194 protein-coding genes, 1 tRNA gene and 7 pseudogenes (2 of these 202 only partly in view) are annotated in these 229,359 nt (G+C 69.5%); 99 read left to right on the top strand and 103 right to left on the bottom strand.

What is annotated here, in order from left to right; translation table 11 throughout:
* On the top strand, window positions 1-190 hold the final stretch of the coding sequence (locus tag ACZ5CR_RS05015; protein ID WP_468853633.1) for a GntR family transcriptional regulator. The gene continues 473 nt to the left of window position 1, outside the view; the window shows 190 of its 663 coding nt (coding positions 474-663); its start codon lies off the left edge, out of view; the stop codon is at window positions 188-190.
* Between the two features lie 79 nt (window positions 191-269).
* Here the strand turns inward: ACZ5CR_RS05015 and ACZ5CR_RS05010 are convergent, their stop codons facing one another.
* The 3 genes from ACZ5CR_RS05010 to rraA all read right to left on the bottom strand — a co-directional run bounded on the left by ACZ5CR_RS05010 (window position 270) and on the right by rraA (window position 2,487).
* The gene (locus ACZ5CR_RS05010; protein ID WP_468853632.1) at window positions 270-884 is read right to left on the bottom strand and encodes a TetR/AcrR family transcriptional regulator; all 615 of its coding nucleotides are present in this window, start codon (window positions 882-884) and stop codon (window positions 270-272) included.
* The gene (locus tag ACZ5CR_RS05005; RefSeq protein WP_468853631.1) at window positions 884-1,732 is read right to left on the bottom strand and encodes an oxidoreductase; all 849 of its coding nucleotides are present in this window, start codon (window positions 1,730-1,732) and stop codon (window positions 884-886) included. The genes ACZ5CR_RS05010 and ACZ5CR_RS05005 overlap by 1 nt, the downstream gene beginning before the upstream one ends.
* A gap of 272 nt (window positions 1,733-2,004) precedes the next feature.
* Complete coding sequence (rraA, locus tag ACZ5CR_RS05000) at window positions 2,005-2,487, bottom strand: ribonuclease E activity regulator RraA (protein WP_468853628.1); 483 nt, start codon at window positions 2,485-2,487, stop codon at window positions 2,005-2,007.
* A gap of 195 nt (window positions 2,488-2,682) precedes the next feature.
* On the opposite strand from rraA, the gene ACZ5CR_RS04995 reads away from it, so the two are divergent.
* The 8 genes from ACZ5CR_RS04995 (at window position 2,683) to ACZ5CR_RS04960 (ending at window position 14,309) form a co-directional block, all read left to right on the top strand.
* Complete coding sequence (locus ACZ5CR_RS04995; RefSeq protein WP_468853626.1) at window positions 2,683-3,561, top strand: GntR family transcriptional regulator; 879 nt, start codon at window positions 2,683-2,685, stop codon at window positions 3,559-3,561.
* Between the two features lie 295 nt (window positions 3,562-3,856).
* A complete protein-coding gene (gene acnA / locus ACZ5CR_RS04990) occupies window positions 3,857-6,547 on the top strand; it encodes an aconitate hydratase AcnA (RefSeq protein WP_468853625.1) in 2,691 nt (896 codons plus the stop codon).
* Between the two features lie 131 nt (window positions 6,548-6,678).
* Window positions 6,679-7,851 carry an ABC transporter substrate-binding protein gene (locus tag ACZ5CR_RS04985; protein ID WP_468853623.1) on the top strand — a complete coding sequence of 391 codons (1,173 nt, stop codon included), beginning with the start codon at window positions 6,679-6,681 and terminating at the stop codon, window positions 7,849-7,851.
* 68 nt (window positions 7,852-7,919) lie between these two features.
* Complete coding sequence (locus ACZ5CR_RS04980) at window positions 7,920-9,713, top strand: ABC transporter permease (RefSeq protein WP_468853621.1); 1,794 nt, start codon at window positions 7,920-7,922, stop codon at window positions 9,711-9,713.
* Window positions 9,706-10,821 carry an ABC transporter ATP-binding protein gene (locus ACZ5CR_RS04975; RefSeq protein ID WP_468853619.1) on the top strand — a complete coding sequence of 372 codons (1,116 nt, stop codon included), beginning with the start codon at window positions 9,706-9,708 and terminating at the stop codon, window positions 10,819-10,821. The genes ACZ5CR_RS04980 and ACZ5CR_RS04975 overlap by 8 nt, the downstream gene beginning before the upstream one ends.
* 450 nt (window positions 10,822-11,271) lie before the next feature.
* Window positions 11,272-12,918, top strand: coding sequence for a hypothetical protein (locus ACZ5CR_RS04970; protein WP_468853618.1), 1,647 nt, complete (start codon window positions 11,272-11,274; stop codon window positions 12,916-12,918).
* Window positions 12,915-13,367, top strand: a complete 453-nt coding sequence (locus ACZ5CR_RS04965; RefSeq protein ID WP_468853616.1) for a hypothetical protein — start codon at window positions 12,915-12,917, stop codon at window positions 13,365-13,367. The genes ACZ5CR_RS04970 and ACZ5CR_RS04965 overlap by 4 nt, the downstream gene beginning before the upstream one ends.
* A 33-nt stretch (window positions 13,368-13,400) precedes the next feature.
* Window positions 13,401-14,309, top strand: coding sequence for a serine/arginine repetitive matrix protein 2 (locus ACZ5CR_RS04960; protein WP_468853614.1), 909 nt, complete (start codon window positions 13,401-13,403; stop codon window positions 14,307-14,309).
* An 85-nt stretch (window positions 14,310-14,394) separates the two neighbouring features.
* On the opposite strand, the gene ACZ5CR_RS04955 is transcribed toward ACZ5CR_RS04960, so the two are convergent.
* Genes ACZ5CR_RS04955 through ACZ5CR_RS04945 form a run of 3 tightly spaced genes read right to left on the bottom strand, consistent with a single transcriptional unit; the run spans window position 14,395 to window position 17,798 of the window.
* Window positions 14,395-15,129, bottom strand: a complete 735-nt coding sequence (locus ACZ5CR_RS04955; protein WP_468853611.1) for an AroM family protein — start codon at window positions 15,127-15,129, stop codon at window positions 14,395-14,397.
* 2 nt (window positions 15,130-15,131) lie between these two features.
* Window positions 15,132-16,799 (bottom strand): OPT/YSL family transporter, encoded by a 1,668-nt coding sequence (locus tag ACZ5CR_RS04950; RefSeq protein WP_468853610.1) that lies wholly within the window; start codon window positions 16,797-16,799, stop codon window positions 15,132-15,134.
* A gap of 39 nt (window positions 16,800-16,838) precedes the next feature.
* A complete protein-coding gene (locus ACZ5CR_RS04945; RefSeq protein WP_468853607.1) occupies window positions 16,839-17,798 on the bottom strand; it encodes a DUF1177 domain-containing protein in 960 nt (319 codons plus the stop codon).
* Between the two features lie 142 nt (window positions 17,799-17,940).
* Here ACZ5CR_RS04945 and ACZ5CR_RS04940 point away from each other — a divergent pair, with 142 nt between their 5' ends.
* From ACZ5CR_RS04940 to ACZ5CR_RS04930, 3 genes are all read left to right on the top strand, one after another.
* Complete coding sequence (locus ACZ5CR_RS04940; RefSeq protein ID WP_468853606.1) at window positions 17,941-18,732, top strand: IclR family transcriptional regulator; 792 nt, start codon at window positions 17,941-17,943, stop codon at window positions 18,730-18,732.
* Between the two features lie 92 nt (window positions 18,733-18,824).
* Window positions 18,825-19,556, top strand: a complete 732-nt coding sequence (pepE, locus tag ACZ5CR_RS04935; RefSeq protein ID WP_468853604.1) for a dipeptidase PepE — start codon at window positions 18,825-18,827, stop codon at window positions 19,554-19,556.
* Between the two features lie 524 nt (window positions 19,557-20,080).
* On the top strand, window positions 20,081-20,218 hold the full coding sequence (locus ACZ5CR_RS04930) for a hypothetical protein (protein WP_468853602.1): 138 nt from the start codon (window positions 20,081-20,083) through the stop codon (window positions 20,216-20,218).
* Window positions 20,219-20,319: 101 nt separating this feature from the next.
* Here ACZ5CR_RS04930 and ACZ5CR_RS04925 read toward each other — a convergent pair whose 3' ends face one another.
* The gene (locus tag ACZ5CR_RS04925) at window positions 20,320-20,967 is read right to left on the bottom strand and encodes a TetR/AcrR family transcriptional regulator (protein WP_468853600.1); all 648 of its coding nucleotides are present in this window, start codon (window positions 20,965-20,967) and stop codon (window positions 20,320-20,322) included.
* Between the two features lie 149 nt (window positions 20,968-21,116).
* Here ACZ5CR_RS04925 and ACZ5CR_RS04920 point away from each other — a divergent pair, with 149 nt between their 5' ends.
* From ACZ5CR_RS04920 to ACZ5CR_RS04900, 5 genes are all read left to right on the top strand, one after another.
* Window positions 21,117-21,875: an SDR family NAD(P)-dependent oxidoreductase gene (locus ACZ5CR_RS04920; RefSeq protein ID WP_468853598.1), complete on the top strand. Its 759-nt coding sequence runs from the start codon at window positions 21,117-21,119 to the stop codon at window positions 21,873-21,875.
* Window positions 21,876-21,957: 82 nt separating this feature from the next.
* Window positions 21,958-23,334, top strand: coding sequence for an integrase (locus tag ACZ5CR_RS04915; protein WP_468853595.1), 1,377 nt, complete (start codon window positions 21,958-21,960; stop codon window positions 23,332-23,334).
* Between the two features lie 42 nt (window positions 23,335-23,376).
* Entirely contained in the window at window positions 23,377-23,679 is a 303-nt protein-coding gene (locus ACZ5CR_RS04910) for a hypothetical protein (protein ID WP_468853593.1), read from the top strand.
* Window positions 23,680-24,106: 427 nt separating this feature from the next.
* Window positions 24,107-24,451, top strand: a complete 345-nt coding sequence (locus ACZ5CR_RS04905; protein ID WP_468853591.1) for a hypothetical protein — start codon at window positions 24,107-24,109, stop codon at window positions 24,449-24,451.
* Window positions 24,452-24,942: 491 nt separating this feature from the next.
* A complete protein-coding gene (locus ACZ5CR_RS04900) occupies window positions 24,943-25,917 on the top strand; it encodes a hypothetical protein (RefSeq protein WP_468853588.1) in 975 nt (324 codons plus the stop codon).
* A gap of 629 nt (window positions 25,918-26,546) precedes the next feature.
* Here the strand turns inward: ACZ5CR_RS04900 and ACZ5CR_RS04895 are convergent.
* The 9 genes from ACZ5CR_RS04895 to ACZ5CR_RS04855 all read right to left on the bottom strand — a co-directional run bounded on the left by ACZ5CR_RS04895 (window position 26,547) and on the right by ACZ5CR_RS04855 (window position 33,531).
* On the bottom strand, window positions 26,547-26,738 hold the full coding sequence (locus ACZ5CR_RS04895) for a hypothetical protein (protein WP_468853586.1): 192 nt from the start codon (window positions 26,736-26,738) through the stop codon (window positions 26,547-26,549).
* Between the two features lie 173 nt (window positions 26,739-26,911).
* Window positions 26,912-27,157: a hypothetical protein gene (locus tag ACZ5CR_RS04890; protein WP_468853584.1), complete on the bottom strand. Its 246-nt coding sequence runs from the start codon at window positions 27,155-27,157 to the stop codon at window positions 26,912-26,914.
* Between the two features lie 307 nt (window positions 27,158-27,464).
* On the bottom strand, window positions 27,465-27,626 hold the full coding sequence (locus ACZ5CR_RS04885; protein WP_468853582.1) for a hypothetical protein: 162 nt from the start codon (window positions 27,624-27,626) through the stop codon (window positions 27,465-27,467).
* Between the two features lie 397 nt (window positions 27,627-28,023).
* Entirely contained in the window at window positions 28,024-28,815 is a 792-nt protein-coding gene (locus ACZ5CR_RS04880; protein ID WP_468853581.1) for an SDR family NAD(P)-dependent oxidoreductase, read from the bottom strand.
* Window positions 28,816-28,981: 166 nt separating this feature from the next.
* Window positions 28,982-29,794, bottom strand: coding sequence for a sugar phosphate isomerase/epimerase family protein (locus tag ACZ5CR_RS04875; RefSeq protein ID WP_468853579.1), 813 nt, complete (start codon window positions 29,792-29,794; stop codon window positions 28,982-28,984).
* A 61-nt stretch (window positions 29,795-29,855) separates the two neighbouring features.
* Window positions 29,856-31,277 carry an MFS transporter gene (locus tag ACZ5CR_RS04870; protein WP_468853578.1) on the bottom strand — a complete coding sequence of 474 codons (1,422 nt, stop codon included), beginning with the start codon at window positions 31,275-31,277 and terminating at the stop codon, window positions 29,856-29,858.
* 87 nt (window positions 31,278-31,364) lie between these two features.
* Window positions 31,365-32,162: an IclR family transcriptional regulator gene (locus tag ACZ5CR_RS04865; protein ID WP_468853577.1), complete on the bottom strand. Its 798-nt coding sequence runs from the start codon at window positions 32,160-32,162 to the stop codon at window positions 31,365-31,367.
* Window positions 32,163-32,299: 137 nt separating this feature from the next.
* The gene (locus ACZ5CR_RS04860) at window positions 32,300-32,887 is read right to left on the bottom strand and encodes a P-loop nucleotide/nucleoside kinase family protein (protein ID WP_468853576.1); all 588 of its coding nucleotides are present in this window, start codon (window positions 32,885-32,887) and stop codon (window positions 32,300-32,302) included.
* Window positions 32,884-33,531, bottom strand: coding sequence for a bifunctional 4-hydroxy-2-oxoglutarate aldolase/2-dehydro-3-deoxy-phosphogluconate aldolase (locus ACZ5CR_RS04855; RefSeq protein ID WP_468853574.1), 648 nt, complete (start codon window positions 33,529-33,531; stop codon window positions 32,884-32,886). Before ACZ5CR_RS04855 ends, ACZ5CR_RS04860 begins: the two co-directional genes overlap by 4 nt.
* Before the next feature lie 169 nt (window positions 33,532-33,700).
* On the opposite strand from ACZ5CR_RS04855, the gene ACZ5CR_RS04850 reads away from it, so the two are divergent.
* From ACZ5CR_RS04850 to ACZ5CR_RS04825, 6 genes are read left to right on the top strand one after another with little or no spacing between them, the layout of a single operon-like run.
* Window positions 33,701-34,690, top strand: a complete 990-nt coding sequence (locus ACZ5CR_RS04850) for a Gfo/Idh/MocA family protein (RefSeq protein ID WP_468853572.1) — start codon at window positions 33,701-33,703, stop codon at window positions 34,688-34,690.
* Window positions 34,683-35,678, top strand: a complete 996-nt coding sequence (locus ACZ5CR_RS04845; protein ID WP_468853570.1) for a LacI family DNA-binding transcriptional regulator — start codon at window positions 34,683-34,685, stop codon at window positions 35,676-35,678. The genes ACZ5CR_RS04850 and ACZ5CR_RS04845 overlap by 8 nt, the downstream gene beginning before the upstream one ends.
* Entirely contained in the window at window positions 35,675-36,238 is a 564-nt protein-coding gene (locus ACZ5CR_RS04840) for a VOC family protein (protein ID WP_468853568.1), read from the top strand. Before ACZ5CR_RS04845 ends, ACZ5CR_RS04840 begins: the two co-directional genes overlap by 4 nt.
* On the top strand, window positions 36,235-37,155 hold the full coding sequence (locus ACZ5CR_RS04835; protein ID WP_468853566.1) for a sugar phosphate isomerase/epimerase family protein: 921 nt from the start codon (window positions 36,235-36,237) through the stop codon (window positions 37,153-37,155). Before ACZ5CR_RS04840 ends, ACZ5CR_RS04835 begins: the two co-directional genes overlap by 4 nt.
* A complete protein-coding gene (locus tag ACZ5CR_RS04830) occupies window positions 37,152-38,132 on the top strand; it encodes a Gfo/Idh/MocA family protein (protein ID WP_468853564.1) in 981 nt (326 codons plus the stop codon). Before ACZ5CR_RS04835 ends, ACZ5CR_RS04830 begins: the two co-directional genes overlap by 4 nt.
* A complete protein-coding gene (locus ACZ5CR_RS04825; protein WP_468853562.1) occupies window positions 38,108-38,875 on the top strand; it encodes an SDR family NAD(P)-dependent oxidoreductase in 768 nt (255 codons plus the stop codon). Before ACZ5CR_RS04830 ends, ACZ5CR_RS04825 begins: the two co-directional genes overlap by 25 nt.
* Before the next feature lie 23 nt (window positions 38,876-38,898).
* Here the strand turns inward: ACZ5CR_RS04825 and ACZ5CR_RS04820 are convergent.
* The 4 genes and pseudogenes from ACZ5CR_RS04820 to ACZ5CR_RS04805 form a co-directional block, all read right to left on the bottom strand.
* A pseudogene (locus ACZ5CR_RS04820) lies at window positions 38,899-39,003 on the bottom strand (IS5/IS1182 family transposase); the annotation flags it as partial.
* A 348-nt stretch (window positions 39,004-39,351) separates the two neighbouring features.
* Window positions 39,352-39,982 (bottom strand): annotated as a pseudogene (locus ACZ5CR_RS04815) (integrase); the annotation flags it as partial.
* A 1,575-nt stretch (window positions 39,983-41,557) separates the two neighbouring features.
* Window positions 41,558-42,124 carry a hypothetical protein gene (locus tag ACZ5CR_RS04810; protein ID WP_468853561.1) on the bottom strand — a complete coding sequence of 189 codons (567 nt, stop codon included), beginning with the start codon at window positions 42,122-42,124 and terminating at the stop codon, window positions 41,558-41,560.
* Window positions 42,125-42,133: 9 nt separating this feature from the next.
* Window positions 42,134-44,200, bottom strand: a complete 2,067-nt coding sequence (locus ACZ5CR_RS04805) for a trypsin-like serine peptidase (protein ID WP_468853559.1) — start codon at window positions 44,198-44,200, stop codon at window positions 42,134-42,136.
* A gap of 292 nt (window positions 44,201-44,492) precedes the next feature.
* Here ACZ5CR_RS04805 and ACZ5CR_RS04800 point away from each other — a divergent pair, with 292 nt between their 5' ends.
* Entirely contained in the window at window positions 44,493-44,702 is a 210-nt protein-coding gene (locus tag ACZ5CR_RS04800) for a hypothetical protein (RefSeq protein WP_468853557.1), read from the top strand.
* Window positions 44,703-44,821: 119 nt separating this feature from the next.
* Here the strand turns inward: ACZ5CR_RS04800 and ACZ5CR_RS04795 are convergent, their stop codons facing one another.
* A complete protein-coding gene (locus ACZ5CR_RS04795; RefSeq protein WP_468853556.1) occupies window positions 44,822-46,084 on the bottom strand; it encodes an McrC family protein in 1,263 nt (420 codons plus the stop codon).
* Window positions 46,085-46,146: 62 nt separating this feature from the next.
* Window positions 46,147-48,678, bottom strand: a complete 2,532-nt coding sequence (locus tag ACZ5CR_RS04790; protein WP_468853553.1) for an McrB family protein — start codon at window positions 48,676-48,678, stop codon at window positions 46,147-46,149.
* A gap of 352 nt (window positions 48,679-49,030) precedes the next feature.
* Between ACZ5CR_RS04790 and ACZ5CR_RS04785 the strand changes: the two genes are divergently transcribed.
* Together ACZ5CR_RS04785 and ACZ5CR_RS04780 are read left to right on the top strand one after the other, a co-directional pair.
* Window positions 49,031-49,900: an IS5 family transposase gene (locus ACZ5CR_RS04785; protein ID WP_468853551.1), complete on the top strand. Its 870-nt coding sequence runs from the start codon at window positions 49,031-49,033 to the stop codon at window positions 49,898-49,900.
* A 236-nt stretch (window positions 49,901-50,136) separates the two neighbouring features.
* Entirely contained in the window at window positions 50,137-50,454 is a 318-nt protein-coding gene (locus ACZ5CR_RS04780) for a hypothetical protein (protein ID WP_468853549.1), read from the top strand.
* Window positions 50,455-50,462: 8 nt separating this feature from the next.
* Here ACZ5CR_RS04780 and ACZ5CR_RS04775 read toward each other — a convergent pair whose 3' ends face one another.
* Together ACZ5CR_RS04775 and ACZ5CR_RS04770 are read right to left on the bottom strand one after the other, a co-directional pair.
* Complete coding sequence (locus ACZ5CR_RS04775; RefSeq protein ID WP_468853547.1) at window positions 50,463-51,278, bottom strand: hypothetical protein; 816 nt, start codon at window positions 51,276-51,278, stop codon at window positions 50,463-50,465.
* A gap of 1 nt (window position 51,279) precedes the next feature.
* The gene (locus ACZ5CR_RS04770) at window positions 51,280-55,656 is read right to left on the bottom strand and encodes an AAA domain-containing protein (RefSeq protein ID WP_468853545.1); all 4,377 of its coding nucleotides are present in this window, start codon (window positions 55,654-55,656) and stop codon (window positions 51,280-51,282) included.
* 567 nt (window positions 55,657-56,223) lie between these two features.
* Here ACZ5CR_RS04770 and ACZ5CR_RS04765 point away from each other — a divergent pair.
* Together ACZ5CR_RS04765 and ACZ5CR_RS04760 are read left to right on the top strand one after the other, a co-directional pair.
* Complete coding sequence (locus tag ACZ5CR_RS04765; RefSeq protein WP_468853543.1) at window positions 56,224-57,012, top strand: hypothetical protein; 789 nt, start codon at window positions 56,224-56,226, stop codon at window positions 57,010-57,012.
* Window positions 57,013-57,665: 653 nt separating this feature from the next.
* On the top strand, window positions 57,666-58,730 hold the full coding sequence (locus tag ACZ5CR_RS04760; RefSeq protein ID WP_468853541.1) for an integrase core domain-containing protein: 1,065 nt from the start codon (window positions 57,666-57,668) through the stop codon (window positions 58,728-58,730).
* Here the strand turns inward: ACZ5CR_RS04760 and ACZ5CR_RS04755 are convergent.
* Window positions 58,689-59,069 carry a hypothetical protein gene (locus ACZ5CR_RS04755; RefSeq protein ID WP_468853539.1) on the bottom strand — a complete coding sequence of 127 codons (381 nt, stop codon included), beginning with the start codon at window positions 59,067-59,069 and terminating at the stop codon, window positions 58,689-58,691. The genes ACZ5CR_RS04760 and ACZ5CR_RS04755 overlap by 42 nt on opposite strands.
* A gap of 16 nt (window positions 59,070-59,085) precedes the next feature.
* A complete protein-coding gene (locus ACZ5CR_RS04750) occupies window positions 59,086-60,126 on the bottom strand; it encodes a methyltransferase (protein WP_468853538.1) in 1,041 nt (346 codons plus the stop codon).
* A gap of 396 nt (window positions 60,127-60,522) precedes the next feature.
* Here ACZ5CR_RS04750 and ACZ5CR_RS04745 point away from each other — a divergent pair, with 396 nt between their 5' ends.
* The 4 genes from ACZ5CR_RS04745 to ACZ5CR_RS04730 all read left to right on the top strand — a co-directional run bounded on the left by ACZ5CR_RS04745 (window position 60,523) and on the right by ACZ5CR_RS04730 (window position 64,476).
* A complete protein-coding gene (locus tag ACZ5CR_RS04745; protein ID WP_468853536.1) occupies window positions 60,523-61,791 on the top strand; it encodes a beta-ketoacyl-[acyl-carrier-protein] synthase family protein in 1,269 nt (422 codons plus the stop codon).
* A complete protein-coding gene (locus ACZ5CR_RS04740) occupies window positions 61,788-63,011 on the top strand; it encodes a ketosynthase chain-length factor (RefSeq protein WP_468853535.1) in 1,224 nt (407 codons plus the stop codon). Before ACZ5CR_RS04745 ends, ACZ5CR_RS04740 begins: the two co-directional genes overlap by 4 nt.
* Window positions 63,008-63,745, top strand: coding sequence for a phosphopantetheine-binding protein (locus tag ACZ5CR_RS04735; protein WP_468853533.1), 738 nt, complete (start codon window positions 63,008-63,010; stop codon window positions 63,743-63,745). Before ACZ5CR_RS04740 ends, ACZ5CR_RS04735 begins: the two co-directional genes overlap by 4 nt.
* A 287-nt stretch (window positions 63,746-64,032) precedes the next feature.
* Window positions 64,033-64,476: a MerR family transcriptional regulator gene (locus ACZ5CR_RS04730; protein WP_468853531.1), complete on the top strand. Its 444-nt coding sequence runs from the start codon at window positions 64,033-64,035 to the stop codon at window positions 64,474-64,476.
* 39 nt (window positions 64,477-64,515) lie between these two features.
* On the opposite strand, the gene ACZ5CR_RS04725 is transcribed toward ACZ5CR_RS04730, so the two are convergent.
* Window positions 64,516-65,109, bottom strand: coding sequence for a cupin domain-containing protein (locus tag ACZ5CR_RS04725; RefSeq protein WP_468853530.1), 594 nt, complete (start codon window positions 65,107-65,109; stop codon window positions 64,516-64,518).
* Between the two features lie 645 nt (window positions 65,110-65,754).
* On the opposite strand from ACZ5CR_RS04725, the gene ACZ5CR_RS04720 reads away from it, so the two are divergent.
* The 8 genes from ACZ5CR_RS04720 (at window position 65,755) to ACZ5CR_RS04685 (ending at window position 77,144) form a co-directional block, all read left to right on the top strand.
* Window positions 65,755-67,209: an MFS transporter gene (locus tag ACZ5CR_RS04720; protein ID WP_468853528.1), complete on the top strand. Its 1,455-nt coding sequence runs from the start codon at window positions 65,755-65,757 to the stop codon at window positions 67,207-67,209.
* Window positions 67,210-67,608: 399 nt separating this feature from the next.
* Window positions 67,609-68,679 carry a methyltransferase gene (locus ACZ5CR_RS04715; protein WP_468853526.1) on the top strand — a complete coding sequence of 357 codons (1,071 nt, stop codon included), beginning with the start codon at window positions 67,609-67,611 and terminating at the stop codon, window positions 68,677-68,679.
* Window positions 68,680-68,899: 220 nt separating this feature from the next.
* Entirely contained in the window at window positions 68,900-69,232 is a 333-nt protein-coding gene (locus ACZ5CR_RS04710; RefSeq protein ID WP_468853524.1) for a hypothetical protein, read from the top strand.
* A complete protein-coding gene (locus ACZ5CR_RS04705; protein WP_468853521.1) occupies window positions 69,175-69,441 on the top strand; it encodes a hypothetical protein in 267 nt (88 codons plus the stop codon). The genes ACZ5CR_RS04710 and ACZ5CR_RS04705 overlap by 58 nt, the downstream gene beginning before the upstream one ends.
* 4 nt (window positions 69,442-69,445) lie before the next feature.
* Window positions 69,446-70,273, top strand: a complete 828-nt coding sequence (locus tag ACZ5CR_RS04700; RefSeq protein WP_468853519.1) for an integrase core domain-containing protein — start codon at window positions 69,446-69,448, stop codon at window positions 70,271-70,273.
* A gap of 364 nt (window positions 70,274-70,637) precedes the next feature.
* Window positions 70,638-71,006, top strand: a complete 369-nt coding sequence (locus tag ACZ5CR_RS04695) for a CU044_2847 family protein (RefSeq protein ID WP_468853517.1) — start codon at window positions 70,638-70,640, stop codon at window positions 71,004-71,006.
* On the top strand, window positions 71,003-75,742 hold the full coding sequence (locus ACZ5CR_RS04690) for an AAA family ATPase (protein WP_468853515.1): 4,740 nt from the start codon (window positions 71,003-71,005) through the stop codon (window positions 75,740-75,742). The genes ACZ5CR_RS04695 and ACZ5CR_RS04690 overlap by 4 nt, the downstream gene beginning before the upstream one ends.
* Window positions 75,743-76,049: 307 nt before the next feature.
* Window positions 76,050-77,144, top strand: a complete 1,095-nt coding sequence (locus tag ACZ5CR_RS04685) for an integrase core domain-containing protein (protein ID WP_468853898.1) — start codon at window positions 76,050-76,052, stop codon at window positions 77,142-77,144.
* Between the two features lie 125 nt (window positions 77,145-77,269).
* Here the strand turns inward: ACZ5CR_RS04685 and ACZ5CR_RS04680 are convergent, their stop codons facing one another.
* Window positions 77,270-79,360 (bottom strand): NACHT domain-containing protein, encoded by a 2,091-nt coding sequence (locus ACZ5CR_RS04680; RefSeq protein WP_468853513.1) that lies wholly within the window; start codon window positions 79,358-79,360, stop codon window positions 77,270-77,272.
* Between the two features lie 331 nt (window positions 79,361-79,691).
* Here ACZ5CR_RS04680 and ACZ5CR_RS04675 point away from each other — a divergent pair, with 331 nt between their 5' ends.
* Window positions 79,692-80,078 (top strand): hypothetical protein, encoded by a 387-nt coding sequence (locus ACZ5CR_RS04675; RefSeq protein WP_468853511.1) that lies wholly within the window; start codon window positions 79,692-79,694, stop codon window positions 80,076-80,078.
* 117 nt (window positions 80,079-80,195) lie between these two features.
* Here ACZ5CR_RS04675 and ACZ5CR_RS04670 read toward each other — a convergent pair whose 3' ends face one another.
* Both ACZ5CR_RS04670 and ACZ5CR_RS04665 read right to left on the bottom strand, forming a co-directional pair.
* Window positions 80,196-81,488, bottom strand: coding sequence for a tyrosine-type recombinase/integrase (locus ACZ5CR_RS04670; RefSeq protein ID WP_468853509.1), 1,293 nt, complete (start codon window positions 81,486-81,488; stop codon window positions 80,196-80,198).
* Between the two features lie 162 nt (window positions 81,489-81,650).
* On the bottom strand, window positions 81,651-81,977 hold the full coding sequence (locus tag ACZ5CR_RS04665) for a helix-turn-helix domain-containing protein (RefSeq protein ID WP_468853508.1): 327 nt from the start codon (window positions 81,975-81,977) through the stop codon (window positions 81,651-81,653).
* A gap of 560 nt (window positions 81,978-82,537) precedes the next feature.
* Here ACZ5CR_RS04665 and ACZ5CR_RS04660 point away from each other — a divergent pair.
* Window positions 82,538-83,634, top strand: a pseudogene (locus tag ACZ5CR_RS04660) (integrase core domain-containing protein).
* 504 nt (window positions 83,635-84,138) lie between these two features.
* On the opposite strand, the gene ACZ5CR_RS04655 reads toward ACZ5CR_RS04660, so the two are convergent.
* A tRNA-Pro gene (locus ACZ5CR_RS04655) sits at window positions 84,139-84,212 on the bottom strand.
* A gap of 108 nt (window positions 84,213-84,320) precedes the next feature.
* On the opposite strand from ACZ5CR_RS04655, the gene ACZ5CR_RS04650 reads away from it, so the two are divergent.
* The 3 genes and pseudogenes from ACZ5CR_RS04650 (at window position 84,321) to ACZ5CR_RS04640 (ending at window position 88,057) form a co-directional block, all read left to right on the top strand.
* The gene (locus ACZ5CR_RS04650; RefSeq protein WP_468853505.1) at window positions 84,321-84,884 is read left to right on the top strand and encodes a DUF309 domain-containing protein; all 564 of its coding nucleotides are present in this window, start codon (window positions 84,321-84,323) and stop codon (window positions 84,882-84,884) included.
* A gap of 109 nt (window positions 84,885-84,993) precedes the next feature.
* A pseudogene (gene cobF / locus ACZ5CR_RS04645) lies at window positions 84,994-85,851 on the top strand (precorrin-6A synthase (deacetylating)).
* A gap of 103 nt (window positions 85,852-85,954) precedes the next feature.
* Window positions 85,955-88,057, top strand: coding sequence for an MDR family MFS transporter (locus ACZ5CR_RS04640; protein WP_468853504.1), 2,103 nt, complete (start codon window positions 85,955-85,957; stop codon window positions 88,055-88,057).
* A gap of 25 nt (window positions 88,058-88,082) precedes the next feature.
* Here ACZ5CR_RS04640 and ACZ5CR_RS04635 read toward each other — a convergent pair whose 3' ends face one another.
* The 6 genes from ACZ5CR_RS04635 to ACZ5CR_RS04610 all read right to left on the bottom strand — a co-directional run bounded on the left by ACZ5CR_RS04635 (window position 88,083) and on the right by ACZ5CR_RS04610 (window position 96,234).
* Window positions 88,083-88,862: a sulfite exporter TauE/SafE family protein gene (locus tag ACZ5CR_RS04635; protein WP_468853502.1), complete on the bottom strand. Its 780-nt coding sequence runs from the start codon at window positions 88,860-88,862 to the stop codon at window positions 88,083-88,085.
* A gap of 80 nt (window positions 88,863-88,942) precedes the next feature.
* A complete protein-coding gene (locus tag ACZ5CR_RS04630) occupies window positions 88,943-90,460 on the bottom strand; it encodes a long-chain-fatty-acid--CoA ligase (protein ID WP_468853500.1) in 1,518 nt (505 codons plus the stop codon).
* Between the two features lie 113 nt (window positions 90,461-90,573).
* Complete coding sequence (locus tag ACZ5CR_RS04625) at window positions 90,574-91,761, bottom strand: thiolase family protein (RefSeq protein ID WP_468853498.1); 1,188 nt, start codon at window positions 91,759-91,761, stop codon at window positions 90,574-90,576.
* A gap of 323 nt (window positions 91,762-92,084) precedes the next feature.
* Entirely contained in the window at window positions 92,085-93,323 is a 1,239-nt protein-coding gene (locus ACZ5CR_RS04620; protein ID WP_468853496.1) for an FAD-dependent oxidoreductase, read from the bottom strand.
* The gene (locus ACZ5CR_RS04615; protein ID WP_468853495.1) at window positions 93,320-94,765 is read right to left on the bottom strand and encodes an FAD-dependent oxidoreductase; all 1,446 of its coding nucleotides are present in this window, start codon (window positions 94,763-94,765) and stop codon (window positions 93,320-93,322) included. Before ACZ5CR_RS04615 ends, ACZ5CR_RS04620 begins: the two co-directional genes overlap by 4 nt.
* Window positions 94,762-96,234, bottom strand: coding sequence for an FGGY family carbohydrate kinase (locus tag ACZ5CR_RS04610; protein ID WP_468853493.1), 1,473 nt, complete (start codon window positions 96,232-96,234; stop codon window positions 94,762-94,764). The genes ACZ5CR_RS04615 and ACZ5CR_RS04610 overlap by 4 nt, the downstream gene beginning before the upstream one ends.
* Window positions 96,235-96,475: 241 nt before the next feature.
* Between ACZ5CR_RS04610 and ACZ5CR_RS04605 the strand changes: the two genes are divergently transcribed.
* Together ACZ5CR_RS04605 and ACZ5CR_RS04600 are read left to right on the top strand one after the other, a co-directional pair.
* Entirely contained in the window at window positions 96,476-97,468 is a 993-nt protein-coding gene (locus ACZ5CR_RS04605; RefSeq protein WP_468853491.1) for a hypothetical protein, read from the top strand.
* 83 nt (window positions 97,469-97,551) lie between these two features.
* Window positions 97,552-99,081 carry an amino acid permease gene (locus ACZ5CR_RS04600; protein ID WP_468853489.1) on the top strand — a complete coding sequence of 510 codons (1,530 nt, stop codon included), beginning with the start codon at window positions 97,552-97,554 and terminating at the stop codon, window positions 99,079-99,081.
* A gap of 50 nt (window positions 99,082-99,131) precedes the next feature.
* Here ACZ5CR_RS04600 and ACZ5CR_RS04595 read toward each other — a convergent pair whose 3' ends face one another.
* The 3 genes from ACZ5CR_RS04595 to ACZ5CR_RS04585 all read right to left on the bottom strand — a co-directional run bounded on the left by ACZ5CR_RS04595 (window position 99,132) and on the right by ACZ5CR_RS04585 (window position 100,799).
* Window positions 99,132-99,686 carry a GNAT family N-acetyltransferase gene (locus ACZ5CR_RS04595; RefSeq protein ID WP_468853488.1) on the bottom strand — a complete coding sequence of 185 codons (555 nt, stop codon included), beginning with the start codon at window positions 99,684-99,686 and terminating at the stop codon, window positions 99,132-99,134.
* A 43-nt stretch (window positions 99,687-99,729) separates the two neighbouring features.
* Window positions 99,730-100,527: an SDR family oxidoreductase gene (locus ACZ5CR_RS04590; RefSeq protein WP_468853486.1), complete on the bottom strand. Its 798-nt coding sequence runs from the start codon at window positions 100,525-100,527 to the stop codon at window positions 99,730-99,732.
* 86 nt (window positions 100,528-100,613) lie between these two features.
* Window positions 100,614-100,799 (bottom strand): hypothetical protein, encoded by a 186-nt coding sequence (locus ACZ5CR_RS04585; RefSeq protein WP_468853484.1) that lies wholly within the window; start codon window positions 100,797-100,799, stop codon window positions 100,614-100,616.
* A 36-nt stretch (window positions 100,800-100,835) separates the two neighbouring features.
* Here ACZ5CR_RS04585 and ACZ5CR_RS04580 point away from each other — a divergent pair, with 36 nt between their 5' ends.
* On the top strand, window positions 100,836-100,991 hold the full coding sequence (locus ACZ5CR_RS04580; RefSeq protein WP_468853482.1) for a hypothetical protein: 156 nt from the start codon (window positions 100,836-100,838) through the stop codon (window positions 100,989-100,991).
* Here the strand turns inward: ACZ5CR_RS04580 and ACZ5CR_RS04575 are convergent.
* Complete coding sequence (locus ACZ5CR_RS04575) at window positions 100,988-102,355, bottom strand: radical SAM protein (RefSeq protein WP_468853480.1); 1,368 nt, start codon at window positions 102,353-102,355, stop codon at window positions 100,988-100,990. The two genes, ACZ5CR_RS04580 and ACZ5CR_RS04575, sit on opposite strands and share 4 nt — an antisense overlap.
* 155 nt (window positions 102,356-102,510) lie before the next feature.
* Here ACZ5CR_RS04575 and ACZ5CR_RS04570 point away from each other — a divergent pair, with 155 nt between their 5' ends.
* Window positions 102,511-103,917, top strand: a complete 1,407-nt coding sequence (locus tag ACZ5CR_RS04570) for a CAP domain-containing protein (RefSeq protein ID WP_468853478.1) — start codon at window positions 102,511-102,513, stop codon at window positions 103,915-103,917.
* Window positions 103,918-103,939: 22 nt separating this feature from the next.
* On the opposite strand, the gene ACZ5CR_RS04565 is transcribed toward ACZ5CR_RS04570, so the two are convergent.
* Genes ACZ5CR_RS04565 through ACZ5CR_RS04540 form a run of 6 tightly spaced genes read right to left on the bottom strand, consistent with a single transcriptional unit; the run spans window position 103,940 to window position 110,232 of the window.
* Window positions 103,940-104,950, bottom strand: coding sequence for a Gfo/Idh/MocA family protein (locus tag ACZ5CR_RS04565; RefSeq protein WP_468853476.1), 1,011 nt, complete (start codon window positions 104,948-104,950; stop codon window positions 103,940-103,942).
* Window positions 104,947-105,999 (bottom strand): Gfo/Idh/MocA family protein, encoded by a 1,053-nt coding sequence (locus ACZ5CR_RS04560; protein WP_468853474.1) that lies wholly within the window; start codon window positions 105,997-105,999, stop codon window positions 104,947-104,949. Before ACZ5CR_RS04560 ends, ACZ5CR_RS04565 begins: the two co-directional genes overlap by 4 nt.
* Window positions 106,000-106,034: 35 nt before the next feature.
* Window positions 106,035-106,901: a carbohydrate ABC transporter permease gene (locus ACZ5CR_RS04555; protein ID WP_468853472.1), complete on the bottom strand. Its 867-nt coding sequence runs from the start codon at window positions 106,899-106,901 to the stop codon at window positions 106,035-106,037.
* The gene (locus tag ACZ5CR_RS04550) at window positions 106,894-107,868 is read right to left on the bottom strand and encodes a carbohydrate ABC transporter permease (RefSeq protein ID WP_468853470.1); all 975 of its coding nucleotides are present in this window, start codon (window positions 107,866-107,868) and stop codon (window positions 106,894-106,896) included. Before ACZ5CR_RS04550 ends, ACZ5CR_RS04555 begins: the two co-directional genes overlap by 8 nt.
* Window positions 107,865-109,121 carry an ABC transporter substrate-binding protein gene (locus tag ACZ5CR_RS04545; protein ID WP_468853469.1) on the bottom strand — a complete coding sequence of 419 codons (1,257 nt, stop codon included), beginning with the start codon at window positions 109,119-109,121 and terminating at the stop codon, window positions 107,865-107,867. The genes ACZ5CR_RS04550 and ACZ5CR_RS04545 overlap by 4 nt, the downstream gene beginning before the upstream one ends.
* A 22-nt stretch (window positions 109,122-109,143) precedes the next feature.
* Complete coding sequence (locus ACZ5CR_RS04540; RefSeq protein ID WP_468853467.1) at window positions 109,144-110,232, bottom strand: ROK family protein; 1,089 nt, start codon at window positions 110,230-110,232, stop codon at window positions 109,144-109,146.
* Window positions 110,233-110,789: 557 nt separating this feature from the next.
* Here ACZ5CR_RS04540 and ACZ5CR_RS04535 point away from each other — a divergent pair.
* The 13 genes from ACZ5CR_RS04535 (at window position 110,790) to ACZ5CR_RS04475 (ending at window position 124,149) form a co-directional block, all read left to right on the top strand.
* Complete coding sequence (locus tag ACZ5CR_RS04535) at window positions 110,790-111,821, top strand: 2,5-dihydroxypyridine 5,6-dioxygenase NicX family protein (protein ID WP_468853466.1); 1,032 nt, start codon at window positions 110,790-110,792, stop codon at window positions 111,819-111,821.
* A gap of 49 nt (window positions 111,822-111,870) precedes the next feature.
* Window positions 111,871-113,142, top strand: a complete 1,272-nt coding sequence (locus tag ACZ5CR_RS04530) for an FAD-dependent monooxygenase (RefSeq protein ID WP_468853464.1) — start codon at window positions 111,871-111,873, stop codon at window positions 113,140-113,142.
* Between the two features lie 86 nt (window positions 113,143-113,228).
* Window positions 113,229-114,626 (top strand): MFS transporter, encoded by a 1,398-nt coding sequence (locus ACZ5CR_RS04525; protein WP_468853463.1) that lies wholly within the window; start codon window positions 113,229-113,231, stop codon window positions 114,624-114,626.
* A gap of 89 nt (window positions 114,627-114,715) precedes the next feature.
* Window positions 114,716-115,564 carry an FAD binding domain-containing protein gene (locus ACZ5CR_RS04520; RefSeq protein WP_468853462.1) on the top strand — a complete coding sequence of 283 codons (849 nt, stop codon included), beginning with the start codon at window positions 114,716-114,718 and terminating at the stop codon, window positions 115,562-115,564.
* A complete protein-coding gene (locus ACZ5CR_RS04515; protein WP_468853461.1) occupies window positions 115,561-117,921 on the top strand; it encodes a xanthine dehydrogenase family protein molybdopterin-binding subunit in 2,361 nt (786 codons plus the stop codon). Before ACZ5CR_RS04520 ends, ACZ5CR_RS04515 begins: the two co-directional genes overlap by 4 nt.
* A complete protein-coding gene (locus tag ACZ5CR_RS04510) occupies window positions 117,918-118,442 on the top strand; it encodes a (2Fe-2S)-binding protein (protein WP_468853460.1) in 525 nt (174 codons plus the stop codon). Before ACZ5CR_RS04515 ends, ACZ5CR_RS04510 begins: the two co-directional genes overlap by 4 nt.
* Window positions 118,442-119,143: an SRPBCC family protein gene (locus ACZ5CR_RS04505; protein ID WP_468853459.1), complete on the top strand. Its 702-nt coding sequence runs from the start codon at window positions 118,442-118,444 to the stop codon at window positions 119,141-119,143. Before ACZ5CR_RS04510 ends, ACZ5CR_RS04505 begins: the two co-directional genes overlap by 1 nt.
* Window positions 119,137-119,799 carry an isochorismatase family protein gene (locus tag ACZ5CR_RS04500; RefSeq protein ID WP_468853896.1) on the top strand — a complete coding sequence of 221 codons (663 nt, stop codon included), beginning with the start codon at window positions 119,137-119,139 and terminating at the stop codon, window positions 119,797-119,799. Before ACZ5CR_RS04505 ends, ACZ5CR_RS04500 begins: the two co-directional genes overlap by 7 nt.
* A complete protein-coding gene (locus ACZ5CR_RS04495) occupies window positions 119,796-120,644 on the top strand; it encodes an alpha/beta fold hydrolase (RefSeq protein WP_468853457.1) in 849 nt (282 codons plus the stop codon). The genes ACZ5CR_RS04500 and ACZ5CR_RS04495 overlap by 4 nt, the downstream gene beginning before the upstream one ends.
* Window positions 120,645-120,683: 39 nt before the next feature.
* Window positions 120,684-121,175 (top strand): MarR family winged helix-turn-helix transcriptional regulator, encoded by a 492-nt coding sequence (locus ACZ5CR_RS04490; RefSeq protein WP_468853456.1) that lies wholly within the window; start codon window positions 120,684-120,686, stop codon window positions 121,173-121,175.
* An 80-nt stretch (window positions 121,176-121,255) separates the two neighbouring features.
* Entirely contained in the window at window positions 121,256-121,993 is a 738-nt protein-coding gene (locus ACZ5CR_RS04485; protein WP_468853894.1) for a maleate cis-trans isomerase family protein, read from the top strand.
* A gap of 89 nt (window positions 121,994-122,082) precedes the next feature.
* On the top strand, window positions 122,083-122,895 hold the full coding sequence (locus ACZ5CR_RS04480; protein ID WP_468853455.1) for an SAM-dependent methyltransferase: 813 nt from the start codon (window positions 122,083-122,085) through the stop codon (window positions 122,893-122,895).
* Between the two features lie 162 nt (window positions 122,896-123,057).
* Window positions 123,058-124,149, top strand: a complete 1,092-nt coding sequence (locus ACZ5CR_RS04475; protein ID WP_468853892.1) for a mechanosensitive ion channel family protein — start codon at window positions 123,058-123,060, stop codon at window positions 124,147-124,149.
* Window positions 124,150-124,187: 38 nt separating this feature from the next.
* On the opposite strand, the gene ACZ5CR_RS04470 is transcribed toward ACZ5CR_RS04475, so the two are convergent.
* Genes ACZ5CR_RS04470 through ACZ5CR_RS04445 form a run of 6 tightly spaced genes read right to left on the bottom strand, consistent with a single transcriptional unit; the run spans window position 124,188 to window position 130,251 of the window.
* Entirely contained in the window at window positions 124,188-125,063 is an 876-nt protein-coding gene (locus ACZ5CR_RS04470; RefSeq protein ID WP_468853454.1) for a phosphogluconate dehydrogenase C-terminal domain-containing protein, read from the bottom strand.
* Window positions 125,063-125,875: a sugar phosphate isomerase/epimerase family protein gene (locus tag ACZ5CR_RS04465; RefSeq protein WP_468853452.1), complete on the bottom strand. Its 813-nt coding sequence runs from the start codon at window positions 125,873-125,875 to the stop codon at window positions 125,063-125,065. Before ACZ5CR_RS04465 ends, ACZ5CR_RS04470 begins: the two co-directional genes overlap by 1 nt.
* Entirely contained in the window at window positions 125,875-126,645 is a 771-nt protein-coding gene (locus ACZ5CR_RS04460; protein ID WP_468853450.1) for a triose-phosphate isomerase family protein, read from the bottom strand. Before ACZ5CR_RS04460 ends, ACZ5CR_RS04465 begins: the two co-directional genes overlap by 1 nt.
* Entirely contained in the window at window positions 126,645-127,106 is a 462-nt protein-coding gene (locus ACZ5CR_RS04455) for a ribose-5-phosphate isomerase (protein ID WP_468853447.1), read from the bottom strand. The genes ACZ5CR_RS04460 and ACZ5CR_RS04455 overlap by 1 nt, the downstream gene beginning before the upstream one ends.
* Before the next feature lie 11 nt (window positions 127,107-127,117).
* Window positions 127,118-128,863 (bottom strand): dihydroxyacetone kinase family protein, encoded by a 1,746-nt coding sequence (locus ACZ5CR_RS04450; RefSeq protein WP_468853446.1) that lies wholly within the window; start codon window positions 128,861-128,863, stop codon window positions 127,118-127,120.
* On the bottom strand, window positions 128,860-130,251 hold the full coding sequence (locus ACZ5CR_RS04445) for an MFS transporter (RefSeq protein WP_468853444.1): 1,392 nt from the start codon (window positions 130,249-130,251) through the stop codon (window positions 128,860-128,862). Before ACZ5CR_RS04445 ends, ACZ5CR_RS04450 begins: the two co-directional genes overlap by 4 nt.
* A gap of 270 nt (window positions 130,252-130,521) precedes the next feature.
* Between ACZ5CR_RS04445 and ACZ5CR_RS04440 the strand changes: the two genes are divergently transcribed.
* Complete coding sequence (locus ACZ5CR_RS04440) at window positions 130,522-131,283, top strand: FadR/GntR family transcriptional regulator (protein WP_468853442.1); 762 nt, start codon at window positions 130,522-130,524, stop codon at window positions 131,281-131,283.
* A 149-nt stretch (window positions 131,284-131,432) separates the two neighbouring features.
* Entirely contained in the window at window positions 131,433-133,229 is a 1,797-nt protein-coding gene (locus tag ACZ5CR_RS04435) for an acyl-CoA dehydrogenase (RefSeq protein WP_468853440.1), read from the top strand.
* On the opposite strand, the gene ACZ5CR_RS04430 is transcribed toward ACZ5CR_RS04435, so the two are convergent.
* From ACZ5CR_RS04430 to ACZ5CR_RS04415, 4 genes and pseudogenes are all read right to left on the bottom strand, one after another.
* A complete protein-coding gene (locus ACZ5CR_RS04430; RefSeq protein WP_468853438.1) occupies window positions 133,171-133,830 on the bottom strand; it encodes a DUF6629 family protein in 660 nt (219 codons plus the stop codon). The two genes, ACZ5CR_RS04435 and ACZ5CR_RS04430, sit on opposite strands and share 59 nt — an antisense overlap.
* A 56-nt stretch (window positions 133,831-133,886) precedes the next feature.
* Window positions 133,887-135,290, bottom strand: a complete 1,404-nt coding sequence (locus ACZ5CR_RS04425) for an FAD-binding oxidoreductase (RefSeq protein ID WP_468853436.1) — start codon at window positions 135,288-135,290, stop codon at window positions 133,887-133,889.
* A gap of 111 nt (window positions 135,291-135,401) precedes the next feature.
* Window positions 135,402-138,005: an ATP-binding protein gene (locus tag ACZ5CR_RS04420; RefSeq protein ID WP_468853435.1), complete on the bottom strand. Its 2,604-nt coding sequence runs from the start codon at window positions 138,003-138,005 to the stop codon at window positions 135,402-135,404.
* Between the two features lie 83 nt (window positions 138,006-138,088).
* Window positions 138,089-138,556: pseudogene (locus ACZ5CR_RS04415) on the bottom strand (pyridoxal-phosphate dependent enzyme); the annotation flags it as partial.
* Window positions 138,557-138,642: 86 nt separating this feature from the next.
* Between ACZ5CR_RS04415 and ACZ5CR_RS04410 the strand changes: the two are divergent.
* The gene (locus tag ACZ5CR_RS04410) at window positions 138,643-139,767 is read left to right on the top strand and encodes an NADH:flavin oxidoreductase (RefSeq protein WP_468853433.1); all 1,125 of its coding nucleotides are present in this window, start codon (window positions 138,643-138,645) and stop codon (window positions 139,765-139,767) included.
* Window positions 139,768-139,845: 78 nt separating this feature from the next.
* Window positions 139,846-140,475 carry a CGNR zinc finger domain-containing protein gene (locus ACZ5CR_RS04405; protein WP_468853432.1) on the top strand — a complete coding sequence of 210 codons (630 nt, stop codon included), beginning with the start codon at window positions 139,846-139,848 and terminating at the stop codon, window positions 140,473-140,475.
* 14 nt (window positions 140,476-140,489) lie between these two features.
* Here ACZ5CR_RS04405 and ACZ5CR_RS04400 read toward each other — a convergent pair whose 3' ends face one another.
* The 9 genes from ACZ5CR_RS04400 to ACZ5CR_RS04360 all read right to left on the bottom strand — a co-directional run bounded on the left by ACZ5CR_RS04400 (window position 140,490) and on the right by ACZ5CR_RS04360 (window position 152,799).
* On the bottom strand, window positions 140,490-141,524 hold the full coding sequence (locus tag ACZ5CR_RS04400; protein ID WP_468853890.1) for a LacI family DNA-binding transcriptional regulator: 1,035 nt from the start codon (window positions 141,522-141,524) through the stop codon (window positions 140,490-140,492).
* A 2-nt stretch (window positions 141,525-141,526) separates the two neighbouring features.
* Window positions 141,527-142,468 (bottom strand): ROK family protein, encoded by a 942-nt coding sequence (locus tag ACZ5CR_RS04395; protein WP_468853430.1) that lies wholly within the window; start codon window positions 142,466-142,468, stop codon window positions 141,527-141,529.
* Complete coding sequence (locus ACZ5CR_RS04390; protein WP_468853429.1) at window positions 142,465-144,192, bottom strand: class I mannose-6-phosphate isomerase; 1,728 nt, start codon at window positions 144,190-144,192, stop codon at window positions 142,465-142,467. The genes ACZ5CR_RS04395 and ACZ5CR_RS04390 overlap by 4 nt, the downstream gene beginning before the upstream one ends.
* 35 nt (window positions 144,193-144,227) lie before the next feature.
* Window positions 144,228-147,404 carry a glycoside hydrolase family 38 N-terminal domain-containing protein gene (locus ACZ5CR_RS04385; RefSeq protein WP_468853428.1) on the bottom strand — a complete coding sequence of 1,059 codons (3,177 nt, stop codon included), beginning with the start codon at window positions 147,402-147,404 and terminating at the stop codon, window positions 144,228-144,230.
* Between the two features lie 55 nt (window positions 147,405-147,459).
* Window positions 147,460-148,272, bottom strand: a complete 813-nt coding sequence (locus ACZ5CR_RS04380; protein WP_468853426.1) for a carbohydrate ABC transporter permease — start codon at window positions 148,270-148,272, stop codon at window positions 147,460-147,462.
* 10 nt (window positions 148,273-148,282) lie between these two features.
* Complete coding sequence (locus ACZ5CR_RS04375; protein WP_468853424.1) at window positions 148,283-149,293, bottom strand: carbohydrate ABC transporter permease; 1,011 nt, start codon at window positions 149,291-149,293, stop codon at window positions 148,283-148,285.
* On the bottom strand, window positions 149,290-150,459 hold the full coding sequence (locus ACZ5CR_RS04370) for an ABC transporter substrate-binding protein (RefSeq protein ID WP_468853423.1): 1,170 nt from the start codon (window positions 150,457-150,459) through the stop codon (window positions 149,290-149,292). Before ACZ5CR_RS04370 ends, ACZ5CR_RS04375 begins: the two co-directional genes overlap by 4 nt.
* A 391-nt stretch (window positions 150,460-150,850) precedes the next feature.
* Complete coding sequence (locus tag ACZ5CR_RS04365; protein WP_468853422.1) at window positions 150,851-152,113, bottom strand: MFS transporter; 1,263 nt, start codon at window positions 152,111-152,113, stop codon at window positions 150,851-150,853.
* Window positions 152,110-152,799, bottom strand: a complete 690-nt coding sequence (locus tag ACZ5CR_RS04360; RefSeq protein WP_468853420.1) for a winged helix-turn-helix domain-containing protein — start codon at window positions 152,797-152,799, stop codon at window positions 152,110-152,112. Before ACZ5CR_RS04360 ends, ACZ5CR_RS04365 begins: the two co-directional genes overlap by 4 nt.
* 118 nt (window positions 152,800-152,917) lie before the next feature.
* On the opposite strand from ACZ5CR_RS04360, the gene ACZ5CR_RS04355 reads away from it, so the two are divergent.
* Window positions 152,918-153,835: a PPK2 family polyphosphate kinase gene (locus ACZ5CR_RS04355; RefSeq protein ID WP_468853418.1), complete on the top strand. Its 918-nt coding sequence runs from the start codon at window positions 152,918-152,920 to the stop codon at window positions 153,833-153,835.
* 116 nt (window positions 153,836-153,951) lie between these two features.
* The gene (locus ACZ5CR_RS04350) at window positions 153,952-155,607 is read left to right on the top strand and encodes a GMC oxidoreductase (protein ID WP_468853416.1); all 1,656 of its coding nucleotides are present in this window, start codon (window positions 153,952-153,954) and stop codon (window positions 155,605-155,607) included.
* 54 nt (window positions 155,608-155,661) lie between these two features.
* Here ACZ5CR_RS04350 and ACZ5CR_RS04345 read toward each other — a convergent pair whose 3' ends face one another.
* The 4 genes from ACZ5CR_RS04345 to ACZ5CR_RS04330 form a co-directional block, all read right to left on the bottom strand.
* Entirely contained in the window at window positions 155,662-156,141 is a 480-nt protein-coding gene (locus ACZ5CR_RS04345; RefSeq protein WP_367049432.1) for a carboxymuconolactone decarboxylase family protein, read from the bottom strand.
* 14 nt (window positions 156,142-156,155) lie between these two features.
* Window positions 156,156-157,235, bottom strand: a complete 1,080-nt coding sequence (locus ACZ5CR_RS04340; RefSeq protein ID WP_468853415.1) for an NAD(P)H-dependent amine dehydrogenase family protein — start codon at window positions 157,233-157,235, stop codon at window positions 156,156-156,158.
* A gap of 89 nt (window positions 157,236-157,324) precedes the next feature.
* Window positions 157,325-157,840, bottom strand: a complete 516-nt coding sequence (locus tag ACZ5CR_RS04335; protein WP_389900250.1) for a lytic polysaccharide monooxygenase auxiliary activity family 9 protein — start codon at window positions 157,838-157,840, stop codon at window positions 157,325-157,327.
* 207 nt (window positions 157,841-158,047) lie between these two features.
* A complete protein-coding gene (locus tag ACZ5CR_RS04330; RefSeq protein WP_468853412.1) occupies window positions 158,048-158,590 on the bottom strand; it encodes a nitrobindin family protein in 543 nt (180 codons plus the stop codon).
* Between the two features lie 220 nt (window positions 158,591-158,810).
* Between ACZ5CR_RS04330 and ACZ5CR_RS04325 the strand changes: the two genes are divergently transcribed.
* From ACZ5CR_RS04325 to ACZ5CR_RS04290, 8 genes are all read left to right on the top strand, one after another.
* Window positions 158,811-159,836, top strand: a complete 1,026-nt coding sequence (locus ACZ5CR_RS04325) for a FecCD family ABC transporter permease (protein WP_468853410.1) — start codon at window positions 158,811-158,813, stop codon at window positions 159,834-159,836.
* Window positions 159,837-159,838: 2 nt separating this feature from the next.
* Window positions 159,839-160,966: a FecCD family ABC transporter permease gene (locus ACZ5CR_RS04320; RefSeq protein ID WP_468853408.1), complete on the top strand. Its 1,128-nt coding sequence runs from the start codon at window positions 159,839-159,841 to the stop codon at window positions 160,964-160,966.
* A gap of 3 nt (window positions 160,967-160,969) precedes the next feature.
* Window positions 160,970-161,890 carry an ABC transporter ATP-binding protein gene (locus ACZ5CR_RS04315; protein WP_468853407.1) on the top strand — a complete coding sequence of 307 codons (921 nt, stop codon included), beginning with the start codon at window positions 160,970-160,972 and terminating at the stop codon, window positions 161,888-161,890.
* A gap of 61 nt (window positions 161,891-161,951) precedes the next feature.
* Window positions 161,952-163,646 (top strand): ABC transporter ATP-binding protein, encoded by a 1,695-nt coding sequence (locus ACZ5CR_RS04310; protein ID WP_468853405.1) that lies wholly within the window; start codon window positions 161,952-161,954, stop codon window positions 163,644-163,646.
* Window positions 163,643-165,514: an ABC transporter ATP-binding protein gene (locus ACZ5CR_RS04305; protein ID WP_468853403.1), complete on the top strand. Its 1,872-nt coding sequence runs from the start codon at window positions 163,643-163,645 to the stop codon at window positions 165,512-165,514. Before ACZ5CR_RS04310 ends, ACZ5CR_RS04305 begins: the two co-directional genes overlap by 4 nt.
* On the top strand, window positions 165,514-166,611 hold the full coding sequence (locus ACZ5CR_RS04300) for an iron-siderophore ABC transporter substrate-binding protein (protein ID WP_468853401.1): 1,098 nt from the start codon (window positions 165,514-165,516) through the stop codon (window positions 166,609-166,611). The genes ACZ5CR_RS04305 and ACZ5CR_RS04300 overlap by 1 nt, the downstream gene beginning before the upstream one ends.
* Before the next feature lie 15 nt (window positions 166,612-166,626).
* Window positions 166,627-167,163 (top strand): NUDIX hydrolase family protein, encoded by a 537-nt coding sequence (locus tag ACZ5CR_RS04295; RefSeq protein WP_453538313.1) that lies wholly within the window; start codon window positions 166,627-166,629, stop codon window positions 167,161-167,163.
* A 118-nt stretch (window positions 167,164-167,281) separates the two neighbouring features.
* Entirely contained in the window at window positions 167,282-168,346 is a 1,065-nt protein-coding gene (locus ACZ5CR_RS04290) for a YncE family protein (protein ID WP_468853399.1), read from the top strand.
* Between the two features lie 7 nt (window positions 168,347-168,353).
* Here the strand turns inward: ACZ5CR_RS04290 and ACZ5CR_RS04285 are convergent, their stop codons facing one another.
* The 3 genes from ACZ5CR_RS04285 to ACZ5CR_RS04275 all read right to left on the bottom strand — a co-directional run bounded on the left by ACZ5CR_RS04285 (window position 168,354) and on the right by ACZ5CR_RS04275 (window position 171,274).
* Window positions 168,354-169,658, bottom strand: a complete 1,305-nt coding sequence (locus ACZ5CR_RS04285; protein ID WP_468853398.1) for a YhgE/Pip domain-containing protein — start codon at window positions 169,656-169,658, stop codon at window positions 168,354-168,356.
* 116 nt (window positions 169,659-169,774) lie between these two features.
* Window positions 169,775-170,461, bottom strand: coding sequence for an esterase/lipase family protein (locus ACZ5CR_RS04280; RefSeq protein WP_468853888.1), 687 nt, complete (start codon window positions 170,459-170,461; stop codon window positions 169,775-169,777).
* Between the two features lie 96 nt (window positions 170,462-170,557).
* Window positions 170,558-171,274: a FadR/GntR family transcriptional regulator gene (locus ACZ5CR_RS04275; RefSeq protein ID WP_468853396.1), complete on the bottom strand. Its 717-nt coding sequence runs from the start codon at window positions 171,272-171,274 to the stop codon at window positions 170,558-170,560.
* A 223-nt stretch (window positions 171,275-171,497) separates the two neighbouring features.
* Between ACZ5CR_RS04275 and ACZ5CR_RS04270 the strand changes: the two genes are divergently transcribed.
* From ACZ5CR_RS04270 to ACZ5CR_RS04255, 4 genes are all read left to right on the top strand, one after another.
* Window positions 171,498-172,751, top strand: coding sequence for an SLC13 family permease (locus ACZ5CR_RS04270; RefSeq protein WP_468853395.1), 1,254 nt, complete (start codon window positions 171,498-171,500; stop codon window positions 172,749-172,751).
* A gap of 56 nt (window positions 172,752-172,807) precedes the next feature.
* Entirely contained in the window at window positions 172,808-174,259 is a 1,452-nt protein-coding gene (locus ACZ5CR_RS04265) for an acyl-CoA synthetase (RefSeq protein ID WP_468853394.1), read from the top strand.
* Window positions 174,252-175,646 carry a carboxyl transferase domain-containing protein gene (locus tag ACZ5CR_RS04260; RefSeq protein WP_468853393.1) on the top strand — a complete coding sequence of 465 codons (1,395 nt, stop codon included), beginning with the start codon at window positions 174,252-174,254 and terminating at the stop codon, window positions 175,644-175,646. The genes ACZ5CR_RS04265 and ACZ5CR_RS04260 overlap by 8 nt, the downstream gene beginning before the upstream one ends.
* A 131-nt stretch (window positions 175,647-175,777) precedes the next feature.
* Window positions 175,778-176,827 (top strand): NAD-dependent epimerase/dehydratase family protein, encoded by a 1,050-nt coding sequence (locus ACZ5CR_RS04255; protein ID WP_468853391.1) that lies wholly within the window; start codon window positions 175,778-175,780, stop codon window positions 176,825-176,827.
* Between the two features lie 69 nt (window positions 176,828-176,896).
* Here ACZ5CR_RS04255 and ACZ5CR_RS04250 read toward each other — a convergent pair whose 3' ends face one another.
* Both ACZ5CR_RS04250 and ACZ5CR_RS04245 read right to left on the bottom strand, forming a co-directional pair.
* Window positions 176,897-178,009, bottom strand: coding sequence for a sensor histidine kinase (locus ACZ5CR_RS04250; RefSeq protein WP_468853390.1), 1,113 nt, complete (start codon window positions 178,007-178,009; stop codon window positions 176,897-176,899).
* A gap of 5 nt (window positions 178,010-178,014) precedes the next feature.
* A complete protein-coding gene (locus ACZ5CR_RS04245) occupies window positions 178,015-178,815 on the bottom strand; it encodes a response regulator (RefSeq protein WP_468853388.1) in 801 nt (266 codons plus the stop codon).
* A 124-nt stretch (window positions 178,816-178,939) separates the two neighbouring features.
* Between ACZ5CR_RS04245 and ACZ5CR_RS04240 the strand changes: the two are divergent.
* From ACZ5CR_RS04240 to ACZ5CR_RS04230, 3 genes and pseudogenes are all read left to right on the top strand, one after another.
* A pseudogene (locus tag ACZ5CR_RS04240) lies at window positions 178,940-179,678 on the top strand (glycosyltransferase family 2 protein); the annotation flags it as partial.
* A 364-nt stretch (window positions 179,679-180,042) separates the two neighbouring features.
* Complete coding sequence (locus ACZ5CR_RS04235; RefSeq protein WP_468853386.1) at window positions 180,043-180,717, top strand: TIGR04282 family arsenosugar biosynthesis glycosyltransferase; 675 nt, start codon at window positions 180,043-180,045, stop codon at window positions 180,715-180,717.
* Window positions 180,714-181,397, top strand: coding sequence for a class I SAM-dependent methyltransferase (locus ACZ5CR_RS04230; RefSeq protein ID WP_468853385.1), 684 nt, complete (start codon window positions 180,714-180,716; stop codon window positions 181,395-181,397). Before ACZ5CR_RS04235 ends, ACZ5CR_RS04230 begins: the two co-directional genes overlap by 4 nt.
* Here the strand turns inward: ACZ5CR_RS04230 and ACZ5CR_RS04225 are convergent.
* Complete coding sequence (locus ACZ5CR_RS04225) at window positions 181,349-181,828, bottom strand: hypothetical protein (RefSeq protein WP_468853384.1); 480 nt, start codon at window positions 181,826-181,828, stop codon at window positions 181,349-181,351. The two genes, ACZ5CR_RS04230 and ACZ5CR_RS04225, sit on opposite strands and share 49 nt — an antisense overlap.
* Entirely contained in the window at window positions 181,828-183,117 is a 1,290-nt protein-coding gene (locus tag ACZ5CR_RS04220) for a molybdopterin-dependent oxidoreductase (protein ID WP_468853383.1), read from the bottom strand. The genes ACZ5CR_RS04225 and ACZ5CR_RS04220 overlap by 1 nt, the downstream gene beginning before the upstream one ends.
* 113 nt (window positions 183,118-183,230) lie before the next feature.
* On the opposite strand from ACZ5CR_RS04220, the gene ACZ5CR_RS04215 reads away from it, so the two are divergent.
* On the top strand, window positions 183,231-184,607 hold the full coding sequence (locus ACZ5CR_RS04215; RefSeq protein ID WP_468853382.1) for a hypothetical protein: 1,377 nt from the start codon (window positions 183,231-183,233) through the stop codon (window positions 184,605-184,607).
* A gap of 120 nt (window positions 184,608-184,727) precedes the next feature.
* On the opposite strand, the gene ACZ5CR_RS04210 is transcribed toward ACZ5CR_RS04215, so the two are convergent.
* Entirely contained in the window at window positions 184,728-185,981 is a 1,254-nt protein-coding gene (locus ACZ5CR_RS04210; protein WP_468853380.1) for a glycosyltransferase family 4 protein, read from the bottom strand.
* Between the two features lie 160 nt (window positions 185,982-186,141).
* Between ACZ5CR_RS04210 and ACZ5CR_RS04205 the strand changes: the two genes are divergently transcribed.
* Window positions 186,142-186,837, top strand: coding sequence for a response regulator transcription factor (locus tag ACZ5CR_RS04205; RefSeq protein WP_468853379.1), 696 nt, complete (start codon window positions 186,142-186,144; stop codon window positions 186,835-186,837).
* Window position 186,838: 1 nt separating this feature from the next.
* On the top strand, window positions 186,839-188,266 hold the full coding sequence (locus tag ACZ5CR_RS04200; RefSeq protein ID WP_468853378.1) for a sensor histidine kinase: 1,428 nt from the start codon (window positions 186,839-186,841) through the stop codon (window positions 188,264-188,266).
* Here the strand turns inward: ACZ5CR_RS04200 and ACZ5CR_RS04195 are convergent, their stop codons facing one another.
* The 5 genes from ACZ5CR_RS04195 to ACZ5CR_RS04175 all read right to left on the bottom strand — a co-directional run bounded on the left by ACZ5CR_RS04195 (window position 188,267) and on the right by ACZ5CR_RS04175 (window position 192,461).
* Window positions 188,267-189,322, bottom strand: a complete 1,056-nt coding sequence (locus tag ACZ5CR_RS04195; RefSeq protein ID WP_468853376.1) for a bile acid:sodium symporter family protein — start codon at window positions 189,320-189,322, stop codon at window positions 188,267-188,269.
* A gap of 218 nt (window positions 189,323-189,540) precedes the next feature.
* Window positions 189,541-190,902, bottom strand: coding sequence for an ATP-binding protein (locus ACZ5CR_RS04190; RefSeq protein ID WP_468853374.1), 1,362 nt, complete (start codon window positions 190,900-190,902; stop codon window positions 189,541-189,543).
* On the bottom strand, window positions 190,899-191,561 hold the full coding sequence (locus ACZ5CR_RS04185) for a response regulator transcription factor (protein ID WP_468853373.1): 663 nt from the start codon (window positions 191,559-191,561) through the stop codon (window positions 190,899-190,901). Before ACZ5CR_RS04185 ends, ACZ5CR_RS04190 begins: the two co-directional genes overlap by 4 nt.
* Window positions 191,536-192,246 (bottom strand): phosphatase PAP2 family protein, encoded by a 711-nt coding sequence (locus ACZ5CR_RS04180; protein WP_468853372.1) that lies wholly within the window; start codon window positions 192,244-192,246, stop codon window positions 191,536-191,538. The genes ACZ5CR_RS04185 and ACZ5CR_RS04180 overlap by 26 nt, the downstream gene beginning before the upstream one ends.
* The gene (locus tag ACZ5CR_RS04175; RefSeq protein WP_468853371.1) at window positions 192,243-192,461 is read right to left on the bottom strand and encodes a hypothetical protein; all 219 of its coding nucleotides are present in this window, start codon (window positions 192,459-192,461) and stop codon (window positions 192,243-192,245) included. The genes ACZ5CR_RS04180 and ACZ5CR_RS04175 overlap by 4 nt, the downstream gene beginning before the upstream one ends.
* 99 nt (window positions 192,462-192,560) lie before the next feature.
* On the opposite strand from ACZ5CR_RS04175, the gene ACZ5CR_RS04170 reads away from it, so the two are divergent.
* Entirely contained in the window at window positions 192,561-192,926 is a 366-nt protein-coding gene (locus ACZ5CR_RS04170) for a BlaI/MecI/CopY family transcriptional regulator (protein WP_468853370.1), read from the top strand.
* 24 nt (window positions 192,927-192,950) lie between these two features.
* Window positions 192,951-193,886 carry a M56 family metallopeptidase gene (locus ACZ5CR_RS04165; RefSeq protein ID WP_468853369.1) on the top strand — a complete coding sequence of 312 codons (936 nt, stop codon included), beginning with the start codon at window positions 192,951-192,953 and terminating at the stop codon, window positions 193,884-193,886.
* A 124-nt stretch (window positions 193,887-194,010) separates the two neighbouring features.
* Here ACZ5CR_RS04165 and ACZ5CR_RS04160 read toward each other — a convergent pair whose 3' ends face one another.
* A complete protein-coding gene (locus tag ACZ5CR_RS04160; protein ID WP_468853367.1) occupies window positions 194,011-195,129 on the bottom strand; it encodes an FAD-dependent oxidoreductase in 1,119 nt (372 codons plus the stop codon).
* Window positions 195,130-195,315: 186 nt separating this feature from the next.
* Here ACZ5CR_RS04160 and ACZ5CR_RS04155 point away from each other — a divergent pair, with 186 nt between their 5' ends.
* The gene (locus ACZ5CR_RS04155) at window positions 195,316-196,032 is read left to right on the top strand and encodes a TetR/AcrR family transcriptional regulator (RefSeq protein WP_468853365.1); all 717 of its coding nucleotides are present in this window, start codon (window positions 195,316-195,318) and stop codon (window positions 196,030-196,032) included.
* Here ACZ5CR_RS04155 and ACZ5CR_RS04150 read toward each other — a convergent pair.
* From ACZ5CR_RS04150 to ACZ5CR_RS04120, 7 genes are all read right to left on the bottom strand, one after another.
* Entirely contained in the window at window positions 196,026-197,024 is a 999-nt protein-coding gene (locus ACZ5CR_RS04150) for a nuclear transport factor 2 family protein (protein WP_468853364.1), read from the bottom strand. The genes ACZ5CR_RS04155 and ACZ5CR_RS04150 overlap by 7 nt on opposite strands.
* A gap of 156 nt (window positions 197,025-197,180) precedes the next feature.
* The gene (locus tag ACZ5CR_RS04145) at window positions 197,181-198,527 is read right to left on the bottom strand and encodes an MFS transporter (RefSeq protein WP_468853363.1); all 1,347 of its coding nucleotides are present in this window, start codon (window positions 198,525-198,527) and stop codon (window positions 197,181-197,183) included.
* A gap of 208 nt (window positions 198,528-198,735) precedes the next feature.
* Entirely contained in the window at window positions 198,736-199,521 is a 786-nt protein-coding gene (locus tag ACZ5CR_RS04140) for an HpcH/HpaI aldolase family protein (protein WP_468853361.1), read from the bottom strand.
* Window positions 199,518-200,291: an SDR family NAD(P)-dependent oxidoreductase gene (locus tag ACZ5CR_RS04135; protein ID WP_468853360.1), complete on the bottom strand. Its 774-nt coding sequence runs from the start codon at window positions 200,289-200,291 to the stop codon at window positions 199,518-199,520. Before ACZ5CR_RS04135 ends, ACZ5CR_RS04140 begins: the two co-directional genes overlap by 4 nt.
* On the bottom strand, window positions 200,288-201,598 hold the full coding sequence (gene hisD, locus ACZ5CR_RS04130; protein ID WP_468853358.1) for a histidinol dehydrogenase: 1,311 nt from the start codon (window positions 201,596-201,598) through the stop codon (window positions 200,288-200,290). The genes ACZ5CR_RS04135 and hisD (ACZ5CR_RS04130) overlap by 4 nt, the downstream gene beginning before the upstream one ends.
* Window positions 201,599-201,668: 70 nt before the next feature.
* A complete protein-coding gene (locus tag ACZ5CR_RS04125) occupies window positions 201,669-202,388 on the bottom strand; it encodes an alpha/beta fold hydrolase (RefSeq protein ID WP_468853357.1) in 720 nt (239 codons plus the stop codon).
* Window positions 202,389-202,429: 41 nt separating this feature from the next.
* On the bottom strand, window positions 202,430-203,569 hold the full coding sequence (locus ACZ5CR_RS04120; protein WP_468853354.1) for a cupin domain-containing protein: 1,140 nt from the start codon (window positions 203,567-203,569) through the stop codon (window positions 202,430-202,432).
* Window positions 203,570-203,712: 143 nt separating this feature from the next.
* On the opposite strand from ACZ5CR_RS04120, the gene ACZ5CR_RS04115 reads away from it, so the two are divergent.
* Window positions 203,713-204,711 (top strand): LacI family DNA-binding transcriptional regulator, encoded by a 999-nt coding sequence (locus ACZ5CR_RS04115; RefSeq protein ID WP_468853352.1) that lies wholly within the window; start codon window positions 203,713-203,715, stop codon window positions 204,709-204,711.
* A gap of 39 nt (window positions 204,712-204,750) precedes the next feature.
* On the opposite strand, the gene ACZ5CR_RS04110 is transcribed toward ACZ5CR_RS04115, so the two are convergent.
* The gene (locus ACZ5CR_RS04110; protein ID WP_468853350.1) at window positions 204,751-206,187 is read right to left on the bottom strand and encodes an amino acid permease; all 1,437 of its coding nucleotides are present in this window, start codon (window positions 206,185-206,187) and stop codon (window positions 204,751-204,753) included.
* A gap of 215 nt (window positions 206,188-206,402) precedes the next feature.
* Window positions 206,403-207,764: a histidinol dehydrogenase gene (gene hisD, locus ACZ5CR_RS04105; RefSeq protein WP_468853348.1), complete on the bottom strand. Its 1,362-nt coding sequence runs from the start codon at window positions 207,762-207,764 to the stop codon at window positions 206,403-206,405.
* Between the two features lie 92 nt (window positions 207,765-207,856).
* On the opposite strand from hisD (ACZ5CR_RS04105), the pseudogene ACZ5CR_RS04100 reads away from it, so the two are divergent.
* Window positions 207,857-208,296 (top strand): annotated as a pseudogene (locus ACZ5CR_RS04100) (FAD-dependent oxidoreductase); the annotation flags it as partial.
* 97 nt (window positions 208,297-208,393) lie between these two features.
* Here ACZ5CR_RS04100 and ACZ5CR_RS04095 read toward each other — a convergent pair.
* A complete protein-coding gene (locus tag ACZ5CR_RS04095) occupies window positions 208,394-209,305 on the bottom strand; it encodes a LysR family transcriptional regulator (protein ID WP_468853346.1) in 912 nt (303 codons plus the stop codon).
* 277 nt (window positions 209,306-209,582) lie between these two features.
* Here ACZ5CR_RS04095 and ACZ5CR_RS04090 point away from each other — a divergent pair, with 277 nt between their 5' ends.
* Both ACZ5CR_RS04090 and ACZ5CR_RS04085 read left to right on the top strand, forming a co-directional pair.
* Window positions 209,583-210,665, top strand: coding sequence for a hypothetical protein (locus ACZ5CR_RS04090; RefSeq protein WP_468853343.1), 1,083 nt, complete (start codon window positions 209,583-209,585; stop codon window positions 210,663-210,665).
* Window positions 210,665-211,822: a hypothetical protein gene (locus ACZ5CR_RS04085; RefSeq protein WP_468853342.1), complete on the top strand. Its 1,158-nt coding sequence runs from the start codon at window positions 210,665-210,667 to the stop codon at window positions 211,820-211,822. The genes ACZ5CR_RS04090 and ACZ5CR_RS04085 overlap by 1 nt, the downstream gene beginning before the upstream one ends.
* Here the strand turns inward: ACZ5CR_RS04085 and ACZ5CR_RS04080 are convergent.
* Window positions 211,806-213,041: an MFS transporter gene (locus tag ACZ5CR_RS04080; protein ID WP_468853886.1), complete on the bottom strand. Its 1,236-nt coding sequence runs from the start codon at window positions 213,039-213,041 to the stop codon at window positions 211,806-211,808. The genes ACZ5CR_RS04085 and ACZ5CR_RS04080 overlap by 17 nt on opposite strands.
* 145 nt (window positions 213,042-213,186) lie before the next feature.
* Between ACZ5CR_RS04080 and ACZ5CR_RS04075 the strand changes: the two genes are divergently transcribed.
* On the top strand, window positions 213,187-213,639 hold the full coding sequence (locus ACZ5CR_RS04075; RefSeq protein WP_468853341.1) for a winged helix-turn-helix transcriptional regulator: 453 nt from the start codon (window positions 213,187-213,189) through the stop codon (window positions 213,637-213,639).
* 309 nt (window positions 213,640-213,948) lie between these two features.
* On the opposite strand, the gene ACZ5CR_RS04070 is transcribed toward ACZ5CR_RS04075, so the two are convergent.
* Both ACZ5CR_RS04070 and ACZ5CR_RS04065 read right to left on the bottom strand, forming a co-directional pair.
* Window positions 213,949-215,616 (bottom strand): thiamine pyrophosphate-binding protein, encoded by a 1,668-nt coding sequence (locus ACZ5CR_RS04070; protein WP_468853339.1) that lies wholly within the window; start codon window positions 215,614-215,616, stop codon window positions 213,949-213,951.
* The gene (locus ACZ5CR_RS04065) at window positions 215,613-216,371 is read right to left on the bottom strand and encodes a cyclase family protein (protein ID WP_468853883.1); all 759 of its coding nucleotides are present in this window, start codon (window positions 216,369-216,371) and stop codon (window positions 215,613-215,615) included. The genes ACZ5CR_RS04070 and ACZ5CR_RS04065 overlap by 4 nt, the downstream gene beginning before the upstream one ends.
* A gap of 275 nt (window positions 216,372-216,646) precedes the next feature.
* Between ACZ5CR_RS04065 and ACZ5CR_RS04060 the strand changes: the two genes are divergently transcribed.
* Window positions 216,647-217,177 (top strand): carboxymuconolactone decarboxylase family protein, encoded by a 531-nt coding sequence (locus tag ACZ5CR_RS04060; protein WP_468853338.1) that lies wholly within the window; start codon window positions 216,647-216,649, stop codon window positions 217,175-217,177.
* A gap of 38 nt (window positions 217,178-217,215) precedes the next feature.
* Here ACZ5CR_RS04060 and proP read toward each other — a convergent pair whose 3' ends face one another.
* The 3 genes from proP to ACZ5CR_RS04045 all read right to left on the bottom strand — a co-directional run bounded on the left by proP (window position 217,216) and on the right by ACZ5CR_RS04045 (window position 220,614).
* Window positions 217,216-218,760 (bottom strand): glycine betaine/L-proline transporter ProP, encoded by a 1,545-nt coding sequence (gene proP / locus ACZ5CR_RS04055; protein WP_468853336.1) that lies wholly within the window; start codon window positions 218,758-218,760, stop codon window positions 217,216-217,218.
* Window positions 218,761-218,982: 222 nt separating this feature from the next.
* On the bottom strand, window positions 218,983-219,936 hold the full coding sequence (locus ACZ5CR_RS04050) for a LysR family transcriptional regulator (RefSeq protein ID WP_468853334.1): 954 nt from the start codon (window positions 219,934-219,936) through the stop codon (window positions 218,983-218,985).
* Between the two features lie 72 nt (window positions 219,937-220,008).
* A complete protein-coding gene (locus ACZ5CR_RS04045; RefSeq protein ID WP_468853333.1) occupies window positions 220,009-220,614 on the bottom strand; it encodes an MFS transporter in 606 nt (201 codons plus the stop codon).
* Between the two features lie 299 nt (window positions 220,615-220,913).
* Here ACZ5CR_RS04045 and ACZ5CR_RS04040 point away from each other — a divergent pair, with 299 nt between their 5' ends.
* The 4 genes from ACZ5CR_RS04040 (at window position 220,914) to ACZ5CR_RS04025 (ending at window position 225,993) form a co-directional block, all read left to right on the top strand.
* Window positions 220,914-222,518, top strand: a complete 1,605-nt coding sequence (locus ACZ5CR_RS04040; protein WP_468853332.1) for a sulfite oxidase — start codon at window positions 220,914-220,916, stop codon at window positions 222,516-222,518.
* Window positions 222,519-222,599: 81 nt separating this feature from the next.
* A complete protein-coding gene (locus ACZ5CR_RS04035; RefSeq protein WP_468853881.1) occupies window positions 222,600-223,259 on the top strand; it encodes a fasciclin domain-containing protein in 660 nt (219 codons plus the stop codon).
* 333 nt (window positions 223,260-223,592) lie between these two features.
* Entirely contained in the window at window positions 223,593-224,924 is a 1,332-nt protein-coding gene (locus ACZ5CR_RS04030) for a phosphatase PAP2 family protein (RefSeq protein ID WP_468853879.1), read from the top strand.
* A 136-nt stretch (window positions 224,925-225,060) separates the two neighbouring features.
* Window positions 225,061-225,993, top strand: a complete 933-nt coding sequence (locus ACZ5CR_RS04025; RefSeq protein ID WP_468853331.1) for a hypothetical protein — start codon at window positions 225,061-225,063, stop codon at window positions 225,991-225,993.
* An 83-nt stretch (window positions 225,994-226,076) separates the two neighbouring features.
* Here the strand turns inward: ACZ5CR_RS04025 and ACZ5CR_RS04020 are convergent, their stop codons facing one another.
* The 3 genes in view from ACZ5CR_RS04020 to ACZ5CR_RS04010 are tightly spaced (at most 33 nt apart) and all read right to left on the bottom strand, a layout consistent with a single transcriptional unit that may run on beyond the window.
* Window positions 226,077-227,726 carry a flavin-containing monooxygenase gene (locus tag ACZ5CR_RS04020; protein WP_468853330.1) on the bottom strand — a complete coding sequence of 550 codons (1,650 nt, stop codon included), beginning with the start codon at window positions 227,724-227,726 and terminating at the stop codon, window positions 226,077-226,079.
* A gap of 33 nt (window positions 227,727-227,759) precedes the next feature.
* Window positions 227,760-229,034 (bottom strand): MFS transporter, encoded by a 1,275-nt coding sequence (locus ACZ5CR_RS04015; RefSeq protein WP_468853329.1) that lies wholly within the window; start codon window positions 229,032-229,034, stop codon window positions 227,760-227,762.
* Window positions 229,031-229,359: the 3' portion of a glycine-rich domain-containing protein gene (locus ACZ5CR_RS04010; RefSeq protein WP_468853328.1), read on the bottom strand. The gene runs 220 nt beyond the window's last position; the window shows 329 of its 549 coding nt (coding positions 221-549); the start codon falls outside the window, past its right edge; it ends in the stop codon at window positions 229,031-229,033. Before ACZ5CR_RS04010 ends, ACZ5CR_RS04015 begins: the two co-directional genes overlap by 4 nt.

Raw genomic sequence — 229,359 nt, 5'->3', positions numbered from 1 at the left:
ACGGTGCCAGGTCCACCTGTTCCTGTTGACCCGGATCAATCGGAGCACCGCCGGCTACCTCGACTGCATCCCACGCGAGCACCACGAACTCGTCGCCGCACTGCGTGCCCGCGACACCGGCACCGCTCTCGACCGCTTCGCCGCGCACCGCCGCCACGCCGTTGACGTGGTCGCTGGAACCACGGCCTGAGTGTCGCCGAACGATCGCATGACGACTGGCGCCGCGGGCGTCCGATCAACCGCGCCTCACCGCGTCCATGGCAGACACCTCAGGTGATCAGACCGGCACTGGTCAGCCAGATGTGTTCGCATGTCGCCGACGCCTCTTGGAGCTTCTCGCGGGATTCCTGTGAAGCGTGGTAGAAGGTCCGCTCGATCATCCAGCACAGGGCGCGTGCCATCGCCGAGGCCTGGTCCGATGCGGCGCCGGCCTGGATGCCAGCGCGTTCCAGGACAGCGGTGATGGCCGCGATGAACAGGTCAGCGGTGTGCTTCCACAGCTCACCGATCTCCGGCACGGTCAACGACAGGTCGATCGCCGTGCGCATGACCAGGCCGTGCTCATTCCACAGCTCGACCGTGCGCTGCATGGCCGCCGCGATGGCCTGACGCGGCTCGTCCGTCTGCGCGGTGGCCCGTGACCGCTCCCACAGATGCTCGACGGTCCGGGCCACGAGTGCCGTGACCACTTCCTGCTTGGAGCCGAAGTAGAAGTACAGGGCACCACGTGTGATACCGGCGCCCAGGGCTATGTCGCCGATGGTCATGGCGTCGTAGCCCTTGTGCTCCAGCAAGGCTTCGCAGGTGTCGAGGATGGCCCGCTCCCGGACATCCCCCTTGCGCTCGGTGGCGCGACGGCCGCGCGCGGAATGGTGGGCGGACATCAGAGCTGAGCGCCCTCGACGAAGTCGGTCGTACGGGAGAGCGCCTCCCACGCGCGGATGTCCTCGTCCACGGCCGTGCGTGCGGCGGTGACCAGCCGCAGCGCGTCCGAGCCCAGAACGAGGTGGGCCGGCGGCTGCTCGACCGTCGTGATGTGTACGACCGCTTCCCCCGCCTTGGCCGGATTGCCCAGCTGGTTCCCGCTGGCCTTCTGACGCGCTTCGCGGATGGGGGTGAACAACTCGTCGTAGTCGTCGACGGTCTGCGCGGCACGCGTCATGGACCGTCCGGCCCAGTCGGTGCGGAAGGAGCCGGGCTCGATCGCCGTCACATGGATTCCGAACTGCGCGACTTCCTTGCCCAGCGCCTCCAGGATGCCCTCCAGGGCGAACTTGCTGCCGCAGTAGGCGGACATGCCGGGCACGGCCATCAGCCCGCCCATGGAGGTGACAGCCATCAGGTGTCCGCGGCGGCGTCGGCGCATGTGGGGCAGCGCCGCCTGAAGGGTGGCCACTGCCCCGAACACGTTGACCTCGAACTGCCGCCGCACCTCGGCCAGCGGGGATTCCTCGAAGGTCCCCTCCAGGCCGTAGCCCGCGTTGGCGACAACCACGTCCAGAGGGCCGACGCTTCGCTCGACCTCCGCGACCACATCGGAGACGGCATCATCGTCCGTCACGTCGAGGAGACGGCCGTGAGCATGCCCGGGCCTGAGCTTTTCGAAGGCCCGCAGATCCTTCTCAGAACGGACGGTGCCGACGACGGTGTGCCCGGCAGCCAGGGCGGCCTGGGCGAAAGCGCGCCCCAGGCCCGTGCTGACGCCGCTGATGAGCCAGTTCCGCTTCTCCATTGTTCCTCCAGAGAGGTCTCACGAGGAGCCCGGCGCCCCCTTCAGAAAAAGTCTACACCGTGTCGATTTTTATCGTCATGACGTCGATTCATCGTCATGACGTCGATTCTGCGCAGGCGCGCAAGGTGCGCAGACGCGCAGGGTGCGGCGAGGCTGTGCCTGCATCGCCTCCAGGCCGGTCAGCAAGTGGTGCCGACCATCCCGCTCGGATCCCACCTCACGGCATGGCGCGCACCAGCAAGCACGATCAGGCGATGAGACACCGTCCGCCCTCAGGGACGCGGCAGAAGGACCACCCCGTCGCCGTCGGCGTGCAGGATGTCGCCGGGAGTGAACGTCACTCCGCCGAACGTCACCGGCACGTCCACCGCTCCGGCCCCCGCCTTCGCGCTTCGGCGCGGATTGGTGCCGAGGGCCCGGACTCCGAGTTCGGCGACGGCCAGGGCGGCGGTGTCGCGGACGGCCCCGTGCACCACGACACCCGCCCAGCCGTTGGACAGGGCGCGGGCGGCCATGCGGTCGCCGAACAAGGTGGTGTGCAGAGAGGCTCCGCCGTCGACGACCACGACACAGCCCTGGCCGGGGGTGTGCAGGAGTTCATGCAACAGGGCGTTGTCATCGCGGCACGCGATGGTCCGCACGCGACCGGCGAAGGAGAGCGCGGCTCCGTACGAGGTGAACTGCACCTCGCACACGCGAAGTCGATCGCCGTACTGGTCGGCGAGGTCGGCGGTGGGGACAGGCGTGGTCTGCATCAGTACCTCTCACTGGTGTCACTTTGGCGCGGCCCGGTCGCGGTACTGCGCCCTGCCGACACATCGAGAGTTTGTACTAGATCTACTCTCGATACAATCCTTCTCTCGTTGACTCACTGCCGCAGGATCCCGTGCCCGTACCGCGCCTCTTAAGATGAGGCGTCCCACGTCCCCGCCCGAAGAGCGCAGAGGTTGATGTCGCGGCCGAATCTGACAACCCCCATCGCCACTCGCCTCGTGGACCTGCTGCGCCGCAGCAACCTCGATGAGGGCGCCCACGTCACCGAACAGTGGACGGCGGACGAACTGGATGTCTCCCGCACCCCCGCCCGCAAGGCCATGCTCTTCCTCACGGAGGTCGGGATCCTGCGGCGCGAGCCCAATCGGGGTTTCTTTCTCGCCCGCAGCGCGGCCACGCTGACGCAGACCGACCTCGGCGAGAACGCGGACATCGAGCAGGACGCGTACTTCCGGATCGCCGACGACTACGTGGGCGGCCGGTTCACCGGTCCGTTCACCGCCGCCGACGTCGGCCGCACCTACGGACTCGCCCCCCGTCAGGCCGACCGGGTCCTTTCCCGGATGGAATCCGAGGACCTGGTGCGGCGCAGGCCCGGCGGTCGCGGCTGGGAGTTCCAACAGGTGCTCTCGACAGTCGAGGCACACGACCAGAGCTATCGCTTCCGCATGATCATCGAGCCGAACGCCCTGCTCGAGCCGGGCTTCACCGTCGATCCCGAAGTGGCGGCCCTGCACCGCAAGCAGCAGGAAGCACTCCTGCGCGGCGACATCCTGCTGCTCCCCCGGGCCGAGTTGTTCCACGTCAACGCCTCGTTCCACGAGATGCTCGTGGGCTTCTCGGGCAACCAGTTCCTGCTCGACGCCGCGCGCCGCCAGCACCGGCTTCGCCGCCTGATCGAGTACAGGCACCAGGTCGACCGCTCCCGCCTCGCAGGCCAGGCCAGGGAGCATCTGCAGATGCTGGACATGGTCGAAAGCGGCCAGATCGAGGAAGCGGCCGAGTTCCTGCGCCGCCACCTGGACAAGGTAAGGATCATCAAGACCGGTCGCTGACGGACCGGCCCCGGCGGACCCGCCCGCCGATCCGTACGCCCTCCAGAACCGTTCGCGGACGAGGGTAATACGCCACACCCCCGGCTCCGGCCCGGGAGCCAGGTCCCGCACCCGGCTCCCGGGCCGGAGCTCGTTCACACCCCGGATCCCCTTTCGGAAGTTCTCCCGCCTCAACGGTTGTATCAATACGCACCTTGAGACAATATTGGCGCTCGGCGACCCCGGGATCTGCCCGGGCCGGGCGCCCGGCGTCCGCAGGGTCTCGCCCCCGCACCCCGGATCGACAGCAGGGATCATGAGCACAGACCACACCTCCGTCCTCACCGTCGACGGCCACCCGTACCGCTACCAGCCACTGAGCCGACTGCTGCCGGGCGAGCTCCTTGCCCAACTTCCTTACGCGGTAAGGGTTCTCGTGGAGAACGTGGCCCGCCGTGCCCCCGCCGCCCTCGACGGCGTGCTGGCACGCGCGCTGAGCGGGAGCGGGGAGTGCGAGGTGCCGGTGCACCCGAACCGGGTGATGCTGCACGACACCACCTGCCTGCCGGCGCTGGCAGACTTCGCCGGGCTGCGCGACAGCGTCGCCGAGCTCGGCGGGAACCCCGAGTCCCTGCAGCCCTCCGTCCCGGTGGACCTCACCGTCGACCACTCGGTGATCGTCGAGGAGTACGGGCGCCCCGACGCCGTCGAGCGCAACCTGCTCATCGACTTCCGCCGCAACAGCGAGCGCTACGAGTTCGTGAAGTGGGCCGAGCGCAATCTGCGGGGCTTTCGGGTCGTACCGCCCGGCACCGGCATCATCCATCAGGTCAACATGGAGACGCTCGCCCGCGTCGTATGGCGGGAAGACCCGCAGGAGGACCCTCAGGAAGACCCGCAGGAAGACCCGCCGGGCGCCTCACATGACGGTGAACTGCCGTGGCTGCACCCGGACGTGCTTGTCGCCACCGACAGCCACACCCCCATGATCAACGCGCTGGGGGTCGTCGGCTGGGGCGTGGGGGGCCTGGAGGGGCAGGCCGCCATGCTCGGCGAGCCGGTCACCATTCCGTATCCGCGGGTGGTGGGTGTGCGCCTGACCGGACGGCTGCGCCCCGGGGTCGGTGCCACCGACCTCGCCCTGACCCTGACCGAACTGCTGCGTGCCAAGGGCGTGGTGGACCAGTTCGTGGAGTTCTGCGGACCTGGGCTCGACGCTCTCGGCTGGGCCGAGCGGGCTGCGGTCTCCAACATGGCGCCGGAGTACGGAGCCACCTGTGTCTACTTCCCCTACGACGACGAGACCGCCGCATATCTGAGGCTGACCGGGCGCGGCGAGGAGCACATACGGCTCGTCGACACCTACCTCACCGCCCAGGGGCTGCGTCGCACCGCCGACAGCCCCGAGCCGCACTATGACGATGTCATCGACCTCGACCTGGCCACGGTGGAGCCGAGCCTGGCCGGTCCCGACCTGCCGCACCAGCGACTGCCCCTGTCCCGTGTCCCGGGCTCCTTCCGGACCACCCCGCGCCCAGCTCCCGTACCACCAGAGGTGTTCGGCGAGCCGCTGCCCGATGGCCCTGTCGCCATCGCGGCGATCACCAGCTGCACCAACACCGCCAACCCGGCGCTGATCGTGCAGGCGGCTCTGCTCGCCGAACGAGCCCTGGCGGCCGGGCTCGGCACGAAGCCCTGGGTGAAGACGTCCCTCTCCCCCGGCTCGCGGGTCGTCGAGGACTATCTGCGTGAAGGCGGACTTCTCTCGGCTCTGGAGCAAACAGGCTTCCACATCGTCGGCTTCGGATGCATGACCTGTATCGGCAACTCCGGCCCGCTGCAAGGGGAGATGGAGCGCCTCGCCCAGGACGGCGCCGTCGAGCCGGTGGCCGTGCTGTCCGGCAACCGCAACTTCGCGGGCCGCGTCAACCCGCGCGTCAGCCAGTCCTACCTCGCCTCGCCGCCATGGGTCGTCGCGTACGCACTGGCCGGGTCGATCCTGCACGACTTCGAGCGCGATCCGCTGGGCACCGACGCCGACGGCGCCCCCGTCTTCCTCAAGGACCTGTGGCCCACGGACGAGGAAGTCGCCGCTCGCGTCGCCGCCTCCGTGCGCCCCGAGATGTTCCGCGCGAACGCCGCGCGCATACGCGAGGGCACCCCGGCCTGGCGGGACATCAAGGCCCCCGGCGGCACCCGATTCGGCTGGCGCCCGGACTCGACGTACATCCGCCGCCCCCCACACCTCACAAACCTGCCCGCCACGGCACCGGACCGGCTGAGCGTCGACCGGGCCAAGGTGCTTCTCCTGCTCGGTGACGACGTCACCACCGACCACATCTCCCCGGCCGGTGCCATCCCCTCCAACAGTGCGGCCGGGCAGTGGCTCACCGAGCGCGGCGTCGCCCGGCGCGACCTCAACCAGTACTCCACGCGCCGCAGCAACCACGAGGTCATGCTGCGCGGCGCCTTCACCAACGGCGCCGTCACCAACCGCCTGCTCGATGGCACCCATGCCGACCTCCGGGGCGGCCATGCCCATACCGTCGACCGCGCCACCGTCCTTCCCGTGCACGAAGCCGCGCCCACCTACCGCGCGGCGGGCTACGACCTGGTGGTCGTCGCGGGCCGCAACTACGGTGCGGGATCCAGCCGCGACTGGGCCGCCAAGGCACAGGCGCTGCTCGGGGTGCGGGCGGTGATCGCCGAATCGTACGAGCGCATCCACCGCAGCAACCTGATCGGGATGGGTGTGCTGCCGCTGGAGTTCACCGGGGGCGAGGACGCGTCGACGTACGACCTGACCGGCGAGGAAGACCTCAGCTTCACCGGCCTCGACGATCTGCGTGCCGGCGTGAATCACCTAGGCCTGCACATCAGCAGGCCCGACGGCTCGCGTACGACGGCCACCCTGCAACTGCGCCTCAACTCCCGCCAGGAACTCACCTATCTCCGCCACGGCGGACTCCTGCCCTATGTGGTGCGCCATGCGCTCGCGGCGCCATGAAAGGGCGCCGCGAACCCGCGGCCCGCCCTGCGTACCCGTGCCCACAGCGACCATCCCCTCGCTCCCCGGCCCCGCCGGGTCTCTCGCAGCTGCTGACAGCGCCGTCGCGCCCCACACGAGAAGAGCCCCCTATGTCTCCCAACCGATCCGGGCCCGCCGCCATGCCGGGCCCCGAACCCCGGCCGACCCGCCGCCACGTGCTGCGCGGTGCCGCCGCCGCAGGGCTTTTCGCCACCGGCGCCGGCGCCCTCTCCGGCTGCACCGGTGACGAGGCTCATGCCGCCGCACCGTCGGCGCCCGCCCACTACCCGCCCTCCTACGACAAGTTGGTCGAAGCCTCACGGCACGAGAAGAAGCTGCTCATCTACTCGAACACCTCACAGACCAACTGGCAGCCGGTCTTCGACGCATTCATGGGCCGCTATCCGTGGATCTCGGACATCCGCGCCACCAACCTCGGCGGCTCGGCGGTCTACGAGCGCTACTACAGCGAGGCCGCGAGCGGCGGGTCCCCCGTCGACCTGCTGGTCAACAACGGCGGCCCCCTGTGGGGCGACTACGCCACCCGGGACATCGCCGCCGACTACCGCTCGCCGGAGAAGGGCCACCTGCCCGCCTGGGGTGAGATGCTTCCGGGCGTCTGGATCATGTCGACCGACCCGGTCGCCGTCCTCTACAACCGCAAGACCATCGATGCGTCCCAATACCCCACGGGACTCAAGTCGCTGGCCGGGATCGTCGAAGCGAACCCCTCCCGCTTCCGCGGCAAGATCGGCGTGTACGACCCGTCGAACGCCTACGGCTACGCCAGCAACCAGGGCTACACCAGCACGGTCGCCGGTGGCTGGGACACCTTCCGGCGACTGCTGCCCTTCACCCGCTCCGACCACTCCTCCGGCGCGCTCGTGGAGAAGGTCGTCTCCGGCGAGTACGACTTCTCGATCAACCTCAGTGGTGGCGTCGTCATCCCGGCGGCCGAGGGCAGCGGAGGGCTCCTTGGCTGGAGCTACTGCGAGGAGGGCACCATCGTCATGCCGCGCGGCGCGTCCATCGTCAAGACGGCGCCCCACCCGAACGCCGCGCGCCTCTTCCTCGACTTCGTGCTGTCGGCGCAGGGCCAGAAGGCCGTCGCCGAGGGCGGTCTCGTGCCCTACCGGTCAGGGGTACGGCAGGACGCCATGGACAGCCTGCAGGACATGCAGTGCAAACTCGGCGCCGACCGCGTCCACGTCTACCGCTATGTGCGGGTGCCGCAGAAGACGCAGGAGGCCTACCTCGCGCGCTGGGAGAAGGCGACGGCCTGACCGTCCGCGCGCACCCATCCCCCGCCCTCCCCTTCCTTTGCCCCTTGGCCTGTTCGTACGGAGTCGCCATGGCCATCCAGACACCCCAGGCGCCGAGCCCGGCCCGCGACGGCGCCCCGCGCGCCGGCGAGCTGGGTACGCCGCGGTACCGGCGCCTGTTCGGCGCCGGACGAGAAGTCACCATCCACTGGCTGACGTTCCTCGTCACCGCTGCGCTCGTGCTCGCGCCGGTCGTCCCGATCCTCTACCAGTCGATACGCAACCAGCCGCTGTACGCGGCGGGCGGCGCCTTCACCCTCACCAACTACGCACACCTGTTCACCGAGGCGGGCTTCGGCTCGATCATCCTCGACACCCTGTTCTTCGCCGTCCTCACGACGGTGTTCGCGCTCGCCATCGCCGTCCCGATGGCGATCCTGCTCGAACGCACCCGCTTCCCCGCCGCCCGGGTGTTCGGCCAGGTGCTGCGCTGGCCGATCTACATCTCCCCGCTCGTCCTCGGCTTCGGCTGGATCGTCGTCTACGGCCCCGCCGGCTTTCTGACCACCACCCTGCGCGAGTGGCTCGGCTGGGTACCGTGGAACCTCTACACACTGCCCGGCATGGCGTTCGTCGAGGCCGTCGCCCAGGTCCCGATCGCCTACCTGTTCTGCGCCAACGCCCTCGCCGCGTCCGACACTTCACTGGAGAACGCGGCCCGTACGGTCGGCGCAGGCCCGGTGCGCATCCTGCGCTCGGTGGTCGTACCGATGCTGCGCCCGCCGGTCCTGTACGCAGGCCTGTTGATCTTCGGCACGGCGGTGGAAACCCTCTCCATCCCGCTGATCCTCGGCCAGCCTGCCGAGATCACCCTGTTCTCCAGCTTCCTGTACGAGCAGGGCATCGACTCGGTGAACCCGGACTACGGCCTCCTCGGCGCGGCCTCCACGTTCATGCTGCTGACCACGATCGGCCTGGTCGTGATGCAGGTACGGCTGCTGAAGCACGCCCAGCGCTTCGTCTCCGTACGCGGCAAGGCCAACCGCTCCCACCTCCTCGACATCGGCCGGTGGAAGTGGCTCGGCTTCACCTTCGTCGGGATCTACGTCGTCTTCGGCGCGCTGCTGCCCATGATCGCCTTGGTCATGCGGGCGTTCACCTCGCTGCTCACCCCGCTGGCGAACCCGTTCGGGCTGCTCACCCTGGACAACTTCCGGATGATCTTCGACTACGCGCCCTACACCGAGTCGATCACCAACAGCATCACCATCGCGTTCATCGGCGCGGTCGCCGTGACGCTGTTCGGCACCGTCGTCGTCCTGGTGGCACGCCGCTCCGACTTCCGCTTCGCCCGTCTCCTCGAGACGACCGCGCAGTCACCGCACGCGGTTCCGGGTCTGATCATCGGCATCGGCTTCTTCTGGGCGTTCGCCTGGATGCCGGGCGGCGACGCGGTCCGCGGCACGCTCTTCGCCCTGATCATCGCCTTCGGTGTACGGGCCCTGCCCTCCGCGTACGGGGCGATCTCACCGGCGACGATGCAGCTGGGCGCCGAACTGGACAACGCGGCGCGGGTCGCGGGCGCCGACTGGTGGCGCACGGTGTCCCGCATCCTGATCCGCCTCCTGGTCCCCGCGATGCTCGCCTCGTTCCTCCTCATCTGGACCCAGATGATCCGCGAGTACGCACCCGCCATGTTCCTCGCCGGAGCCGAGTCCCAGGTCATCGGCACCACCGCCATCGACCTGTGGACCCAGGGCGAGACCGGCTCCGTCGCCGCACTCGCCACCCTGCAGATCGCCGTCACCGCCCTCGTCGCCGGCCTGGCCGGCCTCCTGCTGCGCGGCAAAAACTCCGCCGAAAGGGAGAAGACCCATGCCTGAGCTGGCCGTCGAGAACATCACCAAGTCCTTCCACGGCACCAAGGTCCTGGAAGGGATCGACTTCACCGTCGCGGACGGCGAGTTCTTCACACTGCTTGGCCCCTCGGGCTGCGGCAAGTCCACGACCCTGTCCTGCGTCGCGGGCCTGGAGAACCCCGACTCCGGCACGATCCGTGTCGGCGACGAGGTCTTCTTCGACGGGCACGGGCGCACCACCGTCCCGCCCGAGGGCCGCAACCTGGGTCTGGTCTTCCAGTCGTACGCGCTGTGGCCGCACATGACCATCGCCGACAACCTCGCCCTGCCGCTCAAACTGCGCAAGGTCACCAAGGACGAGCAGCGCCGCCTGATCGAGGACGCGCTCTCCAAGGTCGACATGCTGCATCTGCGCGACCGCTACCCGCACCAGCTCTCCGGCGGCCAGCAACAGCGCGTCGCGCTCGCCCGCGGCATCGTCTACTCACCCGGCGTCCTGCTCCTCGACGAGCCACTGTCCAACCTCGACGCGAGGATGCGCGACCAGGCCCGGCTGTGGCTCAAGGACCTCCAGCGAGAAGTCGGCGTCACCACCGTCTACGTCACCCACGACCAGATCGAGGCGATGTCCCTGTCGGACCGCATCGCCGTGTTCATGCACGGCCGCCTCCAGCAGGTCGGCACCCCCACCGAGATCTACGAGACCCCCGCCACTCCGGAGGTGGCCGGCTTCATCGGCCGCTGCAACCTCCTGGACGGCCGCATCGACGAGACACCCGCCGAGGGCAGAACCGTCCGGGTCGAACTCGGCGCGACCGGCCAGCATTTGAAGGTGGTAAGGGCAGAAGGGGCCAGGGCGGACCTGGGCGCGACGGTCGGTCAGCGCGCGACGGTCGGTCTGCGCTCCGAACGCATCACGCTCACCGAGCGCGCGGACGCGGCCACTGACGGCGTCAACATCCTCCGGGCGCACATCAAGCAGTGCTCCTACACCGGCGCCCGCTTCGAGTACCAGCTGGCCATCGGCGACCTCGACATCGTGGCCGAGAGCCCGGTCCGCCACACCGGCCAGGAGATCAACCTGCTGATCCGCCCCGAGGACTGCCTCCTCTACCCGAAGGCGGCAGCCTGACCCGAAGCTGTTCCGCCCCGCGGCGACCCCCGGGGCGGAACGTGGCATGCCCGTCACTCTGGGAGTGCAGGCACCCCTGGCACCTGTACTGGACTACGGCATCAGGGGCACGATGGGATCACGTCGAAGGTGTTCCAGGGCCCATCGACGCACGCTTGGGAATCGTGACGTTCCGTCCGATCTATCGATTCGGCTGTCTCTCCTGCTCGGCTGACTGCCTGCCAGGGTCCACTCCGGTGGGCCCGATCGGTTGAAGCGGTGCGGCCAGCGTGGCCTCGGGTCGTTGCCATGGAGGGTGGACGCCGTCCCCCGAACAAGCACCGGGTTAGCCATTGGTATTTGCCGCGGCGGCGCTCCTTCTCCTATGTCACCGTATTCTGTCCAGTAACCGCATACCCACCAACTCCCCTTGTCAGCAGGGGAGTTTGATCATCGGGGGGGTGCATGGGCATGCCGGCGCAGGGACATTCCCACGACTACTCACGCAGCGAGGCGACGCGCCTGCTCTGTGCCGGGGCCTACGTCCACGGCTTGTTCCGCCGCAGGGTGATCGAGGAACTCATCGAGCACGAGGAGCGGTCCGTCGCTCCCTCCCTCGGGATCGATGTAGTCCCTGTCCTGGCTCACGCGCTGCGCGCCCGCCGTCTGGAGGCACAGGCCGCGGTGCAGGTCCTGTTGATATGGGTGCTGTTCATCGTGGTCGAGCTGATAGCGGACGTCCCGACGCTGCTGGTTCCGTGGTTCGTGGTGTACGCGGTGATCGTTCTGCTGGTGTGGAGCGCCCGGCTGGTCCTCGGCGCGCGCAGCCTGTCCGTCTACACCTTGGATCGCGCGACCCTGCGCCGCGCCAGCAGCGGCCGGCTCACCGTGCTGGCGCCGATCGGACCGCGCCTGTTCGTCCTCGCCTACTGGAGTGCGGCGCTCGTCCTGGCCCTCTACGATCCCGCGGTGCTGCTCGCCCTGCTCTTCCCGCTGCTCCTTGTCCTGCCGGTGTGGCTGCACCGCTCGCGGGTCGAGGACATCATGCGGCACGAGTTGTCGTCCGACGCCTTTTCGAGGGTGCCCCGCGCGCTGCCGCAAAGCACGCTGCGGCTACGGCGGATCACCGCCGCCATCGACCGTGAGCAGTACGCCCCGCTCACCTTCTACGACCCCTACCGCCCGTTCGTCGGCGCCGGACGCCCCTACGAGCCATGGTCCTTCGCCCTCGAACTGCGCCGCCGCGTCGCTCCGGACGGCAGCCGACCCGCGGCCGACCGCCTGCTGGCTCGTACCGTCGTCGATCTGATCGTGCCCCGCCTCGAGCGGCTGTGCGCCTCCGCCGCCGCGACCGGCCGCGACCGTCTGCGCGATCTGGAGATCGACGAGTTCGTCTATCTGCCGGTCGGTCCGGCCCGCGGTCGGGTCTCCTACGACCCCCTCTCCGTCCAGCGGCATCTGGCCGAGGCTGTCGACGAAGGCGGCGAGGCCCGGCGGCACTTCCTGCGGATCCGGATCGGTGCCTGGGACGAGCAGGTGGTCGTCTCCATTCTGGTCCGGGTGCATACCCAGGGCGAGATGCTGGTCCTCGAGGTCATCCCGCACATCCTGATGCCGCTGAGTGACATGTTCAGGATCGTGGACGTCGTCGCCGCCCGCGACCACCCGGACGTAGGACGCGAAGCGGTCCGCGCCCTGTTCGCCGCGCCCTCCGCGTCCGTGGCGGCCGGGGCCTCCGCCATCCGCACGCTCATCGCGCTCTTCCGCGTCTGGCTGGCCGACCCCCGTCGCGCGATTCCCGACGGCCCGGAGACGTCGATCCGCGAACAGGGCAGTACCGAGCAGGTCTCTCTGATGCAGGAGATGGACATCAGCCGCTACGTGAAGACCGTCCAGGACCGGATCATCAGTGGCGTACGGGAAGCGTTGCGCAGCCAGGGCTACGAGACGGGCGAGTTCGAGCAGCAGATCGTCAACGTCAGCAGTGGCGGCGTCTTCGTCGGAGCCATGAGCGGCGGGGCCGTGGCCACCGGCGACCGTGCCAGCGCCCATCACTCCTCGCGGCCGGGCCCGGCCCACGGCAACACACCCCAGGGGACACCAGGAGGTTCCGCATGACCGGCACCGCACCACCCCACGGCCCTGACCCGGACGGCACCGATGAACCACCACGCCGCGTCGTGGGCCCCTCCTCGGGCAACATCACCATCACCACGATGCACGGCGGCGCAGTCGCCTCCGGTCCAGGCGCCCAGGCGGTGCACACCACACACGATGGTGTGCCGCTGGGCCGGGACACCGCGGCCCTGCTGACGGCCGTCCGCACCCTGCGCGACCAGCTGCCGCTGCTCGCCCCCAGCGCTCCGGGCCCGGACAGCGTGGACCCGACCCTCGACCTGGACGGCCAACTCGCCCAGGTCGAGGAGGAGATAGCCACCACCGGGCGGCCGGATCAAGGCCGCCTTGAACGGCTGCGCGCCCACCTGGAGACAGGCACGAGCGTGGCCGGTGGCCTGGCTTCGGCGGTGGCTGTGGTCCAGGCGATAGCCCAGCTGCTGAGCGGCTGAACAACACGCGGAACGAGCACATCGGGGTGCGCCATGAGCCACTGGGACGCTGAGAACCAGCGCTGGGTTCCGGAAGGACCACAGCACGGGCAGCCGGAGTACGAGCCGCCACCACAAGGGCCGTCGCCGAACGGGCCGCAGCCCACACCACCGTGGGACGCGACCGCACCGGGCCCCGACCATCCGCGCACAACCGAGCCCGACGGCTTGGTCACCAACCCCCAACGCCGCTTGATCCTCAGCCTGATCGCCGTCCTCGTGTGCGCGGTCCTGGGCGTCGGCACCTGGTTCCTCGTGGACCGGTCGAGCGATGACGACCCCGGCGCGCTGTCGGGCCCGGCCACGCCAACGGCAGCCAACAGTCCGACCGACGGGACAACCAACGAGGCGACCGACGAACCCACGATCGAACCCACCGACCAACCAACTGACGAACCCACCGACCAACCCACCGCCACCGAGGGCCCATCCGTCTCCGACGACGACCCTCCCGCCCCCGGCTACACCCGGGTCGACGACGAGGCCGGATTCACCGTCGACGTCCTCAACGGCTGGCAGCGCACCATCAGCGGCGCCAGCGTCAAGTACTTCTCACCCGACAGGACGTACTTCCTCCAGGTCTTCCAGCTCAACGGCCCAGAACCAACCCCGTACGCCTCCGCCGCCGAGGCCGAGCGGCTCGCCTCGGAACACCGCGGCTTCGACCTCGTCAGCCTTGAGCGCCAGGGGCCGGACACCGGCTCCGACGCCTACCTCGAATACACCTACACCAGTGACACGGCGGACCATCAGCGCATCATGGACCACCGCGCCACAGCGGACGACGGCGCCATGTACGCCGTACTCGTCTCAGCACCCGACGACGCACCGGCCACGCAGTCCGAGATACTGCAGAACGCCGTGAACTCCTTCTGCCCCACGGCCTACTGCCCATCCTCGTGAGCAACCCTCATGCCCAGTCCCGCTGAGTGTTGGGGCAGGTGCTCACCGTCGGGGCAGGCGGGATGACCCGCCTGCCCCGCTGACGTCAACCGCGCGCCCGCGCCGCCGACTGCGCGACCTCCGCCGCCAGCCGCACGGCCAGGGAGCGGGCCAGCAGTACCGGCACGCGCGCGGCGTCCGCGGCCGCGCGGCGCATCTCCTCGGTGTAGCCGATGCAGTCGAGGACCACCCACCGCGCCCCGCCCGCGGCCAGCTCCCGTGCCGCCGCGGCGCAGTGCTCCGGCGCGCCCGCACCGTACGGGTCTGCCGGGGCTGCGGTGACCTGGCCGGGCAGGAGCCGGGCCCAGCGCGCCGCGACGTCATCGCGCTGGGCGGGCAGCGGGCAGACGACACCGACCGGGTCCGCGCCGACCAGGGCACGTACGCCGTGCTGGACGAGCGGCTCGGCGTACAGCAGCGGCCCCCCGGCCGGAACCGGCGGGAAGTGGCCGGTGCACAGCAGCAGCGTGGCGTCGGCGCCATCGGCCTCGCAGCGGGCGACGGCGTCGGCCATCCGGGGGGCGAGCGCGTCGTGGCCAAGGACGGCGGAACCGCCGTCGCGCAGCCGGGAGATCAGCGGCGCCTCGCCGGGGACGGGGCCGACGGCGGCGCGTACCGCGTCGGCGTCGGGGCCGTCGAACCGGTCGTGGTCGAGGGCGCCGTGCTCGGCCAGCCGGAGCCCGGCCGTGAGCGGGAGGATGTCGGGGGTCAGGTCGGTGCGTGGGGCCTGGCCGATGGTGACCAGGCCCAGCACACCCCGGGCGTCCGATGCGGTGGACACGGTCACACCGCCTTGTAGATCTGGCCGACATCGTGGACGGAACTGCCCGCGATCAGACCGGCGCCGACCAGGGCCAGGTCGTTGTCGGCGGTCTCGGCCGCGGCATCCGCGTCCTCCTTCGTAGCGGCCTGGGAGCGGCGCCAGAGCGTGTAGCCGAAGCGGACAGCGAGCGCGGCAAGGACCAGCCAGCCCGCCTGCGGGGTGGCCACCAGCAGACCGGTGGCAAGCAGCACACCCATCTGCCGCTTGGAGCCGCCAAGGAGTTGGATCAGCACACCGGGGACCGCCCACAGCAGCATCATCGTGATGGCGTGCGTGTCGGTGAGCCCGGCCTTGATGGTGTCGACGTACACCTGAGCGACCGGCGGGACCCGGCCGTCGGAGAAGAACGGCTTCCACGCGATGGCGACGACGACGATCGCCACGGCGAAGCCCACCAGCTGCGAGAGGTACTGCTGGCGGCGGCCCGCCATCTCGTACGGCTTCCACGGCACGGCGTCCTTGCGCAGCAGCCAGCCCGCCTTGAAGTCGAAGCCGACGTCGGCGAAGGCCGGTCCGGTGCACGCGCAGTACCCGACGAGCAGGGCGAGCGGGATCATCGGGATGCTCAGCACCAGGCCGAGTATCAGGAAGATCAGCGTCACGGCGAAAGCGGGGAACCACCCGGAGTGCATCGCCGCGAGCCCCACGATCAGCTGGTGCACCAGCGCGGCCACCCCGGCAAGCAGCACCCAGCCGACGAGGCCGAACCCGCCCATGTCCGCCGCGACTCCGCCGCCGACGGCGACGACGATCGCGCCGACGACGAACAGCGCCATCCCCTCGATCAGCCCGCGGCGCAGCCGGCGGGCGTCGACGGTGCGGAAGTCCGCGTCGAACCGCCCGTCCTGCCGCTCGACCGCGGCCTGCTTCTTCGCCGTGCGGTCCCGCATCATCAGTGCGGCCTGCACCAGTGCCACCAGACCCGCGCCGATCATCACGCCGTGCGGGACGTAGTTGGCGCCGAGGTCGTAGTGGAAGGCGGTCGGCACGTACTGGGCGGCGAGCAGGCCGACGCCGAACATCAGCAGCGCCCAGATGTTGCCGAGGAAGGCCACTCCCGCGGCCGACGTGGGCAGCTTGAACATCGCCCCTACGAAGCCGACGACCGCGCCGACGCCGAGCACCGCGGCCTTCTTCCCGCCCTCGTCACCTGCCTTGATCGTCTCGGCGGCGGCGATCCCGGCAGGCCAGGCGGACGTGGCCGGGAAGAGCCGCGAGTCGTAGACCCGGAACAGTACCCAGCTGTCCACGGCCAGACCGATCACCGCACCGAGCAGCATCGTCCACACCAGATCGGGGCGGCCGATGAGGAACGGCACCGCGATGGGGGTGATCAGCGAGTTGGCGGCGGCGAACGTCGAGCCGGATACGGCCGACTGCACGAGGTTCTGCCGGTGCTGGTCACGCATCCTGCGCAGGCCGGCGATGGAGATCCGGCCGATCAGCATCGCGAGCAGCGCACCGATCACTGAGGTGTTGGGGGCGATGCCCAGGGTCGTGATCAGCACCAGGCCGATGACGGAACCGAGGACGGCGAGGACGGCGCTGACGACCAGGGTCACCGGTTCGAAGGCGCGTGGGTGCGTGGGCGGCGCACCCGTGGGGGGCGCGCTCTGCGAAGTGGTCACGGGGACTCCAGCGGGGCGAAGGGGAGGGGTGGACCGTGGTCAGGCGGCGGACGCCTGCAGGCGGGTCATCGGCCCGTAGAGCTCGATCAGCCGCTCGAACTCCTCCTGGTCGTGGAAGCGTGCGACGCCGCGTCCGAAGTCCTTCGCCGCCTCCAGCGAGAACCGGGCGGCCACGGCGATGTCCGTCTCGTGGCTGGCGCCCGTCGCGCAGCCCGCCACCGCGGTCTCGGTGACCAGCGCGAGGCCGACCACCGGCGCGTCCGTCGCCACGCACGGCTGCATGATCGAGTTGATGTGGTGCACGCCGTTGCCGTACGGGGTGATGTCCTGCGTGGTGATCGGCAGGACGTGTGCGAGCTCGCCGGTAACGGTCTCAAGGAGGCCCAGCAGGTCGTCGCTCGGGCGCAGGATCCAGCCCTGCTTGACGGTCGGGGAGAGCGCGACGCCTCGGTGGTTGAGGAGCCGGTTGCCCTTGGTGGTGTCGATGGAGACCACCGCGTCCATCTTCGGGGAGATCTCCGCGCGGTTGCAGTCGAGGACCGAGATCGGCGAGTCCATGAACGGCACCGGGTCGTGCGGCCTGGTCGGCGCGTCGGGGCAGATGTGCGTGGAGAGGATGACGTCGCCCTCCAGGCGGTCGCCGCGCCCGTACATGTCGAGCAGCTTCGCCGCGGCGGCCAGCGCGGCGACCGCGCCGTCCGCGTCGGACACCAGGCCGATGCGCTCCGGGCGGGCGCCTACGCCGCCCAGCCGGCCGAGGATGCCGAGCGTGGGCGCCTCTCCGCCGGCGGCCTTGCCGCGGGTGCCGGGGACGGTGACCTTCACGAAGTCGGTGCCGCCCCGCTCTCCCTCGATCCGGGTGACGGTGATCTCCGGCTTGGGGCCTTCGGCCGGCGATCCGGCCGCGTCCAGGACGGACCGCAGATGGCCGGCGAGCAGCTCGCCGCTCGCCTGCGGGCGGTCGAGGAGGTCGAGGACGTCGAGTACGTGCTTGAGCACAGCGGCTCCCTTGGTGCGTGACGTGATCTTGCCGCCAGGGCCACTGTGACCTGGCTTTTAGCAGACTGCGACGTCAATCCCGAATGAGACAACCTTTTCTCTATTTCAGAGAACCATGTCCGCCATCCGGTACGCTGCCGCCATGACCGCACCCCCTTTGCAGACCGCCGACCGTGTCCTCAGCGTGCTCCTGGCCTTCTCGCAGGAGCGCGAGGAGTGGGGGGTGACGGATCTGGCGGCCGAGTTCGGCTGGGACAAATCGGTCGCACAGCGGCTGCTCGCCGCGCTGGCGCACCGAGGTTTCCTGGTCTCCGACCCGGTCACCCGCCGCTACCGTCTCGGCCCCGCGGTCTGGCACATGTCGACCGCCTGGGAACGGCACGGCGGCATGTCCGCCCTGGTACGGCCCGCTGTGCGCGCGCTGGCGATGAAGACGGGCGCGACGGCACTCTTCGCCGTCCCGGACGGGGTACACCTGCGCTGCGTGGAGTCGGCCGACGGCGGCAGCGGGCCGCTGCGCGCGTACCGGCTGACCGGTGAGCTGTACCCGGCGCATGCCGGCGCCACCTCCCGGGCGTACTTCGGCATGCTCACCCCCGGCACCCGGGCCCGGCTGCTGTACGGGAGGCCGATGCCGCGCTTCTCCTCGCTGACCGTGACGGACCCGGAGGAGCTGGAGGAGCTGATGGTCCGCGCGGGCCAGGACGGACACTCCCATTCGAAGGGGGAGTACGATCCGGCCACCTCGGGTCTCGCGGTGCCGCTGCTCGTCCGGTCGCAGCCCGTCGGCACGCTCTCGCTGGTCGGACCGCACGACCTGGTCACCGGGCCGGACGAACACCTCCTCGGCCCGCTACAGGCTGCCGCGGCCCAGCTGGGCGAGCTGCTCTCCCCGCGCCGATCCCGCCCGCAGGCAGCCCACCGGACCCCCTGACCCCACCCCAGGCCGCGTCACTCCCCCTCCCGTCACTCCCCCTCCCGTCGCTTCCCCTCCTGTCGCTTCCCCTCCCGGAAAGGCATCTCCACATGAAGCTGCTCCTGCTGTCCAACTCCGCAGCCCCCGGCCACGGTTACCTCGAACACGCGACAGAGGTGATCGCAGACCATCTGACGGGGGTGCGCGAACTCGTCTTCGTGCCGTACGCGCTGTCCGATCACGACTCCTACACCGACAAGGTGGCCCAAGCGCTGAAGCCGCTTGGCATCTCCGTGCGTGGAGCGCACAGGGACGGCGATCCGGTCGGGACCGTGACCGACGCGCAGGCCGTCTTCGTCGGCGGCGGCAACAGCTTCCGGCTGCTCGCGGCGCTGCACGCGCTCGGCCTGATCGCTGCGGTGCGGGCACGCACCGCAGCGGGGATGCCGTACATGGGCTCCTCGGCGGGCACCAACATGGCCTGCCCGACGCTGCGCACCACCAACGACATGCCCATCGTGCAGCCGCCGGACTTCACCTCCTTCGGGCTGATCCCCTTCCAGATCAACCCGCACTACCTCGACCCCGACCCTGCGAGCAGCCACATGGGCGAGACGCGTGAAGAGCGTCTTGGGCAGTTCCTCGAGGAGAACGACGTGCCGGTGCTGGGGCTGCGCGAGGGCACCTGGCTGCGGCGCCGGGGAGACAGCCTCGACCTCGGCGGCACCGCCGCCGGCGCCCGCCTGTTCCGGCGGGACGAGAGCCCACAGGAGTACGCCCCTGGCGCGGACCTCAGCGCCCTGCTGACCCTGCCCGCCCGATTCGACACTGCGCCTGCGTAAAACATCGTCCATGCAGCTCACGAGCGTGTTCGACGTGCGGCAGGATGAGCACTTGTGCTGCTCGTCTCTGCGGGTGCCGAATACCCCATCCATAGTCCGTGATCCGCGTGTTCTTGTGAGTGGACGACGGTTGCTGGAGGGGCGTGTCAGGTTGCTGGATCGCGCTGCTGGGACTGACCGGTGCGGAGCATCTCGGCACGGCGCGTGCACTGTTGCTCTCCCATCGGGCCCGGTAGCAGCATCGCCGAAGCGGTGATCCTTCCCGGGTGGCGCAGTGACAGATGGGTGCCGGTGACGGCCGAGTCGAAGCCGCCTGAGACGTGGGCGCTGGCGGGCGCTGTCCGGGTCGTAGAGGTGTCGGTCGAGCACCGCGTCGAGCAGGCGGCCGTACGCGGTCAGTACGTCGGCGTCGCCAGCGAGAGCGCGAGCCTTGGAGCGCAGCGCCGGGGCGGGCTGCTCGAAGCGCGGCACGTACTGGCAAGTGCGGCTATTGAGACTTGCGGAATACCCAAGGGACTGAGGGTATGCCGACAGGGGCCCGCAACCGCTGGCAGCGCCTGGCCCCCATGCCCGTGCCGCGCCACCGCACCGCCGCGGCGACGGTCGGGAACACCGTCTACATTCCCGGCTGCGGCACAGCCGCCGGGCCCCCGTCGCCGTGAATGACGCCTACGGGCCGCCCCGGCACTGGCCGGCAGCCTCCCGCAGCGTTTCGGGGCTCCGGGGGCGGGCGCCGTCCGCACCCGCAGCGGCGCCGGAGCCCTCAGGAGTGCTGCGGGTTGTTGGCGCTGCGGCCGTAGCGGGCGAGCATCGTCGTGACCGCCTCGTCGACGGCGTGGCCAACGTCGGCAGGTGCGGGACTCCAGTCGGAGAGCAGCATCCGCGGCCACAGGACGTAGTTGGCGATCATGCCGAGGAACTGGTTGGTGGCGCTCTCCGCGTCAGGTACCACCGCAGTGCCCGCGGCGTGCTGAGCCTCCAGGTAGTGCTGGACAGAGATGAAGTAGGGCAGCTTGCCCAGCTCGAACTGAGCCCGTCCCAGTTCCGGGAAGCGCGGTAGTTCGGCGATGACGATGCGGAAGAGGGCCGCCATCGCGGGCCGGCCGACCAGGTCGGCGTACTGACGGCCGATCGCACTCAGGCCGGCGCCCAGGTCACCGGGCTGCGTCGCGGGCGCCGCCGGGTCCGGCCCGCCCTTCCAGTACTCGGTGACGATGGCCTCGAAGAGCGCCGCCTTGGTGGGGAACTGCTTGAACAGCGTGGACTTCGAGACGACCGCTTCCTGCGCGATCTTCGCCAGCGAGGTCCCGTCATAGCCCCGCTCCAGGAACAGCTTCGTGGCCGCTGCGGTGATCGCCTCGCGCTTGCGCTGAGCGAGTCGTTGATGGTGCGCGGAGAGTCCTGCGGTCATGGGCCCAGTATGACCCATCACGAGGCGAGTCACTTGACTCGCCACTGTGCGGATGTTTACGTGGACAGGGATGCGAGTCGATCGACTCGCATCCGGTCGGCGGGAGCTCTCCCGGCCGGCGTCGTTCCGTTCCCGATGGAGAAGCACTCATGAAGTCAGGCAAAATCGCATTGGTGACCGGAGGCAATCGCGGGCTGGGCCGGGCCACGGCCCAAGCGCTGGCCCGGCACGGGCTGCGCGTCATCGTCACCTACCGCGGCGACGCGCAGGAGGCCGAGGGGACGGTCAAGAACGTTCAGGAAACCGGCGCCACGGCTGCCGCACTGCGGCTGGACATCAGCGACGTGGCCTCCTTTCCCGCCTTCGTCTCCCACCTGGCCGTGCAACTGGAGCACTGGGAGGCGACCCGGCTGGACGTCCTGGTCAACAATGCCGGGATCGGGCTGTTCGGACCGCTGGAAGCGGTCACGGTCGACGACTACGACGCGATGATGGACACCAACGTGCGCGGCACGTTCTTCCTCATCCAGGCGCTTGCACCCGTGCTGGCCGACGGGGGGCGGATCATCAACGTCTCCTCCTCCCTCAGCCGCCACACCAGTGCCGGCACCTCGGTGTACTCGGCCTCCAAGGCGGCGGTCGAGGTCCTCAGCCGGACATTGGCCGTAGAGCTGGGGGCGCGCAAGATCCGCGTCAACGCCATAGCGCCTGGGCCGACCGCCACCGACTTCAACGGCGGCGCCATGCGTGACGACCCCCAGATGCGCGAGGGCCTGAGCGCGCAGACCGCGCTCGGCCGCGTCGGCGAACCGCAGGAAATCGGCGACGCCATCGCCGCGCTCGCCTCCGAGGACCTGCGATGGGTCACCGCCCAGCGCCTCGAAGTGTCCGGCGGCGCCCTGCTGTAGGGACCTGTGGGGTTCCCATACTCGGAACATCCGATGACCTGCACCTTCCGACCGACGGAGCCATCCGGCAAGATCACGTTTCATGGCGCTGCGGCTGCTCTACCTGATCTTCGTCCGGCTGCTCGACGGCCTGGCCCCGCTCGGCCGCTCCGGCCGAGCCAAGGAGATCGAGATCCTCGCACTCCGCCACGAGGTCGCCGTGCTACGCCGCCCTATGCCCAAGCCCCGCATGTCGTGGGCCGACCGCGCCCTGCTGTCCGCACTATCCCGCCGACTTCCTCCACGACTGCGCCGACATCGTCCTGTCACCCCCGCGACCCTGCTCGCCTGGCACCGCCGCCTGGTGAAACGCACCTGGCGCCATGCGACCCGCAAACCCGGCCGACCACCGATCGGCGGTCGGCGGTCGGCGCTGATCCTGTGCCTGGCCAGGGACAACCCCTCCTGGGGCTACACCAGAATTCAGGGCGAGCTACGCCGTCTCGGTCATCGCGTCGGTGGCTCCACGATCCGCCGACTGCTGCGTGCCGCCGGACTCCCGCCCGCGCCCCGGCGTGCCGATGAGCAGACTTGGCGCCAACTCCTGCACAACCAGCCCGAAGGGCTGCTGGCCTGCGACTTCTTCCACTTCGACACCGTCACCCTCCGACGTGTCTATGTCTTCTTCGTCATGGAGGCCCACACCCGCACCGTGCATGTACTCGGCGTCACCGCGAACCCCACCGATGCCTGGGTCACCCAGCAGGCCAGGAACCTCCTGCTGATCCTCGGCGAGGACGCCGGCCGGTTCAGACACCTCATCCGTGATCGCGATACGAACTTCACCGCCGCCTTCGACGCCGTGTTCAGCGCGAACGACACCCAGATCGTGAAGACCGCACCCCAGGCCCCGCGGATGAACGCGTATACGGAAAGGTTCGTGGCGTCATCGACGGCGTCATCGACCTCGACGATCTGGTCGAGAAGTCCTACCAGTCCAAGACTGTCTGCCCGAAAGACACCGATTTCTATGAACGCAACGTCGATGCGGGCGCGCTGGCCGGAGTCACCTCCCAGGTGGCCGGCAGCCAGCCCACCTCGTGGTTCAAGGTCGTACAGGACAAGTACGGAAGCGTCCGCACGATGTACCCGATCGAAAAGCCGGCCGTCTAGTGGGAAGCAGGTACAGCGGATGGAAATCCATGTGCGGAACCGGTCGCACGAGCGAGTCTCCGAGAAACGGGGGGACGACATCGAGGAAAGCTTCCTCTCGGCATGCCACGCGGCTCCGGACGGAAGCGTCATGAGCGGCGTCCTCTCCGTCGGCGACACCATGTTCAACGAGTTGCAGCTGCCGCAGCTGGCAGTCGAGTTGGACGGTCTCCCCGAGGAGCGGAAGACGGATACGACCCGGCAGGTGGCCGACATGGCGCGGCGCGCGGCAGCCTTGCGCGGCTACTTGTTCATCTCCGGGGACTGACCGGACCGACCCCGAACGACACTCTGGAGGAAGACGTACCGCATGCCCCTCGTCATCTACGTGGAAGACCAAGTACACGACCGCATGGCCAAGACCCACGAGGACCACAAGGAGACGTTCCTGGCCCTGTGCGAGTCGGCGCCCAAGGACAGCATCCTGCGCGCCGTGAACCGCCACGGCGACACCATGTTCAACGAGCTTCAACTCAAGAGGTTCGCAGCAGAGTTGAACGCACTCCCGGAGCGGGAGAAGAACAGCACGGTGCGGAAGCTCATCGCGGCGGCCGAGTTCGCGATCGCCTCCTTCGGCTACCTGTATTTCGTCGGGGAGCCCGCACGTGCCTGAGAGCCTGAAGGTGTGAGCCACTGAGAGGTGGGCGTCCCGCTTCGCGCGGGGCGCCCACTGCCGCGCTGGTTCTTCGTCAAGTTGCGGTGCCAGCACAGCACGGTGTCGGGCCGGATCAGTAGGCGCAATCAGCTCAGGACCTTGCGGGGCAATGGCACCAGCAGAGCAGCTAGAAACACCCGGCCTTCCGGAGCGAGTCCACTGCACACCCCACCGCAGCCTGCGCCTGCGCCTGCCGAAAATGTCATCCATGCAGATCAGGAGCGTCATCGACGGTGCGGCAGGATGATTTCGTGTTGCTTCGTCTCGCCTACCTGACCTTCACCAGCGTCCGGCTGCGGTGACGCGCTATACACCTCCATTGCGCGTAGCGTTGACCATGTATCGACAGCGGAGACTGCCTCGCCTCACCTAGGAGGTCGGGCTCATGACTGATACACCCTCCCCACAATGGGGACAACGTCCTGAGGACGGCGCCCCGCAACCCGCTCCAGATGTCGTCAAGGGCAAGAAGCACCGCAGGGTCTTCCTGTGGATCTTCCTCGCGGTGCAGGCGCTGTTCCTGATCTGGATCATCACAGGCGTAAACAGCGCCAGCGACGACCCTTCCTGCGAAGGCCTTGCGGGCGACGCACTCAAGCTCTGTCAGGACGCAGGGGATGTCGGCACCGCGATCGGCGTCGGCCTGATCATCGGCCTCTGGGCGGCCGTGGACATCATCCTCGGCGTCACCTACGGCATCTACCGGCTCAGCCGTAGGACACGACCGTAATAACGCTCCCCCGAAAACGCAGGTTGGAGCGGGAGTGGAGCATTCGCCCCTGCGCCGCCATCAGAACGCTCAACGGGCCCAGCCGGGGGTGCTCCTCCACGCTCGGCAAGCAGAGCGTCAGGGGCAGCAGGACTTGCCCGCCTGCCGCCCGCCGCCGAGCGACCGGGCGAGTTGCACTTTGGCCGGCGCTTGCGCAGCGGGGTGGCGTTCTCGGCGAGGGCATGGAGCCGTCGGAGTATAGGTGCGCGACCCCTGATGATTCTTTTGCATCGCAGGTTGCTTAGGCTTGTGACCTGAGACTTGAAGGTTACAGAGACATTCGACCTGTCATTTAGCGAAGATCGGAGGTGAATTTGTGGCTTCCGCCACAGCATGATCCTTCTGGGTGTGATGGAGTTGATCTTGACCGCAAGGCCCGGCTAGCACCCTTCACCCCTACAGGACTGGGTTGCGAGCAATGCCCGAAAAACACGTTCAAAGGAGTACGGCGCGTGCAGACCAGCACTCACCGTCGCCCATTCAGCAAGCTCTCCCTCGCTGCTGTATCCGCCACCGCCGGGGCAGCACTCTTCGCCTCCGCGATTCCGGCCAACGCCGACACCGCCACCTCGCCTTCAGATGGCGCCGCCCAGGCTGGCGCTGTCGTGGAATCTGTCACGGGGACAGGCGACATCGCTGCGTCAACGGCGGCTCCGGGCACGCCGGCCAAGGCTGTTACCGCTACGGACGGAGCCGCCCTCACGGTCACTGCGCCGGAGAAGGCGAACGGTGCCCTCCACGCCGCCGACGACAACGGTTCTTCGTTCGGCCTCACTCTGCCGGGCGCCAAGGACGTCGCCGGAGTCAAGGTTGGCGCGGGAACAGTGATCTACCCCGACGCCGCTGCCGCCACTGACATCGCCGTGCAGCCGACCAAGGACGGTGGAGCCCGCACCCTGGTCACGCTCAAAGACGACAAGGCCCCCCAGACCCAACGTTTTCGGCTCAACCTCCCGCAGGACGCGAGCATCGCCGAAGACGGACAGGGTGGCTTCGAGATCAGTCGCGAGGCCAGCGAAGGCATTCACGTCCCGGTCACCACTATCGGCGCGCCGTGGGCCAAGGACGCGAACGGCAAGAGCGTGCGCACCAGTTACAAACTGGACGGTAACGACCTCGTCCAGACCGTTGAGATCGGAGACGAGACCGCGTTTCCGGTAGTCGCTGACCCCAAGATGACGTGGGGCATCGTGACGGGCACTGCGTACTTCAACAAGAAGGAAACCAAGGCGATCGCCAACAACGGCGCTCTGTCCGGCGTGGTCTCAGGATTCCTCCCGCCGGGTCTGAACATCTACTGGGGTGCGCACGCCGCGGTCATCACCACCACGGCGCTCAAGGCGAAGAACGCCAAGAAGTGCATCAAGGTCAAGTTCGCGGCTGGGATATTTATCCCTGGCCAGTACTCCGGCGGATACTGCAAGTAGTAACACCAGCTACACGAGGAGAATGGCTTTGAGCAGCACGTGGCTCATCTACAGCGGAGCCCTGATGGTGCTCCTGTCTATCGGGGTTCTGATCTTCGTAGGCAGACCTATGACACCTGTCTGGCGTGACACCACGTCGATAGCCTGCGGCGTCGTCATCTTTGCCGTTGTGTGTGTACTGGCTCTACTGCTCCGCGCACCCGCTCAAATTGCGGTGTCTGGCGCCTGCTTCTGGATGGCCGCGGCCATCACCAGCGTGCACGCCGTACGCGGCCGTATCAGCTCGCAAAGCTGACCACGACGGCCCGCACCCTCGGCATGAAGTTGCCAGAGATGCGGGCCGTTCTGCGTTGCGCCGCGCATACAACGGTTCAGTGAGTCTCGGGCAACTGTCGAACGCTGACGGGCCCGGCAGACGGCCTCGGGAACAGGCAACCGCCCGCAGCCAGTACAAGTACACGATCGCCGACTCACACCAGCCCCGATGACCTCCGGACTCCGTGCTGCCGAAAATGTCGTCCATGCAGCTCAGAAGGCTGGTCGATGGTGCTGCAGGATGAGTACTTGTACTTGTGTTGCTTCGTCTCGCCTACCTGACCGTCACCAACATGTTCGCCGCGCTGGGGCTACTACCAATGAGCGACCGTGACAAGGACGGTGGATGTCTTGGGGCACACGCGCGGCGACTTGGAGCTGCCGGGGAAACCGATCAGGGTGACGTTCCTCTGGTTCAGAGTGCCGGAGGCGGGGAGCGTGGTCAGCTCATTGCCCATCCCCGTCGCGTTCTCCAGGAACTTCCCCTTGGAGTTCGGTCTGGTCACCGAGCAGCACGAAGGCGGCCCCTCCGGCCCCCGCGCTGGGGGTGGAGGAGCCGCCTTCGTCCGTCACGTCGGCGGAACGTCCAGTGCGGATGCGCCGTCCGGTTCTCCGGCGTGCGCGCAGCCAAGGAGACCGGGGCCTCGATGGAGAGGGCCGGAGGTGACCTGTCTCGGACTCAGGGCCGGTAGAAGACCAGCATGGTGCCCGGGTTCTGGGGGTCGCGTTCGCAGTGGACGATCGTGACGTGGTGGCCCGCTCCCATGTCCACCCCCCGCTGGGTCTCCTGCGTGAAGCAGTCCGTCGCGGCGTCGCCCGGCGTGAACATCGAGGGGAGCTCGGCGGCCTGCGCGGCTCCGATGCCGAGGCCGGAGAAGGCCAGGATGCTGGCGGCGGCGACTGTTGCGCGCTGGAACTTGCGCATGTGTTCTCTCCTTACGTGCGTACGTGCAGTGGTACGTGCGCGCCTCTTCGGCGCACGAGCCCGCTACCCGCGGAGCGCGGCTGGATCGGGCCGGCTGCCCTGCGGTCGGCCGGAGTCGTGTCCGACCGTGGCAAAGCGCCGCGTTGCGCTCCGCGTTTCTCTCGGGCACTGAGTAGTCGATCACACGAACGGGTGGGTCCCCAAGTGCTCGCGGTCCCTGTTACAGGGCTACGACAGACCAGCCGGAGTCGGCTCCCCGCGTGTCGGCCCGAGCCCGAAGCAGAACCCGCTCGGCTGCTCCGGGAGTTCAGAGGTCGATCTCCGCCCACACCGTCCGGCCCGAAGGCGGCCGATCCAGTACGCCGCAGCGCGCCACGAAGTACGCGACGAGAACGGGCCCGTGGCCTATCCCGGAGCCTTCGGCGGCCAGCGGCACCGGAGCCGACAGGCTGGCTCGCCGTTCGCCCACAGGCCCGCGACTCCGATCTGCGGCGAGTCCGGCAACAGCAGCTCCGGCCCCGTCGCCATCGAGAGCCGGAAGCTACGGCCTCCCTGTCGCTCTGGCTTCGATAGCGAGCTACCAGGAGGCCCTTTCTTCATGCATGCACAGCGGCGAACTCACCCGATCCAGCTCCCTGTTCGATCAAGAACGACCGCACGATCGGAAAGACAACAGCTTGTTAGACCACTTCCTGACTCCCTCAAGCGTTGCTCAGAAGATCTCTCAGTGATCGAGTGCGACCACCAAGTACCTGTAGGTTCCTCTCGACCAGCCTCACCAGGCAAAAGAAATGTGACCAAAGTAGTGCACGCCGAGCGCGGTCTCTGCCGGGTTGCTTGCCGTCAGGCCGATTGAAGCGTTCGCGTCAGGACTTGGAGCTGGGCCGCCCCGGAATGTGACTGAGAATGGACTTGGAGAAACCCCCATCGACGCAGACATCTTGGCCAGTGACATATCCTGCCAGCGGGCCGACAAGAAACTCGATCACGTTCGCGATATCCATCGGGTCGCCAATTTTCGACAACGGGATGATCTCTTCCCTTGCCTTCTTGACTTCGGGATCAAGGTACATTTTTTCAGTCATCTGCGTGCGAGTCATGCCCGGGGATACCACGTTCACGCGGATTCCGTCAGGCGCCCATTCCAGTGCGAGTGTCTGAGCCATCATCGTGAGCGCAGCCTTGGTCGGGCTGTAAGCACCCGATCCGGCATGTGGGAGCTGGCCGGACATTGAAGAGGTGAAACAGGCGGACCCACGGCTACCCTTCAGGTGCGGGTAACTTGCTTTGGCAAGCAGCCACGCCCCGCGCAGGTTGACGGAGAACATGTCGTCCCAGTCCTCGAGGGAGAGATCCTTGAGTGCACCAGGGCTGGCGATTCCGGCATTTGCCACCAGCGCATCCAAGCCGCCGAACTCGTCGACCACAGCGGTCACCAGCCGACCAGGCACGTCGGGATCGCCCAGGTCTCCTGTCAATGCAATGGCTTTGCCGCCCATCGACTGGATCGATCGGACGACCTCGTCTTGTCGCTCGTTCGCAGTAAGGCCGGATACTGCGATCATCGGCTTTTCGCCACGGGCAAGCGCTGCCTCTGCGATCCTCAGGCTTGCAGCCGCGCCGATGCCGCTGCTTCCGCCACTGACCAGAACCCTCATTGCACACTCTCCTTGTATTCTCAGCGGCCATACTCAGCAGGCCACTCAAGTCGTGACAGCTTCATCTGATGCGTTTCGAAACGCTTCGACTCGCACCGATTCTCGGGAATTGTCACCGTAGTATTTGAATCCCCCCGGAGCCACACTGGACCCCAGGGAGCTGAAATCACTCTCCGGGATTCCAACCCTCTTCACTGAGGTCACGCATCGCCTTCGCGAATTCCTCCAGGGGGTTTTCTTCGCGGATGATTTCGAGCACGACGTTGTCCACCCCAATCGTTTCTTGGACTGCTTTACCCAGTCCGTTCCAATCGATCACCCCAGTGCCGATGGGGTCGTGGCCCCACGTTTCCGTACCCGTGTCGGAGATGTGCATGAGTGCGATCGACCCGTGGTGTGAACGCAGACTCGAAATGGGGTCGTCACCGATGTAAGCGGCGTTCGCGACGTCGTGCACGATTTTGAGTGCATCATCGTTGACGGTGTCGACGATCTCTGCCAGCTCCCCGATCGTGGGAGCAAAGCAGTAGGGGGTGTTCTCGAAGAGGAGTCGTTTTCCCGCCCGCTTGGCCAGCGGGATCAGCTCTTCCAGACTTTCGTACATCCACCCGTAGACGTTCTCGAGTGAGGGGGAGATCATCGGGCGCCGCGTGCCGGGTGAGATGACAACTTCCGGGACATTCCAAGCCACCGCAAGATCGATCACCGATGCGATGTGCTCGATGCTCTTCCGGCGCATGCTGGCAGCAGGACTGGCCAGATTGATGTCGTATCCGCCGGCATTCAGGGATCGGATCTTGGCGCCGTTCTCGTTGAGCGTCGTCAGGATTTCCGAACGCTCGGAGCTGGAGATCTCTTCCGGCCAGCAATGGGGAGAGCTGATGGGAACCTCGAAGGTGTTGTACCCATTCTGGACCAGCTCAGATATCGCATCGATCGCCGTTGTCGACCAAAGATACGAAAAAGTATTGATGATCATATGGATTTCCGTTCGATCTTTGAGGTGCAGTGCCCCCATCGCACACTCGGAGCAGGGGCGGCTACGGCTGGGGCTCCTTGTGCTGTTCAGGGGCTGCACTGGCAGGAGTGGACGAGTTCTCGCTCCCGGTGACGGTGATGGTGTCGGTCGCGGAAACGATCTCCCGCGGAGCTCGGCTGCCGGTCTCCGGGAGCGTGAAGTAGACGATGAGGCACAGGGCGACGACGACGATCATGTAGATCGCCACGTACATGGGCCGTCCGGCGCCGACGAACGCGGACGCGATGAGGGGGGCGGTGCCGCCGAAGAGGGCGATGACGATCTGATGGGCGAATCCGATTCCGGAGACGCGGACCGAGGCGGGGAACAGCTCGGCCTGGATGGTGGGGTAGACGCCTTGCCAAATTCCGAGGACAACCCATCCAGAGGCGGCGACGATGACGTAGACACCGAAGCCGGGCGCCTGCAGGAGGAGTAGCAGCGGATAGAACAGGACGATCATTCCGATGGCGCCGATGATGGGGAAGATCTTCCGGCGACCGAGACGGTCGGAGAGGTAGCCGCTGGCAGGAACGACGGCAACCAGCAGGGCCAGGCCGATCGCGCTGCCGGCAAGGGTGGACGACAGGTCTCGGCCCGAGGTGAGGTTGGCGTAGGTGGGCAGGAACGTCGCCCAGGTGTAGTAGGCCACGGCGGGAGCGGACAGGGCAGCCGTCTGCAGGATCGCTTTGGGGTGCTCGCGGAGCAGCTGGAGGAGCTTCGCGGGTGCGGACTTCTGCTCGACGAGCGTGCTGGCTTCGAACTCCGGAGACTCGTCCGAGCGGGCGCGGAGGATGAGTCCAACGACGCCGATCACACCACCGAAGATGAAAGGGATCCGCCATCCGTAGGACGCCAGGGTGTCGGCGGCGAAAACAGAGGTGACGGTGGCTGCGGCGCCCGTTGCGGCGAGGGTTGCAAGCCCGCTGGCCATGTTGGTGAAGGAGCCGAAAAGTCCGCGCCGGTTGGCTGGAGCGTGTTCCACCATGTACGCGATGGCGCTCTGCCCCTCGGTGCCGGCGGAGATGCCCTGGAGGATGCGGGCGACGACGAACAGGATCGGCGCGAAGTAGCCGATGGTCGCGTACGGGGGTGTGAACCCGATGATCAACGCGCCGAGAGCCATCCCCGAGACCGCGAGAGACAGGACGCGGCGGCGCCCGTACCGGTCGGCAAGCGGGGAGAGGATGATGCCGCTCAGAGGCCGCACGAGGAACCCGATGGCGTAAGTGAGGAACGCGGCGACGAGAGACGCGAACTGGGAGCCCGAGGGGAAGATCTGCGCGGAGAAAACAGAGGCGAGAAGACCATATATGTACCAGTCGTACCACTCGACAAAGTGCCCGACGGTCCCGGCGAGCAGGTTACGGGCCTGTCCCTTACGCGGGACAGACTCTGTGCTGTCGGGGGTGGATGTACTGGGCGCGCGACGTGAGACCGTCATTGAATTCTCCTTTGAATTTGGGCGCGCGTGGGCACCCCAACGCCCGGGCCGAGGGTCGCTGAACCTGTTGCGGGGGTGTCTGCCTGTCTAGGCGGAGAGCTCCTCGTCGGCGAGGAGATAGGTGTAGCTCGGCCAGCTCCGTGTGATGTCGGCCGCGGCCGCGAGCAGGCGCGGCGACAGCTCGGCCATACGCGCTCGGGTCATCCGCACGGAGGGGCCCGCGATGCTGATCGTTCCGGTGGCCTCCCGGCCCGGTCCGGCTCCGTGGATGGCGGCCGCCACGGCACTGATACCGAGGTCCATCTCCTCAATCGTCGTGGCGTACCCACGGAGACGAACCTCGTCGAGCTCGACCTGGAGAGCGGACCGGTCGAGGGTGGACCTGGGAGTGACGTCGAGACGGCTCTCGTGTGCCAGCACGGTCGCGACTCGGTCCGGAGAAAGAGTGGCGAGCCACGCCTTCCCGGATGCAGTGGCGTGGGGGACCGCGTCCTGGCCCATGACAGGGTCGATGCGGAGGGACGAGTTCGCACCCTGCGCTTTGGCGATCCACTTCAAGGAATCGTTGGTGGCCACCGCCAGGCGAACGAGCTCTTCACACTCCGCCGCGAGCGAGTCCAGGCTTCGCTGAGCCCACGTTCCCACTCCTGACGAGGACAGCTGGCGGAGCCCCAGGGCGCCGAGGCTGTGAGTGGCGAAGTAGCTGGAGGTGCGGGGATCCTGATTCACATAGCCCGCATCGACCAGGGCGGCGAGGAGACGATGAACGACCGCCTTGTTGATACGCAGGCGCTCGGCGATGTCCGTGACGCGGCGGCCTTCGGGATACGGCGCCAGCAGTTCGAGCACCCGCATCGCATTCACGACGCCATCGGCCAGTGCCATGTTCTCGTCTCCTCGCCATCGTGGATCGACGTCCGCGCTTCTTGTAACGCTGTTACGAACGCTGTTACAAAACGTCACACGCGTCCATCCTCGCTGTCAAGACCCAGCGGTCACCCTGGTCGTCAGACCCCGAGCGGTCAGATCTGCTGCACCAGCTCACGCAGACACGTGAACGCGGACTCGTCATCGTTCACGACGACGTCGTGCTCGCCGGTGTTCCAGCGGCACTCGAGCGCACCGAAGCGCTCCCAGTAGACGTCCCATCCGGCGAGCTTGACCCGGTCACGCTCGCTGCCGCGCTCGATCAACCGTTGCCGCACAACCTCGGGCGAGGTGCGCACGTGGATCACCCGGATGCGAGCGGCCGGCCAGCCTGCGCTCTCGGTCGAGCGACGCAGGAAGTCGGGGTCTGCGAGGTACGCCACGAACGGTGCGTCGAGGACGACGGAGTGGCCGAGTTCCAGATTCCGACCGGCGGTCGCGAAGAGCGTCTCGTACTCGGCCGGCATGACCTTCCGCAGGTACAGCTCGTTCGATTCCCGATCGGAGGGATCCTGGCCGAACGCCTCGAGAGCCACTCGCACGAGAGGTCCGGCGAGTGTGTCCTTGTCGAGATACGCCGCGCCCGTGAGGGAGCTGAGGTGTCTCGACAGGGTCGACTTGCCCGATCCTGCCCCACCGAGCGTGATGTAGGCAACGGGCAGGGCTTGGACGTCGGACGTCATCGCTTCACTCGCGCGATCGCGGCCACGAACTCCTTCGCCGCCGCGGTGACCTTGCCCATGTCGCCGTCGGGGCGACCGGCCTTGGTGATGGCGCTGCCCACTCCGACCGCCGCGACGCCCGCGGCGAACCAGTCGCCGACATTTTCGGTGGTGACGCCGCCCGCCGGAAGGATCGGGATGTGCGCGAGCGGCGCCAGGACCGCCTTGGCGTACGGGATGCCGCCGGCTTCGGTGGGGAAGAGCTTGACGATGTCCGCGCCGGCCTCGGCCGTGTCGAGGATCTCGGTCGGCGTGTAGGCGCCACTGATGGTGGCGACCTGGTAGCGGTTGGCGACGCGGATCATCTCGGGGTTGAGGTTCGGGCTGACGAGGAACTGCGCACCGGCCTGAATGCTCGACCAGGCGGCCTGCCCGTCGAGGACGGTACCCGCGCCGAAGACCACATCTTCACCGGCGAAGCGCTCGGTCAGGCGCTCGATCACGGTGAGGGCGCCGGGGATCGACAGGGTGATCTCGAGGGCGCGGATGCCGCCGGCGACGGCTGCCGAGGCGACCTCGAACGCCTCCTCGGCGCTGTCGAGGCGGACGATGAGGACGTTGCCGGAATCGCGGATCGTCTCTATGACGTGGAGTTTCTGGAACATGGCCCTGATGGTTACACCACTTTCACGCGCTTCGCGAGCCCCGTCCAGGATGCGTTGACGAATCGCGGCGAGGTGTTGCACCCTGGGCTGCAATCGATCTCAGCAATCGTTCTCATTCACGAGGGCGAGACGCGTCGGGATCCTCATCGAGACGAAGGAGTCCACGGCGGTGGATCATTCCTCTTCGGCCCCTCGGCCCTCGGCCGTGGTGCTGGGTGCGTCCCATTGGCACGCGCCGCTGTACCGTGCCGGGCTCGCTCGACACTTCCGCGTGACGGCGGTGCAGGACCCCGACCCCGCGGTCGCCCGGGCATTCGCCGAGCCCTTGGGCGCACCCGTCGCGGCGAGCGTCGACGAGGCTCTGGACCAGGACGGCATCGAGGTGGCGTTCGTGTTCTCCCCGCACCACGAGATGCTCGCGGTCGGCCGAAAGCTCATCGACCGCGGCATCCCGTTCGTGATCGAGAAACCCGCCGGTGCGAGCCTCGACGACCTTCGGACGATCGAGGAGGAGGCGCACCTGGCCGCCGTGCCGGCGACCGTGGCGCTCATCCAGCGCGGCGCCCCGATCGACACTTGGCTGCGACAGGCCGGCGACATCGTCTACGAACGGATGGCGTTCGTCGCCGGTCCGCCCTCGCGGTACCGGCGCAACGGCAACCCGTGGATGCTCGAACCCGCTCTCTCGGGCGGCGGCAGCCTGATGAACCTCGGCCCGCACTTCGTCGACCTGGCGATCCGTCACCTCGGACACCCCGTCGACGTCGTCCAGAAGCTCTCCACCACGCTGCACGGCGAGGCGGCCGACGACCACTCCACGATGGTCCTGACCACCGCGACGGGCCGCGAGGCAATCGTCGAGGTCGGCTACGCGTTCCCCGACTCGCCGCTGAAGCGGTACTGCAGCTTCACCGCGGCCGGGACCAACGGGTTCGCCACCGTCGACACCAACGGCGACGCGACGTTCACCGACCAATCCGGCGTCACCAAGAGCGCCGTCCTCGAGGTCGACAGCGACCCGCTGTACGACGTCTTCGTCACCGGCGTCGCCGACACGCTCACGACCGGATTCGCGGGCCTGCCGACGCTCGCCGAGCTTCTGACCAGCATGGAGCTCATCTGGTCGCCGCAGGCAGAGGGGACGGCGCGTCGTGACTGAGGTGAGCATCGACGACGTCGCCAAAGCAGCCGGCGTGCACCGCTCGACCGTGTCGCGCGCGTTCTCGAAACCGGATGCCGTGCGCGCGGCGACCCGGGAACACGTGCTGCGTGTCGCAGCCGAGCTCGGGTACTCGATGAACCCCCTCGCGCAGGCTCTCCGCCGCGGCTCGAGCAACCTCGTCCCGCTGATCGTTCCGGACATGACCAACCCGTTCTTCGCCGAGCTGGCGCGCACGACCGCCGCCGCCGCCGAAGCACGCGGCTACCAGCTGATGCTCTGCATCACCAACGGCGACACCGGGCAGACCGCCAACTATGTGAGCGCGATGCACTCCATGTACTCCCCCTTCGGCATCGTCGCCCCCTCGACCCGGGTCAACCTCGAGGCGCTCCGCCGGTACGCGTTTCAGAACCGGGTCGTCGTCATCGACCGGGTCGAAGACGATCCCGCCGTGCCCACTGTCACTGTCGACAGCGCCCGGGGCATCGACCTCGCCTTCGACCACCTCCTTGGTCTCGGCCACTCGAACATCGCCTACGCCCCGGGGATCGTCGGCACGTACACCGCCCAGGATCGCTGGGACGCCTACCACCAGGCCGCCGAGCGTCACGCCATCCCGCCCGTCGTCCTGGAGGCGGCGCCCGGCGTCGAACCGGGGTCGGGGCTCGTGGACCAATGGATGCGGGAACCGATCCGCCCGACCGCGGTGATCGCCTCCAACGACCTCATCGCCTTCGCCATGATCTCCGAGCTCGGCTCGCGCGGACTGTCCGTGCCCGCCGACCTGTCGGTGATCGGCTTCGACGGCCTCGACCTCGGCGCCCAGTTCAACCCCCGGTTGACCAGCGTCCGACAACCAATCACCGACCTCGGACGGATCGCCATCGAACTCGGCGAGGGCCTCATCGCCGGCGGCCCGCCCGACCACGTCGTGCTCGAGCCATCGCTTCTCATCCGCTCCTCCACCCAGGAACACCGCTCATGAATCCGAACCCCGGTCGCCTTCCCGGTCTGCAATATGTGGACCACGTGGCCTTCACCGTTCCCGACCTCGACGACGCCACCCGCCTGTTCACCGTCCTCCTCGGCGCCGAGGAGCTCTATCGCTCCACCCGCGGACCCGATGCCGCGGTCATGCCGGAGCACTTCGGCGTGCCCGCGGACGCACACCTGGAGCTGCGCATGCTCCGACTGCCGCCGAACCTGAACGTCGAGCTGTTCCAGTGGTGGAGCGAGGATCGCTCACCCGTATTCCCGCGCGCCAGCGACGCGGGCGGGCACCACCTCTGCTTCGTCGTCGACGACGTGGACGACGTCGTCGACGCGATCGCGGACCTCCGGGGTGTCGAGATCCTCGGTGCGCGCAAGGAGGTCGCCGGCGACAGCCCCGCCGTCGCCGGGAACCGGTGGGTGTACGCCCGCACTTCTTGGGGGCTCATCCTCGAGTTCGTCGACCGCTCGCGGGTCGCCGATCCGCCACGTCTCGTCGGCCCCCACGACTGGCACACCCACTCGACCTCGAAGACTTCGGAGACACCCTCGTGAAGATCGCCGGACACACCCTCGGCACCCCCGACCACACCGTCCCCGAAGCGCTCAAACTCTTCGCCCGAGCCGGCCTGGATGCCGCCGAGGTGATCTACCAGGACGACTACACGAGCGGTCTGCCCATCGGCGATGCCATGGCAGCGGCGGAAGCGGCACGCGTCGCCGACGGCGAAGGCATCCCCGTCATCGGGCTCACCCCGTACACGACCGCCATCAACGCGACCGACGAGCGCATACGCTCAGCAGCCGTCGACGAAATGCGATCGGCCATCGACATCGCCCACACGATCGGCGCGAACCGCATCCGCGTCTATTCCGGCGCGTGGAAGCCGGGCCAGCAGGACCACGCCGCGCACTGGACGCAGCTCGTCCGCTCGTTCCAGGAGCTCTCCGGCCCAGCGGCGGACGCAGGCGTCGTGCTCTGCGCCGAGAACCACTTCGGCACCATGACGCAGACCGCGCGCGACACCGCCAAGCTCATCCGCGCGGTCGACTCGCCCGCCGTCCGCGTCCTCTACGACCAGGCGAACCTCACCTTCACCCACGACGAGGACGTCGACGACGCCTTCGCCGTCCAGGGCGATCTCATCGGCCACGTGCACGTCAAAGACCTTGTCTTCAAGGACCCGAACGCCCCGTTCGTCGCATCCGAGACGGCGCGCGTGCACGCCGAGGAGCGCGCCGTCATCTCGCGCGTCGTCGGCGACGGCACCCTCGCCTGGTCGCCCATCCTCCGACGCCTGCGCGAGATCGGCTACGACGACGTGCTCTCGCTCGAATACGAGTACCGGTGGCATCCGCAGGATCTCGAAGCCCCCGAGATCGGATTCCGTCGTGGTGCCGAGCACCTCCGTACGCTGCTCCGGCAGCTCGACCTCGAGGCGACCGGCCAGAACGCCGAGGTCCGCTCGTGACTGCGCTCCGCGTCGGCGTGGTGGGCGCCGGCAACATCGCCAGCATCGCGCAGCTGCCCACCCTCGTACAGCGCGACGACGTCGAGCTGCGCGCCCTGGTGTCGCGGCGCGAGGACCCGAGCCCGCTGCAACGTCGGTGGGGGTTCGCGAACGTGTACCGCACGGTCGACGCGATGCTCGACGCCGAAGAGCTCGACGCCGTCTTCGTGCTCACTCCCCGCTCCGAGCACGTCGCGGCCGTCGAGAGTGCCCTCCGTGCCGGCATCGACGTGTTCTGCGAGAAGCCGCTTGCCACCTCGACCTCCGACGCGGTCCGCCTCGCGGAGCTCGCCGACGAGCACGGCCGCATCCTGATGGTCGGCCTGAACCGGCGGTTCGCGCCCGTGTACGTCGCTGCGCGGGAAGCGTTCGGCGCGGCCGGAGCGTCGTTCTGCGTCGCGCAGAAGAACCGCGCCGGCTCCGAGTACCGGGCCACGTTCGAGAACGCGATCCACATGGTGGACCTTCTCCGCTGGTTCTGCGGCGGAGACGTGGTCGAGGTCACCAGCGCGGCCGCCGGAACCGACCCCTGGGAGGAGGACGGCACAGCCGCCATCATTCGGTTCTCGACCGGGAACACGGGCCTGCTGGTCGCGGCCCGAACCGCCGGCGCGTGGGGTGAGAAGCTCGACGCGTACGGCCAGCTGCGCTCGGCGGAGGTCATCGCCCCCGACACCGTCGCGGTGACGGCGGACGGCGCCCGCACCGTCCGGTCGATGAGCCCGGAGGCATTCGGCTGGGCGACCGCGACCGAGACCTTCGGCTTCGCCGACGCGGTCCGCCACTTCCTCGACCGCGTTCAGGACCGGCAGCAGCCGCTGACATCCGGATGGGAAGCGGTCAAGACCCAGCAGCTACTCGACAAGATCCTCGCGGCGGCAGGCTTGCCCACCGAGGAACAGGAGGGACGCACGTGGTCCAGCAAAGCAGTTCAGTAGCACCTCTGCCCCAGGTCGCCCTGGTCACCGGCTCCAGCGGCGGCATAGGCGCGGCCGCCGTCGACGCGCTGAAGGCGCGCGGGGACATCGTCGTCGGGGCCGACCTCGCACCGCTCGACGGGCAGGACATCGCCAGCTTCTCCGAACTCGACGTCACCGACGAGCAGCAGACCGCCGAAGTGCTGCGCCGGGTCGTCGCCGAGCACGGCCGCATCGACGTCCTCGTCCACGCCGCGGGGGTGCTGGGCGGCACACCCGATCCGCTGGTGACCACGACCGAGGAGTTCGAGCGCACCATGCGCATCAACGCCACGGGCACGTTCACCATCACGCGCGAGGTCGCGAACCTCATGCGGGGCAGCGGCACGAAGGGCACCATTCTGCTGCTGTCGTCGGTCGCGGCCAAGGAAGCACGGATCGACTACCTGCCGTACAACGCCAGCAAGATCGCCGTGCTGCACATCATGTGGTCGATGGCGAAGATCCTCGGCCCGGACGGGATCTCGGTCAACACCGTCAACCCCGGACCGGTGAACACACCGATGTGGACACAGCTCGCCGACCAGTCCGGCTCCGCCCAGGCAGCACGCGACGCTCGCGCCGCGCAGCTCCCCATGCAACGCTTCGCCGAACCGGCCGAGGTCGCCAACGCGATCGGCTTCCTCACGGACCGGGCCAATCGGTACATCACCGGCGTCTCCCTCGACGTCGCCGGTGGAGCGCATCTCGGTATGGGATCCTGAGGTTGTCCCGTACGTGGCGTGAGCTATCCGGTGAGAGCCGGGTTGTGTAGCCGGGCGATACCGAGCATGGCCTGGTGAACTCCCTCGCCCTTGAGCCGGCAGTCCCGCAGGATCTTCCAGTCTTCAACACCCCGACCGGCAGCCCTGCCCGCCACCGGCTCACCGGCTCACCGGCTCACCGGCTCACCGGCTCACCGGCTCACCGAGAGGACTCTGCGCCTGCCGGAAATGTCATCCATGCAGATCAGGAGCGTCAGCGACGGTGCGGCAGGATGATTTCGTGTTGCTGCGTCTTGTCTACTTGACCGTCACCAACCTGTTCTCCGCGCTGCGGTTGCTGCCGCTGAGCGACCACGACAAGGACGCGGAGATACTCGCCCTACGCCACCAGCCCACCGCCCTGGAGCGACAACTCGGCACGGACCGCATCAAGTTCACTCCCGCAGACCGGGCGTTCCTCGCCGCTCTGCTGATCCCCGCTCTGCTGCCGGCGTCCTGTAGGTCCATGACGAGGTTGCGGGCGAGCTGGGCGGTCCAGTCAGCCGTGGGCCCAGTGGTGGCGCCGAGGATCCGGATACGCCGGTTGGCGTGCTCGATCACGGCGAAGACGTACAGCCGCGTGCCAGCCAGGGTGCGGGTCTCCAGGAAGTCGCAGGCCAGCAGGGCATCGGCCTGGGAACGCAGGAAACCGGCCCAGGTGGTGCGGTCGCATCAGAACCGCCGCTTCCACGGTATGGGGGATCTTGAGGGAGCACGGCATCGGCCCCGCACCGCAGCGGGCCGCAACACCAGGGCCCGGATCGAGCGCAGGGTCCGCGGCCGACCGGGGCGCTTGGGTGCACACCTCGCGGCATGCCGACAGGTGAGCAGATCACGGTGCCAGCGCAGAATCGTGTCCGGGCGCACCAACAACTGGAGTTGACGCAGCTTCGCCATCGGCAGGTGGCGCAGGAGCGCAGCCAGCAGCGTGCGGTCGCCCGGAGTGAACACCGGCTTGCTTACCTGACGGTTCAGGACAGTGAGCTGGTGCCGCAGTGCCAGGATTTCCACGTCCTTGTCGCGGTCGCTCATCGACAGCAGGCGTATGAAGGCGAAAGCGTTCCTCATCGCAAGGTAAGCCAGTCTCACCACAGAACAATCACGCCGCCCACGGGCCACGACCCGGCAATCGGACCAGCTCCGAACCGAGCCATTCCGGCGCACAGACTCGACAGGCCATCAGGCCGCTGACCTGGCCGGACGGATAATCGGCACCCATCGTGTCAACGGCCACGGTATGGGCGTTGCGGGCGCAGACAAATGGGACCCGGCCCATCAGAAACCGCCTGGCCAAACCCTCCAGACTCTGCGACTGCGAACAGTGCCGTTGGCTTTACCCAACCCAGTCGAGGTCTCGCTCAACCCACAACCAAGATCCGGACCATATGCGGGCCAGAGACCGCCAGATCCACATCAGCCGTCACATTCGCACTGGTCAGCGCCATGCAAGCCGTGTACCACCAGCAGACGAAGAAGCTATTGGCAGGCTCCTGCCCTGCCGGTGGCCGCCGAGCGGGCCACCTCTGGGGAATTTGGGGAGTACGAGCAGCTCTGGGGAGCGCGTGGGGAGAATCAGCTACCCAACCGGGACGAGCCTGAAAGAACGCGAAAGAAGTGTTCCCCGCACCTGCGAGGAACCTACACGGAGGGCCGGTGCGTGGCTGGTCCACGCTGCTCGACCTGTTCGCCCCATACAGCTTCAACCTCTGGATGCCGTGTGCACCAAGACATGGAGTCCACCCGGACAAGGGGTCAGCAAAAGCCGTCAAGGGGTCGCGTGGGAGCACGGCCCCTTAACCGAAATTCGGACAAGGGGGCGAAGGGTGAGACCCCTTGACACCCACGCCACGTCACACAGCGAAGATTTTCCGTGGGAGCGACCGTTTCGGGTGACCCGCCGTCGATCTCCGGTTGACGTTGCTCCCAGATATCCGCCCCCTCGGAGCGCAGGGAGCGGCCCCCCGCTCCCAGAATTGCTCCCAAACACGAAGTAGGGGCCATCCGAAGATGGCCCCTACCTGCGACGTTTCCGTCGGGACGACAGGATTTGAACCTGCGACCCCTTGACCCCCAGTCACGTGCACGCATCTGGTTCGAAGTTGTGAAGCCCCATTGGTACACCTACGACGCTATACGCGGAAGTACGGCGCCACGGGGCTCTCACCTGGTGGACATAACCCCGGCCCCACATGCTCCACGACAGAGCCCGCCTGCTGCCCGAGGGGCGGGAGACGCGGGGGGACCCAGCCGCGGTTGAAGCCGGGGCCTTCGCCGCCCTGCGGTTGCTGCCGATCACCGAACGCGAGACGGACGCCAAGATCCTGGCCATCCGCCGCCAACCCGCCCCCTACAAAGGCAACTCGACGCCAAACGTCCCCGCCTGCACAACGGGACCACGCGTTCCTCGCCGCGCTGCTCGTTCCGCTCCCCCACGCGACCCTGCGCCGGCACCGCGACCTGTTGAAGCACCGCCGCACCAGACACAGAGGTCGGCGCTCTCGAAGGCGGGCCTGCCGTGTCGACAGTGTGCACCAGATCGGTCGAACTCGATGGTGATGGTCTCTCGCGTGTGCGGGACGGCGACCGCGTGAGCCCGTGGGCCCCTCGGCCGGCCCGCTCACGGGAGACGGTGCGAAAAGGGGGTCAGTCCTCACACCCGTCGACATCGTCGTCACATCCGTCCACATCTCCGGGGGCGACCGTGGTCAGGCGCCATGCGATGAGTCCCGTTCCGGCCCGCTCGGCTTCGACCTGTGCCGTGAACGGCTTGCCCGCCGGGAGGTTGAAGTGGTCCGCCTCGCGGTCACCGCATCCCACCCCGTAGGCCTGCTCGTCCGAACCTCGGGCCAAGGTCAGAGTGAGCTCCTCCGCCCCGTCCGTGTCACAGGTGATCTCGAATCGGTACGGTTTGTCGCCACTCGCACGGAAGGACTTCTTCAGGCCCGACGCCAGGTAGGCGGTGCCGGAATCGACGAGCTCCGCCTCCGTACCGTCGTCAGCAGCGGCCTTGAGTGCCTGCTCGGCACGCCGCAACGCGTCGTCCGGCTCCCATGGCCTCCCAGCGCCTCCGGAAGACGCCGACGGCTTCGACGGCTGCGTCGAGGCGGCGGCACTCTCCTTCGAGCCGCTCCCGCCCTGCTCATCCGCGCAGCCAGACATCAGAACGGCCAGGACCGCGGCGGACAGAGGGAGAGTATGACGTATGCGCATGAAATCACCCTATCCACGAGGAACAAGCTGGTACTCGCGGCCCAGCGCGTCAGCCTGGGTGTTGCCGTACACGGACACCTCGCCGTCGGACCAGCGCACGAAGACGTCGTCCTCCCAGAGGTTGCCGCCGAACTCGCCCGGAGCGATCACCCGGGCGTGCTTCCACGTGCCGTTCGGGCCCTTCAGTTGGTTCTCCTTGCCGAGGCCGTGCGCGCCGACGTCTTCGTAGATGGTGAGTTCACCGTCCGACCAGCGCACGAAGAGGTCGAAGTCGGAGTTGGTGGACCCGTCGAAGTCTCCGCCGGCGATGACCGAGGCATGCTGTTTCCACAGGGCGTTGGGGGCCAGGAGCTGCCGCTCGGCATGGAAGCCGCCGCCGTCGACGTTGGTGTATTTGGTGACTTCCCCGTCGACCCAGCGGACGACCAGGTCGTCGGCCCACTTGTTGCCGCCGTACTTGCCTGTCGCGATGCCCTTCGCGTACTTCCACGTCGAGCCGGCCTTGGCGACAGTGATCTCGTTTGCCGGGTGTTCGGAGGTGGAGGTGGGCAGCTGAGTGTGCTCGTCGATGTCCTTGTAGATCGTGACCTCGCCGTCGATCCACTTGACCATCAGGTCGTACGCGTTGGAGCCGGTGTAGTCGCCGGCTGTGATCACCTCGGCGTAGTCGGCCCACATCTTGTTCGGCTTGGCGAGGCGCGTCTCACATGGCTGGCCCTGGGCGCAGCCGGTGTAGAAACCCTGCGACTGGTCGCCGGGGTAGAGCGTCATTTCCCCGTCGGACCATTTCACGACCAGGTCGCCGTCCTGCGTCTTCTGCGAGGAGGTGTGGAACTGGCCGGTGGCCGCGGCCGTGGCGTGGCGCCAGAGTCCCGCGTCGCCCATACCCTGGATCTGGGAGGGCTTGTCCGGCGTGTAGTCGTTCACGGCCTGGTTGTAGAGACGTACGACATCGGCGTCGAACTGTGAAGAGTAAGAGACGTTGTCGAACTTGCCGCCGGTCTTGTAGCCGCCGATGACCCCGATGACATCTCCGCGCTTGCCGTCGAAGTTGCGGAGGAACGGCCCCCCGGAGACGCCAGGGGCGAACCCATCACAGGCGATCTCCAAAAAGCGTCCCGCGTAGGCCTTGGTGGACGTCTTGGGGCACACGCGCGGCGACTTGGAGCTGCCGGGGAAACCGATCAGGGTGACGTTCCTCTGGTTCAGGTTGCCGGAGGCGGGGAGCGTGGTCAGCTCATTGCCCGTCCCCGTCGCGTTCTCCAGGAACTGTCCCTTGGAGTTCGGTCCGGTCCGCAGGAAGGCGAAGTCGAGGTCGTCGGCCTTCTGCGATCCCAGGGACAGGTAGCGGCCATCGATCCAGACCTTCCCCTTCTTGATCGGGAAGACGCCGTAGGGGGCGATGCCACGGCCCTTGTGCTGCGGATCGGCCTTCCAACCCGGCGCGAACGCGAGGTTGCGGAACCGGTCGTTGTCGTTGAGGCAGTGCGCGGCTGTGATCACCAGCGACTTGTTGGGCGAAGCCACGGAGGAGGCGGAGCAGAACTGATCGCGCTTGCCCGGATCCGACTGCGGGTCGTCATCCTGATTGATGAGGAAGACACCGGCGGTGGCCACACCCTTGTTGTTGACACTGGAGGGGGCGCGGAGCATGTCACCCGCCGTCTTCGGTGCCCCGTCGACAACTCCCTTGTTGGGGTTGGCGGGTACGGCCTCGGCGATCCGATTCGGAGTCCAGTAGGCCTCGGCCGCCCTGGCTTCGGCGAGCTCCTCCGGCGTGGCCTTGAGCGCCGCGTCCTCCTCGGCCTCCTTCTCCTCCTGATCGGGGCGCTTGGGGGAGGCGTCCGGCGTGCCCGTGGGTTCGGGGGCCTTGGTCGGGCCCTGCGTGGCGGAGGATCGTGGAGCAGGACTGGCCTCGGGAGTGGCGGTGGCGCCCGGTGAGATCGACGGCGTCGGGGTGGGGCTCGCCGGGTTCACGGGCTCCGCTGACGCGAGGCCAGGTGAGGCGAGCAGCAGGGCACTTGCCGCGACTCCGAGCGCGGCGGTGCGCACGACGGTACGTATTCGTTGATTCACGTGGATCTTTCATCTGGAGCGCAAAAAGGGCATACAGTGGCGACGCACCGCATGACGCCCCAGACCTTATGTCATTGGTACATACCAATGCACATCTCAAGTGGTTCCGCCTGCGACGGTCGTGGCCCCCTGGACCGGCAACAGCACGACCGGCTCTCGTCCTGCGCGGAGAGTGGCAGTTGTGGATGGCACTGGCGAGACGCGGGCGCCCCAGAGTGTGGACGCCCGAAACTCGGCTGCCTTGCCGGCCTGGCATTGGAGTTGAGGCCAGGCCAGGGCGAGATCCTGAGGCATGGCTCTGCGACTGCTGTACCTGACCTTCCTGAACGCCCAGGGGTGGGTCGCGCTGCTGGCACGATCGGAGTCTGTCGAGAACGCGGGGATACTCGAACTGCGGCACCAACTCGTCGTGTTCCGCCGACAGATCCACCGCCCGCAGCCCTCGTGGGCAGACCGGGCAGCGATAACGGCACTGACCCGGCCGCTGCCCAAGGCCCTGTGAGGGCACCTGTCTGGGTGCGGATCGAGCCGTTACTCCCGGACCGGACGCCAAACGGGGTGGCCGGTGGAGAGATCACCGGAGGGAGTACCCCCGGCACGCACGTTCCCTCGTAGTGCGTTCTACCGCGGCGCCCCTACGGTCATTGAACCCATAGATTCCGACAGAGCGTCAAGAATTCGCTTCGTCACGCTTGTGTACCGGGAGGGGTCCAGTGCCGCCGGAGCGTCCAAGGGGATAGCCGTGATCCGGGCGGCCGTTCGTCCTACGCCCACACGGACAATCACGGTACGCGTGGCTGTGTCTCCCGGCCCCGGGTAGACCATGAGGCACCGTCCGGCGCCGTCGGTGGCCGGGCTTGCCGAGAGTGCCTGGGCGTAGAGGAATGCCTGGTAGAGGTCGGGTGTGGCGAGCTTTCGGTCGGCGTACAGCTTGTACTTGACGTCCAGCGGGCAGCTGCGGGCGGCGGGCCCGTGCCCTGACGTCAGGAGGATGTCGGGGATGACCTCGGAGTGGGTAGTGCCGGAGGCTTCATGGACAAGGACGTCGCGGTGGCGGGACTGGCTGTGCGCAGTGATGCCGAAGGGCGCCACGGCACGTGTGACGAACCGGGTGACAAAGTCCTCGAAGAGGGTGTTCATGTCGAGGAGGAAGACGCGGGCGTCCGCCGGGCCGTCGGCGAAGAGGCTGCGTACGCCTCCTTGGTCGAGGAGGAGCAGGGCCCAGCGGTGAGCCGGGCGGTAGTGGGTGTTGTGGCGGCCGTAATGCAGGGTCTCGGTGAGGGTGCGGTGGTCGAGGCGATCTGGGGTGCACATCGCATGGAAGTCGGTGGCCAAGCGCCGGCAGTCGGCTCGCAACGCCGGGTCGGAGGCGGTGCGGGCTGCCAGTGTCAGTGCTTTGGCGCACAGTTGGTTGTCGGGGATGTCGGTGGAGTGCTCGTCGTAGCGGCATTCGAGACGGTCGACGCGGCCGTGGAGGCGTAGAAGCTGACGGTCGGGCAGCAGCCGTCCGCGCAGCACGGGGAGGGGTTCGCTGCGGGTTCGGTAGTCGTGGCGCAGGCCTCCGCGCAAGAGGTGCGCGCAGGCTCGGGCGAGCAGTGCGCACAGCAGGTCGCGCAGGTGCCTGCCTGCCGTGTCCATGGTGCGCGCTGAGGGGAGTTGGTGCGAGGCCGACGTGACGTCGGTGTATTCGACCATGCGCAGGACGTCCAGGTCGCTGCCGATGAGTTTGGGCACGATGCGGATCTGCAGGGCGTCGAGTTCCACGACGCCGATGTGGCAGTCCGTCTGGATCTCCAGTCTGTCGCGGTCCAGGACGCGGAGGCGAAGTCGTGAGGCCAGTGCCGGACTCTCCAGCAACTTACGGTCACGGGCGGAGAGTTGCATGTCATGGACAACCTGGGTCCGGTACTCCCCGACCGTGACCGTGCGTCGCTGGGCGGGGGCATTCATGCCCCGTCGCCCGTTCCGACCTGGAGTTCGGCGTAAAGGGCCGCGACGAGTTCGTCGTCGGTCAGGTCCCGCAGTGTGTGGCGTTCTGCGTTCACGATCTCGGCCCCGAGGAAGGAGGCGAGGACGCTGTAGTCGTCGTAGGCGTACTCCTGGAGGAGCGGCATCAAGTCGTTGCGGACGACGGCGGCCAGGTGGGTGGCGGTGGCCAGCGGGGCGCCCTCGTCCAGGAAGAAGGCGTGGCCGATCTGTGCCTCGCGGCCGGCCTGGGCGCGGATGCGGTCGTTGAGGCCGTTGAGGAAGTCGGCGAGATGGAGCTCGCCGACGTGGCAGCCTTCAAGTGGTGTGGCGTCGGGCATGAGTTCCAGGAAGGCGAAACGGCGGCGCAGCGCGGAGTCCAGCAGGCGGATGCTGCGGTCGGCGGTGTTCATGGTGCCGATGACCCAGACGTTGGGCGGTACGGCGAAGGGCTCTCCGCTCTGTGGGAGCCGGACGGTCAGCCCCCGCTTGTCCCGTTCCAGCAGGGTGATCAGCTCACCGAGGATTTTGGGCAGATCACCGCGGTTGATTTCGTCGATCAGCATCAGGTACGGGCGCTCGGGGTCATCCGCGGCGGCCTGGCAGACCCGTTTGAAGGCGCCTGGCGTGAGGACCAGGTCGAGTCCGGAGCTTCCCTGCCGGGGCCGGAATCCCTCGATGAAGTCCTCGTACCCGTAGGACGGGTGGAAGGTGAGCTGCGTGAGGTGGGCCGCGGTGCGGTCTCCGGGGGCGGACAAGGTGTTGATCGCGTCGCGGAAGGCGGGTGTGCCGTAGTCGGTGAGCGGGTCGAGGCCGAGGTGGTCGAGGTGCTGCGCCAGCCACCACAGGGCGAAGCGCAGGGCGGTGTACGTCTTGCCAGTGCCGGGCGGCCCGAAGAGGACCGCCTGGCCTTTACGGGCAAGCGCCTCGCCCAGGGCCAGCAGGGCGGGATCGGAAAGGGCTGCGGGCGCAAGGCCTGTCTGCCGGGTCTCTGCCGGTTCGGTCGCTGCCGCGGAGTCCTGCGCCGTTGCGGCGCCCCGCGTGAGTGTGCGCCACAGCCGTTGCGGGACGTCCGCGACGGTCACCATGCCCCAGCGCTTTTCCGGTTCGGGGAGCTGCTGGGCGTAGGAGGTGTCCCAGTCGACGGCCACGGTGTGCTGAAACTCCTCCCTCTCGGGCCGCCACTGATAGCCCACTCCCGTGACGGTGCCCACGGCCAGCACCTCGCGGGTCCCCTTGTTGGCGACCACGAGATCACCGGGCTGGAGGCAGGATGCCTTCCACAGCTCGCGCGCCTTGGTGGTGATCGTCGGCTGATGGCCTCGGTACTCTTGCGCGTACGCCTGCTGGAAGGCCGCGCGCAGCTCCTGCTCGTCGGCGTACTGGCTCATGTCCCCGACGGCGTCCCAGCCCACGCAGATGAATCCCTCGCGCAGGCAGTCGTCCCACTGCGCCGCACCCTCGCCCGGGGCGATCTTGACAACGGTCCGGGAAGGGCGCGGGTCGTGCCACCAGTAGAGGAAACGTGCCACTTCGATGGGGTGCCAGCCGGATAGAACGGAGTGCTGCGCGACGAGCTCCTTGAGCCGCGCGTGCGCGGCGAAGGGCTCCATTCGAGAGGGTCGCTCCCCGGTGAGCAGCGTGATGAAGTGGTGCACGTGCTCACGGCTGTAGACCGGCAGGCTCCGGTCCGGGCAGTAGACGTGCACGGCCTTGGCCGTCAGCGCGGGGCCCCGGCGCAGGGCGTCTATGTCGTCGATGTCCGCCAGGCGGCCGTCCTCGGCGGCAGCGAAGGCCCTCCCAAAGCTGCGGCATACGTCTGCCCAGGCCAAGCCGACGTCGTCGTACTGCGGATCGAAGCGCCACTGGTCCTCGTTGCGGCGGAAGTAGATGATGTGCTTCCCGGCGTTCCCGCCAGCGATGCTGCCCAGCTGCGGACTCTGGAACTCCATCCGGTGGCAGAACGACCCGCGGTATCCGTCATGCCCCAGCGCGAAGCGCTCCAGCGGCAGCTTCTCCCAGGTCTCGCGGGGGAAGTCCGCCCTGATGGCCGCCGCCTCGGCCTCTGCGGCCGCCGCGTCGGCCGTCCAGGCGGAACGGTCCGCGACGGCGACGGCCTCGTGCAGCGGCAGAGACCGGCGCACACGGGCGTCAGCGGTGTCGACCGGTGCCAGCGCGCAGCTCGTGCAGGGGTCGGTCACCGGGCGTCCCGCCCCGTTCAGCAGCCCCGCTTCCTGCGAGAACTCGGCGCGGTGCGTCTCGTCGGGCCCGGCCTCCAAGAGGCGCAGCCAGGTCTGTCCGTCGGGGTCGGGGACAATCGTCCAGCGCGGCCTGTCGGTCGGCGTCAGGTGAGTGCAGTCGGCGCGGTGGTGCAGCGTCAGGCCCGAGACAGAGCAGATTGCTTCGCCGTGTGAAGGTGTCAGCCGGTAGTGCTTGCCATCGTGCATCACGATGCTGGTTCCGCCGTCCACCGGCGTCTTGGGATCTCCGACTGGCTGTGCTGTGTGCTCCACCTGTCGCTTCCTCGCTTCCCCATGAGCTCGATCCGTCAGCATCGCGTAACGGGCAGCGCTCTGTCGTGCTTTTCCGAATGTGGCTGCACGCGCCCATGCGAGGTTGGAAAACCCTCACTCAGAGGTCGTTTTCATCTTGAGTGTGGTGTTCTGAGTTGTTTTGGTCTGGCTCCTCATGTGCTGCTGGTGAGGCTGTAGGGGCGGCCTGTCCTAATGAGGCTGGTGGTGTGGCGAATGAGGTGGCGGGTCGCTTACGCCTGTCTCATTCCAGGACGCCCGAGTCTGTCCCGTGCTTCGACGCTGCAGGATGCACGCCTGGGCGCACGCCCCCGAGCTGCGGTATGCCCAGGTCATGGCTGACCGTCGTGCGTATCCGAGTGATCTGTCCGATGCCCGCTGGGAACTGATCGAACCGGTGCTGTCCGCCTGGCGCTTCGAGCGCCGCGGCCGGGCCCTGGACTTCGGCCGGCCACCACGGCATGACCTGCGCGAGATCATGAACGCAGTCCTGTATGTGGACCGCACCGGCTGTCAGTGGGCCTATCTCCCGCACGACTTCCCTCCCTGGCAGTCTGTCTACGGCTACTTCGCCAAGTGGCAGAAGGACGGCCTCTTCGCCCAGCTCAACGGTCTGCTGCGGGAGTTAGTACGCCAGCAGGAAGGCAAACACCGTCACCCCTCGGCCTGCGTCGTCGACGCGCAGAGCGTCAAGACCTCCACCTCCGTGCCCGCCACCAGCCAGGGCATCGACGCGGGCAAGAAGATCGTGGGCCGCAAGCGCAGCATCATCACCGACACACTCGGCCTGCTGCTGGCAGTCCTGGTCACCGCTGCCAGCGTGCAGGACTCCACCGCAGGCCGCATCCTCCTCGAGCAGACCGCCACCGACCACCCCGCCCTGCGCAAGGTGTGGGTCGACGGCGGCTACCGCAAGCACTTCATCGAGCATGCCGCCACTCTCGGCATCGACCTCGAAATCGTCCAACGCAACCCCGGGAGCAGGGGCTTCACACCGATCCCCAAACGCTGGGCAGTCGAGCGGACTTACGGCTGGCTGATACTCCACCGCCGCCTGGCCCGCGACTACGAAACCCACCCACACCGCTCTGAAGCCATGATCCATGTCGCCATGACCGACCTCATGGCCCGCCGCCTCACCGGAGAGAACACGATCTCCTGGCGCGACCCCTCACCAGCACATCAAAGCCGCATCTCGGGATGAAACAACAGGATGAAACGACCTCTAACCTTGAGTTTTGAACCCGGCCAACTTGCGCAGCCCTACCTGCAGCGTGCCTCCGCCAGCTGCACTCAGTTTCGGGGTGGCTGACGAAAGGTTCCGAAACACCAGGGCGCTGACAGTCTGTACTGCGGGTGTTCCGTAACCTCTTTTCCTGGAGCAGTCGGGCTGCGTGCAGTTCCCAAATACCACATGCGCGAGAGGAGCTTTGTCCCAGGATGGCGCAGGAGCATGCCACTTGGTGCCTCATGCGCCAGGACGCTTTGATCGGCACGATCGCCGTGGAGGACACGGGCTTCCCCTGGTTGCGAGGCACGTTCACTCCTGAGTCCGCGTTCACCCAGGTGAAGTCATGGTTCGACGAAGCTTTGGCCCACATGGAGGCTGACGACTTCGAGGGGTTCGACGCGGCCTACGACCGCATCCCCCAGGAGCTGACGTTGGTGTCGCCTTCGGGACCAGTAGCCGACTTCCTCCTGCACATCGACGGCGACGAGGCTTGGTTCCGCTGGAGCGAGGAGACGTTCGGTAGTTAAAACTCAAGCTAATACGGGCTGCTCGCCGCCAAGTCGTTGAGGACAGCGTTGACTGTGGACCAACACAGATCAGCCGTGTCGAAGTCCGCACTGTGTTTGGCTCGCTTCTCGGCGAGAGGATGAACCAGATTCCGGTAGGTCCGCAGCAGGTCCGAGGCCATTTTCGCATCCTGGTCGATCCACCGATTGGTGTGGGCGTGCTGGATGAGGTCCTGTAGTCGGGTATCGCGGGCAGGCCTTGCCAACGGCGCAATTGCGGGTCGGACGTCTGCCGCATGGACAAGGACGCCTTCGAGGAGGCTTCCGAGCATGATGACCGCGGAGGTATAAGCCCCGTGTTCTTGGCAGATACGGGCCTCGTCAAGGCGTAACTGAACGGCCCGGGCCAGGTCAGGGTCGGAGACGATGTCAGTGATGGCGACCTTCAGCTCTACGCGTTGGGGACGTAGGGGTTCATCGGGGTCGTACTCGATGAGGTGGGGCTGGCCCTTGCGGTATTCGACACGGCGGCCTTCAAGTTCCAGGACTTCCTGGAGACGTTGGATGACGGCGTCGTAGTCGCTTGGCTGTTGTTGGTATTCCCGCCGGTCGGCCAGGCGCAGGATGACACGCTCGGTGTCCCCTGCCTGGTCTTCCTGTCGTTCGCGCAAGATTTGGTGCACCCAGCGGTGACGCGGGGTGCCGTCATGGTCAGGTACATCTTCCCAGCCGGCCCGGCAAAGGAATTGAGCCAGCTCCCAGCCGGCTCGGCGCTTCATACCCGGCTCGTCACCGCAGATCATGGCGGCGAGTTCTTCGAGCGTGCTGTCGTCGAAGTTGTCCATGTCAGTTTCCCTCGCTGTCTTCGTCCAGCTCGCCGTCGTAGGGGTCCACGTCTTCGTCGGGCTCGGCCTCGGCCAGGCCCACAGGCGTCCAGATCGGGTCTGTCACCGCGTCATCCGGGAATGCCTCTCGGACAGTGCGCGGATGGATGCCCATTTCAGTCAGGCGTTCCCACAGAGGTTCCAGGGCCTCCTCGGGTGAGAGGGCGAAGGCACTGCTGCGTACGCGCCAAAACGTCCAGCCGGCGCGGCGGAGCTCCCGCTCGCGCTCAGCGTCGTCCTGGATCTGCTGCGCGGTGGAGTGGTAAGGGCTTCCGTCGCATTCCACTGCGAGGCGTCCGTGGTCTCCGGTGACCACGAGGTCGATGCGCTTTCCGTTGACCTCCCATTGGGGCACCACGTCGTAGCCGCGTTCCTTGATGCGCAGGAAGACGCGCTGCTCGAAGAGTGAGTCGAAGGGCGCACATCGTCGGTCCGCACTGACATTGGCGGGCTGGTGGGAGTAGGTGTAGGGCGGTGGCGGGCTGACCATGTAAGTGAGCAGCGAGCGCCGCAGGTCTTTGCTGCTGAGCTGGTCGACTGTCGGCGAATGGAAGAGCCACATCTGGTCGCGGGCGCGGCTCGCGGCCACGTTGAAGCGCCGTTCGTGGTGCCGGCCGGTCGCGGCGATGGCGTTGGCGCCGTCGACGACCATGGACAGGAGGATGACGTCGCGCTGGTCTCCCTGGAACTGCTCGGGGGTGCCGATCAGGATGTTGTGGCGTTCGCGGGCCGCCACATCGATGCGCTGGTCGACCAGGTTCTGTACCAGTCGTGTCTGGTCACCGTGGCGCAGGATGATCACCCCCATGCTGCGGTCGGCGTAGGCGGGGTCCTGTGTGAGGCGGAGCAGTTCGTTGACGACGGCCTCCGCCTCCGGTCGGTTGATGAGCTTGGCCCGGCGCCCTTCGCAGTGGCCTTCGGGTACGTGGACGACCTTCAGCGGCGGAAGGCGGTCTGAGCCGTGTTGCCGCAGCAGGACCAGCTGGTTGTCTGGATAGAACTGCGTCGAGGACCAATTGATGATCTCCGGCATGCACCGGAAGTGCTCAGTGAGGCGGATCACTTCGGTGAAGCGGGACTGCAGCAGTTCGTACAGGTTGGACTTGGGGTCGAACCCTTCGCGCTGCCAGGGTTCCAGGGCGGCCATGCGCTCGTCAAAGATCTGCGTGATCCGGTCGTGCTTACTGCCGCTGTAGAACGGAGCACACTGCCGGTCATCTCCGACGACGATGATGCGCGGCGCAAGCCAGAGCAACAGCAGGCCATCGAGGCCCACTTGGCTTGCTTCATCGACGATGACGACGTCGAAGGAATCCGGTTCGGGGCTGATCGTCTCCGCCACTTGGTTCAGCGGCATGATCCACGCCGGCACCGCGCCTTGAGCTGTCTGCATGGCGGATCGCGCGTGTCGTTGATGGCGTTTGCCGTACTCGGTGGTCCCCTGGCCTGCGTTGGCTACGGCGCTGGCGTAGGCGGCCAGGGCTTGTTTGTGTTTGGTGGTCATTCGGCTGACGCAATGATGTGCTGCGCGGTCGCAGACCAGCTTCTCCACGAGGTCGTGCAGCCGCGCTTCGAGCTGGGCCACATCGCCTTCGAGCTGCTCTTCGCGCCCCGGGAGCAGGTGTGTGTTGAGGAATTCCTGGGCCTGCCGCCATGCCCAGGCCTGGGGCAGGACGGCGAACCGCGAGCGCCAGTGCGATGCGAGGGGCTCGTCTGTGAAGTCCTGGGCGAGTTCGGGGTGGGCCTCGGCAAGGCGCTGGAAGAGTTTTCCGGTCTCGCGCCGGTCGGCCTCACGCTGGTAGGCCGCTGCCAGCGCATCCACCGCAAGCGCGTAGGTCTGCACATCACGGGCTGCAGCTGCGTCCGCCGCGCGCTGGAGTTCCTCGACACCGTGCGGTTGAGGTCGCGGAAGGCTTGCCAGGATCTCTTCGAAACGCTGTGCTGTGGTCCTGATGTGCATGAGTTGGCGGGCCTGGAGCGTCGCCTGGCGGACGTCACGCCACTGTTCAGCGGTGGTGACCGGCGCCTGGATTCCGTTGGCCAACAGTGTTGCGTGGACCTGGCCGATGACCTCCACGCAGGTGTCGATTGCCTGCAGGACAACGGCCCTGTCAAGGAGTTCGGACATCATCAGCTCAGAGGTGTCGCGTTCGACGGCCGATCCGACCCCGGCCCACCGGCCGCGCAGGGTGCGGGCATGAGCGCGCATGTCAAGCTGACGTACTACCGCGATGATGTGTTCTCGGCCGGTCGGCGCCATACCTTCCACGCGGCACTGTTCGAGGAGGAAGCGGGCTTGCTTGACGACAGCCGGCCGGGGCCATCGTGTGTTTAGTTTTCCGTTGCGCAGGACGTGCTGCTCCAGATTGCGTCCTGCAACGAGGAGTTCCTTCTCCTCGCTATCGGAGACGCGCGGGATCTCCACCTCCAGGAAGGAAGCGGCGGCTATCTCGTCATGGGTCTGCTGCGCGCGCTTTGAGGCATTTCGGATGCTGTCCCACAGCTGTTGCCACCGCCGGGCGATGCCGTCCAGCAGAGCGCGGGTCGACCAAGTGTCCGCCTGCCACGACGCGGGATCCGCGGACAGTCCTACGCTCTGCAGGGGCTGCTGAGCTTGGTCGATCAGCGCTTCCAGGATTGTGAGTACCACGTCACCACGGTCCGCCAGCTGCTGCGCCAGGGGCATGGCGGTCTCTGGGCCGAGGTCTTGTTCGGCGGTCTCAAGTTCCGTGATGATTTGGGCGACTTCCGTTGGCTCCGGAAGAGAATCCGGGTCCGGGCAGTACTGGATGTGGGCTTCGAGAATTCCTGGGCCGTGCTTGGTGACGAGCAGCCACAGGCGCTGAGCTTCGTCCGTGGTCAAGGGCGGGGCCGGCGCAGGCTGGGCGGCCAGGGGTGGCAGCCACTGGCATTCGGCTGTGCCGCGCTCCACTGCCTGCACGATGTCGTCGAGCCGCCCCCGGTAGCCCGGTGCGATCTCGGAGTGCTCGTACCACTCGACTTCCCGTACCTGCCGCAGCTGATCGCGGAGCTTGGCCTGCTCTGCAAGGAGTTGGTGTCGCTGGGTCTGATGATCCTCAATTCGTTGTTGGAGTCGATCGAGGTTCGTTGTCGCGTTCAAGTGCGCCAAGGCTCCCAGCGATTGGCTCAAATCGGAGTTCCCGCCCTGCCACTGGTCGCTCTGGATCACGCACATGCTGCGCAGCTTGGACGGAAGCTGGTCTCGCAGCACGTTCAGAGCCTGGCTTTTCGCGCTGGTGACCAGGACACGCTTGCCGTCGGCGAGGAGAGCGGCGATCAGATTGCTGATGGTGTGTGTCTTTCCGGTACCTGGTGGGCCCTGGACCACGACGCTGGTGTCACGCTGGAGCCGGTCGAGGACATCACGCTGGGCCGCGTTGGTGACCATCGGGAACAGCGGATCTGGTCCCAGCGCCGGCGGCACTGTGCCAGTCCTGCTTCCCCAGGCCGTCCTGTGCGCCGGTTCGAGGTCATACAGCAGTTGCGCCAAGCCCAAAGGAGCCTGCGCTCCGGGACGTTTCAGCGCTCGGGCGATGCTCTCGTAGAAGCCGAGAACGGAGCGTTGGCCGTGTTCGCGCAGGATGAGTGCGGGCGCGTGATGCAGTGATCGCGCCTGGGGTTCGGTGGTGAGATCGGGGTGGTGCCCGGTTGGGTCGAACGGGAGTGCCTGGTCGACTCCGAAGGCGCGCTGCGCCCACGACCGTACGGCTTGTGCCGCCCTGTCCGACAGCGGGTGGAAGGGGACGTCCTCGACGGCGGAGCGTACGACCTCCAGTAGCTCCGACGTGTAGCCGTCGGACTCGCTGAGGAAGTCCGTGTCCTCGAGTCGACCGGGGTGGTCCGGCACCAGCGAAACGGTCACGTTGATCGATGCAGGATCAACGGTGAGGGTCACCGGTATTGTCAGGATGTGCCTGCGGACTCGGGCCGAGGGACGCTCGGCCCCGAGTTGCAGGAGACCTATAGCCAGGACGACTTCAAAAGTGTCGCTGTCCTGCTGGACCTTCTTGGCCATCCGGTACAACTGCTGGTGCAGTCGCCGCTGCGACTCCGCAGCAATTTCTTCCTGCGACCATCGCATCCATTTGCCGGCCCAGGTCTCATATGCCCTTTGTTCTTCGGAGCTGCCGCTCTCCAACGCTGGCTGGTCATCGCCCCGGTCAACCTGGATGCCGACCGGTTCGCGATCATTCGGCGTATCTTCGACCAGTTCGGGAGGCTGCGGGCCGACCGTAGCTGCGGCTTCAGCGGACACCCTGCCGTGCAGTATCGCCGGCAGTCGCGGTGCTGCTTTGGGCGGACGGTGCTTGACGGTCATGATGCGGGGGTCAGCGTCCGCAGCGCGACGCACAAGCCCGTCTGGGGCATCTGCGAGCCACACTGTTTCCGGGTACTTGGCACAGTTCCGGATGGTCCTGGAGACAGCGCCCCGCACCAGCTCCTGCAGACAGTCGATCAATACACGAGTGTCGCGGACGGCTTTGGGATCGCTGCCATCACGTACTGACAGGCGGGCCATCACATCCCCCAAACGCCTGCCACCGTGACAAGCCTTTCAGGATCCATGGTCACTGGGCTCCAGGCAATGTCATGAGACGCTCGCACAATCATTTCCAGCCACAGGAGAGTTCGCTGTGCTCTCCGCGTCTCGCCTACCTGACCGTGACAACACACTCGCACTTCGCGAACACTCGCAGACCGGCCGGACGACCACGACTACCCACCGTCGGCTCAATCCGCGCACTGACACTGCGCCCGAATCGCGAGGATTCCTCGTCCGGCTCGGGACGTTGCCCTCCTGGGGCGCCCAGGTGAAGGCAGTACTGGACAGAGCGACGGGGGCGTTCGCGGGATCCTCGCTTCCCAGCGGTTCCTGTGCGGCAAGATGATCGGTGTGGATTTGGGAGGGCTAGGCGCGCTACTGGGAAGCATCGCCACGTATGCATCGTTTCCGGTGCTCGTATACATCGCGGTCCGTGGTGAGCGCGCTGCACGCCAGGCGTTGAGGGCACAGACCGCTGTGGATCGTGGCGCGCGGGCTGAGGCTGCGTGCCACGAACTGGCGACGTCATCTCATGCGTTCGCAGAAGTGGTCAGAAAACTGCCGTCGACTGAAGCAGAGGCACGTGCAGCTGCACTGGATGACGCCTTCACCACGGTGCGCACGGCGTCTGACGCGGTGCGATTTTGGTGCTCTCCCACCACAGCAGCTGCTGGTGCGGAGCTATTTCAGCGCGCTAAACAGATGGAACGCCCTGCACTGTGCAGGGCTGTCGTGCGCTCGGCGCTTTCCGCGTTGGAGGAGCACTGGTGTCCGGGCCTCGACGGTGATTGTGACGGAAATGCCGAGACTTGCAGCGTCCTCCGCCACTGGTGCGCATTTAGATCATGCGAGTTACTGGAGGGGTGGGACGAGATGGACGAGTGGGCAAGGTTCGACGTTCGGTCGGAGCTGGAAGGGATGTTGTCAGAGGCCCGTGCCCTGTCCGAACAGCACCTCGTTGAACTGCGCAATGTGCTGAACTGGGGAACCGATTGGCGCAACTTCACGGCCCGGGACGCTCGTTGGGAACAGCAGTTCCGGGATGCGACGGCCACCTTCCTTGAGGTGAGCCGACGGGAGTATTCCGCTGTAGCACGGCGCACCTTGGCTGGCAGAGTTCAGGCGTCCTGAATGGCAGGTCGCCACACCAGTCGCACGCCCACGGAACCACTCGATCACCGGCTCGATGGCGTGTTCCCACTATTCGGCGGTGTCGGTGATAGTGGAGTGGCCGCCGATGAAGTCGACGCGGCGTCCATTGCTGCCGGTCCGACGCCGTGCTGCGCTGGCACCGTGACCTGATCAAACGGCGCCCACACCCGTGCCTGCCGGCCGAAGAGACCGTGTGGGTGCCCGAAACTCGGCCGTACCTGCTGACCTGGTTTTGCGGTCAAGGCCAGGCAGAGCGGGACCCTAGGAGGCCGTATCTCAACCGAACTTGATCGCTTGATTCCTGCTGGCCAGGCGTGTTTTAGCTTGGGATGAGGGAGGCATCCGGCGTCTTGTTTCCGCTTCATGAGCGAGGGGTGAGCGATGGCGTCGGTGCTGGGGATGTTGGAGGAGCGGGAGACAGCTGCCCGAGTGCGGGTGGACGGGCCGCGGGAGGAAGTCTGCGCCTGCCGAAAATGTCATCCATGCAGCTCAGGAGCGTCCTCGATAATGCGGCAGGATAAGCACTCGTGCTACTTCGTCTCGCCTACCTGACCGTGTGGGTGCCCGAAACTCGGCTACCCCTGCTGACCTGGGTCTTGCGGTCGAGGCCGAGCATGACGACATCCTGGGGCATGGCTTTGCGACTGCTGTACCTGGCCTTCCTCAAGATCTTGGGCTGGCTTGCGTTGCTTGCGCAATCAGAGACTTCCAAAAACACAGAGATGCTCATACTCCGGCACCAGCTCACCGTGCTCCGCCGTCAGGTTGGCCGGCCACGACTCTCATGGGCAGACCGGGCAGTGATGGCGGCGCTGGTCCGGCTGCTGCCCAAGAACTTGCGAGAGCACCTGTTCATCACTCCGGGCACGCTGCTGCGCTGGCACGCCGACCTGGTCAGGCGCCGCTGGACCTGCAAACGCCGACGTCCCGGCCGACCACCGACCCCGCCCACCGTACGGGAGCTGGTGCTGAGGATGGCCACGGAGAACCCGCACTGGGGATACCGCAGAATCACGGGCGAGCTGACCGGCCTATGCCGACCAGTCGGCGCTTCGACAGTATGGGCAATCCTGAAGAGGGCCGGGATCGATCCGGCCCCACAACGCTCGGGCCTGACCTGGGCACAGTTCCTGCGCAGTCAGGCCTCCGGGATTCTCGCCGTGGACTTCTTCCACGTCGACACTGTGTTACTGCGGCGCCTGTACTGCATGGTGGTTATGGAGATCTCCACCCGTCGGGTGCACCTGATGGGCGTCACCGCCCACCCGACCGGCAACTGGGCAGTCCAGCAGGCGCGTGGCCTCCTCATGGCATTGGACGAGCGCGCTGACCGATTCAGATTCCTGATCCGGGACCGAGATGCGAAGTTCACCGACTCCGTCGACGCCGTCTTCGCATCCCAGGCCATCCAGGTACTGCTCACTCCTGTCCGGGCCCCGCAGGCCAACGCGTACATCGAACGCTGGATCGGCGGATGCCGCCGCGAACTCCTCGACCGCACACTGATCGTCAACGAACGACACCTGCGCACCGTACTGGCCGCATACGAGACGCACTTCAACACCCACCGCCCCCACCGCGCCCTCCACCAAGCAGCACCCCTGCGACCACTCCCCGACCCGGTCGACCCAGACGGCAAGGTCATCCGTCGAGATCTACTCGGCGGCGTGATCCACGAATACAACCAGGTCGCATAGGGCGGCCGAGTTACGGGCACCCACAGGGTTCGTCCACAGCATGTTGGCGGCGAGCTTGCGTAGCGCCTGGTGCTGTTCCCAGTCGCCGCTGAAGCGGCCTGCCATGAAGGTATGGATGTCCTTGTTCACCAGCTTGTTGCGCAGGAACTCGTCGACGTCGTCGTAGCGGGTGAGCACCCAGGTTCCCATGGCGCTGTGGTGGACGGGCGCGGCTTCCCGCAGCCGGCGGTACCGCGAGAAGGGGTCCGCCAGGCCTTGCGGGGAGAACAGCAGCTCGGCGAAGGCCTCGTTGGCGGCATGCTCTGCCGTGGCGTTCGGCCGGGCGATGTCGGTCGTCATCGTAGAACCTCGATGCTCATTCGGGGATGGACGTCTCAACCACGTGCAGGAGCTGCCCCACCGGGGCAATGCCTTCCAGCCTCAGGCCGGCCCGCTCGACGAGTGCGGCCACGCCCTGCTTGGTGTGCCTCCTGCCGTTGGTGTTGAGCAGGAAGAGGAGATCGATGCCGGTGGCGTAGCGGACCTCGGGGCTGTCGTCGATAAGGTTCGTGACGATGAGGACGCGGCTACCGGGCCGCCCGGCCCGCCCGGCGTTGCGCAGCGCGGTCACGCTCCTGTCGTCGTCCCACTCCAGGATGCTCTTGAACTGGTAGACGTCCGCCTCGACCGGGATGTCCTGCAAACAGTTGCCGGCGACCACCCGGGAGCGTCCGGCGAGCGTGCCGTCGGGCCGCAGTCGCGGATCGGGGTCGGTGATCGCGGCGGGCAGGTCGACCAGCGTGCCGTGCAGGTGCGGATTGGCCTCCAGGATGGTCGCGAGGGTGTATCCGCGCCCGCCGCCGACATCGGCGAACGTCTTGACATCACTCAGGTCGAGGGACTCGGCGACGGCCGCGGAGGTCAGCGTGGACAGCTCTGTCTGCGACTTGTTGAAGACCTCGGTCGAGTCCTGCCACTTCTTGTGCAGATGGACGAAGAACTCCTCGCCGTACCTCTCCTCGAAATGGCCGCGTCCGGTACGCACCGCCGCTTCAAGGTCGGGCCAGAGCTCCCACACCCACGGCTCCGTGACCCATTGGACCCAGTACTTCAGCCGCTGCGGGTGGTCCTCACGCAGGAGCCGGGAGGTCTCCGTGTGCACGACGCCGCCGGTCGTCTCGTCGAAGACGCCGTAGCACCGCAGATTGCGCAGGAGGCGCAGCAGGACCGCGGCGTCGACCTCGAGCGTCCGCGCGAGCTCACCGACCGGGACGGGGGCGTCGCCGAGCGCGTCGGCGACGCCAATCCGAACGGCGACACGCAGCGCCGCCGGCGCAGCGGAGGCCAGTGACAGGTCACGCAGCGCAGTGACGGGCAAAGCGCCGCCGTCGGCGGTGGGCGGTGTACTCCTGATCATGGGCATTCACTATTCCTCTTCGGCCGCTCAGTTCTTTCCGGAGAAAGCGGGCATCGGCGACGAGGGCGGGCCCCACCATGCACGGGGCAGAATCCTTTGTGCCGCACGTGACGAAAGGGGGCCGCTGCCGCAGATGTCACAGGATGGAGCCGTTCGTTAGAGGAGGCCTCGATTCTCACTAACAAGGCGGCGCGACGGAAAACACCTGAACCTGGACTCGGTCACCGCGGACTGGACTTCAGGTGTACGCCGACAATTGAGCGGCGCTTGAGCCGCGAGCATCACGCTTGTTGAGCCGCGAACCTTACATTCACACGAGCAAGAAAACCGTCCGGAAATTCATCACAGCGCGGAGGCCACGGAAATGAATGGCACAAGCATGCCCGGTGGGGCCTTATGAATCGTCGCGTCGCCATCACCGGAATGGGAGTGCGGGCACCTGGTTCACGGGGAAAGGACATGTTCTGGGAGCTGCTTTCCTCCGGCCGTACGGCAACCCGGCGCATCTCCTTCTTCGATCCTTCGCCGTACCGGTCGCAGGTCGCGGCGGAAGTGGATTTCGACCCGGCGGCGGAGGGCCTCACCCCCCGTCAGGTGCGGCGAATGGACCGGGCCACACAGCTCGCGGTCGTGGCCGCCCGTGAGGCGGTGGCCGACAGCGGGATCGAGCTGGGTGCGATGTCGCCGTACCGCATGGGCGTGAGCCTGGGCAGTGCGGTGGCGGCAGCGACCAGTCTGGAGCAGGAGTACCTGGTGCTGTCCGACTCGGGCAGGGCCTGGGAAATGTCGCCCGACCACCTGTCACCACACATGTTCGACCACATGGTCCCCAGCATCATGCCGGCCGAGATCGCCTGGGAGTTCGGTGCGGAGGGGCCGGTCACGATGGTCTCGGACGGCTGCACGTCCGGGCTCGACTCCGTCGGGCACGCCGTCTCGCTGATACGCGAGGGCAGCGCCGACGTCATGATCGCGGGGGCCACCGACACCCCTATCACCCCGATCGTGGTCGCCTGCTTCGACGCGATCAAGGCCACCACCACCTACAACGACGACCCCGCCCACGCGTCGAAACCGTTCGACGGCACCCGTAACGGCTTCGTGCTCGCCGAGGGCGCGGCCGTCTTCGTGCTGGAGGAACTGGAAGCCGCCCGGCGGCGGGGCGCGCATGTCTACGCCGAGGTCGGCGGCTTCGCCACCCGCTGCAACGCCTACCACATGACCGGTCTCAAGGCCGACGGTCGGGAGATGGCAGAGGCGATACGGGCGGCGCTCGATCAGGCGCGGATGCCCGGCTCCGAGGTGGACTACATCAACGCGCACGGTTCGGGAACCAAGCAGAACGACCGGCATGAGACCGCGGCGTTCAAGCGGAGCCTCGGCGCGTACGCGTACAAGACGCCGATCAGTTCCATCAAGTCGATGGTGGGGCACTCGCTCGGCGCCGTCGGCTCGATCGAGATCGCCGCCTCGCTCCTTGCCATGGCGCACCACGCCGTGCCACCAACGGCGAACCTGCACGTGAGCGATCCACAGTGCGACCTGGACTACGTACCGATCACGGCCCGCGAGCACCGCACCGACACCGTCCTCACGGTCGGCAGCGGCTTCGGCGGCTTCCAGAGTGCGATGGTCCTGACCCGGCCGAACCAGGAGGCCCCATGAACGTGATCACCGGCCTGGGCGTGGTCGCACCGAACGGCGTGGGCGTCAAGGAGTTCTGGGCGGCCACCCTGGCCGGCCGCAGCGGCATCGCCGAGTTGGACCGCTTCGACACCTCACGCTATCCGGCGCGCCTTGCCGGTCTCGTGAACGGCCTTGATCCGGCACACCACTTGCCCAGCAGGCTGCTCTCACAGACCGACGTGTCCACCCGTCTCGCCTTGATCGCCGCCCAGAACGCCATCGAGGATGCCGGGGTGGACACCTCCGCTATGCCCGATTACGACATGGGTGTCGTCACGGCGAACGCCTCGGGCGGATTTGACTTCACCCACCGTGAGTTCAAGAAGCTGTGGAGCCGAGGTCCTGAGCACGTCAGCGTGTACGAGTCGTTCGCCTGGTTCTACGCGGTGAACACCGGCCAGATCTCCATCCGGCACGGCATGCGCGGAGCCTCCATCGCGCTGGTCACCGAACAAGCGGGTGGCCTTGACGCGTTGGGGCAGGCCCGGCGGGCCGTCCGGACCGGCCCGCCGCTCGTGGTCTGCGGCGGGGTCGACTCCGCCCTCGACCCGTGGGGCTGGGCATCCCACCTGGCGGGCGGGCGGGTCAGCACCGACCCGGACGCGGCCACGGCGTACCGGCCCTTTGACCGCCGCGCGGCCGGATACGTGCCCGGCGAGGGGGGCGCGATCTGTGTTCTGGAGGACGCCGCGGCGGCTCACGCACGAGGGGCCCGCCACTACGGGGAGATCGCCGGGTACGCGGCCACCTTCGACCCGGCCCCCGGCTCCGGACGCCCGCCGGGCCTGGGGCGTGCCGCGCGGCTCGCTCTGGACGACGCGGGCATCGGTCCGGACGCGGTGGACGTGGTGTTCGCCGACGCGGCGGGCCTGCCCTCCCTCGACCGCGCCGAGGCACAGGCGCTGCGGGAACTCTTCGGCATCCGCGGCGTCCCGGTCACCGCCCCCAAATCCCTCACCGGCCGCCTCTTCTCCGGCGGCGGCGCCCTCGACGTCGTCGCGGCCCTCATGAGCATCCAGCACAGCGTGATCCCCCCGACCTTCGGGACCACGTCGGTGCCGGACGACTACGGCCTCGACCTCGTCATCGCGGAACCTCGCTCGGCACGGGTGAAGACCGCTCTGATCCTGGCCCGGGGCCGCTGGGGGTTCAACGCCGCCACAGTCATCCGTCCCACCCAGAACGGGAGCCAACCATGACCAAGCTGATGACCATCGATGAACTGCTCGGCATCCTCGTCTCCTGCGCCGGCGGTGAGGAGACCACCGCGAGGCGCGGCGAGATCGCCAGCGCCTCGCTCGACGACCTCGGCTACGACTCGCTGGCACTCATCGAAACAACGGCCAAGCTCAAGGTGGACCACGGCGTGGTCATACCCGACGAGCACGTCGCCGAAGTGGGCACGCTCGGCGAGCTGCTCCGCCTGGTCAACGAACGCATCGGGGATGCCAACCACGGCTCCGGGAGCACGCGGAACATGGACACTGTAAGGAGAAGCATCATGACGAACTCGGCACCGGCCGCCTCCCTCTACGAGCGCCTCGGGGGCGCCAACGGAATCGCCCGTGTGATGGACGTCCTTGTGGAGCGGCTCTTCGACAACGTATCGGCCAATCAGAACGCTGATGTGGTGAAGATGCACGACAAGGTGAGCCGCGCGGGATTCAAGTTCATGGTCACCGCATGGTCGGTCGAGGAAACGGGCGGCCCCAAGGTCTACCCGGGCAAGGACATGTGGGCGGCCCACGCCAACATGGTCGCGACCGAACGCGACTGGGACGTGGTGGCACTGGAGATCGCAGCCACGCTGAGTTTCTGCGGGGTCCCTGAGCAGGAAAGCAAGGAGTACATGGCCATCGTGGACAGCTACCGGGACATGGTGCTCGACGCCGCGTCGGAGCAGCGTCAGCGAGCCGTTGCCCGCAGCGCATGACGTCCCTGACGGTCTGAGATCGACGCTCACCGGCCACCGCCGGCCCGCGAGGCCGGGGGTGGCCGCACTTCGTATGCCCCTCGCGGGCCGGACGTGAGCGGACGCGGCATCGGACGCCCGCGGAAAGCTGGCCAGGACCATGGCGTAGGCATCGACCGTCCGTCCTCCGCAGACCTGGCGCAGCACACCGTGAGCACCAACAGCCTTGGTGTGCAGCTCAGTTGAGGCACAGTCGCGGGCCCAGAAGGGGTTGATGCTGCCATGTCGACGACGCTACGATCTAGACCATGCTCGAAGTCAAGGCGGAACCTGTGCCCGAAGCCGGTCTGGCGATCGGGGAGGCCGCTCGCCGCACCGGCGTCAGCGTGCACACCCTGCGCTATTACGAACGCGTGGGCCTGGTCGTCTCCGCCATCGACCGCACCTCGGGCGGACGACGGCGTTACCACCAGCCCGACCTCCACTGGATTACGGTCTGCACAAAGCTGCGGGCCACTGGCATGCCCATCAGGACCATCCGGCGCTACGCCGAGCTCGTCACCGCAGGCCCCGGCAACGAGCAGGAGCGACTCGCGCTCCTGGAGTCGCACCACGCCAACGTGGCCGCCCAGATCGCCGAGTTGCAGGACAATCTCAAGACCGTCGACCACAAGATCGACGTCTACCGGGGCAGGCTCGCCGCCGGCGACGCCGACCAGCTGTGGGTTCCCACTCCCCTCGCCAACAGGTGACAGCGCAGGGCCTATGACGGGAACGATCCCCGCACTGAGCTATCGGGGTGCCTTGTCGGAGCGGATCGGGGGGCCGAGATGCTCTACCTCAAACCAGAAATCCGGGCGGGGGACATCGGGGTCGCTCGACTCCGCGTTGAAAATGTTCTCCAGGCCGCCAGGGGTGGACACGGTCAGTCCTGCGACGGGCTCGGCACCTGCGTTGGCGAAGGAGTGCGGGGTATTGCGCGGCATCCAGGCCAACTGGCGCGGGCCAAGGGTGAAGCGCTCGTCGCCGATCTGGAACTCCACCTTGCCCTGCAAGATGTAGAACGCTTCGTCGAAGTTGTGCGCGTGCAGGCCGGGTCCAGACTGCCACGGAGCGAGGTGCCACTCAAGGAGGCTGAACCGGCCGTCGGTGTCACTGGCCACGAGTTTGAAGGCAGTGTCGAACGCGGTACCGCCGGCGTCCTCCGGGCTGGCGGTATCCGGCCGAGCCTGCGACGACTCCAGCACAAATGGTTTCGATAGTTGCACGATTACCTCATCGGCGTAGGTGAGTCGGTGGTCGAACGCTTCACGACCTGCTGTTGCGCCGCCGGTTCCGCGGTGGGGGTGATTCCCCTTCCAGGAAGCGCCGGCTGCCGGCACCACGATTCCTTCGGCGGCAGGTGCGCGCCGAAACGTGCCTCCGCCCTCCACCCGTAACCGACGGGCGCATCGCGACGCCGGCCCGGTGAAGGTCGGCGACAGATCATGCAATGCCGGCGCGGACGAAAGCGCGTATCGCGTCGTTTGTCTCCCATGGTGCGGGCCAGCATTAGAGCGCAGCTCAAGCGCAGCTAACCCGTGCGCCGACGAGGCCTCGTTCCGGGGGCGGCATACGGGCGCGTGCGAGGGGACAAGAGAGGGCCTGCCGGTGGCCTGCAGCCGAGTGCGGACAGGGATCCAGATCAGATCCATCTGGTGATAGCGGCTGGTAGCGGCGCCGACCGACCGGGGGGCGCGCGGATCTCGACTGCAACTTGATTTCGAGCGCGCTCGAAATTGTAGCGTCGCCGTCATGAGTCCTTCAACGCAACCCAAGCGCGAGCCAGTTCAGCGCAGACGGGTGCGGCGAGGGGCGGCGCGCTGTGAGGCACCGACCCACCGTGGTTCTGCAAACCCTCCAGCAGGTCACCGCCCGGGGCGCGTCGGTGCTCCTCCGGTGCCGTTTCCACCCGATTCGCCTGCCAGCGATGCGCTTTGAGGAAGCGTCGCTCGCGTTCATCAATAGCACTCCGATTGGATGGGACCCCCATGCCAGAGCTCAGCCGACGGCATCGACTCCTAGTGCTCACGATCTGCTGCGCCAGCATGATCGTCGTGGTCATGGACATCTCTATCGTCAACGTCGCGCTGCCGGCCATCCGCACCGATCTGGACGCCTCGGTGTCCAGCCTCCAGTGGACTGTCGACGCGTACACCCTGGTACTGGCGAGCTTCCTCCTGCTCTCCGGGTCAACCGCAGACCGGATCGGCCGCAAACGCATCTTCCTGGTCGGCCTGGCCATTTTCGGTGTCGGCTCGCTGTTGTGCGGCCTGGCGCCAAGCATCGGCTGGCTGATCGCGGCCCGCGCGGTGCAGGCCGTCGGCGGCACGATGCTCAACCCGGTGGCGATGGCCATCATCGCCACCACGTTCCCTGATCCAAAGGAGCGGGCCAGGGCAATCGGTGTGTTCGGCTCGATGTCCGGCCTGTCCCTGGCGCTCGGCCCGATCCTCGGCGGCGCCCTGGTCGACGCCTTCAACTGGCGCTCGATCTTCTGGATCAACGTGCCGATTGTGGCCGTCGCGTTGGTGTTCACCGCGCTGTACGTACCCGAGTCTCGCGCCCCCCGGGCACGACGGATCGACCCGGTGGGCCAGTTGTTGGTGACCGTCGTACTGGGCGCCCTCGTCTACGCCGTCATCGACTCCCACGAGCAGGGCTGGGGCTCGCCGATCATCCTCGCCCTGCTCGCCGTCGTCGTCATCGCCACGCTGGGCATCATCGCCTACGAGCCACGCCGCGCCGACCCGCTGCTGGAGCTGCGGCTGTTCCGCAGCATGCCGTTCAGCTCGGCGATCCTCATGGCCTTCTTCGGCCTGTGCGCCTTCGGCTCGTTCCTGTTCGTGACCACCCTCTACCTCCAAGAGGTGCGCGGCATGTCGGCATTGCGAGCCGGCCTGTGCCTGCTCCCGATCGGGGCCCTGATCGTGCTCCTCTCGCCGCGCACCGGCCGGTTCGTAGGCGCCCATGGCCCTCGCGTGCCGTTGCTGGTCTCCGGGACCGCGCTGGCTGCGGGTGGCGCCGTGTCGCTCATGCTGGGCCCGGCCACTCCCCTGCCTGCCGTGCTCGCGATCTACCTGCTCTTCGGCGTCTTCCAGGGCACCCTCAACCCGCCCATCACCAACACGGCGATCTCCGGTATGCCCCGCTCGATGGCCGGTGTGGCCACCTCGCTGGCCTCGGCAGGTCGGCAGACCGGCACCACCCTGGGCGTCGCGATCGCCGGAACGATCGTCGGAACGTCAGTGGCGAACGGCGGGAGCACGTACACCCACGCGGAGCACGGCGTGTGGTGGCTGCTGCTCGGCCTTGGCATCGGCATCGTGGCCCTGGCACTGATCAGCACCGGAAGCTGGGCCCGCAAGACCGCCCAGGAGGCTGCCGCCCTGTTTGAGGAGGTGGACCGGGGCGCAGCACCGCAGCAGCCCGCCGTCCGCCTCTGATCACGGCGCATGTGAAGCCGAACGCAGGGTCGTCGTCCGGAAGCTGGGACTGACCTTCCAGACAACGACCCCCGGCGCGGCCCGGCAGCGCCCCACGTCCCCTACGAAGGCGCGGGTCACAACCTTCCGCACCCCGTTTTAGCCCAAGACCGGGAAGTCGGGACTTGCGTTTTAGCCGAGTTCAAGCACCGCTCCAACGCCGGGCCGCACCATCGAATTCAGGATTTCCACCGGCCGGAATTTCCACCGGACCGGACCGCCAGGACCGAGGAGCAGTCAGTGAGCGAGGGAAGTCCCTCCGACCCATTCGTTGGTGTATGCCCCCGCCCTGGTCTCGAAGCCGGTGACGTGTTGTAACGGAATGCTCCAGACAAGCCATAGCCCGAAGGGACCGGTGCAATGACCGCAGAATCCACGCTCGCACGATTCACCGAATACATGGCAGGGCCCGCGAGGTTCATGAATATGGTGAGCCTGCACGAACTCGGCCTCATCTCCGCGCTCCGGGAGAACCCCGGCCTGACCGCGGCCCAGGTCGCCGACACCATCGGTGCCACGCCGGATGCCGTCGAACAGCTCCTGCTCCTGCCGGTCAAGGAGGGCTTGGTCAGGTACGACGACAGCTCTGGCGGCTACACCCTGGACCGGCTCGCAGAAGTACCCGAGGGCGACCTCCAGCGCGTCTACACCCTCATGAACATGATCAAGGTGGTCATGCTCCGGCAGGTGTACTACCTCAGCGACAGCGTCCGGACCGGCTCGCTCGTCGGGCTCAAGGAGCTCTACGGGTTCGACGGCAACTTGTACGAGGCCGTGGCCGAGCACAAGGACCTGCGCGAGTCCTGGGCGACACTCATGGACAACGTCACCGCGCACATCGACCCCTGGTTCTTCGACAACATCGACATGCCCTCGGGCGCGCGGGTGCTCGACCTCGCCGGCAACACCGGCCTGGGGGCGGTCCTGACCTACCGCTCGAAAATCGCGCCCGGCCTCCACGTGACCACTTTCGACCTCCCCGAGAAGGAAGCGGAGTGCCTGGAGAACTTCAAGACCCACGGTGTGGAAGAGCATTGCTCCTTCATCGGAGGTGACGTCTTCGCCAGCGTCCCCAAGGGCTTCGACGTCGTACAGATCAAGCACTTCCTGGACATGTTCGACAAGGCGGAGGTGTTCAAGATATTGAAGGGGGTGAACCGTTCGTTGGAGGTCGGCGGTCAGGTCAACATCCTGGTGCCGGTTTACCCCGAGGCCCCACGGGAGTCCAGCGCCGTCGACATCGACTTCTTCCCCGCCTTCTTCCTCGGCTGCACCATGGGCCAGGGCGGGCCCCAGAAGATGTCGGCCTACCGGAGCTGGCTGGAAGAGTGCGGCTTCGAGGTCACGAAGACGGTCGCCCAGGATCCCGCCAAGCTCCTGCCGGGCACCTTCGTCGTACATGGCATCCTGAGCGCGACGAAGGTCGCCTGACACGACCCGGCCCCGCCGGTCCGGATCGGCGTCCATCTGCGGCCGGCCCGGAGGGGGCGCCGGACTACGCCGCCTGGCGCGCGGCGGCCCTCCGGGCCGCCGAGGATCTCGGCGCCGACGCCATCCGCCCCGACGTCGACCGCGACCGGAAGACTGCGCCTGCCGAGAATGTCATCCATGCAGACCAGGAGCGTCTGCGACGGTGCGGCAGGATGATTTCGTGTTGCTTCGTCTCGCCTACCTGACCGTCACCAACCTGTTCGCCGCGCTCCGATTGCTACCGATGAGCGACCGCGACAAGGACACGGAGATCCTCGCCCTGCGCCACCAGATCACCGTCCTGGAGCGACAACTCGGCACGGACCGAATCAAGTTCACCCCCGCGGACCGGGCGTTCCTCGCCGCTCTACTGATCCTGTGGGTGCCGAATATTACGTCGGTGCAGTTCAGCCCTGCTATCGCGCCGACGACAGCGGTCGGCAATGATCACTGCCCATGCTCGTACGCCTGGCCTGCATCGCCGTCTCCCACACCTTCACCGCCCTGCGGCTGATCCCGATGAGCGACCACGACAAGGACGTCGAGATCCTCGCGCTGCGTCACCAACTCACCGTCCTGCAACGCCGACTCGGCAACCAACGCCCCGGATTCCAGAAGGCCGACCGCGTTCCTGGCCGCTCTCCGCACCCCGTTGCCACGAACTGCCCTGCGCCGGCTACGGCTCATCGTCTCCCCGGACACTGTCCTGCGCTGGCACCGTGACTTCATGAATAGCCGTCACGTCCATCTCAGCCGCAACCCGCGCCCCGGCCGCCCCCGTACGGTCGCTTCCGTCCGCCGCCTCATACTCCGCCTCGCCGAGGAGAACCCGAACTGGGGCTACCGGCGTATCCACGGCGAACTCGCGCTCCCCGGCGTCAAACTGGCGCCCTCCACCGTCTGGGAAATCCTCAAGGCCGAAGGCATCGATCCTGCGTCCCAGCGCTCGAACGTCACCTGGGCCACATTCCTGCGCTCCCAGGCCGAAGCCATACTCGCGATGGACTTCATCGAGACCATCACCCTCACCGGGCAGCGTCAGTACATCCTCGCCGCCATCCACCATGCCCGCCGAGGCCTCCGTGTACTCGGCACCACCGCGCACCCCACCCACGCCTGGGTCGCCCAGGCGATCAAGAACCTGGTCATGGATCTCGAAGACGCCGGACAGCTCACCGCCATCAAGTTCATGATCCGCGACCGCGACGCGAAATACCCCGTCGTCATCGACGAGATCCTTTCTCAGGCCGGAATCCGCACCGTACTCACCGCCGTCCGCACGCCACGCATGAACTCAATCATGGAACGGTGGGCTCGCAGCCTGCGCCGTGAAGTCCTCGACCGCGCTCTGCTCTGGAACGAATCCCACCTGCGGCGAGCGCTCCGCGAGTACGAACAGCATTACAACCATCACCGCACCCACCGCACACTGCAGGCCGCCGCCCCTCTCCGAGTTGTGCCGGAACCGCTCAACCCACCACAGATCGAGCATCTTCGCGTTCGCCGACACGATCGCCTCGGCGGCGTACTCCACGAGTACCGACACGCTCCCTGACCTGCATGGACGTAATTATCGGCACGCACAGTGCCGCTGGGCGAACATGCCGGGGGGCGTCACATAGTTGGCCCACCCCAGGTCATGCGTACGATCTCCGGCTTCGAAAAGCCCGGGCCCGCCGGAGATCAGTACCAGGTTCCGCGCGGATGACCGCGGCTGACCGAGCGAGTTGCACAGATACATGCCCGACACCCCCCTTCCAGGCCTCCAGCCTGGAAGAGCCACCAGTCCGCAGCCAGGGCCGGCGGTACAGCCTTCCGTCCAGGCGAAGGCCCCCATCCGTTGTCATCGGGTCGATTGCGCTGGAGGATGGATGGCGTTCCCGAAACGCGCGCATTCGGGACGGTCCGGGGGGGGAACCATGACGGACGTCAAGGCCGCTGCGTCACCGGCCGACAACAAAGTGGTCCAGAGCTTGGGAGAGATCCAGGTCGAGGTACGCCCCGGCGCACAGCAAGCCGGGAACCTGACCTCGGGCCCACTGATCCAGCGCTTTCAGGATCGCGCCAGTGAACTGGGCACATCCATCGGGTCCGTAGCCGAGCGCCTTCGCACCTCGCTGGAGGAACACCTGACCGCCGATCCGGCCTCCGACTGGGCACTCGGCGAGGTGGTCCTGCAGTTCTCGCTGAGCCTGGAGGCGGAGAGCGGTGTGCTGATCTCGAAGGTATCCAGCGGCGCCACCTTCCAGGTATCGCTCACCTGGTCCCGTGACACCAATCAGCCATGAGCCTGCCGGCCGTCGGCCAACTCATAGGGGCCCAAGGCCCGTGCGGCACAGCCTTCGCCGTCGACTCACACACCTTGCTCACCTGCTGGCACTGCCTCACTGACAACAACGGGGCACTCCTCCGAGAGCAGTTCTGCGTACGGCTGGGAGCGGACACTGTCCTGACTGGCGTGAAGTACAACAGTCACGATCCTTTCCTCGACATAGCTCTTCTCGGCCTGGCCCCGGAGGACCCGCTGCCCGACGACTGGCACCCGCTGCCGCTCGGGAGTGCGGCGAACGCACAGAAAGGGGCACGTGTGGAGGCCCTCGGCTGGGCCCTGCACAATCCGTCGACGACCGCACCGCAGACCATGCCGGCCAAGGTGGCCGTCGAGCGTACGGCGATCCAGGACGGCCGACCGGCCATGCAGCTCTTCTCCGCGGAGGTCGGTTTCGGACTGCGCCCCAGGGGCTTCAGCGGGGCGCCGGTCCTCGCCGACACCCTCGCCGGCCAGGTGGCTGTCGGCATCATCCGCTGGATGCAGCCGGACGAGGCCGACTCCGAGCACGCAGTGGGCGGCACCGTCTACGCATGCCCCACGGCGGACATCATCGGCTGCTGGCCCCAACTGGCACGCTCCCTCGATCCCGTAGAGGCACTTGAAGCGCTGGCCGGGGAAACGGGCACCCCTGGTCGCAATCTCGTCATCAACTTCTTCGACACCCACCTCAACGGCCCTGATGGCAAGCTCCCGTTCGCCGGACGGCAAGCCGAACTCACAGCCCTGGACTCCTGGCTCGCGGACCCGGACGCCTCCGCCTACCACTTGGTCATCGGCAGCGCTGGCACGGGGAAGAGCACCCTGCTCACCCGGTGGGCCGAGAGTGTCGCCCAGCGACTGGACCCGGCGCTGCACACCGTATTCTTCCCGTTCAGCCTGCGTTACGAGACGGCTGGAGCCCACTCGGTGCTCCAGGCTCTGGTGCACCGGATAGCCCGGGTGCACGGGTACGTTCACAATCCCACCGAGAGTCCGCGGGACGCCCTGGCCGGACTCCTTTCCCGCCCCGCTCCCCACGGAACGACCCTGCTGGTGGTGATCGACGCACTGGACGAGGTCAACGGCTGGCTGTCCGACCAGCCATACCCGCTGCTCCTGCCACACCAGCCCGGCGACCACGTCCGCATCCTGCTCTCCGCACGCCGCACCCGCGGGCTGCCCTCCGCCGAGGACTGGTTCAACGTTCTCGATGTCCGTCCCGACGGCGCTTCGATCCTGCTGGCTGAACTGGGAGACGACGCGGTCACCGAACTACTGCGGCAGGCCGTCTCCGACCGTGACGGGGTGAGCGCCGAGGTCCTCGCGTCCGCCGCACCCCACCTTCTGCGGCTCACCCGGGGAGATCCGGTGACCACAGCCCTGTATCTCCAGGATCTGCGACGGCTGCCGGGCCAGGACCTGGAACAGTGGATCTCGCAACTGCGCCACACCCGCCCGGGACTTGAGGGATTCCTGGACCGCTGGTGGCGGGAGCAGAACCGGCTCTGGGACCACAAGGAACCCGGCCTCGTCGACGATGCGAGGTGCCTGTTCAGCGTCCTGGCTCTCGCTCACGGGCCGGTATCGCTGGGGGAACTGCGGCTGCTGGCCGGCAGGGTGCTCGACAGGAAGGTGAGCGGGGATCGGCTGACGGCAGCGTTGACCCTTCTCGACCGCTTCACCCTGCCCGGCTCCGAGGAAGCGTCCGTCGCTCTCGCCCACCCCCTGCTGGCCCATCTGCGGACACGACAACTGCGGTACACCGAGGAGCTGGACGAGTACCGGGGCGCATACACCGGCTGGGGCCGCCAGACTCTCGACGCCCTCTGGTCGGGCGACCTCGCGCCCGCGCGTGTACCCGGCTACCTGACCCGGCACCTCGCCGAGCATCTGATACCCGAACCGGAGCCCGACACCGAGCCGCACAGGGACGACGCACCCGAGTACTTCACCGATGCCATGCGGCTCGTACATCCACGGTGGCGGCAGGTACGGGAGGGAACCGCCGACGACATCGACGGCTACCGCCGGGACGTGGCGCGGGTATCCGCAGCCGCCCGCGGCGTCGACAACGAGGCGTTCTCAGCGGGCCGGAGTCTGCCTCGCCTCCCCGAGCAGGTCATGTGCGCCGCCGCCCTGGCAGGCGAACGTACAGCCCTCTCCGACGAGATGACGCCGGAGCTCGCCGCCCAACTCGTGCGACACGACCTCTGGCGGCCGGGCCGGGCCCTGACGTATCTGGAGGGTTTTCGGGAACTGCGGCGCTACGCCTGCGTGACGGGCATCGCGCACATGGCTCCCTCCACGAAGGAAAAGGATCTGCCGCGCCTGCGTCGCCTGCTGGAGCGCCTGGACCGGGAGGATCGGCAAGAACTCGCCGAAGCCACGGCCGCGTACGCACGTCGCGCATTGGAACTCGGGCATTCACTGGAAGCCGTGTCGGCGGCCGATTGGCTGGCCGAGCACATCCCCGGGCCGCCGCCTCCGCCGGTGGACCCACACGCGCCCGGCGCGCTGACGCCCGCACCTACGGAGCACCCGGCCCGCGCCTTCGTCCGCGTCTGGACGCTGGCCGAACTGATTCCGCTGCTTCCCGAGCCACTTGCCTGTACCGCTTTCTCCGCCGCCTTGCGGGAGATCCACCACAGGGACGGCCTCGATTACCCTGCCTGTCACCTGACGCGCCATGTCACTCGGCAGCAGGCCGAGCGACTATGGCCACCCACGTCGTACGACAATCTCCCGGAGTGGGTCAGAGCCACCTACAGCAAGGCCGTTCTCGACGCGTACTCCGATCAGCCCGGTGGCCCCTACGGGCCGGGCCAGACACTGGCCGCAATACTCGACCGGCGGAACGATGGCACCGTACCCTTCGCCAAAGCCAGCCGGCGACCCCCTGCCGGCGGACTGAACGGCGAGGCGTACGTGGCGGCCGCCCGGTGGCTCGGGGACAGGGTGCAGCAGCAGGCACTCAGGCTGGCGCTGTCCACCGGAAACGAACAAGGGGCCGACTTCGCACAGCATGGCCAGGTGCTGGCCGAGATGCACTACGACGGGCTGATGAGCGTCGTACCCTCACGCTACGCGCCATGGGCGGCCGAGCAGGTGTCGAACCGCATGAGCGAGGCCGAGCGGACCCGAGCGCTCATCCAGCTACTTCCCGCCTTGGAGGGAGAGGAGCGGAGGAAGCGGGCGGACGAGGTCTTCGCGACGCTGGATCGCTTCTCCCGTGAGCGCTGGCCCTTCGGCGCCCAGACCTGGGACATCATGTTCATCTACTCCCCCGCGTTCGCGGCCGCCGGTTACATCGGCCGCATTCTGGACCTCATCGAGACAGGGGCCCTCGATCCGAACGACGGCTGGATCGCGGGCATCGCCCCCCTGCTGAAGCCGGATGAGACCGAACGGGCGCTCACGCTCACCGCCCCCGATCCCGAGCGCCGTGAGAGTTACCCTCCGCGCCGGTACGTCCTGGCCCAACTGGCCTCCTTCGGCCGACAGGAGGCGGCTCGTGCCCTGGACCTCGTCTACGAACAGACCGATTCCCAGCACCTGCCCGATGAGTTGCGTCGGCTCCTGAAACGCTACCTACCCGAACCCGACCGCCAGCCGAACGGCCGGGCCAGGTACGCAGAGGTCTGGTGGGAGAAGGAGATCGGCTGGCCCGGAGTCGTACCTGTGTACGCCAGCGGAGTGCGACGCTGCCCGGTCCGGCCAGAACTGTCGCAGGATCCGGACGAGGACAAAGGGGTGCGCACACCACAGAACTTGCTCGACCGCGCCTATCAGATGGCCCGGGCCGTGACAGACGCGGGCGTACCAGCCCTTCTGGAACTGGCGGAAGGATTCACGGACCCGTGGACGCGCCTCACTCTGTTGGCGAGCGGTACACATCTACCGCCGGGGAGCGGTTACGACACGATCGTCGGCGAAGTACTGACAGTCCTGCGCGAGCTGCAGCAAGAGACTCTGAGCTCGGAAGACTCGCCACACGATGACGGCTTCCCCGAAGGGTGTCCGTGGCTGATCCGCGGCACGGGTTCCTGGGCGCCTTTCTTCGCCCGACTGCTGTCACCTCGCGCCCGACCCGTGGTCAAGGAATTGCTCTTCGACGGCGGCTTCCTCGACGGCGTCGAGCGCACCCACTACGGCATGTGGGGTGACGACGAACATCAGCGCATCGACGACTGGGCGTACCGCCTCCAGCCCCTGACACCGTTACTGGATCTCACCGAGCTGAACGCGCTGCTGGACATCAAGGACCGCATCCGCTCGAGAACCACACGCAAGTCGTTCGAAGCGGCCCTCGCCGGCTGCTACGCGACACTGGGCGCGTACGAGAGGGCGTTCGAGCTGGCGCAAGGGCTCGCCTGGGAGTCCGACATCCTGTACCGGAGCGCGCTGGCCGACATCGCCGTCGTCATCCCCGCCGAGCAGATTCCCCAGTGGACATCAGCGGTCCACGCCGTCTTCGAGGATCCGATGGCGCGCGGCCCGATGTGGTCGGTGATCAATGACCGCTTGTCGGAGCTGGGACGAAGCGATTTGTGGCGGATGGTCGACCACTGGACGAACGAGGCCCGGAACGACAGCGCCTTGGGTGTCTACGCCGACACCCTCCTCTACCGCGACGCGATAGCCCATTTGGGAGGCGCCGACGAACCGCGCCGCTTGCTCGACCTGATCGACGGATCCCCTGCGAGGAACGACTAATCCTTCAGGACGGGCAGTAGCGCCCGAGCTCAACGTGTGGGTGCTCAAAACTCGGCTCCACCTGCTGACCTGGCCTTGCGGTCAAGTCGAGGCAGGGCGAAATCCTGAGACATGGCTCTGCGACTGCTGTACCTGACCTTCCTGAAAGTCCTGGGATGGATTGCGCTGCTGGCACGATCGGAGGCCACCAAGAACGCGGAGATACTCATACTCCGACATCAACTCTGCGCCCGGCGAAATCTGCGCCTGCCGAAAATGTCATCCACGCAGATCAGGAGCATCATCGACGGTGCGGCAAGACGATTTCGTGTTGCTTCGTCTCGCCTACCTGACCGTCACCAACGTGTTCGCCGCCCTGCGATTGCTACCGATGAGCGACCGCGACAAGGACACGGAGATAATCGCCCTACGTCACCAGATCACCGTCCTGGAGCGACAACTCGGCACGGACCGAATCAAGTCCACTCCCGCGGACCGGGCGTTCCTCGCCGCTCTGCTGATCCCCCTGCCACACCAGGCCCTGCGTCGACTCCGGTTACTGGTCCGGCCAGACACGGTGCTGCGCTGGCATCGCGACCTGATGAAGCGGCGCCACGCCCGCACCTGCCGGCCCAAGAAGCCCGGTCGACCACCCACGCTCCACTCGATCCGGAGACTGGTCCTGCGCCTGGTCCGTGAGAACCCGGCGCGGGGTTACCGCAGGGTGCACGGCGAACTCGCCACCCTCGGAATCAAGGTCGCGGCCTCCACCGTCTGGGAGATCCTCACCTCCAAGGGCATCGACCCCGCGCCCGACCGGAACGCCACCACCTGGGCCGATTTCCTGCGCTCGCAGGCCGACGTTCTGCTGGCCTGCGACTTCATCGAGACCGTGACTCTGACCGGCCGACGCCAGTACATCCTCACGGTCATCGAGCACGCCACCCGCCGCATCCGAATCCTCGGCACCACAGCCCACCCCACCGCGGCATGGGTGACCCAGGCCGCCCGAAACCTGGCCATGGACCTCACAGACGCACAGGCCACCCACGCGTACCTGATCCGCGACCGGGACGCGAAATACCCCGCCCTCTTCGACGACATCCTGACCAACGCCGGAATCCAGGTCGCGCGCACCGGCATCCGGATACCGCGCATGAACGCCATCATGGAACGCTGGGTCCAGACCTGCCGCCACGAACTGCTGGACCGCACCCTCATCTTCAACGAGCACCACCTACGCCACGCGCTTCACCAGTTCGAACTGCACTACAACCACCACCGGCCCCACCAAGCGATAGACCAGTCGGCACCCCTGCGCGCCGTTCCCGCACCACTCCCCCGCACACAGATCACCCACCTCGACGTACGCCGAAGAGACCGCCTCGGCGGAGTGCTACACGAGTACCAACATTCCGCCTGAGCGCCGCGGATGGGGTTTTCGGCAGGCGCAGCTACGTGCGGCGGCTTGACGCACGGAGCATAGCGCTCAGACGAAGCGTTCACTATAGGCGCGAATCCTCCGACACCGCTTCCGTATGGCTCCTTTCAATCAGCTAGGTGCCGCTGCAAGTCAATGTGGCGGAATTGGTACACCGCTCCCGCCTGTCGCAGCACGCCCCGATATTCGTGGGCGTCGGCAAGGAAAGACATTAGATCACGCGGGAGTTTCCGGCGAATCGCCAGATAGTAACGGGCGACAACAAACGGGCCCCAGGCGGTGGCGGAGAAGGCGACGGACAATCCGACCCAGAAGCCGCTGCTGAGACCCACCACCAAGCCAAGCACAGGTATCCCTGCGAGCATCGCCCCCGGCCCGATTCCGACCCCAATACCGATCGCCAGGGTGAGTCTCCAAAATACCCGGCGATCCCGGACCCACTGGACCTTCGGGCCAACGTCCAGGGCCCGATCCGCGGAGCCAACACGTAACCCTGAGGCTGCGCCGAGCCCCAGTGCCACCATGACAACCGCTGCGGCAGGTGCACCCATCCTGGCGGTCAGGAGTGCCAAACTTACGCTCACGATGATCCAGGGCCATTCCCAAACCCAACGAATCTTGGTGGCTGGTGGCCGACCTCTTGACTCGAAAGTGAGCCAGAGCGGCAATGTGAGACAGAATCCGAGGATAATTCCTCCCACGAGCGAGGCCAAAGCCGTTCCGAGCTTGACGCCCATACTGGCGTCCGTGTAGATGGCCGTGAAGGTCGCGATTCCGCCCCCCGCCAACAAGCCGATTATCCAGGTAAGCAGTTGGGGAATTCCAGTGGATAGCGCCCGGTGGAGTTGCCACCAGGAAAAGTCGGGTGTGCCATGCAGGGTGTATTCCAAGTGATGCGCAAGAAAGGTCAACGCGGTTTCCGCCTGACGCGAAGTCCAACGGCAAGGGTAGCTCGGATGCGGCCGGTAGGCAGCAGGGATGAATGCAGAGAACAGTTGAGCCTCCACTGCGGCTCGGGTGGGAAAGCGCAACGTGTCGCAGAGTTCCCCGGGAGACGGCAGGCCCTCTGCGCGCTCACCGGGGCGTGGGTTGTAGATGGTTCGAGCAAGGAAGAGCATCAAAGGTGTGCCGAGTGCCTCTCCCACAGGCGTTGGCGTCCCCACACGTGCAGCAACCGCGGCCCAGCGATGAACTCCGTGGGTCGTGCCGCCCGCGTCGCGGTGCACGTATGGGATGGCTATGTCGGCGGAGAGGGGGCACAGTTCAATCCCGGCAGCCCCAGCCAGCCTCACCGGCACGCCGGAGGCCGGACGCAGCACGTCGCGGTACTCGACGACTCGGCTGGAGAGCACCAAGGACTGCCCTAGCGGCAGAGCACGGTTGATAGCAACGAGGGCGGCACCGCGGATGGCAAAGGGTAGCTCGTCGAAGCCATCCAGGATCGGCACGATCAGATGGTGGTCGAGCAAGGCACGAGCACGGTTGATCCGCCCGTAGGGGGACGGAGCTGGTCCAGCCAAGCTGCTGTAGTCCGCAGCAAGCCTGCCAGCCATCCACGCATACAGATCCTGGTGGACCGGATCCCACGATGCCAGCGAGAAAAGTACCGGGACCGGCCGATGCCCGTCGGCAGGCGCGCCTATGACGCGTTGGGCGAGCAGACCCAGCAGGAGCCGCAGGAGCAATACGGTCTTGCCGGCGCCAGGTGGACCAAGCACCAGCAGTCGCCGGGTCGGGACCTTGTGGGTGAACAGATGGGTGATTTGAGCTCCTGCCCCGGCCAGTTCTTCTGGCGTTTCAGCCCAGTCCACAGAGTCGTTGGTCGGCCCTCCGGGCCAATCGGCAGCTATCCGCCGCAACAGCGGCAACGTCTCGACCAGGTCATCAGAAGCGCTTTCCCAGGACACGGCGAGCGGATAAGGGTCGTTGAGCTGACGTACCCGCGCTTCGGCCTCCCACTGTTGCCGGACGGCCAAGGCCAGCTGCTCGGCGACCCCTTCCAACGATTGCTCCGACGCCCGCTGAGCGCTCGCCCTGAAAGTCACCCAGGACAGGAACAGCGGTGCCAAAGTAGGCAGCAAGGACACTGCGGTGGCTGCGGCTCCCAGGGAGAAGCGGTTGGCGAGCCATAAGGCGGCAACCACCCCACCTAACGCCAACATCAGGTACATTCCACCCACACGCCGCGTATCCCCCATGCCCGCCATCATCCCGCGGGATAACGACCTCAACCATCCCCCTGCGCGATCCGCATGCCGACTCTCGATATGCGCAGGCAAAAAGGAATGTCCTTGAACGCCGTCAGGGCGCGACGCTAACGCCCGGCCTCGGTGGATCTCCGCAGTCCACGACGAGCGGAGGAGAATCTCATGGCCTGGAACAGCATGCCGTGGTTCACCGAGGGCGGCGCGGAGCACTCCAGCGAGGTGGCCCGTCTCCTCGCTCCGGCTCGGCACACCCCGGCTGGGCCGCAAGCGCTCCCGCCCGGGGCATGCTCTGGCGCATCGCCTCCGTCCGCGACCTGCCCTCGTGGAAGCGACCCGTCTGCGCAGCCTGACCGGCGCCGCAGTGGGCACCGCCATCGTGCATCTGATCGACGACGAAGGCGTCACCCAGTCCAGCATCGCCGACGCGCTGGGTCTGCACCGCTCCTACATCAGCACCAAGAACAAGAACTTCCGGGCCACGGGCCTGTGGCCCCAACGAGGCACAGCCACCAGACACTCAGCTCAGGCCGTCCGCAGGCGGCCCGAAAGCGGGGGCACCGCGAGCTTGCGCGAACCGGCACCGCTGAGACACCGACTGTCGTACGGATCGAACTTAGATCGGTGTCCGCGAGGGACCATCCCCGCACGTGCGGGGATGGTTCCGGCTCCCCTCGTCGAACGGCCGCACCACACGAGCCACTCCGTCTAGCAGCCTGCTAGTGCAGGACTTGGCCGACTCGAGCCAAAGCTTGTTCCCGCGACGGTGTGGGAAGCAGGGCTGGTCACGGCTCTACGCCACGCCTCCTTCTGACCAGCCTCCGCCTTCCTACAGCCTCCGTGAGCCTCCGCTGCCGCGCTTGAGTGAGCGCTGCCAGCGGTCTTCGAGCACTTTGAGAATTCGGGTGTTGATCTTGTGGGCGACGTGGGAGTAGATGTCGTCGATTTCGTTGTTCATGGCGTGGCCGAGGCGGCGGGCCTGGGCGACGTCGGGGATGTTGTCCTCGATGAGCCAGGTTTTGTGGGAGTGGCGCAGGCCGTGGAAGGTCAGGCCGGGCTTGATCGGCTTCCACACGGTGTCGTCGGGGAAGGTGCAGCCGGCGACGGCCGGTGCCCAGTAGCGGCGTTGAGTGGTGGAGCGGCGCAGGAGTTTGCCGGTGACGGTAGTGAAGACGTGGTCTCGGCGGTGGGCGGCGAGGTCCTGGGTGAGGAGCGTGGTGAGGAAGGGGGGCAGCGTGACGGTGCGGACCGAGGCGGCGGTTTTGGGCGGGCCGTAGGTGTGGTGGCCGTTGATCTCGTGGAGGGCCCCATGGTCGGGGTGGACGCTGAGAGTTGCGGCGTCGAGGTCGACGGCGTCGCGGCGCAGGCCGGTGAGTTCGCCCCAGCGCATGCCCGTGTAGGCGGCGGTGATGATCAGCAGGCCGAGGTTGGCGCTGCCGAGGTGGGTGATGCGGCGGGCGATGTCCAGGACGTGGTACTCGTCGCACCAGGCGGCTTCTTCATGGCGGGTGCGGCCGCGCTGGCGGGGGATGCGCACGGGGTTGACCGGGATGAGGCGTTCGAGGACAGCCGCGGAGAGGATGAGGCTGAGGAGTTTGCCGATCGCGGCGACGGTGGTCGGCTTGTAGCGGGCTCGTAGGTGCTTGAGCCAGGTAATGACGGCGGTGGGGGTGATCTCGTCGAGCGGCATGTCGCCCCAGGCGGGCAGGAGATGGTTCTTCAGCAGGCTCTGGTATCCGGCGGCGGTGTTCGGGCCGACTTCGAGGCTGGCGGACCAGGACTTGGTCCACTGCGCGAACGTCGTCATCTGAGCCGAGGCGGCTGACCCGGACACGGTGGAGCGGGGAACGTGGGTGGCCTCGCTGCCCCGTGGCTCGGGAAGGTCGATGGGCTCAGGGCTGGGGATTTCGGGCGCGGCCACCTCGCCTACGGGGGCGGAAGGTTGGGGCAGTTGTGCCGCGTCGGGGGTCGAGGTGCGGGGCGATGCGTGAGGCTCGTTGAAGTTGTCCGCGCACCGGCTCGCGTCGTCGCGGTTGTCGAAGGTGGCAGCAGTGGCTGCTCTGCCCGATTCCGCCCAGTAGCGGACTCGCCATCGGTTACCTCGGCGTTCAACCCAGGCCATGGGACTACCTCCTTGGAGAGTGCGAGGACGCCCCCGTCGGGAACGTCGGGGAGCGCCACCCGCCGGTGCAGATGGGGCGGGCCGGTCCATGGACGCTCGGTGCCGGGTGAAGCGGAACCCGCCATCGGCGAACGGGGCGCACCTCGACCCGAACGGGTGGCGTTATGACGAGTCGGTGGGCTGCGCAGCGGGCGGATGCTGACCGGCGTGCACGAGCGCGTGCAGATCAGCGGTCGAGAAGCGCAGGTGACGACCGATACGGGTGTGCGCGATGGCGTCGGCCGCCGCCCTCTTACGGAGCCAGGAAGCGGGCACCTGCAGCAGATGGGCGGCTTGCTCGGGGGTGTACAGGCGCGGCACGCCGACCTCTGCGTCAGGGCCCGGGTAGCCGGAATCACTGCCGGTCTGCACTTGGCCGGGCGCGACTGCCGCCTCGTCGGGGTTGGAACTTTGGTCTTGCCCGGCGTCGGCTCCTGGCGGGGTTGTCATGGGTGGGGAGGTGCGGGATCCAGCTTCGTGTTCCGGGACGGAAGCGTTGCTGAGAACGGGTGGAGCCTCTGAGGCGGCCATCGTGGGCGGTTCCCCCGTCCGGGCGGGGATCGGCTTCTTGCGAGCGCGTTTCCCAGGACGGTGTGGTTCACCTGATGCTGGGTTGGCGGGTGTACGGCGAGTGGCGGGCTGCTGCAGTTGGTCAGCCGGTGACAGCCCCAGGATGTTGTGCAGGTCTTCGGGCTTGGGGGGGGGGGGGGGGGGGGGGGGGGGGGGGGGGGGGGGGGGTGGGGGAAGCACCCAGGGGTGTGGGGGGTTTTTTTGGTTTGGGGGGGGTGGCTCGCCCCCCCCCCCGCGGCTCGCTGACCGTTGACGCCGGTGCTGGAAGGTTCTGCACCGCGCGGTACCGCGGCGCTCTTTCGGCTGCTCCGCCCGGGCCGGCTCATCGTTCGCCTTGCGGCCGAGTGCGCAGCCCGACGGCAGGCGCCCAACTCTGCGCCTGCCGAAAACGTCATCCATGCAGATCAGGAGCCTCATCGACGGTGCGGCAAGATAATTTCGTGCTGCTTCGTCTCGCCTACCTGACCGTCACCAACATGTTCGCCGCGCTGCGGCTGCTACCAATGAGCGACCGCTGCAAGTATGCGGAGATCCTCTCCCTACGCCATCAACTCACCGTCCTGGAACGGCAGCTCGGGGCGGACTGGATCAAGCTCACTGCGGAAGACCGGGCATTCTTTGCCGCTCTGCTGGCACCACTCCCCCGTCAGGTTCTGCGCCGACTACGGCTACTGGTCCGGCCCGACACCGTGCTGCGCTGGCACCGCGGCCTGATCAAACGGCGCCACGCCCGCACGTGCCGACCGAAGAGGCCAGGCCGACCGCCCACAGCCCGCTCAATCCGCGTGCTGATCCTGCGCCTGGTCCGGGAGAACCCATCCTGGGGCTACCGCCGAGTGCACGGCGAACTCGCCACCCTCGGCATCCAGATCGCCGCCTACACCGTCTGGGGGATCCTCACGTCCGAGGGCATCGGCCCCGCGCCCGACCGAGCCGCCACCACCTGGGCCAACTTCCTGCGCTCCCAGGCCGATGCCCTCATGGCCTGCGACTTCATTGAGACCGTCACCTTGACCGGGCAGCGTCAGTACATCCTCGCCGTCATCGAACACGCCACCCGCCGCGTCCGGATCCTCGGCACTACCGCACACCCCACCGCAGCCTGGGTCAGCCAAGCCGCCCGCAACCTGGCCATGGACCTGACGGACGCCAACGCCACCCACGCGTACCTGATCCGGGACCGGGACGCGAAATACCCCGCCCTCTTCGACGAAATCCTGTGCACCGCAGGCATCCAGATCATGCGCACCGGCATACGCATACCCCGCGCATGAACGCGATCATGGAACGCTGGGTCCAGACCTGCCGCCACGAACTCCTGGACCGCACCCTCATCTGGAACGAACGCCATCTACGCCACGCGCTCCACCAATTCGAACTGCACTACAACACCCACCGGCCCCACCAAGCGATAGACCAGACAGCCCCCCTACGCGCTGCCCCCGCACCGCTCCCCCACGCACAGATCACCCAACTGAAAGTGCGCCGGAGAGACCGCCTCGGCGGAGTCCACCACGAGTACCACCATGCCGCCTGAACTGCACGGATGGAGTTCTCGGCAGGCGCAAAGACGCCGCACCCACTCGGAGCATCTCTATACGGCGCCCTACAGACGCCAACGGCCACTTGCGCCGCGACAAGGGGCCCCACAGGAGCAGTCACCCCGAACCGGTACCCCCCTCCGACCTGCACCGCATCTCGCTACCGCGTTCAACCTCTCGATGACGCGTGCACCGAGACGTCGAGTCCACGCAGTCATGGGGTCGGGAAAGCCGTCAAGGGGTCGAGTGGGAGCACGGCCCCATGACGAGTATTCAGACAAGGGGGCGAACAACGTGGCCCTTGCCCCATACACCAGACCAGCCAGCGGAACTGCTCCCTGGGAGCAACCGGATCGGGTGACCAGCCGTCCACCCCCGGTTGACGTCGCTCCCAGACTCCCGCTCCCTGGGAGCGCAGGGAGCGGCGTCCCGCTCCCAGAATTGCTCCCAAACACGAAGTAGAGGCCACCCGAAGATGGCCCCTACCTGCGACGTTTCCGTCGGGACGACAGGATTTGAACCTGCGACCCCTTGACCCCCAGTCAAGTGCGCTACCAAGCTGCGCCACGTCCCGATGCGCGTGTCTCGCGGTGTTCTGCGTGATCGCGCAAACAGAACTTTACCCCACGTTCGGGAGTGGTCCGCGCCCCCTCCCTGGCGGTCGGCGAGGGACAATCGGCTTATGAGTAGTGCACCTCGACCCGATGAACGTGGCCGTGACCGTGACGACGAAGGGCGGGCCCGTAACGCGCGGCCGCGTGATGGGCTCGGGCGGCCGTTGGCGTACGGCACTGAAGGGGTGGAGCGGCAGCCTGAAGGGGTTACCCGTACGCCCGAGGAGACGGTCACTCAGGCGCAGGCCCTGCTCGACGCGGGGCGGCCCTTTCATGCGCATGAGGTCTTCGAAGATGCCTGGAAGTCGGGGCCCGAGGACGAGCGTGACCTGTGGAAAGGGCTCGCGCAGTTGGCTGTTGGGCTGACCCACTCGGCCCGCGGCAACCTCACCGGCGGGGCGCGGCTGCTGCTCAGGGGAGCGGGTGCTATCGGCGCGGGGAAGTGGGGGGAGCGGCCGTACGGGATCGATCTGGATGGACTCGTGGTGTGGGCGCGGCAGTTGGCGGAGTCGCTGGATGGGGGCGGGCCGAATGTGGATGCCGCCGAGCACGCGCCACGGCTGCGTGGGGACGGGGACGGGGACGGCAGGGGCAGGGGCAACGGCAGCGGCAGCGGCAGCGGCAGCGAGTGACTCTGCGGGCCGGGGGGCATGGGTGGCATGGGTGGCATGGGTGGCATGCGGTACCTCGCCTGGTCAGGGCTTAGCGCACCCCAGTACCCCCGTACCGCAGACTCTCGGCGTGCGGAAGATCCATGTCATCGGTATCGGCGCTGGCGACCCCGGCCAATTGACCCTGCAAGCCGTCAAGGATCTGGAAAGCACCGACGTGTTCTTCATCCTCGACAAGGGGGAGGAAAAGGACAATCTCGTCCAGCTGCGACGTGATCTCCCCGACGCGCACTGCGAGCCCACCAGGCCGACCGGGCCTACCGGGCCGACCGGGCCGACCGGGCCGACCGGGCCGACGGTGCTTACCGCGTGGTCGAGGTTCGGGAGCCCGTGCGCGATCGCGCGGCGAGCTGTGCGGACTACTCCCCCGCGTCGGGGACTGGCGCAGCCGTCGGGCGGACATCTATGAGCGGCTGATCGGCGACGAGCAGGGTGCTGACGAGTGCGGCGCGTTTCTCGTGAGGGGGGGCAGCCCCGCGCTGTACGACAGCACCCTCGGGATTTTGGGGAGGTCCTCGAGCGGGGGCACGTGGCCTTCTCGTACGTTGTCGTGCCCGGTGTCAGCAGTGTCTCCTCCCTTGCCGCCACGCACCGCATCGGCCTGAACCGCGTCGCGCGTCCCGTGCAGATCACGACCGGGCTCCGTCTTGCCGACCGCGGTTTTCCCGATGGTGTCGATGATGTCGTGGTCACGCTCGATGCCCAGCAGGCCTTCCGGCAGTACCAGGGTGGGGAGGGCGGGGAAGGCAGGGAAAGCGGCGACATTTACCTCTACTGGGGTGCCTCTATCGGGACCGCCGACGAGATCCTCGTATCCGGGCCGCTGGACGAAGCCGCTCCCCGTATCGAGGCCCTCCGGGCCCAGGCACGCGAGCGCAAGTTGTGGATCATGGATACCTGTCTGTTGCGCCGCGATCCGGAGGACTGAATCCGGAGCACTGAGAGACAGGGGGCGATCGGACGGCGGCGCCCGTCACCGGACCGGACCGGCCCCGCATGCACTGGTCCCCGCGCGGTGTGAGGGTGACCGTGTGACCACCACCGCCGAGCCCGCCGCCGAGGCCCCAGCTCAGGGGCCGCCCGTCCTGGACAAGCGCCGCCGCAACATCGTCTTCGTGACGATCATGCTGGGGATGCTGCTCGCCGCCCTCGACCAGACCATCGTGGGCACCGCGCTGCCCACGATCGTGGCGGATCTGGGCGGTGCCGAGCACATGTCGTGGGTCGTGACGTCCTATCTGCTCGCGGAGACCGTCGCCACCGTACTTGTGGGGAAGTTCGGCGATCTCTTCGGACGGAAGATCGTTTTTCAGGTCTCGGCGGTCGTCTTCATCACCGGCTCATTTCTGTGCGGCCTGTCGACGAACATGACGCTGCTCATCGCCTGGCGCGCCCTTCAGGGCATCGGCGCGGGCGGTCTGATGGTGACCTCGATGGCGTTGATCGCCGATGTCATCCCGCTGCGCGAGCGCGGCAAGTACCAGGGTGCGATCGGGGCCGTGTTCGGCGTCGCCACCGTCATCGGGCCGCTTCTCGGCGGGCTCTTCACCGACCATCTGACCTGGCGCTGGGCCTTCTACGTCAACGTACCCATCGCGATCGTCGTGGTGATCGCCGCGGCCCGGAACATTCCCGTCGTGAAGTCCGCGGTGCGTCCCGTCATCGACTATCTCGGCATCGCGTTCGTGGCGATCGGCGCGAGCGCGCTGATTCTGGCGACGAGTTGGGGCGGCAACCAGTACGCGTGGGGTTCGGGCACCATCATCGCGCTGTTCGTCGGCGGTGCGATCGCGCTCGCGCTGTTCTGCGTGGTCGAGACGCGGGCCGCCGAACCGATGCTTCCGATGCGCCTCTTCGCCAACCCCGTCTTCACGGTCTGCTCGATCCTCAGCTTCATCGTGGGCTTCGCGATGCTCGGCGCCATGACGTTCCTGCCGACCTATCTGCAGTACGTGGACGGGGACTCGGCCACCATCTCGGGCGTGCGGACGCTGCCCATGGTGGTCGGGCTGCTCATCGCGTCCGTCTTCAGCGGCAACGTGGTGAGCAAGACCGGGAAGTACCGGATCTTTCCCATCGTGGGTGCTCTGGTGATGGCGCTCGGGCTTTATCTGCTCTCTCTCATGGGCGCTGAGACCGGCACTTGGCTCGAGTCGCTGTACATGTTCGTCCTTGGCAGCGGTATCGGGCTCTGCATGCAGGTCCTGACGATCGCCGTGCAGAACACCGTCGTCTACTCCGACCTGGGGACCGCGACCTCCGGAGTGACCTTCTTCCGCACGCTCGGCAGCTCCTTCGGCACCGCCGTCTTCGGCACCATCTACGCCAATACGCTGAAGCCGAATCTGGCGGACGGGGTCGCCGCGGCGGCCGAGGCCGGGGGCGCGGATCCCGCTGTCGTGGCCAAGGCCGCGCAGAGTCCGCAAGGGCTGCACAGTCTTCCCGCCGAAGCGGCCGCGCCCGTCATCAAGGCTTACGCCGACACGCTGCACACCGTGTTCCTGTGGACAGTGCCCGTGGCGCTGCTCGGGTTCGTGGTGGCTCTCTTCCTCAAGCAGGTGCAGCTGCGGGACAGCGCGCGGATGAGTTCCTCGGACATGGGCGAGGGCTTCGCGTCACCGACGTCGGGCGGCAGCCCGGACCGGGTGCTCGAACTGGCGGTCGGCAACATCATCCGCAGTACCGGTATGGACACCGCGCGCCGTGTCATCCGCGATTCCGACACCCGGCTCGACATCGCGGGAGCGTGGGCCGTCATGCAGGTCTCGCTCTTCGACCGGATGGTCGGTCACGCGAGTCTGGGGCTCATCGCGGCCCGGCGTCAGCTGCCGTCCGAAGTTCTGGTGCCGGTCTTCAACCGGATGGTCGAGGAGGGCTTCCTCACCCGCTCCGGCCTGCTCTTCTCGCACACCCCCGCGGGTGAACGCGAGGCCGACGTGATCGGCAAGGCGTGGGCGAGATGGCTGGGCGAGCAGGTGGAGAAGGACAGCGGCCGTCCTGCGGACCAGGACCTCGTCAAGGCGGTCGACGCGATCGCGAAGCGGCTTCTCGTGGAGGATCTGGAGCACGGTCTGGCTCCCGAGGCGATGCAGGCGGTCCCGGCGGGGCAGTCAGTCCCGTTGAGCAAGGCCTAGGGCTGCCGCCGGCCGCGCCCCGCCGTCAGCGCAGGAGCAGCTGGAGTCCGCCGAGCACCGTGGCTCCGATCACCAGCTGCTCGAAGAGGCGTTGATTGATGCGGTGCACGGCCGCCTTGCCGATGAGGGCGCCCGGGACGACGAAGAGCACGAGCGCCGCGTCGAGCAGCAGCGAGTGCGCGTCGATCAGGCCGAGGCCCACGCTGAACGGCACCTTGGAGGTGTTGACGATGAGGAAGAACCACGCCGACGTCCCCAGGAAGCTCAGTTTCCGGAAGCCCGCGGAGAGTAGATACATCGACATCACCGGGCCGCCCGCGTTGGCGACCATGGTGGTGAAGCCGCCGAGCACGCCGTAGGAAGGCGCCTTCAGGCGGGCGCCGCGCGTGGGGCGTGAGGGTTCCGCCTCGTCGGCTGTGGAGGTCCGGCGGCGCCACAGCGTCACCGCCGCCATCAGCAGCAGGATCGCCCCGATCGACGTACGGACCGCGGCGTCATCGGCCCACATCAGGAAGACCGTGCCCACCACCACGCCGCCCGCGACGGCGGGGAACAGGCGCCACAAGGTGGGCCAGTGGGCGTGTCTGCGGTAGGTGAGGACGGCCAGTACGTCGCCCGCGATGAGGATCGGCAGCAGAACTCCGGTCGATTCACGGGCGGGCAGGACAGCGGCGAACACCGCGAGGCTGACCGTGTTGGCCCCGCTGACGGCGGTCTTCGAGAAGCCGACGAGCACCGCGGCTGCGGCGAGCGCGGCGAATTCCCAGAGAGATACATCGAGCGATACATCGAGAGATATGTCCATGCCAGGAACAGATGCTAGGCCCAACTGTCTCCGGGCCGTCAGGGGCGGCCACATCCTGGATGCCCGTGACGACCACCGGCCTAAGCCCTGCTGTAAGTGACGCGCAGTTCCCGCTTGAGGATCTTCATGCTGGGGCCGAGCGGCAGCTCGCCGGTGAACTCCACGCGGCGCGGGTACTTGTGGCGGCCCAGGTGTTCCTTGGACCACTCGGTGATCTGCGCGGCGTCGGGCGCGGAGCCCGGCGCCGCGACGACGACGGCGCAGATCTCCTCGCCGTGCACGTCGTCGGGCAGGCCGATCACGGCGACGTGCGCGACGTCCGGGTGGCGCATGAGGACCTCCTCGACCTCGCGCGGGTAGACATTGAAGCCGCCGCGGATGATGACGTCCTTCTTGCGGTCGACGATGGCCAGGAACCCGTCGGCGTCCTTGGTGCCGAGGTCCCCGGTGCGGAACCAGCCGTCGACGACGGCCTCGGCGGTCGCCTCCGGGCGTCCCAGGTAGCCGGAGAAGACGTTGTGGCCCCGGACCACGACCTCGCCGAGCTCCCCCGTGGGCAGCAGCTCGATGCGGTCTTCCACCTCGGCGCGGGCTATCTCCACGTCCACGCCCCACAGCGGGTGACCGATGCTGCCCGCCCTGGTGCCGAAGACCGGCTGATTCGCGGAGGCGGTGGGCGAGGTCTCGGAGAGCCCGTACCCCTCGTAGACCGGTACGCCGAAGGCCTCCTCGAAACGCTCCATCACGGCGACGGGCAGCGAGGCGCCGCCGGAGACCGCGAGCCGCAGCGTGGGCAGCCCGGGGATCGCGGCCGCGGCGGCCACGAGGTTCACGTACATCGTCGGCACCCCGTGGAAGGTGTTGACGCCCTCCGCAGCCATCAGCTCGATGGCCCGCGCGGCGTCGAAACGCGGCAGCAGTACGAGCGTCGCGCCCGCGCGCCAGGTGGCGTTCATGGAGACGGTCTGGCCGAACGCGTGGAAGAGCGGGAGAGCGCCGAGGGCGATGTCGTCGCCCCGCACGTCGTGGGCGTCGAAGGCGCAGACCGTCGCGTTCATCACCAGGTTGAGGTGGCTGAGCACGGCGCCCTTGGGGACGCCCGTGGTGCCGCTGGTGTAGAAGACGACGGCGGGGTCGTCGGCCTCGCGCGTGACGTAGCTGGGGAGTGGCTCGACCGCGCCCGCCAGGGTCTCGAGCTCGCCGCCCCCGCCGAGGGTCAGCATCCGTACGCCGGTGGCGGCGGCAGCGGCCTTGCCCGTCTCGGCCTGCGCCGGGTGGCACAGCAGCAGGGTGGCTCCGCTGTCCCTCAGGACGTGCTCGACCTCTCCGGCGGAGAGGAGGAGGTGTACGGGGACGACGACGCCGCCCGCGGCGAGGATCGCGTAGTAGGCGCGCGGGAACTCCGCGGTGTTGGGCGCCATCAGGGCCACCTTGTCCCCCGGCCCGACCCCGAGCCCCACGAGCGCCGCCGCCTGCGCACGGGCCTGCGCCCACAACTCCCGGAAGGTGAGCCGCAGTTCACCCTCGACCAGGGCGGTGCGGTCCGGTCGGCGACGGGCGGGCTCGGCGAGGATCGCGGCGAGGGACAGCGTGGCCATGAGTGGTGCTCCGTTTCCTTGCGGTGGTGCGGTGGTGCGGTCGTGCAGTAGCTCGGTGGCGCCATAGTGCGGTGGTGCGCACCTGGGGGCTCAGGGCCTGGCGCCCGGCTCGGTCAGCCGCGCTCGACGAGCAGCGCGCTGCCCTGACCGACGCCCACGCACATCGTGGCGAGCCCGCGTGCCGCGCCGGTGCGGCGCATGCGGTGCAGGAGCGTGGTGAGGATGCGGGCGCCCGAACAGCCGAGGGGGTGGCCGAGTGCGATGGCGCCGCCGGTCGGGTTCACCAGCTCGGGGTCGATGCCGAGGGCGTCGACGCAGGCGAGGGCCTGGGCCGCGAACGCCTCGTTGAACTCGGCCTCCTGGAGGTCGCCGACGGCCCAGCCGACGCGGGTGAGCGCCTTCTGGGTGGCGGGGACGGGCCCGATACCCATGACGTCCGGGTGCACACCGGCGGAGGCTCCGGCGACGTACCGCCCGAGGGATTCGAGACCCAGCTCGTTCAGGGCTTCTTCGCTGACGAGGAGGAGTCCGGCCGCGCCGTCGTTCATCGGCGACGCGTTGCCCGCGGTGACGGTGCCGTCCTTGCGGAAGACGGGGCGCAGGCCGCTCAGCTTCTCGTACGAGGTGTCATCGCGGACGCATTCGTCGAGGTCGACGAGGGTGCCGTCGGGCCGTGTGACGGGGAGGATCTCGTCGTCGAAGTGGCCGTTCTTGCGTGCCTCGGTGGCGCGTTGGTGGCTGCGGAGGGCGAAGGTGTCCTGGCGCTCGCGGGAGACGCCGTAGCGCTGCGCCACTTCTTCGGCGGTCTCTCCCATGGCGAGGACGCCGTGCAGGTCCTTCATCGCGGGGTTCACGAGGCGCCATCCGAGGCGGGTGTCGACGGTCTCCATCTTGTGCGGCAGCGCTTCGTCGGGGCGGGGCAGGACGAAGGGGGCGCGGCTCATCGACTCGGAGCCGCCCGCGAGGACGATGTCGGCTTCGCCGGACGCGATGGTGCGGGCGGCGGCGGTGACGGCTTCCATGCCGGAGGCGCAGAGCCGGTTCACGGTGGCGCCCGGCACGGATTCCGGGAGTCCGGCGAGGAGGGCGGCCATGCGGGCCACGTTGCGGTTGTCCTCGCCCGCCTGGTTGGCGGCGCCCCAGTAGATGTCGTCGATACGGGCGGGGTCCAGCTCGGGGGTGCCTGCGAGGAGGCCGCGTACGACTGTGGCGGCGAGGTCGTCCGGGCGGACGGAGGAGAGGGTCCCGCGGAGTTTGCCGATGGGGGTGCGGCGGGCTGCGGCGAAGTGGACTGGGCGCACGATACGGCTCCGGATCGTTTGCGGTCATTGTCTGCGGGTCTCGCGTGACGGCCTAGCGTAAATTAGCACTGCTAGTTTTGGAGTGTACGGGGCGCTTGCGCTGGGCGGAAGGGTGGTCTTTTTCCCCAACCCCGCCACTTCCCGAAAACCCGCTGGCGCGGGGGCCTCGCGGGCGCGGGGAGCTAATGGTCACGTCCACGCCACGGTCCTGCAGCTTCGCGGGGGCCACGCGGGCGCGGGAAGCTCTCCAAGGCCGTCACGCTCCGAAATCCCGGCTGCCGGAGTCTCTCGCGCCGTCATCACCGGCTTCGCCGAGTTCGTCCTCAAACGCCGGACGGGCTGAAAAGCCCCACCCGAACCGCTCCACCCTCCGCGTCCACCTTCCCCACCCAGCCCCCGGAGAGATACAGCCCCTGGTTAGGCAGCACCCTCAGCCGCACGCGTTGCCGGTGCAGGCGCCGCCCGTCCTGGGTGACCACCAGGACGGGGCGGCGCACGGCCTCCGCCGTCCGCAGGACGAAGCGGCTGCCCGGAGCGTCCGGCACGAGCCGGTTCGGCGCCACCCACCGCAGCGGAGCGTCCGCCACCACAGGTACGCCGCCGGAAGGCCATCGCGCACCCTCCAGGTGGCCCCGCACCGCATCCGCGACCTGTGCCCCCTCCTCCGCGGCCACCCGCGCGGGCTCCACCGCGTGCACACCGCTGCCCACCGCGAAGACGCCCGGTGAGTCCGTGCGGAATGATCCGTCCACCGCGGGGCCCCGCGTCCCGGGGTCGAGGAGCACGCCCCCGCGCCGAGCCAGCTCGTGGTCGGGGACGAAGTCCCCGGTGAACACCACCGTGTCGCAGTCCAGCGACCTCTCCCGCCCGTCGGGCCGCCGCAGCCGTACCCCCGAAAGCCGCCCACGTCCCAGGAGTTCGACCACGACCGCCTCGGTCACCAGCGGCACCCTCGCGGGCCCGAACCGAGCCGCCGCGGCCCGTGCCCGGCCCACCTGCGCCCGCGCCTCCTCCGTGACGAGCGCGGCGACCTCCACCCCCGCGCGCCGCAGCGTGGACAGCGCCTCGTAGCTGACCGCCTCCGCCCCCACGACGACCGCCCGCGTCCCGATCTCCTGCCCGTGGATGTGGACCGCCTGCTGCAGTTCTCCGGTGGTGAACACCCCCGCCGGGCGCGTCCCCGGCACGAGCCGTGCCGTCCGTGGCCTTTCCCGCGCGCCCGTGGCCAGGACCACGGCCCGCGCGGTGATCCGCTCCAGGCCGTGCGGTCCCGTCGTGTCCACCGCGAGCGACCCGGCCCACCCGGTGGCACTCACCCCGGTCCGCACCGCCGCTCCGGCGCCGAGGGCGGCCTCGACGAGGCGTTCCGCGTACTGCGGTCCCGTCACGCCCCAGCGCCCGAAACCTCGGTGGTCGCAGTGGCGCGGCACTCCGCCTGCCCGTGCCTCCCGTTCGAGGACCTCCACCGTGCCCGCGCCCGCAGTGGCGAGGCGGGCGGCCGCGGCGAGTCCCGCGGGGCCCGCGCCGACGACGAGGACGTCCACACTCCGCTGCCGCCTCATCGCGCGGCCCCCGACTCGCCCCAGCCGTCGAAGAGTTCGCGTACCGCGGCCCCGCAGTAGAACCCCTGACAGCGCCCGCCCCGCGCCCGTGTCCGTCGCCGCAGCCCGTCGAGCGACCCGGGTGGGACCGTACTGATGAGGGCGTCCCTGATCTCCCCACGGGTCACGCGCTCGCAGTGGCAGACGATGCTGCCGTACGCGGAGTCGGTCGCGATGAGGTCGGCGCGCTGGTAAGGGCGGGGGAAGGCCTCGCCGATGTTGGGCATGCTCACGGGGTCCAGGTTTCCGGCCACCGTCAGGTCCAGGTCGGGGCCCGCGGCATCGGCGAGCAGGCCGACGACGTACTCCGCGATCGCCATCGACGCGGTGAGGCCCGTGGACCGGATGCCGCCGACGGTGATGTACCGCTCCTCGGGGGAGCTGTGGATCTGGTAGTCGTCGTGCTCGGTGGCCGCCCGCAGCCCGGCGTAGACCGCGGTGACCTCCTCGTCGAGGAGTGAGGGCAGGATGCGCCGGCCCTTGGCACGCAGTCCGGCGAGGCCGTCCTCCGTCGTGTCCGTCGCCCCCTTGTCGTCCAACTCCTCCGCGGTGGGGCCCAGAAGGACGTTTCCGTAGATGGTCGGAGCCACGAGCACGCCCTTACCCAGCGCGGTCGGCACCGGCAGGAGGATGTGCCGGACCAGGTCGCGGGCGAGTTTGTCGAAGACGATGAGCTGGCCCCTGCGCGGGGTCACCGTGAACTCGCCGCGCCCCAGCAGCCGCCGGTCGAGCGCGTCGGCGTGCAGACCCGCGGCGTTGATGAGGTAGCGGGTGCGTACGACACCTCGGGGCGTGGTCAGTTCGTGGCAGTGGGAGCCGTCCGGCGACGGCGAGGAAATCACCTCCCCGACCTCGCAGTTGAGGTGCAGGTCCACTCCCTCGCGCACGGCCTGGGTGGCGTACGCGAGTGTCGTCGTCCAGGGGCAGATGATGGACTCGCCCGGGACGACGAGTGCGCCCAACGCGCCCTCGCCGAGGTGCGGTTCGCGGGATCTGACCTCGGCGGCGCCGATGATGCGGGCGTCGTCGTACTCGTTGCGTTCCGCCTTGTCCAGCAGGGCGGGCAGTGCCGCGAGCTGTTCCTCGTCCCAGGCGACGAGCAGGGCTCCGACCGGCTCCACCGGGATGCCGGACTCCTCCGCGTACGCGGCGAGCAGGCGTCGGCCCTCGCGTACGAGACGCGCTTCGAGGGAGCCCGGCACGGCGTCGAAACCGGTGTGCAGGATGGCGGTGTTGGCCTTCGACGTGCCGTCACCGACGTCGCCGGAGGCTTCGACGAGGGCGACCCGGAGGTGGTGGTGTCCTGCCAGTTCGCGGGCGATGGCGGAGCCGACGACCCCGGCTCCCACCACGGTCACGTCATAGGGCTCGGAGGGCAGCGGGCCCTTGGCGGTGACGGTCATGACGACGGTACGGGCGCACGGTCGAGGAGGGCGTCCACGGCCGCGCGGAAGCCGCCGATGCGCTCGGCGGCCTGTGCGGCGTCGATCTTCGGTTCGTAGACAGTGGTGGGCCGCCACCGGGGAACCACGTCTCGCACCGTGAGCTTCGGGTCGAGTCCCATGCGTGCGACGACACCCGCGCCGAGGGCGGTGACATCGGGCAATGCCGAGACTTCGACGGGTATTTGGAGCAGGTCCGCCTGGGTCTGCATCAAAAGGGCCGAGCGGGTCAGACCGCCGTCGACGCGCAGGCTCGTCAGGGGCTCGCCCAGATCGGCGGCCACGGCGTCGGCCAGGGACGCGACCTGGGCCGCCACGCCCTCGCACAGGGCGCGGACCAGATGGCCGGGGGACGTGTCGAGACCGAGGCCGGTGATCGAGCCGCGCAGATCGCCGCGCCACCAGGGCGCCGCGAGCCCGGCGAGCGCGGGTACGAAGGTGACGCCGCCCGCGTCGGGCACGGACGAGCCCACCAGGTCGAGGTCCGGCGCCCCTTCGATGACGCCGAGGTCCGTGAGCCAGCGGACGGCGGAGGCGGCCGTGTAGACCTGCCCGTCGAGGCAGTAGCTGCTCTCCCCCGCAAGGCGCCAGGCGACACAGCTGACCAGGCCGGACTCTCCCCGGCGTGGCCGGGAGCCGGTCTGGGCGAGCAGGAACGCGCCTGTTCCGTACGTGCACTTGGCGCTGCCCGGCTCGGTCACGTCCTGTGCGAGGAGCGCGGCCTGCTGGTCGACGAGGAGGCCGGTCAGCGGCAGCTCGGGGCCGAAGGCCTTCGTGGTGCCGACCGGGCCCGCCGCGTCGACGACACGCGGCAGCCGCTCGTCGGCGAGTCCGAAGACGTCAAGGGCGCGCGGTGACCACGTGACGTCGTCCAGGTCGAGGAGTTGGGTGCGTCCGGCGGTCGCCGCGTCGGTGACGAACTCACCGGTGAGCCGGTGGACCAGCCATGCGTCGCTGGTGGTGACGACACCTTCGCGGGTGAGGTGGCGGCGTATCCACGCCATCTTGGGCGCGGCGAAATAGGGGTCGAGCGGGAGGCCCGTCAGGTGCCGCAGCTCAGCCGCGTAGGGACTGAGTTCCGCACAGAGGGGCTCCGCGCGCCGGTCCTGCCACACGATCGCCTCGGTCAGCGGGCGGCCCGAAGCGGGGTCCCAGGCGAGCACCGTCTCGCCCTGGTTGGCGAGGCCGACCGCGGCGACCGGCTCCCCCGCGTCGGCCAGGGCGCGGCGTCCCGCGTCGACCACCGAGTCGTACAGGGCCGCCGGATCGACCTCCACCAGGCCGCCGGGGAGGTGGCGCGGACGTACGGGCGCGGCGCCGGAGCCGATCACTCCGCGGTCCGGGCAGAGGACGAGAGCCTTCGTGCCGGACGTGCCTTGGTCGATGGCGAGGACTGCCTCGCCGCGCGGTCCGCTGCCATTCGTGATCACCGCGGAAGCCTGCTACAGCCGCCGGGAGGGCGTCAAGAGCCCCCTCCCCGGGGGCCCATCCCCGACTTTTCGGAAAATGCCAACCGGCGCGCCGAGTTGACCTCAATTCAAACTCAAAAGATCCACGAACCGCCCTGAGAACGGAAGTTCCAGATCTACACTGACCGCCGAACAACATCATTTCGTCATAGGCCAGTTCACACACGCTCTGCCCTCCGCCCTCCTCCCCCACAGAGGATTCATGCCCACTCCGTCAGGCCGCCCGGTGTATCACCCGGCGGGCCACGACGAACAGTTGCGCGCCGTGCTCCAGGACCTCAAGACGGGTCGCTGGGTGTCGACGCGCAACCTTCTCGACTCCACGCCCGACTGGGGCCTGTGGACGCAACGTACGCAGATCCTGGCGGCCGCCGTCGCCGGTTCCGATGTGGTCAGGGCCTGGCTGACCGAGGAGCCGCACAGCGCCGCGGCGTCCGTTCTGCACAGCAGGGTCCTGGTCGAGCGGACCCTGCGCGCTCATCGCGCCGGACACCGCCAGACCAACGAGCTGTGGCGCGAGGCGGCAGCGGCGTGCGGCGCCGCGTTGGACACCTCGCCCGAGGATCCCGTGCCGTGGGTCTGTCTGCTCGCCCTCGCCCAGCTCGACAAGGGGCAGCGCTGGGACGAGCACCGGGTGCCGGCCCCCGAGCCGATGCTCTTCCCCGGCCCCTGGCATCTCCTCGCCGAGGCCGACAAGCGCGACCCGGGCAACCGCGAGGCCTACCACCGGATGCTGCAGTTCGCGTACGCGCGCCGCCCCGGAGGTCCGCTCACCGAGGCGGTCAACTTCGCTCACTGGGCGTCCGGTTCGGCGCCCGCGGGCTCGGCGCTGCACCTGTTGCCTCTGTACGTGCGCGTCGAGCGGTACCGCAAGGACGGCGGCAGCGAGAACGCCCTGGACCTGCACTGGATAGGGGAGGACGCGACCCGCTCCGCCCTGCGCGCGCTGCACCTCTGGTTCGAGCACGCGCCGCCCGCGTCGACCTCGCTCCTCGACCTCAGTCACCTGGCCCACGCGCTGTGGGGCGCGCATCACTTCCAGGACGCGGCGAGAGTGTTCGACGCTCTGGACCCCTTCTACACCGTGGCGCCGTGGACGTACCGCACGCGCTCACCCGGTGACACGGACGCGGCGGCCGAGATGTTCATGCAGGCGCGTACGCGCTGTATGACCGCCTTACGCGACCCGGGCTGAGGCCCCCTGCCACCCCCGGCAACGGCCTTTCGCCCAGCACCACCCGCTCCCCGAACGACCGCTCCCCCACCGGAGGTACATCCGTGTCCCGCACCACCTGGTCGAGCCCCGCATCGGCCACAGACCCGCTGCCCGACGAGGAACAGAGGCTCAGGGAGCTCGGCTACCAGCCGGTCCTGGCGCGCCGGATGGGCGGCTTCGGCAACTTCGCCATCAGCTTCTCCGTCATCTCCATCCTCTCCGGCTGCATGACCCTGTACGGCTTCGGTCTCGGTACGGGCGGCCCGGCCGTGATGCTCTGGGGCTGGGCGGGCGTCGGGCTCTTCGTCCTCTGCGTGGGCATGGCGCTCGCCGAGGTCACCAGCGCCTACCCGACGTCGGGGGCCCTCTACTACATGGCGGACCGGCTCGGTGGGCGGCGCTGGGGCTGGTACACGGGCTGGTTGAACCTGCTCGGTCTGCTCGGCGCGATCGCGGGCATCGACTACGGCGCCGCGCTCTTCTCCGGGGCGTTCCTGAACCTGAAGTTCGGCTTCACGCCGACGCCGGAGAAGACCTTCCTGATCTTCCTCGGCATCCTGCTCCTGCACGCCGTGCTCAACCTGTTCAACGTACGCCTGGTGAGTCTGCTCAACTCGATCAGCGTGTGGTGGCACGTGGCCGGTGTCGCGGTGATCGTGGGCGTCCTCGCGATCGTGCCGGACCACCACCAGTCGCCGGGTTTCGTCTTCGGTGAGTTCGTCAACAACACCGGCTGGGACAACCCGCTCTACGTCACGGCGATCGGTCTGCTCCTCGCGCAGTACACCTTCTGCGGATATGACGCTTCCGCGCACCTGTCGGAGGAGACCTCCAACGCCTCGGTCTCCGCGGCGCGCGGCATCGTGCGTGCCATCTGGGCGTCGTGGATCGCCGGTTTCATCCTGCTCGCCGGGCTGACGTTCGCGATCCAGGACTACGCGGGCACCGTGAACACCGACACCGGCGTGCCGCCCGCGCAGATCATGATCGACGCGATCGGCGAGTCCGGGGCGACGGCGCTGCTGCTCATCGTGATCGTGGCGCAACTGTTCTGCGGCAACGCCGAGACCGCCGCGGCCAGCCGCATGGTGTTCGCCTTCAGCCGCGACAACGCGCTGCCGGGATCGAAGATATGGCGCAAGGTCAGCTCCCGGACCCAGGTGCCGGTACCCGGGGTCTGGCTCTCGGTCGGTCTGGCCGCGGTCATCGCCCTGCCGTCCCTGTACTCGACGACCGCGTACACGGCCGTGACCGCCATCAACGTCATCGGGATCACGCCCGCGTACGCCATCCCGATCTACCTGCGCCTTCGGGCGGGCGACCGCTTCGAGAAGGGCCCGTGGAACCTGGGCCGCTGGAGCAAGCCCATCGGCTGGATAGCCGTGCTCTGGGTGGTCTTCGTGACGATCCTGTTCTGCCTGCCCCAGGTCTCGCCGGTGACGGTCGACTCGATGAACTACGCGTCCATCGCGCTCGTCGTGGTGCTCACCCTCGCCACCATCTGGTGGTTCGTGGCGAAGGGCTCCTACAGCACGCCGTCGGCGTACGGGACGGAGCGGGAGCAGGCGGAGATCGCGGAGGACATCATCTAGGCGACGAGTGGATCCTTCGTCGCGTCGCCTTAGGGGAGACGGTCGTTGCCTTACGGGAGACGGTCGTTGAGGATCCGCTGGAAGAGTCGGTGATCGCGCCAGGCGCCGTTGATGTGCAGGAACTCCGGCGCGACACCGAACTCCTCGAAGCCGCACTTGGCCAGGACCCGCTGCGAGGGCACGTTGTCGAGGAGGGTGCCCGCCTCGACGCGGTGCAGGCCGAGTTCGGTGTCGGCGGCGACGCAGGCCTGCTCGACGGCGGCGGTGGCCAGGCCGCGGCCGATGTGGTCCACGTCGATCCAGTAGCCGAGATTTCCGCTGCGGAAGGGGCCGAGAACGATGCCGGACAGGGTGATCGAGCCGACGATGTCCCCCTCACGGTCGAGCACCCAGGGCGCCACACGCCCGGCCCGGCACTCCTCCAACTGGGCACGGAGCCGGGCGGCCTGCGCCTGCGAGGTGAAGTAGTCCTCGGGCCGGGTGGGTTCCCACGGCTCCAGGTGCGCGCGGCTGCGCAGGAGGGCGCGGGCGAGACCGCCCGCGTCCTCCGGCGTGGCGGGGCGCATGACGACGTCCGGGGTGATGCGGGCGGATGCGGTGATCATGCGCCAAGAGTAAGGACTGCGGCGGGCGCGCGGGCCGGTCGGCTCACCTTCCGCCCGCCACGCGCAGGACCGTGCCGGACGTGTACGACGCCTCGTCCGATAGCAGCCAGGAGACGGCCGCGGCGATCTCGTCGGGCTGACCGGAGCGCCCCAGGGGGATGCCCGCGGCGAGCTTCGCCGGGCGCTCGGGGTCGGCGTGGAACTCGGTCCAGATCACGCCGGGCGCGACGGCGTTGACGCGGATGCCGTCCGCGGCGACCTCCTTCGACAGGCCGACGGTCATCGTGTCGACGGCCCCCTTGGCGGCGGCGTAATGGACGTACTCGCCCGGGGCGCCGAGGGTCGCCGCCGCGGAGGAGATGTTCACGATGCCGCCGCCGGCGCCGGTCCGGGTCATGTCGCGGATCGCGCGGCGGGCGCAGAGGAGGTAGCCGAGTACGTTCACGTCGAGCGCGCGGCGCATGGCGGCGGCGTCGGCCTGCGCGAGCGGCCCCACCGGGGCGCCGATCCCGGCGTTGTTCACAAGACCCGTGACCGGGCCCAGTTCAGCGGCGGCGGTCTCGAAGAGGCGGTCGACGTCCGCCTCGTCGGCGGTGTCCATCCGGACGGTGACGCAGCGGGCGCGTGCGTCCGCGCTTGCTCCTCCCGCGCTCGCGGTCCGGACTTCCGCGGCCACCTTCTCGGCGGCATCGGCGTCGGAGTGATAGCCGAGGGCGATGTGGTGGCCCTCCTTGGCGAGACGGACGCAGATGGCTGCGCCGATGCCGCGGCTGCCGCCGGTTACGACTGTGACGGGGTTCTGCGGCACTGTTCCTCCGAGGGGCGGGGGCGAGGTCGTCATTTGATCGATCATTCACCAGCCCGCTCACTCGGGTAAAGCGGTCGTCGCGCCCCTGTGGACCTCATTGGACCTTCCGCCGAGGGACTTCAGCGTTCGTGGTTCGAAAAGCACAGGGTGCGCGCGGGTGTCGACGGGCCTGGATGGCCGGGGTCAGGCGGCACGTCCTTGCCGTCGGCGTCGACCAGGCGGATCTCGTCGTCGGGCGAGAGCGGGCGACCCCGCGTGGTGAGCACGGTCTCGTCCGGGTCGATGTCGGCGGCCATACGGTCCACGCGCCGGTTCAGGTTCGCGACGGGGAGCCCGGCGAAGTGCTCGCCCGGGGCCCGTACACCCCGCGCGGCTCCTACCGGGCCCCCGATCATGAGGCACGTTCCTTCACCACCGACGGCTACTTCCGTACCGGACGCCTCGCGCGGCGCACCCCGGACGGCAACCTGGTCGCCCAGGCCTTCTCGTCCCCCTAGGCCTTCTCGGGGACCCCGCTCCCGGACACCTGGTCCTCGGGGGCGGCCTCCTCGGGGGCCAGGCTGTCCATGAAGGAGGAGACGGAGAACACCGCGCGCCCCGGGCCCGCGGGACCGTATCCGGGCGGCGACGACAGACCGTTGGACTCCATCGTCGCGCGGTACGCCTCCAGGAGACGGACGTGGTACTCCAGCGGGGCGCCCAGCGGGTTCGCCTTGCCCAGCGGTGTCGTGGGCTCCGGGCACCAGGTGGTGAAGCGGGGCGTGATGCCGCGCGACATGAAGTACTGCAGCCCCTCGACGGTGGAATCGATGGCCTCGCCGACCGTCTTGAAGCCGAACGGCTCCGCCATCTCCACGCCCGCCACGAAGTTCGGAATGACGTTGCGCGGTCCGAAGACGTCCGCGGAGTCCAGGATGCGGCGGTGCCACTCGTCACGGCCCACGTAGCGCTCCTTGCCGGGGCAGTAGCGCTCGAAGAGGTAGGGGTCCCACACCTCGTAATTGGGGTGGTAGATCCGTACACCGTAGTCGTGGAAGCGCTGGACGTCCGCCTTGGGCAGCGCCTGCGCGACGACCTTGCCGATCCAGCGGCCGGGGAAGCGCTCCTCGATGGCCTTCGCGTACTGCCCGTAGAAGTCGGCCTCGTCCTTGCCCTGGAGCTGCGAGGTGATGGCGCCACCGGTCAGCGTGTACGCGGTGGAGGACTTCGCGGTGTCGTACTTGTCGATGATGGCGAGGGCTTCGAGGACCTCGTCCATCGGCTTCACGCCCGTGTAGGGGCGGCCCGCCGCCTTCTGCTGGCGCCAGTTGTGGTTGATGTCGCAATACCCGCACTCCTCCTTGGCGCCGAAGTACTGGCAGACCCGGAAGACCGTCAGGTAGATGAGGTAGCCCCACTGGATGGTGGGCGCCACCTCCATGACGGACTTGCCGTTCTCCAGCGTGTGCCGGTAGTAGTCCGGCATCGGCGGCAGGCCCACGTCGGAGATCCGGACGCCGTCCAGGTACAGGCCGAGTACGCCGTCGCCGTCGGCGGCCACGCGGTAGGGCGATGAGGGGTTCACGCGGACCGAGACGACCGTGCGGCGCAGGTCGTAGGGGCCTCCGGTGAGGACGATCTCCTCGGGCGGGCGGCGCAGGGCGGCGGCGCCGAGCTCGGGCAGTGTGCTGTGGTCGAAGGAGAAGATGAAGTACGACTTCGGCTTGATCTCACCGCCCTCGTTGTCGCTCAGCGCGGACTCGTCGAAGGCCATGCCTCCCCTGAGCAGGTCTTCTTTGATCACCGCTTCTCGCGGCACCTGCGGGAACCGCTCCATGAGTCCCTCTACGAGCTGGGTACGGCTCTCGCTGCGGCTTGCCATCTGCCGGGCACCTCGGATCCTGTCGGTGAATTGTGCTTTCCCGTGGCCCCCACGCTAATACCCTCCTCCCGCGGCGCGGACCCGCCTCCGGTTCTGGGCCCTCCCGGCCCTGCTCTGCCGGGAACCTCGGAGTGCCGCTCTCGCGTTGTCCTGGCATGAATGAGCTGGTTGCCGGAGGGAACGTGCCGCTGCCGGACGGTGCCGTCACCCTCCGGGTCTCCGGCCCCTTCGACCTGTCCGTGATCGTCACGGGCGACAGCGGGAAGGTCGCGGGCGACGGCGACTTCGTCTTCTACAACCAGCCCGCCGCACCCGGCGCCCGGCTCCAGGGCGACACGGTCACGGTCGACGGGCGGCGCCTGCGTGCCGGTGCGAGCCGCGTCACCGTGGCCGTCAGCCCCGCCGATCCCGGCACTCCCCTGGGCCGCCTTCCCGGCATCACGCTCCAGGTGCACGGGCCCGGCGGACAGCACGTGGCCCGTTTCACACCGCCGCGCCCGGACCGCGAGACGGTGCTGCTGGTCGCGGAGATCTACCGCAGGGGCACGGGGTGGAAGCTGCGGGCGATCGGGCAGGGGTACGCGGACGGGCTCGCGGGGGTGGCGAGGGACTTCGGGGTGGACGTGGCGGAGGACGAGGGCCCTCAGCCGGCCTCCCCCTCCGTCGCCGGTCCACGCGCGACCACCGCTGCCGGTCCACCCGCAGCCGCGCCCGCCGGTCCATCCGCACCCGCGCCGACCGGTGCGTCCATGCCCCGCCCTTCGGCCGCACCCGACCCCGGCCTCGGCCCCGACGGATTCCTCCCGCTGGTCAACACCGCGCGGGCTTCGACGGGCGCCCCTCCGGTCACCCTCGACGCCCGGCTGACCGCCGCCGCGAGCGCGCACGCCGCCGGGATGGCGGCGCGGTCCACGCTGAGCTCGGAGCACGCGGACGGCACGTCCCTCTACCAGCGCGTGGTCGCGGGCGGGTACGCCTACCTGGCCATCGGCGAGCATCTCGTCTCCGGGCCCCGCACGCCCGCCGACTTCCTGGAGTACTGCCTCTCCGGTGAGCAGTCACGGCGTACGGTGCACAGCCGCGCGTACACGCAGGCCGGGCTGGCCCACACCACCGACGCGCGCTCCGGTGACGTCTACTGGACGGCGCTGTGGGCGACCCCTCTCACCTCACAGGGGCTCGCGGAGTGGGCGTCGGCGGTGCTCCGTCTCACCAACGCCGAGCGGACGGCGGCCGGTCTTCGCCCCCTCTCCCCCGACCCGCTCCTGACCGTGGCGGCGCAGGGCCACAGCGCGGACATGGTCGCCCGCGCCTTCTACTCCCACACCTCGCCCGACGGCGGCGAGCCCTGGCACCGCGCGTCGGCGGCGGGCAGCACGCACCGGGCGATCGGCGAGAACATCGCCTGCGGGCAGCGCACGCCCGCCGAGGTGGTGGACGGCTGGATGAACAGCCCCGGCCACCGGGCCAACATCCTCAAGCCCTCCTTCACCCACCTCGGCGTCGGCTTCGCGGGCGGCGGCTCGGCAGGGACGTACTGGACCCAGCTCTTCGGCGGCTGAGGACCGCGCCCCCTCCCAGCCGTCAGCCCACCGCCACCGGGACCCCGCGGCGAGCCGACTCATAGCCCGCCGCCACGATCTTCAGCGTCCGCAGCCCGCCCTCGCCGTCGGCCACGTCCATTCCGCCGTCCTCCGGTCCGTACAGGAACGCCCGCAGCATCCGCTCGTCCAGATCGGCCCCGAAGGGCAGTTCGAGCCCCTGTCCCCGGCGTTCGCTGTATCCGTGGACCGCCTGGTCGAAGGCGTCCATCTCCAGGGTCGCCCGCTCGCCGACCACGGTGAGTTCGAGCCCGCCCCAGGAGTGGTGGGAGCGCGGGTGCGACCAGCTGCAGTCGATCGTGGCCACCGAGCCGTTGTCGTAGGTCACGGTGACCAGGCCGCTGGTCTCGGCGTCGACCTCGCCCTCGTACATGCGGTTGTTCGTCTGGGCGTACACGTCGACGGGGCGGGCCTCGCCGAAGAGGTCGTCCAGGAGGTCGGCGATGTGAACCGTGTGGTCCATCAGGGCTCCGCCGCCCGCGAGTTCGGGATCGGCGAACCAGCGCCGGGAGGCGGGCATGGAGCCGTTGTTCGCGCCGGACACGGTCAGGACCCGGCCCGCCTCGCCCGAAGCGACGGCCGCCTTGACGGCCGCGTACGCAGGGCTGAAGCGGACGGGGAAGGCGACCGCGAGCCGTACGCCTGCCGCGCGGCAGGCCGCGAGCATCGCCTCGCCGTCCGCGACCGTCGTGGCCAGCGGCTTCTCGCACAGGACGTCCACGCCGCGGGAAGCGGCGAGCTCCACGAGGGGCCGGTGGCGCGCGTTCTCGGAGCAGACGATCACCACGTCGGGGCCCCAGGCGAAGACCTCGTCGTACGACTCCGCGTAGGCGACCCCCATCTCCTCGGCGAACGCGCGTCCCCGCACCTCACCGGGCGCCGACGGCCCGGTGTCGGGGTCACTGGCGATGACCTCGACATCCGGCATGCGCGCGAGGAGCCGCAGGTACCCCGCCGCGTGGAGATGGGCGAACGACAGAACGGCGACCTTCATCGCGTGACCTCCTTGATGTCCGACTCGATACCCGACTCGTTGCCCGACTCGATACCCGTCCGGATCTCGACCGCCCGGCCCGTGCGACTCGACTCCACCGCCGCTTCGGCGATCCGCACCGCCTCGATCCCGTCCCGCGCGCTCACCCGCGGCTCACCGCCGCCCTCCTCCCATGAAGCCGCGAACTCCCGCAGCTCGGACAGGTAGGGGCTCTCCGTCATCGGGCTCGAAGGGATGCCCTCGTTGGCCGCGCGCACTCCTTGCGCGGTGATGCGGTAGCCGGGCACGGACGTGGAGTCGTGCCGCAGGAGGCCGTCGCTGCCCGCGATCCGGAACGTCGTACGGAACTGCTGGTCCGGGAGTCCCCAGAGACCGGTGATGTGGCTGATCGCGCCGGAGGCGTGGGTGAGGACGGCGGTCGCCGAGACCACCTCGGCTTCCGTACCTCCCTCGGCGTGCTCGACGCCCCGCGTCTGCGCGTGCACCCGGACCACGTCGCCCGCGATCCAGCGGGCGATGTCGACGTCGTGCACCATCAGATCCATGATCACGCCGCCGGACTGGGCAGGGTCGGCGAACCAGGGAGCCCACTGCGGGCGCGCACCGCCCCGGGTGAACCGCAGTACGGCAAGCTCGCCCAACTCTCCCATCTCGACGGCCCGTTGCATGGCCGCGTACGCCGGGAAGTACCGCACGACATGTGCGGGGTGCAGCCCTACGCCCGCCGCTTCGGCGGCTGCCGCGATCTCCTCCGCGTCGGCGGCGTTGAGCGCGAGGGGCTTCTCGCAGACGACGTGACGGCCAGCGGCAACGGCCGCCAGGGCGAGTTCTTTGTGCGTGGGGGTGGGCGTGCAGATGTCGACGGCGGTGCAGTCGGCGAGCAGTTCGTCGAGGCTCGACACGGCGGCGACATCGCGCCCCGCGTACTCGGCGGCGAGCTTCACCGCGGAGCCGTCGACGGTGTACACGCTGATGCGCGCACCCAGTTCCAGCCAGCCGGGGAGATGGGCGCGGGCTATGCCGCCCGCGCCGATCAGACCTATTCGCATGGGCAGAGTCACCTTTCGTGATTCCTGGAGTGGGGTCAGCTCTTGGAGCCGGAGAGCGCGACGCTCTGCACGAAGTGCCGCTGCAGGAAGAGGTAGACGACGAGCATCGGCAGGCTCGCGATGAGCGAACCGGCCATCATCACGGGGTAGTTGGTCTCGAACTGGCCTTCAAGCGAGGTCAGTCCGGCGCTGATCGGCATCTTCTGCGGGTCCGTGTTCACGATCAGCGGCCACAGGAGGTCGTTCCACGACCACATCGCGGTGATGACGGCGAGCGCGGCGAGCGCGGGCCGCACGAGGGGCAGCATGATCGACCAGAAGATGCGGAACGGACCCGCGCCGTCGATCCGCGCGGCTTCCTCCAGCTCCTTGGGGAGTGTGAGGAAGAACTGCCGCAGCATGAAGGTCCCGAACGCGCTGAACATGCCGGGCAGGAACAGCGCGGGTGCCGAGTTGAGCAGGCCGAACCGCTGGATGATGTCGTACTGCGGAAGGACGAGCAGCGAGCTCGGCACCATGAGGACGGACAGGAAGAGCCCGAACAGGACGTCGCGGCCCCGGAACTGCATGCGTGCGAAGGCGTAGGCGGCGAGCGAGCAGAACACCAGCTGTCCGACCGTGCGCCCCACGGTGTTGAAGACGCTGTTGAAGAGCATCTCCCGGAACGGCAGCGCGCTGAAGACCTCTTCGAAGCTCGACCAGTTCCAGGTGTGGGGCAGGAAGGTCGGCGGCACCTGAGCCGTCTCGGCGAGGGACTTGGCCGCGGTGAGCAGCTGCCACAGGAAGGGGAAAACCATCACCAGGGCACCGAACGAGAGCACGGCGTGGGTGGCGACCGAACCGGCGCTGACGCGCCGCCGGCTCGCGGGCCGTGCGCAGGACGCACGCAAGGACTCACGCATAGTGCACCCACCTCTTCTGCAGCTTGAACTGCACCAGCGTCAGCGCCGCGATGATCAGCATGAGCAGGAAGGCGAGGGCGGCGGCGGGGCCCTGGGCGTTCTCGATGAAGGCCCATTTGTAGAAGAGGCTCACCACTGACTGGGTGTCGCCGATCGCCGGGTTCTTCTCGGCCATCATGATGTAGATCAGGTCGAAGGTCTGCAGCGAGTTGATCATGCAGATGATGGACGAGAAGAAGATCGTCGGACTGAGCAGTGGCATCGTGATCGTGAAGAAGCGGCGCAGCGGTCCCGCGCCGTCCAGCTCGGCGGCCTCGTAGTAGTCCTGCGGGATGCCCTTGATGCCCGCCATGAAAATGATCAAGTAGTAGCCGGTGGTCGACCAGACCATGACGGTGCCGATCGCGTACACGGCGGTCGAGGGGTCGGAGACCCAGTAGCGGCGGTCCGCGCCGAACCACTCGAAGACTTCGTTGATCAGTCCGTAGTCGCCGTTGTAGAGCCAGTTCCAGACGAGGCCGACGGCGACGGGCAGCGTCACGAACGGGATGAAGTACAAGGCGCGGTAGACCGCGACGCCGCGCAGTCCGCGCCGGTTCAGCAGCGCCGCGACACCGATGGCGACCGGCAGGGCGAGCAGTCCGATGACGCAGTAGATCAGCGTGTTGCCTAGCGCCTGCCAGACGGAGACGTCCTTGAGGACGCGTACGTAATTGTCGGTGCCGATCCAGGTGTTGCCGCCGAACGCCCCGAACTCGGTGAAGCTGTAGAAGAAGGTCTGGAGCAGCGGCCAGAAGTAGAAGAGGGCGAAGCCGATGCCGAGCGGCGCGATGAAGAGGTAGGCGGCGCGCTGGTTGCGGGACTTGGGGGCGGATCCGGACTCCGGTCTGCTACCGAGGACACGGCCCCGGCCGCGGCTCCGCCCTGCCGCCTTCGCCGCCGCCGTGGAGGGAAAGACACTCATCATGCGCGCTCCTCCTTCAGGGCCCGGTCCATCTGCTCGCCCAGCGTGCGGGCGGCGCTCTCGATGCCACCCTTGCCGCTGAACGCGGCGCCCAGGAGGGGATATTGGAGGTTCTCCCAGACCGCGGTGTTCTTCGAGCTCGGGTACGCGACGGCGTACTTCTGCATCTCGACGAAGCACTTCAGGTCGAACTCGGGCATCGACTCGATCCAGGCGTCCTGCGTCCCCTCGTACGAGGAGATGGTGACGCCCGTGGACGCCTGGATCTCGGCGGCCCTGCGACCGGCCATGAAGTGGACGAACTTCCAGGCGGCAGCCTTCTTGCGGCTCTTGGCGGAGATGACGTTGGCGAGGCCGTGGATGATCGTGGCGCGCTCGCGGCCCTTGGGCAGCACGGTGACACCGCCGTGGTCCTTGATCGCGGGGGTGGCGTGCATCTGGCCGGAGTACGCGGATATCTCGTAGACCATGGCGGCCTTCTCCGACCAGAAGCGATTGCGGGCCTTGGACTCGACCATCGCGCTCTGCGGCGGTGACCAGCCGCGGTCGATCATGTCGGTCCAGTAGCGCAGGCCCTCGATGGAGCGCTCGTCGCCGAAGCCCGACTTCCCGTCCCTGAGTACGTAGCCGCCCGCGCCATGGATGGCGGGGTAGATCTGGGCCTGACGGTCCATCTCGGCGGCCATGCCGTGCACGCGCTCGCGCGGGTTGGTCAGTTCGGCGGCGGCGTCGCGCACGTCGTCCCACGTCCATGTCTTGTCGGGGTACTTGATGCCCGCCTTGTCGAAGAGCGCCTTGTTGTACCAGAGGCCGATGGTGTCGAAGTCCTTGGGGATGCCGTACTGGGTGCCCTGGTACGCGTAGATCTTCACGAGTGATTCGGGGTGGCGGTCCACGGGGGTCGCGTCGCTCTTGATGTGGCCGCTCAGGGGTTCGAGGACCCCGCTGGAGGCGTACAGCTGGAGGTTGACCGCGTTCATCCAGAACACGTCGGGGGCGGTGCCGCCGCGCATCGCGGTCTTCAGGGTGGTCCAGTAGCTGGACCAGGGCGTGAGTTCCATGCGCACGGATATGCCGGGGTTCTCCTTCTCGAAGGCGTCGATCACCTTCTGCAGCCCCGGCACATGGGCCACGTCCCACACCCCGTACGTGAGGGTGGTCCTGCCACCGCTCTCCTTGCCGTCGTCACTCTCGCCGGAGCAGGCGGCGAGCAGGGGCGCCGCCATCGCTCCGTGGAGCAGAGTTCTCCTGCGCATGAGCGCCTCCGCCTTCGTCGTCCTACGGCGTCGCATCCGTCAGGAGATCGGATTCGACCTGGTCAAGTGCCTTGCGTACGGCGCCGATCGCGACGCCCTGTTCGCCGAGCGTGCTCAGTGCGATGCGCGGGACGTGCAGCGTCAGCGGGCGCAGCCTGTCCTCGATCAGCGGCACGAGATGGCCGCCCAGCGGGGTCGCGCCACCGGTGAGCACCACCAGCTCCGGGTCGACGGCGAGGGCCAGGGCGGCGATGCCCGGCGAGATGCGGTCGGCGAAGTCCGCCACGGCGGCGAGTGCGCGTGGGTCCGCGGTGTCCGCGGCGCGGGCGAGGGCGGCCACTTCGGACTCACCGGTGTGCCGCGGGCCCTTCCAGCTGAGAGCTTCCTGCGCGGTGTTCATGCCGAGCAGCGGGAGCAGACCCAGCTCACCCGCGCCGCCGCGCCGCCCCCGGTGAAGGCGCCCGCCGATGGTGAGGCTGCACGCCACGCGGTGTCCGGTCAGGACGCAGACGACGTCTCCGGCGAGGGTGGCCGCGCCCTGCCAGCGCTCGGCGAGCACGGCGAGGTTCACGTCGTTCTCGACGAGGGTGTGGCCCGGCTCGCCGTCGGCGAGGAGCCGCCCGAGGTCGACGCCGGACCACTCCGGGATGACGTGCGAGGTGATGGTGCCGCCCGCGTCGACGACGCCGGGTACGCCCACGCAGCGGGCGAGGATGTCGTCGCGCCGCACGGAGTGCGCGTCGAGAAAGGCTTCGAGTGCCTTCCGCAGCAGGTCGAGCCGCTCGGCTCCGCCCAGCTCCGGGTCGATGTCCTCGCGCTGCACGGCGAGCACCGTCCCGCCGAGGTCAGCGAGGATCAGCACCATCTTGTGCAGGCCTATGTCGGCGCCCACCACATGGCCCGACTCCACACGGAACCGGAACCGCCGGGCCGGGCGACCCGGCGCGCGCTCCCCGTCCTCGCGCTCGGCCTCCCCCGCCCAGCCGTGCGCGGTCAGCTCCTCGACGGCTGATTCCACGGTGGGCCGGGAGAGTCCGGTGCCTGCGGCGAGTTCCGCGAGTGTCTGCGGGCTTCGGCGGTGCAGGGCGCGCAGCACGACGGTGGTGTTCAACCGGCGCAGCGAGGCGAGATCGTGCCCCCGTGTTCCGTTCCGTAACACTTCTTCACCCCATGTCGAGGCCGTGGCAGCCCTGTTGACCTGTGGGTCTTCCGCTGCTCCCGGAGATTTGGGAGGACACTTTCATATCTCTGCCCGATGAGGAACCCCCTTCACGCGGACGGAATTGTCGAGGGCGGGCCCGACCGCGGGGCGGTTTACCGGGATGTAACGGCATCCCCCGAGCACCCCCGGGCGACCGCCGGACAGCCGTCGGTGACGAAGTCGAGGTCAGCCGGTACGGGACGGCATTTCGCTGACGGTTCATCAGGAAAGACCGGTGTTAACTCCGTGCGCGACCCCTTGCCAAGGGAGATCGTACGTGTTCGGATTATCTCTGTCGGGCGGTCACCCACCGCCTCGTATCCGCAGTTCAGACCCTGTACGGCGGGCCGGTGAAGCCTGTCTGCCCTCCTGCCCCATACCCCCATTTTCCCTCGCACGAAGTGTCCGGAGTCGTGCTGCCCGTTTGCCTGCGGCAGCCCGAAAGAGCCCGAAAGAAGGGACCCCCCGTGTTCGATCTTTCGTCCGTCGATCTGCTCGACGCGTTCACCCGCGAACTGCGACTGTGCAAGCTCACCGAGGGCGAGCACGTCGTCGTCCTCTCCGAGCCCGGCAGCCGCGGCGACTACGTGGCGGCGGCGTTCGGCGCCGCGAAGGCGTGCGGCGCCCATGTCATCGCCGCGACCGTCCCCGGCGGCAGTCCCGCGCCGATGCCGAGCACCCACACCGGCGCGGGCCCGGGCCTCGTCTCCGTGCTCAACGACACCACCGCGCAGGACCTGCTCAAGTCCGCCGATCTGGTCGTCGACATCACCCGCGAAGGCTTCATCCACGCGCCGGTACAGCAGGAGATCCTGCGCGCCGGAACCCGCATCATCTTCGTCTGCGACGCACCCGACGTGCTCATCCGCAATCTGCCCAAGGAGTCCGACAAGGACGAGGTGCTCGAAGGCGTCCAGCTGCTCAAGCGGTCGGCCGTCATGAAGGTCACCTCGGACGCGGGCACGGATCTGACCGTGCAACTCACGGGTTCCAAGCCCGAGTTCCAGTGCGGCTTCGCCGACGATCCGGGCCGCTGGGACCACTGGCCGAGCACCATGGTGCTCGCCTGGCCGGAGATCTCCGACGGGCAGATCGTGCTCGCCGAGGGAGACATCCTGCTGCCCTTCAAGGAGTACGTGCGTCAGCCCGTGACCCTGCAGATCTCGGGCGGGCAGATCGAGAAGGTGTCGGGCGGCGCCGAGGCCGAGCTCCTGAACACGTTCTTCGAGGACGCGGACGATCAGTGGGCGCGCAGCCTCTCGCACATGGGTTGGGGTCTGATGCGTACGGCCGACTGGTTCGCCACCGCGATGTATGGCAAGGACGACCTGATGGGCATGGACGCCCGCGCCTTCGCCGGGAACTTCCTGTGGTCCACGGGACCGCACCCCGTCCTCGGCCGCGAGTCGTACGCGCATCTCGACATCGCCATGCGCGGCTGCACGGTCCGGGTCGACGACACCGAGGTCGTCACGGGCGGCCGTCTCACCGAGCGCTGACCCGCTCCGCGCGTCAACTGCCCGATCGTGCAAGCAAGATGGAGGAAGCGTGGCGTCCAGCCAGTCGTACGAAGTCACCGTCGTCGGAGGCGGCCTCGGTGGCCTGACCGCCGCCCTTGCGCTGCGGCACCGCGGCCTGCGGGTCACCGTGCTCGAACAGGCCCCGCAGCTCGGCGAGGTGGGCGCGGGTATCCAGACGGCTCCCAACGCCAGCCGCGTCCTGCTCGGCCTCGGCCTGCGCCGGCAGCTGGAAGCCATCCACACCGAACCGCTCGACCAGGTGCGGCGGCGCTGGAAGGACGGCAGCGTCGTCGGCCTCACCTCCCTCGGCCGACGCTGCAAGGAAGAGTTCAACGCGCCGTACTGGCACTACCACCGGGCCGATCTGCACCGCGTCCTCATGGACGCCTGCGTCGACCCTGCGGGTCCTGGCCCCGTCGTCGCGCTGCACACGGCGAGCAAGGTCGCCGAGCTCGACCGTACGGACCCCGCGCGCCCGGTGGCGATCACGGACGACGGGCGGCGGTACGTGTCCGACGCCGTCATCGGCGCCGACGGCATCCGCTCTCAGGTGCGCGACCTGATGGGCGCCCCGGACACCCTGCAGTTCTCCGGCGAGATGGCCTACCGGGCCCTCATACCGGGCGACTTGATCGCGGCCGACCCGGCGACGCGCTGGCTGGTCGACCGCTACCAGTCCACGATCTGGTACGGACCCGACCGCCATCTGGTGCACTACATGATCCGCGGCGGCGAGTACCTCAACATCGTGGCCTGCGTGCCCTGCACGGACGAGGTGGCCGAGAAGTGGTCCGTCGCCGCCACCGCGCAGGACCTCGTCGACGCCTTCCCCGGCTGGGACGACCGCGTCCCCGCGATGCTCTCCAAGGCGAAGGAGGACGTCTCCTGCTTCGCGCTCTACCACCGGCGCCGCGACCCGGTGTGGCAGGACGGCCGGGTCGCCCTGCTCGGCGATGCCTGCCACGCGATGCTCCCCTACCAGGCGCAGGGCGCTTCGCAGGCCATGGAGGACGCCGCGGTGCTCGCCGAGGAACTGGGCGCGGTCACGGCGGACGGCATCGAGGGAGCACTGCGCCGCTATGTCGACCGGCGCGCCAAGCACGCGGGGATGGTCCAGGACGCCTCGCTGCAGAACAAGACCTTCTACCACTTCCCCGACGGCCCCGAGCAGCAGGCGAGGGACGAGAAGCTCCGGCGGAACTTCGACGGCGAGTCCGATCTTTCCTACGACTGGCTCTGGGGCGGCAGCCCGCTCGCCGACCCCGATCTCGGCGCGTTCTCGTACCAGTTCACACGCTGATTCCCCCCTGCACCCCCCTGCACATCCGCTGACCCGGCACCCGCGAGCGCCGCAGAACGTCCCCGACACGACCCCGTGGAGCGAACGTGAAAACAGGCGATCAGATCGTTCAGGACCTTCCCTGGAGGTGGTCGGTCCAGGGCAAGATCTTCATCATCGGTGGCCTCGGCTACCTCTTCGACGCGTACGACATCGCCTTGAACGGCTTCCTCATGCCGCTCCTCGGCAAGCATTTCGACCTCTCGCTCAGTGAGCGCGGGCTCGTCGCCACCGCGAACCTGGTGGGGATGGCCGTGGGCGCCGTCGCCTGGGGCGCGGTCGCCGACCGTATCGGCCGGAAGAAGGCCTTCAGCGTCACGCTGCTGATCTTCGCCCTGTTCTCGGTGTTCGGCGCGCTCGCGCCGACGTATCCGGTCTTCCTCGCGCTGCGGTTCCTCGCGGGTGTGGGGCTCGGCGGCTGTATCCCCGTGGACTACGCCCTGGTGGGCGAGTTCTCGCCGCGCAAGTACCGGGGCAGGATCCTGACCGCGCTCGACGCGTGGTGGCCGGTGGGCGTGACGCTGTGCGGGCTCGTCTCGACGGCGATGCTGACGCTCGACGGCAACTGGCGGTGGATGCTGGCGACGATGGTCCTGCCCGCGCTGCTGCTCTTCTGGGCCCGGCGCGGCATCCCCGAGTCGCCGATCTATCTGACGAAGAAGGGCCGCGAGGCCGAGGCCCGGAAGGTCATCGACGACCTGGTGGCACGGACGGGCGCACCCGTGGAGCCCTACGTCATCCCCGAGCCGGTGGCGGACGAAGGCCCGCGCGGCGTGGGCGCCGCCGTCGACCAGCTGCGCCGCATCTGGGCCTTCAGCCCGCGCATCACATCGGCGGCCTGGCTGCTCTTCGCCACGATCATGCTCGTCTACTACGCGGCGCTGAGCTGGATGCCCTCGATCCTCAAGGAGGAGGGCCAGGGCGACACGGCCGCGTTCATGAGCACCACCCTGATGAGCGGCGTCGGCATCGTCGGCGTCCTCGTCTCCACCGCCCTGGTCGACCTCGTCGGCCGCAAGTGGCTGATCGGCGTCTCGGCCCCGGTCGCCTCGCTCGCCCTGGTGGTGTTCGCGCTGGTGCGGGACCTGCCGACCGGCTCGGTCGTGGCCATCGGCATCTTCGGCTTCCTGGCCCAGCTGGCCATCCCCGCCCTGTACGCGTACGTCTCCGAGCTCTACCCCACTCCCCTGCGGGCCAGCGGCTTCGGCTGGGCCTCATCGGTCAGCAGGGCACTCACCGGGTTCGCACCGCTGCTCTTCGGCTCGGTGATGTGGCCGGTGCTCGGGCTTCCGCTGACGTTCGCCGTGCTCGGCGGGACCGTCCTGGTGGCCGTCGTGTGGATGGCGGTGGCGGCGCCGGAGACGAAGGGCCGGGAGCTGGACGGCGACGAGGAGTCGCCGCATCCCGCGGCACCGCTGCCGGTCCCCGAGCAGGCGGCGCTCTGAGCGGCCCGCACCGCCCTGCTCCCCCGCGCATCCCTGCGGCGCCCGCACGCCTTGCTCCCCCGCGCACCCCTACGTACGACAGGAGGACCATGAAGCCCGCCCCCTTCGCCTATCACCGGGCCCGCGACCTCGACGGCGCCACGCGGCTGCTCGCCGAGCTCGGTGACGACGCCAAGGTCGTCGCCGGCGGCCAGAGCCTGGTCGCGATGATGAACTTCCGGCTCGCCCGGCCCCGGCACCTGGTCGACATAGCCGCTCTGCGGGAGCTCGACGGGGTGCGCACGGACGCGGCGGGCGGGCTGCGCATAGGGGCGCTCACCACCCACCACACGGTGGAGAGGGACCCGGCGGGGCGGATCGGCGCGGACTTCGGTGTGCTGCGCGATGCCATGCCGTGGATCGGGCATCTGCCGATCCGTACCCGTGGCACGGTCGGCGGCAGCGTCGCGCACGCCGACGCCACCGCCGAGTGGTGTCTGCTCGCCCTCGCCCTTGACGCCGAGTTCGTGGTCCGCGGGCCGCGCGGCGAGCGCCGGATCGCGGCCGGGGACTTCTTCCTCGGCTACTACACCACCGCGATCGACTTCGACGAGATCCTCGTCGAGATCGTCTTCCCGCGCCCCGCACCGCACGCCGCGCTCACCGAATTCGCCGAGCGGCAGGGGGACTTCGCGCTCGTCTCCGCGGTCGTGGACCTCGACGTCGCGGGCGGTGCGGTACGCGGCGGGCGCGTGGCGCTCGGCGGGGTCGCCGCCGCCGTGGTGCGCGTGCCTCAGGCGGAGGCGGTCCTCGCGGACGGCGGATCGTTCGCCGAGTGCGCGGCCGCGGCGGCGGACGCGGTCGATCCCCCGGCCGACGCGTCCGGCAGCACGCACTACCGCAAGCAACTCGTCCGCACGCTGGTCCTGCGTGCCTGTGAGGAGGCGAAGACCCGATGAACAAAGCGGGAAAAGACGGTCAGTTGGTCGGCAGGTCCGTGGCGCGGCGCGAGGATCCGCGGCTGCTCACCGGGCGCGGCAGGTTCGTCGACGACATCGCGCTGCCGGGCATGCTGCACGCCCAGTTCGTCCGCAGCACGGTCGCGCACGGCGAGATCACGTCGATCGACCTGACAGCGGTACGTGATGTGCCGGGCGTCGTCGCGGCATTCACGGCCGACGATCTGGAGCTGACCGACATCACCGCCCAGCTCGGCCGCCCGCTCTCGGAGTTCGTGCCGACCGCGATGCCCGTCCTGGCCCGCGACCGGGTCCGCTATGTCGGAGAGCCCGTCGCGATCGTCGTGGCACGGAACGCGTACGCGGCGGAGGACGGCCTGGAGGCGGCCAAGGTGAGCTACGCGCCCCTGCCCCCGGTCACCTCGGAAGAGGCGGCCCTCGCGCCCGACGCGCCTCTCGTCCACGAAGAGGCCGCGCACAACACCCTCGTGGACGTCTCGCTCTTCGCCACCGACGGCATCGACGAGATCTTCGACTCCGCCGCCTGCGTCGTCGACGTCGCGTCACGGACCGGTCGACAGAACGCACTCCCCCTGGAGACGCGCGGCGTCGTCGCCCACTGGGACGATCGCGAGGAACAGCTCGTCCTGCAGACCTGCACCCAAGTCCCGCACCAGGTGCGCACGGTGGCGTCCCGCTGTCTGCGCCTCGACGAACGAGCGGTGCGGGTCGTGGTGCCCGACATGGGCGGCGGATTCGGCCAGAAGTGTGTCGTCGGGCGCGAGGAGATCGCCGCCGCGGCGGCCGCACTGCGCCTTCGCAGGCCGGTGAAGTGGATCGAGGACCGCAAGGACGCGCTGTCCGCCTCCTTCCTCGCCCGCGAACAGCACTACGACGTGCGCGCCGCCTTCGACGAGCAGGGCAGGATCCTCGGCCTGGACGCCGATGTGGTGTGCGACATGGGCGCCTACTCCTGCTACCCGTTCACGGCGGGCATCGAGCCGCTGATGGCGGCGGCCGAGATGCCCGGCGTCTACAAAGTGCCCGCCTACCGGGTGCGCGGCCGGGCGGTCACCACCAACAAGGCCCCCACCGCTCCCTATCGGGGGGTGAGCCGTCCGCAGTACGTGATGGTGGTGGAGCGGCTCTTCGAGCGGGCCGCCCGTGAACTGGGCCTGGACGCCGTGGAGATCCGCCGCCGCAACGTCATCACCGAGTTCCCGTACACGGGCGTCAACAGCATCACGTACGACCCGGGCTCCTATCTGGAGTCGCTGAACCTGTGCGAGCGGTTGGTCAAGGACGAGGGCTGGTACGAGAAGCGCTCGGAGGCGGCGGCGCGAGGGCGGCACATCGGCATCGGCTACTCCTGCTTCAGCGAGCGCACCGGCTACGGCTCCAAGGCCTTCGCCCAGCGCAAGATGCGGGTCGTCCCCGGCTTCGACATCTCCGAGGTCCGGATGGACACCAGCGGCGCGGTGACCGTCACCACCGGCACGATGAGCCACGGGCAGAGTCACGAGACGACGATGGCGCAGATCGTCGCCGACGAACTGGGCCTGGACATCGGCAAGGTGAAACTCCATCAGGGCGACACCGAGCGCGTCACCTACGGCTGGGGCACCTTCGCGAGCCGCTCCATCACGGTGGGTGGCAGCGCGGTACGGCTCGCGGCGGCGAAGCTCGGAGAGAAGCTGTGCCGGATCGCCGCGGCGCGCTGGGAGGTCGGCCCTGAGGACGTGGAGCTCGGGGTGGGGACGGTACGGCGCCGCGACGGCGCGAGCCTCACCTACGAGGAACTGGCCGATACCGCCTATCTCCAGGCGCACTTGCTGCCCAAGGACATCGAGCCGGGCCTGAGCGCCACCGCCACCTTCGACGTCTTCAACGACGGCACCTTCTCGAACGCCACCCACGGCGTGGTCGTCGAACTCCACGAAGGCACGGGGCAGGTGGAGATCCTGCGGTACGTCTGCGTCGAGGACTGCGGTGTGGCGATCAACCCGCAGGTCGTGGAGGGGCAGTGCCGGGGCGGCATAGCGCAGGGCATCGCGGGCGCGCTCTTCGAGCAGGTGACGTACGACGCCCAGGGCGAACCGTCGGCGACCAGCTTCATGGACTACAAGGTGCCCACCGCCCATGAGATCCCCGACGTCCTCATCCATCACCTGGAGACGCCGTGCGCGTTCACGGAGACCGGCGCGAAGGGCGCGGGCGAGGGCGGCACCATCGGGGCGCCGGCCGCCGTGCTCAACGCGGTCAATGACGCGCTGCTGCCCACGGGCGTCGAACTCGACCACACCCCCATCACCCCGGAGACGGTGCACCGCGCCCTGAACCTGGAGCTCTCCTCATGACCGACACCGGCCACCTGACCACCACCGGCGACGCCAGCGACGTTCTGCTGCTCACGCTCGACGTCAACGGGGAACGGCACGAAGTGATCACCGAGCCCCGCCGCACCCTGGTGGACGTGCTCCGGCACGATCTGCGCCTGACCGGCACCCATGTCGGATGCGAGCACGGCATCTGCGGCGCGTGCACGATCCTGGTCGACGACCGGCCCGTACGCGCGTGTCTGATGTTCGCGGCGCAGGCCGAGGGCGCCCGGATCCGTACCGTCGAATCGCTGTCGGACGGGGCCGAACTGAACGACCTGCAACGGTCGTTCAGCGAGCATCACGGCTTGCAGTGCGGCTTCTGCACCCCCGGCTTCCTGATGCTCGCCGAGGGCTTCCTCGCCGAACGGCCCGAGGCGACCAAGGACGAGATCCGCGAGGTCGTCGCCTCCAACCTCTGCCGGTGCACCGGCTACCAGACCATCGTCGAGGCGATCGACGGGTGCGCCGTCGCCCGGCGCTGCCCCAAGGAGTCCTGATGCAACTCACCAACTCGGTCCCGGTCAAGGCCTCACCGGACGAGGTCTTCGCCCTGATGAACGACGTCGAGCGGGTCGCCTCGTGCATGCCGGGCGCTGCGCTGGAAGGGCGCGACGCAGACGCCTGGCAGGGCTCCGTGAAGATCAAGGTAGGCCCGATCAGCGCCGCGTACGCCGGTACGGTCCGCTTCCTGGAGGTCGACCCGCAGGGGCGGCGGCTGCGGGTCCAGGCGCGCGGGGCCGACACCCATGGGAGCGGCGACGCGGAGGCCGAGGTCGCGCTCGAAGTGCTCGCGGCGCCGGAGGGCGCGCTGCTCCAGATCTCCACGGATCTGGTGATACGCGGCAAGATCGCGCAGTTCGGGAAGGGTGCCATCGCGACGGTGTCCGACCGGATCCTGCAGCAGTTCGCGCGGAATCTGGGGAGCCTGCTCGATCAGGACCGGACACCGGCACCGGCCGCTTCTTCCTCCGGCTCTTCCGGCTCTCTCGGCCTTCCCTCCACGGCTCCCCGGGCCACCCGCCCCGCGCCCGCCCCGGCGGAAGCCGAACTCGACGGCCTCTCCATGCTGCTCGGTCCGGCCGCCGTCAAGTACGGCGCCGTCGCCGGCGCCTTCGCCTTCGGCCTCTTCGAAGGCTGGCTGCTCGGCCGCCTCGGTTCCCAGGCACGGGAGCTGCGCGCGCTGAGGAGGGCATCGTGAACTACGGCCAGGAGACGGAACGTACCTACGAACGAGCCGGATTCGGCGCGCCCGTGCGCAGGGGCAACCGCCCCGCCATCCTCGTCGTCGACCTGACACGCGGCTTCACCGAGGACGGGTTCCCCTCCGGGGCGGATCTGACCGATGTGGTGGGCGCGGTGGGCGAGTTGATCGAGAGCGGGCGCCCGGCCGACGTGCCCGTCATCTTCACCTCGATCTCCTACACACCCGCCGAGGCCGCGGGCGACGCCGTGACCTGGCTGCGGAAGGCACAGGGCATGCGATCGCTCGTCGAGGGCGGCGACGAGGTCGCGCTCGATCCCCGACTCCCGCGCGACCCCCAGGACTTGATGGTCGTGAAGAAGGGCGCTTCGGCCTTCTTCGGGACCTCGCTGGCCGCCCTGCTCACCGGTCTCGGCTGCGACACGGTCCTGGTGTGCGGGGCGACGACGAGCGGCTGTGTGCGGGCGAGCACGGTCGACGCCGTGCAGAGCGGTTTCTCGGTGCTCGTGCCGCGCGCGTGTGTCGGCGACCGCGCCGAGGGACCGCACGAGGCGAGCCTCTTCGACATCCAGGCCAAGTACGGCGACGTCATCGACCTCGAAGATGCAGTCGGCTACCTCGGCACCCTCACGCACGCAAGGAGGACCGCATGACCCCGCCCGACCGCTGTCTGGCACAGTCCGCCCTGGCCGACCTGGCCGATGTCCCCGCCACCAGCCGCTGGGTCCGCTCGGGCGCCACACGGCTCCACCTCCTCGACTACGGCGGCCCCGGCGCCCCGCTCCTCGTCCTGCCCGGCATCACGAGCCCCGCCGTCACGATGGACTTCGTGGCACGTGAACTGACGGATGTCGTACGCCCGTTGGTGCTGGACGTCCGGGGGCGCGGGCTCTCCGACGGCGGCGGCTCCTACTCCCTGGAGGAGTACGCCGAGGACGTCGAAGCCGTCGTCACGGGGCTCGGCCTCGACCGTCCGGTCCTGTTCGGGCACTCCATGGGTGCGCGCATCGCCGCGGTGACGGCGGTCCGCGGCAAGGTGGCGCTGCGCGGCACGGTGCTCGGGGACCCGCCGATGAGCGGCCCCGGACGCGGGCCCTACCCCACGCCCCTGGAGGCCTTCCTCGACCAGTTGGCGCAGGCCGCGCGCGGCACCGACGCGGACGAGGTGGCCCAGTCCTGGCCGCGCTGGCCGCGCAGGGAGCAGGAGCTGCGCGCCCGCTGGCTGGCCAGCTGCGACGCGTCGGCGATCGCCGCCACCCATCGCGGCTTCGAGACCGAGGACTTCTTCGACTGGTGGCCCTCGGTGCCGGGACCCACGGCGCTCCTGTACGGCGCGGACAGCCCCGTCGTCACCGCGGCGGGCGCCGCCGAGGCCGCGCGGCTGCACCCGTCGGCCGTACTCGGCAGCATCCCGGACGCGGGTCACATGCTGTTCTGGGACAGCGGACGCGCCGCCCTCACCGCCCTGCGCGAGGCGCTGCGCCCGATGCTGACCTGACCGTCCGAACCGATCAATCCCCGTGCTTAAGTGGGCCCCATGGCTGACGAAACCTCCCCCACCACGGCTACGACGTCAGGGCCGCCCGGGCCGCCCGCTGCCCTCACCGCCGCTCCCGGATACCAGGTCCGGCGCCTCTACCAGGCGTATCTCGCGGTCTGGATCCGCGCGGTGGACCCGACGCTCACCGGACCGCAGTTCGCCGTGCTGCAGGCCGTGGACGCCTCGCCCGGCCGCGACCAGCGGTCGATGGCGTCGGCGGTGGCCCTGGACACGTCGACGATGGCGGACGTGGCACGCCGCCTGGAGAACCGGGGACTGCTCCTGCGCAGGACGGCGGCCGACGACGGCCGCCGCAAGCTGCTCTATCTGACCGAGGAGGGTGAGCGCACTCTCCGCGACTCCAACCGTCGCGCCCGCGACCTCGACGAGCGGCTCCTTGAGCCCTTCGACGGCGAGCGGCGCGAAGAAGTCATGCACCTCCTCACGTCCCTCGCCGATCACTGGGAGGGGCTGACCGAGGACTCGTAGCCGTACGCATCGCCGTACGAGAACATCCGGAGGATCCCGTGGCAGTGACCGCGACGACAGCGACCGACCACCACATCGGCATGATCGTGCCCAGCTCGAATCTGACGATGGAAACGGAGCTGCCGCGCATGCTGCGCGACCGCGAGTCCGTGGCCCCGCAGGACCGGTTCGTCTTCCACAGCAGCCGGATGCGGATGAAGCACGTGACGCCCGAGCAGCTGAAGGCCATGAACGCGCAGACCGAGCGGGCCGCGCTCGAACTCGCCGACGCCAGGCCGGACGTGGTCGCCACCGCCTGCCTCGTCGCGATCATGGCGCAGGGTCCGGGACACCACTGCACGGCGGAGGACGAGATCACCGCCGCGCTGCGCTCCGAGGGCGCGCAGGCGCCGGTGATCTCCAGCGCGGGCGCCCTGCTCGACGGCATCAAGGCGCTCGGCGCGGCGCGGGTCGCGATCATCACCCCGTACATGAAGCCGCTCACCCAGTTGGTCGTCGACTACATCGAGGATGCCGGGATCGAGGTCGTGGACGCGCTCAGCCTGGAGGTGCCGGACAATCTGGCGGTCGCCCGGCTCGACCCCGCCGACCTGCGCGACCACTGGCGGCGGGTGGATCTGGGCCGCGCCGACGCGCTCGTCCTCTCGGCGTGTGTGCAGATGCCTTCGCTCGCGTCGATCCAGGCGGTGGAGGACGCGGCGGGCCTTCCCGTCCTGTCGGCGGCCACCGCGACGGCGTACCGCGTCCTGACCGAGCTGGGGCTTTCGCCGCATGTGCCGGGCGCGGGCAGTCTGCTCCGGGACCCGAGTGGTTCTTGAGCGCGGGGGACCGAGCGGGCACGATGACACGATGAACGGACGCACGCGAAGTCCGTCTGAACGCCAGTCCCATCCCTGGGAGTTGACGCATGACCGTGATCCCGCCGCCCTCCACCCACCCGATCGACACCAGCAAGGCACACCCCGCCCGGGTCTACGACTGGTACCTGGGCGGTAAGGACAACTATCCGGTGGACGAAGAGCTCGGGCTTCAGATCGTGTCGCTCGAACCGCAGGCCAAGTACTGTGCGCAGCACAACCGTTGGTTCATGCAGCGCGCCACGCGCCACTTGGCGGGAGAGGCCGGAATTCGCCAGTTCCTGGACGTCGGCGCCGGGATCCCCACCGAGCCGAACCTCCACCGCATCGCCCAGTCGGCGGCCCCCGAGGCACGCGTCGTGTACGTGGACAACGATCCGACGGTGCTCGCACACGCGGAGACGCTGCTGGTGGGGACGGCCGAGGGGGCGACGGAGTTCCTCCAGGTGGACGCGCGCGAGCCGGACAAGATCCTCGAACAGGCGGAGGGCGTCCTGGACTTCACGCAGCCGATCGCCCTTTCACTGATCGCGCTGCTGCACTTCATCAGCGATGACGACGGTGCGTACGACGTCGTACAGGAGCTCGTGGCCGCCCTCGCTCCGGGCAGCCACCTGGTCCTGTCCCAGATCTCCGCCGACTTCGATCCGGAGCGGACGCGACAGGCGGTGGAGATGTACAAGGCGGGGGGTGTCACGCTCGCGCCGCGCGCGCGGGCCGAGGTGGAGCGGTTCTTCGAGGACCTTGAGCTCCTCGACCCCGGCATCGTGTGGGCGCCGGACTGGCATCAGGAGCTCGGCGTCGACGAGGTCAGGGACGGGACGTCGGTGCCGATGTACGCGGGGGTGGCGCGCAAGCCGTAGCAGGTGGTGATCGGGATGCCGGAAATCGCCCTGCGGGCGGTGAGTTGACGGCAGGCTGAGTTCGGGCCCCCGGCAACGGTGCCGCACCCATGGGGCAGGATGACGCTCGCACCGGACACGAACATACGTCCGGTGCACCCGTACGACCTGGAGAAGGAACTGATGGAGCGAGCCCTCACATGGCACGACCTGATCACCGCCGGTATCGCGGTGGCCGTAGGCATCGCGGCGGGTCTGCTGCTGCGCATGATCCTGCGGTGGCTGGGCGAACGGGCCAGCAGGACCCGGTGGAGCGGCGATGACGTCATCGTCGACGCCGTGCGCACCCTGGTTCCCTGCGCGGCGATAACCGCGGGCGCGGCCGTCGCCGCGGCCGCGCTGCCGCTCACTCCCAGGACCGGCCGCAACGTCTCGATGACGCTGACCGCCCTGCTCGTCCTCGCCGGGACCCTCACGGCGGCCCGCGTGGTCACCACCCTGGTGAAGTCCGTCGCACAGTCCCGGTCGGGCGTCGCGGCCTCGGCGACGATCTTCGTCAACATCACCCGCGTGGTCGTGCTCGCGATGGGCTTCCTCGTCGTCCTGCAGACGCTCGGCGTCTCCATCGCCCCGCTGCTCACGGCCCTCGGCGTCGGCGGCCTCGCGGTGGCCCTGGCCTTGCAGGACACCCTGGCCAACCTCTTCGCGGGCGTACACATCCTGGCGGCCAAGACGGTGCAGCCGGGCGACTACATCAAGCTCAGCAGCGGCGAGGAGGGCTACGTCGTCGACATCAACTGGCGCAACACGGTGGTGCGTCAGCTGTCGAACAACCTCGTCATCATCCCCAACGCCCAGCTCGCGGGCACGAACATGACCAACTTCAGCCGCCCCGAGCAGGACCTGTCGATCATGGTCCAGGTCGGCGTCAGCTACGACAGCGATCTGGAGCAGGTCGAGCGCGTCACGACCGAGGTCGTGGAGAGCATCATGACGGACGTCGACGGCGCCCTTCCCGAGCACGAACCGGCCGTGCGCTTCCACACGTTCGGCGATTCCAGGATCAGCTTCACGGTGATCCTGGGCGTCGGCGAGTTCAGCGACCAGTACCGCATCAAGCACGAGTTCATCAAGCAGCTCCACCAGCGCTACCGCGCCGAGGGCATCAGGGTGCCCGCCCCGGTCAGGACGGTGAACGTCCAGCAGGGCGAGCTGCCGCCGGGCTTGATCCCGCATCAGCGTGAGGCCGTCGTGCCGACGAAGTCGGTGCCGTAGCGCACAGCGCCCCGGCACCGACGGGCGGAATCAGCGGATCAGCGCTTGATCTCCTTGATCTTCAGCATCCGCGTGATGACCTTGTCGAGCTCCTCGTCGTCGAAGACCTTCTTCCAGTCGTCGCGCACGATCGACTCACGGCCGTAGTCCATCGCGATCAGGCACGCGTCGGAGAACGGGTTGGAGCCCTTGAGGGTGTTGGCGAGCGCCACCTGGGTGTGGCCGAGCAGCATCGCGCGGGCGGCCTTCTCGGGGACTCCGACGGTGTGCACGGTCTCGTGCAGCGCCTCGGTGAGCAGCGCGCCGACCATGCAGGCGATGGTCTCGACGAGGGTCGGCTCCAGGACGGCGAGCTGCTTGACGGTCACCCAGTGCACGTCGACGACCGGCGCGTACATCACCCGGATCACGGAGTCGGCGAGCTCCCGCTTGGCCTCGTCGCCGCCTTCGTAGGCGGCGACGACCTCCTGAGGTGCGGCGATCCCGCCGAACGTGTCCTGCCACTCCTCCTTGGTGGTGCGCTCCAGGAAGACGGAGGGGTGGCAGGGGTGGGCGCACGCGTAGTGGATGTCCTCGCGCTCGAAGAGCAGGCCCGCGTAGGCCGCGGCCGGGTCGAGGGTGAGGACGACGGCGCCGGACCTCATCAGCGGGACGAGCTCGGCGGAGACGCTGCCGAGCACGATGTCCGGGACGGCGAGGATCACGACGTCCGCCTCCCCGACGGCGTCCGTGGACTCGGTCAGCTCACGGCCGAGGCCGCGGATGAGCTCCTGGCCCTTGGCGGACGCCTCGGAGAAGAGGACCCGGAAGCCGCTCTCCACCAGGTTGTTGGAGACACGCTGGCCCATCTTGCCGGCGGCCCCGATGACGGCGACGGTCTTCACGTCGACCTCGGTCTGAATCTCGGTGGCCATTACTCGCTCCTCAGAAGTGTGCTGATGCTGTGCTGCGTCCACTGGTGTTCGAGCCGGGCCGTGGCGTCGAAGCCGCCGTCCTGCCACGGGAGCCAGTGCTCCACGATCTGGTTCACGCCGGGGGCGCCCGGCTGACGTGCCCCGTCGACCGCGGCGATCATGCCGTCGTGGTCGAGGAGGCCGGTGCCGAGCGGACAGCCGGCGTAGGTGAAGCCGACCCAGCCGTCGCGGCGGGTGAAGGCGAAGTCCTTGACGTGGATGTTCACGACGTACGGCGCGGTCGCCGCGACCACGTCGGTGGGACGCTCCAGGCGGGCCACGCTGTTGCCGGGGTCGAGGACGACGCCCAGGTGCGGGCTCGCGACACCGCGGACGACGGTGAGCAGGTCGTCCGTGGAGACCTGCTCGTACGTCTCGAGGCCGAGCCTCACCCCGGCCGCCTCGTACGCGGGCACGCTCTCCCGGAGCAGCGTGCCGGCCTCGGCGGGAGTGGGCCGGTGGGAGGCGGTGTTCATCATGGAGCGGACGAGCGTGACACCCAACCGCCGTGCCATGTCGAGGTACTTGAGCAGGTGATCGGGCCGTACGCCGCGGGTGCCGAGCTCCAGCGTCAGGCCGAGTTCGTCGGCGATGGCGCGGACGTCGGCGAGCTGCGCGGCGTCGTACGTCTCGATCTCGGGGTAGTCGCAGATCTGGAAGACCTGGCCGCCCAGGGCACGGGTGTCGCGCAGCATGTCCGGCAGCGTCATGGGCCGCGGGGCACGCTCGGAGATGCGCCAGAAGTACGCGTAGGTGCTGATGCCGTACGCCATCACGCCACCTCCGCGGGAGAGTTGGCGATGACCTCGTCGAGGATGGACGCGACGGCGGCCGGGTCGTGGGCGAAACGGCCCAGGAAGAGGCCGCCGACGTCCTGGCCGAGCCGGGTGAGCAGGCCGGGGCCCGCGCTGCCGCCGTAGATGACGGTCGAGCCGGTGTGCGCGGGGCGTCCGTCGAGCCAGTGGGTCAGGGCGGCGCACACCGTGGCGATGTGCTCGGCGGACGCGGGCTCCGCGGCGCCGATCGCCCACTGCGGCTCGTAGGCGAGGACGACCTCGCCGGTTGTTCCGTGCAGCAGCCGTTCGGCCTCGGCGACCGTGCGGCGGGCCGCCTCGTCCGGGGTGACCGGGTCGAGTTCGCCGACGCACAGGACCGGGGTGAGGCCGTTGCGCAGGGCGGCGGCCGTCTTGGCGGCGACGACGGTGTCGCCCTCGCCGTAGAGGCGGCGGCGCTCGGCGTGACCGACCTCGGCGTAGCGGCAGCCGATCTCCTTGAGGAAGGGGCCCGAGACCTCGCCGGTGTACGGGCCCACGTCCTCGGTGGCGATGTCCTGGGCGCCGACCGCGACGCCGGACCCGGCCAGGATCCCGGCGACCGGGACGATCGCGGGGAAGGCGGGCAGGACGAAGAGGCGGGCCGCGCCGCTGGTGACGGCGGGGTGCCGGTCGGCCGTGCGGGCCAGGCGGCGGGCCCAGTTGAGGGTCTGGGTGTGCCCGAAGTACATCTTCAGGCTCACCCCGATGGTGACCGGTGCCGCGGGCATCAGGCGGCCTCGTAGTCGCTCATCAGCCGCACCTTGGCGGCGGACGGCGAGGTCTCGTCGAAGCGGTAGGTCAGCCACTCGGCGGCCAGCCGGCGGGCCAGCTCGATGCCGACGACGCGCTGCCCGAAGGTGAGCACCTGGGCGTTGTTGGAGAGGATCGCGCGCTCCACGGAGAACGAGTCGTGCGCCGTGACCGCGCGCACCCCCTTCACCTTGTTGGCGGCGATCGCGACGCCGAGCCCGGTGCCGCACACCAGGAGGGCGCGGTCGGCCTCGCCGCGCGCGATCATCTCGGCGGCGGCGATGGCGACCTTGGGGTAGGCGGTGTGCCCGTCGGCGTCCACGCCCACGTCGGTGACGGAGGCGACCAGGTCACTGCCCTGGAGGTCCTGCTTGAGGGCTTCCTTGTACTGGTAACCGGCGTCGTCGCAGCCGACGACGACACGGAGCTTCTCGGTCATGGCTCTCTTCCTTAACTGCGGTGGGTGAGGACGCCGTGCACGGCGCGGACGATCAGGGCGAGCGAGTGGGCGCCGGCGTCGACGGTGCCCAGGGACTTCTCGGCGTGCGGCCGTGCGCGGCCCATCCGGGGCAGCAGCTGAGCCGTGTCCCGGGCCGCCCGCTCGGCGGCGGTGGCGGCGGCGTCCCAGGCGGTGGCCAGGTCCGCACCGGCGGCGACCCGCTCGCCGAGGGTCTCGGCGAGCGGCACCAGGACGTCGACCATCGTCTTGTCGCCGACCTGCGCGCCGCCCAGGGAGATGACTCCCGCGGACGCTTCTCGTACGCCGTTCGCGACGGCGGCGGCATCAGGGCGCACGGTGTTGCCGAGCGCGGCGCCGACGGAGCGCAGGATCACTCCCCACAGGGCGCCGGACGTGCCGCCCGCCCTGTCGGCCCAGGCGTCGCCGGCGAGGGTGAGCAGGGACTGCGCTCCGGCGCCCGACTCCCCCGCCCCTACAGCTGTTTCGTACGCGCCGAGCGAGCCGCGCCGCATGCCGATGCCGTGGTCCCCGTCGCCCGCGACGGCGTCGATGCGGCCGAGCTCGTCGGCGTGCTCCTCGACGGTGTCCTTGATGACCCGCAGGGCGTCGAGGGCGGTCGCGGCGGCGCGCCGGGACTCCTCTGTCGCCTCGGGCACGGCGGCCTCGCTGACGTGGATGTCGTCGAGGCCGCTCTCGTCCTCGTCCGAGGAGTCGTCGGCGGGCCTTGTGACGACGCCCTTGCGGTACGCGGGTGTGTCGGCCGGAGCCGTCCACAGCGCTTCGAGTTCCTCGTCGAGCCAGGTCAGCGTGAGCGAGACGCCCGCCATGTCGAAGCTCGTGACCAGCTCGCCGACCTCGGGGTCGACGGGCTCGATGCCCGCGTCGGCGAGCAGCTGGGCGACCCTGCGATAGACGACGAACAGCTCCTCGTACTTCACGGAGCCGAGGCCGTTCAGAATGACGGCAGCGCGCTGCCCCCTCAACTCGGCTACTCCGTCAGGGAGTTCTTTCAGCAAGGTGGAGACGAGCAGCTCGGCGGCGTCGTCCGCGCTCGGCACGGGCCGCTCGTCGATGCCGGGTTCGCCGTGGATGCCGAGGCCGACAGCCATCCGCCCCTCGGGGACGGTGAACAGGGGCTCTTCGGCGCCGGGCAGGGTGCAGCCGGAGAAGGCGATACCGAAGGAGCGGGTACGGGCGTTCGCGTGCTCGGCGACGCGGGTCACCTCGTCGAGCGAGAGGCCCTGTTCCGCCGCGGCGGACGCCGCCTTGAAGACGGGCAGGTCGCCCGCGATGCCGCGCCGCTTGGCGGACTCGGCGGGGCCGGCGCTGGAGATGTCGTCGGTGACGGCGACGGTGCGCGCGTCGATGCCCTCGGACCGCAGCCGCTCGGCGGCCTGGCCGAAGTGCAGGACGTCGCCCGCGTAGTTGCCGTACATGAGGAGCACTCCGCCGCCGCGGTGTGCGGCCCGGGCGACGTTGCGTATCTGCTGGGCGGAGGGCGAGGCGAAGACGTTGCCGACGGCCGCTCCGTGGGCGAGGCCTTGACCGACCAGGCCGGAGAAGGCCGGGTAGTGGCCGGAGCCGCCGCCGATCACGACCGCGACCTGGCCGCGGGTCTGCGCGGTGGCGCGGACGACACCACCGGGCACGGGCCGCACCCAGCGGCCGTGGGCCGCGGTGAACCCTTCGAGCGCCTCGTCGGCGAACGCGGCGGGGTCATTGTGCAGGCGAGTCATCGCTTGGCCTCCATCGGCTCGTGAACGGCCGGCTGTGCGTCGGCTCCGTGCCGGGTGCCGAGCCGGATCATCAGGGCGGCGGACAGGAGCATGAAGAAGCCGACCAGGTAGAGCGGCAGGTAGTAGGCGCCGCTCAGGTCCTTCAGCCAGCCGGTGATGTAACTGGACGCGAATCCCGCGATGTTGCCCGCGGTGTTGATCAGGGCGATGCCCGCGGCCGCTGCGGCACCGGTGAGGAACTTGGACGGCACGGACCAGAAGACCGGCAGGGCGGCGAAGATCGAACACGCGGTGACGGTGATGACGGCGACGGTGGCCGTCGGTGAGCCCATGTAGAGGGCGAGCGGGATGGTGACGCCGCCGACGATCGCGGGCCCGGCGATGTGCCAGGTGCGGGTGCCCTTGCGGGTGGCGTGCCGTGTCCAGAAGAAGAGGACGATCGCGGCGGGGAGGTAGGGGATCGCGGTGATCCAGGCCTTGTCCATCACGCTGAACGTGGTGTCGTACTGCTCCTGGAAGCCGTTGATGATCGTCGGCAGGAAGAACGCGAGGGCGTAGAGGCCGTAGACGAAGCCGAAGTAGACGACGGCGAGGGTCCAGACGCGGGCGTTGGTGAAGGCGGCCTTCAGGTCTCCCTTGGCGTGCTTGCCCTCGTCGCCCGTGTGGCCGGTCTTGTGGGCGTTCTCGGCGGTGAGTTCCTCGGTGAGCCAGGTCTTCTCCGCCGGGGTCAGCCACTTGGCGTCGGCCGGGCGGTCGATCAGATAGAACCAGGCGATGACGCCGAGGAGGATCGCGGGGACGGAGACGAAGAGGAACATCACCCGCCAGCCCTCGAGGCCGAACAGGCCGTGGTGGCCGATCAGCCAGCCCGCGAGCGGGGCGCCGAAGACCGTGGTCAGCGGCTGGGCCAGGTAGAAGAGCCCGAGGATCTTGGTGCGGTGGCGGCTCGGCACCCACTGGCTCAGGAAGAGGATCGCTCCGGGGAAGAACCCGGCCTCGGCGACGCCGAGCAGGAAGCGCAGGGCGTAGAGCTCACTGCTGCTGCTCACCCAGGTGAAGAGGAGCGAGACGACGCCCCAGGTCACCATGATGCGGGCCAGCCAGCGGCGGGCACCGAAGCGGTGCAGCGCCATGTTGCTGGGGACTTCGAGAACGATGTAACCGAGGAAGAAGATCCCCGAGGCGAAGCCGAACTGCGCGGCGGTGAGCGCCAGATCGTGGCCCATCCCGTTGGGTTCCGCGAAGGAAACGGCGGTGCGGTCCAGATAGTTCACGAAGAACATCAGGGCCACGAAGGGGACGAGGCGGGTCGAGACCTTCTTGATCGCCGATCTCTCGACGGCTGATCTCGTCTCCGGTACTGCGGGGGGCGCGGCGCTGGCAGACATGGCGACTCCTCGGCTCGCCGGACGGCTTTGTCCGGTCTGGGTCACTCTCGGCAGGCGACGGGGCAGCGGGGGGCCGACCACGCCGGGGGCCGATCTGGAGTTCACGCTAGGCCCGATTTTCAAATTGGTCACCAATTTACCAAAGTGGCGAATGTCGCAGACTTCGGAATCGTTAAATCCTTGACAACGGCAGGTGACGCGGGCGAAAGGAGGACGGCGGAACCGGGAGCTGGACTCCCTGACCGCCCGGTACGGCGGTCTGGTCTACTGGTGACCGTGACCAGTCAGCCCGATCACCAGCAGCCGGATCTCGCCCAGCTCCTGCGCCCGGTGGTGCGCGAGTCCTCGGTCAGCGAGGTCGCCAAGCGCCTCCTCGACCACCTCTCCGCAGGCAACATCAAGCCGGGCACCCGGCTCCCCGCCGAGCGCCAGCTCGCCGAGGCCCTGGGGGTGGCCCGCTCCAGCGTCCGCGGGGCGCTGTCCGCCCTCGACATCCTCGGCATCATCGAGATCAGGCCGGGCTCGGGCTCGTACGTCCGTGAGGGCACGTCGGAGTTCCTGCCGCGCGCCATCAACTGGGGTCTGATGCTCGGTCAGCGGCGTACGCAGGACCTGGTCGAGGTGCGCACGTACATGGAGGGCGTCTCGGCGCGGCTCGCCGCCGAGCGGGCGGGCGACGACGATGTGCGGCGCCTCGAAGGGCACTTGGAGCGGATGCGCGAGGCGGGCTCGGACGTCAAGGCGTTCGTCGACGCCGACATCGCCTTCCACCTGGAGACGGCACACATCGCACGCAACTCCGTGCTCAGCGACATCCTGCACAGCATCCGCGCGCTGCTCCAGGTGTGGATGGAACGGGCCGGCGACATCGAGGGCACCGTCACCGGCACCCTGTGCGAGCACGGCGCGGTCCTCGACGCGATCCGCGCGGGCGACCCCGAAGCCGCGGACCGGGCGATGGCGGAGCACATGCGGATGGCGAACGTACGACTGCAGTCGTCCCTGGACGGGGAGGGCGCCGCGGGGCACTAGGGCCCTCCTGACGGACCCTTGCGGCCACGGAGACCGGCGACCGGCGACCGGGCCGCCCTCGACAACCACCATAAGCAACCGCTTAGTATCGGGTGTGCGGGGCTCCCTGCCCCGGGATCGGTACCGCCGTCACCGCATGGAGAATCCGCATGGCATCCCTGCTCCTTTCCCGCCGCGACCTCGAGTTCCTGCTGTACGAGTGGCTCGACGTGCCCGCGCTCACCGGCAGGGAGCGGTACGCGGACCACTCCCGCGAGACCTTCGACGCCGCCCTCGACCTGAGCGAGCAGATCGCCACGCGCCACTTCGCCCCGCACAACAAGAAGAACGACGCCCAGGAGCCCACCTTCGACGGGGAGAAGGTGCACGTCATCCCCGAGGTGAAGGAGGCGCTCCGCGTCTTCGGGGAATCGGGGCTCCTGGCCAGCGCCATGGATCATGAGATCGGCGGCGGGCAGCTGCCGTCCGTGGTGGCGCAGGCCTGTTTCGCGTGGTTCCAGGCGGCGAACGTCGGCACGGCCGCGTACCCCTTCCTGACCATGGGTAACGCCAATCTGCTCCTCGCGCACGCTTCGGAGGAGCAGATCGACACCTTCGTACGCCCCATGGTGGAGGGCCGCTTCCTGGGCACGATGTGTCTGTCGGAGCCGCAGGCGGGTTCGTCGCTCGCCGATGTGCGGACGCGGGCCGAGGCGCGGCAGGACGGGACCTACCGCCTCTTCGGGAACAAGATGTGGATCTCCGGCGGCGAGCACGAGCTCTCGGAGAACATCGTGCATCTGGTGCTCGCGCGCATCCCCGACGGCCCGCCCGGCGTGAAGGGGCTCTCGCTGTTCATCGTGCCCAAGGTCCTGGTCGGGGACGACGGTGCGCTCGGCGAGCGCAATGACGTCGTGCTCGCGGGCCTGAACCACAAGATGGGTTACCGAGGGACCACGAACACCCTGCTGAACTTCGGCGAGGGCGTCCACAGGCCCGGCGGCGAGCCCGGCGCGGTCGGCCATCTCGTCGGGGAGGCGAACCACGGCCTCGCGTACATGTTCCACATGATGAACGAGGCCCGGATCGGCGTGGGCCTGGGTGCCACCGCGCTCGGCTACACCGGCTATCTGCACGCCCTGGACTACGCGCGCACCCGCCCGCAGGGCCGCCCCGTCACCGCCAAGGACCCGGCGTCACCGCAGATCCCGATCATCGAGCACGCCGACGTACGCAGGATGCTGCTCGCCCAGAAGGCGTACGTGGAGGGCGCGCTCGCGCTCAATCTGTACTGCGGGCGGCTGCTCGACGAGCAGAACACCGGCTCCTCGCCCGAGGAGCGCGAGGAGGCCGAGCTGCTGCTCGACGTGCTGACGCCGATCGCCAAGAGCTGGCCCTCGCAGTGGTGCCTGGTGGCCAACGACCTGGCGATCCAGGTGCACGGCGGCTACGGCTACACGCGCGAGTACAACGTCGAGCAGTTCTACCGAGACAACCGCCTCAACCCCATCCACGAGGGCACGCACGGCATCCACGGCCTGGATCTGCTCGGCCGCAAGGTCGTCATGAACGGCGGTGCGGGTCTCGCGCTGCTCGGCGAGCGCATCGCGAGGACGACCGCCCGCGCCGCCGCCGCGGGCGGCGTCGCGCCCGGGTACGGGCGTGCGCTCGGCGCGTCCGTGGCCCGTGCGGTGGACGTGACCCGGCGGCTCTGGTCGACGGGCGACCCGCAGACGGCCCTCGCCAACGCGAGCGTCTACCTCGAAGCGGTCGGGCACGTGGTCGTCGCCTGGATGTGGCTGGAGCAGCTGCTCGCGGCGGAAGCGGGCAGCGAGGACTTCCACGCGGGCAAGCGCGCCGCCTGCCGCTACTTCTTCCGCCATGAACTGCCCAAGACGGAGGCCCAGTTCACGCTCCTCGAAAGCCTGGACCGGACGGCCCTTGAGCTGCCCGAGAACGCCTTCTGACCCAGAAGTACAGGACCAGCGAACACACCGCGGCGAACGCACACCACGTGGAGACGTACTCCCGCCGCCACAGCACCACGCACACCGCCGCCCCGACGGCGACCAGGACGCCGAAGAGGACCAGGCCCCGGTCGCCGGAGAGGAACAGGGAGCCGATGGTGGCCAGGAGGTATCCGGCGACGATCAGCCCGGGCTGAGGCAGGCCGAACGCGTACCCGACCGTGTGGCCGTGGATCTCGGCCGTCACGGTGCGGGTCGCCAGCGAGTACGAGAGCGCCGCCGCCGTCGCGATGCCCGCGGCGAGGGGGATCAGCAGGCGGCGGCGCGCGCTCGGCGGCGCCGCGCACAGCACCGCCACGGGCAGCCACAGCGGGAGCAGCGGCAGGGCGATCACGGCCCAGGCGACGGTGGCGGGGCCCGTGCCGCCGCCCTCTCGCCAGACCTGCGACTCGATGATCTGGTGAGCGCCGAGTAGCAGCGGGAGCGCGGCGAGCGGCAGATCGCCCGGGCGGGCCCCGCGGGCCGCCCGGGTCACACACGCGACTCCTACCGCTGCGATACCCGCGCCCGCCACGACATCGGCCGTCGCGCTCCAGCACATGGCTCCCACGCTACGACCCCCGTCACCGGGGGGCGCGGCGAGGCGGGCCGCAGGGGTTACGCGGGGCCGCGCGGGTCGGGCTCGATGTTCTGGTTGAGGCGGAACACGTTGTCCGGGTCGTAGGCGGCCTTGACCTGGGCCAGGCGTGCGTAATTGTCGCGGTAGCTCGCCCGTACGCGTTCCTGCCCCTCGTCCATCATCATGTTCACGTAGGCGCCGCCCGCCGAGTACGGGTGCAGCGCGTCGAAGTAGTCGACCGTCCAGCGCTTGATGAGGTCGGCGTTGGACGGGGACGCGTCCACTCCCGCGAAGACGCTGGCCCAGCGGGCGCCGCGGTAGCTCCAGGCGGTGTCCGTGGGGCCGTGGTCGTGGGCGGCGCCGTCGATGGGGTAGAGGTGCATCGTCGACTTCATGGTCGGCAGCTCGGCGCCGAACTTGGCGTGCAGGGCGACGGCGTCGTCCGGGATCTCGTCGACGAAGTCCGCGCGCCAGTACCACTGGTCGCCGGGCGGGTAGAGCCCGTCGAACATGGACTGGAGCACCGGGTGCGGCATCTCCCCCACGGCGTGCAGGAGCGGATCGGGCAGCGCGTCGAGCAGGGGCGCCATCGCCTGGGCCGCCGCGTCGGCGTCCTCGGTGGTGTGGCACCACACGACGCCGCAGACCTTGCGCAGGTGGATGCTCTCGGGGAAGGGCGGGGCCGGGGGCACGGTGCCGAACATGAAGAAGCCGGTCGCCTCGCGGGGCGCACCCGGCAGGAAGTCACGGTAGGCGGCGAGGACTTCGGCACCCATCTCGACGGGCCAGAAGGTGGGGCCCGCGATGACCGTGCTCAGCTCGTGGAGCCGGAAGAGGAACGAGGTGACGACGCCGAAGTTGCCGCCGCCTCCGCGGATCGCCCAGAAGAGGTCGGCGTTCTCCTCCTCGCTCGCCCGCACCTGACGGCCGTCGGCGAGGACGAGGTCGGCCCCCAGGAGGTTGTCGACGCTCAGCCCGAACCTGCGGGTGAGGTGGCCGAGGCCGCCGCCGAGGGTGAGGCCGCCGACGCCGGTCGAGGAGATGATGCCGCTGGGCGTGGCCAGGCCGTGCTCGTGCGTGGCGCGGTCCACCTCGCTCCAGACGCAGCCGCCGCCGACCCGCACCGTGCGGGCCTGTGCGTCGACCTCGATCGCCTTGAGCGGTGAGAGGTCGGCGACCACACCGCCGTCGACGGTGCCGAGGCCCGCTCCGTGGTGGCCGCCGCCGCGGACCGCGAGCGGCAGGCCGTGCGCGCGGGCGAAGCCGATGACGCGGGACACGTCGTCGGCGTCGGTGCAGCAGGCGACGAGCGCGGGGCGCTTGTCGGCCATGGCGTTGTAGACGGCGCGCGCCTCGTCGTACCCGGCGTCCTCCGGTCCCTTCAACTTCCCCTTGAATCCTGCCAGTTCCCGGCGTGCTTCCTGTGCGGACGTCATGGACATGGACTCCCCCGTTGGATCGGTGCATCCGATGAGCCCGTTCTAGTGCCGCCCCCGGCGCTCCGATATCCGTGCCCACCACCCAGCTCGCGTCCGGCCATTGCCTACTTTTGCCTACTTCTCGCGGCCGATCTCGATCCCCAGCTGCGTGGCGCGGGCGGCGACCTCGCGCCGGGTGCGGGCACCGAGCTTCTCCAGGACCGCGCGGACGTGGTTGTCGACCGTGCGTACGGACAGGACGAGCCGGCCCGCGATCTCGATGTTGGTCAGGCCCTCCACCAGGAGCCTTCCGACCTGGAGCTGGCGGCCGGTGAGGCCAGCCGGGTTGCGGCGGGTCGCCGCGTGCGGACCGCGCGGGATCCGGGCCACGCCCAGGGTGCGCAGTTCGTTGCGGACGATCCTGGCCAGGGGTTCGGCGCCCAGGGCGTCCAGGCCCGCGAGCGCGGTGAGCTTGTCCGCCGGGTCCGGGCTCTCCGCGAGGGCGGCCGCGTACTCGTAGGGGCAGCCCGCCGCCCGCCAGGCCTCGGCGGCGAGGCGCCACTGCCCGGCGGCCTGCAAGGCGTACGGGTGGTCGGAGTCGTCCACGGGGACGGGCTGCCCCGCCCTGGCGAGCCAGTGTCCGAGCTCCGCGCGGTACGGCGTCGCGGCCAGGTCCCGCGCCTGTACGTACAGGGGGCCGACGGCGTCGATCACGGCCGCGTGGTCACCGCGCAGCCAGGCGGCCTCCGCCCGCGCCGCCGCGACCGGGGCCGTGCGCTGGAGCTCCCGGGTCCGCGCGGCGACCTCCCGGGCCCGTCCGAGGAGTTCGTCGCCGCCCTGTGCGCCGCGCCGGATCCGCACCCGTGCGAGTACGGTCAGGGCGGGGCAGCGCGCGGGCGGGAACTCCTGCGCGTCACCGGACTCGGCGAGCTTCTCCGCCTCGCCCCACTTGCCCGCGGCGAACTGCCGCAGTGCGAGCTCCACTTGGAGGTAGCGCAGGAATCCCAGGTGCTCCGTGCGGTCCGCGAACTCCATGGCGGGGGCCAGGAAGTGGTCCGCCTCCGTGAACCGCAGGTTCTCCAGGAGCGTCCAGATGACATTGGCGTAGGCGCGGCAGGCGTGCTCGGCCTCGTCCGCCTTCAGCGCGACCGCCAGGCTCTCCTCCAACTGCGGTCGGCCAAGCGGATCACCGCCGCGCCAGCGGGCCGTGCCCACGTTGTTCAACGCGTGCGACAGGATCGCCGCGTCGCCCGTACGCCGGGCCAGAGTGATCGCCCGTTCACCGTACCCGACGGCCTCGGCGTACCGGTCGGAGAGCATGCGGAGCTGAGAGGTGTTGCTGAGCGCGAGCGCCAAAAGACGCTCGTCCCCTGCCTGTTCGAGTACGTCTATGGCTTCTCGGGCGGCCTCCTGTGCGGCGTCCGCGTCGCCCGCCCACCAGTGGATCCGAGAGAGCCAGCGCAGATCGGCGCCGAGCGCCCTCATGTCGCCGAGGGAGCGGCGCAGAGCGACGGCTTCCAGCTGGGCGCCGACGGCGGCCGGGGAGTCGGCGATGGTGTAGCTCTCCACCGCGAACCTCTCCAGGAGGTCGGCAAGTTCGGCAGGACCGTAGCGCTCGCGCCGGGCCAGGACGAGCCGCAGCTGGGCGGCGGCCTCCCGGTGCGCCCCTGTGCGTGCGGCGTCCCTGGCCGCGTCGGGGCCGTAGCGCGCGATGGCGTCCTGGTCGCCCGCCTGGGCGGCGTGGTGGACGATGCGGGAGTAGTCGGTGCCGGGCTGCGCGACCAGGACGGTGAGCACCTTCCGGTTGAGTTCGATGCGCCGTGCCGCGGGCAGCGAGTCGGCGATGGCACGCCGGATGATCTCGTGCCGGAACACCACTCGCTCGGGCGTCACGACGAGGAGTCCGCGCCGTTCCGCCGCGGTCAGCTGGCCCACTCCGTACGGCAGTAGCGCGTCGGCCAGGGTGCGCTCGGTCGCCGACGGCACCACGGCGAGCTGTTCGAGCGCGTCGCGTGCGGCGTCGTCGAGGCCGCGAAGGCGGGCCAGGACGGCGTCGACCACGGTCGGGGGCACGTCCCCGGTGCCGCCCGCCGCGACGACCTCGGCGACGTAGAAGGGGTTGCCCGACGTCACGGCGTACACCTGCGCGGGATCGAGGTGGCTGGGCGCGCTCAGGGTGCGCACGGCGTTCCGGGACAGACGGGACAGGGGCACGCGGTGCACGCGGGCCGCACGCGACACCTGGCCCAGGAGGTGGCGCAGGGGGTGTTCGCGGCTCAACTCGTCGTCGCGATAGGTCAGTACGAGGACGGCGGGCATGCGGTCCACGCGGCGTACGAGGAACCGCAGCGCGTCGAGAGAGGCCTCGTCCGCCCAGTGCACGTCCTCTACGACGAGGACCGTCGGATGCGGCGGGTCGCCCAGCTCGGCCCGCAGCGCGTCGTACACCCGATGCCGGTCGCCGCCCTCGGTCACCGCCTGCGCCAGCTCGGCCCCCACGCTGCCGACCAGGTCGCGGAACGGCCCGAGCGGGCGCCGCGTGGCCAGGTCGTCGCACTGCCCGACAAGCACCCTGGCCTGCGCGGACAGCACACTCGGCAGCGCGTTCACGAGGCTCGACTTGCCGATGCCTGCCTCGCCGAAGACGAGCGCCACCGAACCCGCGCCGTCGGCCGCTTCCAGAGCGGCGGCGGTCAGTCGAACCAACTCAAGATCCCGCTCGAGGATCCCCCCGTCCACGCGCCAGATTCTCCCATGCGACCGCGCGTTTCCGTCGCCCGTACTGGGGTTCGGTCAGCGCGCGCGTGCCTCTGGTACGGGCGTCATGAGGCGAGGTCCCGGTGGTGCGGGTTGGCTTCCGCGCCCTCTGTGCTGAGCGGCACGAGGGCCGATGCGGGGCCGGGACCGAGGGCCGCGCGGCGGTCGTCGGCGCCGCCGCCGGTCAGTGCGGCGCGCACGCCCGCGAGCGACGCGGCTCCGCAAGGGCCCGGGGAGACTCCGAGGGCGGCGAGCTCGCGGGCCGCCCGTGCGCTTTCCGCGTCGGTGACGGCGACGGCGACGGCGACGGCGACGACGGCGTCGAGGCCTTCGCGCAGGTAGGGCCAGGCGAGGCTGGAGGGGGTGCCGCGGTTCAGGCCCGCCATGGCCGTGTCGCCGGTGACGACGCCGGCCGGCGCCCCGCGGGTGGGGCTCTCGATGACGCGGGCCGCCGCCTCGGGCTCCGCGGAGAGCAGCGCGGCGGCCCTCTCCCCTGCGGGGCGGCTGCGGTAGTGGGTGACGACGGCCTGGGCCTCCGCGAAACGACATGAGTGAACCAGGTACGCTTGCGTCATCGATCTCACGATGATCGCACCCTCGTTCCCTGCCAGGAGGACGCATGACCTCGGCGCCGCAGACCGCCCGCACCCCCCAGACCCTCGACCGCCCCTTCAGTGTCGGCAGCCTCACCCTGCCCAACCGCATCGTGATGGCACCCATGACGAGGGAGTTCTCACCGGGCGGCGTGCCGGACGCCGACGTGGCCGAGTACTACGCCCGCCGCGCCGCTGCCGGTGTCGGCCTGATCATCACCGAGGGCACGTACGTCGGCCACGCTTCGGCCGGTACGAGCGACCGGGTCCCGCGCTTCTACGGCGACGACGCCCTCGAAGGCTGGCGCAAGGTGGTCGAAGCCGTGCACGCCGCGGGCGGCAAGATCATTCCGCAGCTGTGGCACGTCGGCGTCGCGCGCGACGAGGGCAATGGCCCGGTGCCCTCCGCCCCCTCGGCGAGCCCCTCCGGGATCGGCCTCGACGGGCAGCCCAAGGGCAGCGCCCTCACGGCCTCCGATCTCGACGACGTGATCCGGGCGTTCGCGGACGCCGCGGCGGACGCCGAGCGCATCGGCTTCGACGGTGTCGAACTGCACGGAGCGCACGGCTACCTGCTCGACCAGTTCCTCTGGGAGCGCACGAACCAGCGTACGGACGGCTACGGCGGCGACCTCGATTCCCGCACCCGCTTCGCCGCGGAGATCGTCGCAGCGGTGCGGGCGGCCGTCTCGCCCGACTTCCCCGTCGTCTTCCGGTTCTCGCAGTGGAAGGGCGGCGTCTACGACGCACGGCTCGCCGAGTCCCCCGAGGAGCTGGAGAGCATACTGACGCCGCTGGTGAACGCGGGCGTCGACGTACTGCACGCCTCCACCCGCCGCTACTGGGAGCCGGAGTTCGAGGGCAGCGACCTCAACCTCGCGGGCTGGGTCAAGAAGATCTCCGGGAAGCCGGTGATCACCGTCGGCTCGGTCGGCCTCGACCAGGTGTTCATCGGGCCGCAGGGCTGGGCGGTGCCGTCCGCGTCCACGGGCATCGAGCCGCTCATCGACCGCCTGGAGCGGGACGAGTTCGACCTGGTGGCGGTGGGCCGCGCCCTCATCGCCGACCCGGAGTGGGCGGCCAAGGCCCTGGAGGGCCGGCTCGGTGACGCGCTGCCCTTCGACAAGTCGCAGCTGAAGAGCCTGGCCTGAGCGACAGTCGACGCGATCGCGGGTGACGGCAGCCAAGGCAATACGCTGCTGTCGCCCGCGGTCGCGTAGGATATCCCCATGACCTGGCCTGCGACCGAGCGCTACTTCCCCACCGCCGTCCCCGGCGGCCTTGGCCTCGTGCAGGACATCCTGAACACCGCACCCTCCGGCGGCGCGGCCGAGGCCGACCTCCTCGGGGACGTCGCGGCCGCACAGGACTGGATCTCCGTGGCCCTGCCCACCTGGGCCGAGAAGACGGGGCGCACGGCGGTGCGGCTCACGCTCACCGAAGAGGACCTGCCCAAGCTGCGGCAGTTGCGCGAACAGCTGCGCCGCGCCCTGCACTCGCGGTGCGGCAGCACCGGCGGCGAGAGCGAGAGCACCCGCTCCACCTCATGCGCCCTTCAGGTCAACCTGCACGGCGACGCGGCCCTGACCACCGAGCCCGAGGGTGAGGGCTGGCGCTGGCTGACGTCCGCCGTGCTGTGCGAGGCACTGCTCGCCCAGACCACCGGCGAGTGGCGGCGCCTGAAGATCTGCCGCAACGAACGCTGCGCCACGGCGTTCTACGACCGCTCCCGCAACAACTGCGGCGTCTGGCACTCCACTCGGGGCTGCGGAAACGCCGCGAACCTGCGGGCCTCGCGCCAGCGCCGCCGCGCGGGCGCCGAAGCGGAGCCGACACCGGACGTCCACGGTCGGGCGTAGAGCCACCGCGGTCGTCAACTGCCGTACTCCACCAGGCTGGTGGGTATCACGATGCGCTGCACCGAGCCGGGCTTCGGCTTCCTTCCAAGGTCGGGTCCCCTCCCCCGTAGCCGGTCGGCGAGGAGTTCGCCCGCGGCCCGGCCGAGTTCATCGCTGTCGTACGCGACGAGCGTGAGCGGCAGGCCGAGCGCGTCGGCCAGTTCGAAGTCGTCGAAGCCCGCGAGCGCGGTGTCGGTGCCGGAGGCGCGAATGGCGCGGAACGCCCCTATCGTGTTGCGGTTGTTGGAGCAGAACAGCGCGGTGGGCGGCTCGGGCAGCGCCAGGAGTCCGGCCGCGGCCCGTCGCGCCTCACGCGGCTCGGTCTGCCCCTGCCGTACGTAGTGTTCGTCGAAGGGGATGCCATGGGCGGCGAGGGCAGCGGCGTACCCGCGCAGGCGCTCGGTGCCGGTGTAGACGGCGGGCGGTGAACCGAGGAAGCCGATCCTGCGGTGGCCGCGGGTGATCAGCCGGGCGGTGGCGGCGCGGGCCCCGCCGAAGTCGTCGACCAGCACGCAGTCGGCCTCGAACCCTTCAGGCGGGCGGCTGGCGAGCACCACGGGTACGCCGTCGGCAGCCGCCGCGGCCAGATGGCCCTGGTCGGCCGTCGCGGGGACGGCGATGATGCCGTCGACGCGGCGTGCCACCAGGTCGGCGACGAGCTCACGCTCGGCGTCCAGGTCCTGGCCGGTGTTCCCGATGACGGTCTTGAAGCCGTCGCCCGCGATCACGGAGTCCACACCGAGGGCGAACCGCGAGTAGAAGGGGTTGGCCAGGTTCGTGACGACGAGTCCGACCAGGCCTGTGCCTCGTCCGAGGCGCAGGCTGCGGGCCACTTCGTTGGGCCGGTAGCCGATCTCCGCCGCGGCGACGCGGATGCGTTCCCGGGTGGCCGGGAGCACGCTCGCGTCGTCGCGCAGCGCCCTGGACGCGGTCATCGCGCTGACTCCCACCCTTTCGGCGACGTCCCGCAGGGTGGGCGGGCCGTCCGCGGGGGGCCGCGGTTCGGGCATCGTCATGTGTGTCCTCTCCCCGGGGATCGCCTCGCCGCCCGGCGCCCACCGGCATCCACGTACTCCGCGGCCCCGATCAGCGCCGCATCCGCGCCCAACGTGCCGGGACGCGGTCTCACCGGAGTATCCCCGAGGCCGACGCCGACGGCCGGACCGACCAGGTCCCAGGACAGCGCCATGGCGCCGCCGACGACGACCGCCGACGCGCCGAAGTCGCGTACGTACGGGGCGAGAACCGTACCGAGAGCGACAAGGGCCTCGTCAAGGACCTGTGCCGCCCACTTCTCGCCCTGCCGCGCGCGCACGGCGATGTCCCGCACGTCCACGTCGTGACCGCCGGAGCGAGAGCCGCGCCGGGAGCTGTGACGGGAGCCGTGCCGGGATCCGTAACGGGCCAGGATCGCCCGCCGCGAGACGAAGTCCTCCAACGGCGCACCTGACCAGCGCAGCAAGTCGACACGGCCCTCGGGCGGCACTCCGGGCCCTGTCCGGCGCACGACCCCGCCCGCGAGGAACGCCGACCCCACCCCCGTCCCCAGGGTGATCCCCACACAGCGCCGGTGCCCGACCGCGGCCCCCGCTCGCCACTCCCCGAGCGAGAACGCGTGCGCGTCGTTCAGGAACACCACGTCCGCGGGCCTGGGCCGCACGCCGTCAAGGAGCACCGCGCGCACGTCGACGCCGTACAGATCGTCGAACTTCCCCACGCCCTTGAAGCGCGCGATGCCCTTCTCGTAGTCGAAGGGCCCCGGCACGGCGGCGCCCCACACCTGCCCCGCGGGCACCTGAAGCTCCCCGGCACAGCGCACGACCGTGCCGAGGATGTGCCCGGCGTCGCCCCGCGCGTCGAGTGAACGCCGGACACGGCGGCTCACCCGTACCCGGAACGGGTCCACCACAGCGGCGGTGACATGGGTCCCGCCGATCTCCAGAACGGCTCTCACGCGTGGCCCGCACGCACGGCTCTTCGGTCCCGTACGAGCGCCTTCACCACCTTGGCCGGGCCTTCCCGCGCCTCAAGGCGGTAGCCGCCGACCGCCGCGGGCACGGTCAGCGTCTCCGCGTACGCCAGCGCGTGCCGCTCCCCCGCCGATGTCAGCACGGTGATCCCCTCCCCCTCCACCACATTGAGCACGTGGAACCGTCCCCCCGTGTCGTCACCGGCGACGGCATCCCCGTCGAGGGTGTAGCGCCGTACCTCGTAGAACATCTCGTCGAGCGCGCCGAGCAGTTCCTCGCGCCAGCCGTCCCCGCGCCGCAGGACGCACGGCTCCTGCACCAGATCGCGGGTCACCGCGTCGCCGCGCCGCTCCGTCTCCAGGTTGGCGAGGCCGTGTTCGTAGGGCAGCGGACGCGGGTTGCCGTCGGCGTCAGGGCGCAGCCAGTCGTAGAAGCGCAGGCTGTAGAGGTACGGGGTCGCGCTGATCTCCAGTACGAGGTTGCCCGCGCCGCTGGCGTGCGGGGTGCCCGCCGGGATCATGAAAAGCCTGCCCTGTTCGGCCGGGAACGCCATGACGTGGTCCTCGGGGTCCATCGGCACCCCTTCGTGCGCCGCTTCCTCGATCTCCTTGCGGAAGAGAGCGAGGTCGACGTCCTCGCGCAGGCCGAGGTAGACGCGCGTGTCGGCGCTGCCGAGCGTCATGTAGTACGTCTCGTGCTGCGTGTAGTGCCAGCCGAACCGCTCGCGCATGTACGACTCCTTGGGGTGGCAGTGCACCGAAAGATTGCCGCCGCCCACCGTGTCCAGATAGTCGAAGCGGATCGGGAAGGACGTGCCGAACCGGGCGTGCGACTCCGCTCCGAGCACCTCGTCGGGGTGCAGGACGCACAGGAGCTGGAAGGGGACCTCCGCCTGGGCCTGGGGTCCGTGGCCGATGAGGATGCCCGCTTCGGGGGCGATGAGTTCGTAGCCGAGGGCGGTGTTGCTCGCTCCGGAGTCGAAGCCGAGGGCGCTCTGACCCCAATGCCCGCCCCAGGGCGTGGAGTTGAAGAACGGCCTGGTACGTACGGGACGCCGGGCGAGGTCGGCGTAGCTCGCCCGCAGGCCGTCCCCGTCGAGGAACACGGGCCGCCCGGGCTCCTGCACGTCCAGCCAGCCGTCCAACTGGCCGACGAGAGCGTCACGGTGGCGGTCGATCATCGGCCAGTCCACATAGAACAGCCGCTTCAACTCGGCCCGCTCGCCGGGCAGTCCGAGGTTGCTCCCCTCTCCGGCCGCCACCGCGGACTCCGCGTACCGCTTGGGCAGATCGGCGTACCAGAGCACGTCGTGCAGGACCAGGGACGCGCCGGGACCGTAGACGAGTACCAGTCCTCGCGTTTCACCGTCGTCACCGCCGTCACCGTCGTCCCGCGGGAGTTCGTGGAACAGGTCGGACAGGGGGTTCTCCGCGAGCTTGCAGTAGTACGGGTCGTCGGCGTCCGGCGCGCTCATGGTGCGGCGCCGCACCACGGCGGGGGGCGCGTAGCGCGTACGGATGTCGAGGGTGCGTACGGGCAGGGGGCAGGCGGCGGTGAGCTGGGCCGCGATGGTCTCCCAGTCGGCGGCCGGTGGCCCTTCGACGGCCACGATCGCGGGTTCGGCGGGCAGTCGGGCGGCCACCGCCTGCCAGCCGCTGGTCAGTACGGCCCCCGGTGCCGGGGGGTAACGCGGGTCGAGCCGGTACACGCATGCTCCTTCGAGCGGAGGTTCTTCTCGGGGATTCAGGGACGTACGAACAGCACCGCGGTCGTGCCGAGGGTGGGTATGCCGACGGACAACACACCGTCCGATACAGGCAGTTCGCTGACTGTCGCGCCCAGATAGTCCGCGCTGTGGGCGGCCACGACCGGAAAGTGGACCCGCACCGGGCACGCGACCGGTTCCTGTGCGAAGGACTGCAACCGGAGCAGGATCTCGCCGGGCCTGGGCGTCGTGGCACCGACAAGGCGTACCCTCGCGTCCCCGAGGTCGGCGAAGGAGAGCGATGCCCGCCCTTCGCCCTCGGCTCCCCTGGCCCGCACGGCCCGCAGCGGGCGGCTGAAGGCCGCCGCCGTCCGGGGGCCGAGCCCGTCGGCGGTCGGGCCGCAGGCCAGGCTGTAGCGGTAGGTGAACTCGAAGCCCTGCTCGCTGGGGAAGTTGGTATCCCAGAGGTTGTTGTGGATCCAGGAGAAGACGGTGGCGGGCTCGTCGTGCCCCATCGTCTTCGGGAAGGGCGCGTACGGCAGCGCGATGTTGCCGAACTGCACCAGCGGCGCGTCCTGCGTGGACCAGGCCACCGCGAGGCCGTCGTCGGCGAGCGTCACCCAGCGGCGTACCGCCCGCATGTGCAGGGCCGATCCCGGCACCACGGGAAGGGACGTGCCCGTGACGCCCCCGGACGCCTCCATCCGCACGACCGGCTCGTCGAAGGCGAAGGGGAACGCGAAATAGGCACTCTCCTTGCCCGGTGTCGCGTCCTTGTCGAGGCGGTTCTCGATGTCGAGGCGGGGCACGCCCACGGGCAGCGTGAGGGTGGTGCGCAGCCGGTTGGCTCCGGCCGGGCGCGTCTCGTACGTGATCGATTCGGACGTCGGCGTGGAGCGGCGGGCGATGAGCGCGGCGGGCGGGGCGACGGCGCGGTTGCCGAGGTGTTCGAGGCGGTCGGACGCCGTCGTACGGCTTGAGTTGTGGTTGAAGGCCCCGGCGGTGGTGTAACTGTCGTGGATGTAGCCGTTGAAGCCGACGGTCGCGTCAATGCGGACGAGTTCGCGGCCGGTCGCCTTGTCGACGACCGAGGCGATGCAGGCGTGCGCCAAGTCCACGCGGACGGCAAGGTGTTCGTTCTCCAGGAGGGTCGGTTCAGGGAGGGCGAGGGCCGCGGCGGCGGTCTGTGCCGGGTCCTCGCGCTCGGTGCCGCCGGTGGGGTTCCAGCCGGTGGCGGCCTTCAGAGCCGTGCCCCGTGACCGCTCGTCGGTCCGCGTGGCGTCGGCGGTGATGTCCAGGCGGACCGAACCCGCGGGCGGCACCTCGTCCACGCGGACGAGGAGGAACCGTCCGGCGTCCCGGTGGTCGTCGTTGGTCTGCGGTTGTTCCTCGTGGGCGAGCCGGCGTCCGTCGCGGGCGTCGCGCACGGCCACCGGGCGTTCCAGGGGCACGCTGCTCTCCGGCAGGAAGATCCGTACGACGTCCGTGCGCGGCCAGGAGCACGTGTTGACGACGTGGTAGGTCGCCGCCACGCCCGGCGTCACCGCGAGCCGCTGCCCGAGCCGGGCGCTCGCCCTGCCGAGGAGCGCGTAGCCGTCGTCGTACGCGCGCATCGCCTGCCCGTACTTCCAGTGCCACTGGTGTTCTCCGGAGTGGCCGCCCTCGTCGCCGTGGGTCCACGGGTCGCCGGCGCCCCAGGTGTGCTCGTCGAAGAGCGACACCGCCTCGTAGACCCCGGCCGCGTCCGCGCTGTCCTCCTCGGCCCCCGTGGCGTCGAGGATGCCTGCGAACGTGCCGATGGTCTGGGCGTCGGCGACCACGGACTGGGCGGTGCGGGCCAGGGACAGCGGCCGCGCGCCGGAGCCGACTCCGTCGACCCACCAGTCGGTCCAGTCGCCGTCGAAGGTCTGGATGGCGTCGCCGAGTCTGGACTCGGCGTCCGTGAAGAAGTCCTCGTTGCGTGAGAGCCGCAGCTGGGGGTGGGCCCAGGTCTCGTTCCAGCGGCGGACGGTGTCGGCGATGATGCGGCGGGGCGGCGCGTTGTCGCCGAACTTGCCCTGGACGCGCAGGTGGAGCACGTCCCAGGGGTAGGGCTCGCGCTTGATCTCGGTCTGGTCCATGGCCCAGCCGAAGATGCCGCCGCGGTAGGGGTACGGGTTGGTGGCCAGGGAGGTCAGATAGGCGGGCAGCAGGTCGTCGACGTCCGTGTAGTTCGTGTCGAAGCCGAGCAGCGGGCCTTCCATATAGGCGAGGCCGTGCGGGGTGTCGGTGACCCAGACGAGGACGCTGTTGCCGCTGGGGGCGCGCCAGCGGAAGAGGCGGGGCAGCTTCTCTCCGCCGACCAGGTGGGGGACGGATCTTCCGGCCCAATTGTGCGCCACGGAGAGGTACTTGACCCCGGCGTCGGACAGGGCGTCGACCAGGCCGACGACAGCGCCCGGCACGTCGGTCTGCATGGCGGAGGTGAACGTGACGCCGTGCGTCTCGCGCACGTCGCGGGCGAGCCGGAGCAGTTCGTGCAGCTCGTCCGTGGAGCAGGTCTCGGTGTGCAGGTTGAACGGCAGCGCGGTCAGCTCGATGCGCCCCTCGCGCACCCGGCGTACGAACTCCTCGACCTGCTCGGCGGGACGGGCGTCCGCCCACTGCCGGAACGACCACAGGGACTCGACGCACCACCGGAATCGCGACTCGGCGGGCCAGTCGTCGGTGGCCCTGGTCAGCTCCAGGCAGGAGTCGAGGAAGGAGAGGTGCTCGGCGAGTACGTGGCCCTGGGGGTCGGTGTAGCCGATGTCGAGGTGGGAGTGGTGGACCAGGTGAAGGGTCCACCGCCGCTGCGGGGTGAGGCGGACGTCAATGCCCTCGGCACCCTCGGTGGTGTCCGGCAGGCAGACGGTGAGGCGGGTCTCGGTGTCGACGGCGGGCACCATGAGGCGTACGGAGCCGCCGGGACCGGCGAGTTGTTCGACGGGCAGTGCGGTCCCCGACTCGGTGCGGACGGTGAACTCCCCCGGTAGCACGGACCCGTTGACCGCTTCGATCCGCAGTGACTGAGAGAGGCCGTCACCCTCCCCCGTCCTGCGCAGCAGCGGTTCCTCCGTGAGCCTCAGGGTGCTGCCGCCGAGGCTTCCCTCCGCGGTGATGACCGAGGAGCGCAGGCTGTCGCGTATCCGGTCGTAGTCCCAGTCGGTGGTGCGGACGAGGGCCCGTGTCGTCATGCGGTTGCCTCCGGCGGGTCTCGGCGGGTCTGGTCTCAGCGGGTCTCAGCGGGGCTCAGCGGACGGATGCGGTGACGCCGCGCAGGAACAGGCCGCGGAACACCAGGAAGAGGAGGAGCGTGGGCGCGGAGACGATCAGCGCGCCGGCCAGGATGACGGGCGGTCCTGTCGAGGAGTAGGCGTTGTTGAGGGTGGTCAGGGCGGCCATCACCGGCTGGACGTCGGGGCTGCGGCTGAGCGTGATGCCCAGGAGCAGGTCGTTCCAGACGGCCGTGAACTGGAAGATGAAGGCCGCGCCGAGGCCCGCCTTCATCAGCGGCACGTGGATGCGCCAGAAGATCCGCCGGAAGGAGGCTCCGTCGATGAGAGCCGCCTCGGTCAACTCGGGCGGCATGGTGGTCATCTGATTGCGGATCAGGAAGAAGGCGAACGGCACCGCCCATGCGGCGTAGATGAGCATGAGCCCGAGCCTGGTGTCGTACAGATCGGCGTCCGCGTACAGGCCGAAGAGCGGTGCGAGGAACATCTGGAGCGGGAAGAGCGTGCCGGAGTAGATCAGCCAGAACCAGAAGTCGGGCCTGGGGACGGGCAGAACGACGACGGCGAACGCCGCCATGGCCGCGATGAGCACCGCGGCCGTACCGCACACCATGGCGTAGAGCAGCGAGGCCTGGAAGCTGTCGCCGATGCCCGCCACGTTCCAGGCGGTCCTGAGGTTCTCGATGAGGTCGTAGCCCCGGACGGTCCAGTCGGGCTTGCCCGTGTACTCGGTGGCGGGCGTCAGCGCGTTGACGACGAGGAGGTAGAGCGGGATCAGCCAGAGCAGCACGCATCCCGCGATGAAGAGATGGCGCACGGTGCGGCCCATGAGTGCCTCCTCAAGCCTTGGCGGTAGTGGCGCGGGAGTCGGCCTCGGGCATCTGGCGGCGCAGATACATCCAGGAGGAGGCGACGACGATGACCGAGAGGACGAGCGCGATCGCCGATCCGTAGCCGATGTGGAAGAGCCGGAAGACCTCGCGGTACATGCTCAGGGCGAGGGTCTCGGAGGAGCGGGACGGGCCGCCCTTGGTGAGGATCCAGATCATGTCGAACGCCTTGAGGCTGTTCACGATGGCCATCCCGACCACGACGACCGTCACGGCCCGCAGCTGGGGCAGCGTGATGTACCGGAACATCCGCCAGCCGCTCGCCCCGTCCAACTGGGCAGCCTCGACGGTGTCTTGAGGGATGGCGCGCAGTCCGATCGCGAAGAGGACGACGTTGAGCCCGGTGGCCTGCCACGTACTGGCGACGATCATCGAGAGTGTGTTCTGCGGCCACTCCAGGAGCCAGGTCTGCGCCCAGGAGTCCAGACCGATCCCGCGAAGGACCTGGTTGACCGCGCCGTCGGACGTCAGCATGAAGTTCCACAGGACGGCGGTGGCCGCGGCCGAGATCGCGTACGGCAGCACGATGACGAGCTGCGCGATCCCGCCGAACCGCGTCCGGTGGGTGGCCACAGCGACGAGCAGCCCGGCGAGGACGGGCAGAAACAGGGTCCCGGCCACCCACATCAGGGTGTTGAGCAGCGAACGTCCGATGATCGGGTCGTCGGCGAGGCGCGCGTAGTTGTCGAATCCGGTGAAGCTGCTCGTGAAGCCGTTGTCCTCGAAGAAACTGTCGTAGACGCTGCGGAAGAACGGATAGACGAGGAGTACGCCGACGAGGGCGAAGGCGGGCAGCGCCCAGGGCAGCCCGGCGAGCGGTCCGCCGAGTCTGCTGTTGGCGCGGGCGGCCTGGTGCGGGGTGCGGGTGGGAATGCGGCGGCGCGAGCGAACGGGGTGCGAGGCGGGCTTGTGGCCTGGCCGGTGGCCGGGCTGCTGGGCGGAGGTCGCGATCTCGGTCATGCCTTCTCCGCCTCCCGCCATACCTGCCACGCTTCGTCCGCGCGTTCCTGCATGGTCCGCAGCACCTTGCGGTACGAGGACGGGTTCAGGAGGAAGCCGGCCAGGTCGTCGACGGTCGCCTCGACCAGTTCGGGCGGGCCCTGTTCCCAGAAGCGGTTGAGCAGCCAGAGCTTGTCGCCGCGGACCTGTCTCGCGAGACCGGCGATCATCGGGTTCGGGGGCTCGACCTCCGGGTTCGGGCAGCCGTCCTGGAGGCTGTGCGAGAAGGCCTTCATGACGGCGGGCCGCAGCCAGTTGCCCGCGGCCTTCAACGCCTCGGTCCGGTCAGGCCCCTTGACGGTGCAGACCAGGGCGCTGGACTCGAAGATGACGCAGGGGCGGGCCTTCGGATCCGCCATGGGCAGCACGAAGGCGCCGAGGTTCTTGCCGGGCTTCGCGCCCGCACCCATGAGGGTCGAGCCGAGCCAGGTGCCGCAGGGGACCATCCCGACCTTGCCGTGGACGAGGGCCGCGGCGGCGTCGGCGTGGTTCATGTCCATGGGGGTGAACCAGTCCTTGTCGAAGAAGGACACCAGGGTGCGCAGGGCGCGTTCGGCACGCGGATCGGTGTACCGCTCACGTCCGTTCATCAAGTCCGCGTAGAACTGCGGGCCTTGGCGGCTGAGAATCTCCTGGAACCAGATGAAGGAGGGCCAGCGGTCGGCCGCCGAGCCGTGCAGCGGGGTGATCCCGCTCTCCTTGAGCCGCTCGCAGACGGCAAGGAAGTCACCCCACGTCTCGGGGGCTTGGAGTCGGTGCTCCTGGAACACCTCGATGTTGTAGAAGAACACCCAGTACGCGAGGTTCATCGGCAGGGCGTAGACCCGCCCGCGGCAGGTGAACGCCTCCCGTAACGAGGCGTCGACCCAGCCCTTCCCGACGGCGCTGTCCCACTGCCGGGTGAGGTCGACGATGCCACCGGTCCGGGCAAGGTCCTGGAGCCGGTAGCCCGACCAGTACTTGAGCATGTCCGGCGTCTTGCTGGTACGCAGCGAGGACTTGACGACCTGCTCGAACGATTCGAGGGACGGATTGACCTCGGGCACCAGTCGCAGGCCCGCCACGGACTTCATGGCCGCCCCCGCGGCGGCCATCGGCTTCTCCCAGGCGGCACTGTCACCGAGCACGGCGACCTTGCCGGGAGGCTGTCCGCTCGCGGTCGCGCAGGCGGTGGTCAGCGCACCGGCGGCGGCCGCGGCGAGAAGGGCACGCCTGTCGAACGAGGTACCCCCCGGAGCCGACTGAAGGCCGTCCGGATGAAGGGCGCCTGGACGAAGGGTGCCTGGATGAAGGGTGCCTGGACGAAGGCTGTGACGTATACCTGACGGACGACTACCTGACATGGGTGGCTCCCTCAGGCGTGTGTCAGCCCGGTGTTAGCGTTAACACGGGTGTGATGGAGCTTCCCGACGCCAGGGTGGGATGTCAATGGTTCGCACAACAACAAGGCTTGAGGCACGGGGCTTTCAGGCGGCAAGGCGTGAGGCACGGGGGCTTTCCAACGACTTGACGGCCTGACTAGGCAGGCACCGTATCCTGCTCGGCGATCTGTGGCAGCTCCCGGATGCCCGGCACCGGCGACGGCAGTAGCCACAGCACCGCGAGAACCGCTCCGGCCGTGCCGATCCAGAGCGTCGGGCGCAGTCCGATCGCCGTGCCGAGGAAGCCTCCGAGCAGGGCGCCCAACGGACGGAAACCGTGGTTCAGGGTGCGGAAGGCACCCATGACCCGCGAGCGGATGGTCTGGGGGATCAGCGTCATCTGGAGTGACGCGGCGGCGATGTCGGTGACCATCACACCGACGCAGCTGAGGAATTCGGCGACGAAGAGCATGCCGACGACCAGCGGCAACGGGCCGTCGGCGAGCGGCACGAGCAGGAGAGGCAGGGTGAACACCACAGAGCCGCAGAGGATCGAGGGCCCGATGCCGAAACGGCGGACGATCCTGCCGCCGCACGCCGCACCGATAAGTCCGCCGACGGCACCGGCACTCAGTATCGCGCCGAGGACACCGGCGCCCAGGCCGAGTTCGACCGTCACGTACAGCACGAAGAGCGTGTGGAACATGTAGTTGAAGAACTGGATGGTCCCGGAGCACGCGAACAGCGCACGCATCGACGGCTCCTTGACCACCCACCGAAGCCCCGCCGTGAAGTGTCCCTTGCCGACGGGTTCCGGCACGGGCTCGACCGGTTCGACGCGCGAGAGGAAGCGGGCCGAGACGAGATAGGTGAAGGCGTCCGCGAGCAGGGCGAACGGGGCCGTGAGGAACTGTACGAGGAGTCCGCCGACTCCTGGCCCCGCCAGCCAGGACATCGAACGACTTCCACTGACAAGCGAGTTGGCCTGCACATAGTGCTCGGCGGACACCAGCGCCACGAACAGGATGTTGTTGCAGGCGTCGAAGAGCACAGTCAGGGCACCGATCGCGAACGCCGTCGCATAGAGCTGCCCGAGCGTGAGGACGTCGAGCAGATATGCGACGGGCAGCGTCATGAGCAGCGCCGCGCGGGCCAGGTCGGCGGCGATCATGGCGCGCCGCCGCCGGGCCTGCCGATCGGCCCACGCACCCAGCGGGAGATTGAGGAGGAGCGCGGGCAGCAGTTCGGCCGCCTTGAGCCAGCCCATCTCGGCCGCGTCGGCGCCGAGGACGAGCACGGCGGCCAGCGGGATGGCGATCAGCGATATCTCGCCACCGATGAGGGAGACGGTCTGCCCGGTCCAGTAGCGCCGGAAGCTCCGCTCACGCAGAAGGCCGGGTACGCGCTCCGCCACCGTCACCGGTCGGCCTCCGCGTCGCCGTCGAGGACGCCCTCGGCGATCTCCTGGTCCAGGAAGGCGATCCGCAGCAGGCTGACACGCCGTGCTTCTTCGGGGCGCCGGGATGGGTCGGTGTTTCGGTCCTCGTACGGACGCAGCAGGGCGTTCATCCGCTCGCCGAGGCCGGTCAGCTCCTCCGGGGTGAGGTAGAGGAACGTGTCGCCGAACTGCTCCGCCTCCTGCCAGGTGCGCGACAGGAGGTGGCGTCGCTCCTTGGCCCGAATGACGCGCTCGAAGTACCGCTCGGCGACCGCGGTGTTCAGCGCGTCCGACGCCTCGGCGACGGACGGGTCCTCGCTGTATCCGGGCCAGTCGGTGAACTGGGCGGTCGCCTGCCACGGCTTCTCGCGCCCCCGGCCGCCCGGCGCCACCTCGACGAGCCCGTATTTCGCGAGCATCCGCAGGTGGTACGAGCAGCTGGCCACGGACTCCCCGGTCAGCTCGGCGGCACGCGTGGCCGTGAACGGCCCGCTCCGCCGCAGCAGGCCGACCAGGGCCATGCGCGTGGGGTGGGCGTAGGCCCGCAGGGCACGGGGGTCGGTGAGGCGGATGCTGCGGGGCGGCGTGCCGTCCGGGGGCGCGGTTTCAGGGACCTCAAGGGCTTCAGGGATCTGAGGGATCTGAGGGATCTCGGGAGTCTCCGGCATGATGTAAAGCTATCTTTAGAAAGAATCCTTTACAAGGTTTCTCCTCAGGCCCGAACTGAGTGGCGGGCCATGGCCCGCGCGGCAACCATCGAGGGACACCGGAGGAAGGGTTCACCCAATGACCAAGAACAAGAAGGACGAGAAGAACAAGAAGGACAAGAAAAACGGGAAGAAGCAGAGCGAAAGCCCCACCCCGCTCCGCGAACTGCTCCGCATCCCCGAGGGAGAGCGGGTGGACCTCGCCTCGTACGCGGCAGACGCGACCCCGGCAGGACCGACGGACAAAGCCGCGGGGGTTCTGGCCACCGCCCAGACGGGAGAAAGGCTCGCCGACCTACAGGAGCGGCTCTACGCGGCGAGCACCGCGGGCGATCGCCGCCGCGTCCTGCTCGTGCTCCAGGGCATGGACACCAGCGGCAAGGGCGGCACGGTCAAGCACGTCATCGGGTCGTTCAATCCGTCCGGCTGCCGCATCAAGGCCTTCAAGACGCCCACCCCGGAGGAGCGGAGCCACCCCTTCCTCTGGCGCGTCATGCGGGCCCTGCCGCTGCCCGGCGAGATCGGCATCTTCGACCGCTCGCACTACGAGGACGTCCTCATCGCCCGCGTCCGCGAACTGGCCCCCCGCCGCCAGATCGGCCGCCGCTACGGCCAGATCAACCGCTTCGAGCAGAGCCTCGCCGACGACGGCGTCACCGTCATCAAGTGCTTCCTGCACATCTCGTACGAGAGGCAGCGCCGCCGCCTGCTCGAACGCCTCGACAACCCGGACAAGCACTGGAAGTTCAGCCCCGACGACATCGAGTCGCGCGGCCTGTGGCCCGACTATCAGCAGGCGTACGAGATGGCCCTCGAACGCTGCTCGACGACGCACGCCCCGTGGTACCTCATCCCGGCCGACCGCAAGTGGTACCGCAACTGGGCGATCAGCGCCCTGCTCCTTGAGCACCTGAGCGCGCTGGATCCGCGGTACCCGAAGGCGGACTTCGATGTGGACCTGGCGCGGAAGCAGCTGAGGGGCGACGGCACCGCGTAGGCGCAAGATCGGAATTGGTACAAGATCGGACAGAAGTTACCTCTAGGTATGCAGTGACTTAATGAGCCAGTAGCAGTAGAACTCGTTCCCATTCCTACGAGAGTGAGGAACGTCACATGAGTGGCACTACCACGCGAATTACCGCCTCAGAGGGCGTGACACGTCGAAGATTCATCACTGGAACGGGTTCTATTCTGGGCGCTGTCACCCTCTCCGCTCAGGCCGTCCCCGCCTCCGCCCGAACACAGTCCGCGACCGCCGCCGCTGCCGGACCCATCGGCGACGGCGCCCGCGTCCCCGTCCTGGTGATCGGCACCGGGTACGGCGGCTCCGTCGCCGCCCTGCGCCTCGCCCAGGCGGGCGTCGACGTCCAGATGGTCGAGATGGGCATGGCCTGGGACACCCCTGGCTCCGACGGCAAGATCTTCGCCCACACGACCTCGCCCGACGGCCGCTCGTACTGGCTGCGCACCAGGACCAAGCAGCCCCTGAGCAACTTCCTCGGCTTCCCGATCGACAAGGACATCCCCCGCTACACCGGGATCCTCGACGCCGAGGAGATGGGCGGGATCATCGTCTACCAGGGCCGGGGCGTCGGAGGAGGCTCCCTGGTCAACGGCGGCATGGCGGTCACGCCCAGGCGCGAGAACTTCGGCGCCATCCTGCCGTCGGTCAACGCCGACGAGATGTACTCCACCTACTACCCGCGCGCCAACGCCGGTCTCGGCGTCAGCCTCATCGACCCGGCCTGGTTCGACAGCGTCGACTGCTACCAGTACTCCCGGGTCGGCCGTAAGCACGCCCAGCGTTCCGGCTTCCCGTTCGTCTTCGTGCCGGGCGTCTACGACTGGGACTACATGAAGCAGGAGGCGGCGGGAACGGTCCCCAAGTCGGCGGTCGCCGGCGAGATCCTCTACGGCAACAACTACGGCAAGAAGTCGCTCCAGAAGACCTACATCGCGAAGGCCACCGCGACCGGCAAGGTCACCATCTCCCCGCTGCACAAGGTCACCACGGTCTCCCCCGCCTCCGGCGGCGGCTACACCGTCGTCATCGAGCAGCTCAACACCAGTGGCGCCACCACCGCCACCAAGACCGTGACCGCGGACAAGGTGTTCTTCGCGGCCGGCAGTGTCGGCACCAGCAAACTACTGGTCAAACTGAAAGCCACCGGTGCGCTGCCCCAGCTGAACGGCGAGATCGGCAAGGGCTGGGGCGACAACGGCAACGTCATGTGCGGCCGCGCCAACCACCTGTGGGACCCGACCGGCAAGGTCCAGTCGTCCATCCCCACGGGCGGCATCGACAACTGGGCGGCCGGTGGCGCGTTCGCCGAGGTCGCGCCGCTGCCCACCGGCATCGAGACCTATGCCTCGTTCTACCTGTCGATCACCAAGAACCCCAACCGCGCCTCCTTCTCCTGGAACGCCGCGGCGGGCAAGGCGGAGCTGAACTGGCAGACGGCCTGGAAGCAGCCGTCCATCGACGCCGCCAAGACCATCTTCGACAAGATCAACTCGAAGGAGGGGACGATCTACCGCACCGACCTGTTCGGCACGTACAAGATCTGGGGAGACCACCTCACGTACCACCCGCTCGGCGGCGCGGTCCTGAACAAGGCCACCGACAACTACGGCCGTCTGCACGGCTATTCGGGCCTGTACGTGATCGACGGCTCGCTGATCCCCGGGAACACGAGCGTCAACCCGTTCGTCACCATCACGGCGCTCGCCGAACGGAACATCGAGAAGATCATCGCCACTGATGTCTGACAACACCCCTCAGTACCCGGGGAGTCAGTGCCCGGGGAGTCAGTGCCCGGGGAGTCAGTGCCCGGGTAGTACACACACCGCATCGAGGCCGAGCACGTGGTTGAGCCGGCCGAACGCCAGCCAGGAACCGATGCTCATGCTCAGTTCCACGATCTCGTGCTGGCTGTAGTGCGCGGTCATCCGCGTCCAGAACTCCTCGTCGAGGCCATGGTGATCCAGGGCGTACCGCTCGGCGTACTCGGCGGCAAGACGCGTCCGGTCGTCGAACGCGTCGGTGGTGCGCCACTGGGTCACCGCTTCGGCGAACTCCTCCTCGACCTTCTGACCCTCGCGCTCGGTACGCCAGTCGAGGCAGAACAGGCACCCGTTGATCTGCGCGATGCGCAGCCGCGCGGCCTCGAACTCCCGCAGCCCCAGGGTCGTGTGCTCATACACCGAAAGCGAGAAGTTCGCGGCGGCCATGCCGATACCGGGGACCATGTCGCCCCACACGTACCCGATCGGCTCCTGCCCCTCGGGGATGTCTATGTGCATCGGGTTCATCGAGCTCATTGTTTGCTCCTTCCGAGCTTGCCTGTCGCGGGGCGCAGCGGGACGTCGAGCGCGTCGTAGAGTCCGGGTTCGCTGTCCACGAGCCAGTCGATGGCGCCGACCAGACGGCCGACCGCGGTGGCGTTGCCGCCCGCCGACCGGTTCTCACCCTCGTCGGTGGCCGCGACCGTCACCTCGATGCGCGGGCGGCCCTCGATGATGACCCGGTGCGCTCCGGCTCCGTCGGGCGGCGCCGGCCAGTCCGGTGCGCAGGACGGGTGGATGCGGGTGACGTGCTCGATGACGATGCGGGGTACGCCCCCGACGATGCCCTGCACCTCGAACCGCACCGCGCCCTGGGTGCCCGCCTCGAAGTCGCCCATCGTCCGGGTGCTCACCGAGGTGTCGAGCGCGCGTCGCTCCAACGTCTCGCAGATGTCGTCGAGTTCGGCGCCGAGTGCCCTGGCCATCAGCCGGATCTGGCCGCCCCACACCATGGTCGGAATGGTCTCGGCGAGCATCAGGGGCTCGTAGTCCATCGGATGCCCCATGCCGATCAGGTGGCGTACGGAATCCTCCTGCTCGTACGTGGAGTAGTCGAAGATCTCCTGGCAGCGGATCGCGTCGACGGTGCTGCCGAGTCCGCTGATCAGGAGCGGCAGTATGTCGTTGCCCCAGCCGGGGTCCACGCCGGACACGAAGAGGGATCCGCCGCCGTCCGCGACGGCGGCGAGGATCGGGTCCCGCAGCTCGGGCGGGGCGTTGCGCTGGTCGTAGAGCGCATAGAGGGCGGGGGTGACGACGACGGCTCCGGCCCGGATCGCCCTGCCGATATCGGCGAGGGCCTCGTCGGGGCGCAGGTCGCCGGAGGCCGCGTACACCACGGCCTGGGGCGTCGCGGCGAGGACCGCGTCGATGTCGTCGGTCGCCGCGACACCCAACCGCCCGTCGAGCCCGGCAAGGTCGGCCGCGTCACGGCCGACCTTGTCGGGATGGTGGACGAGCACGGCCGTGAGCTTCAGCGCCGGGTGGGCCTCGACGGCACGGATGGCCGCTCGGCCGACATTTCCGGTACCCCAGACAACCGTGGAAATCATGCGGCGGAGGGTAACCAGAGGACGTATCACTTCATAGGGCCATGACCGCAGAGTTTTCCGTCGCGGCGTTCTCCGTCAATTACGCGTGCCTAACGTATGTTCACGTCGATGCACGCGTAGAAGGCGTTCGACGTGTCGCCGATGTTCCAGACCGCGAGCACCTTGTGCCTGCCCGTGGCGCTGCCGAGGTTGACCTGGTGCTGGACGGTGGCCGGCGGCTGCTGGTTGCCGCCGTCGATCGTCGCGACCTTCGTGCCGTCGACGAAGTACTCGTAGTTCGCGGTGCGGTGCCGTGCGGTGAACGTCCAGGTGAAGGTCTGCGTCCTGCTGACGTCGCTGACCTTCCACCCCTTGCTGTCGTCGTTGAGCTCGGCGAACCTGGAGTTGCCGCCACTGCAACTGCGCAGCCCCTTGGGGCCCTCGACGCTCTGGGGTTCCCACTTGATCTCGCCGCACGAGACCGTGCCCGACGCGCACTGCGCCTGCCGGCTTGCCGGTGCGTTGACGTATCCGTGCGCGCTGGCCGAACCGGTCGGCAGGGTGAGGGCGAGGACGGGCGCAAGGCCCGCACCGATCACGGCCGCCAACTTCCGCTTCCTGTGCATGCGTAACTCCTTCACGACGCTGGGGTGGGGGTGTGCGTGAAGTGCTGGGGCCAGATGTTCACGATGGCCGATTAGTCCAGACCATAGACTTTGGCAAGCCTCGGTCAAGACCGCTTTCGGGCCACATGCGGAAGCGTGCGGATGGCGGGCGGCGCGTTGGCGTACGTGGCCTTGCGTGCCTCGCGTACCTTGCGTGCCTTGTGTGGCCTACGCCGTGCGGTGGAGCCGTGCCGAGAGGTGGTGCTGCAGCGGCTGTCCGACCGCCGCGAGGTCGTGGACGAAGGTGAGCGTGTCCGCGTCCGTCAGTTCGTAGCGGCGGCGGGTGGCCGCCACCTCCTTGGCGGTGGGCGTGCGGGCCACCTCGCTGGTGGAGAGGTCGATCGTGTCGCCGGTGGCGCGGCCCACCGCGATCTCCGCGATGCCGGTGGGCTGGGTGATCAGCGCCTCCACGCGGCCGTCGGGCTGCAGCCGCCACCAGCCGCTTTCCCGCGCGGACGGCCGCAGCGGCGCGCCGTCGGCGTCGAGGAGCCAGGCCCGCGCCTCGTAGTGCAGGAAGGGGCGGCCGTCGTGGGTGAAGGTGACTTCCTGGGCGTACGTGAAGTCCGCCTCGATGGTGGGGTACTCGCCCTGCCCCCGGCCGCGCCAGGTGCCCAGGAGACCGAGCACGGGCGCGAGCAGCGCGTGCGGTGCCGGTGCCTCGTCCGCTCGGCGAGCGTCGGGGTACGGGTGCTCCGGTGCGGGGTCAATCACGGTGTGCGCTCCAGGGGGGGTAGGTGCGGGTGCCGGGAAGCAGCCTAGGGGTCCGCGGGGGCCTGGCCTGGAAGGAATCGGCAACGGCGGGAGCACGCACCGCCGATGACCGGAAAGTTAGGGTAACCTAATCGCCCGCCCCGGCTTTGGCGGGTTTCGCACCCTCTAGCGCGCCCAAGTCCCGCCTCGCTCAAGGAAGTTGACTGTTGGAGACCGCAAGGTGACGCTGAGCGGAAGGGCCCGCCCCGCTCTTCTCGTGACTCTGCTCTGCGCCCTCCTCGCCGCACTCTGCGTCCTGTCGATCGCCCTCGGCGCGGCCAGCATTCCGCCGGACCAAGTCGTCCGGGCGCTGTTCGGCCACGCTCCGAGCCGCCTCGTGGAGAACATCGTCTGGTCCGCACGCGTGCCCCGCACCACGCTCGGCATCGCGGCGGGCGCGGCCCTCGGTCTCTCCGGTGCGCTCATGCAGGCCCTGACGCGCAATCCGCTCGCGGACCCGGGCATCCTCGGCGTCAGCGCCGGCGCCTCCTTCGCCATCGTGCTCGCCGTCGGGGTGCTCGGCGTCGGCTCGTTCCACGGGTACGTCTGGTTCGCCTTCGGCGGCGCCCTCGTGGCGAGCGTCGTGGTCTACCTCCTCGGCAGGCTCGGGCGCTCCGGCCTGACGCCGGTCAAACTGGCGCTCGCCGGTGTCGCGGTGACCTCACTGCTCTCCTCCCTCACCAGCGCGATCGCGCTCACCGACCCCGACGCGCTCGACCGCTACCGCTTCTTCTCGGCAGGGTCGATGGCCGACCAGGACGGCGCCACGGTCCTGCGGATCCTGCCCTTCGTCGCCGTGGGCACGGCCCTCGCCCTGGCCTGCGCACCGGCCCTCAACAGCCTGGCCCTGGGCGACGACGTGGCGGCCTCGCTCGGGCGGCGGCTCGGCCTGATCCGGCTCCAGGGCGTCGCGGCGGTCACGCTGCTCACCGGTGCGGCGGTCGCGGTGATCGGCCCCGTCGTCTTCATCGGGCTCGTCGTCCCGCATGTCGCCCGCGTCCTCGCCCAGTTGGCCGGGATCGGCCCGGACCACCGCTGGCTGCTTCCGCTTTCGGCGGTGCTCGCCCCGTGCCTGCTGCTCGCCGCCGACATCGTCGGACGTGTCGTCGCGCGGCCCACCGAGATACAGGCCGGTGTCGTCGTCGCTTTCATCGGCGGCCCGTTCTTCATCGCCATGGTCCGCCGACGCCATCTGTCGGAGGTGTGAGGATGAGCAGTTCGAAGGCGGCGCCCGACTCGCCACCCGCTTCCTCGCCCACTTCCTCGCCCGCTCCCTCGGCCGCTCCCTCACCCACTTCCTCTTTGCACACCTACCGGCTGACCCTGCCGCCCGTTTCCGGAATCCTGCGTCCCCGGCTCGTGGCGCTGGGCGCGGGTCTCGCCGTCGCGGGCTTCCTGCTGTTCTGCTGGGGTCTGTCGATGGGCGACTATCCGATCGGCCTCGCCGATGTCATGCGCGCTCTGGTGGGCTCAGGCGACCCGGGGACCGTACTCGTCGTCGAGGAACTGCGGCTGCCCCGCGCCCTGGTCGGGTTGTTCGCCGGGGTCGCCTTCGGTGTCTCAGGCGCGCTGTTCCAGACCATGACCCGCAATCCGCTGGCCAGCCCCGACATGATCGGCCTGACGCAGGGCGCGGGCACCGCCGTCGTCGCGGGGATCGTCCTTGGCTGGGACGGCGGCCTCGGCACCCAGACCCTCGGCCTGCTCGGCGCGCTGGCCACGGCGCTCGTCGTATACGCACTCGCCTGGCGACGCGGCGCCACCAGCTACCGCATCATCCTGGTCGGCATCGGCGTGGCCTGGATCTGCACCAGCGCGACCGACTACCTGGTGGCCAAGGGCGGCCGGTTCCAGGCGCAGGCCGCCCTCGGCTGGCTGGTCGGCAACCTCAACGGCCGTACGTGGGCTCAGGTCGGGCCGCTCGCGATCGCCCTCGCGGTGCTGCTGCCTACGGCGCTGCTGCTCGGGCGGCTGCTGCGCACTCTGCAACTCGGTGACGACGTGGCCACCGGGCTCGGCACCCGCGTACAGGCGGTGCGCCTCGCCGTCCTGCTCACCGGGGTCGGGCTCGTCGCCTTCGCCACCGCGTCCGCGGGGCCCGTGGCCTTCGTGGCGCTCGCCGCCCCGCAGATCACCCAGCGCCTCGCCCGCACCGCGTGGCCGCCCACGCTCGCCTCGGGTCTGGCCGGTGCCGTGCTGGTCCTCGGCAGTGACCTCATCGCCCGCACGCTCGTCCCCGGCACGGAACTGCCGGTCGGAATCGTCACCGGCGTGCTCGGCGCGCCGGTCCTGCTCTGGCTGCTCGCCCGCGCCAACCGCGCGGGTTCAGGAGGTTGATCCATGTCGGCTGACTCAGCGGCCAGCTCTCTGCCGACCGACCCCGTGCCGTCCGGCTCCGGTGGTCGTGGCACGACGTCCGGCCCTGGTAGTCGCGGCACGACGTCCGACCCCGCGCCCGCCACCGCCGTGGAACTGCGGGCCAGTGATCTGCGCCTGTCCTACGGCAACCGCCTCGTGGTGGACGGCCTCGACCTGTCCGTCCCGCCCGGCCGGATCACGGCCATCGTCGGCGCCAACGCCTGCGGCAAGTCCACCCTGCTCCGCGCCCTGGCCCGGCTGCTCGCGCCCCGTGACGGCGCCGTCCATCTGGACGGCCGTGCCCTGCACTCCATACCGAGCCGCGAGCTGGCCCAGCGCCTCGGCATCCTGCCGCAGAGCCCGGTCGCACCGGAGGGCCTCACCGTCATCGACCTGGTCAACCGCGGCCGCTCACCGCACCAGACCTGGTGGCGGCAGTGGTCGAAGTCCGACGAGCGTGCCGTCCACGAGGCACTGGCCGCGACCGGCATGACCGATCTCGCGGACCGTCCCGTCGACGAACTCTCCGGCGGTCAGCGCCAACGCGCCTGGATCGCCATGGCGGTCGCCCAGGGCACCCCCGTACTGCTCCTCGACGAGCCGACGACGTACCTCGACCTGGCGCACCAGATCGACGTGCTCGACCTGATCACCGACCTCAACCGCCGCGAGAACCGCACCGTCGTGATGGTGCTGCACGACCTCAATCAAGCCTGCCGCTACGCCGACCACGTCGTCGCCATGAAGGCGGGGCGGATCGCGGCGGAAGGCACCCCGGCCGAGGTCATCACCGCCGACATCGTGCGGGACGTCTTCGAGCTGCGGTGCCGCATCACCCCGGACCCGGTCAGCGGCACCCCCCTTGTCATTCCCATGGGGCGCCACCACGGGGAATCAGCTTAGGGTACCCTCACCTAGATTTTCGTTGCCTGGATTTCGTTGTCCGGCCCTGGAGAGGTGGCGGGTGAGTTCTTCAAGTCCGTCAGGGCGGGACGTCCTGAGAGAGTCCATACGGGGGCAGCGGCGCGACGTCGCCCGCGGCGCGGTGCTTGGTTCCGGCCACCAGATAGGTGAGGCGCTGGTCCCCGTCCTGATCGGCGTCGCGATCGACCAGGCCGTCACCGACTCCGACACCGGCGCCCTGCTCGTCTGTCTCGGCGTCCTGGCCGTGGGCTATGTGGCGCTCGCGCTGAGTTTCCGCTTCGGCGCCATGGCCGGCGAGCGGGCCGCGGCACAGGCCGAGCACACCTTGCGCATCTCTCTCGTACGACGCGTCCTGGACCCCGGCGGCGGAGCCGAGGACGGCCGACTGCCCGGAGCGCTCGCCAACATCGCGACCGAGGACGCCAAGCGGGTCGGCGCCGTCAACATGGCCCTGACGGCCGGGGTCTCGGCGCTGACGGGCATCCTCACCTGTGCCGTCGTCCTGCTGCGCATGTCGCCGACGCTCGGCCTTGTCGTCCTGCTCGGCACACCGGTCCTTCTCTGGCTCGGGCATCTCCTGAGCAAGCCCCTGGAGAGCCGCAGCGAGGCCGAGCAGGAGCGCGCGGCGCACGCGTCGGCCGTCGCCGCCGACCTGGTGACGGGCCTGCGGATACTCAAGGGCATCGGCGGTGAGTCGGCGGCCATCGCCCGCTACCGCACCACAAGCCGGGACTCCCTGGGGGCCACCCTGAAGGCCGCACGCGCGCAGGCCTTCCAGAGCGGAGTGGTGCTCACGCTCACGGGGTGCCTGATCGCCGCCGTCGCCCTGGTGGGCGGCAGGCTGGCCGCCCAGGGCAGCATCAGTCTCGGCGAGTTGGTCTCGGCGGTCGGGCTCGCGCTCTTCCTCCTCGGCCCCCTGGAGGTGCTCGCCTGGGTCAACGCCGAGCTCGCCCAGGGCCGGGCATCGGCCACCCGGATCGCGGAGGTCGTCGCCACCCCGCCCACCATCACCGCCGGAGACCGCAGCCTGCCCCAGCCGGTACGCGGCGCGGTCCGGCTCGACGGCGTGCGCCACGGTGGGCTGCGCGGAGTGGATCTGGACGTCGCGCCCGGCGAACTGCTCGGAGTGGTCGCGACCGACCCCGCGCACGCCACCGATCTGCTGCGCTGCCTGGCCCGGCAGACCGATCCCGACACCGGGACCGTGGAGCTGGACGGCATACCCCTGCGGGACCTCGACCCGGCCGAGCTGCGCACGGCGATGCTGGTCGCCGCGCACGACGCCGACCTCTTCGAAGGCACCGTCCGCGAGAACGTCACGGCCGCCGCGCCCCATGCCACAGACCCGGAATCGGCGATGGCGGCCGCCGGAGTGACACAGGTCGCCCAGACGCTGCCGGACGGCGAGCACACGTCGGTCGGTGAGCGCGGCCACTCACTCTCGGGCGGGCAGCGTCAACGCGTCGCCCTGGCACGGGCGTTGGCCGCCGAACGGCCCGTCCTGGTGGTGCACGATCCGACCACCGCGGTCGACGCCGTGACCGAGGCGCGCATCGCCGCCGGTCTCCGCGAGATCCGCAAGGGCCGCACCACGGTCCTGGTGACCACAAGCCCCGCACTGCTCTCGGTCACCGACCGGGTGGTGCTCCTGGACGAAGGCCGGGTCACCGACTCGGCTCCGCACGCCGACCTGATCCAGCGTCATGAGGCCTATCGCACGGCGGTACTGGCATGAACGAGACCTCGATCGACATGTCCGAGACCTCGACCGAGCAGCGTCCGGACACCCGCGAACTGCTCCCCACCGCCACCGCGCCCCGCACCCGCGCCGCGGTCCGCGACCTTGTACGCCCGCACCGCGGCCTGGCCGTCGGCGGCTTCGCGGTGATGATCGCGGCGACCGGCATGGGCCTGCTCGTCCAGCCGATCCTCGGCCGCATCGTGGACCTGGTGGCGGATCAGCACCCGCCGGGGCACCTCACGCTCCCGGTCGTCCTGCTGATCCTGGTCGCCGTCGTGCACGGAGGAACCACCGCGCTCGGCCTCTCGCTCGTCTCCCGGCTCGGCGAGACCGTGCTCGCGCAGCTGCGCGAACGGTTCGTGGAGAAGGCCCTGCGGCTGCCGCTGGAGCAGGTGGAGAAGGCCGGGGCAGGAGACCTCACGGCCCGGGTGACCCGGGACGTCTCGGTGGTCGGCGAGGCGGTGCGCGACGCCCTGCCCGAGCTGGCCCGCTCCCTGCTCGCCATCGTCCTCACGCTGGCCGCGATGGCGGCGCTGGACTGGCGCTTCTTCCTCGCGGCCCTCCTCGCGGTGCCCGTCCAGGCGTCCACCGCCCGCTGGTACGTCCGCCACGCCGTCCCCCTCTACGCCCAGCAGCGCATCGCCACCGGAGCACAGCAGCAGCAGCTCCTCGACACCATCGCCGGCGCGGGCACGGTGCGGGGCTTTCGCATCGAGGAGGAGCACACCGAGCGGGTGACCCGGCGTTCGTCGACCGCCGTCCAGCTGAAGATGCGCGGCATACGCCTGGTCCTGGACTTCTACAACCGTCTGCACGTCGCCGAGTACACCGGCCTCGCCGCGGTCCTCGTCACCGGCTTCCTCCTCGTCCGCGCGGACTCCGTGTCCATCGGCACCGCGACCGCCGCCGCGCTCTACTTCCACAGCCTGTTCGCGCCGGTCAACTCCGCACTCGTACTCCTGGACGACGCGCAGTCGGCGACCGCCTCGCTCGCCCGCCTCGTCGGGGTCGCCGACGAGCCGACCCCTGAACCGGCGCAGGCACCGCGCAACCCGGACGGGGAGCCCGGTGCGACGCCGGACGGCACCGTCACGGTGACCGGCATCGACCACGCCTACATACCCGGCAGGACCGTCCTGCAGAACGTGGACCTCACGCTCCGGGCCGGGGAACGGGTGGCCCTCGTCGGCCCGAGCGGCGCGGGCAAGACCACCCTCGCCAAGCTCATCGCGGGGGTGCACCGGCCCACCTCGGGCTCGGTGCACCTGAGCGGCACCCGGGCCCGGGGCGAGGGCCTGCCGGTGGCTCTGGTCACCCAGGAGACGCACGTGTTCGCCGGGCCGCTCGCGGACGATCTGCGCCTGGCCCATGCCGACGCCACCGACGACGAGCTGCGTACGGCGCTGACCGATGTCGACGCCCTCGACTGGGTCGAAGCCCTGCCCGACGGCCTGGACACGGTCGTGGGCGACGGAGGCCACCGCCTCACCTCCGCCCAGGTCCAGCAACTGGCCCTGGCCCGCCTGATGCTCGCCGATCCGCCGGTCGCCGTGCTCGACGAGGCGACGGCCGAGGCAGGGAGCACCGGCGCACGCCTCCTGGAGAAGGCCGCGGGCCGAGCGACCGAGGGACGCACCGCGCTCGTCGTCGCGCACCGCCTCACCCAGGCCGCGGCCGCGGACCGGATCATCGTCATGGAGGGCGGCCGGATCGTGGAGAGCGGCACCCACGATGAACTGCGCGAAGGCTCCGGGCCCTACGCCTCCCTCTGGGAGGCGTGGTCCGGCACCCGCACCGCGACCGACAAGCCCCGCACGCGCCAGGCAGGACCCGACACCACCACCGTGAAGGACGTCGACTGATGCCCGGCTCTCCCGGACGCGCTCCCGCACCTGCTGACCGACCCGCTGTCAGGCCCGCTCGCCTCGCCACGGCCCTCGCCGCCGCGCTCCTCCTGTTCGCCGCCACGGCCTGCGGCTCCGGCGACGACTCCGGCACCGGCTCGGACGAGGCCGCGTCCAAGAACGGCGCCTTCCCGGTGAGCATCGCGCACAAGTACGGCAGCACCACCGTCAAGGCCGAACCGAAGCGGATCGTCACGGTCGGCCTCACCGACCAGGACGCCGTACTCGCCCTGGGCAAGGTGCCCGTCGGCACCACCGAGTGGCTCGGGGGCTACAAGGGCGCTGTCGGCCCCTGGGCCACCGACGCCCTGGGCAGCGCCAAGGCGCCGACCGTCCTGAAGGACACCGGCACAGGTCCGCAGACGGAGAAGATCGCCGCACTCCGCCCTGACCTGATCCTCGCCGTCTACGGAGGTCTGACCAAGGAGCAGTACGCGACCCTGTCGAAGTTCGCCCCGGTGGTGGCCCAGCCGAAGGAGTACAACGACTTCGGGGTTCCGTGGCAGCGGCAGACCGAGACCATCGGCAGAGCGCTCGGGCAGGAGGCCAAGGCCAAGAAGCTGGTGACGGAGGTCGAGGGCGACTTCAAGAACGCGGCCGAGGAGAACCCGGAGTTCGCCAGGTCGAGCGCCGTGATGGCCACCCCGTACGAGGGAATCTTCGCGTTCGGCGGCCAGGACCCCCGTTCCCGGGTCCTCACCGGTCTCGGCTTCACTCTGCCGAGCGATCTGGACGAGGTCATCGGTGACGAGTTCGGCGCCAACATCAGCAAGGAGCGCACCGATCTGCTCGACACCGACGCGATCGTATGGATCGCCTCCGACCCGGCGAAGGACGAGGCCAAGCTCGACGAGAACGCCCTCTACGCCGACCTTGACGTGGCCAAGGAGGACCGCGAAGTGTATGTCGCGGAGGCGAGCGACTACGGCAACTCCGTCTCTTTCGTGACGGTGCTGAGCCTGCCGTACATGCTGGAACGCCTGGTTCCGCAACTGGCGTCGGCCGTCGACGGCGACACCGCGACGAAAGTGAAGCAGCACGCCGGGAGCCAGTGAACGTATGATCAGCCGATGTCTGACACGACCGAAACCACGCCCGGCTGGCTGACCTCCGACGAGCTCGAGGACGCGCGTGCGCGCATGCCGATCCTGTACGTCGAGGCGGTGCCGGTGCGCGTCGACGACAGCGGCGAAGTCACCAGCATCGGACTGCTGTTGGGAATGGGGCGGGACGGAGCGGTCAGCCGCTCCCTCGTCTCCGGCCGGGTCCTGCACCACGAGCGGGTCCGGGACGCCCTTCTGCGCCACCTGGAGAAGGACCTCGGCCCGGTGGCGCTCCCCCGCGTCCCGGCCTCCCTGCAGCCCTTCACCGTCGCCGAGTACTTCCCGACGCACGGCATCACTCCGTTCCACGACCCCCGCCAGCACGCGGTGTCCCTCGCCTACATCGTTCCGGTGGCCGGCGACTGCCGCCCCCGGCAGGACGCTCTCGACCTGGTCTGGCTGAGTCCGCAGGAGGCCTCGTCGGAGGGGGTCCAGAACGAGATGCCGGGCGGTCACGGCCTCCTCCTCAAGCAGGCTCTCGCGCATGCCGGTTGCCTTTCCTGAACGCCGGTCGCTTCCCTGACCGGGGGATCAAGGGCATGACGGATTAGGTAAGGCTCAGCTAAGTTGATCGGCGAGTGCCTCTCTCCGGAGGCACCTCTGCCAAGGAGATCGACGCAGCATGAGCTCAACCACCCGCCGGGCCCGCCGTTCCCGTTCCCTCGCGATCGCCGTGTCGCTCGCCGCGGGAAGCGCCCTGGTCCCGACCGGCACCGCGGGCGCCGACACGGCGATGACCGGCTCGCCCACCGTCACGGTGCCGGTCAGGCAGGGCCTGTACCAGTCCGCGTACTCCGAGCGGAACGACGCGCTCTGGGTCACGTCCTCCGTCGGCCAGCCACCCGCCACCGTCACCGACTCCCGGCTGCTGAGAGTCGACCCGGACACGCTGAAGGTGGAGAAGGCCTACAGGACGCCGGTGACGGACTCGGTCAGCGGCGCCGTCGAGTCGGTCTACGGAGTCGCCGTCGACGACGAGCACAACACCGTCTGGACGACGAACACCCGCGACAACTCCGTCGCCGTGTACAGCCAGCGCACCGGCAGGCGCCTCGCCACGCTGCCCGGTGTGAACCACTCCCGCGAGATAGTCGTCGACGAGCGGCGCGACACGGTGTGGGCGAGCGCCTTCGCCGACGGCGCCCTCGTCGCGTTCGACTCCGCCACCTTCAAGGAGAAGAAGCGCGTCACCGTCCCCGGAACCGGACCGACGGGCCTCACCCTGAACAAGCGGACGGGCACGGTGTACGCCGCCGACCACCACGGCGCCCAGATCATCGAGGTCTCCCCCGGCGCCGGGAGCCCGCGTCTCGTCCCGGCCGGTGAGGGGCCGCTCTCGATCGCCCTCTCCAAGAGCGGCCGCACCGCCTACACCGCCGACCAGACCTCGGGCACCGTCACGGTCGTCGACCTGCGCAAGGGCGCGGTCACCCGGTCCGTGACCACCGGCGGCGGCACCAAGTCCGTCGCCGTCGACCGGCGTTCGGGCCACGTCCTCGCCGTCAACCGCACGACCGCCACCGTCACGGTCGTCGACCCGCGCAAGGGAGCCGTCGTGAGGTCCGTGGCCACCGGCGCGAACCCCAACCACGTGCAGGTGACCGACGGCCACGCGTACGTGGTCGACAAGTCGGCATCCGGGCCCGCGGGCGAAGACCTGCTCACCCGCGTACGACTCGGCCGCTGACGCGAGTTCAGGGCGAGGGCTGCGGAGTCATCCGGTGCAGCCCCTTGCGGTCGTAGTAGCGGGTCATCGCGAACCCGAAGGCCACGGCGACGACGCTGCCGACCGCGATCATGATCCAGGCACGTCCGAGTCCTGCGTCGGCGCGGGCGTCGAAGAAGAGGATGGCGCGGACGCCACCGCTGAGCTGGCGCATGGGCTCGAAGATGCCGAGGAAGCGGTAGAAGCCGGGGACCGCCTCCAGCGGGATGGTGGCCCCGGACGAGGGCAGGCCCAGGACGATGAACACGAACATGGAGACGAGCTGGCCGATCCCACCGAAGGCCGCGTTGATGGCCTGGACTCCCAGGCCGACGGCGAGGCTCGCGCAGTAGGAGAAGATCCACAGCAGCGGCAGATGGGTGGCGTCCATGCCCAGGATCGTGATGGTGGCCAGCATGACCAAGGTGGTGGTCAGGACCGTGATCCCCGCGGTCATGGCCATCTTCAGGAGCAGCGTCTGGGTGCGGCTGATCGGCACGGTCGGGCGACGGGTGTGCCAGGGGCCGATCTCACTGTCGGCGTAGCCGAGGGCGGTGTCGACGCCCATGCCGATGAGGTTGGCGCCGAGGAACCCGGCCAGGACGAGCAGCAGGGTGTAGTAGAACGCGCTGAGGCCCAGGCCGCTGTTCTCGCCGATGGGGTGGCCGACCTGAGTGGTGACGGCGACGGGGTCGGCCAGGAGCAGGTCCGCGGTGGGGCCCGCCTTCTTGTCGGCGCCCGCCGCCTTCAGCTGCTTGCCGATGGCCTGCGACGACTGCTGTGCGGCCGCCGTGGTGATCTTGCTCGCCAGTGAGGAACCGAGGCTGCCCATCCCGGGGTTGGTGAGGACCGTCATCGTCGGCCGCTCCTTCGCGCCCGTGGTGGTGAGCGCGGCGACCGAGTCGCTGAAGTTCGCGGGGATGAGCAGGGCGCCGTAGATCTTGCCGGAATCCAGCTCGTCCTGGGCCTCGGCCCGCGTCAGCTCACGCCAGTCGGCCTTGTCGCTCGACGTGTCGGAGAGAACAGTCCTGGTGACCTGTGTTCCCAGGTTCTGCTTCTGGCCGGGCGGGGGCTCTCCCTGGTCCGCGTTGACGAGGGCGAGGGGCAGGTCGCGCAGGTCACGGTTCGGGCTGATGATGCCGCCCATGTAGAGCAGGGAGAGCAGCAGGGCGAGCAGCCCGGTCAGAACGGTGGGCACCAGCCACAGCTTGGGGCGGCGCAGGAGCACGGAGGCGCGAGCCCCGGTTCCGGTGTGGCGGGGAGCGTCGTGGTGGGGAGCGTTGTCGTCATCCATGGTGCCCAGCTTCGGGGCCGCGTGCGACGCCCGACGCGAACAACACGTTCAGGAGGGGAGGAACAGGCAAATGGGGCCTGTTTACGTCACCTCCACCGATTTCGACTCCCGTCCAGCTAGTCGCTGACGAAGTCCCGCACTCCCTGTGACACCCCGTCGTCCCCCAGCAGATCGTTGTGCTTCAGGCACCCCGCCGCGTTGTTCGTCGCCCCGTCGAGGAGCACGCTGTCGTCCGGATTGATGACCTCGTCGCAGCGGGACCACCAGGTCGCGTAGGCGACGTCTCCCGGTGTCTCGTCGCCCTCCGCGAGCCCGTCCTGTACGTACGAGCCCGGTGTCATGTCACGACAGGCCTGCGACCAGGCGGCGCAGGCCCAGGCCGTGGCGGTGCCGTGGTTGGGTCCCGCGAGGGAGGCCCAGTGGGCGACCGTCCCGGTGCCACCGCCGTGCTTGACGTACCAGCGCGTGACAAGGCTGCCGAAGGAGTGGGCGACGATGTCCACCTTGGCGGCGCCGGACTGGGCGCGCACCTGCTCGACGTACGCGGCGAACCGGCCGGAGAGCACCTCGTTCACCGACTGGCTGGTGTCGTACCCCCAGGAGAACAGCTCGGCGTCCGTGTAACCGGACGCCTTGAAGTCGTCGCGCAGAGAGCCCCACACACCCGGGTCGGCGTTGTAGCCATGGACGAAGATCACCGGAGTGCGGACGGCCGTCGGGGCCTCGTCCGCGTGGGCCGTGGTCAGCGGCGTCAGCAGGGCGGCGGCGGCCGCGATGGTCAACGGTACGGAAGATCGGCGCAGCACAGGCTTCCCCTCGGTCAAGTGAACGTCCCGAGAATGGTGGGGGCTGCGACGGCCGATGAACATCCCCGTGCGGTAGGGAAGTTACCGCGGGTATTACGCCTCGCTCGCCTCGGCGTCCGGGTTCCAGTCGAGGAGCCGCACCTTCGCGACCGTCCGGACATGCCTGCGCATCGCGGCCGCCGCCGCCCGGCCCCGGCCGGCCTCGACGGCGTCGAGGATCGCGTGGTGCTGGGCGAGGGAACGGGCGGGGCGCCGCACCTGGCGCAGCGACTCGTTGCGGCTCTCGGCGATCTGCTCGGCGATGGAGTTCATGAACTCGGCGAGCAGCACGCTGTGCGCGGCCGCGGTCACCGCGGCGTGGAAGAGCCGGTCGCCCTCGACTCCGCGCTCGCCCGCCTCGATCTCCCGCGCCATCGTGTCGAGGGCGCCCCGCATCGCCCGCAGGTCCTCGTCCGTACGCCGCTCGGCGGCCAGTTCGGCGAGCTTGGTCTCCAGAGCCTCGCGCGCTTCGAGGACGTCGGGCAGCCGCCGCTTGCGCTCCACGAGCCGCTCGACGGGCTCGGCGTCCAGGCTGTCCTTGACCAGGTAGGTGCCGCCGCCGTGCCGCACCTCGACCAGACCCTGCACTTCGAGTACGACGATGGCCTGCTTGACGGAGGCGCGGGAGACACCGAGGCGCTGGGCAAGTTCGCGCTCGGGAGGCAGCCGGTCGCCGGAGCGCAGGCCGCCTTCGCCTACGTAGGCACGGAGCCGGTCGAGCACCTGCTCGTACAGCCTCGTCCTGCCCATGGGGCGCAGCGCGTCAGACATCCCAACCCCCCATTTCGGTCCCCATGCCGAATTTCGGTCCCCTGCCGTTGGATTCGCAGCCTAACAGCGGCCGCCCCAGTGGACGAGTGGCCAATTGGCTGAGCCAATTTGCGTCCGATCTCTTGACGGCCGAAAACGATTCCCCGACGCTGAATTCCGCCAACGGCCGAATTGGCTCAGCCACTTGGCCACTGAGGGACGGCCCCAGGGACGGGAGCCCACGATGTCCGCCGAACTCATCTCCATCCTCGTACTCGTGGTGGTCTTCGTGATCGCCACCACCCGCTCCATCAACATGGGCGCGCTCGCCTTCGCCGCCGCCTTCGCGGTCGGCGAGCTGGCCGCCGATCTCGACGCGGACGGCATCTTCGCCGGTTTCCCCGGCGATCTCTTCGTCGTCCTGGTCGGCGTGACGTATCTGTTCGCGATCGCCCGCGCCAACGGCACCACGGACTGGCTGGTGCACGCGTCCATCCGCCTGGTGCGCGGGCGGATCGCGCTGATCCCCTGGGTGATGTTCGTGATCACCGGCGCGCTCACCGCGATCGGCGCCGTCAGCCCGGCCGCCGTGGCGATCGTCGCGCCGATCGCCCTGAGCTTCGCCGCCCAGTACGGCATCAGTCCTCTCCTGATGGGCGCCATGGTGGTGCACGGGGCCCAGGGCGGCGGCTTCTCGCCCATCAGCATCTACGGCTCCATCGTCAACGGCATCGTGGAGCGCGAGAATCTTCCGGGCAACGAGATCGCGCTCTTCCTCGCCTCGCTCGTCGTCAATCTCCTCATCGCCGGGGTCGTCTTCGTCCTCTTCGGCGGGCTGAAACTGGGCGGCCGCGACACGGGCGAGGAGTCCAAGTCGGCCACCCGGGAGGCCGGTTCAGGGCTCGATCCGGCCAAGATCGCCACCCTCGCCGCGCTGGTCGCCCTCGTCGTCGCCGTACTCGGCTTCGACCTCGACGCCGGTCTGAGCGCCATCACCCTGGCCGTGATCCTCAGCGCGTTCTGGCCCGAGTCCAGCCGCAAGGCCGTCGGCGAGATCGCCTGGTCGAGCGTGCTCCTGATCTGCGGTGTCCTGACCTACGTCGGCGTACTGGAGGAGATGGGCACCATCGACTGGGCCGGAGAGGGCGTCTCCGACATCGGCGTCCCGCTCCTGGCCGCCCTGCTGCTCTGCTACATCGGCGCGATCGTCTCCGCGTTCGCCTCCTCGGTCGGGATCATGGGCGCGCTGATCCCGCTCGCCGTGCCGTTCCTGGCCCAGGGCGAGATCGGCGCGGTCGGCATGATCGCGGCGCTCGCCGTCTCCGCCACCGTCGTGGACGTCAGCCCCTTCTCGACCAACGGCGCGCTGGTGCTCGCCGCCGCCCCGGACGTCGACCGGGAACGCTTCTTCCGGCAGCTGATGGTGTACGGGGGGATCGTGGTGGCCGTCGTACCCGCTGCGGTGTGGCTCGCTCTCGTGGTGCCAGGATTCGGGTAGGACGAACCTCCATGGCCCTCGAAGGACCATCGACGACAACCAAGGAGACACACAGCGTGAGTTCTGCCCATCCGCCCCTCTTCCCGACCCTCGTCGCGGGCCCCGAGCTGCCCGCCCTGCGTTTCGGCGAGCGCTCGCTGACATACGCCGAACTCGCCGCGACGGCCGGTTCGCTCGCCACCTCGATCGGCTCGGCGCGCCGGGTCGCGCTGTGGGCGACACCGACGCTCGAAACCGCCGTCGGTGTGGTGGCCGCGCTGCTCGCCGGGGTACCCGTGGTGCCGCTGAACCCGAAGATCGGCGAGCGCGAGCTGGGGCACATCGTGGCGGACAGCGCCCCGACGGTGGTGCTCGCGGCGCCGGGTGACGAACTCCCTGTACCGCTGCGGGCGTTGGAGCGCAAGGACATCACGCTCACCAGTACCCCGACGGCGTCGGAGCTGCCCGCCGAACCCGGCCCCGAGTCCCCCGCCCTGGTCGTCTACACCTCGGGCACCACAGGACCGCCCAAGGGCGCGGTACTGCCCCGCCGTGCCCTCACCGCCACTCTGGACGCCCTTGAGGACGCCTGGCAGTGGACGTCCGACGACGTGCTGGTGCACGGACTTCCGCTGTTCCACGTGCACGGTCTGATCCTCGGCATCCTCGGGCCGCTGCGCAGGGGCGGTTCGGTACGGCATCTGGGCCGGTTCTCCATCGAGGGGGTGCGGCGCGAACTGACCGACGGGGCCACGATGATGTTCGGCGTACCCACCATGTATCACCGCATCGCGGAGGCGCTGCCCGCCGATCCGGGTCTGACCAAGGCCCTGTCCGGCGCTCGGCTCCTGGTCTCCGGCTCTGCCGCGCTGCCCGTGCACGACCACGAGCGGATCGCGGCGGCGACAGGGCGCCGGGTGGTCGAGCGGTACGGCATGACGGAGACCCTGATGAACACGAGCGTGCGGGCCGACGGCGAACCGCGCGCCGGAACCGTCGGGGTGCCGCTGGGCGGTGTGGAGTTGCGGCTCGTGGACGAGTCGGGCGCCGAGACCTCGGACCCGCTGGAGGTCGGCGAGATCGAGGTGCGCGGCCCGAACCTCTTCACCGAGTATCTCAACCGCCCCGACGCCACCGCCGCGGCCTTCACCGCCGACGGCTGGTTCCGCACCGGCGACATGGCGCTGCGCGACGACGACGGCTACGTACGCATCGTCGGCCGCAAGGCCACCGACCTCATCAAGAGCGGCGGTTACAAGATCGGCGCGGGCGAGATCGAGAACGCCCTCCTGGAGTACCCGGGCGTACGCGAGGCCGCCGTGACCGGCGAACCGGACGACGACCTCGGCGAGCGCATCGTCGCCTGGATCGTGCCGAGTGACCCGGAGCAGCCGCCCGCGGAGAAGGACTTGGCGGACCATGTGGCCGCCCAGCTCGCCCCGCACAAGCGTCCTCGGATCGTGCGCTATCTGCCGGAGCTCCCCCGCAACGACATGGGGAAGATCATGAAGCGGTCCCTCCATGCCTGAGTCCACGCCCGGCGGTCAGGCGGCCGTTCGCCTGACCGCCCGCGCGGCGATCGACGCCGTGGCCGATCAGGACAGTTTCCGTGAACTCCCCGCCCCTGCTCACGAGTTCACCGAAGCAGCGGGGCAGGACGGTCCGATCGGCTGGGAGGGGTACGCCAATTCCCGTGCCCGCGCCGAGGAACGTACCGGCGAACGCGAGTCGGTGGTCTGCGGCGCCGCTACCGTGGGCGGCACCCGGGCGGTGATCATCTCCTTCGAGTTCGGCTTTCTGGGCGGCTCCCTCGGCGAGCGCACGGGCGACCGCCTCGAGGCCGCACACCGTCACGCCCGGGCCCACCGGCTGCCCGTCGTCTCGCTGATCGCGACGGGGGGCAGCCGCATGCAGGAGGGCATGCGCGCCCTGGTCCAACTGCAGCGCGTGGCACGGCAGTCCGCACTCACCGGCGCGGCGGGCCTCCCCCGGATCGCGGTCCTGCGTGATCCGACCACGGGCGGCGGCTGGGCCACCCTGGGGGCAGGTGCCGACCTGATCCTGGCCCTGCCCGGCAGCCAGGTCGGCTTCGCCGGGTCCCGGGTGCGCCCGGCGGACACGGATCCGACGGCGTACACCGCCGAGTCCCAGGTGGCGGCCGGCGCGATCGACGAGGTCGTACGCCCTGAAGAACTGCGCGAAGCGCTGTCCCTGCGCCTCGGGCTGCTGTCCGCTCCCACTCCGGACAGGGCCGAACCCCCCAACGCACTCGGCCGTACCGATCTGCCCGCCACCGGCTGGGAGGCCGTGAGCCGCGCCCGCGCCCCCGAACGTCCGCGCGCCACCGCCTACTTGGACGCCCACTTCACCGACCGCGTGCCCCTGCGCGGCGACCGGTGCGGGGGCACGGACCCGGGCATGCTCTGCGGCTTCGGGTCGCGCGAGGGGCGGACGGTCGCCTACGCGGCACAGTGCGGAACGGCGACGACACCCGCCGGGTACCGCACCGCCGCCCGGCTCGTCCGGCTCGCGGGGCGGCTCGGCATTCCTGTGCTCACGCTTGTCGACACCCCGGGGGCCGCGAACGGGGCGGAGGCCGAACGGGCGGGCGCGGGAGCAGCGATCGCCGATCTGTTCACCGCCGTCGCCACCGCGCCGGTACCGGTCACCTCACTGGTCATCGGCGAGGGCGGCTCCGGCGGCGCACTCGCCCTCGCGGCGCCGGACAACCTCTGGGCGACTCCGGAGAGCTACTTCTCGGTGATCGCCCCGGAGCCTGCCGCCGCGATCCTCAAACGGGCGGACGAGGAGATCCGGTCGACGGCGGAGCAACTGCGCCTTCGCCCACAGGACCTGGTCGAACTCGGACTGGCCAGAGGCGTTCAAGGCCCGGCCTCCTTCTCCTCGACGACCTGAGTGGCGGTGCGCGGAAAGATCTCGGGGTGGGAGGGGGCGGGCGTCACCGATGCCCACTTCCTTCTTACGGACCTGTGACGGAGCCCCGTCGGTGATCGTCAGCCCGGCTCCGCGCGCCTAGCGTGGACGGCATGCGCGTACTTGTCACCGGCGGCGCCGGGTTCATCGGATCGCACGTGGTCGAAGCCCTCTCGGAGCGCGGGCACGAGGTGGCGGTGTTCGACGCCCTGCTGCCCTCCGCCCACCGTGAGCCACCGCGACCGCACGAAGGGCAGCGGTGGACCGTCGCCGATGTGCGGGACCGGGACGCGGTGCGGGACGCGCTGCGCGGGGTCGACGCGGTCTGTCACCAGGCGGCGATGGTGGGGCTCGGCAAGGATTTCGCGGACGCCCCGGAGTACGTCGGCTGCAACGACCTGGGTACGGCCGTCCTGCTCGCCGAGATGGCCGCGTGCGGGGTGCGGGATCTGGTGCTCGCCGGGTCGATGGTGGTCTACGGGGAGGGGCGGTACGAGTGCGCCCGGCACGGCGTCGTCCGGCCGGGTCCGCGCGCGGCGGCCGATCTGGACGCCGGGCGCTTCGAGCCGCTCTGTCCGGACTGCGGGGCCGAGTTGTCCCCTGGCCTGGTGGGCGAGGACGCGCCCGCCGATCCGCGCAATGTGTACGCGTCGACCAAGCTGGCGCAGGAGCATCTGGCCGCCGCGTGGGCGCGGGCGAGCGGTGGCCGTGCGGTGTCGTTGCGTTATCACAACGTGTACGGCCCCGGCATGCCCCGCGACACCCCGTACGCCGGTGTGGCCTCGTTCTTCCGTTCCTCGCTCGAGCGGGGCGAGGCACCCCAGGTCTTCGAGGACGGCCGTCAGCGGCGGGACTTCATGCACGTACGCGATGTGGCGGCGGCCAATGCGATGGCGCTCGACGCGGTGCGCGAGCGGGAGGCGGGGGCGTTCACGGCGTACAACACCGGCAGCGGTGAGCCGCGCACCATCGGGGAGATGGCCGGTGAGCTCGCGCGGGCGTTCGGCGGACCGGCCCCGGCGGTGACGGGTGAGTACCGGCTCGGGGACGTACGGCATGTCACGGCGGACTCGGGGAGGCTGCGGGCGGAGCTCGGGTGGCGGGCCGAGGTGGGCTTCGCCGAGGGGATGGCTTCCTTCGCGAAGGCGCCGCTGCGAGGGTAGCCCCCCGTCGAAGGCTCGCGAGGGATGACGGGGCTACCCCGACGAAAAGCTTGGCGAGGGATGACGTGACTACCCCCGTGCCGTCGGCAGCGTGACCTCGAAACAGCAGCCGCCCGCCACATTGCGTACGGCCGCCCGGCCTTGGTGGGCCTCGACGATGCCACGCACGATCGCGAGGCCGAGGCCCGCGCCCGCCGGGGGTGTGCGGGACTGGCTGCCGCGCCAGCCGGTGTCGAAGACGCGGGACAGATCCTCCTCGGGGATGCCGCCACAACCGTCGGTCACGGACACGACGACGCCGTCCGGGGAGCGCTCCGCGGCCACCGCGACGGTTCCGTCGGCCGGTGTACGGCGGATCGCGTTGATCAGGAGATTGCCGAGGACGCGGCTCATCTCCTTGCTGTCGACCTCGACAGGCACGGCCTCGACGCTGTCGCCGACGAGACGCACCCGGTGCTCGCGGGCGAGAGGATCGACGCCCGCGAGCGCGTCGCCCACCAGGTCGTAGACGGAGATGCGTGACGTCGACAGAGCCAGCGCGCCCGCGTGGATGCGGGAGAGTTCGAAGAGGTCGCCGACCATGGAGTTCAGGCGTTCGACCTCGGTGCGGATCTGGCGCAGATAGCGGTCGGGGTCGGCCGCCACGCCGTCCTCGAGCGCCTCGGACATGGCCCGCAGCCCGGCGAGCGGGGTGCGCAGGTCGTGCGAGATCCAGGCGACCAGTTCGCGCCGTGAGCGCTCAAGGGCCCGCTCGCGCTCCCGTGACTCGGCGAGCTTGGCGCTGGTCGACTGCAACTCTCTGGTCAGTGCGGCGAGTTCGGCGCTCACGGGCTCGGGCGGCGCGGCGAAGCTGCCGCCGTCACCGAAGGAACGGGCCGCCAGGGTCAGGGCGTTGCTGCGGGCGACCACCCAGCGGCCGAGCAGCAGCGCGGTGGCGAGCGAGACCACGGCGGCCATCGCCACGACGATGGTGACCACGGTCAGGTCGTGCGGCGACAGGAACATCTCCCAGGCCACCGCGAGCGTCCCCGCCAGCATCGCGAGCACCGCTACGGCCGCCACGACGGTCATCGACACCGCGAGGGAGCGGTGCCGAAGGAGGCGCAGCGCCAGGGCGCCGAGCAGCCCCGCGCTCGCGGCGCCCAGGAAGGCGAAGAGGGCGATGACCAGGATGTCCTGCATGAGGGTCAGCCTTCTGCTCGGGGTGGTACGTCGAAGGGTGATGCGTCGCGGGACGGAACGTCGAGGGGTGGAACGTCGAGGCGGTACCCCAGACCCCACACCGTCTGGATCAGCCGCGGCCTCGCCGGGTCGTCCTCGACCTTGCCGCGGAGCCTGCGGATGTGGACGGTGACCGTGGACAGGTCGCCGAACTCCCAGCCCCACACCTCCCGCATCAGCTCCTCCCGCCCGAACGCCTGTCCCGGGCGGCGAAGGAGGAAGGCGAGGAGGTCGAACTCGCGCAGAGTGAGGGCGAGTTCGACTCCTTCCTTCGTCGCGCGGCGCGCGACCGGGTCCACCCACAGGCCCGCGGCCCGCAGCGTGGCGACGGCCTCGGGAGCGCGGGCCGCGCGGCTGCGGCGCAGCACCGATTCCACCCGCAGGACCAGTTCGCGCGGGCTGAACGGCTTGGTGACGTAGTCGTCGGCCCCTATCTCCAGGCCCAGGATCCGGTCGTCCTCGTCGCCGCGGGCGGTGAGCATGATGACGGGCACCGGGCCCGTGACGCGCAGACGGCGGCACACCTCGAGACCGTCCATGCCGGGCAGCATCAGATCGAGGACGACCAGATCGGGCCGGAACGCTCCGGCGCGCTCCAGGGCCCCGGGGCCGTCCCCGGCGCGGTCGACCCGGTAGCCGCCGCGCTCCAGGTAGCCCGCGACGACCTCGGCGACGGTCGGATCGTCGTCGACGACGAGCACCCGGGGCGTGGGGGCGCCGGGCGCGGCGGCCCCGGTGGGGGCGCGGTCCTGCGGTGGTGGCTGCATACCGCCAGCGTCGCACCTGCCGCGCGGAGACCGGCCGGTCAGGCGTGCTCCCGGTTGCCGACGTCCCTGTTTCGTAAGAACCTCAAGTCCAATATGTCCGGTTCGGATTCATAGGGTGAGTCACATGACCCCCTCCCCCTCCGTAGCACCCGGGGCGCACGACGTGCCCGGCGCGTATGACCCGCGCGCCGTTCGGGTCGATGTCGTCCTGCCCTGTCTCGACGAGGCCGCCGCACTGCCCTGGGTCCTGGAACGCGTCCCCGATGGCTGGCGGGCCGTCGTCGTCGACAACGGCTCCACCGATGGTTCGCCGGACATCGCCCGCGCCCTGGGTGCCACCGTCGTGCACGAGCGGCGGCGCGGCTTCGGGGCCGCCTGCCACGCGGGCCTCACCGCGTCCGACGCGGACATCGTGTGCTTCTGCGACTGCGACGCCTCCCTCGATCCGGGGCTGCTGCGGACGTTCGTACGCAGGGTGGCGGAGGGTGAAGCGGATCTGGTCGTCGGACGGCGCCGCCCCCAGGGACGCGGCGCCTGGCCGCCGCACGCCCGCGCGGGCAACTTGGCGCTCGCCCGGATGCTGCGGCGGCGTACCGGCGTACGTCTGCACGATCTGGGCCCGATGCGGGCTGCGCGGCGCGAGGCGCTGCTCGGGCTCGGCCTGACCGACCGGCGCAGCGGATACCCGCTGCAAATGGTCGTGCGGGCGGCCGACGCCGGCTGGCGGATCGAGGAGCGGGACGTGCCGTATCTGCCGCGCGCCGGGAAGTCGAAGGTCACGGGGACGTGGCTCGGGACGTGGCACGCGGTGCGCGACATGCGGGCCGTGCTCGCGGAACCACCGGGGGCAGCTGCGGAACCACCGCGGGCAGTTTCTGACGGCCCTGTCGATCCTGTCGGTCCCGGCCACTCTGGCGGTTCCGTCGGCCCAGTCGGTCCCGGCGACTCTGGCGGTTCCGGCGACTCTGGCGGTTCCGGCGATCCTGCCGGTACCGGCGGCCCGGTCGGTCCCGGCCACTCTGTCGGTTCCGCCGATCCTGTCGATCCTGTCAATCCCGGCAACCCTGTCGGTCCCGCCGATCCCGGCAACCCTGTCGGTCCCGCCGATCCCGCCGACCCCGGCAACCCTGTCGGTCCCGCCGATCCTGTCGATCCCGGCCACTCTGTCGGTTCCGCCGATCCCGCCGACCCCGTCACCCCCGCGCGGCGAGCGTCAGGCGGTGCCGCGTGACCTCGTACGGGACCACGACCTTGCTCGTCATCGCCAAGGAGCCGCTGCCGGGGCGAGTGAAGACCCGCCTCACCCCGCCCTACTCCCCCGAGGAGGCCGCCGGTCTCGCCGCGGCCTCGCTCGCCGACACTCTCGACACCGTCCTGGCGGCGCCCGCCCACCGACGCGTCCTGGTGCTCGACGGGCAGCCGGGCCCCTGGCTGCCTCCCGGCATCGACGTGGTGCCCCAGTGCGCGGGCGGCCTGGACGAGCGGCTCGCCGCGGCGTTCGCAGGCTGCTCGGGGCCGACCCTCCTGGTCGGCATGGACACCCCCCAGATCACCCCCGGCCTGCTCGCCCCCGCGCTCGGCCCCGACGCCTGGCAGGACTGCGACGCCTGGTTCGGCCCCGCCGTCGACGGCGGCTTCTGGGCGCTGGGTCTCGCCGAGCCCGATCCGGAGCTGCTGCGCGGCGTCCCCATGTCGAGGCCCGACACCGGCGCCCTGCAACGGGCCCGGCTCACCGGCGCCGGGCTGAGGGTGCGCGAGCTGCCCCGGCTGCGCGACGTCGACACGGCCGCCGACGCGGGGAAGGTCGCCGTCGCCGCGCCGGACAGCCGGTTCGCCGCCGCGCTCGCCCGCCTGGCGACGCCGGCCGGGCGCACGGGCACGGGCACGGGCGGCGGCCGATGAGCACCGCACCGCCGGACACGGCCCTCCGCAGGACCGGCCGAGCTGCCACCCCCTGGCGTGCGGATCCGTACACCAACGCCCTGCGCAACGGCCACGGCCCACTGTTCCTGCGCCGCAGCGACGGCTGGCTGCTGCCCCTGGACGTAGAACGCTGGTGTGCGAGTGCCGACGCGGCGGATCTGTCCGCGTTGCGTCGCTGCGAGGGCAGTGTCCTCGACATCGGCTGCGGGCCCGGCCGCCTGGTGGCGGGCGCCGCGGAGCGAGGCCATCGCGTCCTGGGGGTCGATGTCAGCCAGGCGGCCGTCGACCACACGCTCCGACTCGGCGGCACCGCACTGCTCCGCTCCGTCTTCGACGCGCTGCCGGGCGAGGGCCGCTGGGGGACCGCCCTGCTCATCGACGGCAATGTGGGGATCGGCGGCGATCCGGCCGCGCTGCTCGCGCGCGTCGCCCAACTCCTCACCCCTGACGGCCTGTTGATCGTGGAGACCGCGCCGGTGGACGTCGACGAGCGGGTGGAGGTGCACGTGGACGACGGGCACGGCACCCTGGGCGAGCTGTTCCCCTGGGCCCGCCTCGGCACCCCCGCCCTGCTGCGTCACGCCCGTCCGCTCGGCTGGCATCCGGCCGATCAGTGGACCACCGGCGGCCGTTCCTTCCTCGCCCTGCGCCGCGTCTGAAGGACCCGGCACAGGGCGGATCCCGCGAACAGCAGGGCCGTGACGATCAGCCAGCGGACGAGGAAGTCACCGGCCGGGAGCCCGGTGGCGGACTCATAGCGCTCCACCCGTCCGGTGATGAGCGGGAACCAGACCAGCAACAGCGTCCCGGACAGGAAGACCGGAACGCGCACGAAGTTGATCAGCTCCCCGCGGCTCCGCCGCCCTTCGGCGGCGGCCCGCAGCACGCGGTCCGCGAGTGCGTACGCGGGCACGAACAGCAGATCGTGCACCAGCGCGGCACCGACGAACCAGACCGCGATCATCAGCCGATCACCGCTCAGCAGGCGCACCCCCGCATATCCGGCGAGCGCGAACGAGGCAAGGAGCACGAGGAGTTGCAGCGGCCCCTCGCCGTACCACCGGCGCAGTCGGTGTGCCGGACCGGTCATCACAGCTCCCCGAAGGTCAGACGGGACACCCACTTGGTGTTGAGCACGCCGGGCGCGGCCGGAACGATGATCCGTGCCGGGTATCCGTGGTCCGGCGACAGGTCCTGCCCGTTCACGTACAGCGCGAGGAGGGAGCGCGGGTCGCGGACCTGGTTGTCGCGCAACGCGGCCTTGCGGAAGGCCCCGTGCCGCTGCAAGGACTCCACGAGGACGCCCGGCGGGTCCTCGTCGAACCCGGCAAAGGCGGCGAGGTCCCGCAGCCGTACCCCGCGCCACCGCTGGTCCGACGTCGACCAGCCCTCGACGCAGGCGATGGGCAACGCGGCACTGTGCAGCGGCAGTTGGAGCAATTCGCTCCGGGACAGGCTGACATCGTGCCGTGGTCCGCTGACGACCAGCCGCCACAGCTCGCCCGTGTCCCGCGGCTCGACGCCCACCTTCGCGGCCGTCTTGTTGATCTGAAAGCCGTTCGGACCGCTCCCCGGATCGCCGCCGCCGTGCGGCGCGAACAGCGCGGTGCGGCGCAGAGGCCCGTCCACCGTCTGCCCCGCCGTCGTCACGAACAGCAGGGCGGAACCCGCACCGACCATGCCGAGCGCTCCCCGCCGCGACAGGGTCGGCGCCGCGGGCCGGGGCGCCACCAAGCCGCCTTCGTCGATTTCGTCGATTTCGTCGATCGGCTCGGGACGCGGGTCACGCAGCCGTGCGCGCCACCCCGGCTCGCGCAGAACGCGTACGGCCTGGGGCAGGCGCAGCACCACATGGGCCGCGAACGCGGCGAAGAACACCCAGGCACCGTAGAAGTGCAGCGGGTAGAACGAGCCGGGAAAGAGGTACTCCAGCTGGACGTTGAGGACGCCGGTGACGAATTCGAAGAGAGCGCCGCCGACAAGGAGGAGCAGCGACACCCGCTCCAGGGCGTGCCCGATCGAGCGGGCGGGAGGCAGCGTGAAGAGCTTCGGGAGCACCGACCACAGTTTCGCGAGCAGCACCGGGATCAGCGTGATGCCGACCGTGACGTGCAGGCCCTGGTTGAGGCGGTAGAGCCAGTGCGGATCGGTCGGCCAGGCGAAGAGATAGAAGCCGAGGAGGCCCTTGTCGGGTGTCTTGTCGTTGACGGGTGACAGGTTCGGGTTGTACGCGGCGTACGACAGCAGGCCGGTCACGAACAGCACAGTGATACCGACCAGCAGAACGACGCCGAGCACCGAGGTGAGCCAGGGCCCGCGCAGCGGACTGCGCCAGAAACCGGGGTCGGCAGGAGAGGTCACACGTGGTGCGGGGGGCATGGATCGACCGTATGCCGGACCCTGTCCCCCAGCGGGCTCATGACTCATGACGAAACGCTGACGTCGTCCCTCGGAGCCCCGTCAACCGCCCCACCTGCGCCTACCGTGCAGACGTGAGCACCACAGAGCGCACCGACCGCATCGAGCGCACCGGCCGCCGCCGTGACCTGGCCGCGGCGGGGATCGCGGCGCTGCTCGTCGCCGCGGCCGTCGTCATCGGCGCCTCGATCGAGCACGCGGACGGCACCCTGCACCTCAACTGGCCGCCCCTGTACGCCCGATGGGACCCGCACGTCGGCCCTGGCACACCCGCCGCGCTCGTGGTCGCCGTCGTGGTGATCGCGTACGCCCCCGCGCTCGCCGCCCGGCTCTCCTGGCGGCCCCTTCTCCTCGCCGCCTGGGCCGCGTCCATGGCCTGGATCTGGTCGCTCGCGCTGGTCGATGGACCGCGCCGGGGCGTGGCCGAGCGGCTCACCACCAAGTACGAGTACCTCCAGGTCATCGACCGCTTCAAGGACATCCCGGCAACCTTGCGGGACTTCACCCGGCACATCCTGATCGACTCCCCCGGCCACTGGCCCGCCCATACGGCGGGCCATCCGCCGGGCGCCACCCTCACGTTCGTCCTCCTCGACCGCGTCGGCCTGGGCGGCGGCGCCTGGGCCGGGGCCTTCTGCGTCACCGTGGGCAGCACCGCCGTGGCGGCCGTCCTGGTCACCGTGCGCACCCTGGCCGACGAGGCGACCGCTCGCCGGGCGGCGCCCTTCCTCGTCCTGGCACCGGCGGCCATCTGGGTCGGCGTCTCCGCGGACGGCTACTTCGCCGCCGTCACGGCCTGGACGATCGCCCTGCTCGCCCTCGCGGCGACGCGCGCGGTCCGCTTCCCCGGCGCCGCGGCGCTCGGCTCGGGTCTACTGTTCGGCCTCGTCTGCTACCTCTCGTACGGCCTGGTCCTGTTCGGCCTCGTCGCCGCCGCCGTCCTGCTGATCACGCGCACCCCGCGCCCGCTCCCGCTCGTCCTGGCCGGAGCGGCGGTCACGCCGATCGCCTTCACCCTCGCGGGCTTCAGCTGGTGGGAGGCGTACCACCTGCTCGTCGAGCGCTACTACCAGGGGGCGGGCGGCGTCAGACCGTACGGCTACTTCGTCTGGGCCAATCTCGCCTGCACGGTGCTGGTCATCGGCCTCGCGACGGTGGCGGCCCTGCGCAGGACGGCGGCCACCGCTCCCGGCACGTTGCGCCGCCTGCGCACCGGCCGAACCACACCCACCGACCGGCTGACCGCGCTCGTCCTGACCGTCCTCCTCGCCCTCCTCGCGGCCGACCTCTCCGGCATGAGCAAGGCGGAAACGGAACGCATCTGGCTGCCGTTCGCCACGTTCCTGCTCGCGTCGACGGCACTCCTGCCGACGGCGGGTCGGCGCTACTGGCTCACCGCACAGGCCGTACTCGCCCTCGCGATCAACCACTTGCTGTTCACGGGGTGGTGAGTCCTACGAGGTACTCCGGTCGGCGGGCACCGGTGGGCACGGTCGGGTGCCGCTCCACGACGACGGTCGCGGTCATGCCCCCCCTGCTGGTGACGTTCCCCGGTGGTGCCGGGTGGCGGCTCAGTCGATGGCCGGAACGCGGACGGGACGAGGGCGGCTCTTCTCGAGGCGGCGCACAAGTCGCCGGGCGCGGGCGGCCAGACGTGCCCGGGTGCGCTGCCAGGCGCGTCGGTGGCGGGTCGCCGCCAGTTCGGTGAGCAGGAGTTCGTAGCGGCGCACGATGCGTTCGGCGTCGAAGCGGTGGGCGCTCTCCACGGCCGCCGCGCCCAGGGCGCGGCGGCGGGGCCTGTCGTCGATCAGTTCCAGGAGGGCGTCGGCCAGGGCCTTGGCGTCGCCGGTGGGTACGAGGCGCCCGTCGACGCCGTCGCGGATGATCTCGGCGGGGCCCAGCGGGCAGTCGGTGCTGACCACCGCCACGCCGCAGCGCATCGCTTCGACCAGGGTCATGCCGAAGGATTCGGCGTCGGAGGCGGAGGCGACGATCGACGCCTGGGCGAACTCCGCCTCGATCGGGGCCATCGGCCCCATCAGCGTGACGTGCTCGCCCAGAGCGTGGCTGTGGATGAGCTGCTGCAGCGGTTCCTTCTCCGTGCCACCGCCGTAGATGCGCAGGCGCCAGTCGGGGTGCTTGGGGGCGACGTCGGCGAATGCCTCGATGAGCAGGTCGAACCGCTTGCCGCGGACCAGACGCCCGGCCGCGGCCACGACGTTGGCCGTGTGGTCGGCGGCGGTGACGGCCTGGTCGGGAACGATGTTGGGGATGGAAAGGACGCGGACGCCCGGCAGAGCCAGTCGTGCGCGGTAGGTCGCGGCATCGGCCTCGGTGGTGGTGACCACCGCGTCGAGTGTGCGGTAGTGACGGGCGAGTACCCGGCGCAGCTTCTTGCTGTGCGCGTCGTGCCGCAGATGCTCCTGGGCGATGCGCAGGGCGCGGCGCGGTGCGAAGAGGGCCAGGTAGACATTGAGTCCGGGCCGCGTACCGATGATCACATCGGCGTCGCTGGCCGCCAGGTAGTCGCGCGCCCGCAGGTCGTGCAGCCGGGTGTACTGGTGGTGGCGCCGGTCGGCCAGGGGGAAGTCGCGGGCCGGTTCGGCGGATGCCGGGTGCTGTCCGTCGGCTGTGCCGATCCGGGTGTCCACCAGCGGCACAAGCCTCACCCGCGGGTCCACGGTGAAGCGCGGCGTCTCCCGGTGACGCATCAGCGAGGCGATCTCGACGTCGTGGACGTCCGCGAGCGCCGACGCGAGGTTGAGCGTGGTGCGGATGGTGCCGCCGATGGCATAGGCGTTGTGCAGCAGGAACGCGATCTTCATGCGGGAACCTTCTCCCTTCAGCGGCGCCCGGCGGGCCACTGGCGATGGCGACACGCTGGCGGAAAGGGGTAAGGGCGCTTCCTGGCCCAGGTGAGAGGGAGGTAAGAATCCCCTCCGGTGTCGGCCGCGTTCACTCCCAGGTGTTGGCACACTCCTTGATGTGGCCCACACCCTGCTGCTCGCCGAGGACGACCGAGCCATCCGCCAGGCCCTTGAGCGCGCACTGACCCTGGAGGGCTACGACGTGACGGCCGTTGACGACGGCGTCCAGGCGCTGGCCCAGGGGCATCTGCGGCGCCCCGATGTGCTGGTCCTCGACGTGATGATGCCGGGCATCGACGGGCTGCAGGTGTGCCGGGTGCTGCGCGCGGAGGGCGACCGTACGCCGATCCTGATGCTCACCGCCCGGGTGGAGGCCGTGGACCGGATCGCGGGCCTGGACGCGGGCGCCGACGACTATGTGGCCAAGCCCTTCGACGTCGAGGAGGTCTTCGCCCGGCTACGGGCCCTGCTGCGCCGGGCGGGTCCTCGGCCGGCGGGCGAGACGCCCGCCGGGGACACTCTCGGAGTGGCGGATCTGCGGATCGACGGGCAGGCGAGACGGGCCTGGCGAGGCGATCGCGAACTGGGGCTGACCCGCACCGAGTTCGACCTCCTCGAACTCCTCGCCCGCAACAGCGGCATCGTCCTCGACCACCCGACGATCTACGACCGGATCTGGGGCTACGACTTCGGCCCCGGGTCCAAGAACCTCGCCGTCTACGTCGGCTATCTGCGCCGCAAGATCGACACCCCGGACGTGCCCGCCCTGATCCATACGGTGCGGGGCGTCGGCTACGTCCTGAGAGAGGCGTGAGGTGCGCGTCGTCCCCTCCAGTCTGCGCACCACGTTCGCCGTGCTGTTCGCCGCCGTGGCCGTGGCCGTGACGCTGACGGTGGGCTTCCTCAGCTATGACGCGGCGGCCCATCTGGTGCGGGTGGAGGAGCAGGAGGTCTTCGACGAAGTCGTCCATGATCTGCGGGGCCAGGTCCACCAGCGGGAACTGACCGTGTTCGACTACGCCTCCGTGGACCCGGACCACGACGGCCCGCGCGACGACCTGACCCGCAGCACCCGCAGCACCCGCACCGACGTACAGGTCCTGGGCCCCACGGGCGAGATCACCGACCGTGGCACCCCGCCTCTGCCGGTGCGGGGCGCCGACCGGCGGATCGCTTCCTCGCATGCGGCGGGGTCCGTGTCCCGAAGGATCGTCGGCCTCGGGGACGGCCAGTACCGCCTCGCCACCGTCTCGCTCGGCGGCGGACGCGGCGCCGTGCAGGTCGCGCGGGAATTCAGCGACACCGAAGACCTCTTGGAGGAGTTGCAGCGGCGCACCGCGCTCCTCGCCGCGGCGGTGATCGGGGCGTCAGCACTCGCCGGCTGGTGGCTGGCCCGGCGGATCACCGGGCGCCTCGTGCGGTTGACCGCCGCCGCGCAGAGCGTGGCGGAGACCGGCAACCTCCAGGCCGGGGTGCCCGTCGCGGGGCGGGACGAGGTGGCCCGTCTGGGTCACTCCTTCGACCGCATGCTCGACCGTCTCGCCCAGTCGGTGGAGGATCAGCGCCGCCTGGTCCAAGACGCCGGGCACGAACTGCGGACCCCGCTCACTTCGCTGCGTACGAACATCGCGCTCCTCACCCGTATCGATGAACTGCCCGCCACCGCACGCGAGGAGCTGATCGCCGACTTGTCCGGGGAGGCACGCGAGCTCACCGAACTCGTCAACGAACTGGTGGACCTCGCGGCAGGCGCGCACGACGACGAGCCGCTGCGCGAGATCGGCCTCGCCGAGATCGCCGAGGACGTCGCCGTGATCGCCCGGCGGCGTACCGCGCGCACCATCACCGTCGATGCGGACAGCACGCTCGTCGTGGGACGCGCGGGCGCGCTGCAACGGGCGGTGTCCAATCTGGTCGACAACGCCGCCAAGTTCGACCCCGGTGGCACCGGCCCCATCGAGATCACCGTCGTACGCGGCCGTATCACGGTCCTCGACCGGGGCCTGGGCCTCACGCTTCAGGACCGGAGCCGCGTCTTCGACCGCTTCTACCGGGCCCCGGCCGCGCGCGGTCTGCCCGGGTCCGGCCTCGGCCTGTCCATCGTGCGCGAAGTGGCCGACGCGCACGGCGGGACGGTCTTCGCCGAGGAGCGCCCTGGGGGCGGCGCGGCCATCGGATTCACCGTTGGCACCGTCCGTGGCCAGGGCCAGGGCCAGGGGCGGGGGCGGGAAGGGGCGGAGTGATCATGACGCGGCCGCACACGGCTCACGCTGAACGCGCACGCGGATCACCCGGTTCGCGGCCGTCTTCTGCAACAGCCCGTACGCCAGGACCGGCAGGAGCAGATGCGGCTTGTCGGGCAGCGCGGTGGTCAGGAGGACGGCGCTCGCACTGCTGTTGTTCATTCCGCAGGCGAGGGTGAGCGAGGAGGCCACCGGAGCGTCCAGGCGCAGAACGCGGGCCGTGAGACGGCCGAGGGCGAAGGAGAACGCGCACACCAGTGCGGCCACCGCGACGGCCGCCACGCAGAGCAGCGGGCGCGGCCGGGCCAGGAACGAGCCCAGCGCGCCGCTGGCATTGACGTAGGTCAGAAGGAGCGAACCCACGAGCGCCACGGGCACGACGGTGGCCGAGAGCCGCTCGGCCCACCGCACCGGCAACGAGCAGCGGCACAACACGCCCGCCGCGCACGGCAGTACCACCGCGGTGAGGGTGAACCCGCTGTCCAGGCTCCGTCCGGCCTGCGCCAGTGTGCTCGCGTAGCCGCCCTTGAGCAGCGGAGCCAGCGCCCTCACGACCAGCGGGACGGTGAGGGGGCTGACCAGGGTGGAGAGCAGGACCAGGCCCACCATGACCGGTTGGTCGCCCTGTCCCTTGCCGGCCCAGACGGTGGCGCCCGCGGCGACCGGCATCGCCACGACGAGGATCATCGCGGTGACCAGACCGCTGCCTCCGTCGGTGTCCGGGGAGCCGCGCAGCAGGAACACGAGCGGCGGGATGATCAGCAGTGGGGCCACGACGTGCAGGGTGATCCCGGCCAGCAGGATGCTCGGCCGGCGCAGCAGGCGCCCCAACGACCGGACCGGTACCTGGATTCCCGCCGAGAACAGCACCAACGCCAGCAGGGAAGCAGGGGTGTGCAGGTGCGGCCGGTTTCCGTGGCCGAGCGGCAGGGCGTGCGGGAGGCGCAGCCATTCGCCCGGGCCCGGCAGAAGCAGCGCGGCGAGATAGGCGAGGCACACGGCCGTGCCGAGGCGTCGGCGCAGCACGCCGGTGACCCGGTCGCATCGGGAGTCCATGCCCCTCATGTTCCGCACTCCGGTCACGGTGCGCGGCATGTGCCACACGGCAGTCAGGAACCGTTCAGGATCCCGGTGACAGCGTCGGCCGCATGACATCCGAAAGCGCCCGGGAACCGTTCCCGACCGCTGCAAAGGGGACGGCGGGCTCGGCCTCGGCGCGGTGGTGACGAGCGCGCGGTTCCGGCTAGGCGACGTCTGAGACAGGCTCTTCCCGGTCATGCGGGCGGCAGTCCGAGGATGAACCGGGCCCCGGGAGTGTGCCCCGCGTCGTGGTGCACCTCCCCGCCCGCGGAGCGGGCCAGGCGCCGTGCGAGCGGCAGGCCGAGGCCCGCTCCGCCGTGTCCGTCACCGGGGTCGGCACGGCGGCCGGGCACGAAGAGCTCCTCGGCGAAGGACGGCGGCACACCGGGGCCGTCGTCGGTGACGGCGACGCGTACGCCGTCGGGTGCGCGGCCGACATGCACCGTCACGTGCGTACGGGCGTACCGAACGGCGTTGGCGAGCAGCGGGCTGACGGCACGTTCGAGCAGGGCGGTGGTGACTCCCGCTTCCACGAGCGGGACCTCCTCGGTGACGCTGAGCGTCAAATGGCCTGTGGGGCCGAGCTGTTCGGTCAGGCGGCGCAGGGCGGGCAGCACGCGTACCGTGCCGGGTGTGGCGGGCGTGTCCTCCCGGGCGTCGTGCAGGAGGGTGTCGCAGATGGTGTTCATGGATGCTGCGGACCGGGCGATGACGTCGTGGACGGTCAGGGTGTCGGCGGCGGTGCGGGGGCGGGAGTGCCACCAGTCAAGTTCGGCGATGATGCGGCTGAGCGGGGTACGCAGCTCGTGCGAGAGCTCCGCGGTGAGTTGCCGCTCATGGCGGAGCAGGGTCCGGATGCGGTCCAGGAGGGCGTCCAACGACGCTCCGAGCAGAGCGAGTTCGTCCGGGCGGTCCGGGGAACCGAAGCGTTCCCCCGAGGTGACGGCACTCCACTGGGTGGCCTGTTCGGTCATGGTGCCGACGGGGCGCAGTGCGCGGCCCACGGCCAGCCGGGTCAGTGTGTAGGTGCAGGCGAGCATCACGGCGTCCAGGACGAGTGATCCGCGGAGCAAGGTGTCCGCCGAGCTTCGGTAGGGAGCCAGGTCAAGGGCCGTGACGACCGTGGCGTCGACGGCGGGGCCGGGCAGCTGCCGCGAGCAGAGGCGGATGGAACCGTCGCCTCCCGTGGTGGCGCAGCCGCGCCCGTCGTCGGTGGCGAGTTCGCGGGCGGCACGCGTCGTGGGGCTCGCCGCGGTGGCGTTGGGGGGCTGTTCGACCAGGCGTGCGCCGTCGTAGATCCATACGTTGCTGTCGAGGAGTTCGTCGTGGGCGCCTTCGTGGACGCTCACGCGGGGGCCGCCGGTGTCGACGGTGGTGGCGACGGCCGCGGCCCGCGTGCGCAGTTCGTCGTCCGCCTGGCGCATCAGGTGCCGGCGGACGACCGTGTTGAAGGCGGCCGTGAGGATCACGATCAGGAGCGTGGCCGCGGTGAGGGCCACCAGGGACAGGCGTCCGCGCAAGGTGCGGGGCACGAGGCGCGTCGGGAGAGCGGTCATGACAGACGGTGGCCGACGCCGCGAGCCGTGCCGATGGTCAGGGTGCTGCCCGCGCCGTGCAGTTTGCGGCGCAGACGGGTCAGGTACTGGTCGAGGGTGTTGTCATTGACCCGGGCGCCGTCCGGCCAGCCCGCCCTGATCAGTTCACGGCGGGTCACGACGGCCCCGGACGCGGCCATCAGGGCAGCGAGGAGTCGGAACTCCGTCGGTGTCAGGGCGATTTCGACCTTTCCCAGAGTGCATCGATGGCGTACGGCGTCCAGGCTCAGGTCACCGGTGGTCACGGGGTGTACGGGTGCCGCGCGCTTGAGGGCCGCCCGGAGCCTGGCCATCAGTTCCGCGAGGTGGAACGGCTTGGGCAGATAGTCGTCACCGCCCGCCGAGAACCCGGACAACCGGTCCGTCAACCGGTGACGGGCCGTGAGGAAGATGATGGGGAAAACCAGTCCGTTCGCGCGCATTGCCTGGCACACGTCCCGGCCGTCCGCGTCGGGCAGGCCGACGTCGAGCAGGGCGGCGGCGATGTCCCCGGTGGCGAGTCTCAGCGCGGTGGCGCCGTCCGGGGCGGGCAGCGGATCGAAGTCCTCGTCGCGCAGGCCGCGCAGCAGCACGTCCCGCAACGCGTGATCGTCCTCAGCGACCAGGATCTTGCGCTTCATGGCCCTCCATCGGGTACGGTGCCGTTCGCGTCGCACAGGGGGTGAGCCGCTCGGGCAGCCACCAGGACGCGGCGCACAGGCACAGCCCCAGCCAGCCGACGGCGAACAGCCAGCCGCCGATCACATCGGTGAACCAGTGCACCGCGAGGTCGGCTCTGGTCAGCCCGACGAGCAGCCCCCAGCACGCGACCACGACCGTCAGGAATGTCCTGCCGCGCGGCGCGCGCAGCTGTACGGCAATGATCACGAGACCCGCCGTGAGGGTGGCCGTCGTCGTGTGACCGGAGGGGAACGCCCACCCCGAGGCGTGCGTCGCCCAGTCCGCGTGCGGCGGGCGTGGCCGCTGGATGAGGCTCATCGCGCCGAAGCGCAGCGCCTGCCCCGCCACGAGACAGACCAGACCGAGCACGGCACCCCACGCCCTGAGGCGCGCCGTGCGCCCCACCAACAGCCCCGCCAGCACGACGAGGACGTACGGGACGACTCCTGTGCCGGTGTGGGTCGCACCGCGGGCGAGGGCGATCACCGCGTCCGGCCGGTGTCCGACGGACCATGCGAGCACGTCGTCGTCCAGCGCGAACGGGTCGCCGTCACGGCCGATCAGGACCATGGCCAGGACGCCGAAGGCCACCCATGCGGCGAGTCCGAGGATGCCGACCAACTCCGCGACCTCCCTGCGTTTCATGACGCGATCAGCAGCGGGCGCAGTGGGGACGCGGTCAGACGCCGGGCAAGGGACCACGGCCGTCGGCGCAGCAGGAGCACGCAGGTGATGGCGACCAACGGCGGCGACCAGAGCGACACCGCGGTGTCGAGCCAACCGGGCGTGTGAGCCGCCAGGTGGACCACATCCGTGTACGCGGGTCCGTCGATCGATGCCCCGTCGAAGCCTGTCGTCATCCCTGGCCTCTTTCGTCCGCGCCGCGACTGTTGCGATCGACTACAATCCTGTAGACGGTCTACTCGACTGTAGACGATAGCGGGGTGAGGAACGCTCCCATGAGCCACGCAGACGACGAGCGCCGCCCGTCAGGTGAACTGGAAGCCGCGGTCATGGCCACCCTGTGGGCCGCCGACGGGCCGCGCACCCCGGGGCAGGTGCAGGGCGAACTCGCGGGCGACCTGGCCCGGACCACAGTGACAACGATCTTGACCCGCCTGTTCGAGAAGGGCATCGTCGGCCGCGAGCGCCAAGGCCGCGGCTTCGCCTACTTTCCGGTGCAGGACGCCCCGGGGTTGACGGCACGGCGCATGCACACGGAACTCGACCGGGAGAGCGACCGCGAGTCGGCACTTGCCCGGTTCGTCGACCAACTCGATCCCGATGACGAGCAGTTGCTGCGCCAGCTCCTAGAGGGCGACTAGAGGCGGCTAGAGGGCGACACAATCATGATCACACTGGCCCTGCTCCTGATCACGCTGGCGGTGCCGTTCGCGGCGGCGCCCCTGGCACGGCACACCGTGCAACGCCTGGCTCCCGCCTGCGCGCTGCGCGTCCTCACCACCAGCGCGCTCGTTCTGGCGGGCGCCTCAGTGATCGCACTCGGCACGCTCGTCCTCACCGGCCTGCTCATGCTCCCGGGCCTCGCCGCGCTCGGCGAACTCATCCGCCCCCTGCGCGCGCCATCGGCCCTCTTCGTGCTCCCGCTGGCCACCGCCGCCACCGGCACACTCGCCCTCAGCGCCTGGAAACTGGGGCGCTCCGCCCTGCGCCAACTGCACGACTTCCGCTCGGCGACCAGCGAGGCCGACCGCCGCCCCACCGCGGGCGACCTGTGTGTCGTCGATTCGCCGCACCCCGACGCCTACGCCCTGCCCGGCCGCACGCATCGCATCGTCGTCACCACGGCGATGCTGCGCAGCCTCGACGCGGCCGAGCGCGAGGCGCTGTTCGCCCACGAACGAGCCCACAACCGCGGCCACCACCACCGCTTCCTCGCCACGGCCGAGCTGACGGCCCACTGCCACCCCGCACTGGGCCCGATGCGCACCGCCATCCGCCTCGCCGTCGAACGAGCCGCCGACGAATCCGCCGCCCAGGCGACAGGCGACCGGCGTCTGACCGCACGCGCCATCGCCCGCGCGGCCCTCGTCAGCCACACCACTCGCTCCGGCCGCCCGGGGTTCGCCCCGGCGGCGACCTCGGGCCCCGTCCCGCAGCGCGTCGCCGCCCTGCTCTCCCCCGCCCCGTCCCGCTCACGCTCCGCGCCTTGGATCGCCGTCCTGCTCGCCGTATGCGCGGCCGTCTCCGTCGCGGCCGGGGCGACCGGGGCGATCGCCTTTCACCACGAGGTCGAGGTCGCACAGGGCGAAGTGCCCCGCTGACGGAGCATCGACTCACCGGCTGCCGCCTAGCCTGCTGCCGCCTAGCCTGCTGCCGCCTCCCCTGTTGCCGACTCACTGACTGCCGACTCACCGGCTGCCGCTCGGGCCCAACCCCGCACCGGAGCTACGCGCCTCCGGTGAACATGTCGATCAGGCTGTGCGGTGCGCTGTCGCCGAAGAGCAGATCGTGAAGCTCGTTGCCGTCATGGGCAGCCGCGGCGCTGCGGGGGAACAGCGCCTGCTCGTACGCGGTGAGCGCGGTCTCGACATCATCGGGGTGCTCGGCGAGAGCCTTGCCGAGTTCGGCGCCGTCGAACATGGCCAGGTTGGCGCCTTCGCCGTTCGGGGACGCGAGGTGGGCGGCGTCGCCGAGCAGGGTGACCCCCGGCACCCGATCCCACCGGTGCTCGGCAGGCAGGGCGCTGAGGGTGCGCAGGACCGGCGGGGTCTCACCGTCGGTGATCAGTGCGGTGAGCTCCGGCGCCCATCCGTCGAACTCCCGCGCGATCCGTGCGGCGGCCGCGGCGGAATCGGTGAAATCGATGTCGGCGAACCAGTCCTGCGACTCGGAGAGCGCCACGTAGGTGTGGAGGGTTCCGCCGCTCTCCCTGTGCGCCTGGATCCCCTTCCCCGGCGCGAGCGCGAACAGCGACCCGCCGCCGACCGCTTTCGCGCTGGCCGGGTGCCGGGTGTCGCCCTCGAACAGATAGGTCTCGACGAACGATCTGCCGATGTACTCGGGTTTCGCTTCGGAGAGCAGCGGCCGGACCCGCGACCACGCACCGTCAGCCCCTACCAGCAGGCCCGTGTCGACCGTGGCGCCGTCGGTGAAGTCCACCCCGTGGCGCCCGTCACCGAGGGCACGGACACCGCTGACCTTGTGGCCCCACCGGACAGTGCCGACGGGCAGCGATTCGAGCAGGGTCCGTCGCAGCTCGCCGCGGAGCACCTCGGGGCGCCCGCGCTCGCTGTCGTCGTCGAACAGAACGGTCCCGTCCGACGCGAGGACCCGTGTCGCCTCGCGGCCCTCGAGAACGAGGCCGCGGAACTCGTCCATCAGGTCTGCCGCCTGGAGGGCCGACTGGCCGCTGCCCTCATGGATGTCGAGCATCCCGCCCTGCGCGCGGGCCGTCGGAGAGGCCTCCGCCTCGTAGACCGTGGCCGGGATTCCGTGGACGTGCAGGACGCGGGCGAGCGTGAGGCCGCCGAGCCCGGCGCCGATGATCGTGACTGGAGTGTTCATGGTGGCTCCTCGCGTGCGGCACGCCCGCCGGATGAGAACCGGGCAGGTCATGTCATCTCTGGATCTCTGGATCTCTGGATCTTTGAATCCCTGCATGTCTGGAATGTTGTTCCAGAACCAGACTGGAACCTTGTTCCAGAGATGTCAAGCTGGAACAAGGTTCCAGAGCCGTGTCAGGATGTGCGCATGGCAACCAGGGCACGTCGTACAGAACGCCGGGAGGAACCGCTCTCCCGTGAGCGCATCGTCGAGGCGGCCATCGAGCTGCTCGACACGGCGGGCGAGCGCGGACTCACGTTCCGCGCGCTCGCCGAGCACCTCACCACCGGGCCCGGTGCGATCTACTGGCACGTCACGGGCAAGGACGAGCTTCTCAGCGCCGCCACGCACGCCGTCGTGGCCGCCACCGTGCCCGCAGGCAACGCCGATTCAACGCCGCAGGAGCAGATCCGCACCCTCGCACTCGGCGTGTTCGACGCGATCGAGACCCACCCGTGGATCGGCACTCAACTCTCCCGCGCCCCGGGCCAGTCACCGATGCTGCGGGTCTTCGAGCACCTCGGCCGTCAGGTCCAGGCGCTCGGAGTACCCCACACCGCGCAGTTCACCGCCGTATCCGCACTCCTGAACTACGTCGTCGGAGTGGCCGGACAGAACGCGGCCGACGCCCGCGCGCACCACGCACGCCGACCGGACACGGGCCGGGCCGAGTTCCTCGACACCGCCGCCACCGCGTGGGCAAACCTCGATCCCGACGAGTACGCGTTCACCCGGGGCGTCGCGGATCAACTACGCGATCACGACGACCGGGACGAGTTCCTCGCCGGGATCGACCTCATCGTCACCGGAATCACCGCTCGCTACGAGCGGCACCGGCCATCGGCTTCAGGAGCCGCTCAGTAGATGTTGGCCTCCACCGCGGGGCCGTCGCCCCGCGTGCTGTTGATCTGGGCCCGCAGCGAGATCTCGTCGTAGACACGGAACTCCCGGACGATCCGGCCGTCCTGGATCAGGAACTGGGAGACGCCGAGCATGGTCACCGGCCGATCCGTCAGCTGACCGAAGGCCGGCGTGCCCCGGTAGGTGCCGTGCATGGTCCACGTCACGGCCACCCGCAGACCGGCGTACCGCGGCGAGAAGTTGGTCTGCACGTCCCGTACCTCGAACCGGGCGTCGGGGAAGGCGCCGACCATGGCCATCAGATCGCTCTGGTAGCGCTCCGGGCGGATGACGGTCCGGTCGCCGATCGTGTGCAGAAAGAGGTCACGCGCCATGAAGTCGTTGACCTTCTGCAGTCGGCGCTGTGTCCATACCTCGTCGATGAACTCGAGGACCATCTCGCACTCGGGCCGGAACTCGTCAGGCCGCGGTCCGCTGACACCGGCCAGCAGGACGTCCTTCGGCGGCTCCTCGGTCATCGACCCGCTGTACCCCTGGAACCGCAGCGCGCGGGCTGCTTCGTCCGGGTCGATGCCGCGCTGCAGACAGGTGGCGAGCTCGTCGCGGACCACCCACTCCTCGACCATCCGGCCGCGGCGGTAGAGGCAGTTGGCGACCGTGCGCTTGCGGATGCGGATGTTCCGGCCGTCGACCAGGTGCTCGTCGGCGGAGAAGACGAGGTGCGAGCTGAGGAAGGCGTCATCGCCACGGGCCTCCCACACCACGTCCTCGGCCTGGCCGATGTGCCCGGGCGTGCTGCCCATGCGCATCGTCGTGCCCTCGATCACGCCGTCGCGGCCCACCACCGTGCCGAGGCTGGTGTGGACGATCGAGTCCGGCTCGTAGTTGTCGACGATGTAGGAGATGTCCCGGCCGACCCAGATGCGGTCGGTGACCTCACGGATGAAGTCGTCGGGGTCCTGGTAGGGGAGGTAGGCGACGGGGTCCAGCGGCATGACGGGTACCTTTCTCGTTTCTCGTTCTGTCTGTGTGTCTGTCTGTCGTGTGTCTGCGTGCCTGTGTGTCTGCGTGCCTGTGTGCCTGTGTATCTGCGCGTCTGCGTGTCTGCCTGCATGCGTATGTACGCACATGAATATGAAGCGGTGTGCCACTCACCCGGCGAACTTGTCCGCCCCCAGGTGACTCCGGTACGTCTCCGTCATGAAGGCACTCACGACCACGAGGGCCACGACCGCGGCCGCCGCGAGATAGACCCACACGGCATAGATCGTGTCGAAGCTGTTGACCAGCAGGGCGGCGACGAACGGCGTGATCCCCATGAAGATGGAGAACGAGCTGTTGTACGCGATGGCGCTCGCACTGAACCGGGTGCGTGTCGCGAAGAGTTCGGCCGTGCAGACCGTGACGATGCCGGTCAGGAAGAACTCGGGGACGATGTAGATGAGTTGGCTCGCGACGGCCGCGCCGAAGGTGCCGCCCTCGCCAACCCGGAAGGCCAGCGGGACAAGGACGATGCACGCGACGGCGCCGGTGACGAGCATCGGTTTACGGCCGATCCGGTCCGAGATGATGCCCGCGAGGGGCAGCAGCGGGATGAGTACGGCGACCGAGATCGCGTTGGACGTCAGGGCCATCCAGCGGGGCAGACCGAGGGTCCCGGTCAGATACTCGGGATAGAACGTGACCCAGCTGTAGGACAGGATCGCGAGCATGATGGAGACGCCGCAGTAGGCGAGGATCGGCCGCCACTGCGTGCGCAGCGCCTCCAGGACCGGGGACTTGACGACGTCCGCGCCGTCCGCCGTGGCACGGACGAACTCGGGTGATTCCTCGATGCGCCCCCGCAGCCAGATACCGACCGCGCTCAGCGGCAGCGCGAGAAGAAACGGGATGCGCCAACCCCACGAGTCGAGCGCGGGACCCTGGAACACCCAGCTGGTGAGCGCGGCGGTACCGGCTCCGGCGAGGATGCCCGCGAAACAGCTGTTGGAGGCGTACGAGGCGTAGTAGCCGCGCCGCTTCGGCTCCGCCCACTCCACGATGAAGGCCACCGCGCCGACGTACTCGCCGCCCGACACCATGCCCTGGATGACGCGCAGGAACAGGAGGAGCAGGGGCGCGAAGATCCCGATCTGCTGATACGTCGGCAGAGCTCCGATCAGGGCCGTGGCCACACCCATGAGCACGATGGTCCACAGCAGCGTCTTCTTGCGGCCCACCCGGTCGCCCCAGCGGCCGACGAGCGTCCCGCCCAGGGGGCGGAACAGACAGGCGATGGCGATGATCGCGTACGTGCTCAGCACGGCCACGGCCTGGTTGCTCTGCGGGAAGAAGGCGGGGGCCAGGACCGGCGCCATGTAGCCGTAGAGGCCGTAGTCGAACTGTTCGACGAAGTTTCCGATGCTTCCCGCGCCGATGGCTCGACGTATGGCTATCCGCTTCTCCGCTTCGTCCCCTTGGGGGCCGACTGCGGTGGTGGGCGGCGCTACAGCGGACATGGCTTCTCCGTTCGCGCGGTTTCATGGCTGTGGCTACGGCACTGAATCTGACTCTGGCTCTGGCTCTGGCTCTGGCTCTGGCTCTGGCTCTGGCTCTGGCTATGCATACGTATGAACTTCTGCCGAACACTAAGGAGCGCGACGGAGGCAGTCAATAGGTGGATGCGAGGCGTCCCGCGCGGTGTGCGGACGACCCACCCGTGCGGCGTCACGCGCCGCGGCCCTGCCCCTCGCGCGGCGAGGGCGTCGCGAGGGCGTGGAAGGTGTCCATGAGGACCTGGGCCATGTTGTAGAGCACCAGTCGGGCTCCCGCCCGCCCGGCGGCCCTTGCGCCCTCGGCGTCCGGCACGATCGTCATCACCGACCGGCCGGCCTCACGCGTGGCCCGATGAGCCGTCGCGACAAGCGAGTCGACCACGTCCTGCCCGGGGAAGCCGCAGTCCGCCGCCAGGTCGGCCGGGCCCACGAGGACCGCGTCCACACCCGGGGTCGCGGCGATCTCCGGTGCGGCGGCGCAGGCCCGCTCCGTCTCGATCATCACCACCACCAGGGCGTCCCGCGACGCGGCCACATGGTCGGCCGCGGTGACCGTGCCGAAGCGGCCCGCTCTGCTGTACGTCGCGAACCCCCGCCCGCCCAGGGGCGGGTAGTGGACCGAGGCCACCGCCCGGCGTGCGTCCTGTGCGTCGTCGACGTGCGGATGGATGATTCCCACGGCCCCGAGGTCCAGGCAGCGCAGGGCGAGAGCGGGCTCGGACGTGCCCACGCGTACGAGGACATCGATGCCCCGCGCCGCCGCGGCCGTCAGATGGTGCTGGAGGAGCGCCGTGTCGGCGGGCCCGTGCTCGCAGTCGATGACCACGTAGTCGAGGCCCGCGACCCCCGCCATCTCCACCAGCGTCTCCGAGGGAAGCCGCAGCAGTGCGCCGTACAGCCGCTCACCGGCCGCGAGCCGCTCCTTGAGGGAGCGGCGTCGCACCTCCGGCGGCCTCACCGCGCGACCATCCCTGCCGAGAGGTCGATGTCGGCGCCGCACAGCCCCGGCATCCGGAGCATCGCGCTGACCGCCGCACCGACCTCGTCCTCGGTGACCATCCGGCCGAGGGCCGAGCGCGACACGAACGCCTCCTCGGCCTGCGCGTAGCTGCCGCCGGTGCGCTCCGCCTCCAGGCGGAAATTCCGCTCCATCCTGGGACCCGAGACAGGCCCCGGAGAAAGGGAGTTGACCGTGACTCCGGACGGCCCCACCTCGCCCGCCAGTGTGGTGGTGAGGCCGATGACCGCCATCTTGGACGCGCAGTAGGGCGTGCGCCGCAGCAAGGGGCGCTTGCCCGACACCGAGGCGATGTTCACGACGTCGCCCGCGCCCCGCGCCGTCATGGCGGGAAGGAAGGCCCGGCACATCAGGAACACCCCGCGTACGTTCACGTCGAACACCTCGTCCCAGTCCCCTGCCGAGATCTCGGTCAGGGGCGCCACCGGGCCCGCGATCCCGGCGTTGTTGACGAGGATCGAGATCTCCTCGTCCGCGAGGCTCTCCGCGAGCGCTTCGACGTCCTCGGGCCGGGACACGTCGCAGACCCGGTGGACGACGCCGGGGCCAAGCCGCGAGACGGTCTCCTTCAGGGCCTGCTCGTTGCGACCGGTGATCACCACCCGGGCCCCGTCCGCGAGCAGGGCGCCCGTGATGGCGGCGCCGAGTCCGCTGCCGCCCCCGCTGACCAGTGCGGTGCGCCCGGCCAGCGCCGGAGTACCGCCGCTCATGCGCCCGCCTCGTCGTTCCACGGCAGCGTGCCGTCGCCGTACTTGGCCGCCCGTACGTCTCCGGAGCGGGCATGTCCCTCGAACAGCTCGACGCGCGCCGCGCGCCCGCACACCTCGCCGAGCAGCGCCGACGACGAGGTGTCCGTGACCTCTTGGTAGGTGACGGTCTTGAGGTACTTCCCCACCCACAGACCGCCGGTGTACCGGGCGGCTCCCCGGGTCGGCAGGACGTGGTTGGTACCGATGACCTTGTCCCCGTACGAGACGCAGGTGCCCTCGCCGAGGAAGAGCGCACCGTAGTCACGCATCGTGTCCAGTGCCTGACGCGGGTTCTCCGTCAGGACCTCGACGTGCTCGCTGGCGTAGGAGTCCGCGATCCCGAAGGCTTCGTCCAGCGAGTCCGCCACGACGATCTCGCCGTGGTCGCGCCAGGCGGGCCCCGCGAAGTCCTTGGTCGGCATCCCGGGCAGCAGCCGCTCGATGTGGCGTTCGACCTCGCGGCCCAACTCCTCGGACGTGGTGACGAGTACCGCGGGAGAGTCCGGGCCGTGCTCGGCCTGCGAGAGGAGATCGACGGCCACCACGAACGGGTCCGCCGTCTCGTCGGCGATCACCAGGATCTCCGTCGGGCCCGCGAACAGGTCGATGCCGACCTCGCCGAACAACTGGCGCTTGGCCTCGGCGACGTACGCGTTGCCGGGACCCGCGATCAGCGGCACCCGGCCGACCGTCTCCGTTCCGATGGCCAGGGCGGCCACGGCCTGGACGCCGCCGAGGAGGTAGATCTCGTCGGCGCCCGCCAGATGCATGGCCGCGACCGTCGCGGCGGGGATCTCGCCCCGGATCGGCGGGGTGCAGGCGGCGACCCGCTCCACCCCGGCGACCTTCGCCGTCACGATCGTCATGTGCGCCGACGCGGTCAGGGGGTAGCGCCCTCCCGGTACGTAGGCTCCGGCACCCGCCACGGGGACGTGCCGATGCCCCAGGCGGACCCCGGGCAGGGTCTCGATCTCCACGTCGTGCATCGAGTCGCGCTGCGCCTGAGCGAACGTACGCACCTGCCGCTGGACGAAACGGATGTCCTCAAGGACCGTTTCCGGCACACCGGCGACGATCTTCCCGATCTCGTCCGGCGACAGACGGAAGGATTCCGGACTCCAGTCGTCGAACTTCTCGGAGTACTGACGGACCGCTTCGTCACCCCGGTCGCGGATGTCGTCGAGGATGGCGCGGACGCGGTCGGCGACATCCGCGCGGGCGGCGCTCACCGTGCCCGCGGGTACGGGGGACTTGAGGAAACGAGGCATGACGGCTCTCTTCTCGGGGTGGGTGGTGTTGCGATGTTCAGGAGGAGGGCAGCGGGCCGAGGGGTGCGGCTCAGGCGGCCGGGGGTACGGCGGGCACCCGCGCGAGCAGGTCCCGCAGCGCGTCACTGACGGCGGAAGGCCGCTGCCACGGCAGGAGGTGCCCCGCCCCCGGGATCTCGCGCAGTTCGGCGTCCGGCAGGGCCCGAGCGATCGCCCGGTGGAAGTCCGGCGGGCACAGCGCGTCATCGGTCCCGGACAGGACCACGGTCGGGCACCGGGCGCCGGACAGTGCGCCGACCGCGTCCGCGCGGGTCGCCTGGGCGGCCAGTTGGGCGCGCGCGGCCCCGGGGCCCACGGCGTGCGCCATGCGCCGGTAGCGTTCGGCCGCCCCGCTCGGCGGCCGGGGGGTGGGGAACATGCCGGGCAGTGTCTGTTCGACGACGTCCGCGAACCGGCCCTCGGTGATCAGGTCGTCCATCGCGCGCCAGGCCGCGTACTGCTCGGGGCGTGGCGCTCCCGCGTTCGTCGACATGACGCAGAGTCCGGCGATCCGTTCCGGGGACCTTCGCAGCGCCTCGAACGCGACGATGGCGCCGAGGCTGAGCCCGACCACGACGAACGGCCCGGACACGCAGGAGAGCAGATCGTCGGCCAGGGCGCCGATGTCCGGCTTCTCCAGTGCGAGGTGACGGACCAGGTCCGTACGGCCCTCGGGGAGGGCCACATCCGACCACAGGCTCGCGTCGCACAGCATGCCGGGGACCACCACGATCGGGAGTGGCATCGGCATCGGCGGTAGCGGGCCGGACGGTTCGGGGCGGGGCACCGTGGTCACCAGCGGCGCGCGGAGCGGGGCAGCAGCGCGTACGGGGCCACGTAACCGTTGTGGTCGATGCCGAGGCCCGCGTCGGCGGCGCACTTGGAGACCTCCTCGTCCCACTCCAGGCGGACGCGGCCGTCACCCGAGTTGACGACCATGAGGTCGCCCCGCTCGTCGCCGACATTGCGCAGGGTGCGCCAGGCGTCCTGCGGCACGGAGAGCATGTCGCGCGGGCCGAGCCGTACGGAGACGGGGTCGGTGCGGTTGAGGGTGACCTCCCACAGACCGTCCTTGACGATCAGCGTCTGCGTCTCGTGCTGCCGGTGGAGGGACACGCCCTGGCCGGGCTCGGCGCGCAGCCAGGCGACGTTGTGTCCGTGCGGGTTGAAGATCCGGGGTTCCTGGTGCGGGTCCTCGGTCATGCCGTACCCGATGACGCAGCTCAGCTGTACGCCGCCGCCCGGCAGGGTGCTGTCGAGGAAGGGCCGCTCGGACCAGAGAAGTTCGTCGGCGGCGGCGACACGGCGCTTCATCTCGTCGACGCCGTAGTGGCGCAGGCGGTCGATGTACTCCTGGGTCATCGGCTCGGTCAGCTCGGTGCCGGGCGCGATCTCGTCACCGGCGACCGTGTCGATCAGTTGGTTGTCGGCGGTCAGGTACAGGCCGTGGCCCTCGGCCTCGCGCAGGACGGACGGGCCCCAGATGATGCCGCCGGTGTGGTCCATGCCCAGGACGGTGAACATCCAGCCGTCGTCAGGCCCCGTGTTGGTGAAGCCGCGGAAGATCCAGGTGGGGACGGAGGCGATGTCCCCGGCCTTGAGGAGGAGCTCTCCCTGGGTGCCGTCGGCGCCCCAGCGCAGCAGGTACTCGCCCTCGGTGCAGACGAACACCTCGGCCGTGTAGTGGAGGTGGAGATTGTTGGTGATGCCGTGGGGCATGGCGGCCGCGCCGATGTTGTAGCCGTGCGGAAGCCGGAGGTTGACGTGCTGGCCCGCGGCCTGCGAGACGCCGGGTCCGATCATCGCGTAGTTCTCCTTCCGGTCGGAGCCCGGCGTACGGCAGTCGATGAAGGCCTGGTTGCAGGAGACGAAGTCGCTGCGGCGCACCGTGCGGCGCCCCAGCTCGGCGGTGGACACGACGGCATCGTTCATGGCAGCTCCTTCGACGGACACACGCTTGGAATACGTATGCATTCAATGTCAGGTTCCGTACTCAGCAATGTCAAGGGGTAGGGCATACGTATACTGAGAAGCAGGACGCCGGGGCGGCGGACCGGTCGACGAGGAGAGGCCCGATGGCGATCACGAGTCATGACGTGGCGAGGCTGGCCGGTGTCTCGCAGCCGACGGTCTCCCGCGCCCTGCGGGACGACCACCGCGTCTCCGCGGCGACCCGCGAGAAGGTCCGGCAGGCGGCACAGGCGCTGAACTACGTGCCGAGCGAGGCGGGCCGCACCCTGTCGACCCGGTCGACCCGGCGCATCGGGGTGATCGTGACCGACCTGACGAACCCGTTCTACCCGCATGTCATCGCGCCCCTGCACGACGAGCTTCAGCTCCTGGGCTACCGCATGATGCTGCTCACCGAGCGCTCCGACGAGGCGGTGGCCGAGGAGAAGCTCCTGGATCAGTCCCTGGACGGCGTGGTGCTCGCGACGGCCACCACCGAGTCCCGGCTCCCGGCCCAGCTCGACCGCCGTGGCATGCCGTACGTGTTCCTCAACCGCGACACCGGCGGCCGCGGCGACTACGCGTCCGTCGTCGACAACGAGGGCGGCGGACGCCAGGTCGCCCATGTCCTCGCCGAGCTCGGACACCGGCGGATCGCGGGCATCTTCGGCGCGGCCAACACGACGACGGGACGCGAACGCGAGCTGGGCTTCCGGCTCGCCCTGGCCGACGCGGGCATCGGCCTGCCGGAGGACCGGGTGGTGCGCGGCGCCTTCGAGTACGAGACCGGGTACCGGGCGCTGCCCCATCTGCTCGACGCGGCCGAGACGCCCACGGCGGTCTTCTGCGGCAACGACGTGGTCGCCATCGGCGTCCTGAACGCGGCACTCGCGGCCGGGCTCCGGGTCCCCGACGACCTGACCGTGATCGGCTTCGACGACCTCCCGATGGCGGCCTGGGAGGTGTTCCGGCTGACCACGGTCCGGCACGACCTGCGGGAACTGTCGCGTCAGGCGGCGCGCCTGCTGGTGCGGCGCATCGACGGCGACGCCGATCCCAAGGGTGAACGCCTCGTCCTGCCGACGGAGTTCGTGCCCCGGGCCACGCACGCCCGGCTCCCCTGACCTCTCAGCCCTCTGAGCCCTCTGAGCCCTCTGAGCCTCTCACCCAAGACCCGCCAATGAGGGGCTGGTCTCGCCCGTCTCGCCTGTCTCGCCCGTCTTGCCTGAGGACCGGTCGCCGTGCCGCCGCTGTCGCAGGACTCCGACGGTGACCAGGATCGCGGCCAGGGCCAGGGAGAGCCAGAGTTCGAGGCGGTGGCCGGGCAGCACCGCCATGAGGACAAGCACCCCGGCGATGAAGGCGATCGTGGCGAGGGTCAGATACGGGAACGCCCACATCCGCACTTCACCCGGCTCGGGCTCCTTGCGGCGTGTGGCGTACTGGGTGATGGCGATGACCATGTACATCATCAGGGCGATCGCGCCGCTGGACGCGATGAGGTACGTGAAGACGCTCGGCAGAAGGTAGTTGGCGATCACCGCGGCGACGCCGATGACGGTCGAGGCGACGACCGCGTTGCGCGGCACACCGGACGCCGACGTGGCGGCGAGGGCCGCCGGGGCGTCCTGGCGGCGGGCGAGGGAGAACGCCATGCGCGATGCGGTGTAGATGGCCGAGTTGAGGCAGCTGCTCACCGCCACGACGAGCACCACGTCCATGATCAGCCCGGCGCCCGGGATGTTCATCCGGTCGAGGACCGCCTGGTAGGAGCCGTCGGCGAGCGCGTCGGAGTTCCACGGCACCAAACTGACGACCACGAAGATCGAGCCGACGTAGAAGAGTCCGAGGCGCCACACGACGGCACGTACGGCCTTCTTGATGTTCTTCTTCGGTTCCTCGGACTCGGCAGCGGCGATCGTGACGATCTCGCTGCCCTGAAAGCTGAACATCGCCGTGAGCAGGCCGGCGAGCACGGCCACCCCGCCCTTGGGGGCGAACCCTCCGTCGCTCCACAGATGCGACACGCCGTGAGTGTCCGATCCCGGCAGGACCCCGAAGATCGCGAGCGCGCCGAGCACGAGGAAGGCGACGATCGCGATGACCTTCAGGAGCGCGAACCAGTACTCGAACTCGCCGTAGTTGCGGACGGCGAGCAGATTGCTGCCCGCGAGCAGGGCGATCATGGCGAGAGCCGGAATCCAGCTCGGCACCGAGGTGAGACCCGCGATGACCTCGCCCGCGGCGATGGCCTCGATGGGAATGACGAGGATGTAGAACCACCAGTACAGCCAGCCGATGGAGAAGCCCGCCCAGCGGCCGAGCGCGCGGTCCGCGTAGGTGGAGAAGGAGCCGGTGTCGGGATGGGCGACGGCCATCTCCCCGAGCATCTGCATGACGAGCACCACCAGGGCGGCGGCCAGCAGGAACGAGATCAGAACGGCGGGCCCTGCGGCCGCGACGGCGGTGGACGAGCCGACGAAGAGTCCGGCTCCGATCACTCCGCCGATGGAGATCATGGTGATCTGGCGGCCCTTGAGGCCCTGTTGGAGTGCGGGGCCCGCAGCCGAGGGGGCTGGGTCGGGCAAGGGGTGGTGCATGGGGAGATCCTCGGGGAGTGGGAGCGCGGGTGCCCTTGGTACAGGACGGTACTCACTCGTCCCGGGCGGTCGACGCCGGTAGCGGCCCGGCGGGCGGTCACGGGTGATGCTCCAGGCGCCGGGCGCCGCCTCGCCCCCTCGCCCCCGGCCCGATCCGGCACGGGGGCGAGGCGCAGACACGGGGGGCGAGGCGGAGAGCTGGGCTCAGCGCTGGATCAGAGCTGCTCGCGCAGGGCTTCGGGGACGGCGTCGAACGCTCCGGACGTACGGCCGATCCGGTCGATCCGGATCGTGGCGGTCGCGCCGTGGGCGGCGAGGCCCTCGAAGGCGGAGATCCGTTCGACGGCAGGCGCGAGGGAGGCCGTGCCTTCCTTCACGGCCCGCTGGTACGTGAGGGGCTTGAGGAAGCGGGATACGGAGAGGCCCGCGTTGTAGCGCGCCGTCTTGCCGGTCGGCAGCACGTGGTTCGTGCCCGCGATGCCCTTGTCGGAGTAGGCGACGGTGGACCAGGGGCCCAGGAAGACGGAGCCGTAGTTGGTGAGGTTGTTCAGGTAGAAGTCGTCGTCGTCCGTCTGGATCTCCAGGTGCTCGGGGCCGAGGATGTCCGACACGGCGACGGCCTGGTCCCGGTCGCGCACGACGATGACGGAGCCGAAGTCGCGCCAGGCGGGTCCGGCGATGTCACGGGTGGCGAGGGTCTCCAGCTGGCGGTCCATCTCCGCGACGACCGCCCGGCCCAGCTTCTCCGATGTGGTGATCAGCGCGGCCGGGGAGTTCGGGCCGTGCTCCGCCTGGCCGAGCAGGTCCGCGGCCACCCAGACCGGGTCGGCGGTGTCGTCGGCGATGACGGCCACCTCGGACGGGCCCGCGAGGAGGTCGATCCCGACCTGCCCGAAGAGCTGCCGCTTCGCCTCCGTGACGAAGGCGTTCCCGGCGCCGACGAGCATGTCGACGGGAGCCTCGCCAAGCAGGCCGAACGCCATCGCGCCGAGGGCCTGGACGCCGCCGACGGCGAAGACCCGGTCGGCCCGGGACAGGTAGGCGCCGTAGAGCACGGCCGGGTGTGCGCCGTGCTCGCCCGACGGCGGGGTGCACGCCACCACGGTGGGGACACCGGCCGTCTTGGCGACGCCCACGGTCATGAAGGCGCTGGCAAGGAGGGGGAATCGACCCGCCGGGAGGTAGGCGCCGACCCGGGACACCGGGACGTAGCGCTGGCCGCCCGCCACACCGGGGGCGAGCTCGATCTCGAAGTCGGTCAGGTGCTCGCGCTGTGCGGAGGCGAAGCGGTGCGTGCGCTCGTAGCCCATTTCGAGGGCGGTGCGGACGTCGGCGGGCAAGGCGTCCCCCGACTTCTTGAGCTCGGCGGCCCCGATCTCGAGATCGCCGGACCAACCGTCCAGCTCCTGGCCGTAGGCGCGGACCGCGTCCATGCCCTTGCTCTCGATCTCCTTCAGCATCTGGGAGACGCGCTCGACCACCTTGGGGTCGCGCTGGGCGGGGGGACCGTCGACCTCCGGCTTCTTGAGCCACTGGAAGGGAGCAAGGGTCTTCTGTTCGTCGTGCGTGATCTGCATACCCGGGACGGTAGGCGTGGCTGTTCCACAGGACTAGAGGGGCGATTCCTGCACATGCCACAGGGTTTCCCTGTGGCATGGAAGACTTGGAAAGACGGCCTCCGGATGAGCAGGCCAATCCCGAGATCGACCGCGGGCACCTCCGCGACCTGTTGCTCGGTCCTCTGGACGTTCAGTGGGGGCGGGACGTGACGTGACGGAGGTGGTGCCGGACAGCCCCGATGGAGTGCTGGTCCATTTCGCGGGCGGGCGACAGGAGACGTTCGACCTCGTGATCGGCGCGGACGGTGCCTGGTCCCGGGTCCGCCCAACCCTCTCGTCCGTGACACCGCAGTACACCGGCGTCACCATGGTCGAGACCTCCCTGGACGATGTCGACACCCACCACCCCGACCTCGCCCGGCTGGTCGGCGACGGTTCCGTGGCCGTGTACGGCGTGGACCGCGGGCTCGTCGCCCAGCGCAACAGCGGCGGCCACGTCAAGACGTACGCCCAGTTCCGCGTGGAGCTGGACCGGCACACGGACCCGGACCGGCAGACGAACTCGGACCGGCAGACGGGCTTGAACCAGCACGCGGGCCTGGACGAGCGCGAGGGCCTGGAATCGGAAAGAGCAGTCCGGAGCCGGTTCAGGTCGGCAGGCCGTTGCCGATCTCGCGGATGGTGTCCTCCGCGAGGCGGGCGAGTTCGCGGGTGGCGCGGGACAGCGGACGGCCGCGGCGTCTGACGAGCGCGATGGTGTCGTAGAGGGGTTCGGCGAAGGGCGCGGTGTGCAGTCCTGCGGGGAAGGAAGGACTGGCGATCACGGCCCGGCTCGCGATCGTGTCGCCGACTCCGGCCGCCGCCAACTCCAGTGCCGCTTCGACGCGTTCGAGCTCGATGAGGGGATCGATACGGGCTCCGGCGAGCTGGGCGCGTTCGGCGAGCTGGCGCCGCGTGGGGTCCTTCCAGCCGTAGTGCGCGTCGTACAGCACGAGAGGCGCCCGCGCGAAGGCCTCGATGCTCACGGGGGCGCTGGTGCGTTCGGCGCTCGCGCTGACGTAATGCACTTCGTCCCGCATGAGGGGCGTGATGGCGAGCCCCTCGTCGTCGATGGGCAGGACGACCAGGCCCGCCTCGATCTGACCCGCCGCGACGGCCAGGGCGGTCTCGGCGGAGTTCTGGCCCACGAGCCGTACGCGGACGGCCGGGTACCGCGCGTGGAACATCTGCACGAGGTTGGAGAGCAGGTAGTAGTCGGCGTTGCGCAGCACCCCGAAGGTGGCGGTGCCGCCACCGAGGGATCCCAGGGAGTGCACGGCCCGGGTCCCGCCGTCCGCCGCGGCCAGGGCCTCCTGGGCGTACGGCAGCAGTTCGCGCCCGGCCGAGGTCAGGGTCAGGGTGCGGCTGCCGCGCAGGAACAGCTCCGCCTCGAGCTCTGTCTCCAGGCGTCGGACGAGCTCGGACGCGGATGCCTGGGCGATGTCCATGGCCTGTGCGGCGGCGGTGAAGGATCCGAGCCGTTCGGCCTCGACGAAGGCCCGCAGCTGATTGAGCGTCATGCCGCACTCCCCTTCGTGACGGATACCGAGAGGCGGCCGCTGCGGGGCCCTGAAGCGGGTGAAGCGGCGGGGCGGGGCGGTGTTCTGTGCATGTCCGCACCTTAGAAAACGCCGAGACCCCCTGTGCTCAGGAGCAGTGGTTCAACTGGATACGATCAACGACCACATCGGGCGAGGCGGGGAAGAGGAAGCAGCGGTGACGGGGGAAAGCCGGGCGGGTCGGTTCGGCCGCGCACGCTCATTTGGACGCGGGCTCATACGCACACGGCGCCGGGCCGTGACGTCGGGCGCCGTGCTGGTCGTTCTGGTGGCGGGGGTCGGAACCTGGGCGTTCCAGGGCCCTTTGGCCACCAAGGACCAGTACTGCTGGGGCGCTTGGGAGCAGGACAGCGGGCCCGACATGCTGGGTGACGCCGCGTTCTCGGGCGACGACGCACGCAGTCGTACGTCCGAGGAGACGCCGCCGACATCGGGGAAGCCGACGGGCTCGTGCACCCTGACCGTGCACTCGAGCCACGTCTACTCCGGCGACGAGATCGTCCAGAACACCACCCTCACGGTGCGGTACGGCAGGGCTCCGAAGGGCGCGGACACCCGTCTGACGTGGCTCAACAACCACCTCGGCGACGGCGCGATGCCACTGCCCGACGGGCTGCCCGGCGCCGTCGACGGCACGCGCGGGCTGCTGGTCCTTCCCAAGCGGTGCGACACCCGCGACGGCCGCCCCACCGCGGTCACCCTCGACGCGCAGGCGCGGCAGGAGCCCGACGACGTGGTCGAGCGCTCCCCCGACCTCGGCGGCTCGCGCGCGGTGACCGAACTCCTGGTGAAGGCGGCCAACAAGGGGATGGAGAAGGCGGGTTGCGCCTCGGCGGAGCCGTTGCGCACCACATCGCCCGTGCTCACGCTGCCGGAGAAGAGTGAGACCTTCTACTCCGATCCGGCGTGCCGCATCAACGGCCTCGACCTGGACCTGGACAGGGAGTCGGAGCTGTCGGCCACCTATCAGGTGGGCGCGGTCACCGACGACATGCAGTCCTGCTCCGTACGGATCGGCCGCGCGGACGTGGAGTACCTCGACGCCCTGATGGTCGCGCACCCCCGGTTCGACGCGCTCCTCAAGGACGTGACGGGCGACAAGCCGCCCGCGCGTGGCTGGCGGGGCAAGGGTGTCCTGAAGTCGGGCCATCAGGTCGTGCGGGCCCAGTGCGCGGGGCGCCCGACGACGTTCCTGATGCTGGGCGCACCGGCGTACGCGGCCAAGGGGCAGTTCGCCGCGTTCACCACCGCGGTGGCGCAGCGGCTGGGGTGCGCGGCTGTCGCGCCCGCCGCGTCCGCGGGAACCGAGGGAGAGCGCTGATGACCGAGGCGGAGATACCCGAGACGGACGGGAAGGGCGGGACGACGGCTGCCGCGGCCCCGGAGCCGGTCCGCCCCTGGTGGCACTGGCGGAGTCTCACGCGCGGGCGGCTGCGGCCGGCGGTCGCCGCCGCTGTCGCCGGGGCGCTGATCGGCGGGGCCGCAGTGGCCTGGCAGGCACAGGCGGGCCCCTTCGAGGCGAAGTCGGCGTGCTGGGGCATGTTGAGCGACGACGACGTGGCGGATCTGTTCGCCGGTAAGCGGGACATCGAGGCGTCGGACGTGCCCGTCGCCTCGGACAGCATCTTCTCCGAAGGGCCGTCCGGCGTGTGCCGCCTGAAGTCGCCGCGCGGGCGGCGGGTCACGGCCCAGGTCCACCAACTCGACACCCGGTTCGGCGGCTCGGGCGACAAGTGGGCCGACGAGTACCTGTCCGCGCGGATGGTCCCGCTGGGCGGCGGGCTCCTGGGCATGTCGTCGGACACGCGCGCGTGGCTGGCGGTTCCGGAGGGCTGCGTCGGCAGGCAGTCGGACGGCGACGGCCCCCTGGTGGTCGACATGGACGCGGGCTGGACGCCCTACGACGACGAGGTCGACGCCGGTGAACGCGCGCGGCTCACCAGCGCCGTGGTCCGGCTCGTCAACGGCTACATGGCCGAGCAGGGGTGCAAGGGCGAGGTGAAGGACCCCGCGGACGAGCTGCCCGCGCCCACCCGCTTCAAGGGCGAGAAGCCCGACGCGTTCTGCGGTATCAAGGGGCTGCGCCTGGAGGGCGTCCGGGAGGCCGACAAGTTCAATCCGCCGGTGGTGACGGCAGGCGCAGGTCCCGTACGGACCTGCGACCGCGACGTGCTCTTCGGGCACCCCCGGCTGCGGCTCATGACGGTCGAGGACCCGCGTCTCGCGGCGCTCTACACGGGCCTGAAGTTCAAGGGCGGCCCCAAGGTCAGGGCTGTGGGCGGCGCCCCGGGGACGGGCTTCCTGCGGGACGACTTCGGCCTCTTCCAGGCCGAGTGCCAGACCGGCGACGTCACCTTCCTCATCCGGGCCGACGGCACGGAACGCGCCGCCGACATCCGCACGCTCCTGCCCCGCTATGTGGCCGAGGAAGCGGATCGCATCGGCTGCGGACCCCTGCGGATCAAGCTGCCCGCATGACACCGGTCGCCGCCTCCGCCCGGGTCAGCGCCCACAGCACGAGCCCGAGGCAGCTGAACGCGGCACCCAGTGCGCATACGGCGCCCCAGCCTGCCGCCGCGTACAGGGAGGTCGCGGCGATGGCGCCGGTCGCGCTGCCGATCGAGTAGAAGACCATGTATCCGCCGATCAGCCGGCTGCCCGCGTCCGGGTGCAACGCGTAGATCAGGGTCTGGTTGGTGACGTGGACGGCCTGCACGGCGAGGTCGAGCAGGATCACCCCGGCGACCAGGGCCCAGAGCGAGCTGCGGGTGAGGGCCAGGGGCAGCCACGACGCGGCGAGCAGTGTCAGGGCGATTCCGGTGGTCCGCCGGGAGAGGCCGCGATCGTTCAGGCGGCCCGCCACGGTCGCGGCCAGGGCACCGGCGACACCGATGAGGCCCAGCGCCCCGATCGCGCTGTGGGGAAGGAAGTACGGGGCTTCGCTGAGCGGCAGCGCGACGCTGCTCCACAAGGTGCTGAAGGCGGCGAAGATCAGCAGCCCGAACAGAGCCCGGCGCCGCAGCAGTGGCTCTCGTGCGAACAGGGTGATCGTGGAGCGCAGGAGCTGCCCGTAGCGCAGGGTGGTCGTCGGCGGTGCGTCGCTTCGGCGGGGCAGTACCCGATGCAGGACCAGGGCGAGCAGCGCGGTGAGCGACGCCGAGGCGAGGTAGACGGAGCGCCAGCCCGCGAGATCGGCCATGAGGCCGGATGCGGTGCGGGCGAGCAGGATTCCGATGACCACACCGCTGGTGACCAGGCCGACGACCCGGCCGCGCCCGGCGGCAGGTGCCAGTGCCGCCGCGAAGGCCACCAACGTCTGTGTGACGGCCGCGAGAAGCCCTGTCGCCGCCATGCCCGCGAGCAGGGTCGCCGCCGTGCGGGCGACGGCCACCACGATCAACGCCGCCATCAGGAGCAGCAGTTGGGTGACGATGAGCCGTCTGCGGTCGGCCACGTCGCCCAGCGGTACGAGGAAGAAGAGGCCGAGGCCGTATCCGATGTGCGTGAGGGTGACCACGCTGCCGACGAGCGCCGGGCTCATGGCGAGGTCGTGGCCCATGGTCACCAGGAGCGGCTGCGAGAAGTAGACGTTGGCCACCGTGGCCCCGCAGGCGACGGCGAACAGCAGGACGACGCCACGGGACAGGACGGACTCGGAACCCGCACCGTTTTCGGGCTTGGACATGGGCTTGGACATGGGCGTGGGCACAGGCATGGGCACTCCCCCGCATTTCTGGTTTCATCTTGCCACCAATAAGTGACGGCGACGCTAGCCCTTTTTGGTAGCATGTTGCAACCGTCAGGCGGTTGGCCGTCGCGCCGATGTGAGAGTGAGGGAAGCCATGGTGACCAGGACGCGCTTCGACGACAGCGAATGTCCGGTCGCCCGGTCGGTGGACGCGATCGGCGACTGGTGGTCCCTGCTGATCGTGCGGGACGCCTTCGACGGAAGCCGTCGCTTCGGGGAGTTCCAGCGCGGTCTCGGCGTGGCGAAGAACATCCTCACCGCGCGCCTGCGCACCCTCGTCGCCGGCGGTGTCCTCGAATCCGTCCCCGCATCGGACGGCAGCGCCTACCGCGAGTACGTACTGACGCCGAAGGGCAAGGCGCTCTTCCCCGTCATCGTGGCACTGCGGCAGTGGGGCGAAGAGAACTTCTTCGCCCCCGACGAACCGCACTCACAGCTGGTCGACCGCCGGCGGGGACAACAACTCCGCACACTGGAAGTGCTGTCCGAGGACGGGCGGCGGCTGAACCCCGACGACACCACCGTCCACAAGATCTCCGCCCAGTGATCGTCCTCATCCACGCGCCGCACCCCTAGAGCCTCTGCGCCTGCCCACACCGACCGCACCCTGTCGCGGCCGTTCCGCGATCGCACCCTGTCGCGGCCGTTCCGCGGCGACTTCGGCATGACGTTCCCGCAGTGGGCACCCAGTTCATTGACACCTTCCGCCGCGCCTTCGGCCACACGCCGGGTACGCACCCGAAGGGCTGAGCCAGGCCGGAGGCTGAACCAGACCGAGGGGCTGAGCCCATGGACCTCTCAGTGTCGACTGACCGCTCAGTGTCCCGACTGACAGCTCAGTGTCCCGACAGACCGCTCAGTGTCCGCGGAACGCCTCCTCCAGCCACCAAGCCCCCTGCTCCCGCACCACCTTGGCGTCGATGAGCAGCGGTGCGGTCCGCGGGCCCGCGACCCAGTCCTGTACGGCCTTCAGGTCGGCGGGCGTGCGTACGGTCACCGCCTCGAAGCCGTAGCCGCGGGCCACGGCGGCGATGTCGGTGGGCGGGAACTCGACCGTGCCGAGCGGAAATCCGTGCGGGCCGAAGTGATGCACCTCCGCTCCGTACGCGTCGTCGTTGTAGACGACGATCACCATGGGCAGTCCGAGCCTGCGCACCGTGTCGAGTTCGACGGCGCTCATCAGCGCCCCGCCGTCGCCGAGCGCGGCCACCGCGAGCCGGTCCGGGCGGGCCAGGGCCGCGCCGATCGTGGTGGCGAGGCCGAGGCCGATGGACTGGAAGGCCTGTGTGAAGCAGAGGCCCTGTTCGTCGGGGACGGAGAGGTACATCGTCGGATAGCCCATGAAGTTGCCCGAGTCGACGCCGATCACCCGCCGCGCGGGAAGGATGTCGTCGAGGGCGATGCTGAGCGTGCGCGGGTCGATGCGGTCGCGGGTGCCGGTGTCGTCGTACGGGATGTCGCGCCACTTCAGTCGGGCGGCCAGCGCGTCAGCGGTGTCGGAAGTGCGAAAGCCACGGCTGCCGCCGCCGTTGTTCTCCAGCGCGGTGTGCGTCTTCTGTGCCGTGCGGAGCACGTCGCCGGTGATTCCGAGGTGGACGGGGCGGTGCGCGCCGAGCGCCGTGGGGTCGTCGTCGACCTGGACCAGGGTCGTGTCAGGGCCGATGAGGCGGCCGTGCCGCGTCGTCCACATGGTCAGCGAGCAGCCCAGGGCCACGATCACGTCGGCGCCCTGGATCAACTCGGCGGCGAGCGGGGACGAGAACCCGCCCGCCACATCGAGCGACCACGGGTTGCCCTGAAACAGACCGCGGGCCACCGCCGACGTCGCGAGCAGCGCACCGCAGCGCTCGGCGAGCGCCTCCACCGCCCGGCGGCAGCCGGGGCCGCGCGCGCCGCGTCCGGCGACGAAGACCGGGCGCTCGGCGTGCGCGAGGATCTCGGCGAGGGCGGCGATGTCGTCGGCGGCGGGTTCGACGGCGGGGCGCGGGGGCGGGGGTACGACGGCGGCCAGGGCCCGGTCGGGGTCCGCGACATCAGGTGCGACGTCCAGTGCCTGTACGTCGAGCGGGAGGTTGAGCACGACCGTGCACCGCTCGTGGGCGGCCCGGCGCACGGCGGCCGACGCCTGCGCGACGGCGTCCGCCGCCGACGTCACGCGGGCGCTCCGAGCGCCGACCGCCTCCACCAACGCGCCTTGGTCCACATGGAAGTTGGAGCGCGGCTCTGTGGCCTCCGCCGCGAGAACGACGAGAGGCGTACGGCTCTTGGCCGCCTCGCCGATCCCGGTGAGGGCGTTCGTGAGCCCGCACCCCTGGTGCACGCTGACCACCGTCACGGCGCCCCTCACCCGGGCGTACGCGTCGGCCATGGTGGCGGCGCCGCCCTCGTGGCGCGCCGCGACGAACCGCGCCCCCGCCGCCACCATCGCGTTGGTGACGTGGAAGTTGCCGGAGCCCACCACGCCGAAGACCTGCCCGACCCCAGCCGCGACCAGGGCCCGCCCGACCGCTTCGGCGACCTTCACGACTGCCGCCCCGCCCGTTCGACGAGAGCGAGGACCCGCGCGGGAGCCCCCGAGCCCGAGACGATGGGCAGCGGCCCGGCGATCACGACGGCGCCGGTCGGCGGCAGCTGCCCCAGGTTCTGGAGCTGCGTCAGGCCGTACTTGCCGCTGCCCATGAGGTACGAGTGACAGGGAAACGCGGGCTCGAACGTGGGCGCCCGGCCCGCGTCGGTGCCCACCGTCTCCACGCCGAGCCCGGCCACCGGCGACTCCTCGGCCACCCAGCGGGCGCACGCGGCGGACAGGCCCGGCGTATGCGGACCGTTCTCGTCGGCGTTGAGGAACGGCTCCTGCGCGTACGACCTGCTGTCCCACCCGGTCCGCACCAGGAGCCACCCGCCGTCGGGCAGCGCGCCGTGCCGGTTCTGCCAGGCCTGCAGGTGCTCCACCTCGATGAGGAAGTCGGGGTCCTTGGCGACCTCGTCGGTGACGTCGAGCACCGCCGCGGGCGCCACGAGCTGGTGGGCGGGCACCGAGGCGACGTCCGCGAGATCCTTGCCGGTGACCCAGTGGTTGGGGGCGTCGAAGTGCGTGCCGGTGTGCTCGCCGGTGCGGAAGTTGTTCCAGTACCAGGCGGGCCCCCGGTCGTCGTACCGGCTGATCTCCTCCAGCTCGAACACCTTGGTCTGCCCGAACTGGGGCGGCAGTTCGAGGACGGGCGTGGTGGACGACAACGGAGCGGTGAGGTCGACGACTTCGATCGCGCCACCACGCAGCCCCGCCACCAAGGCGGCGAGAACGGAGGGTGACGAGGACCCCGACGCTGCTTCTGATGCTGATGCTGATGCTGACGTTGGCGCTGACGTTGGCTCAGGCATGCCTGCATCCTGAAGGCACCGGCAGTCCCGCACAAGCGCCCGGGCGCGGACCGGAGGCGGAGGTCCCATAGGCTCGCCCGCACCACATGCGGGCTCTCGGCCCGCGCAGCCCACTGCCCTCGCCGAACTTCCCGAACTTGCCGAACTTGCCGAACTTCCCGAACGGAGCCGACATGGAGTATCCGGATCTCTCCACACTGCCCGTGGAACTGCAGGAGGCCGTGCGTGCCAACGGTTCGCTCAATGTCTTCCGGATGATGATGCACTCACCGGCCCTGGCGCCGGGCCTGTTGACGCTCGGGGAGTCGGTCCTGCAGCGCAACTCGCTGCCGGACGCCTTGCGCGAACTGGTCATCGTGCGGGTCGGTCATGTCTACGGAGCGGCCTACGAGGTTCACCACCACGAGAGGGTCGCTCGCCTCGTCGGCCTCGGGGAGGAGACGCTCGCCGCCGTCGAGACCGGTTCGGCCGAGGAGCTCTCGGGACCCGAAGCCGCCGTCCTGGCCGCCACGGACCGGCTGCTCGCCCGGCACACCCTCGACGAGGCCGCACGTGCGGAGTTGCTGGCATTCCTGACGGTCAACCAGCTCGCGGACCTCGTCATCACCGTGGGCTACTACCAGCTCATCTGCGATTTCCTCAATACCTTCGAGGTGAAGGTCGAGGACCGGACCCCGTCACCCCAGGGCGAGGAGCCCGTCTGAGACTGGCTCGGCGCAGCGGGCCTCGGCGGCGTCACCCGTCACCCCTTGCGCTTACGGGCCTTCGTGGATTCGTTCCCGCCCCCGCGCGGATGCCACAGCCGCAGCCACAGGTCTCGGGCATGGCGTCCTGCCTCCGTACGGCTGCGCGCCACGATCTCGCGGGCCTCGTCGTCCGTCTCCACCATGGGTCCTGAGCCGCGCAGCGGTCGGCCTGCCGTCTCGTGCAGGAAGAACGTCGAGACCAGGCCGATCACTCCGGCCACCATCAAGTAGAAGGCCGGCACCAGGGTGTTGCCGGTCCTGTCGACCAGGAAGGAGGCCAGCAACGGGGTGGTGCCGCCGAAGAGGGAGACGGAGATGTTGTAGGCGATCGACAGCGCGCCGTACCGCAGACGGGTGGGGAACAGGGCCGGCAGAGTCGCGGCGGCCGTGCCCGCGAAGCAGACCAGCAGCAGCCCGAGGATGGCGCAGCCGAACGCGGGCAGGAGGATGCCGCCCTCCCTGATCAGCAGGAACGCCGGAATGGCGAGCGCGATCAGCGCGATGCTGCCGCCCATGAACATCGGGCGTCTGCCCCACCGGTCGGAGCTGCGGCCGACCACGGTGATGGAGAGAGCGACCAGCAGCATGGTGCCGAGCACCAGCAACTGCGCCGTCGTGTCGCTCTCGCCCAGGGTCGCCGTCATGAACGTGGGCAGATACGACGTCACCATGTAGTTCGTGACGTTGTAGAGCAGCACAAGGCCCATGCAGATCAGCAGCGCCTGCCAGTGGCGGGTGAAGATCTCCTTGAGCCGCCCCTTGCCCGACTGGCGGGCTTGCTCGATGGGGTCGTCGTCCCCGCCCTCGGCACCCTCCCCGCGCTCCACCGCGGCGGAGGCAGCCTCCTGCTGGAAAGCGGGTGTCTCCTCCAGCTTCAGCCGCATGTACAGGCCGATGAGCCCGAGCGGTCCGGCGATGAAGAAGGGGATGCGCCAGCCCCAGCTCTCCAGGCCGTCCGACCCCAGGGCCAGCGTGAGCACCGTCACCAGGCCCGAACCCAGGGAGTAGCCCACGAAGGTGCCGAAGTCGAGCCAGCTGCCGAGGAAGCCGCGCCGCTGGTCGGGGGCGTACTCGGCGATGTAGGTGGTGGCACCGGCGTACTCGCCGCCCGTGGAGAAGCCCTGGACGAGGCGGCACACGAGCAGCAGCAGCGGGGCGGCGAAACCGATCGAGGCGTACGACGGCAGCAGGCCGACGGCGAAGGTGCTCGCAGCCATCATGATCATGGTTACCGCAAGCACGCGCTGCCGGCCGATGCGGTCCCCCAACGGCCCGAAGACGAGACCGCCGAGCGGGCGGACGAGAAAGGCCGCGGCGAATGTGGCAAAGGTGGCGACGACCTGGGCCCCGGGCGAACTGGACGGAAAGAAGACCTTTCCGATCGTGCCCGCCAAATAGGCGTAGACGCCGAAGTCGAACCACTCCATGGTGTTCCCGAGCGCGGCAGCCGTCACCGCGCGCCGCACCTTCGGACGGTCCGAGACCATCACGTCATCGGCGCTGAGTGCCTTCTTGCGGCGGCGCAGCAACGTACGTGCCATACGGTCGGTCGCCGCACGTGAGGTGCGCGTCGATTCCGTGTCCGGCTCACGGGGCCGTCGGGGCGTTCTGCGCGGAAGGCCTTTCACCATGGAGCTTTTCTCCCCTTGCCTGAGAAAAAGCTGTGTCGCCGCAAAATTAGGCTGCCGAAGAGCGACCGGCAAATTGTCCGCCCGCCATTCGATGAGGCCGTCATTTCGGTGAGGCCGCCGGGCGCCGGGGTTCTAGTCCAGGGTTTCGGTGTCGGACCGCGGCACTGCCCAGGAGGGGAGCCAGACCGGCTCCGGGCCCGCCGTCAGGCCTTTGAGGTGTTTGATGACCGCCCGGAGACCCGGGTGCGGATTCGGCCTGGAGAAGATGAGCGAGATCGGGTACACCAGCGTCGGGTCCACGATCGGGATGCGGCGGATGTCGTGGTTCGTCGGCCAGATGTACCGGTCGCGCGTGCCCACGAGGGTGGCCACGTCCGCGGAGTCGGCGAGCGTGTCGAGGAGCACCTCGTTGCCGAAGTTCGGGCCCGCGGCGTCGATGCGGAGGTCGAAGTCGGCGGCGAGCTGGTCGTAGAACTCCGACCATTCGCTGCGTGGCGCGATACCCGGCACCCAGATCCGGTGGCGGCGCAGTTGGGCCGGCGTCAGTGTTCGTGCGGAGGCGAGCGGATGTCTCGGGCCGACGAGGAGTTCCAGCGGGGAGTCGAACGCGTGGATCATCCGCACGTCGCGCGGCAGCGCGGCCGGGTCGGTGATCGTGCGGAACGAGGCGTCGATGTCGCCTGCCTGGACGGCGGCGACCGCCACGCGCGGGTCATTGACCCTGAGGGTCACCACGTCGAGGTCGGTCTCGGGACGCGATCGCCAGTAGTCGTGCAGGATGACGGCCTGCGCCGACCGCAGGCCGAGCACGTCGATCCGAAGGGCCCGCGAGCCCGGTCTGATCGCGGTGATGGCGCGATCGACGCCCGCGATGATGTTCCGGGCATGCGGGAGGAAGGCTTGGCCGTCGAGTGTCAGCTCGACCCCTCGGGCGGTACGGGTGAACAACCGGACGTCGAGTCCGCGCTCGAGCGTCGCGATCCGCTTCGACACGGCCTGTTGCGTCACGCCGAGTTCGTCAGCCGCGTGTCGCAGCTGACCGAGCTCGGCCGCGCGGACGAACGATCGAACCGCCTCGGTGTCCATGGCGCCAGCCTATGCGTGCCCAACCGATCGTTGTGGCTGCCCGGCAGGCAACCCATTTCTCTTCGCCGTCCCTCAGCCGTGGCCGCCATCGAGAACGTGGCGTTCACGGCTCGCGAGCACGCCGGCCCACATCTGGAGGACGAGCAGGCCGATGAGCACCATGAGCGGCGCGTCCATACCCGCGTCCTGGAACAGGGTCGGAACCCACGTCAGGGTCGCGTAGTAGCTCAGGCTCTGCAGACCCATGAGCGCGGTCACGGCGATGGCGACCGGATCGCGTGTCAGGGCGCGGACGGAGGGCTCGCCCGCATCGGACGGGGCGTCGGCGACCTCGTGGGTCCGGGGATCGCGGACGGGAGTGCGCCGCAGCTGCGGGACGAGGATGAGGAAGGCGACGAGGGCGGGGATCGCCCACAGCGCCAGAGTGGGTCGCCAGCCGCCGCCGACCAACGAGAGCAACGGCACCGTGGCGCCCGCGGCGAAGGCGGCGCCGACGGAGAGCGCGGTCGCGTACAGGCCCATCATCAGGCCGACGTGGCGCGAGAAGTCCCGCTTGATCGCGGCGGGCATGATGACGTTGGCGATCGCGATCGACGCGCCGACGATGACCGTGCCGGTGAAGAGGCCGACGAGGCTGGGCTGCAGACGCAGGGCGATGCCGGCAGCGAGCGCGATCATCTCGGGGGTTGCACACGCGCGGGGGGCGGAAGGCCGATCAGCCGCTGACCGTGCGCCGACAGTGGTCGGCGTCCTGCGGCTCGCCCAGTCGGCCCACCTCCGGCCAGGGACAGTGCCCCGCAGGAGCCCGGCAGGGTATTCGGATCCGTGGACCTTCCGGATTGGTCCAGAAGATTTCCTCCCTCAAAAGGAGTGCCGGACCAATCCGTGCCCCGCCCGCGCTCCGGATCCCGGGTGTGAGTGAAGAAGCGAGAACATCGAGGCACCTGGGCAGATGCCGGCTGGGCGGGCTCGGCTCCTTGAGCGGTCTGCTGGCCGGTTACTCCGCCCTGGCCACGGCTGAGCTCGTGTCAGTGGCGGTACGCCCGGAGTCGAGCCCGGTGATCGCGGTGGGCGGGGCGGCGATCGACCGCACGCCGCCCGCGGTGAAGGACTGGGCGATCCGGCAGTTCGGGACGGACGACAAGCTCGTCCTGCAACTGGGCATCCTCGCCGTCCTTACCCTCCTCGCGCTGACGCTCGGAGCGCTGGCGGCGCGCTTCCGGCGCATCGGCTCCGCCGGGGTCCTCCTGTTCGGCGTCATCGGGGCCTTCGCCGCGACGAGCCGACCCGACTCCACGAGCCTCACGGACGCACTGCCGTCGGTGGCCGGTGCCGTGGTGGGAGCAGGGCTCCTCTACTACCTCGTCGGACGCCTGCGTCCGCGTCCGCGCCTGCCTCTGCCTCTGCCTCTGCCTCTGCCTCTGCGGTCAGCGAAGGCCCCCGCAAACGCGGTTCAGGCATCCGAAGCATCCGAAGAGCAGACGGGCTGGGACCGGCGGGGGTTCATCGTCGCCGCGACGGCCGCGGCAGCCGCCTCCACGGGGGCCGGTCTGCTCGGCCGCTCCCTGAACGGCGCTCAGGGCCAGAACGCCGTCGCCTCCCGCAATCAGGTCAGGCTGCCCGCCCCGGCCTCGCCCGCCCCGCCGACTCCCAAAGGCGCGGCGCTGCGGGTCAAGGACGTCAGCCCGTTCATGACGCCCAATCAGGACTTCTACCGAGTCGACACCGCGCTGGTGGTACCCCAAGTCGACGCGACCGCATGGAGGTTGCGGATCCACGGCAAGGGCGTCACCCGCGAGAAGACCCTGACCTTCGCGGATCTGCTGCGCATGCCGCTGATCGAACGGAACATCACGCTGGCCTGCGTCTCGAACGAGGTGGGCGGCCCGTACGTGGGCAACGCCCGCTGGATCGGCGTGCGTTTGGCCGACCTCCTGACACAGTGCGGCGTGAAGCCGCCGTCGAAAGGCGGTCCCGCGGACCAGTTGGTCGCGCGGTCCGTGGACGGGATGACCATCGGCAGCCCGGTCGAGGACGTCATGGACGGCCGCGACGCGATGCTCGCCCTCGGGATGAACGGCGAGCCGCTGCCCTTCGCGCACGGGTTCCCGGTGCGCATGGTGGTCCCCGGCCTGTACGGCTTCGTGTCCGCCTGCAAGTGGATCCAGGACATCGAGCTGACCACGTTCGACGACTACGACCCGTACTGGGTGAAGCGGGACTGGGCGCGCAGGGCGCCGATCAAGACCCAGTCCCGGATCGACACGCCCAAGCCGTTCGCCCGCCCCAAGTCCGGCGACACCGTGATGGTCGCGGGAGTGGCCTGGGCCCAGCACCGCGGTATCGACAAGGTCGAGGTGCGCGTGGACGACGGCGCCTGGCAGCAGGCCGATCTGGCCGCCGAGGACACCCGGGACACCTGGCGCCAGTGGTCCTTCCCCTGGAAAGCCACCTCCGGCGGCGGCCACACCCTGACGGTCCGGGCCACTGACCGGACGGGCGAGACACAGACCCAGAAGCGGACCCGCACGATCCCCGACGGGTCCAGTGGCTGGCATTCGGTGGTGATCACCGTGGATTGACCGACCTTCCCGGCTGTTCCCGGAACCGGAACCGCCCCTCCCTCACCACGCGCAATCAATCAAGGAGTAGAAATGAACGCCATCACCCGCCGTACCCGTCGTGGAGCCCTCGTTCTCGCCGCGGCGGCGATGCTGCCGCTGGCCCTGACCGCCTGCTCCAGTGACGACAGCAAGGACAAGGCGTCATCGGACTCCAAGTCGTCCGCCGCCTCGGACAAGGCGACCGACAAGGGCAACGACAGCGCGGGCGACACCAGCAGCATGGACGAGCCGTTCGGTCCGGCCTGTTCCTCGGTACCCAAGGACGGCAAGGGCAGCTTCGACGGCATGGCCAAGGACCCGGTCGCCACGGCCGCGTCCAACAACCCGGACCTGTCGACCCTGGTGACCGCGGTCAAGAAGGCCGGTCTTGTCGACACCCTGAACAACGCCAAGGACCTCACGGTGTTCGCGCCGACCAACGACGCCTTCGCGAAGATCCCCAAGGCTGACCTGGACAAGGTCCTGAACGACAAGGCCATGCTCACCAAGGTCCTCACCTACCACGTGGTGGGCCAGAAGCTGGCGCCCAAGGACCTGGAGAAGGGATCGTTCGAGACGCTGGAGAAGTCCAAGCTGACGACTTCGGGTTCGGGTGAGTCCTACAAGGTCAACGACTCCGCCAACGTGGGCTGCGGCAACGTGAAGACCGCCAACGCCAACGTCTACATCATCGACACGGTCCTGATGCCGAAGAAGTGATGACGCGCGGGTGCGGGGAGGGCTCTGGGCCGAGCACGAGGTGACGGTCCGGCGAGCGGGGCGCAAGACCCTTCCCGCACCCGCGTGTGGGTCACCTGCTGGTGCTCGGCATCGAGGGATTCCCCTCGGGGGCGACGGGCGCGCCCATACCGTGAATCCACCCGCACCGCTTGCGATGGCATGATCGACCTCGCAACGAGGGCCCCCTCACCCTTCCTTCAGCGGAAACACGCCATACGGCACGAAGGGGCATCTATCTAAATATCGCCTACCAAATCGGTCAAACAATTGATATCCAAGGCTTCGCGGGCGCTTTCACGAACAGACCGCAAGATCAATTTCACCGCGTGGCGCCAACCACGGGCCATCCTGTGGGCCACGGCCGTCGCGGTCGCCCTCGGGTTCCTCATCGCCCTTGAGATCGCCGCGCGCCACTACGGCGGCGTACCGGGGCCGATCACCAACCAGGTGCGAGAGGTGCTGTTCGCACCCAAACCCGGCCCGCTGTACGGCGGTCTGATGCTGATGATGGTGGTGCTCACCTGGCGGCAGCGATTCATCGCGCTCGGTACCGCGATCGGCATCGACATCATCTTCGTCCTGGCGCGGTGGGCGGCGGGCACCAAGGTGCCCGAGGGCCAGTTCTTCGGCAACGGCGCCCTGTGGGCGATGCTGGGCTGCGCGGTCATCGCGATCACACGCCGCACCGGCCAGGAACGCGTCCTGCTCCTGAAGGGCGTCGGCCTCGGCCTGCTCCTCGTCGCCGGCCGCAAGACCGGCGACACCTGGCTGCTCATCACGTCGAAGACCCGCCCGACCGTGCTCGACCCGTACGTGGCCATCGCCGACCACGCACTGGGCAACCCGTCATGGCTGGCGGGCCGGATACTCCGGGCCAGCGGCCCGGTCACCACCCACGTCCTCGACCTGGTCTACGCCCAACTCGCGGTGGCCGCGATCGTCGTCGCCCTCTACCAACTGCGCAACGTGGCAGCCGAGCGCCGCTTTCCGCGCCACCATCTGGTGCGCACCTTTCTGGTCATCGGCCTGCTCGGCCCCGCCATCTACATGATCTTCCCGGTGGTCGGCCCGATCTTCGCCTACGGCCCCGGCACCTCCGGCACCGGCGGCGTGCAGTGGGCGGTGGCCGACCTGTGGCCGAACACGCCCCCGCCGATCAGCGCCCCGCACCCCGTGCCGTACGACGGGATCACCCCTCGCAACTGCGTGCCCAGTCTGCACACCGCGTGGGCCACCGCGATCTTCATCCACTCCCGCAAGGGCCCACGACTTCTGCGATACGCGGGGACGTTCTGGCTCGTCGCCACGCTCAGCGCGACGCTGGGCTTCGGCTACCACTACGGCGTGGACCTCATCGTCGGCGTGGTGTTCGCGCTCACCGTCGAGGCGGCCCTGCGCTCGTTCGACCGCGGCTGGGACCGGCAGGGCATCCAGCTGGTCGCCCACGGCACGACGGTCTTCGCCGCGCTCCTGGTGGCGTACCGCTATCTGCCGATGGACATGGCCAGGCATCCCGAGGTGTTCGGACCGCTTCTCCTGCTGGCGATGGCCTCGGTGATCTACGGCTACGTACGGACCACCAGGCTGTGGGAACCGAAGGCCGCACCAGCCATCCAGGCGAAACCACAACCCGAACTGGTCTGAGTCGTCCCGCCCGGATGAGGAACCGCCGGTCTGCCGCGCCGGTGCACCGTTCCTCGACCGCTTCGGCTCCCGCGGCGGTGTCGCTGTCCGGTGGACGCTCGCCCTGTTGCCGGATGTGGGGTGATCCGGGAAGGGCATGGGCGAGAATCGGGGGGTGCCGGAGTACCGCTCGATCACCGCGCTGGACAGGCTCCTCGACGACCTGACCGTCGGCGAGGCCCGCCGCCGTCAGCTCGGCATGGTCCGTGGCGAACTGCTGCGGGCCCTGTCACGTGACGCACTGCCCGTCGGCGCCCGTCGCTCACTGCGCCGCCTCCTCGAACCGGACGCACTCGGCCCCTACCTCCGCATCGCGGAATCCGGCGCACTGCGAGCACGACTGGTCAAGGGCGGGCGTCCACCCACCTCCCAGCCGACCAACGAAGCCCGAAAGCACTGCGTGGACGTGCTGCGCGAGGCGATCGGCCTGCCCGGACTGCGCCTCGGCGGCGGCGCGGTGCTGCTGCAGCCCACACCGGAGTTCGGCGACCTGGCAGCCCTGCGCAACCGCCTCGACCAGAACCTCGCCGGCCACCTGTCACCGGGCCTAACCCGCCTCACCGCGGTGCTCGCCCTCATCCTCGACACGGCCCCACGCTCCGGCGAACTGGTCGCACTGCGCCTGTCCCACCTCGCCCCGGACCACCGCGCGCTGTACATCGAACGGCACCCCCAGCACGGCAGCAGCCGGCCGACGGAGCGCGACTGGTTCGCACTGTCACCGCTGAGCCGCGCCGCACTCACCCGATGGCTTCCGCTACGCCGGGAACTGGTCGAACGCGCCCACGGAACCACGAAACTCTGGGTCAGCCTGCGCCCCAACCACACCGGACTGCTCGACGACGACGGCCGGGCCACACTCCGCCCGGCCGGACTCCCCCTCGAAGAGAACGGCCTGATCACCAGCTACCGCCGCGGCCGCACCCACTACGACCTCACCCGCCTGCTCCCGCCGAAGCCGGAGCAGCTGCGCCGCGCGGTCATCGCCGAAACGCCGCCCACCGTCGCGGCGGCCGAAGCCCGGCCCTGATCCGAGCAGCGATCCGAGCGGGCCGAAGGGCTTGTTATTAGCGAACAGCCGACAACGGGGGCACGCATGCGACCGACGCGGAGCTACCGAACCCCTGAGCCGGTCAGGACGAACCCGCGGTATCCGTCCAGGGCGGCGGCGTCGCACTGTGCCCGGTACCGGTCAAGGCCTCCGGTGTAGGCCAGGAACACCCGGGGTTTGTCCGGCACGTTCGCTCCTGTGTACCAGGAGGCGACGGCCGGGTAGAGCGTCAGATCGGCGAGGTCGGCGACGTGGTCGCACCACTTCTCCTCGGCGTCCGCGGTGGCGTCGATCTCGGTCAGGCCGCCCTCTCGCAGGTGTGCGATGCAGTCGGTGATCCACTCCACGTGCTGCTCGATGGCCACCACCGCGTTGCTCAGCACGGACGGACTCAGCGGGCCGATCACGGTGAAGAGGTTGGGGAAGCCGGACGACAGGAGGCCCAGATGGTTGCGAGGTCCTTCGGCCCACTTCTCCTGGAGTGTGGTGCCGCCCTTGCCGACGATGTCGATGGCGACCTGTGAGCCGGTCATGGCGTCGAAGCCGGTGGCGAAGACGATCACGTCGACGGCGTGGTCCCGCTCCGAGGTTCTGATGCCGCTCGGTGTGATCTCCACGATCGGGGTCCTGGCGAGGTCCACGACGTCGACGTGCGGCTTGTTGTACGTGGCGTAGTAGCCGGTGTCCAGGCAGGGACGTTTGGTGCCGTAGGGCAGGCCGCGCGGTGACAGCGTCTCGGCCGTATCGGGGTCGCTGACGATCGTGCGGATCTTGGAGCGGACGAACTCGGCGACGGTCTCGTTGGCGGCCGCGTCGACGAGGATGTCGTTGTACGTTCGCAGCAGGCCGCTGAGCAGGCCGGACTCCCAGGCAGCCGCATAGGTGGCGGTGCGCTCGGCGTCGTCGGCCTCCAGGGCGGACCGGGTGGGCGGCTCGAAGACGGTGCCGCCCCTGGACTGCCGCTGGGCGGTCCGGAACTGCGGGTAGCGTGCCTTCAGTTCGGCGTTCTCCTCGGCGGACAGCGGACGGTTGTGGGCGGGGAGCGCGTACACCGGGGTCCGCTGGAAGACGGTGAGGGCGGCGGCCTGCTCGGCGATGAGCGGGATGGCCTGGACGCCGGAGCAGCCGGTGCCGATCACCGCGACCCGCCTGCCGGTGAGGTCGACGCCCTCGTGCGGCCAGTCGGCGGTGTGCAGGGCCCGGCCCTCGAAGGCGGCGGCGCCGGGGATGTCCGGTTCCTTGACGGCCGACATGCAGCCGGTGGCCAGGATGACGAACCGGGTGGTGAGCGTCTCCCCGGTGTCGGTGGTGACCTGCCAGAGGTGGTCGTCCTCGTCGTACTCCGCACGTGTCACGCGGGTGCGCAGCGTGATGTCCGCACGCAGCCCGAAGCGGTCGGCGACGTGGTGGAGGTAGCGCAGGAGCTCCGGCTGCGTCGCGTACCGCTCGCTCCACTCCCACTCCTGGTCCAGTTCGGGCGAGAAGGAGTAGGAGTACGACGTGCTCTCGACGTCGCAGCGCGCGCCGGGGTAGCGGTTGCGGTGCCACGTACCGCCGATGTCGTCGCACGCCTCCAGGACGCGGACCGAAAGGCCCAGTTCGCGCAGGCGGTACAGCTGGTACAGGCCGGAGAAGCCCGCCCCGACCACGACGGCGTCGAGCTGCGGGACGGTGGGTGGGGATGGGGGCAAGGGCGGGGGGACGCTGGGCATGCCGTTCTCCTGACGGGTCACTGAGGGGGTGCGTCAACTCGCGGTCGGGCGTGGGGCGGTGTGCCGAGGGCGGGCGGCGCGGGCCGTGAGGGGGATGACGGTGAGCGCGAGCACTCCCCCGCAGACGGCAAGCAGCGGGTAACTGCCCCCTGCCACGACGAGGCCGGAGACCATGCCGCCGGTGGCTCCGGCGAGCGACATCCCCACGTCGACAAGACCCTGTGTGGAGGCGCGTGCCTCGGCGGGTGCGGCTTCCGCGACCATCGCGGTGCCGCTGACGAGCGCCATGTTCCAGCCGATGCCGAGCAGCACCATCGCGGTGGCGAGCAGGGCGGTTCCCACCGCGCCGGTGGGCGGCGCGAGGGCGGCCAGGAGCCCGGCGGTGAGCAGTACGCCTCCGGAGGACGCGGCCACGGGCAGGCTCCCGAGCCGGTCCACCACGAGGCCGGTCAGGGGAGAGGGCAGGAACATGGCGCCCACGTGCAGGCCGATCACGACCCCGGCCAGCTGTGTGCTGTGCCCGTGGTGGGTGAGGTGCACCGGGGTCATCGTCATGATGGCGATCATCACGAGCTGCCCGCTGATCATCACGGCCGCGCCGGTGACGACCCCGGGTCCGATACGGCGTACGCGCTGCTCGCCCGCCTTCGGCCCTGCGGCGTCCTGGTGCTGTCGGCTCCGGGCGAGCAGGAGCGGGTCGGGGCGCAGCCAGAGGGCGATGACGAGGGCGGCGGCCGTGTAGGCGACGGCGGCGAGGAGGAAAGGGCCGGTGAGGCGGGGCAGACCGAGGGAGTCGGCCAGGGTTCCGGTGGGGCCGACCAGGGCGGGTCCTGCCACCGCGCCGAGCGTGGTGGCGAGGAGCACGGTGCCGGTGGCGCGACCGCGTTTGTCGGGCGGTGCGAGGTCGGTTCCGGCGTACCGGGCGAGCAGGCCGGTGACCGTGCCTGCGCCGTACACGAAGAGGGCGAACAGGAGCAGGGGCACGGTGCGGGACCAGGCGGCGACGATCACGCCGATGCTGCCCAGGGCGGCGGCCGCGTGCCCGAGGGCGAGCCCGGGGCGGCGGCCCCACCGTTCGGAGATCCGGCCGATGAGCAGGGCACCGAGCGCGCCTCCCGCGGTGAACAGGGCCACGGGCAGTCCGGCGAGGCCGGTGGAGCCGAGGAGATCCTGTGCGAGCAGCGCGCCGACGGTGATGCCCGCGGCCATTCCGGCGCCGCCGAGCGCCTGCGAGGCGACGAGTACGGTCAGGATGCGGCGTTGCACCTCGGGTCCGGCGAACTGCGGGGTGCGGGCCGCCGTTGTCACGCCGTGGGCCCGTCGGAGGGGTCCAGGGCGGAGATCTCGGCCAGGCTCATGTCCATCTCCTGGTGGAGGAAGCGGACGATGGTCCAGTGCGGGAGCGCGTCCTCGTCGAACGGGCCGAACGCGGCGGCGTAGAACGGAATCCAGCGCAGGGCTTCCTCGGCCGCGACCCGGCGTCCCTCGTCGGCCCGGCCGCCACCCTGGTCACCGTCCTGGTAGTCGGTGTAGGCGATGCTGCGGTGGTGGATGAAGTCCCCTCCGGGCAGGCGCTGTTCGCACAGCTCCCGGTATTCGCGGGTCTGCAGGATGAGGAAGTGCCAGATCTCGT

It is taken from the genome of Streptomyces sp. NPDC031274, assembly GCF_055570235.1.
This window is presented reverse-complemented; position numbering and strand designations above follow the sequence as displayed.

Bases quoted from the DNA above. Each gene is read 5' to 3' on its own strand.
- ACZ5CR_RS04185 (WP_468853373.1), bottom strand. From the start codon at position 191,561: ATGAAGCGCAAGATCCTGGTCGCTGAGGACGATCACGCGTTGCGGGAC.
- ACZ5CR_RS04650 (WP_468853505.1), top strand. From the start codon at position 84,321: ATGAGTAGTGCACCTCGACCCGATGAACGTGGCCGTGACCGTGACGAC.
- ACZ5CR_RS04020 (WP_468853330.1), bottom strand. From the start codon at position 227,726: ATGCCCAGCGTCCCCCCGCCCTTGCCCCCATCCCCACCCACCGTCCCG.
- ACZ5CR_RS04890 (WP_468853584.1), bottom strand. From the start codon at position 27,157: ATGCGCAAGTTCCAGCGCGCAACAGTCGCCGCCGCCAGCATCCTGGCC.
- ACZ5CR_RS04910 (WP_468853593.1), top strand. From the start codon at position 23,377: ATGCCCCTCGTCATCTACGTGGAAGACCAAGTACACGACCGCATGGCC.
- acnA (WP_468853625.1), top strand. From the start codon at position 3,857: ATGAGCACAGACCACACCTCCGTCCTCACCGTCGACGGCCACCCGTAC.
- ACZ5CR_RS04210 (WP_468853380.1), bottom strand. From the start codon at position 185,981: ATGAAGATCGCGTTCCTGCTGCACAACGCCTATGCCATCGGCGGCACC.
- ACZ5CR_RS04495 (WP_468853457.1), top strand. From the start codon at position 119,796: ATGACCCCGCCCGACCGCTGTCTGGCACAGTCCGCCCTGGCCGACCTG.
- ACZ5CR_RS04700 (WP_468853519.1), top strand. From the start codon at position 69,446: ATGAATAGCCGTCACGTCCATCTCAGCCGCAACCCGCGCCCCGGCCGC.
- ACZ5CR_RS04715 (WP_468853526.1), top strand. From the start codon at position 67,609: ATGACCGCAGAATCCACGCTCGCACGATTCACCGAATACATGGCAGGG.
- ACZ5CR_RS04765 (WP_468853543.1), top strand. From the start codon at position 56,224: ATGATCGGTGTGGATTTGGGAGGGCTAGGCGCGCTACTGGGAAGCATC.
- ACZ5CR_RS04045 (WP_468853333.1), bottom strand. From the start codon at position 220,614: ATGATCGCGCTCGCTGCCGGCATCGCCCTGCGTCTGCAGCCCAGCCTC.
- ACZ5CR_RS04595 (WP_468853488.1), bottom strand. From the start codon at position 99,686: ATGATCACCGCATCCGCCCGCATCACCCCGGACGTCGTCATGCGCCCC.
- ACZ5CR_RS04145 (WP_468853363.1), bottom strand. From the start codon at position 198,527: ATGTCCGCTGTAGCGCCGCCCACCACCGCAGTCGGCCCCCAAGGGGAC.
- ACZ5CR_RS04635 (WP_468853502.1), bottom strand. From the start codon at position 88,862: ATGGACATATCTCTCGATGTATCGCTCGATGTATCTCTCTGGGAATTC.
- ACZ5CR_RS04875 (WP_468853579.1), bottom strand. From the start codon at position 29,794: ATGATCATCAATACTTTTTCGTATCTTTGGTCGACAACGGCGATCGAT.
- ACZ5CR_RS04250 (WP_468853390.1), bottom strand. From the start codon at position 178,009: ATGCAGGACATCCTGGTCATCGCCCTCTTCGCCTTCCTGGGCGCCGCG.
- ACZ5CR_RS04255 (WP_468853391.1), top strand. From the start codon at position 175,778: ATGCGCGTACTTGTCACCGGCGGCGCCGGGTTCATCGGATCGCACGTG.
- ACZ5CR_RS04730 (WP_468853531.1), top strand. From the start codon at position 64,033: ATGCTCGAAGTCAAGGCGGAACCTGTGCCCGAAGCCGGTCTGGCGATC.
- ACZ5CR_RS04340 (WP_468853415.1), bottom strand. From the start codon at position 157,235: ATGATTTCCACGGTTGTCTGGGGTACCGGAAATGTCGGCCGAGCGGCC.
- ACZ5CR_RS04195 (WP_468853376.1), bottom strand. From the start codon at position 189,322: ATGGACTCCCGATGCGACCGGGTCACCGGCGTGCTGCGCCGACGCCTC.
- ACZ5CR_RS04465 (WP_468853452.1), bottom strand. From the start codon at position 125,875: ATGGCGTACGGCATCAGCACCTACGCGTACTTCTGGCGCATCTCCGAG.
- ACZ5CR_RS04490 (WP_468853456.1), top strand. From the start codon at position 120,684: ATGGCTGACGAAACCTCCCCCACCACGGCTACGACGTCAGGGCCGCCC.
- ACZ5CR_RS04165 (WP_468853369.1), top strand. From the start codon at position 192,951: ATGATCACACTGGCCCTGCTCCTGATCACGCTGGCGGTGCCGTTCGCG.
- ACZ5CR_RS04475 (WP_468853892.1), top strand. From the start codon at position 123,058: ATGGAGCGAGCCCTCACATGGCACGACCTGATCACCGCCGGTATCGCG.
- ACZ5CR_RS04190 (WP_468853374.1), bottom strand. From the start codon at position 190,902: ATGACCGCTCTCCCGACGCGCCTCGTGCCCCGCACCTTGCGCGGACGC.
- ACZ5CR_RS04480 (WP_468853455.1), top strand. From the start codon at position 122,083: ATGACCGTGATCCCGCCGCCCTCCACCCACCCGATCGACACCAGCAAG.
- ACZ5CR_RS04470 (WP_468853454.1), bottom strand. From the start codon at position 125,063: ATGGCCACCGAGATTCAGACCGAGGTCGACGTGAAGACCGTCGCCGTC.
- ACZ5CR_RS04025 (WP_468853331.1), top strand. From the start codon at position 225,061: ATGGGCGAGAATCGGGGGGTGCCGGAGTACCGCTCGATCACCGCGCTG.
- ACZ5CR_RS04920 (WP_468853598.1), top strand. From the start codon at position 21,117: ATGAAGTCAGGCAAAATCGCATTGGTGACCGGAGGCAATCGCGGGCTG.
- ACZ5CR_RS04975 (WP_468853619.1), top strand. From the start codon at position 9,706: ATGCCTGAGCTGGCCGTCGAGAACATCACCAAGTCCTTCCACGGCACC.
- ACZ5CR_RS04285 (WP_468853398.1), bottom strand. From the start codon at position 169,658: ATGGATGACGACAACGCTCCCCACCACGACGCTCCCCGCCACACCGGA.
- ACZ5CR_RS04430 (WP_468853438.1), bottom strand. From the start codon at position 133,830: ATGTGCTGGAGCGCGACGGCCGATGTCGTGGCGGGCGCGGGTATCGCA.
- ACZ5CR_RS04160 (WP_468853367.1), bottom strand. From the start codon at position 195,129: ATGAACACTCCAGTCACGATCATCGGCGCCGGGCTCGGCGGCCTCACG.
- ACZ5CR_RS04770 (WP_468853545.1), bottom strand. From the start codon at position 55,656: ATGACCGTCAAGCACCGTCCGCCCAAAGCAGCACCGCGACTGCCGGCG.
- ACZ5CR_RS04515 (WP_468853461.1), top strand. From the start codon at position 115,561: ATGAACAAAGCGGGAAAAGACGGTCAGTTGGTCGGCAGGTCCGTGGCG.
- hisD (WP_468853358.1), bottom strand. From the start codon at position 201,598: ATGCCTCGTTTCCTCAAGTCCCCCGTACCCGCGGGCACGGTGAGCGCC.
- ACZ5CR_RS04075 (WP_468853341.1), top strand. From the start codon at position 213,187: ATGGTGACCAGGACGCGCTTCGACGACAGCGAATGTCCGGTCGCCCGG.
- ACZ5CR_RS04485 (WP_468853894.1), top strand. From the start codon at position 121,256: ATGATCGTGCCCAGCTCGAATCTGACGATGGAAACGGAGCTGCCGCGC.
- ACZ5CR_RS04520 (WP_468853462.1), top strand. From the start codon at position 114,716: ATGAAGCCCGCCCCCTTCGCCTATCACCGGGCCCGCGACCTCGACGGC.
- ACZ5CR_RS04510 (WP_468853460.1), top strand. From the start codon at position 117,918: ATGACCGACACCGGCCACCTGACCACCACCGGCGACGCCAGCGACGTT.
- ACZ5CR_RS04740 (WP_468853535.1), top strand. From the start codon at position 61,788: ATGAACGTGATCACCGGCCTGGGCGTGGTCGCACCGAACGGCGTGGGC.
- ACZ5CR_RS04180 (WP_468853372.1), bottom strand. From the start codon at position 192,246: ATGAAACGCAGGGAGGTCGCGGAGTTGGTCGGCATCCTCGGACTCGCC.
- ACZ5CR_RS04505 (WP_468853459.1), top strand. From the start codon at position 118,442: ATGCAACTCACCAACTCGGTCCCGGTCAAGGCCTCACCGGACGAGGTC.
- ACZ5CR_RS04150 (WP_468853364.1), bottom strand. From the start codon at position 197,024: ATGCCGCTGGACCCCGTCGCCTACCTCCCCTACCAGGACCCCGACGAC.
- ACZ5CR_RS04760 (WP_468853541.1), top strand. From the start codon at position 57,666: ATGGCTTTGCGACTGCTGTACCTGGCCTTCCTCAAGATCTTGGGCTGG.
- ACZ5CR_RS04405 (WP_468853432.1), top strand. From the start codon at position 139,846: ATGACCTGGCCTGCGACCGAGCGCTACTTCCCCACCGCCGTCCCCGGC.
- ACZ5CR_RS04460 (WP_468853450.1), bottom strand. From the start codon at position 126,645: ATGCCCGCGGCACCGGTCACCATCGGGGTGAGCCTGAAGATGTACTTC.
- ACZ5CR_RS04260 (WP_468853393.1), top strand. From the start codon at position 174,252: ATGCCTGAGTCCACGCCCGGCGGTCAGGCGGCCGTTCGCCTGACCGCC.
- ACZ5CR_RS04290 (WP_468853399.1), top strand. From the start codon at position 167,282: ATGAGCTCAACCACCCGCCGGGCCCGCCGTTCCCGTTCCCTCGCGATC.
- ACZ5CR_RS04050 (WP_468853334.1), bottom strand. From the start codon at position 219,936: ATGGACACCGAGGCGGTTCGATCGTTCGTCCGCGCGGCCGAGCTCGGT.
- ACZ5CR_RS04545 (WP_468853469.1), bottom strand. From the start codon at position 109,121: ATGCGCAGGAGAACTCTGCTCCACGGAGCGATGGCGGCGCCCCTGCTC.
- ACZ5CR_RS04775 (WP_468853547.1), bottom strand. From the start codon at position 51,278: ATGGACAACTTCGACGACAGCACGCTCGAAGAACTCGCCGCCATGATC.
- ACZ5CR_RS04135 (WP_468853360.1), bottom strand. From the start codon at position 200,291: ATGAGCGGCGGTACTCCGGCGCTGGCCGGGCGCACCGCACTGGTCAGC.
- ACZ5CR_RS04550 (WP_468853470.1), bottom strand. From the start codon at position 107,868: ATGATGAGTGTCTTTCCCTCCACGGCGGCGGCGAAGGCGGCAGGGCGG.
- ACZ5CR_RS04315 (WP_468853407.1), top strand. From the start codon at position 160,970: ATGTCGGCTGACTCAGCGGCCAGCTCTCTGCCGACCGACCCCGTGCCG.
- ACZ5CR_RS04695 (WP_468853517.1), top strand. From the start codon at position 70,638: ATGACGGACGTCAAGGCCGCTGCGTCACCGGCCGACAACAAAGTGGTC.
- ACZ5CR_RS04870 (WP_468853578.1), bottom strand. From the start codon at position 31,277: ATGACGGTCTCACGTCGCGCGCCCAGTACATCCACCCCCGACAGCACA.
- ACZ5CR_RS04360 (WP_468853420.1), bottom strand. From the start codon at position 152,799: ATGCCGGAGACTCCCGAGATCCCTCAGATCCCTCAGATCCCTGAAGCC.
- ACZ5CR_RS04750 (WP_468853538.1), bottom strand. From the start codon at position 60,126: ATGATCAGGAGTACACCGCCCACCGCCGACGGCGGCGCTTTGCCCGTC.
- ACZ5CR_RS04355 (WP_468853418.1), top strand. From the start codon at position 152,918: ATGACCAAGAACAAGAAGGACGAGAAGAACAAGAAGGACAAGAAAAAC.
- ACZ5CR_RS04410 (WP_468853433.1), top strand. From the start codon at position 138,643: ATGACCTCGGCGCCGCAGACCGCCCGCACCCCCCAGACCCTCGACCGC.
- ACZ5CR_RS04335 (WP_389900250.1), bottom strand. From the start codon at position 157,840: ATGCACAGGAAGCGGAAGTTGGCGGCCGTGATCGGTGCGGGCCTTGCG.
- ACZ5CR_RS04385 (WP_468853428.1), bottom strand. From the start codon at position 147,404: ATGACGACACGGGCCCTCGTCCGCACCACCGACTGGGACTACGACCGG.
- ACZ5CR_RS04590 (WP_468853486.1), bottom strand. From the start codon at position 100,527: ATGACGACCTCGCCCCCGCCCCTCGGAGGAACAGTGCCGCAGAACCCC.
- ACZ5CR_RS04220 (WP_468853383.1), bottom strand. From the start codon at position 183,117: ATGCCCCCCGCACCACGTGTGACCTCTCCTGCCGACCCCGGTTTCTGG.
- ACZ5CR_RS04905 (WP_468853591.1), top strand. From the start codon at position 24,107: ATGACTGATACACCCTCCCCACAATGGGGACAACGTCCTGAGGACGGC.
- ACZ5CR_RS04445 (WP_468853444.1), bottom strand. From the start codon at position 130,251: ATGTCTGCCAGCGCCGCGCCCCCCGCAGTACCGGAGACGAGATCAGCC.
- ACZ5CR_RS04300 (WP_468853401.1), top strand. From the start codon at position 165,514: ATGCCCGGCTCTCCCGGACGCGCTCCCGCACCTGCTGACCGACCCGCT.
- ACZ5CR_RS04115 (WP_468853352.1), top strand. From the start codon at position 203,713: ATGGCGATCACGAGTCATGACGTGGCGAGGCTGGCCGGTGTCTCGCAG.
- ACZ5CR_RS04970 (WP_468853618.1), top strand. From the start codon at position 11,272: ATGCCGGCGCAGGGACATTCCCACGACTACTCACGCAGCGAGGCGACG.
- ACZ5CR_RS04865 (WP_468853577.1), bottom strand. From the start codon at position 32,162: ATGGCACTGGCCGATGGCGTCGTGAATGCGATGCGGGTGCTCGAACTG.
- ACZ5CR_RS04800 (WP_468853557.1), top strand. From the start codon at position 44,493: ATGGCTCTGCGACTGCTGTACCTGACCTTCCTGAACGCCCAGGGGTGG.
- ACZ5CR_RS04230 (WP_468853385.1), top strand. From the start codon at position 180,714: ATGAGCACCGCACCGCCGGACACGGCCCTCCGCAGGACCGGCCGAGCT.
- ACZ5CR_RS04855 (WP_468853574.1), bottom strand. From the start codon at position 33,531: ATGTTCCAGAAACTCCACGTCATAGAGACGATCCGCGATTCCGGCAAC.
- ACZ5CR_RS04295 (WP_453538313.1), top strand. From the start codon at position 166,627: ATGTCTGACACGACCGAAACCACGCCCGGCTGGCTGACCTCCGACGAG.
- ACZ5CR_RS04345 (WP_367049432.1), bottom strand. From the start codon at position 156,141: ATGCACATAGACATCCCCGAGGGGCAGGAGCCGATCGGGTACGTGTGG.
- ACZ5CR_RS04275 (WP_468853396.1), bottom strand. From the start codon at position 171,274: ATGTCTGACGCGCTGCGCCCCATGGGCAGGACGAGGCTGTACGAGCAG.
- ACZ5CR_RS04225 (WP_468853384.1), bottom strand. From the start codon at position 181,828: ATGACCGGTCCGGCACACCGACTGCGCCGGTGGTACGGCGAGGGGCCG.
- ACZ5CR_RS04795 (WP_468853556.1), bottom strand. From the start codon at position 46,084: ATGCAACTCTCCGCCCGTGACCGTAAGTTGCTGGAGAGTCCGGCACTG.
- ACZ5CR_RS04735 (WP_468853533.1), top strand. From the start codon at position 63,008: ATGACCAAGCTGATGACCATCGATGAACTGCTCGGCATCCTCGTCTCC.
- ACZ5CR_RS04930 (WP_468853602.1), top strand. From the start codon at position 20,081: ATGCCGACAGGGGCCCGCAACCGCTGGCAGCGCCTGGCCCCCATGCCC.
- ACZ5CR_RS04455 (WP_468853447.1), bottom strand. From the start codon at position 127,106: ATGACCGAGAAGCTCCGTGTCGTCGTCGGCTGCGACGACGCCGGTTAC.
- ACZ5CR_RS04570 (WP_468853478.1), top strand. From the start codon at position 102,511: ATGAATGAGCTGGTTGCCGGAGGGAACGTGCCGCTGCCGGACGGTGCC.
- ACZ5CR_RS04665 (WP_468853508.1), bottom strand. From the start codon at position 81,977: ATGACAACCCCGCCAGGAGCCGACGCCGGGCAAGACCAAAGTTCCAAC.
- ACZ5CR_RS04555 (WP_468853472.1), bottom strand. From the start codon at position 106,901: ATGCGTGAGTCCTTGCGTGCGTCCTGCGCACGGCCCGCGAGCCGGCGG.
- pepE (WP_468853604.1), top strand. From the start codon at position 18,825: ATGAAGCTGCTCCTGCTGTCCAACTCCGCAGCCCCCGGCCACGGTTAC.
- ACZ5CR_RS04720 (WP_468853528.1), top strand. From the start codon at position 65,755: ATGCCAGAGCTCAGCCGACGGCATCGACTCCTAGTGCTCACGATCTGC.
- ACZ5CR_RS04705 (WP_468853521.1), top strand. From the start codon at position 69,175: ATGCTCGTACGCCTGGCCTGCATCGCCGTCTCCCACACCTTCACCGCC.
- ACZ5CR_RS04620 (WP_468853496.1), bottom strand. From the start codon at position 93,323: ATGAGGCGGCAGCGGAGTGTGGACGTCCTCGTCGTCGGCGCGGGCCCC.
- ACZ5CR_RS04350 (WP_468853416.1), top strand. From the start codon at position 153,952: ATGAGTGGCACTACCACGCGAATTACCGCCTCAGAGGGCGTGACACGT.
- ACZ5CR_RS04785 (WP_468853551.1), top strand. From the start codon at position 49,031: ATGGCTGACCGTCGTGCGTATCCGAGTGATCTGTCCGATGCCCGCTGG.
- ACZ5CR_RS05010 (WP_468853632.1), bottom strand. From the start codon at position 884: ATGTCCGCCCACCATTCCGCGCGCGGCCGTCGCGCCACCGAGCGCAAG.
- ACZ5CR_RS04120 (WP_468853354.1), bottom strand. From the start codon at position 203,569: ATGAACGATGCCGTCGTGTCCACCGCCGAGCTGGGGCGCCGCACGGTG.
- ACZ5CR_RS04155 (WP_468853365.1), top strand. From the start codon at position 195,316: ATGGCAACCAGGGCACGTCGTACAGAACGCCGGGAGGAACCGCTCTCC.
- hisD (WP_468853348.1), bottom strand. From the start codon at position 207,764: ATGCAGATCACGCACGACGAACAGAAGACCCTTGCTCCCTTCCAGTGG.
- ACZ5CR_RS04680 (WP_468853513.1), bottom strand. From the start codon at position 79,360: ATGGGGGATACGCGGCGTGTGGGTGGAATGTACCTGATGTTGGCGTTA.
- ACZ5CR_RS04615 (WP_468853495.1), bottom strand. From the start codon at position 94,765: ATGACCGTCACCGCCAAGGGCCCGCTGCCCTCCGAGCCCTATGACGTG.
- rraA (WP_468853628.1), bottom strand. From the start codon at position 2,487: ATGCAGACCACGCCTGTCCCCACCGCCGACCTCGCCGACCAGTACGGC.
- ACZ5CR_RS04085 (WP_468853342.1), top strand. From the start codon at position 210,665: ATGACCGAGGCGGAGATACCCGAGACGGACGGGAAGGGCGGGACGACG.
- ACZ5CR_RS04980 (WP_468853621.1), top strand. From the start codon at position 7,920: ATGGCCATCCAGACACCCCAGGCGCCGAGCCCGGCCCGCGACGGCGCC.
- ACZ5CR_RS04985 (WP_468853623.1), top strand. From the start codon at position 6,679: ATGTCTCCCAACCGATCCGGGCCCGCCGCCATGCCGGGCCCCGAACCC.
- ACZ5CR_RS04575 (WP_468853480.1), bottom strand. From the start codon at position 102,355: ATGGCAAGCCGCAGCGAGAGCCGTACCCAGCTCGTAGAGGGACTCATG.
- ACZ5CR_RS04175 (WP_468853371.1), bottom strand. From the start codon at position 192,461: ATGACGACAGGCTTCGACGGGGCATCGATCGACGGACCCGCGTACACG.
- ACZ5CR_RS04380 (WP_468853426.1), bottom strand. From the start codon at position 148,272: ATGGGCCGCACCGTGCGCCATCTCTTCATCGCGGGATGCGTGCTGCTC.
- ACZ5CR_RS04605 (WP_468853491.1), top strand. From the start codon at position 96,476: ATGCCCACTCCGTCAGGCCGCCCGGTGTATCACCCGGCGGGCCACGAC.
- ACZ5CR_RS04080 (WP_468853886.1), bottom strand. From the start codon at position 213,041: ATGTCCAAGCCCATGTCCAAGCCCGAAAACGGTGCGGGTTCCGAGTCC.
- ACZ5CR_RS04425 (WP_468853436.1), bottom strand. From the start codon at position 135,290: ATGTCCATGACGTCCGCACAGGAAGCACGCCGGGAACTGGCAGGATTC.
- ACZ5CR_RS04060 (WP_468853338.1), top strand. From the start codon at position 216,647: ATGGAGTATCCGGATCTCTCCACACTGCCCGTGGAACTGCAGGAGGCC.
- ACZ5CR_RS04880 (WP_468853581.1), bottom strand. From the start codon at position 28,815: ATGAGGGTTCTGGTCAGTGGCGGAAGCAGCGGCATCGGCGCGGCTGCA.
- ACZ5CR_RS04305 (WP_468853403.1), top strand. From the start codon at position 163,643: ATGAACGAGACCTCGATCGACATGTCCGAGACCTCGACCGAGCAGCGT.
- ACZ5CR_RS04995 (WP_468853626.1), top strand. From the start codon at position 2,683: ATGTCGCGGCCGAATCTGACAACCCCCATCGCCACTCGCCTCGTGGAC.
- ACZ5CR_RS04270 (WP_468853395.1), top strand. From the start codon at position 171,498: ATGTCCGCCGAACTCATCTCCATCCTCGTACTCGTGGTGGTCTTCGTG.
- ACZ5CR_RS04565 (WP_468853476.1), bottom strand. From the start codon at position 104,950: ATGAAGGTCGCCGTTCTGTCGTTCGCCCATCTCCACGCGGCGGGGTAC.
- ACZ5CR_RS04630 (WP_468853500.1), bottom strand. From the start codon at position 90,460: ATGGCCACGCTGTCCCTCGCCGCGATCCTCGCCGAGCCCGCCCGTCGC.
- ACZ5CR_RS04915 (WP_468853595.1), top strand. From the start codon at position 21,958: ATGGCGCTGCGGCTGCTCTACCTGATCTTCGTCCGGCTGCTCGACGGC.
- ACZ5CR_RS04110 (WP_468853350.1), bottom strand. From the start codon at position 206,187: ATGCACCACCCCTTGCCCGACCCAGCCCCCTCGGCTGCGGGCCCCGCA.
- ACZ5CR_RS04170 (WP_468853370.1), top strand. From the start codon at position 192,561: ATGAGCCACGCAGACGACGAGCGCCGCCCGTCAGGTGAACTGGAAGCC.
- ACZ5CR_RS04940 (WP_468853606.1), top strand. From the start codon at position 17,941: ATGACCGCACCCCCTTTGCAGACCGCCGACCGTGTCCTCAGCGTGCTC.
- ACZ5CR_RS04780 (WP_468853549.1), top strand. From the start codon at position 50,137: ATGGCGCAGGAGCATGCCACTTGGTGCCTCATGCGCCAGGACGCTTTG.
- ACZ5CR_RS04925 (WP_468853600.1), bottom strand. From the start codon at position 20,967: ATGACCGCAGGACTCTCCGCGCACCATCAACGACTCGCTCAGCGCAAG.
- ACZ5CR_RS04960 (WP_468853614.1), top strand. From the start codon at position 13,401: ATGAGCCACTGGGACGCTGAGAACCAGCGCTGGGTTCCGGAAGGACCA.
- ACZ5CR_RS04320 (WP_468853408.1), top strand. From the start codon at position 159,839: ATGAGCAGTTCGAAGGCGGCGCCCGACTCGCCACCCGCTTCCTCGCCC.
- ACZ5CR_RS04860 (WP_468853576.1), bottom strand. From the start codon at position 32,887: ATGACGTCCGACGTCCAAGCCCTGCCCGTTGCCTACATCACGCTCGGT.
- ACZ5CR_RS04560 (WP_468853474.1), bottom strand. From the start codon at position 105,999: ATGCGAATAGGTCTGATCGGCGCGGGCGGCATAGCCCGCGCCCATCTC.
- ACZ5CR_RS04400 (WP_468853890.1), bottom strand. From the start codon at position 141,524: ATGCCCGAACCGCGGCCCCCCGCGGACGGCCCGCCCACCCTGCGGGAC.
- ACZ5CR_RS04450 (WP_468853446.1), bottom strand. From the start codon at position 128,863: ATGACTCGCCTGCACAATGACCCCGCCGCGTTCGCCGACGAGGCGCTC.
- ACZ5CR_RS04810 (WP_468853561.1), bottom strand. From the start codon at position 42,124: ATGCGCATACGTCATACTCTCCCTCTGTCCGCCGCGGTCCTGGCCGTT.
- ACZ5CR_RS04125 (WP_468853357.1), bottom strand. From the start codon at position 202,388: ATGCCGATGCCACTCCCGATCGTGGTGGTCCCCGGCATGCTGTGCGAC.
- ACZ5CR_RS04245 (WP_468853388.1), bottom strand. From the start codon at position 178,815: ATGCAGCCACCACCGCAGGACCGCGCCCCCACCGGGGCCGCCGCGCCC.
- ACZ5CR_RS04375 (WP_468853424.1), bottom strand. From the start codon at position 149,293: ATGACCGAGATCGCGACCTCCGCCCAGCAGCCCGGCCACCGGCCAGGC.
- ACZ5CR_RS04755 (WP_468853539.1), bottom strand. From the start codon at position 59,069: ATGACGACCGACATCGCCCGGCCGAACGCCACGGCAGAGCATGCCGCC.
- ACZ5CR_RS04095 (WP_468853346.1), bottom strand. From the start codon at position 209,305: ATGACGCTCAATCAGCTGCGGGCCTTCGTCGAGGCCGAACGGCTCGGA.
- ACZ5CR_RS05005 (WP_468853631.1), bottom strand. From the start codon at position 1,732: ATGGAGAAGCGGAACTGGCTCATCAGCGGCGTCAGCACGGGCCTGGGG.
- proP (WP_468853336.1), bottom strand. From the start codon at position 218,760: ATGGCACGTACGTTGCTGCGCCGCCGCAAGAAGGCACTCAGCGCCGAT.
- ACZ5CR_RS04840 (WP_468853568.1), top strand. From the start codon at position 35,675: ATGAATCCGAACCCCGGTCGCCTTCCCGGTCTGCAATATGTGGACCAC.
- ACZ5CR_RS04965 (WP_468853616.1), top strand. From the start codon at position 12,915: ATGACCGGCACCGCACCACCCCACGGCCCTGACCCGGACGGCACCGAT.
- ACZ5CR_RS04435 (WP_468853440.1), top strand. From the start codon at position 131,433: ATGGCATCCCTGCTCCTTTCCCGCCGCGACCTCGAGTTCCTGCTGTAC.
- ACZ5CR_RS04745 (WP_468853536.1), top strand. From the start codon at position 60,523: ATGAATCGTCGCGTCGCCATCACCGGAATGGGAGTGCGGGCACCTGGT.
- ACZ5CR_RS04690 (WP_468853515.1), top strand. From the start codon at position 71,003: ATGAGCCTGCCGGCCGTCGGCCAACTCATAGGGGCCCAAGGCCCGTGC.
- ACZ5CR_RS04670 (WP_468853509.1), bottom strand. From the start codon at position 81,488: ATGGCCTGGGTTGAACGCCGAGGTAACCGATGGCGAGTCCGCTACTGG.